The sequence below is a fragment of the Candidatus Mycolicibacterium alkanivorans genome, from assembly GCF_022760805.1.
In the GTDB taxonomy this organism is placed as follows: Bacteria; Actinomycetota; Actinomycetes; order Mycobacteriales; family Mycobacteriaceae; genus Mycobacterium; species Mycobacterium alkanivorans.
This window is the reverse complement of record NZ_JAIVFL010000001.1, coordinates 3428565-3659250: the sequence shown is the minus strand read 5'-3', so window position 1 is coordinate 3659250 and position 230686 is coordinate 3428565. Positions and strand designations below refer to the sequence as shown.

Annotated in this window: 206 protein-coding genes, 2 tRNA genes and 13 pseudogenes (2 of these 221 only partly in view); 144 read left to right on the top strand and 77 right to left on the bottom strand. The window is 67.5% G+C overall.

The window, feature by feature from the left end; all coding sequences use genetic code 11:
• Together hypD and hypE are read left to right on the top strand one after the other, a co-directional pair.
• Positions 1-1006, top strand: partial view of a hydrogenase formation protein HypD gene (hypD, locus tag K9U37_RS17895; protein WP_243072838.1) — the 3' portion only. It extends 98 nt beyond the left edge of the window; 1006 of the gene's 1104 nt are visible here — the last part of the coding sequence; the start codon falls outside the window, past its left edge; the stop codon is at positions 1004-1006.
• Positions 999-2072: a hydrogenase expression/formation protein HypE gene (gene hypE, locus K9U37_RS17890; RefSeq protein ID WP_243072837.1), complete on the top strand. Its 1074-nt coding sequence runs from the start codon at positions 999-1001 to the stop codon at positions 2070-2072. The genes hypD and hypE overlap by 8 nt, the downstream gene beginning before the upstream one ends.
• 129 nt (positions 2073-2201) lie before the next feature.
• Here hypE and trxA read toward each other — a convergent pair whose 3' ends face one another.
• Complete coding sequence (trxA, locus tag K9U37_RS17885; RefSeq protein ID WP_243072836.1) at positions 2202-2576, bottom strand: thioredoxin; 375 nt, start codon at positions 2574-2576, stop codon at positions 2202-2204.
• A gap of 95 nt (positions 2577-2671) precedes the next feature.
• Between trxA and K9U37_RS17880 the strand changes: the two are divergent.
• The 7 genes and pseudogenes from K9U37_RS17880 (at position 2672) to K9U37_RS17850 (ending at position 6229) form a co-directional block, all read left to right on the top strand.
• A pseudogene (locus K9U37_RS17880) lies at positions 2672-3249 on the top strand (rhodanese-like domain-containing protein).
• Positions 3250-3339: 90 nt separating this feature from the next.
• Positions 3340-3609, top strand: a complete 270-nt coding sequence (locus K9U37_RS17875) for a metal-sensitive transcriptional regulator (RefSeq protein WP_243072835.1) — start codon at positions 3340-3342, stop codon at positions 3607-3609.
• 20 nt (positions 3610-3629) lie between these two features.
• Positions 3630-3734 (top strand): annotated as a pseudogene (locus K9U37_RS17870) (DUF302 domain-containing protein); the annotation flags it as partial.
• Between the two features lie 32 nt (positions 3735-3766).
• A pseudogene (locus tag K9U37_RS17865) lies at positions 3767-4246 on the top strand (winged helix-turn-helix domain-containing protein); the annotation flags it as partial.
• Positions 4243-5373: a HAMP domain-containing sensor histidine kinase gene (locus tag K9U37_RS17860; protein ID WP_243072834.1), complete on the top strand. Its 1131-nt coding sequence runs from the start codon at positions 4243-4245 to the stop codon at positions 5371-5373. The pseudogene K9U37_RS17865 and the gene K9U37_RS17860, both read left to right, overlap by 4 nt.
• Positions 5374-5535: 162 nt before the next feature.
• A complete protein-coding gene (locus K9U37_RS17855; RefSeq protein WP_243072833.1) occupies positions 5536-6021 on the top strand; it encodes a homocitrate synthase in 486 nt (161 codons plus the stop codon).
• The gene (locus K9U37_RS17850) at positions 6008-6229 is read left to right on the top strand and encodes a hypothetical protein (protein WP_243072832.1); all 222 of its coding nucleotides are present in this window, start codon (positions 6008-6010) and stop codon (positions 6227-6229) included. Before K9U37_RS17855 ends, K9U37_RS17850 begins: the two co-directional genes overlap by 14 nt.
• 148 nt (positions 6230-6377) lie before the next feature.
• On the opposite strand, the gene K9U37_RS17845 is transcribed toward K9U37_RS17850, so the two are convergent.
• The gene (locus K9U37_RS17845) at positions 6378-7424 is read right to left on the bottom strand and encodes a DNA polymerase IV (RefSeq protein ID WP_243072831.1); all 1047 of its coding nucleotides are present in this window, start codon (positions 7422-7424) and stop codon (positions 6378-6380) included.
• A gap of 8 nt (positions 7425-7432) precedes the next feature.
• A complete protein-coding gene (locus K9U37_RS17840; protein WP_243072830.1) occupies positions 7433-8035 on the bottom strand; it encodes a TetR/AcrR family transcriptional regulator in 603 nt (200 codons plus the stop codon).
• 91 nt (positions 8036-8126) lie between these two features.
• Between K9U37_RS17840 and K9U37_RS17835 the strand changes: the two genes are divergently transcribed.
• From K9U37_RS17835 to nrdE, 6 genes and pseudogenes are all read left to right on the top strand, one after another.
• Positions 8127-8669, top strand: coding sequence for an NAD(P)H-dependent oxidoreductase (locus K9U37_RS17835; protein ID WP_243072829.1), 543 nt, complete (start codon positions 8127-8129; stop codon positions 8667-8669).
• Between the two features lie 439 nt (positions 8670-9108).
• Positions 9109-9351, top strand: coding sequence for a redoxin NrdH (locus K9U37_RS17830; protein ID WP_243072828.1), 243 nt, complete (start codon positions 9109-9111; stop codon positions 9349-9351).
• Between the two features lie 27 nt (positions 9352-9378).
• Positions 9379-9843: a class Ib ribonucleoside-diphosphate reductase assembly flavoprotein NrdI gene (gene nrdI, locus K9U37_RS17825; protein ID WP_243072827.1), complete on the top strand. Its 465-nt coding sequence runs from the start codon at positions 9379-9381 to the stop codon at positions 9841-9843.
• Positions 9810-10367: pseudogene (locus K9U37_RS20610) on the top strand (ribonucleotide reductase N-terminal alpha domain-containing protein); the annotation flags it as partial. The gene nrdI and the pseudogene K9U37_RS20610, both read left to right, overlap by 34 nt.
• Positions 10356-11486 (top strand): annotated as a pseudogene (locus K9U37_RS20605) (LAGLIDADG family homing endonuclease); the annotation flags it as partial. The pseudogenes K9U37_RS20610 and K9U37_RS20605, both read left to right, overlap by 12 nt.
• 24 nt (positions 11487-11510) lie before the next feature.
• Positions 11511-13127 (top strand): annotated as a pseudogene (gene nrdE, locus K9U37_RS20600) (class 1b ribonucleoside-diphosphate reductase subunit alpha); the annotation flags it as partial.
• Positions 13128-13322: 195 nt separating this feature from the next.
• Here the strand turns inward: nrdE and K9U37_RS20090 are convergent.
• Positions 13323-14591 (bottom strand): PE family protein, encoded by a 1269-nt coding sequence (locus K9U37_RS20090; protein ID WP_272888059.1) that lies wholly within the window; start codon positions 14589-14591, stop codon positions 13323-13325.
• Between the two features lie 4 nt (positions 14592-14595).
• On the opposite strand from K9U37_RS20090, the gene K9U37_RS17810 reads away from it, so the two are divergent.
• The 11 genes from K9U37_RS17810 (at position 14596) to eccE (ending at position 28168) form a co-directional block, all read left to right on the top strand.
• A complete protein-coding gene (locus K9U37_RS17810) occupies positions 14596-14745 on the top strand; it encodes a hypothetical protein (RefSeq protein ID WP_243072826.1) in 150 nt (49 codons plus the stop codon).
• Between the two features lie 618 nt (positions 14746-15363).
• A complete protein-coding gene (gene eccA, locus K9U37_RS17805) occupies positions 15364-17199 on the top strand; it encodes a type VII secretion AAA-ATPase EccA (protein WP_243072825.1) in 1836 nt (611 codons plus the stop codon).
• On the top strand, positions 17196-18701 hold the full coding sequence (gene eccB, locus K9U37_RS17800) for a type VII secretion protein EccB (RefSeq protein ID WP_243072824.1): 1506 nt from the start codon (positions 17196-17198) through the stop codon (positions 18699-18701). Before eccA ends, eccB begins: the two co-directional genes overlap by 4 nt.
• Positions 18698-22627 carry a type VII secretion protein EccCa gene (gene eccCa, locus K9U37_RS17795; protein WP_243072823.1) on the top strand — a complete coding sequence of 1310 codons (3930 nt, stop codon included), beginning with the start codon at positions 18698-18700 and terminating at the stop codon, positions 22625-22627. The genes eccB and eccCa overlap by 4 nt, the downstream gene beginning before the upstream one ends.
• Positions 22624-22938: a PE family protein gene (locus K9U37_RS17790; RefSeq protein ID WP_243072822.1), complete on the top strand. Its 315-nt coding sequence runs from the start codon at positions 22624-22626 to the stop codon at positions 22936-22938. The genes eccCa and K9U37_RS17790 overlap by 4 nt, the downstream gene beginning before the upstream one ends.
• A 50-nt stretch (positions 22939-22988) precedes the next feature.
• Positions 22989-23282, top strand: coding sequence for a type VII secretion protein EsxS (locus K9U37_RS17785; RefSeq protein ID WP_243072821.1), 294 nt, complete (start codon positions 22989-22991; stop codon positions 23280-23282).
• Positions 23282-23569 (top strand): WXG100 family type VII secretion target, encoded by a 288-nt coding sequence (locus K9U37_RS17780; protein ID WP_243072820.1) that lies wholly within the window; start codon positions 23282-23284, stop codon positions 23567-23569. Before K9U37_RS17785 ends, K9U37_RS17780 begins: the two co-directional genes overlap by 1 nt.
• Before the next feature lie 3 nt (positions 23570-23572).
• Positions 23573-24415 (top strand): ESX secretion-associated protein EspG, encoded by an 843-nt coding sequence (locus tag K9U37_RS17775; protein WP_372489532.1) that lies wholly within the window; start codon positions 23573-23575, stop codon positions 24413-24415.
• A 14-nt stretch (positions 24416-24429) separates the two neighbouring features.
• On the top strand, positions 24430-25854 hold the full coding sequence (gene eccD / locus K9U37_RS17770) for a type VII secretion integral membrane protein EccD (RefSeq protein ID WP_243072818.1): 1425 nt from the start codon (positions 24430-24432) through the stop codon (positions 25852-25854).
• Complete coding sequence (gene mycP, locus K9U37_RS17765; protein ID WP_243072817.1) at positions 25851-27230, top strand: type VII secretion-associated serine protease mycosin; 1380 nt, start codon at positions 25851-25853, stop codon at positions 27228-27230. Before eccD ends, mycP begins: the two co-directional genes overlap by 4 nt.
• Positions 27230-28168, top strand: coding sequence for a type VII secretion protein EccE (gene eccE / locus K9U37_RS17760; protein WP_243072816.1), 939 nt, complete (start codon positions 27230-27232; stop codon positions 28166-28168). Before mycP ends, eccE begins: the two co-directional genes overlap by 1 nt.
• A gap of 68 nt (positions 28169-28236) precedes the next feature.
• Here eccE and K9U37_RS17755 read toward each other — a convergent pair whose 3' ends face one another.
• The gene (locus tag K9U37_RS17755; protein ID WP_243072815.1) at positions 28237-29046 is read right to left on the bottom strand and encodes a class I SAM-dependent methyltransferase; all 810 of its coding nucleotides are present in this window, start codon (positions 29044-29046) and stop codon (positions 28237-28239) included.
• A 166-nt stretch (positions 29047-29212) separates the two neighbouring features.
• Here K9U37_RS17755 and K9U37_RS17750 point away from each other — a divergent pair, with 166 nt between their 5' ends.
• The 7 genes from K9U37_RS17750 (at position 29213) to K9U37_RS17720 (ending at position 38567) form a co-directional block, all read left to right on the top strand.
• Positions 29213-30637, top strand: a complete 1425-nt coding sequence (locus K9U37_RS17750) for a PPE family protein (protein ID WP_243073444.1) — start codon at positions 29213-29215, stop codon at positions 30635-30637.
• Positions 30638-30701: 64 nt separating this feature from the next.
• Positions 30702-31571 carry a (3R)-3-[(carboxymethyl)amino]fatty acid oxygenase/decarboxylase gene (gene scoE, locus K9U37_RS17745; protein WP_243072814.1) on the top strand — a complete coding sequence of 290 codons (870 nt, stop codon included), beginning with the start codon at positions 30702-30704 and terminating at the stop codon, positions 31569-31571.
• Positions 31568-32122 carry an FcoT family thioesterase gene (locus K9U37_RS17740; protein ID WP_243072813.1) on the top strand — a complete coding sequence of 185 codons (555 nt, stop codon included), beginning with the start codon at positions 31568-31570 and terminating at the stop codon, positions 32120-32122. Before scoE ends, K9U37_RS17740 begins: the two co-directional genes overlap by 4 nt.
• A 28-nt stretch (positions 32123-32150) precedes the next feature.
• Entirely contained in the window at positions 32151-33749 is a 1599-nt protein-coding gene (gene fadD10, locus K9U37_RS17735; RefSeq protein ID WP_243072812.1) for a fatty acid--CoA ligase FadD10, read from the top strand.
• Positions 33742-33987, top strand: a complete 246-nt coding sequence (locus tag K9U37_RS17730; protein ID WP_243072811.1) for an acyl carrier protein — start codon at positions 33742-33744, stop codon at positions 33985-33987. The genes fadD10 and K9U37_RS17730 overlap by 8 nt, the downstream gene beginning before the upstream one ends.
• On the top strand, positions 33974-38221 hold the full coding sequence (locus K9U37_RS17725; RefSeq protein ID WP_243072810.1) for an AMP-binding protein: 4248 nt from the start codon (positions 33974-33976) through the stop codon (positions 38219-38221). Before K9U37_RS17730 ends, K9U37_RS17725 begins: the two co-directional genes overlap by 14 nt.
• A 7-nt stretch (positions 38222-38228) precedes the next feature.
• On the top strand, positions 38229-38567 hold the full coding sequence (locus tag K9U37_RS17720) for a heavy-metal-associated domain-containing protein (RefSeq protein ID WP_243072809.1): 339 nt from the start codon (positions 38229-38231) through the stop codon (positions 38565-38567).
• 75 nt (positions 38568-38642) lie between these two features.
• Here the strand turns inward: K9U37_RS17720 and K9U37_RS17715 are convergent, their stop codons facing one another.
• The gene (locus K9U37_RS17715; protein WP_243072808.1) at positions 38643-39821 is read right to left on the bottom strand and encodes an NAD(P)/FAD-dependent oxidoreductase; all 1179 of its coding nucleotides are present in this window, start codon (positions 39819-39821) and stop codon (positions 38643-38645) included.
• 202 nt (positions 39822-40023) lie between these two features.
• Here K9U37_RS17715 and K9U37_RS17710 point away from each other — a divergent pair.
• Both K9U37_RS17710 and nrdF read left to right on the top strand, forming a co-directional pair.
• Positions 40024-40515, top strand: a pseudogene (locus tag K9U37_RS17710) (TetR/AcrR family transcriptional regulator); the annotation flags it as partial.
• 176 nt (positions 40516-40691) lie between these two features.
• Positions 40692-41666 (top strand): class 1b ribonucleoside-diphosphate reductase subunit beta, encoded by a 975-nt coding sequence (nrdF, locus tag K9U37_RS17705; RefSeq protein WP_243072807.1) that lies wholly within the window; start codon positions 40692-40694, stop codon positions 41664-41666.
• Between the two features lie 82 nt (positions 41667-41748).
• On the opposite strand, the gene K9U37_RS17700 is transcribed toward nrdF, so the two are convergent.
• Both K9U37_RS17700 and K9U37_RS17695 read right to left on the bottom strand, forming a co-directional pair.
• Entirely contained in the window at positions 41749-42024 is a 276-nt protein-coding gene (locus tag K9U37_RS17700) for a YciI family protein (protein WP_243072806.1), read from the bottom strand.
• Positions 42025-42053: 29 nt separating this feature from the next.
• Positions 42054-43118 (bottom strand): ABC transporter substrate-binding protein, encoded by a 1065-nt coding sequence (locus K9U37_RS17695; protein WP_252394751.1) that lies wholly within the window; start codon positions 43116-43118, stop codon positions 42054-42056.
• A gap of 217 nt (positions 43119-43335) precedes the next feature.
• Between K9U37_RS17695 and ctaD the strand changes: the two genes are divergently transcribed.
• From ctaD to K9U37_RS17655, 8 genes are all read left to right on the top strand, one after another.
• Positions 43336-45066, top strand: a complete 1731-nt coding sequence (gene ctaD / locus K9U37_RS17690) for an aa3-type cytochrome oxidase subunit I (protein ID WP_243072805.1) — start codon at positions 43336-43338, stop codon at positions 45064-45066.
• 23 nt (positions 45067-45089) lie between these two features.
• Positions 45090-46322, top strand: coding sequence for a phosphoserine phosphatase SerB (serB, locus tag K9U37_RS17685; RefSeq protein WP_243072804.1), 1233 nt, complete (start codon positions 45090-45092; stop codon positions 46320-46322).
• Between the two features lie 71 nt (positions 46323-46393).
• Entirely contained in the window at positions 46394-47251 is an 858-nt protein-coding gene (locus K9U37_RS17680; protein ID WP_243072803.1) for an ABC transporter ATP-binding protein, read from the top strand.
• Positions 47248-48069: an NUDIX hydrolase gene (locus tag K9U37_RS17675; protein WP_243072802.1), complete on the top strand. Its 822-nt coding sequence runs from the start codon at positions 47248-47250 to the stop codon at positions 48067-48069. Before K9U37_RS17680 ends, K9U37_RS17675 begins: the two co-directional genes overlap by 4 nt.
• Positions 48070-48072: 3 nt before the next feature.
• Complete coding sequence (locus tag K9U37_RS17670; protein WP_243072801.1) at positions 48073-48786, top strand: enoyl-CoA hydratase; 714 nt, start codon at positions 48073-48075, stop codon at positions 48784-48786.
• A gap of 10 nt (positions 48787-48796) precedes the next feature.
• The gene (locus K9U37_RS17665) at positions 48797-49783 is read left to right on the top strand and encodes a class I SAM-dependent methyltransferase (RefSeq protein WP_243072800.1); all 987 of its coding nucleotides are present in this window, start codon (positions 48797-48799) and stop codon (positions 49781-49783) included.
• On the top strand, positions 49741-50958 hold the full coding sequence (locus K9U37_RS17660; protein ID WP_252394750.1) for a THUMP-like domain-containing protein: 1218 nt from the start codon (positions 49741-49743) through the stop codon (positions 50956-50958). Before K9U37_RS17665 ends, K9U37_RS17660 begins: the two co-directional genes overlap by 43 nt.
• 59 nt (positions 50959-51017) lie before the next feature.
• Positions 51018-51695, top strand: coding sequence for an esterase (locus tag K9U37_RS17655; protein ID WP_243072798.1), 678 nt, complete (start codon positions 51018-51020; stop codon positions 51693-51695).
• A gap of 2 nt (positions 51696-51697) precedes the next feature.
• Here K9U37_RS17655 and K9U37_RS17650 read toward each other — a convergent pair whose 3' ends face one another.
• The gene (locus K9U37_RS17650; RefSeq protein ID WP_243072797.1) at positions 51698-52999 is read right to left on the bottom strand and encodes a BamB-related PQQ repeat family beta-propellar protein; all 1302 of its coding nucleotides are present in this window, start codon (positions 52997-52999) and stop codon (positions 51698-51700) included.
• A gap of 62 nt (positions 53000-53061) precedes the next feature.
• Here K9U37_RS17650 and K9U37_RS17645 point away from each other — a divergent pair, with 62 nt between their 5' ends.
• The gene (locus K9U37_RS17645) at positions 53062-53799 is read left to right on the top strand and encodes an acyltransferase (RefSeq protein ID WP_243072796.1); all 738 of its coding nucleotides are present in this window, start codon (positions 53062-53064) and stop codon (positions 53797-53799) included.
• 85 nt (positions 53800-53884) lie between these two features.
• Here the strand turns inward: K9U37_RS17645 and K9U37_RS17640 are convergent, their stop codons facing one another.
• The 3 genes from K9U37_RS17640 to K9U37_RS17630 are packed head-to-tail and all read right to left on the bottom strand — an operon-like array spanning position 53885 to position 57461.
• Positions 53885-55123, bottom strand: a complete 1239-nt coding sequence (locus K9U37_RS17640) for a glycosyltransferase family 4 protein (RefSeq protein WP_243072795.1) — start codon at positions 55121-55123, stop codon at positions 53885-53887.
• Positions 55120-56688 carry a 1,4-alpha-glucan branching protein domain-containing protein gene (locus K9U37_RS17635; protein ID WP_243072794.1) on the bottom strand — a complete coding sequence of 523 codons (1569 nt, stop codon included), beginning with the start codon at positions 56686-56688 and terminating at the stop codon, positions 55120-55122. The genes K9U37_RS17640 and K9U37_RS17635 overlap by 4 nt, the downstream gene beginning before the upstream one ends.
• Positions 56685-57461 carry a class I SAM-dependent methyltransferase gene (locus K9U37_RS17630; RefSeq protein ID WP_243072793.1) on the bottom strand — a complete coding sequence of 259 codons (777 nt, stop codon included), beginning with the start codon at positions 57459-57461 and terminating at the stop codon, positions 56685-56687. Before K9U37_RS17630 ends, K9U37_RS17635 begins: the two co-directional genes overlap by 4 nt.
• 208 nt (positions 57462-57669) lie before the next feature.
• On the opposite strand from K9U37_RS17630, the gene K9U37_RS17625 reads away from it, so the two are divergent.
• The 7 genes from K9U37_RS17625 to K9U37_RS17595 all read left to right on the top strand — a co-directional run bounded on the left by K9U37_RS17625 (position 57670) and on the right by K9U37_RS17595 (position 64726).
• Positions 57670-58464, top strand: a complete 795-nt coding sequence (locus K9U37_RS17625; RefSeq protein ID WP_243072792.1) for an electron transfer flavoprotein subunit beta/FixA family protein — start codon at positions 57670-57672, stop codon at positions 58462-58464.
• Positions 58465-58510: 46 nt separating this feature from the next.
• Entirely contained in the window at positions 58511-59467 is a 957-nt protein-coding gene (locus K9U37_RS17620; RefSeq protein ID WP_243072791.1) for an electron transfer flavoprotein subunit alpha/FixB family protein, read from the top strand.
• A 128-nt stretch (positions 59468-59595) separates the two neighbouring features.
• On the top strand, positions 59596-60420 hold the full coding sequence (locus K9U37_RS17615) for a GNAT family N-acetyltransferase (protein ID WP_243072790.1): 825 nt from the start codon (positions 59596-59598) through the stop codon (positions 60418-60420).
• Entirely contained in the window at positions 60420-61256 is an 837-nt protein-coding gene (locus K9U37_RS17610) for a lysophospholipid acyltransferase family protein (protein ID WP_243072789.1), read from the top strand. Before K9U37_RS17615 ends, K9U37_RS17610 begins: the two co-directional genes overlap by 1 nt.
• 84 nt (positions 61257-61340) lie before the next feature.
• The gene (locus K9U37_RS17605) at positions 61341-62540 is read left to right on the top strand and encodes a cysteine desulfurase family protein (RefSeq protein WP_243072788.1); all 1200 of its coding nucleotides are present in this window, start codon (positions 61341-61343) and stop codon (positions 62538-62540) included.
• Positions 62537-63616, top strand: coding sequence for a tRNA 2-thiouridine(34) synthase MnmA (mnmA, locus tag K9U37_RS17600; RefSeq protein WP_243072787.1), 1080 nt, complete (start codon positions 62537-62539; stop codon positions 63614-63616). The genes K9U37_RS17605 and mnmA overlap by 4 nt, the downstream gene beginning before the upstream one ends.
• Positions 63617-63715: 99 nt before the next feature.
• Positions 63716-64726, top strand: a complete 1011-nt coding sequence (locus K9U37_RS17595) for a uroporphyrinogen decarboxylase/cobalamine-independent methonine synthase family protein (protein WP_243072786.1) — start codon at positions 63716-63718, stop codon at positions 64724-64726.
• Between the two features lie 40 nt (positions 64727-64766).
• Here the strand turns inward: K9U37_RS17595 and K9U37_RS17590 are convergent, their stop codons facing one another.
• Entirely contained in the window at positions 64767-65168 is a 402-nt protein-coding gene (locus K9U37_RS17590) for an MmcQ/YjbR family DNA-binding protein (RefSeq protein ID WP_243072785.1), read from the bottom strand.
• Between the two features lie 51 nt (positions 65169-65219).
• On the opposite strand from K9U37_RS17590, the gene ligA reads away from it, so the two are divergent.
• The gene (ligA, locus tag K9U37_RS17585) at positions 65220-67325 is read left to right on the top strand and encodes an NAD-dependent DNA ligase LigA (RefSeq protein WP_243072784.1); all 2106 of its coding nucleotides are present in this window, start codon (positions 65220-65222) and stop codon (positions 67323-67325) included.
• Position 67326: 1 nt separating this feature from the next.
• Here the strand turns inward: ligA and K9U37_RS17580 are convergent, their stop codons facing one another.
• Positions 67327-67986: an ACT domain-containing protein gene (locus K9U37_RS17580; RefSeq protein ID WP_243072783.1), complete on the bottom strand. Its 660-nt coding sequence runs from the start codon at positions 67984-67986 to the stop codon at positions 67327-67329.
• Between the two features lie 140 nt (positions 67987-68126).
• Between K9U37_RS17580 and gatC the strand changes: the two genes are divergently transcribed.
• From gatC to gatB, 4 genes are all read left to right on the top strand, one after another.
• Complete coding sequence (gatC, locus tag K9U37_RS17575; protein WP_243072782.1) at positions 68127-68429, top strand: Asp-tRNA(Asn)/Glu-tRNA(Gln) amidotransferase subunit GatC; 303 nt, start codon at positions 68127-68129, stop codon at positions 68427-68429.
• Complete coding sequence (gene gatA / locus K9U37_RS17570; RefSeq protein WP_243072781.1) at positions 68429-69943, top strand: Asp-tRNA(Asn)/Glu-tRNA(Gln) amidotransferase subunit GatA; 1515 nt, start codon at positions 68429-68431, stop codon at positions 69941-69943. The genes gatC and gatA overlap by 1 nt, the downstream gene beginning before the upstream one ends.
• A gap of 17 nt (positions 69944-69960) precedes the next feature.
• A complete protein-coding gene (locus tag K9U37_RS17565; protein WP_243072780.1) occupies positions 69961-70992 on the top strand; it encodes an ATP-dependent 6-phosphofructokinase in 1032 nt (343 codons plus the stop codon).
• Between the two features lie 102 nt (positions 70993-71094).
• The gene (gene gatB, locus K9U37_RS17560; protein WP_243072779.1) at positions 71095-72609 is read left to right on the top strand and encodes an Asp-tRNA(Asn)/Glu-tRNA(Gln) amidotransferase subunit GatB; all 1515 of its coding nucleotides are present in this window, start codon (positions 71095-71097) and stop codon (positions 72607-72609) included.
• 61 nt (positions 72610-72670) lie between these two features.
• Here the strand turns inward: gatB and K9U37_RS17555 are convergent, their stop codons facing one another.
• Positions 72671-73258, bottom strand: a complete 588-nt coding sequence (locus K9U37_RS17555; RefSeq protein ID WP_243072778.1) for an HAD family hydrolase — start codon at positions 73256-73258, stop codon at positions 72671-72673.
• A 247-nt stretch (positions 73259-73505) separates the two neighbouring features.
• Between K9U37_RS17555 and K9U37_RS17550 the strand changes: the two genes are divergently transcribed.
• Together K9U37_RS17550 and K9U37_RS17545 are read left to right on the top strand one after the other, a co-directional pair.
• Complete coding sequence (locus K9U37_RS17550) at positions 73506-74156, top strand: response regulator (RefSeq protein WP_243072777.1); 651 nt, start codon at positions 73506-73508, stop codon at positions 74154-74156.
• Positions 74153-75352, top strand: a complete 1200-nt coding sequence (locus K9U37_RS17545) for a GAF domain-containing sensor histidine kinase (RefSeq protein ID WP_243072776.1) — start codon at positions 74153-74155, stop codon at positions 75350-75352. The genes K9U37_RS17550 and K9U37_RS17545 overlap by 4 nt, the downstream gene beginning before the upstream one ends.
• Before the next feature lie 63 nt (positions 75353-75415).
• Here K9U37_RS17545 and K9U37_RS19905 read toward each other — a convergent pair whose 3' ends face one another.
• The gene (locus K9U37_RS19905) at positions 75416-75817 is read right to left on the bottom strand and encodes a helix-turn-helix transcriptional regulator (RefSeq protein ID WP_243072775.1); all 402 of its coding nucleotides are present in this window, start codon (positions 75815-75817) and stop codon (positions 75416-75418) included.
• On the opposite strand from K9U37_RS19905, the gene K9U37_RS17535 reads away from it, so the two are divergent.
• From K9U37_RS17535 to K9U37_RS17515, 5 genes and pseudogenes are all read left to right on the top strand, one after another.
• Positions 75797-77251 (top strand): nickel-dependent hydrogenase large subunit, encoded by a 1455-nt coding sequence (locus K9U37_RS17535; RefSeq protein WP_243072774.1) that lies wholly within the window; start codon positions 75797-75799, stop codon positions 77249-77251. The two genes, K9U37_RS19905 and K9U37_RS17535, sit on opposite strands and share 21 nt — an antisense overlap.
• A pseudogene (locus K9U37_RS17530) lies at positions 77248-78110 on the top strand (hydrogenase maturation protease). The gene K9U37_RS17535 and the pseudogene K9U37_RS17530 overlap by 4 nt, the downstream one beginning before the upstream one ends.
• Before the next feature lie 87 nt (positions 78111-78197).
• Positions 78198-79466, top strand: coding sequence for a tetratricopeptide repeat protein (locus K9U37_RS17525; RefSeq protein WP_243072773.1), 1269 nt, complete (start codon positions 78198-78200; stop codon positions 79464-79466).
• A gap of 90 nt (positions 79467-79556) precedes the next feature.
• Positions 79557-80735, top strand: a complete 1179-nt coding sequence (locus K9U37_RS17520; protein ID WP_243072772.1) for an NHL repeat-containing protein — start codon at positions 79557-79559, stop codon at positions 80733-80735.
• Positions 80736-80748: 13 nt separating this feature from the next.
• Complete coding sequence (locus K9U37_RS17515; protein ID WP_243072771.1) at positions 80749-81582, top strand: hypothetical protein; 834 nt, start codon at positions 80749-80751, stop codon at positions 81580-81582.
• A gap of 38 nt (positions 81583-81620) precedes the next feature.
• Here the strand turns inward: K9U37_RS17515 and K9U37_RS17510 are convergent.
• Positions 81621-82749: pseudogene (locus tag K9U37_RS17510) on the bottom strand (PQQ-dependent sugar dehydrogenase).
• A 146-nt stretch (positions 82750-82895) separates the two neighbouring features.
• Between K9U37_RS17510 and K9U37_RS17505 the strand changes: the two are divergent.
• On the top strand, positions 82896-83738 hold the full coding sequence (locus K9U37_RS17505) for a DoxX family protein (protein WP_243072770.1): 843 nt from the start codon (positions 82896-82898) through the stop codon (positions 83736-83738).
• Between the two features lie 4 nt (positions 83739-83742).
• Here K9U37_RS17505 and K9U37_RS17500 read toward each other — a convergent pair whose 3' ends face one another.
• Entirely contained in the window at positions 83743-84153 is a 411-nt protein-coding gene (locus tag K9U37_RS17500) for a PH domain-containing protein (protein WP_243072769.1), read from the bottom strand.
• A gap of 240 nt (positions 84154-84393) precedes the next feature.
• On the opposite strand from K9U37_RS17500, the gene K9U37_RS17495 reads away from it, so the two are divergent.
• From K9U37_RS17495 to ilvC, 3 genes are read left to right on the top strand one after another with little or no spacing between them, the layout of a single operon-like run.
• A complete protein-coding gene (locus K9U37_RS17495; RefSeq protein WP_243072768.1) occupies positions 84394-86274 on the top strand; it encodes an acetolactate synthase large subunit in 1881 nt (626 codons plus the stop codon).
• Positions 86274-86783, top strand: a complete 510-nt coding sequence (ilvN, locus tag K9U37_RS17490; protein ID WP_243072767.1) for an acetolactate synthase small subunit — start codon at positions 86274-86276, stop codon at positions 86781-86783. The genes K9U37_RS17495 and ilvN overlap by 1 nt, the downstream gene beginning before the upstream one ends.
• 60 nt (positions 86784-86843) lie before the next feature.
• The gene (gene ilvC, locus K9U37_RS17485) at positions 86844-87845 is read left to right on the top strand and encodes a ketol-acid reductoisomerase (protein ID WP_243073441.1); all 1002 of its coding nucleotides are present in this window, start codon (positions 86844-86846) and stop codon (positions 87843-87845) included.
• Positions 87846-87894: 49 nt separating this feature from the next.
• On the opposite strand, the gene K9U37_RS17480 is transcribed toward ilvC, so the two are convergent.
• Positions 87895-89322: a phytoene desaturase family protein gene (locus tag K9U37_RS17480; RefSeq protein WP_243072766.1), complete on the bottom strand. Its 1428-nt coding sequence runs from the start codon at positions 89320-89322 to the stop codon at positions 87895-87897.
• Positions 89323-89434: 112 nt separating this feature from the next.
• Between K9U37_RS17480 and serA the strand changes: the two genes are divergently transcribed.
• Both serA and K9U37_RS17470 read left to right on the top strand, forming a co-directional pair.
• Complete coding sequence (serA, locus tag K9U37_RS17475; protein WP_243072765.1) at positions 89435-91021, top strand: phosphoglycerate dehydrogenase; 1587 nt, start codon at positions 89435-89437, stop codon at positions 91019-91021.
• A gap of 49 nt (positions 91022-91070) precedes the next feature.
• Positions 91071-92081, top strand: a complete 1011-nt coding sequence (locus tag K9U37_RS17470) for a 3-isopropylmalate dehydrogenase (protein ID WP_243072764.1) — start codon at positions 91071-91073, stop codon at positions 92079-92081.
• Here the strand turns inward: K9U37_RS17470 and K9U37_RS17465 are convergent.
• The gene (locus K9U37_RS17465; protein ID WP_243072763.1) at positions 92078-93271 is read right to left on the bottom strand and encodes an MFS transporter; all 1194 of its coding nucleotides are present in this window, start codon (positions 93269-93271) and stop codon (positions 92078-92080) included. The two genes, K9U37_RS17470 and K9U37_RS17465, sit on opposite strands and share 4 nt — an antisense overlap.
• Positions 93272-93378: 107 nt before the next feature.
• Between K9U37_RS17465 and K9U37_RS17460 the strand changes: the two genes are divergently transcribed.
• The 4 genes from K9U37_RS17460 to K9U37_RS17445 all read left to right on the top strand — a co-directional run bounded on the left by K9U37_RS17460 (position 93379) and on the right by K9U37_RS17445 (position 95971).
• On the top strand, positions 93379-94155 hold the full coding sequence (locus tag K9U37_RS17460; RefSeq protein WP_243072762.1) for a fumarylacetoacetate hydrolase family protein: 777 nt from the start codon (positions 93379-93381) through the stop codon (positions 94153-94155).
• On the top strand, positions 94155-95636 hold the full coding sequence (gene gltX, locus K9U37_RS17455) for a glutamate--tRNA ligase (protein ID WP_243073440.1): 1482 nt from the start codon (positions 94155-94157) through the stop codon (positions 95634-95636). Before K9U37_RS17460 ends, gltX begins: the two co-directional genes overlap by 1 nt.
• A gap of 113 nt (positions 95637-95749) precedes the next feature.
• Positions 95750-95821: transfer RNA gene (locus K9U37_RS17450), tRNA-Gln, on the top strand.
• 74 nt (positions 95822-95895) lie between these two features.
• Positions 95896-95971: transfer RNA gene (locus tag K9U37_RS17445), tRNA-Glu, on the top strand.
• A gap of 78 nt (positions 95972-96049) precedes the next feature.
• Here K9U37_RS17445 and K9U37_RS17440 read toward each other — a convergent pair.
• A complete protein-coding gene (locus K9U37_RS17440) occupies positions 96050-96751 on the bottom strand; it encodes an IclR family transcriptional regulator (RefSeq protein WP_243072761.1) in 702 nt (233 codons plus the stop codon).
• 75 nt (positions 96752-96826) lie between these two features.
• On the opposite strand from K9U37_RS17440, the gene leuC reads away from it, so the two are divergent.
• The 3 genes from leuC to K9U37_RS17425 all read left to right on the top strand — a co-directional run bounded on the left by leuC (position 96827) and on the right by K9U37_RS17425 (position 99707).
• Positions 96827-98260, top strand: coding sequence for a 3-isopropylmalate dehydratase large subunit (gene leuC, locus K9U37_RS17435; protein WP_243072760.1), 1434 nt, complete (start codon positions 96827-96829; stop codon positions 98258-98260).
• A gap of 19 nt (positions 98261-98279) precedes the next feature.
• Positions 98280-98882 carry a 3-isopropylmalate dehydratase small subunit gene (leuD, locus tag K9U37_RS17430; RefSeq protein ID WP_243072759.1) on the top strand — a complete coding sequence of 201 codons (603 nt, stop codon included), beginning with the start codon at positions 98280-98282 and terminating at the stop codon, positions 98880-98882.
• 198 nt (positions 98883-99080) lie between these two features.
• Positions 99081-99707, top strand: a complete 627-nt coding sequence (locus tag K9U37_RS17425) for an HU family DNA-binding protein (protein WP_243072758.1) — start codon at positions 99081-99083, stop codon at positions 99705-99707.
• Positions 99708-99773: 66 nt separating this feature from the next.
• On the opposite strand, the gene mutT1 is transcribed toward K9U37_RS17425, so the two are convergent.
• From mutT1 to cofC, 3 genes are all read right to left on the bottom strand, one after another.
• Positions 99774-100658: an 8-oxo-(d)GTP phosphatase MutT1 gene (gene mutT1 / locus K9U37_RS17420; RefSeq protein ID WP_243073439.1), complete on the bottom strand. Its 885-nt coding sequence runs from the start codon at positions 100656-100658 to the stop codon at positions 99774-99776.
• A gap of 153 nt (positions 100659-100811) precedes the next feature.
• Positions 100812-102974 carry an RNA degradosome polyphosphate kinase gene (locus K9U37_RS17415; RefSeq protein ID WP_243072757.1) on the bottom strand — a complete coding sequence of 721 codons (2163 nt, stop codon included), beginning with the start codon at positions 102972-102974 and terminating at the stop codon, positions 100812-100814.
• Between the two features lie 50 nt (positions 102975-103024).
• A complete protein-coding gene (gene cofC, locus K9U37_RS17410; RefSeq protein WP_243072756.1) occupies positions 103025-103678 on the bottom strand; it encodes a 2-phospho-L-lactate guanylyltransferase in 654 nt (217 codons plus the stop codon).
• Between the two features lie 143 nt (positions 103679-103821).
• On the opposite strand from cofC, the gene K9U37_RS17405 reads away from it, so the two are divergent.
• From K9U37_RS17405 to K9U37_RS17395, 3 genes are all read left to right on the top strand, one after another.
• The gene (locus tag K9U37_RS17405; RefSeq protein ID WP_243072755.1) at positions 103822-104832 is read left to right on the top strand and encodes an NAD(P)H-dependent glycerol-3-phosphate dehydrogenase; all 1011 of its coding nucleotides are present in this window, start codon (positions 103822-103824) and stop codon (positions 104830-104832) included.
• A 3-nt stretch (positions 104833-104835) separates the two neighbouring features.
• Positions 104836-105945: a cystathionine gamma-lyase gene (locus K9U37_RS17400; protein ID WP_243072754.1), complete on the top strand. Its 1110-nt coding sequence runs from the start codon at positions 104836-104838 to the stop codon at positions 105943-105945.
• A gap of 67 nt (positions 105946-106012) precedes the next feature.
• Positions 106013-107113 carry a D-alanine--D-alanine ligase family protein gene (locus K9U37_RS17395; protein ID WP_243072753.1) on the top strand — a complete coding sequence of 367 codons (1101 nt, stop codon included), beginning with the start codon at positions 106013-106015 and terminating at the stop codon, positions 107111-107113.
• On the opposite strand, the gene K9U37_RS17390 is transcribed toward K9U37_RS17395, so the two are convergent.
• Both K9U37_RS17390 and K9U37_RS17385 read right to left on the bottom strand, forming a co-directional pair.
• Entirely contained in the window at positions 107110-107676 is a 567-nt protein-coding gene (locus K9U37_RS17390) for a DUF3515 domain-containing protein (RefSeq protein ID WP_243072752.1), read from the bottom strand. The two genes, K9U37_RS17395 and K9U37_RS17390, sit on opposite strands and share 4 nt — an antisense overlap.
• The gene (locus tag K9U37_RS17385) at positions 107666-107902 is read right to left on the bottom strand and encodes an Lrp/AsnC ligand binding domain-containing protein (protein WP_243072751.1); all 237 of its coding nucleotides are present in this window, start codon (positions 107900-107902) and stop codon (positions 107666-107668) included. Before K9U37_RS17385 ends, K9U37_RS17390 begins: the two co-directional genes overlap by 11 nt.
• 175 nt (positions 107903-108077) lie before the next feature.
• Between K9U37_RS17385 and K9U37_RS17380 the strand changes: the two genes are divergently transcribed.
• A complete protein-coding gene (locus tag K9U37_RS17380; RefSeq protein ID WP_308197403.1) occupies positions 108078-109031 on the top strand; it encodes a thiamine-phosphate kinase in 954 nt (317 codons plus the stop codon).
• A gap of 24 nt (positions 109032-109055) precedes the next feature.
• Positions 109056-109745, top strand: a complete 690-nt coding sequence (locus tag K9U37_RS17375; protein ID WP_243072750.1) for a uracil-DNA glycosylase — start codon at positions 109056-109058, stop codon at positions 109743-109745.
• Positions 109746-109809: 64 nt separating this feature from the next.
• Here K9U37_RS17375 and rpmB read toward each other — a convergent pair whose 3' ends face one another.
• Positions 109810-110004: a 50S ribosomal protein L28 gene (rpmB, locus tag K9U37_RS17370; protein WP_243072749.1), complete on the bottom strand. Its 195-nt coding sequence runs from the start codon at positions 110002-110004 to the stop codon at positions 109810-109812.
• 265 nt (positions 110005-110269) lie between these two features.
• Between rpmB and K9U37_RS17365 the strand changes: the two genes are divergently transcribed.
• The 3 genes from K9U37_RS17365 to K9U37_RS17355 are packed head-to-tail and all read left to right on the top strand — an operon-like array spanning position 110270 to position 114872.
• On the top strand, positions 110270-111949 hold the full coding sequence (locus tag K9U37_RS17365) for a fatty acid kinase ATP-binding subunit FakA (RefSeq protein ID WP_243072748.1): 1680 nt from the start codon (positions 110270-110272) through the stop codon (positions 111947-111949).
• 2 nt (positions 111950-111951) lie between these two features.
• Complete coding sequence (recG, locus tag K9U37_RS17360) at positions 111952-114168, top strand: ATP-dependent DNA helicase RecG (protein ID WP_243072747.1); 2217 nt, start codon at positions 111952-111954, stop codon at positions 114166-114168.
• Complete coding sequence (locus K9U37_RS17355) at positions 114165-114872, top strand: HNH endonuclease family protein (RefSeq protein WP_243072746.1); 708 nt, start codon at positions 114165-114167, stop codon at positions 114870-114872. The genes recG and K9U37_RS17355 overlap by 4 nt, the downstream gene beginning before the upstream one ends.
• Here K9U37_RS17355 and K9U37_RS17350 read toward each other — a convergent pair whose 3' ends face one another.
• On the bottom strand, positions 114873-115712 hold the full coding sequence (locus K9U37_RS17350) for an aldo/keto reductase (protein ID WP_243072745.1): 840 nt from the start codon (positions 115710-115712) through the stop codon (positions 114873-114875).
• On the opposite strand from K9U37_RS17350, the pseudogene K9U37_RS20260 reads away from it, so the two are divergent.
• The 18 genes and pseudogenes from K9U37_RS20260 to K9U37_RS17260 form a co-directional block, all read left to right on the top strand.
• A pseudogene (locus K9U37_RS20260) lies at positions 115660-116577 on the top strand (DsbA family protein); the annotation flags it as partial. The gene K9U37_RS17350 and the pseudogene K9U37_RS20260 overlap by 53 nt on opposite strands.
• A 148-nt stretch (positions 116578-116725) precedes the next feature.
• On the top strand, positions 116726-117358 hold the full coding sequence (locus tag K9U37_RS17340; protein WP_243072744.1) for a vitamin K epoxide reductase family protein: 633 nt from the start codon (positions 116726-116728) through the stop codon (positions 117356-117358).
• 35 nt (positions 117359-117393) lie between these two features.
• Positions 117394-120813, top strand: a complete 3420-nt coding sequence (locus tag K9U37_RS17335) for a pyruvate carboxylase (protein WP_243072743.1) — start codon at positions 117394-117396, stop codon at positions 120811-120813.
• Complete coding sequence (gene rsmD, locus K9U37_RS17330; protein ID WP_243073437.1) at positions 120810-121364, top strand: 16S rRNA (guanine(966)-N(2))-methyltransferase RsmD; 555 nt, start codon at positions 120810-120812, stop codon at positions 121362-121364. The genes K9U37_RS17335 and rsmD overlap by 4 nt, the downstream gene beginning before the upstream one ends.
• 23 nt (positions 121365-121387) lie before the next feature.
• The gene (gene coaD, locus K9U37_RS17325) at positions 121388-121873 is read left to right on the top strand and encodes a pantetheine-phosphate adenylyltransferase (protein ID WP_243072742.1); all 486 of its coding nucleotides are present in this window, start codon (positions 121388-121390) and stop codon (positions 121871-121873) included.
• 215 nt (positions 121874-122088) lie between these two features.
• Positions 122089-122826 (top strand): cell division protein SepIVA, encoded by a 738-nt coding sequence (gene sepIVA / locus K9U37_RS17320; RefSeq protein ID WP_243072741.1) that lies wholly within the window; start codon positions 122089-122091, stop codon positions 122824-122826.
• A 59-nt stretch (positions 122827-122885) separates the two neighbouring features.
• Positions 122886-123491, top strand: coding sequence for a YceD family protein (locus K9U37_RS17315; protein ID WP_243072740.1), 606 nt, complete (start codon positions 122886-122888; stop codon positions 123489-123491).
• Positions 123488-124180 (top strand): ribonuclease III, encoded by a 693-nt coding sequence (gene rnc / locus K9U37_RS17310; RefSeq protein ID WP_243072739.1) that lies wholly within the window; start codon positions 123488-123490, stop codon positions 124178-124180. Before K9U37_RS17315 ends, rnc begins: the two co-directional genes overlap by 4 nt.
• Before the next feature lie 24 nt (positions 124181-124204).
• Positions 124205-125056, top strand: coding sequence for a DNA-formamidopyrimidine glycosylase (gene mutM / locus K9U37_RS17305; protein ID WP_243072738.1), 852 nt, complete (start codon positions 124205-124207; stop codon positions 125054-125056).
• A gap of 80 nt (positions 125057-125136) precedes the next feature.
• A complete protein-coding gene (locus K9U37_RS17300; protein ID WP_243072737.1) occupies positions 125137-125550 on the top strand; it encodes an OsmC family protein in 414 nt (137 codons plus the stop codon).
• Positions 125547-125825, top strand: coding sequence for an acylphosphatase (locus K9U37_RS17295; protein ID WP_243072736.1), 279 nt, complete (start codon positions 125547-125549; stop codon positions 125823-125825). Before K9U37_RS17300 ends, K9U37_RS17295 begins: the two co-directional genes overlap by 4 nt.
• A gap of 26 nt (positions 125826-125851) precedes the next feature.
• On the top strand, positions 125852-129448 hold the full coding sequence (gene smc, locus K9U37_RS17290) for a chromosome segregation protein SMC (protein WP_243072735.1): 3597 nt from the start codon (positions 125852-125854) through the stop codon (positions 129446-129448).
• A 174-nt stretch (positions 129449-129622) separates the two neighbouring features.
• Positions 129623-131053, top strand: coding sequence for a signal recognition particle-docking protein FtsY (ftsY, locus tag K9U37_RS17285; protein WP_243072734.1), 1431 nt, complete (start codon positions 129623-129625; stop codon positions 131051-131053).
• Between the two features lie 196 nt (positions 131054-131249).
• Positions 131250-132593, top strand: a complete 1344-nt coding sequence (locus tag K9U37_RS17280) for an ammonium transporter (RefSeq protein ID WP_243073436.1) — start codon at positions 131250-131252, stop codon at positions 132591-132593.
• Between the two features lie 5 nt (positions 132594-132598).
• A complete protein-coding gene (locus tag K9U37_RS17275) occupies positions 132599-132937 on the top strand; it encodes a P-II family nitrogen regulator (RefSeq protein WP_243072733.1) in 339 nt (112 codons plus the stop codon).
• A 72-nt stretch (positions 132938-133009) separates the two neighbouring features.
• Positions 133010-135493, top strand: coding sequence for a [protein-PII] uridylyltransferase (locus K9U37_RS17270; protein ID WP_243072732.1), 2484 nt, complete (start codon positions 133010-133012; stop codon positions 135491-135493).
• 189 nt (positions 135494-135682) lie between these two features.
• Positions 135683-137230 (top strand): signal recognition particle protein, encoded by a 1548-nt coding sequence (gene ffh, locus K9U37_RS17265; protein ID WP_243072731.1) that lies wholly within the window; start codon positions 135683-135685, stop codon positions 137228-137230.
• Positions 137231-137234: 4 nt separating this feature from the next.
• Positions 137235-138305: a metal-dependent hydrolase family protein gene (locus tag K9U37_RS17260; protein WP_243072730.1), complete on the top strand. Its 1071-nt coding sequence runs from the start codon at positions 137235-137237 to the stop codon at positions 138303-138305.
• On the opposite strand, the gene K9U37_RS17255 is transcribed toward K9U37_RS17260, so the two are convergent.
• Together K9U37_RS17255 and K9U37_RS17250 are read right to left on the bottom strand one after the other, a co-directional pair.
• Positions 138302-139648, bottom strand: coding sequence for an HNH endonuclease signature motif containing protein (locus tag K9U37_RS17255; RefSeq protein WP_243072729.1), 1347 nt, complete (start codon positions 139646-139648; stop codon positions 138302-138304). The two genes, K9U37_RS17260 and K9U37_RS17255, sit on opposite strands and share 4 nt — an antisense overlap.
• Before the next feature lie 71 nt (positions 139649-139719).
• On the bottom strand, positions 139720-140598 hold the full coding sequence (locus K9U37_RS17250; protein WP_243072728.1) for a D-alanyl-D-alanine carboxypeptidase family protein: 879 nt from the start codon (positions 140596-140598) through the stop codon (positions 139720-139722).
• 170 nt (positions 140599-140768) lie between these two features.
• Here K9U37_RS17250 and K9U37_RS17245 point away from each other — a divergent pair, with 170 nt between their 5' ends.
• On the top strand, positions 140769-140933 hold the full coding sequence (locus tag K9U37_RS17245) for a hypothetical protein (RefSeq protein ID WP_243072727.1): 165 nt from the start codon (positions 140769-140771) through the stop codon (positions 140931-140933).
• Complete coding sequence (locus K9U37_RS17240; RefSeq protein ID WP_243072726.1) at positions 140930-141127, top strand: DUF1942 domain-containing protein; 198 nt, start codon at positions 140930-140932, stop codon at positions 141125-141127. The genes K9U37_RS17245 and K9U37_RS17240 overlap by 4 nt, the downstream gene beginning before the upstream one ends.
• Before the next feature lie 363 nt (positions 141128-141490).
• On the opposite strand, the pseudogene K9U37_RS17235 reads toward K9U37_RS17240, so the two are convergent.
• Together K9U37_RS17235 and K9U37_RS17230 are read right to left on the bottom strand one after the other, a co-directional pair.
• Positions 141491-142233: pseudogene (locus K9U37_RS17235) on the bottom strand (sulfocyanin).
• 5 nt (positions 142234-142238) lie between these two features.
• Entirely contained in the window at positions 142239-142502 is a 264-nt protein-coding gene (locus K9U37_RS17230) for an SHOCT domain-containing protein (RefSeq protein ID WP_243073435.1), read from the bottom strand.
• Positions 142503-142657: 155 nt separating this feature from the next.
• Between K9U37_RS17230 and K9U37_RS17225 the strand changes: the two genes are divergently transcribed.
• From K9U37_RS17225 to K9U37_RS17205, 5 genes are all read left to right on the top strand, one after another.
• Positions 142658-143005, top strand: coding sequence for an ArsR/SmtB family transcription factor (locus K9U37_RS17225; protein WP_243072725.1), 348 nt, complete (start codon positions 142658-142660; stop codon positions 143003-143005).
• Positions 143006-143033: 28 nt separating this feature from the next.
• The gene (locus tag K9U37_RS17220) at positions 143034-145016 is read left to right on the top strand and encodes a heavy metal translocating P-type ATPase (RefSeq protein ID WP_243072724.1); all 1983 of its coding nucleotides are present in this window, start codon (positions 143034-143036) and stop codon (positions 145014-145016) included.
• A gap of 17 nt (positions 145017-145033) precedes the next feature.
• Entirely contained in the window at positions 145034-145441 is a 408-nt protein-coding gene (locus tag K9U37_RS17215) for a DUF302 domain-containing protein (RefSeq protein WP_243072723.1), read from the top strand.
• A 55-nt stretch (positions 145442-145496) separates the two neighbouring features.
• The gene (locus K9U37_RS17210; protein ID WP_443627151.1) at positions 145497-146744 is read left to right on the top strand and encodes an ISAzo13 family transposase; all 1248 of its coding nucleotides are present in this window, start codon (positions 145497-145499) and stop codon (positions 146742-146744) included.
• Between the two features lie 226 nt (positions 146745-146970).
• Entirely contained in the window at positions 146971-147153 is a 183-nt protein-coding gene (locus K9U37_RS17205; protein WP_243072722.1) for a hypothetical protein, read from the top strand.
• Between the two features lie 191 nt (positions 147154-147344).
• Here K9U37_RS17205 and K9U37_RS17200 read toward each other — a convergent pair whose 3' ends face one another.
• Positions 147345-147716: a hypothetical protein gene (locus tag K9U37_RS17200; protein ID WP_243072721.1), complete on the bottom strand. Its 372-nt coding sequence runs from the start codon at positions 147714-147716 to the stop codon at positions 147345-147347.
• A gap of 302 nt (positions 147717-148018) precedes the next feature.
• On the opposite strand from K9U37_RS17200, the gene K9U37_RS17195 reads away from it, so the two are divergent.
• Positions 148019-148411, top strand: coding sequence for a DUF1942 domain-containing protein (locus K9U37_RS17195; RefSeq protein WP_308197434.1), 393 nt, complete (start codon positions 148019-148021; stop codon positions 148409-148411).
• Here the strand turns inward: K9U37_RS17195 and K9U37_RS17190 are convergent, their stop codons facing one another.
• Complete coding sequence (locus K9U37_RS17190) at positions 148412-149299, bottom strand: D-alanyl-D-alanine carboxypeptidase family protein (protein WP_243072719.1); 888 nt, start codon at positions 149297-149299, stop codon at positions 148412-148414.
• A 174-nt stretch (positions 149300-149473) separates the two neighbouring features.
• Between K9U37_RS17190 and K9U37_RS17185 the strand changes: the two genes are divergently transcribed.
• From K9U37_RS17185 to trmD, 5 genes are all read left to right on the top strand, one after another.
• On the top strand, positions 149474-150376 hold the full coding sequence (locus K9U37_RS17185) for an amidohydrolase family protein (RefSeq protein ID WP_308197402.1): 903 nt from the start codon (positions 149474-149476) through the stop codon (positions 150374-150376).
• Positions 150377-150533: 157 nt separating this feature from the next.
• Positions 150534-151076 carry a 30S ribosomal protein S16 gene (gene rpsP, locus K9U37_RS17180; protein ID WP_243072718.1) on the top strand — a complete coding sequence of 181 codons (543 nt, stop codon included), beginning with the start codon at positions 150534-150536 and terminating at the stop codon, positions 151074-151076.
• A complete protein-coding gene (locus K9U37_RS17175; protein ID WP_243072717.1) occupies positions 151073-151315 on the top strand; it encodes an RNA-binding protein in 243 nt (80 codons plus the stop codon). Before rpsP ends, K9U37_RS17175 begins: the two co-directional genes overlap by 4 nt.
• 2 nt (positions 151316-151317) lie before the next feature.
• A complete protein-coding gene (gene rimM, locus K9U37_RS17170; RefSeq protein ID WP_243072716.1) occupies positions 151318-151851 on the top strand; it encodes a ribosome maturation factor RimM in 534 nt (177 codons plus the stop codon).
• Position 151852: 1 nt separating this feature from the next.
• Positions 151853-152542, top strand: a complete 690-nt coding sequence (gene trmD, locus K9U37_RS17165) for a tRNA (guanosine(37)-N1)-methyltransferase TrmD (RefSeq protein ID WP_243072715.1) — start codon at positions 151853-151855, stop codon at positions 152540-152542.
• Between the two features lie 3 nt (positions 152543-152545).
• Here the strand turns inward: trmD and K9U37_RS17160 are convergent, their stop codons facing one another.
• Positions 152546-153481, bottom strand: coding sequence for a serine hydrolase family protein (locus K9U37_RS17160; RefSeq protein WP_243072714.1), 936 nt, complete (start codon positions 153479-153481; stop codon positions 152546-152548).
• Positions 153482-153802: 321 nt separating this feature from the next.
• Here K9U37_RS17160 and rplS point away from each other — a divergent pair, with 321 nt between their 5' ends.
• From rplS to dprA, 7 genes are all read left to right on the top strand, one after another.
• Positions 153803-154144 (top strand): 50S ribosomal protein L19, encoded by a 342-nt coding sequence (gene rplS / locus K9U37_RS17155; RefSeq protein ID WP_243073433.1) that lies wholly within the window; start codon positions 153803-153805, stop codon positions 154142-154144.
• 64 nt (positions 154145-154208) lie between these two features.
• On the top strand, positions 154209-155042 hold the full coding sequence (lepB, locus tag K9U37_RS17150; RefSeq protein ID WP_243072713.1) for a signal peptidase I: 834 nt from the start codon (positions 154209-154211) through the stop codon (positions 155040-155042).
• A gap of 2 nt (positions 155043-155044) precedes the next feature.
• The gene (locus K9U37_RS17145) at positions 155045-155758 is read left to right on the top strand and encodes a ribonuclease HII (protein ID WP_243072712.1); all 714 of its coding nucleotides are present in this window, start codon (positions 155045-155047) and stop codon (positions 155756-155758) included.
• A 49-nt stretch (positions 155759-155807) separates the two neighbouring features.
• Positions 155808-156113: a DUF2469 domain-containing protein gene (locus K9U37_RS17140; RefSeq protein WP_167103784.1), complete on the top strand. Its 306-nt coding sequence runs from the start codon at positions 155808-155810 to the stop codon at positions 156111-156113.
• Between the two features lie 110 nt (positions 156114-156223).
• Positions 156224-156589: a YraN family protein gene (locus K9U37_RS17135; protein ID WP_243072711.1), complete on the top strand. Its 366-nt coding sequence runs from the start codon at positions 156224-156226 to the stop codon at positions 156587-156589.
• Positions 156589-158106: a YifB family Mg chelatase-like AAA ATPase gene (locus tag K9U37_RS17130; RefSeq protein WP_243072710.1), complete on the top strand. Its 1518-nt coding sequence runs from the start codon at positions 156589-156591 to the stop codon at positions 158104-158106. Before K9U37_RS17135 ends, K9U37_RS17130 begins: the two co-directional genes overlap by 1 nt.
• On the top strand, positions 158096-159265 hold the full coding sequence (gene dprA, locus K9U37_RS17125) for a DNA-processing protein DprA (RefSeq protein ID WP_372489531.1): 1170 nt from the start codon (positions 158096-158098) through the stop codon (positions 159263-159265). The genes K9U37_RS17130 and dprA overlap by 11 nt, the downstream gene beginning before the upstream one ends.
• A gap of 13 nt (positions 159266-159278) precedes the next feature.
• Here the strand turns inward: dprA and K9U37_RS17120 are convergent, their stop codons facing one another.
• Both K9U37_RS17120 and K9U37_RS17115 read right to left on the bottom strand, forming a co-directional pair.
• The gene (locus K9U37_RS17120; RefSeq protein ID WP_243072709.1) at positions 159279-162260 is read right to left on the bottom strand and encodes an MMPL/RND family transporter; all 2982 of its coding nucleotides are present in this window, start codon (positions 162258-162260) and stop codon (positions 159279-159281) included.
• Positions 162257-162688: an MmpS family transport accessory protein gene (locus K9U37_RS17115; RefSeq protein WP_243072708.1), complete on the bottom strand. Its 432-nt coding sequence runs from the start codon at positions 162686-162688 to the stop codon at positions 162257-162259. The genes K9U37_RS17120 and K9U37_RS17115 overlap by 4 nt, the downstream gene beginning before the upstream one ends.
• Before the next feature lie 120 nt (positions 162689-162808).
• On the opposite strand from K9U37_RS17115, the gene K9U37_RS17110 reads away from it, so the two are divergent.
• The 4 genes from K9U37_RS17110 to K9U37_RS17095 all read left to right on the top strand — a co-directional run bounded on the left by K9U37_RS17110 (position 162809) and on the right by K9U37_RS17095 (position 164752).
• A complete protein-coding gene (locus K9U37_RS17110; protein WP_243072707.1) occupies positions 162809-163099 on the top strand; it encodes a metal-sensitive transcriptional regulator in 291 nt (96 codons plus the stop codon).
• A 30-nt stretch (positions 163100-163129) separates the two neighbouring features.
• Positions 163130-163297 carry a DUF8730 family Cys-rich protein gene (locus K9U37_RS17105; protein ID WP_243072706.1) on the top strand — a complete coding sequence of 56 codons (168 nt, stop codon included), beginning with the start codon at positions 163130-163132 and terminating at the stop codon, positions 163295-163297.
• A gap of 12 nt (positions 163298-163309) precedes the next feature.
• Positions 163310-163768, top strand: coding sequence for a DUF5078 domain-containing protein (locus K9U37_RS17100; protein ID WP_243072705.1), 459 nt, complete (start codon positions 163310-163312; stop codon positions 163766-163768).
• A 90-nt stretch (positions 163769-163858) separates the two neighbouring features.
• Positions 163859-164752 carry a tyrosine recombinase XerC gene (locus K9U37_RS17095; protein ID WP_372489578.1) on the top strand — a complete coding sequence of 298 codons (894 nt, stop codon included), beginning with the start codon at positions 163859-163861 and terminating at the stop codon, positions 164750-164752.
• A gap of 54 nt (positions 164753-164806) precedes the next feature.
• Here the strand turns inward: K9U37_RS17095 and K9U37_RS17090 are convergent, their stop codons facing one another.
• Positions 164807-165769 (bottom strand): LLM class F420-dependent oxidoreductase, encoded by a 963-nt coding sequence (locus tag K9U37_RS17090; RefSeq protein ID WP_243072703.1) that lies wholly within the window; start codon positions 165767-165769, stop codon positions 164807-164809.
• A gap of 110 nt (positions 165770-165879) precedes the next feature.
• Positions 165880-166329, bottom strand: a pseudogene (locus K9U37_RS17085) (M23 family metallopeptidase); the annotation flags it as partial.
• A 320-nt stretch (positions 166330-166649) separates the two neighbouring features.
• Between K9U37_RS17085 and rpsB the strand changes: the two are divergent.
• From rpsB to K9U37_RS17070, 3 genes and pseudogenes are all read left to right on the top strand, one after another.
• Positions 166650-167480 carry a 30S ribosomal protein S2 gene (gene rpsB / locus K9U37_RS17080; RefSeq protein WP_243072702.1) on the top strand — a complete coding sequence of 277 codons (831 nt, stop codon included), beginning with the start codon at positions 166650-166652 and terminating at the stop codon, positions 167478-167480.
• A 12-nt stretch (positions 167481-167492) separates the two neighbouring features.
• On the top strand, positions 167493-168308 hold the full coding sequence (gene tsf / locus K9U37_RS17075) for a translation elongation factor Ts (RefSeq protein WP_243072701.1): 816 nt from the start codon (positions 167493-167495) through the stop codon (positions 168306-168308).
• A 119-nt stretch (positions 168309-168427) separates the two neighbouring features.
• Positions 168428-168712: pseudogene (locus K9U37_RS17070) on the top strand (hypothetical protein); the annotation flags it as partial.
• Positions 168713-168736: 24 nt separating this feature from the next.
• Here K9U37_RS17070 and K9U37_RS17065 read toward each other — a convergent pair.
• From K9U37_RS17065 to K9U37_RS17050, 4 genes are all read right to left on the bottom strand, one after another.
• The gene (locus K9U37_RS17065; RefSeq protein ID WP_243072700.1) at positions 168737-170254 is read right to left on the bottom strand and encodes an aldehyde dehydrogenase family protein; all 1518 of its coding nucleotides are present in this window, start codon (positions 170252-170254) and stop codon (positions 168737-168739) included.
• Between the two features lie 61 nt (positions 170255-170315).
• A complete protein-coding gene (locus K9U37_RS17060; RefSeq protein WP_243072699.1) occupies positions 170316-170528 on the bottom strand; it encodes a ferredoxin in 213 nt (70 codons plus the stop codon).
• A 9-nt stretch (positions 170529-170537) separates the two neighbouring features.
• Positions 170538-171812: a cytochrome P450 gene (locus K9U37_RS17055; RefSeq protein ID WP_243072698.1), complete on the bottom strand. Its 1275-nt coding sequence runs from the start codon at positions 171810-171812 to the stop codon at positions 170538-170540.
• Positions 171813-171930: 118 nt separating this feature from the next.
• Complete coding sequence (locus K9U37_RS17050) at positions 171931-173052, bottom strand: NDMA-dependent alcohol dehydrogenase (RefSeq protein ID WP_243072697.1); 1122 nt, start codon at positions 173050-173052, stop codon at positions 171931-171933.
• A gap of 1218 nt (positions 173053-174270) precedes the next feature.
• Here K9U37_RS17050 and K9U37_RS17045 point away from each other — a divergent pair.
• The 3 genes from K9U37_RS17045 to K9U37_RS17035 all read left to right on the top strand — a co-directional run bounded on the left by K9U37_RS17045 (position 174271) and on the right by K9U37_RS17035 (position 178026).
• Entirely contained in the window at positions 174271-176013 is a 1743-nt protein-coding gene (locus K9U37_RS17045; protein WP_243072696.1) for an AMP-binding protein, read from the top strand.
• On the top strand, positions 176010-177185 hold the full coding sequence (locus K9U37_RS17040; protein ID WP_243072695.1) for a CaiB/BaiF CoA transferase family protein: 1176 nt from the start codon (positions 176010-176012) through the stop codon (positions 177183-177185). The genes K9U37_RS17045 and K9U37_RS17040 overlap by 4 nt, the downstream gene beginning before the upstream one ends.
• Before the next feature lie 85 nt (positions 177186-177270).
• A complete protein-coding gene (locus K9U37_RS17035) occupies positions 177271-178026 on the top strand; it encodes an SDR family NAD(P)-dependent oxidoreductase (RefSeq protein WP_243073431.1) in 756 nt (251 codons plus the stop codon).
• A gap of 198 nt (positions 178027-178224) precedes the next feature.
• On the opposite strand, the gene K9U37_RS17030 is transcribed toward K9U37_RS17035, so the two are convergent.
• The 4 genes from K9U37_RS17030 to K9U37_RS17015 form a co-directional block, all read right to left on the bottom strand.
• The gene (locus K9U37_RS17030) at positions 178225-179241 is read right to left on the bottom strand and encodes an acyl-CoA dehydrogenase family protein (RefSeq protein ID WP_243072694.1); all 1017 of its coding nucleotides are present in this window, start codon (positions 179239-179241) and stop codon (positions 178225-178227) included.
• Positions 179238-180401 carry an acyl-CoA dehydrogenase family protein gene (locus K9U37_RS17025; protein ID WP_243072693.1) on the bottom strand — a complete coding sequence of 388 codons (1164 nt, stop codon included), beginning with the start codon at positions 180399-180401 and terminating at the stop codon, positions 179238-179240. Before K9U37_RS17025 ends, K9U37_RS17030 begins: the two co-directional genes overlap by 4 nt.
• Positions 180402-180459: 58 nt before the next feature.
• On the bottom strand, positions 180460-181257 hold the full coding sequence (locus K9U37_RS17020) for an enoyl-CoA hydratase-related protein (protein ID WP_243072692.1): 798 nt from the start codon (positions 181255-181257) through the stop codon (positions 180460-180462).
• A 175-nt stretch (positions 181258-181432) separates the two neighbouring features.
• Positions 181433-182224, bottom strand: a complete 792-nt coding sequence (locus tag K9U37_RS17015) for an enoyl-CoA hydratase/isomerase family protein (protein WP_243072691.1) — start codon at positions 182222-182224, stop codon at positions 181433-181435.
• Positions 182225-182420: 196 nt separating this feature from the next.
• On the opposite strand from K9U37_RS17015, the gene K9U37_RS17010 reads away from it, so the two are divergent.
• Positions 182421-183569, top strand: coding sequence for an acyl-CoA dehydrogenase family protein (locus tag K9U37_RS17010; protein ID WP_243072690.1), 1149 nt, complete (start codon positions 182421-182423; stop codon positions 183567-183569).
• A 92-nt stretch (positions 183570-183661) separates the two neighbouring features.
• Positions 183662-184426, top strand: coding sequence for an SDR family NAD(P)-dependent oxidoreductase (locus K9U37_RS17005; protein WP_243072689.1), 765 nt, complete (start codon positions 183662-183664; stop codon positions 184424-184426).
• Positions 184427-184633: 207 nt separating this feature from the next.
• Here the strand turns inward: K9U37_RS17005 and K9U37_RS17000 are convergent, their stop codons facing one another.
• The 5 genes from K9U37_RS17000 to K9U37_RS16980 all read right to left on the bottom strand — a co-directional run bounded on the left by K9U37_RS17000 (position 184634) and on the right by K9U37_RS16980 (position 191763).
• Positions 184634-186439: an acetyl/propionyl/methylcrotonyl-CoA carboxylase subunit alpha gene (locus K9U37_RS17000; protein ID WP_243073430.1), complete on the bottom strand. Its 1806-nt coding sequence runs from the start codon at positions 186437-186439 to the stop codon at positions 184634-184636.
• Between the two features lie 93 nt (positions 186440-186532).
• On the bottom strand, positions 186533-188068 hold the full coding sequence (locus tag K9U37_RS16995) for an acyl-CoA carboxylase subunit beta (protein ID WP_243072688.1): 1536 nt from the start codon (positions 188066-188068) through the stop codon (positions 186533-186535).
• Complete coding sequence (locus K9U37_RS16990) at positions 188065-188544, bottom strand: MaoC family dehydratase (protein ID WP_243073429.1); 480 nt, start codon at positions 188542-188544, stop codon at positions 188065-188067. Before K9U37_RS16990 ends, K9U37_RS16995 begins: the two co-directional genes overlap by 4 nt.
• A 73-nt stretch (positions 188545-188617) precedes the next feature.
• Complete coding sequence (locus K9U37_RS16985; RefSeq protein ID WP_243072687.1) at positions 188618-190555, bottom strand: AMP-binding protein; 1938 nt, start codon at positions 190553-190555, stop codon at positions 188618-188620.
• Positions 190556-190623: 68 nt separating this feature from the next.
• Entirely contained in the window at positions 190624-191763 is a 1140-nt protein-coding gene (locus tag K9U37_RS16980) for an acyl-CoA dehydrogenase family protein (protein WP_243072686.1), read from the bottom strand.
• A gap of 158 nt (positions 191764-191921) precedes the next feature.
• On the opposite strand from K9U37_RS16980, the gene K9U37_RS16975 reads away from it, so the two are divergent.
• Positions 191922-192518 carry a TetR/AcrR family transcriptional regulator gene (locus tag K9U37_RS16975; protein ID WP_243072685.1) on the top strand — a complete coding sequence of 199 codons (597 nt, stop codon included), beginning with the start codon at positions 191922-191924 and terminating at the stop codon, positions 192516-192518.
• 161 nt (positions 192519-192679) lie between these two features.
• Here K9U37_RS16975 and K9U37_RS16970 read toward each other — a convergent pair whose 3' ends face one another.
• The 4 genes from K9U37_RS16970 to K9U37_RS16955 form a co-directional block, all read right to left on the bottom strand.
• Entirely contained in the window at positions 192680-193192 is a 513-nt protein-coding gene (locus tag K9U37_RS16970; RefSeq protein ID WP_243072684.1) for an AMP-binding enzyme, read from the bottom strand.
• Positions 193193-193255: 63 nt separating this feature from the next.
• Entirely contained in the window at positions 193256-195664 is a 2409-nt protein-coding gene (locus K9U37_RS16965) for a putative transposase (RefSeq protein ID WP_243072683.1), read from the bottom strand.
• A 107-nt stretch (positions 195665-195771) separates the two neighbouring features.
• On the bottom strand, positions 195772-196935 hold the full coding sequence (locus K9U37_RS16960; RefSeq protein ID WP_243072682.1) for an AMP-binding protein: 1164 nt from the start codon (positions 196933-196935) through the stop codon (positions 195772-195774).
• A gap of 53 nt (positions 196936-196988) precedes the next feature.
• Positions 196989-197615, bottom strand: coding sequence for a TetR/AcrR family transcriptional regulator (locus K9U37_RS16955; RefSeq protein WP_243072681.1), 627 nt, complete (start codon positions 197613-197615; stop codon positions 196989-196991).
• Between the two features lie 91 nt (positions 197616-197706).
• On the opposite strand from K9U37_RS16955, the gene K9U37_RS16950 reads away from it, so the two are divergent.
• From K9U37_RS16950 to K9U37_RS16930, 5 genes are read left to right on the top strand one after another with little or no spacing between them, the layout of a single operon-like run.
• Positions 197707-199293 carry an acyl-CoA carboxylase subunit beta gene (locus tag K9U37_RS16950; RefSeq protein ID WP_243072680.1) on the top strand — a complete coding sequence of 529 codons (1587 nt, stop codon included), beginning with the start codon at positions 197707-197709 and terminating at the stop codon, positions 199291-199293.
• Between the two features lie 4 nt (positions 199294-199297).
• On the top strand, positions 199298-201289 hold the full coding sequence (locus K9U37_RS16945; protein WP_243072679.1) for an ATP-binding protein: 1992 nt from the start codon (positions 199298-199300) through the stop codon (positions 201287-201289).
• On the top strand, positions 201286-202050 hold the full coding sequence (locus tag K9U37_RS16940; RefSeq protein WP_243072678.1) for an enoyl-CoA hydratase/isomerase family protein: 765 nt from the start codon (positions 201286-201288) through the stop codon (positions 202048-202050). Before K9U37_RS16945 ends, K9U37_RS16940 begins: the two co-directional genes overlap by 4 nt.
• 2 nt (positions 202051-202052) lie before the next feature.
• A complete protein-coding gene (locus K9U37_RS16935) occupies positions 202053-202847 on the top strand; it encodes a TIGR03084 family metal-binding protein (RefSeq protein ID WP_243072677.1) in 795 nt (264 codons plus the stop codon).
• Positions 202844-204583, top strand: a complete 1740-nt coding sequence (locus K9U37_RS16930; RefSeq protein ID WP_243072676.1) for an acyclic terpene utilization AtuA family protein — start codon at positions 202844-202846, stop codon at positions 204581-204583. The genes K9U37_RS16935 and K9U37_RS16930 overlap by 4 nt, the downstream gene beginning before the upstream one ends.
• A gap of 52 nt (positions 204584-204635) precedes the next feature.
• Here the strand turns inward: K9U37_RS16930 and K9U37_RS16925 are convergent, their stop codons facing one another.
• From K9U37_RS16925 to K9U37_RS16910, 4 genes are all read right to left on the bottom strand, one after another.
• The gene (locus tag K9U37_RS16925; protein WP_243073428.1) at positions 204636-205790 is read right to left on the bottom strand and encodes a thiolase family protein; all 1155 of its coding nucleotides are present in this window, start codon (positions 205788-205790) and stop codon (positions 204636-204638) included.
• Between the two features lie 89 nt (positions 205791-205879).
• Complete coding sequence (locus tag K9U37_RS16920) at positions 205880-206608, bottom strand: enoyl-CoA hydratase-related protein (RefSeq protein WP_243072675.1); 729 nt, start codon at positions 206606-206608, stop codon at positions 205880-205882.
• 20 nt (positions 206609-206628) lie between these two features.
• A complete protein-coding gene (locus tag K9U37_RS20255; protein ID WP_243072674.1) occupies positions 206629-207684 on the bottom strand; it encodes an acyl-CoA dehydrogenase family protein in 1056 nt (351 codons plus the stop codon).
• Positions 207681-208853, bottom strand: a complete 1173-nt coding sequence (locus K9U37_RS16910) for an acyl-CoA dehydrogenase family protein (protein ID WP_243072673.1) — start codon at positions 208851-208853, stop codon at positions 207681-207683. The genes K9U37_RS20255 and K9U37_RS16910 overlap by 4 nt, the downstream gene beginning before the upstream one ends.
• 466 nt (positions 208854-209319) lie before the next feature.
• Here K9U37_RS16910 and K9U37_RS16905 point away from each other — a divergent pair, with 466 nt between their 5' ends.
• Positions 209320-210246 (top strand): LLM class flavin-dependent oxidoreductase, encoded by a 927-nt coding sequence (locus K9U37_RS16905; RefSeq protein WP_243072672.1) that lies wholly within the window; start codon positions 209320-209322, stop codon positions 210244-210246.
• A gap of 37 nt (positions 210247-210283) precedes the next feature.
• On the opposite strand, the gene K9U37_RS16900 is transcribed toward K9U37_RS16905, so the two are convergent.
• Genes K9U37_RS16900 through K9U37_RS16890 form a run of 3 tightly spaced genes read right to left on the bottom strand, consistent with a single transcriptional unit; the run spans position 210284 to position 213547 of the window.
• A complete protein-coding gene (locus tag K9U37_RS16900; protein WP_243072671.1) occupies positions 210284-210535 on the bottom strand; it encodes an acyl-CoA dehydrogenase family protein in 252 nt (83 codons plus the stop codon).
• Positions 210536-210589: 54 nt separating this feature from the next.
• Positions 210590-211852: an acetyl-CoA hydrolase/transferase family protein gene (locus K9U37_RS16895; RefSeq protein WP_243072670.1), complete on the bottom strand. Its 1263-nt coding sequence runs from the start codon at positions 211850-211852 to the stop codon at positions 210590-210592.
• A gap of 6 nt (positions 211853-211858) precedes the next feature.
• Positions 211859-213547 (bottom strand): AMP-binding protein, encoded by a 1689-nt coding sequence (locus tag K9U37_RS16890; RefSeq protein ID WP_243072669.1) that lies wholly within the window; start codon positions 213545-213547, stop codon positions 211859-211861.
• 255 nt (positions 213548-213802) lie between these two features.
• On the opposite strand from K9U37_RS16890, the gene K9U37_RS16885 reads away from it, so the two are divergent.
• Complete coding sequence (locus K9U37_RS16885; RefSeq protein ID WP_243072668.1) at positions 213803-214825, top strand: LLM class flavin-dependent oxidoreductase; 1023 nt, start codon at positions 213803-213805, stop codon at positions 214823-214825.
• Positions 214826-214893: 68 nt separating this feature from the next.
• On the opposite strand, the gene K9U37_RS16880 is transcribed toward K9U37_RS16885, so the two are convergent.
• From K9U37_RS16880 to K9U37_RS16835, 9 genes are all read right to left on the bottom strand, one after another.
• The gene (locus K9U37_RS16880) at positions 214894-216105 is read right to left on the bottom strand and encodes an acetyl-CoA C-acetyltransferase (protein ID WP_243072667.1); all 1212 of its coding nucleotides are present in this window, start codon (positions 216103-216105) and stop codon (positions 214894-214896) included.
• A 75-nt stretch (positions 216106-216180) separates the two neighbouring features.
• Positions 216181-216969: a CoA-transferase subunit beta gene (locus K9U37_RS16875; RefSeq protein WP_243072666.1), complete on the bottom strand. Its 789-nt coding sequence runs from the start codon at positions 216967-216969 to the stop codon at positions 216181-216183.
• Positions 216966-217910: a CoA transferase subunit A gene (locus tag K9U37_RS16870; protein WP_243072665.1), complete on the bottom strand. Its 945-nt coding sequence runs from the start codon at positions 217908-217910 to the stop codon at positions 216966-216968. Before K9U37_RS16870 ends, K9U37_RS16875 begins: the two co-directional genes overlap by 4 nt.
• A gap of 254 nt (positions 217911-218164) precedes the next feature.
• Positions 218165-219079, bottom strand: coding sequence for a LysR family transcriptional regulator (locus tag K9U37_RS16865; RefSeq protein ID WP_243072664.1), 915 nt, complete (start codon positions 219077-219079; stop codon positions 218165-218167).
• Between the two features lie 171 nt (positions 219080-219250).
• The gene (locus tag K9U37_RS16860) at positions 219251-219919 is read right to left on the bottom strand and encodes a transglutaminase-like domain-containing protein (RefSeq protein ID WP_243072663.1); all 669 of its coding nucleotides are present in this window, start codon (positions 219917-219919) and stop codon (positions 219251-219253) included.
• Positions 219920-220173: 254 nt separating this feature from the next.
• Positions 220174-221280 (bottom strand): NDMA-dependent alcohol dehydrogenase, encoded by a 1107-nt coding sequence (locus tag K9U37_RS16850; protein WP_243072662.1) that lies wholly within the window; start codon positions 221278-221280, stop codon positions 220174-220176.
• 48 nt (positions 221281-221328) lie between these two features.
• On the bottom strand, positions 221329-222945 hold the full coding sequence (locus K9U37_RS16845) for a long-chain fatty acid--CoA ligase (protein ID WP_243073427.1): 1617 nt from the start codon (positions 222943-222945) through the stop codon (positions 221329-221331).
• Positions 222946-223002: 57 nt separating this feature from the next.
• Positions 223003-223404, bottom strand: a complete 402-nt coding sequence (locus tag K9U37_RS16840; protein WP_243072661.1) for a sterol carrier protein — start codon at positions 223402-223404, stop codon at positions 223003-223005.
• A 182-nt stretch (positions 223405-223586) separates the two neighbouring features.
• On the bottom strand, positions 223587-224870 hold the full coding sequence (locus K9U37_RS16835) for a sensor histidine kinase (protein WP_243072660.1): 1284 nt from the start codon (positions 224868-224870) through the stop codon (positions 223587-223589).
• Positions 224871-224905: 35 nt separating this feature from the next.
• Here K9U37_RS16835 and K9U37_RS16830 point away from each other — a divergent pair, with 35 nt between their 5' ends.
• Positions 224906-225580, top strand: coding sequence for a response regulator transcription factor (locus K9U37_RS16830; protein WP_243072659.1), 675 nt, complete (start codon positions 224906-224908; stop codon positions 225578-225580).
• 32 nt (positions 225581-225612) lie between these two features.
• Here the strand turns inward: K9U37_RS16830 and K9U37_RS16825 are convergent, their stop codons facing one another.
• From K9U37_RS16825 to K9U37_RS16805, 5 genes are all read right to left on the bottom strand, one after another.
• The gene (locus K9U37_RS16825; RefSeq protein WP_243072658.1) at positions 225613-226020 is read right to left on the bottom strand and encodes an SCP2 sterol-binding domain-containing protein; all 408 of its coding nucleotides are present in this window, start codon (positions 226018-226020) and stop codon (positions 225613-225615) included.
• 40 nt (positions 226021-226060) lie between these two features.
• Positions 226061-226345, bottom strand: a complete 285-nt coding sequence (locus K9U37_RS16820) for an NADH-quinone oxidoreductase subunit I (RefSeq protein WP_243072657.1) — start codon at positions 226343-226345, stop codon at positions 226061-226063.
• Positions 226346-226373: 28 nt separating this feature from the next.
• Entirely contained in the window at positions 226374-226826 is a 453-nt protein-coding gene (locus K9U37_RS16815) for a hypothetical protein (protein ID WP_243072656.1), read from the bottom strand.
• A complete protein-coding gene (locus tag K9U37_RS16810; protein ID WP_243072655.1) occupies positions 226814-227977 on the bottom strand; it encodes a ferritin-like domain-containing protein in 1164 nt (387 codons plus the stop codon). The genes K9U37_RS16815 and K9U37_RS16810 overlap by 13 nt, the downstream gene beginning before the upstream one ends.
• A gap of 342 nt (positions 227978-228319) precedes the next feature.
• A complete protein-coding gene (locus K9U37_RS16805) occupies positions 228320-230131 on the bottom strand; it encodes a sigma-54-dependent Fis family transcriptional regulator (RefSeq protein WP_243072654.1) in 1812 nt (603 codons plus the stop codon).
• A gap of 326 nt (positions 230132-230457) precedes the next feature.
• On the opposite strand from K9U37_RS16805, the gene K9U37_RS16800 reads away from it, so the two are divergent.
• Positions 230458-230686, top strand: partial view of an alpha/beta hydrolase gene (locus K9U37_RS16800; RefSeq protein WP_243072653.1) — the beginning only. It continues 671 nt past the right edge of the window; only the first 229 of its 900 coding nucleotides appear in the window; the start codon lies at positions 230458-230460; the stop codon falls past the right edge of the window.

Here is a 230686-nt window from a genome sequence, read left to right as displayed (position 1 = left end):
CTGTGGCGGACAAACACATTCGATCATCCGCAACGGCATCGACCAGCTGCTCGAGGGCTCCGTGGAGTTCATCCACGGCCCCGGCTGCCCGGTGTGCGTCACACCGCTGGAGATGATCGACCGTGCGCTGGAGATCGCCGCCCGCGAGGACGTCATCTTCTGCTCATTCGGCGACATGCTGCGGGTGCCCGGCAGCCACCAGGACCTGTTCAGCGTGCGCGCCCGCGGCGGCGACGTTCGCATCGTCTACTCGCCGCTGGACGCCACCCGGGTCGCCGCCGAGAACCCCGACAAGGAAGTTGTGTTCTTCGGCGTCGGCTTCGAGACCACCGCACCCGCCAACGCGATGTCGGTGCTGCACGCCCAGCGGATGGGGCTCACCAACTTCTCGGTGCTCATCTCCCACGTCCTAGTTCCGCCGGCGATGACCGCCATCCTCGGTTCGCCCTCCAACCGGGTCGAGGGGTTCCTGGCTGCCGGGCACGTGTGCACCGTCATGGGCACCTCGGAGTACGGGCCGTTGGTGGAGGAGTTCGGTGTGCCGATCGTGGTCACCGGCTTCGAGCCGCTGGACCTGCTCGAAGGCGTGCGCCAGCTGGTCGATCTGCTGGAGTCGGGCACGCCGGAGTTGCGCAACGCCTACCCGCGCGCGGTCAGCGAGGCCGGAAACACCGTGGCCCAGCGGGCGCTGGCCGACGTGTTCACCGTTACCGACCGGCAGTGGCGCGGCATCGGCATCATCCCGAAGTCGGGGTGGGCACTGTCGCCGAAGTACGCCGAGTTCGACGCCGAGCGCAAGTTCGGAGTGGGGCACCTGCAGGTGCAGGAGTCCGACGAGTGCCACGCCGGTGAGGTGTTGCAGGGCCTGCTCAAGCCCAACCAGTGCCCGGCGTTCGGCGCAACCTGCACCCCGCGCACGCCGCTGGGCGCCACCATGGTCTCCAGCGAGGGTGCCTGCGCGGCCTACTACCAGTTCCGGCGATTGGAAACGGCGGCGCATGTCTGATCGTCCCGTCGCGATTGATCCGTCGGACTGGGTGTGCCCGTTGCCGCTGCGCGAGACCAAACGCATCGTGCTGGGCCACGGCGGGGGCGGAATCCTGTCCGAGGAACTCATCGAGAATCTGTTCCTGCCCGCGTTCGGGTCGGCGGGCGGCCCGTCGCGCGACTCCGCACTGCTGCAGGTCAGCGGCGGCCAGATCGCGCTGACCACCGACTCCTACGTGGTCAACCCGTTGTTCTTCCCGGGCGGCAACATCGGCGATCTCGCCGTCAACGGCACCATCAACGACCTCGCCTGCAGCGGTGCGCAGCCGCTTGGGCTGACGGCCGGGTTCATCATCGAGGAGGGCCTGGAACTCGAGGTCCTCGGCGCCATCGCGCAGACGATGGGCAAGGCCGCCGACCACGCCGGCGTCGGCATCGTCACCGGCGACACCAAGGTGGTCGGAAAGGGCGGTGCCGACGGGCTTTTCGTCAACACCGCCGGCGTCGGCGTGGTGCCCGACGGGGTGCGCATCGGACCCGAGCAGGCCCGCCCCGGCGATCACATCATCGTCTCGGGCAATGTCGGCGAGCACGGCGTGGCGATCATGAGCGTGCGCGAGGGCATCGACTTCGGCACCGCGGTGACCACCGACAGCGCGCCGCTGCACCGGCTGGTGGCCGCGATGCTGGCCGCTACCGGCGACCCGAATGTCGTGCATGCCCTGCGCGACCCCACCCGCGGCGGGCTCGTCGCCGCGACGGTCGAGATCGCCCGGACCGCCGGCATCGGCGTCGAACTCGACGAAGGCCGGATCCCGGTGCCCGAGACGGTGTCCTCGGCATGCAGCTTCCTGGGACTGGACCCGTTGCAGGTGGCCAACGAGGGCAAGCTGGTGGCGTTCGTCGACCCCGCGCACAGCGAGGCCGTCCTGGAGGCGATGCGCTCGCGTCCGGAAGCTGCCGGGGCGGTGATCATCGGCCGCGCGGTGGCCGAGCACCCCGGAATGGTGGTCGGGCTGACACCGTTCGGCACCACGCGCGTCATCGAACGAGAACTGGGTGAGCAGCTTCCGCGGATCTGCTGACCTCGGCCGACACCGCTGATCGCACGGCTGACCCCCAGCCTCCCGAGGCTGACGTTACTCCCGATCGGTAATAACTTCGCAACGAATACGTCCGAGTACTCTGTCCGCCCGGCGAACTGTTTGCGGAGCTCAGGCGCTCGCCGCATCCTTGCGGGTGGCAATGGCCGCGCGGACCTCGTCCATGTCGAGCTCCTTGACCTTGGTGATCAGCTCCTCGAACGCGGGCGCCGGCATTGCTCCGGGCTGGCGGTAGACCAAGATGCCGTGCCGGAAAGCCATGATCGTCGGGATCGACCGGATCTGCAGCGCGGCGGCGAGCTCCCGCTCGGCCTCGGTGTCGACCTTGCCGTGCACGACGTCGGGATGGGCCGAAGCGGAGCGGTCGAAGACCGGGGCGAAGGCCCGGCACGGCCCGCACCAGGAGGCCCAGAAGTCGACGACCACGATCGGGTTCCCGACGATGGTCGACTCGAAGTCGTCGAAGGTGACGTTGACGGTGCTCACGGCGGTGTCCTCTCGAAGAAATTGCAGATACCCCATTGGGTATTGCTACCCTGAACGCAATATACCCTGCTGGGTATTCGGAACGGAGGAAACCGATGCCCGCACCTTCACCCGCGCTGATCGATCCCGCCCGGCTGCACAGCCTGCTGAATAGTGACGACGTTCCGCGCGTGGTGGATGTCCGGACTCCCGGCGAGTTCGAGGCCGTCCACATCGCCGGCGCCTACAACGTGCCGCTGGATCTTCTGCGCGAACACCGCGACGAAATCCGGGCCCACCTCGACGAACAGGTGGTCGTGGTCTGCCGATCCGGCCAACGCGCAACCCAGCCGAGGAAACGCTGCGCAACGCCGGTCTGGCCAATGTCCACGTTCTCGACGGCGGAATGATCGCGTGGGAAGCCGGCGGCTTCGCCGTCAACCGCGGCGCTCGCCGCTGGGAGCTCGCGCGGCAGGTCCGGTTCCTCGCCGGGCTCATCGTGGCGGTCAGCATTCTGCTCGGCCTCGTCGTCCCCGGCTTCACGTGGGTGGCCTTCGCCATGGGCGCCGGCCTTGCCGTCGCCGCGGCAACCAACACCTGCCTGATGGGCATGATGCTCGCCCGCCTGCCCTACAACCGGGGTCCGCGGCGCGACGCGCAGCCCGTCGTTGCCCAGTTGGTCGCCTCGCGCTGACGCCTCCCGCGACACGGGCATGAATTCCCGGGTCGTGTGGTTATACCCCCGCGGGTACACTGGTCGAATACACCTGAGGAGGTTTCCCAAATGGTCGGTGATGAAGACGCCATCGCGGCTGTGCTCAACCGCCTGCGCCGGGCCCAGGGCCAGCTCGCCGGCGTGATCTCGATGATCGAGCAGGGCCGCGACTGCAAGGACGTCGTCACCCAACTTGCCGCAGTGTCACGCGCGCTCGACCGGGCGGGTTTCAAGATCGTGGCCACCGGGCTGCGTGAGTGTGTTGCCGGCGAATCGGCCGACGGCGGGAAGCCCATGAGCGAAGCTGAACTCGAGAAGCTGTTCCTCGCGCTCGCATAACACGACCAGGGGGAGTGAACATGAGCATCGCGCTGTCCACCACACTGCACGCACCTTTCGACGACGCTGTCACCCGCACGCGGGAGGCGTTGGCGCAGCAGGGTTTCGGTGTCCTCACCGAGATCGGCAGTTGCGCACATTCTCCGATGCCTACGTGGTGATGCTGACCGCCCGCGACACCGAGGTCGACACCATCGTGGGACTCTCGGTCGGCGCTGATGACTACATGACCAAGCCGTTCAGTCCGCGCGAACTCGTCGCACGGATCCAGGCCATGATGCGCAGACCCCGTGCAGTCGTGCGTGCCGCCGGTGATGTCGCGGCCGAACCCCCGCCGCGGGTCTTCGGCGACCTCCGCATCGACGTGGCCGGCCGCGAGGTGTCGGTGGGCGCCGACCCGATCAACCTGACCCGCACCGAGTTCGACGTTCTGGCGGCCCTCTCGGCGCGCCCCGGCTTGGTCTTCACCCGGCGCCAACTGCTCGAGGCGGTCTGGGGGGACAACTGGGTCGGCAACGAACACCTCATCGATGTCCACGTCGGGCACCTGCGCCGCAAGCTCGGCGACGATTCGGCCGACCCGCGTTTTGTGCTGACCGTGCGCGGTGTCGGCTATCGGATGGGCAGCGGCCGGTGAGTCGCCGGCCAGGATTGGGCACCCGGCTGCTACTGGGCCAGGTGACGGTCCTGCTGGCCGGCGTGGCCACCACGGCAGTGGTCGCGATGCTCGTCGGGCCGCCCCTGTTCCGCGAGCACCTGCGCCGCGCCGGCATCCAGGCCGACTCACACGAGCAGTTCCACGCCGAACAGGCCTACACCTACGCGACGGCAATCTCGGTCGCGGTGGCCGTCGCCGCCGCGGCGCTGACCGCGTTCGTGGTCACGTGGTACCTCAGCCGGCGGCTGCAGCGATCACTGTCCGAGGTCTCCGGGGCGGCGACCCGCATCGCGGAGGGCAACTTCGAGGCGCGGGTGTCACCGCCGGACCTCGGTACCGACTTCGACTCGCTGGCGAGCGCATTCAACGCGATGGCCGCCCGGCTGGGGGCGGTGGAAGCGACCCGCAGACAGCTGCTCGGCGACCTCGCCCACGAGATCCGCACGCCGGTGTCGGTGCTGCAGGCATATCTGGAGGCCGTCGAGGACGGGGTGAAGGAGCTGGACCTCGATTCGATGTCGGTGATGCGGGACCAGGCCGCGCGGCTGGTGCGGCTTTCCGAGGACGTCAGTGCACTGGCCCAGGCCGAGGAGGGCCGGACGATCGCGCGGCAGAGGGTCGACGCCGGCGCCCTGGTCGGCGGAGCGCTCGCGGCGATGACCGATCGCGCGTCGGAGGCCGGGGTCACGCTGCGGCCGGAGATCGATGCGGACGCCGGACCGCTTTGGGTGGACCCGCAGCGTCTGGGTCAGGTCCTCGGCAACCTGCTGGACAACGCCCTGCGCCACACCCCGCGCGGTGGGCGTATCGAGGTCAGGGTCGACAAGGGCCAGGGCGGCAGCATCATCACCGTGACCGACACCGGGGAAGGCATTGCCGCAGAACATCTTCCGCATCTCTTCGAGCGTTTCTACCGGGTGGATGCGGCCAGGGGCCGCGGCCGCGGCGGCAGTGGGATCGGCCTGTCCATCGCCAAGGCGATCGTCGAGGCCCACGGTGGACGCATCAGCGCCCGCAGCGCCGGGGCGGGCGCGGGCACGGTCTTCACCATCGAGTTGCCCGCCGCTCGCGGCGCCGTCGCTCCGGTCGGCGAACCCGCCAGATAACTCTGTTGCACCGCCCGCGGACCGGGGACTAGCATCGCCGACGTGCGCACCAAACGCCTCGTAGTAGCAACCCACAGCGGGGTCTGATTCGGACCGACCCCCCGCTGTGGGTCGGAGCTGCGACGACGTCGGTCACCTTCGTTCGATCGGGAAGACCGCACCATGAACCACCACCGCACCGATCTGCCCGAACCGTCGCCGAGGTTCTGTGCGCCGCTGCCGCGCGCGCTGCGCGACGACGCCCAGACCATGTCGTGGAGCGCATTCGCCGCCAGATACAGCCCGGCGGGAGGCCCGCTTCAGCTCGGCACCTGGACGTGTGACGACGCGCATCGCCCGGCCACCCGCCTTGGCGCGCAGCCCCGCAGCTTCCGCGCCACACTGGCGCTCGGCGACCGCGTCGAAACCGTCACAGCAGCGGCGAGCGGACCCGTAGCGGCGTTGACCGCGATGCTCTACGACCGCGGAATCTGCCTGGAGATGACCGGCTTTCACCAGCTGCGCTCCGGTGAGCACACCGCGACCTTCGTGCAGGGTGGCGACGGCCGCCGCCACGAGTGGGCGATGGGCTGGGCTCAGGACGCCACCGAATCGGCGCTGCGTGCCGTCATCGCCTGCGCCAACCTCCTGCTGAGTGCGCCGGCCTGATCAGCGCAGCGGGCGCAGCACGATCGGCATGCCGTCGATCGGCACCGGCAACATCCACGGTCTGGTCCGGACCCATGCGGCGACGACGGCGTTCACGCTGGCCGGCGAGTCCGCGTTCCTCGGACCGCACCGCGACATGGACGCCGCGGTGCGGATCCTGGAAAAGCCGTGGCTGCGTGCCCTGTGGGGCGGACGGGTCGGCGGCTGAGGCGATGACCGGCAGCTGCGCGGGCAAGAGAGTCTTCATCACCGGCGCGGCCAGCGGGATCCACACCCACCACCCCGCTCGACTGTGGGCCTCCCGCAGCCGATGTGCCGGTTTCGGCCGCATAACGCCCACGGTCGAGCGCCGAATCTCATTCCGGGAGTGCGAGTTCGAGTCGTACACCCAGCAGACGCACCGGCCGGTCGAGGTCGAACAGGTCGAGCAGGCGCAGAGTCGCGGCCTTGATCACCTCGGCCTCGGTGCTCGGCTGTTCGAGCTTGCGGATCTTGGTGCGGGTGTAGAAGGTGTTGGTCCGCACCGTCACCGCGACGCGGGTGACCACGCGCGACTGGGCCACCACTTCGGCCAGCGCCCGGCTCGCCAGATCCACGACGGCAGCGTTCATTTCGGCGCGCTCGGTCAGGTCGCGTGGGAAGGTGATCACGTGGCTGCGCGAGCGCGGGATCCACGGCTCGGCACTGACCGTCGAGTCCCCGCCGCCCTTGGCCAGCAGCAGCAGCCACCAGCCGGTTCGGGGTCCGAAGGTCGCGGTGAGCTGCTCGGCGTCGGTGTGCGCCAGCTGCCACACGGTCGTAATACCAAGAGCGGCAAGCTTTTTAGCGGTCTTCGGTCCGACTCCCCACAGGGCGTCGACGGTGCGTACGCCCATGACATCCATCCAATTGGCGTCGGTGAGGGTGTAGATGCCGTCGGGTTTGCCGAAGCCGGTGGCGACCTTGGCGCGCTGCTTGTTGTCGCTGATGCCCACCGAGCAGGCCAGCCCGGTCTCGGCGGCGATCTGCGCGCGGATGGTTTCGGCCAGCGCCACCGGGTTGGCCACCTTCGCCCCGACGTACGCCTCGTCCCAGCCCCAGACCTCCACCGGATGGCCGAGATCGCGCAGCACACCCATCACCTCGTCGGAGGCTTGGCCGTAGGCGGCCGGGTCTGAGGGCAGGAACGCCGCATCCGGGCATCGGCGGGCCGCGCTGCGCAGCGGCATCCCCGCGTGCACGCCGAACTCCCGCGCCTCGTAGGAGGCGCACGTCACCACCTTGCGGGCTTCGGTCGGGTCACCGCTGCCGCCGACGATGACCGGCAGGCCGACGAGTTCGGGGTGGCGGCGCAGTTCGACCGAGGCGAGGAACTGATCGAGGTCCACGTGTAGGACCCAGTCGCGGGGCTCGGCGTTGGTCAACTACCGCGTCACTTCCCGCACAGCTTGCGGGCTACGCTTTCCCACGCCGCGCCCAGCGTGTCGAGCGTGCGGCCGCCGTCGACCAGTTGGCGGGTGACGTAGTCGGCGTCCAGCAGGGCCAGCAGCGCGTCGGCCTGCGCGGCGAGGTCTCCGGTGCTGCCGGCGGCATCGAGCAGGACCCGGACGTGGGTGTGCATCACCGCGAACGGGGCGTTGTAGCGGGCGTCGGGATCGCGGTTGGCCTCCGAGAGGAGTTCACGATGGGTGTCGACGAACCGCAGCCGCTCGCGGCCGAACGCCAGCAGCCGCTGCAGTGGTGGGGCCTCCGGACCCAGGGGCGGCGGCCCGAATAGGACGGCCTGCTGCATGGCGCGCTCGTCTTCGTCGAGCAACACCATCATCAGGCCGGCGCGGCTGCCGAACCGGCGGAACACAGTGCCCTTGCCCACTCCGGCGGCTGCTGCGATGTCGTCCATCGAAACGGCGTCGGTGCCGCGCTCGGCGATCAGCGTGCGCGCCGCGTCGAGCAGGCGCAGCCGGTTGCGCGCGGCGTCTCCGCGTTCCTGTGGTGGCTCGACCGTCAACTCGCCCACCCCGTTCACCGCTGTCACCCTCTCCACTTTAGCTCAGCCGGAAATAAATCGGACCGTGGTCCGGTTGTCTCGTGCGATGATTCGGAACACGACGGAAGGAACTTCGGACATGGCCGATATCAAGGTCTTGACACTGCTGGGAAGCCTGCGGGCTGCGTCGATCAATCGTCAGCTCGCCGAGCTGGCGGCGGAGTCGGCGCCCGAGGGGATCAGCGTGACGATCTACGAAGGGCTCGGTGACTTGCCCTTCTACAACGAGGACCTCGACACGGAGGACGCCCCAGCGGCTGTGGCAGCGCTGCGGGCGGCCGCGGCCGAAGCCGATGCCGCCCTGGTGGTGACCCCGGAATACAACGGCAGCATCCCGGGTGTGCTGAAGAACGCCATCGACTGGCTGTCCCGGCCGTACGGCAACGGGGCGCTGAAGGACAAGCCACTGGCCGTCATCGGCGCCGCGCTCGGACAGTACGGCGGAGTGTGGGCCCACGACGAGACCCGTAAGTCGTTTGGCATCGCCGGGCCGCGCGTCATCGAGACCATCAAGCTGTCGCTGCCCACCGCGACCTTCGGCGGCAAGCACCCACGGGAGACCGCCGAGGTCGCCGAGGCGGTGCGTGAGGTGGTCGGCAAGCTCGCCGCCGAGGTGAGCTGAGCCTTCGTTCGTGACCGGCAGCCGCCGGCGGCTTTGCCCTCCGCGGGCCGGGTGCCGCTCGGGAAACCGGACTTGTCGGTGCCCGGTGATAGACCTGGTTGCGGCGAGAGCCGATCGGCATGTTGTGACGTGCGACATGCCGTCACGAAAGGCGGTGAGATGCTTACGACCTGGGAATTTCACAATTGTTATTCAGAACATGTTGTATCTCTTCTCGATGTCACCCACTAGGTGTAGTGTCTGACAAGCCGACAGACCTCAAGAGTCGCAGGTTCGCCGGATCGCTGAAATCGGCTCTCCAAGCCGGTCCAGACGACTCCGCAGGCTTGGAAATTTCAAGGTCCGACGGCACGCTGAAAAGTTCGTGAGTGCCTGCGCACCGCCCGTCCTGTGACCGTCTTGAGTCAATCTCATGTTTCACTGAGGAGCCATACCGACGATGACCATCACCGTCTACACCAAGCCCGCGTGCGTGCAGTGCAATGCCACCTACAAGGCGTTGGACAAAGAAGGCGTCACCTACGACATCGTCGACATCACCGAGGTGCCTGAGGCGCGTGACTATGTCATGGCGCTGGGCTACCTGCAGGCGCCTGTCGTGGTGGCCGGCGACGACCACTGGTCGGGGTTCCGCCCCGATCGCATCAAGGCCCTCGCGGGCAGCGCCGCAGTGAGCGCCTAACGATCCGGGCGCCACGGGGAGGACGTGATGAATCCGGACGGCGGCGCGCGGCTGGTGTACTTCTCCAGTGTTTCGGAGAACACCCACCGCTTCACGCAGAAGCTGGGCCTGCCCGCCATCCGGATTCCCCTGCACGACCGCATCCAGGTCGACGAACCCTACGTGTTGCTCCTGCCCACCTACGGCAAGGGCCGGGGTGACACCCCCACCCTCGACGCAAAGGGCTACGTGCCCAAGCAGGTCATCGCGTTCTTGAACAATCCGCGCAATCGGTCCCTGATCCGTGGCGTGATCGGGGCTGGGAACACCCAATTCGGTGCCGAGTACTGCTTTGCCGGGACTCTCGTCTCATACAAGTGCGAGGTGCCGCTGCTATACCGCTTCGAAATGATGGGAACCGTGGAGGACGTGGAAGCCGTCCGTGCGGAACTGGCTGAATTCTGGAAGGACGAAGACACGTGCCACCAACGGTCACCGCAGCTGAGTCTGTAGCCCCGACGCACGCGTTGCCGGGTGAGACCGACTACCACGCGCTCAACGCGATGCTGAATCTGTATGACGCCGACGGCAAGATTCAGTTCGAGATGGACAGGCTGGCCGCGCGCCAGTACTTTCTGGAACACGTCAACCAGAACACCGTCTTCTTCCACAATCAGGACGAGAAGCTCGACTACCTCATCCGCGAGAACTACTACGAGCGCGAGGTTCTCGACCAGTACTCACGCAACTTCGTCAAGTCGCTGCTGGATCGCGCCTACGCCAAGAAGTTCCGCTTCCCGACGTTCCTGGGCGCGTTCAAGTACTACACCTCGTACACGCTGAAGACCTTCGACGGAAAGCGCTACCTGGAGCGCTTCGAGGACCGTGTCGTGATGGTGGCGCTGACGCTGGCCGCCGGTGACACCACGCTGGCCGAGAAGCTGGTCGACGAGATCATCGACGGCCGGTTCCAGCCGGCCACCCCGACGTTCCTCAACTCGGGCAAGAAGCAGCGCGGCGAGCCGGTGAGCTGCTTTCCAGCCGGAACTCCGGTGGATACCACCGATGGTCCGAAGGCGATCGAGACGTTGCAGGCCGGGGACCGGGTGCTTTCGCACGACGGGTCCTACTCCGTAGTGGAGGCTCTCGTTGAGAACTCGAATTCCCAGCCTCTGGTATCGATCTCACACTTCGGGCACAAAGAGCCGATCCGATGCACCCCGGAGCATCCGATCCTCGTGTGGACGACGCGCGAGGTTGAGACGCTCATCGACGGGGATGGCGCCGATCCGTTCAATGGATTCGTATGGTTGGCCGCCAAAGACATTCAGCCGACGGATTTCATCGTGACGGCGGCACCGCTGGAGAGACGCGAACGGCGTGTTTACGACCTGATGCAGCGTGTGGGTCCAGGTGTTCACGAAGAAGTGGATGGACTGAATCGCTACGTCGAGGAATCGTACGACCTGGGTCTCATCCTGGGCTGGTACGTATCTGAGGGCCACATCTCCAAGCGGACAGGGTCTCTCGTGCCCAACGGCATTCACTTCACGATTGGCACTCACGACCTCGAGTACCAGCAGGAGTTGGCGGCCGCGTTCAAGCGGGTGTTCGGGGCCGATCTCTCGGTGCATCAGAGCGTCTCGGACCAGTCGGTGCGCATGACCTGCAACAGCAAGGTTGTGGCATCGCTTTTCCTGTCCATGGTCGGCACGGGTCACCGCTTGAAGCGGTTGCCCCATGACGTTTTGACGGCCGACGACGAGTTTCAGCGTGGCCTGTTGGACGGTTTGTTCCGCGGGGACGGGTGTAGCACCACCGGCGGGATGGTGCTCGACCTGGTGAACCCGGAATTGGTCGATCAGGTGCAGCTGCTGCTGCGGCGGCGGGGGATCGTCTCCCGAGTCCGCCAATACGTCGATCGATCAGGCAATGTGACAGGGCAGGTGTTCGTCCCCGGGCTTCCTGGCACGAATGAAGATTTCATCTTCGACGTCGGCAAGAACCTGCACAGCTACGTTGGCGCGAAAGGGGCGTCGCGCCCCACATACCAAGTCGTGCACGGGCGGCACGTGTACAGAATCCGCGAACTGAAGTGCACGCATGAAGTTCCGGAGAAGGTGTACAACCTGCACGTCGAGGGCACGCATACGTATACGGTTCGTGGCACGGTCGTGCACAATTGCTTCTTGCTGCGCATCGAGGACAACATGGAGTCGATCGGCCGCTCGATCAACTCCGCGCTGCAGTTGTCCAAGCGCGGCGGCGGAGTTGCATTGCTGCTGACCAACATTCGCGAGCACGGTGCCCCGATCAAGAACATCGAGAACCAGAGCTCGGGCGTCATCCCGATCATGAAGCTGTTGGAGGACTCGTTCTCCTACGCCAACCAGCTCGGTGCGCGCCAGGGTGCCGGAGCGGTGTACTTGCACGCCCATCACCCGGACATCTACCGCTTCCTGGACACCAAGCGGGAGAACGCCGACGAGAAGATCCGCATCAAGACGCTGAGCTTGGGTGTGGTGATCCCCGACATCACCTTCGAGCTGGCCAAGAAGAACGAGGACATGTACCTGTTCTCGCCGTACGACGTCGAGCGGGTCTACGGCGTGCCGTTCGCCGACATCTCGGTGACCGAGAAGTACCACGAGATGGTCAACGATGGCCGGATCCGCAAGACGAAGATCAAGGCGCGCGAGTTCTTCCAGACGCTGGCCGAGCTGCAGTTCGAGTCGGGATACCCGTACATCATGTACGAGGACACGGTGAACCGGTCCAACCCGATCGACGGCAAGATCACCCACTCGAATCTGTGCTCGGAGATCCTGCAGGTCTCCACGCCCTCGGAGTTCAACGAGGACCTGTCCTACAAGAAGATCGGCAAGGACATCTCCTGCAACCTCGGTTCGCTGAACATCGCCAAGGCGATGGACTCGCCGGACTTCGGGCAGACCATCGAGGTGGCGATCCGGGCGCTGACCGCGGTCAGCGACCAGACGAAGATCACCTCGGTACCGTCGATCGAGCAGGGCAACAACGACGCGCACGCCATCGGTCTGGGGCAGATGAACCTGCACGGATACCTTGCGCGCGAACGGATCTTCTACGGTTCCGAAGAGGGCATCGACTTCACGAACATCTACTTCTACACGGTGCTCTTCCACGCCCTGAAGGCGTCGAACAAGATCGCCATCGAGCGGGGGTCGACGTTCAAGGGCTTCGAGAAGTCGAAGTACGCCAGCGGTGAGTTCTTCGACAAGTACACCGAGCAGGTGTGGGAACCGCAGACCGAGAAAGTTCGAAAGCTGTTCGAGGACGCGGGAATCCGCATTCCCAACCAGGACGACTGGCTGCGGCTGAAGGAGTCGGTGCAAAAGCACGGCATCTACAACCAGAACCTGCAGGCGGTGCCGCCGACCGGGTCGATCTCCTACATCAATCACTCGACCAGTTCGATCCACCCGATCGCGTCCAAGGTCGAGATCCGCAAGGAAGGCAAGATCGGCCGGGTCTACTACCCGGCGCCCTACATGGATAACGACAACCTGGAGTACTACCAGGACGCCTACGAGATCGGTTACGAGAAGATCATCGACACCTACGCCGCGGCCACCCAGCACGTGGACCAGGGGCTGAGTCTGACGCTGTTCTTCAAGGACACCGCCACCACCCGCGACGTCAACAAGGCCCAGATCTACGCCTGGCGCAAAGGAATCAAGACGCTGTACTACATCCGGCTTCGCCAGATGGCGTTGGAGGGCACTGAGGTGGAGGGCTGCGTGTCCTGCATGTTGTAGGGCTGCGGTCCTTCGCCGGACTGGCCGTGGCGCATGACGGCAGCGGCCGTGCGCTCAACCGATGGAAGCGCCTACAGATCGCTGTCGATAACCTCCTACACCCTGGGCCTTGACATCGACGAGACCAACATCTGAGCGAACAGAGGTGGGGTGGTAGCGGCCAGTGCCGCCGCCACCCCACCATCGCGAAATGGTCTACATGCCGCCCATCTTCATGCCGCCCATGCCGCAGGACGGATTGGCCGGCATTCCGTTGGTTCCTCTCTGCCCCATCATGCCGCCGTTGCCACCGCAGCCGCCGACGCCGCTGCCGGTCCCGTCCCCGCCGTCGCCGCCGTTGCCCATGATGGGTGTGGATCTGCCGCCGTTGCCGCCGTTGGCATTGCCACCAAGGCCTGCGTCACCGCCATCGCCAGCGTCGCCGAGGTAGACGGAGTCCCCGCCGTCCCCACCGTTGCCGGCGTTGCCGGAAGCTGAGGTGCCCCCGTCGCCTCCGGCACCGGCATTGCCGATTACGCCGCCGTTGCCGCCGTTGCCGCCGCCCCCGCCGTTGCCGGTCCCGGTGGCGGCGCCGCCGGTGCCGCCCTTGCCGCCGTCGCTGAAGCCGACACCGTTGCCACCGCTGCCGCCCTTGCCGCCGTCGCCGGTGCCCGTGCCGTCTCCGCCGTCGCCGCCGCTGCCGGCCGGGCCGTAAACCCAGCCTCCGGGACCGCCCATTCCGCCGTTGCCGCCGACAATGTTGCCGGTTGCGCTGGCTCCGAATGTGCCGCCCCGGCCGCCGTTGCCGCCGAGGCCGAAGCCCATGGCCATCGCGCCCGTGCCGCCGCTGCCAGCTGTTCCACCGCCGGAACCGATGACGTTGCCGCCGGTTCCGCCGCCGCCGCCGTTGCCGAACAGGTAGCCGGCCATGCCGCCCCCGCCGCCGCCGCCGGCCATGGCCATCATTCCGCCGTTGACGTCTCCGCCATTGCCGCCCACACCGCCGTCACCGATCCAACCCGCCATGCCGCCGTGACCGCCCGCGCCGGCCATACCCATGATGGCGCTGCCCCCGTCGCCACCATCACCGCCGTTGCCGTACAACGTGACTGGCCACGGGTAGCCCATCAGCATGAGCATCCCGGTACTGCCGCCGCTGCCGCCAGCACCGCCAGCACCCATCATCGACGTCGCCCTACCACCGTCGCCACCATCGCCGCCGCTGCCCCAGAACAAGCCGCCGGCACCGCCCTTGCCGCCAGCGCCGCCGGTGCTTGCGTCCAGACCGGCTCCGCCGGCACCGCCGTTGCCGAACCATCCGGCATCGCCACCGTTGCCGCCGCCCCAGCCGTCGCCACCGTTGCCGACCAGGCCCGCTTTTCCACCGTCACAGCTCGTGGCGCAGCTGGTCCCGTCATAGTCGAACCCATCGCCGATCAGAATGCCGCCGTCGGGGTGATCGGCGGTGCCATTGCTGATAAACATCGCGATGAGGCCGCCGACCGGTCCACCCTGCGCCGCCGCAGCGGGGGTAGCCGCCGGGCCCGCAGCCGCCGCCGGGCTCGCTGCCGCCGCTGGGGCGGCCGCCGCAGCCGGACTGGGCGTGCGCCCCGTGCCGGCGCGGCTGACCGGAGCCTGATCTGCGGTGGGAGCTGTCGGTGCGGGCGCAGTCGCGGCGGGTGCCGGTGCCGACTCAGACTTCGGCTTCTTGGAACCTGACGATGCGGCGGCAGGGTTCGGACTCCTCTTGCCTGCACGCGAACTGGCATTCGATCCCGAGCCTGAATCGTGTCGGCTCGAACGAGCCGAGTGGGAGTCACCCGAGTCCGCGGAAGCCGAGTAGGGGACGCTCACCCCCGCAACTCCGATGCCCAAGGCCACGGCCAACGCTCCGACTCGACCGACGTATGTCCCACTGCTCACAACGGACCCCCATCTTGATCCTGGAAACTGCTCATTCGGCGACCGATTCGCAGGGCGCGCAAAGGTCTCAGGTCATGTAGTCGCGGAGATGCTAAAATCAGTTCCGGGCGTTCGGGTTTCCGTGCCAAACAGCCTGGGCGAGGTTTGGATCACCTAATTGCGCGGCGTGTGAGGCCACGAAACCGCGCACAGAAACGCCCGGGAACTATCCACCTCCGTCGGCCGACTATTGCCCCGTGTGGAACGTGATATTCGGGCCGACCCGGCGATGTGGCAGTCAGGAAGTGCGTCCGGAAGCGACGATGGGCTGGCACCGGTACCTGCATCTCCACTCATGAGCGCGGGTGGCGATGTCCTCGCGGCCTCCGTGACCGGTCGAATCGACGGTGATACCGTCAGCCGCTTCGCAACCTGCTGCAAGGCGCTGGGTCTGGCGGTACACGAGCGCCGCCGACCTGCCGACCTGACTGCGGCACGAGCGGGGTTCGCGGCACTGACGCGGCTTGCCCACGACCAATGCGATGCCTGGACGGGCCTGGCCGCGGCTGGCGACACCTCATCGTCGGTGCTCGAAGCGGTCGCGGCGACCCGTGGTACCGCCGGCGTGCTGGCGCGCCGTCTCGAACTGGCGCCAGGCGCGTTGGGCTTCACCTACGACACAGGGCTGTATTTGCAGTTTCGGGCCACAGCACCCGACGACTTCCAGCTGGCCCACGCGGCGTCGCTCGCGGCGGCGGGGCGGTTCGCCGACGCCGACGCGATCGCGAGGGGCCTCGCCGATCGCAACCCGGACTCCCGCGAAGCGCGCTGGGTTGCGACCGTGATCCACTATCGGGCTCACCGCTGGTCTGATGTCGTCAAGTTACTCACACCCGTGATCAATGAAGCCGACCTCGACGGAATCTTCGCGCACGCCGCGAAGATCACGCTCGGAATCTCACTGGCCAGGCTCGGGATGTTCGCGCCCGCGCTGTCGTACCTCGACGCGCCGGAAGGCCCGTCGGCGGTGGCTGCGGTCGACGGTGCCCTGACCAAGGGGCTGGCTTTGCGCGCCCACGGTGAGGAGGAGGCCGCCCTCGAGGTGCTGCAGGACCTCTATGCCGCCAATCCGGAGAATGCGGAGGTCGAGCAGGCGCTGTCGGATTCCTCCTACCGCGTCCGAACCACCTCGGCGGCCCGCATCGCGGCTCGTACCGATCCGTGGGATGTCGGCACCGAACCGGGTGAAGCGGACTTTGTCGACCCCGGCGCTCACGAGCGCAAGGCGGCGCTGCTCACCGAGGCCGAGCACCAACTCGGCGAGTTCATCGGCCTCGAGGAGGTCAAGGACCAGGTGGCCCGGCTGAAGAGTTCGGTCGCCATGGCGCTGCTGCGCCAACAACGCGGCCTCGCGGTGGCACAACGGTCGCACCACCTGGTCTTCGCCGGACCGCCGGGCACCGGCAAGACCACAATCGCTCGCGTGGTGGCCAAGATCTACTGCGGCCTGGGCCTGCTGAAGAAGGAGAACGTCAAGGAGGTTCACCGCGCAGATCTGATCGGACAGCACATCGGTGAGACCGAGGCGAAGACCAACGCGATCATCGACAGCGCGCTCGACGGTGTGCTGTTCCTCGACGAGGCGTACGCCCTTGTCGCCACGGGTGCCAAGAACGACTTCGGTTTGGTCGCAATCGATACGCTGCTGGCTCGGATGGAGAACGACCGTGACCGGTTGGTCGTCATCATCGCCGGATACCGCGCCGATCTCGACCGCTTCCTGGACTCCAACGAGGGCCTGCGATCCCGGTTCACCCGCAGCATCGACTTTCCGTCCTACCCACCCGCCGAATTGGTCGAGATCGCCAATGCCATGGCGCAACAGCGCGACAGCGTCTTCGAGCCGAGTGCGCTGGACAATCTGCAGCGGCTTTTCGAGCATTTGGCGTCGGCAACGACACCGGATGCCAACGGCGTGGATCGGCGCAGCCTCGACATCGCCGGCAACGGTAGGTTCGTGCGAAACGTGGTCGAACGCTCGGAAGAGGAGCGCGAGTACCGTCTGGACCACTGCGAGCTCGCGGACACCGGCCGACTCACCGACGAGCAGCTGATGACGATCAACGCCGCCGACGTGAGCCGGTCAGTGACGCCCCTGCTGCGCGGTCTCGGGCTGGCGGTGCCCGGATGAGCTTCACACCCCGCACGCCGGTCAACGAGAATCCTGATCGAGCCGCCTACCGCCGGAGCTTCGTGACCCGCCACCAAGTCACCGGTTGGCGCTTCGCGATGCGCAGGATCGCCTCCGGGCTGGCGCTGCGCGACACCCGGATGCTCACCGATCCCCTGCGGGCACAATCCCGTTCGGTGCTGATGGGAATCCTTATCGTCATCACCGGGCTCATCGGGTGTTTCCTTTTTTCGTTGATCAGGCCCAACGGCTCGGTGGGTGAGAACAGCGTGGTCGCCGACCGGGACAGCTCCGCGCTGTACGTGCGGGTCGATGACCAACTGCATCCGGTTCTCAACCTCGCGTCTGCCCGTCTCATCGTCGGGAAAGCCGTCCAACCCAAGGCGGTCGGCGGCTCCGGTCTGGACCAGCTGCCGCGAGGGGTGACGGTTGGCATCCCGGGTGCTCCGGAACGCATGATGCAAAACAATTCTCGCGACGCCGACTGGATAGTCTGCGATAGCACCGGCGCCGCGGACCCCGGTGTGACGGTGCTGGCGGGCCCGCCGGCAACAGGCGGTGAACGTGCGTCCACACTGCCGCCGGACCGGGCCGTGCTGGTCGCCAGCGGTCCGCCGGAGGCGCCACTGACCTGGCTGCTGTGGGGCGGTCGACGGAGCGTCATCGACCTCGCCGACCACGCTGTCACCGACGCGCTGGGCTTCGGCGGGCAGACGCCCGTCGCGAGACCCATAGCGCAGGGGCTGTTCAACGCGATTCCGGAGGGCACGCCGCTACGGGCCCCGGTCATCGCGGGGGCGGGTTCACCGCCGCAGTTCCCACTCTCCGTTCCGGCATCGGTGGGCGCCGTCGTGGCGGCCTACGGTACCGACAGCGCGATGATGTACTACGCGGTGCTGCCGGATGGTCTTCAGCAGGTGTCTCCGGTACTGGCGGCACTGCTGCGGAACACCAATTCTTATGGGCTGCAACAGCCGCCACGCCTGGGAGTTGACGAGATCGCCCGTACGCCGGTATCGCGAATACTCGACACCGCCGCATTCCCGGACCAACGCATCGGATTGGTGGACGCGGCCAGCTCTCCGGTCACTTGCGTGCGATGGACCAAGCCCGCGGATGCCGGCACCAGTTCGCTGGCGCTGCTATCCGGTGCCGCTGTGCCGATCGCCGACGGCGTACGCCCGGTTGATCTTCCCGGACCAGCCGACGGTGCGACGGCTGCCCGTGTCGCTGTGCCGACGGGCAAGGGCTACCTCGTCCAGACGGTGGCACAGGAACAGACCGCCCCGCCGACCGGATCGTCGTTCTGGATTTCTGACACCGGGATGCGCTTCGGTATCGACGCCGCGAATCCCGACGAGTTGGCCACCACCATCGCCGCGCTGGGTCTCACACCGCCTGCCATGCCTGTTCCGTGGTCCATGCTGACTCTCTTCTCTGCAGGGCCCGCCCTGTCGAAGGCAGGCGCACTGACCGCATACGTCGGGACGGAAACCCGGTGAGCAGGCTGATCTTCGAGGCCCAGAAGCGGGTGCCTCGTCCGGAAGCGCGAAAGGGCACCATCACAATCGAGGCGCCGCCGGAACTTCCACGCGTCATTCCGCCGTCCTTGATGCGCCGCGCGCTGCCGTATCTGATCGTGCTGTTGATCGTCGGCATGATCGTCGCGCTGTTCGCAACGGGCATGAGGCTGATCTCGCCCCAGATCCTGTTCTTCCCGTTCGTCCTGTTGCTCGCGGCAACCGCGTTGTACCGGGGCAACGACACCAAGACCCGCACCGAGGAAGTCGATGCCGAGCGGGCCGACTATCTCCGCTACCTGTCGGTGGTGCGCGACAACGTACGGGCCCAGGCTGCAGATCAGCGGGCCGCACTCGAATGGTCGCACCCGGATCCGGGTGCACTGGCGGCGGTTGCGGGTACCAGGCGGCAATGGGAACGCGACCCGCACGACTCCGACTTCCTGATGGCGCGCATCGGAATCCACGACGTACCACTGGATACCGCGCTGCGCGTCAAGGACACCGCCGATGAGGTGGACCTCGAACCGTTGTCGCACAGTGCTCTTCGCGCACTGTTGGAGATCCAGCGCACGGTGCGCGACGCTCCGATGGGAATCGACCTGGCCAAGGTGTCACGACTGAGCGTGGTGGGGAAGCGCGACCAGGTGCTCGCCGCGGTGCGTGCGTGGCTGGCCCAGGCCATCACCTGGCACGACCCCGGTGTCCTCGGGGTCGCGCTGGCCAGCCCTGACCTCGAGTCCGAAGACTGGGCATGGTTGAAGTGGCTGCCCCACGTCGATGTCCCGGGATCGGTAGATGGCGTCGGTCCGGCCCGCTACCTGTGCGCAGACGTCGACGCCCTCGTCTCGCGCATAGGTCCAGTGCTCGCCGAGCGCCCGCCGTTCGACGGCGAAAGACTGGGTCTGCGCCATCTATTGATCGTGGTCGACGATCCGGACTACGACCCGACGACCTCCGTGCTGTCGGCCGGATGGTCCGGGGTGACCGTGGTGCAGATTGCCGAGGCGGAACCCCACCGCGAGCAATACCCGGATCCGGAGCGGCCGGTACTGAGGATCACCGACGGGAGCATCGAGCGCTGGGCGGTGGGCGGCTGGCAGCCATATGTGCATCGGGCCGATCGGTTATCCGCCATGGAGGCAACACATCTGGCGCGACTGCTGTCGCGCTGGGATTCCAATCCGACCCACGTCGGTCTGCGGTCATCGGCGACCACCGGTGCGGCGTTCACGACCTTACTCGGTATCGACGATGCGGCACGGCTCGATGTGGCTGCACTGTGGGCGCCGCGTCGCCGCGACGAGGAACTGCGGGTGCCGATCGGCGTGACGGCGACGGGGGAGCCGCTGTACTTCGATCTCAAGGACGAGGCCGAGGGCGGTATGGGCCCCCACGGCCTGATGATCGGAATGACGGGATCCGGTAAATCCCAGACACTGATGTCGATCTTGTTGTCGCTGTTGACCACTCATTCCGCCGAGCGGTTGATCGTGATCTATGCCGACTTCAAGGGCGAGGCCGGCGCCGACATCTTCCGCAATTTCCCTCAGGTCGTGGCCGTCATCTCCAACATGGCCGAGAAGAAGTCGCTCGCCGAGCGATTCGCCGACACGCTGCGCGGAGAGGTGGCGAGGCGCGAGACGGTGCTGCGGGAGACCGGCCGTCGCATCCAGGGCAGCGCTTTCAACTCAGTCACCGAGTACGAGGCGGCGATAGCAGCCGGACACGACCTACCCGCACTGCCGACGTTGTTCGTCGTCGCCGACGAGTTCACCCTGATGCTCGCCGACCACCCGGAATACGCCGAACTGTTCGACTACGTCGCCCGCAAGGGCCGCTCGTTCCGGATCCACATCCTGTTCGCATCGCAGACCCTCGACGTGGGCAGGATCAAGGACATCGACAAGAACACGTCGTACCGGATCGGACTCAAGGTCGCCAGCCCGTCGGTGTCGCGCCAGATCATCGGAGTCGAGGACGCCTACCACATCGAGGCGGGCAGGGAGCACAAGGGCGTCGGCTTCCTGGTTCCGGCACCAGGCGCCGAGCCGATCAAGTTCCGCAGCACCTACGTCGACGGAATCTACGATCCCCCGCACCGTCCGAGATCGATTGTGGTTCCAGCTGATCCGAGGCCCCAAATCTTCACAGCCGCTGAGGTCGATGTGGACCAGGACACCATGATGGTGTCCGGCGACGACTGCGATACGACGGTCGGGCCGGCGAGGAAGTTGATCGCCACCATCGGCGATCAACTGGCCGCCTACGGCCCACGTGCGCCGCGACTTTGGCTGCCGCCCCTCGACGAGGCGATCCCGCTGGCCGATGTGCTCGCCAGGGCCGGTGTCACCGAAGGTCGGGGACGTTGGCCACTCGGTGAGATCGACCGGCCCTTCGAGATGCGTCGTGATCCGCTGATCTTCGATGCCCACTCAGCGGCGGGCAACGTACTGATCCACGGTGGTGCCAAGTCGGGCAAATCGACAGCGCTGCAGACATTCATACTGTCGGCTGCGGCGTTGCACTCACCACGCGACGTGACGTTCTACTGCCTGGACTACGGGGGCGGCCAGCTGCGGCCGCTGCGGGATCTCGCTCACGTCGGCTGCGTCGCGTCACCGCTGGAGCCCGAGTTGATCAGACGCACGTTGGGCGAATTCGAGCAGCTGCTCGACACCAGGCGCAGAGCAGGTCAGGACGCGGCCCACCCACACGTATTCCTGGTCATCGACAACCTGTACGCATTCAGCCGGGACAACGCCGACCAGTTCAATCCGCGAAACCCCTTGCTGAACAAGGTCGTCGAGCTTGCCAATAGTGGATTGGCATACGGAATTCACGTCGTGGTCACCACGCCCAATTGGCTCGAGGTGCCGTTGGCGATGCGCGACGGGCTGGGACTTCGTCTGGAGCTACGGCTACCCGATGCGCGAGACAGCAACGTGCGTGTTTCCGGGGCGCTGCGCCGGCCCGCCGAGAACGTGCCCTACGACCAGCCGGGCCGCGGTTTGACCATGGCAGCCGAGCATTTCTTGTTCGCCGCCCCGGCCCTCGCCCAAATTTCTTCGCTCAACGCCCGATACGCCGGGCAGTCCGCGCCGCGGGTCCGCCTGCTACCGGCCGATCTCGCCCCGGCCGACGTCGCGCCGCTCTACGTCGGCCCCGAGCGGGCGGTGATCGGACAGCGCGAGGACGACCTGACACCAGTAGTGCTGGACCTCGCCGCCCACCCGCTGCTGATGGTGCTCGGCGACAACAGGTCCGGCAAGACAACACTGCTGCGTCACCTCATCCGGACGGTGCGCGAGAACTCGACCCCGGACCGGGTTGCGTTCACGGTGATCGACCGGCGGTTGCACCTCGTCGAGGAACCGCTGTTCCCGGACAATGAGTACACCGCCAACATCGACCGCGTCACTCCCGCGATGCTCGGCTTGTCGGCGATCATCGAAGCACGCCGCCCGCCGGCCGGACTGTCCCCGGTCGAGCTTGCCTGCTGGACGTACTCGGGCCACACGCACTACCTGATCGTCGACGACGCTGATCAGATTCCCGACGGCCCGGCGATGTCGGGACCGTATGCCGGACAACGGCCGTGGACTCCGCTGCTCGGCGTGCTCTCCCAAGCAGCCGATCTGGGGCTGCGCGTGGTCGTCACCGCACGGGCGACCGGCTCGGCGCACGCACTGATGACGAACCCGCTTCTGCGACGGATGAACGAGCTGCAGGCCACCACGGTCATGCTGTCGGGCAACCCGCAGGATGGCGGCAAGGTTCGCGGCCACAGATTCACCCGGCAGATCCCGGGTCGCGGGGTACTGCTCGACGACACCGACACCGTGACGCACCTTCAGCTCGTCAATCCCTTTGTCGGATCAGAGATCGAAGGAAGGAACCCGCCATGACCCTGCGTGTCGTCCCTGAAGGCCTGGTCGCCGCCAGCGCGGCGGTCGAGGCGCTGACCGCGCGGTTGGCCGCGGCGCACGCGGCCGCCGTGCCTCTGATCACCGCGGTGCCACCGCCGGCCGCCGATCCGGTATCTCTGCTGGCATCCGCGATCTTCAGCACGCACGGCGCCGAGCACGCAGCCGCCGTGGCAGCGGGCGTCGGTGAACTCGGCAGGTCAGGGATCGGCGTCGGCCAGTCTGCCGGCAGCTACGCCGCCGGAGACGCACAAGCCGCCTCATCGTTTCAGAGCGGCGCCTATGCCGACTGAACTCCCAAATCGAAACCAACTGGCTCTCATGATGATTGGAGATACCGAAGATGAGCTTTCTGGACGCTCACATACCGCAACTCATCGCCTCCGAGTCGGCCTTCGCGGCGAAGACGGCGCTGATGCGCAGCACCATCGCACAGGCCGAACAGGAGGCGGTGGCGGCGCAGGCGTTCCACACCGGTGAGTCAGCGGCCGCCTTCCAAGCTGCTCACGCGCGGTTCGTGGAGGCCGCCGCCAGGGTCAATTCCCTGCTCGATCTGGCCCAAGCCAATCTTGGTGAGGCCGGTGCCACATACGTGGCCCAGGACGCCTCGGCCGCCGGCACATACGGAGGCTTCTGATGTCCCAAATCATGTACAGCTACGCCGCGATGCTCGGGCACGCGGCCGACATGGCCGGCTACGCCGGAACGCTGCAGGCCGTCGGTGCGGATATCGCGACCGAACAGGCCGCATTGCGGGCCACCTGGCAAGGCGACACCGGTATGACCTATCAGGCCTGGCAGGCGCAGTGGAACACCGCTATGGAGGATCTGGTGCGCGCCTACCGGTCAATGTCGACCACGCACGAGACGAACACGCTCGCCATGCAGGCCAGGGATCAGGCCGAAGGTGCCAAGTGGGGATAATTGGTGCCTGACGCAGTCGAACTGACCGTCGAGTCAGCCTGGTTCATCGGCGACATCCTCGGTAGCGGGACGTTCCCGTGGGTGCTGGCGATCACCCCGCCATACCGGGACGGCTCCGATCGCGCCGACTTCGTGAGGCGACAAACGGCCGAGTTGACGCGCCTTGGTGTGATCACCGCCGGCCGGATCGCGCCGGTGGTGCGGGAATGGATCCACACTGTGTGCCATCCCGAACGATGGCTGGAGCTGCGGTACGCGGGCAGTGCGACGTCGTCCCGGGATCTGCTGCGCGGCATCGTCGCACGCCGCGGCGAACGGACGGTAGTCGCCCTGCGCAATGCGGGGCTGGTCGCTTTCAGTGAGCTCCACATCGACGAGTCACGTCACCTGGTGCCCGTTGTGACCGCCGGACTGCCGGGGCGCCCACCCGCACGCTTCGACGAGTTCGCGTTGCCCGCAGCGGTTGGCGTCAGGGCCGACAGGCATCTACGCGACGGGGCCGAGTTGTCGGGTGTGATCGACTACCTCGGTATCCCCGACTCGGCTCGGCTGTTTGTCGAGTCCGTGTTCGGCGGTCCGCGCAGCTATGTCGAGGTGGTGGCCGGTGAGCGTCATGACACCCGGCAGCAGACCACAGAGGTGGGGATCGCGGTCGTGGACACCGTCGCCGGCCGCGCCGTGATCAGCCCCGCACGAGCATTCGACGGTGAATGGGTCTCCACGTTCGCCCCCGGCACGCCGTTCGCGATCACCCTCGCGCTCGAGCACCTCACCATGCCGCTGCCCGATGGCCGATGGTTCCCGTCGGCTCATCTGGCCCGCGATTTCACCACCCAAGGATGCTGAAAGAGAACGACGACATGACTGACATCACCGGGACGGCTGTCGGCGCCCCAGTCCTGCCCATCGTGCGGGTCGCGATCCTCGCCGACGGCCGGGTCGCGGACATGGCTCTGCCCGCCGAGCTTCCGGTACGCGAGATTCTGCCAGCCGTGCGCCGACTGCTTCCCCCAGCCGACGCCGAGGAGCGCTCGGCGGCCGACGCAACGCCGCGCCGGTTGACCCTCGCGCCGGTCGGCGGGCCGCCTTTCTCACCGGACGCCAGTCTCGACACCGTTGGCGTGGTCGACGGTGATCTCCTTGTCCTTCAACCAGTTCCATCCGGACCTCCCGCGCCGGGCATTGTCGAGGACATCGCCGACGCGGCCGCCATCTTCTCGCGGTCACGCATGCGGCCATGGGGCATCGCCAATGTTCGAGCTTTCGCGCGCGCCGCCGTCCTCACGCTTGTGCTGTCTGCCACGGGCTGCGCAGCCGCACACCGTGTCGTCACCGGCTCTGCGACAAGCCTGTTCGTCCTGAGCGGGATTGCCGCCCTCGCGGTGATCGGTCCACTGGTATTGCGGGGGCGGGCCAGCGCCGCGGGGGTGGACGTGTCCATCGTCGCGCTGGTGCCGGTGGCGGGTGTGTTCGCGTTCGCGGTGCCGGGTGGATTCGGGCCGGCGCAGGTCATGCTCGCCGCCGCCGGTGTGACGGCCTGGTCGACGATCTGCACGATCCTTGCGGAGCGTGGCGGCGGATTCTTCACCGCCACAACCGTTGTCGGTGCCGCCGTACTGGCGGCCGCGGCAGTCGCAGAGGTCTGGCACCTGCCGGTGTTCACCCTCGGCTGCGGTCTTCTCGTCGCGGCGCTACTGGTCACCGTGCAAGCCGCGCAGCTCTCGGCTCTGTTGGCCCGGTTGCCGCTGCCGGTCATCCCGGCACCGGGTGATCCGTTGCCGTCAGCCCCTGCGATGCGCGTGCTGGCGGATCTGCCCCGCCGGGTGCAGGTCAGTGAAGCGCACCAGACCGGTTTCATCGCGGGCGCGGTGATACTGTCGGCGCTCGGCTCGCTGGCCATCGCGGGGCGGCCGGAATCACCTGGTACGTGGGGGTGGTATACCGTCGTCGCAACTTCTGTCGCGGCGGTGCTACGTGCGCGGGTGTGGGACACCGCCGCGTGCAAGACCTGGCTGCTGGCACAACCAGTGCTGGTTTCGGTCTGCCTTCTGCTGCTTTTCACCGCCACCGAGCGCTACCTGGCCGCCCTGTCCGTCCTGACCGTCTTGACCGTGTTGACCACTGGATTCGTGATCGTCGCCGCAAATCCCCACCTGGCGGCACCGGGGACGTACTCATTGCCGATGCGCAGGATGGTCGGATTCCTCGCCTCCGCCATCGACGCGTCGCTGATCCCGGTCCTGGCCTATCTGATGGGGTTGTTCGCCTGGGTGCTCGATCGATGACGCGAATTGCGCTGCAGTTCGGCGCGGTTGGCGCGGTGGCGTTGTTGATCAGCCCATCGGCGTGGGCCGTCAGTCCGCCGTCCGTCGATCCCGCCGCAGTGCCTCCCGTCGACAGCACGGGACCGGCGGTGCCGATGGCCCAGCGGACTGAATGTGTGACCACCGGCGTCATTCCGGGGACCACGCCCGGCCTGGTGTCAGCGAACCAGCAGCTGCTGAATCTTTCCGAAGCGTGGCGGTTCTCCAGGGGAGAGGGACAGACGGTCGCCGTGATCGACACAGGGGTCACCCCAGGCCCGCGACTTCGCAACGTCGAACCGGGTGGGGACTACGTGAGCAACACCGACGGACTGTCCGACTGCGACGGGCACGGCACTGCAGCGGCCGGGATCATCGGTGGGCAGCCGGGAGACGACGGTTTCTCGGGGGTAGCCCCCGCTGCCCGCCTGCTGTCGATCCGCCACACCTCGTTGGCCTACTCGCCCACAGCGCCGGGCGCCGATCCTGCAGCGTTCAGAGCGGCGATCGATATCGCCTCGCTCGCGCGCGCCGTCGTCCATGCCGCCGACCTGGGTGCACGGGTCATCACCATCTCGGAGATCACCTGCCTGCGCGCCGATTCCACCCTCGATCAGCAGACGCTCGGTGCCGCACTGCGCTATGCGGCCGTCGACAAGGACGCGGTGATCGTGGCTGCGGCGGGAAATACCGGTCCCGCAGTACTTTCCGGCGGCCCCGAGTGCCGATCGAACCCAATCAACCCATCCACCGAGCCAGTCGATCGGCGTAACTGGGGCGGCGTCACCTCGGTCTCGGTACCGTCGTGGTGGCAGCCGTACGTTTTGTCGGTCGGCTCGCTGGCGCCGACCGGGCAGCCATCGGCGTTCACGATGTCCGGCCCATGGCTCGGTATCGCTGCCCCCGGCGAGAACATCGTCTCGGTCGGCAACGGTCCGGATGGCGGTTTGGCGAACGGGATCCCCGGACCGCGAGGGCAGTGGACCGCGCTCAACGGCACCGGCTACGCCACGGCCTACGTTTCCGGCGTGGCGGCGCTGGTGCGCAGTCGATTTCCCGACCTGCTTGCCGCTCAGGTGATCCAAAGACTGCAGGCGACCGCGCACAACGGCCCTCGGGATCCATCGAACCTGGTGGGTGCCGGCACGGTTGACCCGGTTGCTGCGCTGACCTGGGAAGTCACCCCGGTCGAGGCCGGTCGGCCCGCTGACGCCCCGGCCCGGATCGCCGCACCGGCGGCGGTGCCGCGCCCAGACCACGCGGCCGGAAATGTCGCGTTCGTCGGCACCGCGCTGCTGGCGCTGGCGGTGGCCGTCGCCGCACTCATGGCCCGCGGACGAAAGGGGCGCCAGGAGTGATGATTCCGTCGCCGGCTCCGGGAAGGATCACGCTGACGCTCCTGGGTGTGGTGGCGGCCGCGACGGCCTACCCGTGGCACACGGTGCGCGAACGGTGGGTTCTCGGCGTGGCCGTCGCGGTGGTGGTTTCGCTGTTGGCGAGTCGGCGCGGCATGCATCTGACGACGATCCTGCGGCGCCGCCTGGCGCTGGCTTTCCGGCGCCGCCGCGGTGGCGGGGCGCACCAACTGGTGGACCGCACACCCGCCGACGCCCGGACGACCGTGGTGTTGCGGGTTGTCGACGGCATGCAATCCGATCTGCCGTTGGACCTGATCGGCGGTTACCTCGATCGCTATGGTGTGCGCTGCGACGGATTGCGGATCACCAGCCGCGACACCGAGGCGGGGCGCACCACATGGATCGGTTTGACCATGTCTGCAGCAGCCAATCTCACTGCCCTGCAAGCACGTTCGGCAGTACTGCCCTTGCGTACGACCGCCGAGATCACGCTGCGTCGGCTCGCCGATCATCTTCGTGAACTCGGATGGATCGTGACCATTTCCGAGGTCGCCATCCCGGACCTGCTGGGCCCGGTAGCGAAGGAACGCTGGCGCGCGGTCGCCGACGGGGTCCACGGGTACGTGGCGGGTTACCGCATTGCCGTCGAATCGCTTCCCGACACCCTGCCCAGGCTGTGGTCCCAGTCGTTCGGCGAGTTGTGGACCGCGATCGAGCTGAGCCCGCACGGGGTTGCCGCGGCGTGCGCCATCCGGACTGACAGCCTGCCATCCCTCGCGCCGCCGGTGCCCGGTTTGACGCTGCTCCGCGGGACCCAGTCGGAGGCGCTGGCCGCACTGGTCCCAACGTCGACGAAACCGATTGCTGCCGAGGTAGTTCCGATGTCGGACCGAACGACCATCCGGTGGCCTGCGAATGATGTCCCGGTAGGACCATGAACGTTGCAGACCGCTCCGATGAGGCCGGGCAGCGCGCCCGTTCGGGCCTCCCGGTATGGATCTGCCAGTCAGCAAAATTCAACGAGATTCGTTGGCGCCCGGAACCGTTGCAGCGCGGGCAGCTCGTAGACCAGGGCCGCGGCCCTGCTCACGATCCTGCCACGACCGGTTGGCATATCCAGTTCGCGCACCGCACCGATACCGGGGACCGCGCGCAGTTCGTCGTACTGACCGGCGGTGAACCAGAACGGCATCGGAGGCGCCGTGTAGTGCTTGCTCAGCTTGATACCGCGACGCCGCGAATAGGTGCTCAAGAACCGCGGGACGCTGTCGAACACCAACTGGCCGCCGGGAAATCGCTTGGCGCAGGCGCTGATGAGGTCGAAGACCGCGTCGCGTTGAAGATACTGGAACAGGCCCTCGGCGGTGATCAGCACACCGTTGGAGTCGTCGACGCGGTCCATCCAGGAGTAGTCCAGCGCGGACTGGGCGCGGTAGTGCAGTCGGGGCGACTCCGGAAGCAATTGCTGACGCAACTCCACGATGGGCGGTAGGTCGACCGAAAGCCATGTCAGATGGCCATTGTCGATTCGCCAGAAGCTGGTTTGCAGGCCCTCGGCCAAGGCGACCACGGTGGCGTGGGGATGCTCTCGCAAGTAGTCCAGCGCGGCGTGGTCGAAGGCCAGGGCGCGCAGAGCCGTGGCCTGATGCGTACGGCCGAAGTGGTGGTAGTCGTAGTCAATGCTGTCCCGTAGTGCGATCGCCACCGGGTCAACGATGATGCCGTCGGGCCTGGCTGCCTCCGAGGCTCGCTGGTGAAGCGTCAGCAAAGCTGTCTGGGAGATCCCGCTGAGGTGTCGGGCATTGACGACTGGCATGAAGTCACCGTACTAGCGGCGCGACCGGAGCAGATCCGCTGCGGCACTTGGTCAGGTGGGGAACTTTTCGAGCTTCTCGTCCGACAACTTCTCCTGAAGCGGGCGACTTGCCGTGCCTCGCCCGACGACCGGACAAGGAGATGTAGCGGTGACAGCCCCGGTGTGGATGGCCATGCCTCCCGAAGTGCACTCAGCTCTGCTGAGCGCCGGACCAGGACCGGGACCGATGGCCGCTGCCGCCGCGCAATGGCAGGAACTCAGCCTTCAGTACGCTGAGGCGGCCGCCGACCTGGCCCGAATGCTGGCTGAGGTGCAGGCCACCAGCTGGGACGGGCCTAGCGCCAGCCGTTATGTGGCGGCTCACACCCCGTACCTGGCCTGGTTGGAGCGCGCCTCCGCCGACAGTGCGACCGCCGCGGTGCAGCACCACACCGTCGCGGCGGCCTACGGTGGCGCGCTCGCTGCCATGCCCACGTTGGCCGAGTTGGCGGCCAACCACGTCACCCACGGTGTGCTCGTCGGCACCAACTTCTTTGGCATCAACACCATCCCCATCGCCGTCAACGAAGCCGACTACGTCCGGATGTGGGTTCAGGCCGCGGAAACCATGGCCACCTACCAGGCCATCACCGCTGCAGCGACGGCGGCGACACCCATCACCGAGCCGACGCCCTACATCCTCGCCCGGGGCGGTGAGGCGCTGGGCGCCCAGCAGAGTGTGGTGAGCTGGTTCGAACAACTCATCAAGGACATCGTCGATTTCATCGCCGATCCGTACAAGTACTTCGTCCGGTTCTTCGAGAACCTCGGGTTCGGCCCTGCGGCGGTCGCAGTTCTCACCGGGATCGCGATTGTTCTCTACGAGATCGTCTGGATTCCGTACTACCTCTCCTACTCGTTGTTGCTGCTCCCGTTCTTCGCTCCCGCCCTGAGCGCTCTCAGTGCGCTCAGCGCGCTCGCGCCGCTGCTCGACCAGGAGCCTGCCCTCGAGCCCGTTGCAGTACCCGCCGAGACCGGCTCTGCCGAGCAGGCCGGTTCACCGGCGAACGCCGCGGTCGCGTTGGCGCCTTCGGTCGCGCCCGGCGCAGGTGCCCAAGCCGGCAATCCCGCGCCGAACACCGCGGCTTCGGCCGCCCCGAGCGCTGCTGCGCCGTCGATCGCTGTCATGTACGTGGTGCCCAGCTTCGCGCCGCCCGGCGTGAGCGCCGGACCCAAAGCTGACACCCGGTCGACGGACACCATGGCCGAGGCAGCCGCGGCCGTCGCCGCAGCGAGGGCGGCGGCGTTGTCGCGGACCCGGAGCCGACTCGTCAGCAGAAACCCTGCCGGTGCGCGCGGCTATCGATACGAATTCCTCGAGGCCACAGCCACTTCGGACAGTGCCGAATCCGCGTCGGCCGACCTCTCATCCACCTCGGCGAGTGACCAGGGATCGGGGCGGCTCGGCTTTGTCGGCGCCGCTGCGGTCAGCACCGACACGGCGGCGGCGGGGCTGACCGAGCGATCTGCCGAAAACGGACGCAACACCGTTCCGCTGTTGCCGAACACCTGGATAGTCGGCGCCGACGACCCACCGGTGGACGACTCCTGACTGCCCTTGGAATGCAGGGCCGTCGCCATTCGACCACCTCAGAGGATAAGAGAAGAGAAACCAGATGACACTCAATGTCAAGGGCGAGGGACTTGGCGCCCAGATCACGGGTATCGATCCCGGCAACATGGACAGCATTGCGCGCGAGGAGATCCGCGAACTCGTCTACCAGAACAAGCTCGTCGTCCTCAAAGACGTTCACCCGTCGCCGGAGCAGTTCATCGAGCTGGGAAACGTCCTGGGCGACATCGTTCCGTACTACGAGCCCATGTATCACCATGAGCAGTACCGCGAGATCTTCGTCTCCTCGACCGAGGAAGGCCGGGGCGTACCGAAGACCGGCGCCTTCTGGCACATCGACTACATGTTCATGCCCGAGCCGTTCGCCTTCACCATGGTCCTGCCCCTCGCAGTTCCCGGAACGGACCGGGGGACCTACTTCATCGACCTCAACAAGGTGTGGGAGTCACTTCCCCCCGCGCAGCAGGACCCGGCCAGAGGAACATTCGCCACCCACGATCCTCGGCGTCACATCAAGATCCGGCCCACCGATGTCTACCGGCCCATCGGTGAAGTCTGGGCGGAGATCAGCCGGACCACCCCACCGATCAAGTGGCCCACCGTGATCAGGCACCCCCACACCGGAGAGGAGATTCTGTACATCTGCGCGTCGGGCACATCCAAAATGGAGGACAGGGACGGAAACATCCTCGACCCGGCCATCCTCGACGGACTGATGGCGGCGACAGGTCAACTCGATCCCGACTTGGCTTCGCCGTTCATCCACACCCAGCATTACGAAGTCGGCGACATTGTCCTGTGGGACAACCGAGTTCTGATGCACCGGGCCAACCACGGCACCGCGTCCGGCACGTTGACGACCTACCGCCTCACGATGTTGGACGGACTCGAGACGCCCGGATACGCCGTATGAGCACCATCGACCTGACGCCCGCCGAACAGGCCGGTACCGACCACGCCGCCACCGCCCCGATTCCGGAGGACCTGCTCGTCAAGGTGCTCGAGCCATACGCCTACAAGGGGTGTCGCTATCTCATCGACGCAGGGTACAAGGCCACCGAGAACTCGGTTCTGGCCTACGGACACTTCAGCATCCCCGAATCGGCGTATATCCGAAGCACCGGGCACTTCAACGCCGTCGAGCTACTGCTGTGCTTCAACCAACTGGCCTACAGCGCGTTCGCCCCCGCCGTCCTCAACGAGGAGATACCGGTACTGGTGGGCTGGTCGATCGACGACTACTTCAGCTACCAGTTGCCCAGCATGCTGATCAAGACGGCGTCCTCCAGGTTCAGGAGGCCGATCAACGCCCACGACTTCTCCGCACGACTGCTCTGCAAGGACTTCGAGGTCATCGAGCGAAGCCAGCGTTACCTCAAGGTTCCCTGCGCAATCGAGTTCTGGGACGACGACGGTGGCGCCGCAGGCGGAGAGGTCGAACTCGCCGTACTCAATATCCCTTAGCCCGTCGGAAAGAAACTGACCACCCGCCATGTCGAACCCACCGCCCACCGTGCTGCAACGGATCTTCGAACAGGCAAGACAGAGGCCGGACGCCGTAGCCTTGCGTCGCTGCGACGGGACGAGCGCATTGCGATACGGGCAACTCGTACTCGAGGTCGGGCGGCTGGCCGCCGAACTCCGGGAACTCTCGGTGTCGACTGGATCGCCGGTGCTCGTAGTGTCGGACAACGGCCCCGAAACCTATTTGTCGGTGCTTGCCTGCGCGAAACTCGGCGCGATCGCAGTCATGGTGGACGGCAACCTGCCACCTGCGATCGTCGAGCGTTTCGCACAGATCACCGATCCCGCGGCGACTCTCATCGCTCCGGGGAGCAGGATCGGGCCCTCTGACCTTCCCGAGGCCCCGTGGTCGAAACCAACCATGGTTGTGCGGATAGACTCCAGCACAACGGATTACACTCAACCTCTGAGCGCGGACCTGCTGGCCGTCGATGTAGAACAGGGTGCCGACGACCCGCTGGCCGTGATCTTCACGAGCGGCACGACGGGCGAGCCCAAGGCCGTGCTACTACCAAATCGCACCTTCTTCGCGATCGCGGACATTCTCCAGAAGGAGGATCTGGGGTGGGTCGATTGGGTCGTCGGCGAAACGACGTACTCGCCCCTGCCGGCGACTCACGTCGGCGGACTCTGGTGGATTCTCATCTGCCTGATCCAGGGAAGCTCGTGCATCACCGGCGGCGAGGACACACCGTCTCTGCTCGAGATCCTCGTCCGGAACGATGTCGCCACGACATGCCTTGTGCCCACCCTTCTTTCAAGGCTGGTCTCCGAATTGAAGTCCTCGGGTGCCGACGTCCCGCCAGGCCTGCGACTGCTCGGCTACGGTGGGTCGCGGGCAATCGCGGCGGATGTGGACTTTGTCGAAGCTGCGGGCGTGCGAACCGCTCAGGTCTACGGTTTGAGCGAGACGGGCTGCACCGCCTTGTGCCTGCCGACCGAAGCAGGCTCGATCTCCAGAATCGAGGCCGGGGCCGTCGGTCGGCCCTATCCCGGCGTCCAGGTCCATCTGGATGACGACGGCAGTGGGCCGCCCACCGGGTCGAGCCGGCGAGCTTCGGCCTCGTCGGGGACGATGTGGATCAAATCGCCGGCAAACATGCTGTGCTACTGGGGAAATCCGCAGCGCACGGGAGAGGTCCTCGTCGACGGGTGGGTGAATACCGGCGACTTGCTGGAGTTGCATGAGGACGGCTTCTTCTATATCAAGGGCAGGTCCTCAGAGATGATCATCTCGGGTGGGGTGAACGTTGTCCCCGACGAGGTCGACCGCATTGCCGAGGACGTCGGGGGAGTGCGCGAGGCCGCGTGTTATGAGATCCCCAATGCGGAGTTCGGGGCGCTGGTCGGCCTGGCCGTGGTCCCCTCGACGACGATGGACGAGTCGCAGACGCGCAAACTCAAACGCGCCGTCGCTGCTCGCTATCGGCGCGAGTCGGAGGCCGATGCGCGCCCGTCGACGATCGTGATCGTCGATAGTATTCCGAGGACTCAATCCGGCAAGGTCATGCGGGCTTCACTGGCCGCTGCGGTGGCTGGCGGAGTCGGAGCGATTGTTCGTGGCTGAGTCGCAGCGAGACCGGATCCTCGCCGCGCTCTCGGAGGTGCTGTACATCGACGAATCGGACTTGTTCGACGGCGATGCCACCGATCTTCGGGACCTCGGGCTGGACTCGGTTCGCTTCGTCCTGCTGCTGAAACACCTTGGCGTGGATCGAGAATCCGATGTTCCGGGGCGGCTGGCCAACGACCTCTCGATCGCGGGCTGGGTCAGGGAGCTGGAGGGCGTTCGTGATCCCGCTTGACCTCGTCGACGGGCAACGCATTCGGCTGAGCAAGTCCCAACAGAACATCTTCAACGGGGTGCTGCAGGACGGAGATCCCGCCCTGTATCTGATCGGCCGCAGGTATCGGTTCCAGAATATGGAACTCGCGGTGCTGCTGGCAGCGCTGGAGGCGACGATTGACCGGAATCCGATCCAGCTATGCGTGCTCGAGCCTCCGTCGGAAGGTTACCGCTATCCGGATCTGGTCCCACGACTGCGGGCTCGAGGCATCGTGGATGTGCAACCGGATGGCGAGTACCCGATCGGCGGTGGAGGCGAGGAACTCCAACGCGCATGGCAGTCGGGAATCCTCGCCGCCCCGCTGGTGCGGTACACCGTGCGGGTCGACGGGCAAGGGCACGCGGCAGGTTTGGACGCCTACACCCATCACCTCCTGCTCGACGGGGGCGGTACGGGGATTGTGGAGGCCGATCTCGGGCGCCACATCGCTTCTGGCGGGGCAGATGACGTGTCAACGGTCGGTGAGGGCTTGACGAAACTGGCTGAGGCACATCGCTGGGAGGCCTGGCGGGTAGCCGAGTCCGAGCAGCGTCTCGCCGCTGCGGCCAAGCGCGAGATCACCGAGGATGCCGGTCACGGGGGCTACGGACAAACCGCGAGCGATGCGCCCGGCACCGCTGCGAAGGGCGTCCTGCGTGAGCTGGTGAGCATCTGCGGCGCGGCGTACGATGCGATCCTTACCGTAGCCGAGACCACGCAGGTCCCACTCAACGTGCTGATGGCTGCAGCGGCGGTCGCGGTGGATGCGAGCCTGCGACAGAGCACCGAGAGTCTGCTTGTCCATGCGGTCGACAACCGGTTCGGCGACCCGGAGCTCAATGTTGCTACCTGCCTGGTGAATTCGGTTGCCCAGCCGGTGCGCTTTCCCGCGTTCGCCTCGGTGGAAGACGTCGTACGCGAGTTGGACCGGGGCTATGTCAAAGCGGTGCGACGCCGGTGGCTTCGCGAAGAGCGCTACCGGCGCCTGTACCTCGCGATCAACCGGACATCACACGTGGAAGCGTTGACGCTCAACTTCCTCCGCCAGCCGTGCGCACCGGAACTTCGCCCGTTCCTGTCCGAGGTGCCGGTGACGACCGACATCGGCCCGGTCGAGAGCCGCACCGTCGCCGGCGTCCTGGATGAGGAACGACGCACTCTCCACCTGGCCATCTGGGACAGAGCGGATCACCCCGTCGACCCGCCGGTCGCGCCGCGGATCGCCGCGGTCCTGGAATCGATGGCGGCGATGTGGCATCAGCCGATCGCGAAGACCGTCGGCGAGTGGAAGACGATCGGCCCGGACGGGTCCCTCGCTCGAAGCGACACGGTCGACGCGTCGGATGTCGCCCCGGCGCCCGCCTGGTTCGCGGATCCCGCAGCCGACGTCCGGCGTGCCATCGAACAGCGCCGTCACGTCGACCCCTGGGTTGCCTGGTTGTTGCACAACGGCTTTGCGCCCGGTGATGTCGTGGTGCTCGCCGATGACGGAACTGACAAGACGATCGACTTCCTGATCGCTTGTCATCTGGCGGGCTGCGGTTACAGTGTCTGCGACAGTGCGGACGAGATTCCGTTGCGGGTCGCCTCGATCGCCAGTCACGAGGCAGGCTCGGTGCACGCCGTAGACGTGGCCGCCGCCGAGTTTTCCGACTGCCTCGACGCGGATCTCTGGACCCTTGTCGAGGACCGGATTCAGCAGGCTGCACACGATCCCATGCTCACCGCCAGAACGGCGTACATCATGGCGACCTCGGGATCCACCGGGGAGCCGAAGCTGGTTCGCGTCACGCACGGATCGCTGGCGTTGTTCTGCGCCGCGATCAGGCGCGCCTACGGATGGGAACCGGCCGACACCGTCTTGCAGTGTGCTCCGCTGACGTCGGATATCAGCGTCGAGGAGATCTTCGGTGCGGCATTCTGCGGATCGCGGCTTGTTCGATCGTCGGCGATGACGGCAGGTGATTTGCCCGCGCTGGCAACCGATCTCGCCACTCGTGGCGCCACGATCATGGATCTTCCGACCGCCATGTGGCACCTGTTGTGCGAAGACCGTGACGCGACGGCGGCCATCAAGCGCTCCGGTCTTCGGCAGGTGGTCATCGGTGGTGAACTCATTCGACCCAGAGCCGTCGAGACGTGGATCGAGTCCGTCGCCACGCATGGGATTTCGCTGGTTTCGACCTATGGTCCGACCGAGTCCACCGTCGTTGTCACCCACCTGCCCGTGGTCTACGGCGGGTCGGTCCTCGAGAGCGGCGCTCGGCGCAGGGTGGGCCGACCGATTGTGCCCGGCACGGTGATCGTTGCCTTCGGCGAAGTCGTCATTGTGGGGGACCTCGTGTCCACCGGGTACCTCGGGTTCGGCAGCAACAGCTTTGGTGTGGTGATCGCCTCCGACGGATCGCGGCACCGCGCGTTCGCCACCGCCGACCGGGTGAGCCTCGACGACGGATTCCCGGTCTTCTCCGGACGGCGAGACGCGATCGTCAAGATCTCCGGTAAGCGGGTGGACACCGCCGAGGTCGCCAGGCGTGTCGCCGAGGACCCCGCGGTGACCGATGTAGCAGTGGAACTGCACGACGGGGGTCTGGGGGTGTGGTTCGAGACATCGCAGACCCGAGGAGGTGGTGACGATCCCGAGGCGGAGATACGCATCAGAAGCATCCTCGTCGGCATGCATGTTCCGTCGTTCTTCGTCATGGGCTTGCCCGGTATCCCGCGCAAAGCCAACGGCAAGGCCGACAGTGAACAATTGCGTGCTATACGCCGGTTCACCGGTACCGTTCGAGCAGATGCGCAGACGGAGCGGAGAGCGGCAGGCCTTGCCGAGATCTGGAGTCGTCACCTCGGGCGGCCCATCCGGCCGGACTCATCATTGCTCGACGAGGGAATCGGGTCGCTGGACCTGATCAGGATCCTGCCCGAAACCCGCACATATCTCAGGCGTCACCTCACCATCCTGGACCTGATCAGCGCTGACTCCGCGGCCCACCTGGTCGACGACGCTTCGGTCACCGACTCTTGGATGGATGTTGACACCGTCGCCCAGATCGAACGTGACTTCGCCGCCGTACAGACGCCGCATACCCGCGCTATTCCAGGCTTGGAAACCGTTGGGGGAGAGACAGTTCTAGTCTTGGGTGCCTCCGGAATACTCGGAACGGGGTTCGCCGAAGCAGTTCTTGACCTTAGACGGTCGGGGGCCGACTGCCCGGAGGTGATCTTTGCCGCGCGGACGAAACTCCTCGAGGGCGAGCCGTGGGCGGCCCTGGCCGGTCTCGCGGGGGTGCGGACGGAACACATCTCTTCTGACTTCGGCGCAGCTGAACTGCACACACTGATCGGAGACGTCGGCGCCCGAACGGTCGTCAATTGCATCGGCAACACCAACGTCTTGGTTCCTTATCGCGAACTTCGCTCGGCGAACGTTGAACTCGTCTCCACAATGGCGGAGGTGTGCGCCAGGCACGGTGCGCGGTTGGTGCACTCGTCGACCTACGTCGTCAACGGGGAAGCCGGCGAGCCGCGAGTCGTCGATCCCCGCGATGCCCCCTATCCCTACGCGGCATCCAAGTCGTTGGCGGAACTGATCATGGCCGGCTCGTCGGGCGACCTCGACTTCACGGTCGTACGCCTGCCCCGAGTGCTCGGCGAACTGAGCCAACTCCTCGATTCGGCCGACATTCTGGTCTCGGTCGTCGATGCGTGTGTGGCGTTGCAGGCCTATCCGGCTGTGCGACTGACCGAACAGGTGACCACGGGTCGAGCCGCAGCTTCTGGCCTGCTGGGCCTGCTGCCGGGGGGTTCCGGTACCGCCGAGTTGGGACGCGGCATCACCGTGGTACGCGGCGAGGCGGTGGAGTATGCCGAGTTCCTCGGTGCCTTCGCCTGCGACGAAGTCGATGTGGCGGAGTGGAAGCGTCGGCTCGACCGAAGTGCATGGGCGGCGCGAAATCCACGGCGGTGGTCGGTGATCGATGCGTGGATCTCGTTGGGGATGCGGCTCGGCTCGCGCTCCTACGCGGAGTACCTTGCCGAGTATCCGACGATCGGACTCGAGGTCGAGTCCGTCGCTGAGTTGGCCACGAGACCAGGCTCGCTCCGAGCGCTGCTGGACCCCGGTGCTGACAGATCGGCCACTCCCCGACGGGAACTCCACGCGCGTCACCGACGACCTAAATGTCCAGACGGCCGGACCGGCCTTGAGTGAGCAAGGAATGACACTGATGGAATCGGCTTTGCCGGCGGAGGGCGCACCGGGTATTCGCCGGATCGAACTCGACGTGACAGGCATGTCCTGTCGCGCCTGTTCGGGACGCGTCCAGCGGACGCTGAACAAGATCGACGGGGTGCATGCCTCGGTCAACCTCGGCACCAGGGTTGCGACCATCGATGCCAGCCGGGATGTGAGCGTTGCCGAACTGTGCGCCGCCGTCGAGAAGGCTGGTTGCAGTGCCGCGCAACGCCCGGAAGGCAGCACTGCAAGCCTGACGGTGGACTCAGGTGGGCAGCGAAACGTCCTGAGCCGTTTGGTCTCTGCCGTATTCGGGCATTGACCCGCCTGGACTAGACCGGTGGCGCCGGGTCGTACTGGATGAAGCGGCGGACCTCGCGGGCACGGTCGGCGCCGGCTAGGTGTGCGAGGGGCTTTGGGCCTTCTTGTAAAACGACTTCAGCAGGAAGTCGCGGAAGATGTGGTTGTCGACTAGCTTGACGCCCGCCCCGGCGACCCGGGGGTAGCCGGCCAGCTTGTGGAAGAAGCGCCCGCGCTTGTACTCCCGGCCCCAGGCGGCTTCCATCCGCTGCTGGTAGTTGGTGAAATCGTCGGGCCCACCGTTTTCCAGCGCGGCCATGGCGCATTCACCGGCGGCAAGCCCGGACTCGAGCGCCTTGGAGATGCCCGCACCCGACGCCGGCTTGCCGGCACCGAGCGAGTCGCCGGCGAACAAGACACCGGGACGCCACGGCGGCCAGGCGGTGAAGCCCATCGGCAGCCGCCAGGCCCGAACGGTCTTGTTCTTCTTCAGTTCTTCGACCGACGGCAGTTCCCACTCGCGCGGCAGGCTGTTCAGGAAGTCGCCGAAGAAGTGGGTGGCGTTGATGGACTGCCAGTTTTTGTAGCTGTTGACGTAGCCCAGGCCGATGTTGAACCGGCCGCCGCCCATCGGGAAGATCCAGCCGTAGCCGGGCAGCTGATCGCCCTGGAACAACAGCTTGAGGTATATCTCGAAGCGATCGGAGTCGGGGCGGTTGGCGTGCATCTCCGATCGGATCGCGATCGCGGAGTAGCCGTTGTAGTCGGAGTCGATCTTCAGTGCGCGCTTGATGGGGGAGTACGCGCCGTCGGCCGCGATCACCGCGTCGCCGTACAGCTTCTCGCCGCTCTTGAGAACGACGCCGGTCACCCGGCCGCGTTCGTCCAACTCGGGGCCGGCGACCTCGCAGCCCTGGCGGATCACCGCGCCGGCCGACTCGGCGTGCTTGAGCAGCATCGTGTCGAGCTCGCTGCGGCTTGCCGTGTGGCCGTGGTCGGGCATGCCGGGGCGCTTGGGGAACGACAGCTCCCACTCCGAGGGGCTGTAGACCGTCACGCCGGTGATGCGGTGGAACTGGGACACCTCGCGGGCCAGGCCCATCTTCTGCAGGTAGCTCACCGCGCGGGCGGTCAGGCCGTCGCCGCAGGGCTTGTCCCGCGGGAACTCGGCCTTGTCGAGGACCACCACTTTTGCGCCCGTCTGAGCGGCCTGCCACGCGGCCGTGGATCCCGATGGCCCCCCGCCGGCAATCACCAGGTCGAATCGCTCGGTCACTGAGTCTCGTCTCGCTTCGAATAGTCGGTTCATTTCGATGCTAGCCGAGACCGGTTGACCGCTTTGCTCCGGCATTCGTGCTTTCTGGTGACGTCGCGGACAGTCGAGCGAGGTCCCCGCCGCCGACGGGTACAGTGCTTGCCGTGCGCAGAGTGCCTCGACCCCGATCCGGAGCGGGCTCCGGCAAGGTCGACGCGCGCAGCCGCGCGACATGTTGTGGGCGGCCATCTTCCCCGACATCGACTTCGCTGTCGACCCGGTCCGTGAAGTGGTGCGCCGCAGCGTCGCCGAGTACGTGAATCTGGTGGACCAGCATCCCAACGTGCTGCGGTTCATGCTACGGGGCAGGTTCCCCGGGCAGTCGGAGTCGACCGTGCGGGCGCTGAATGAGGGCCGTGAGATCACCATGGCCATGGCCGAGATGTTCAACCACGAACTGCGCGAGATGGAGCTGGATCCGGCCGCGCTGCAGCTGGCGGCATCGGCGACCTTCGGCTCGGCCTCGGCGGCCACCGACTGGTGGCTGGGCCCGGCGTCGGAAAGCCCGCGCCGGATGCCCTCGGAGGATTTCGTCAAGCATCTGACGACGATCATGCTCGGCACCATCAACGGCACCGCCGAGTTGCTGGGGATCGACCTCGACCAGGACCGGCCGATCCGCGAGGCGGTGCCGCGGCGCGCCGCGGCCAGCTGAGGCCCAGGTTTCGGGGCCACCCGACACGCCGACGCGGTTCGCGACCCGCGGGGGACCTGTGTTTTCGAGCTCGGAAAAACACAACTTGTTGTGTTGCAGCGTGTTGTCAGACCCCAGGGGTAGTGTTTCGGTGGTCAGCCGGAAACGGGCATACATCGTGGTGAAGTGGGGTTTCGGTGAGCGATGGGACGAAGCTGATTGACCGGGCGACGGCGATCAACTGGAACCGTGTCATTGACGAGAAGGACGCGGAGGTCTGGGATCGGCTGACCGGCAACTTCTGGTTGCCCGAGAAGGTCCCGGTGTCCAACGACATCCCGTCGTGGAACACGCTGACCGAGGCCGAGAAGCAGCTGACGATGCGGGTGTTCACCGGTCTGACGCTGCTCGACACCATCCAGAGCACGGTCGGTTCGGTGAGCATGATCCCCGACGCGCTCACGCCGCACGAAGAAGCGGTGCTGACCAACATCACCTTCATGGAGTCTGTGCACGCCAAAAGCTACAGCTCCATCTTCTCCACGCTGTGCTCGACCGCCGACATCGACGAGGCCTTCCGCTGGTCCGAGGAGAACGTCAACCTGCAGCGCAAGGCGCATATCGTCCTGGACTACTACCGCGGTGACGATCCGCTCAAGCGCAAGATCGCCTCGGTGATGCTGGAGGCCTTCCTGTTCTACTCCGGCTTCTACCTGCCGATGTACTGGTCGAGCCGGGCCAAGCTCACCAACACCGCCGACCTGATCCGGCTGATCATCCGCGACGAGGCCGTACACGCCTACTACATCGGCTACAAGTTCCAGAAGGGCTACGCGCTGGAAAGCGACGAGCGCAAGCAGGAACTCAAGGACTACGCCTACGAGCTGCTGTACGCCTTGTACGAGAACGAGATCGAGTACACCCAGGATCTCTACGATCAGGTGGGGCTCACCGAGGACGTCAAGAAGTATCTGCGGTACAACGCCAACAAGGCGCTGATGAACCTGGGCTTCGAGGCGTTGTTCCCGCGCGACGAGACCGACGTGAACCCGGCGATCCTCTCGGCGCTGTCCCCGAACGCCGACGAGAACCACGACTTCTTCTCCGGGTCGGGGTCCAGCTACGTCATCGGCAAGGCCGTCAACACCACTGACGAGGACTGGGACTTCTGACCGTCGACTCCGGTGCGCCCATAGCGGCGTGAATCAACCCACGGGGGGTGGGCGCGCACTGCCCCACTCGGCTCGCTCGAATTCACAGCCCGGGAGCGCGGATCCCGCCGTTGAAGGACAGGCGCTGGTAGCTCACGACGCCGGCCAGCGTGTAGGGATCGCGGTCGATGATGTCCTGGGCTTCTTCGGCGCTGATGTCGCCGGTGATCAGCACGCCGCCCGCGCCGGACTCCCGGCGGCCGGCGAGCAGGATGCGACCGGCAGCGACCTCATCGTTGAGCCACGCCAGATGCGCAGGCCGGGTCTGGTCGATGACGTCGAGCGGCTTCTCATAAACGATCGTCAGCACATGGAACACACAGGTGACGCTAGTGCAGGTATGCACTGTCAGTTGATCGGGGCGTTCAGCCACCGCAGGTCGTCGAGAATTCCGCGCGCGGCGATCACGCCCTGCCCGGATTGCCACACCTCGTTGTTGACGATGAACACCCGGTTGTCCCGGTTGGCCGACAACTTGCGCCAGGCCGCGCTTTCGAGCACTTTCGGGGCACGGTCCTTGGCGGCCTGCGAGGCGAACGACAGATAGAGGATGTCGCCGTCGGCGGCCGAGAAGTCGGCTGCGCGGTCCAGATCGGCGTCGGAGATACCGATCTCCACATAGGGCTTGTCGGTAAACCGTTGCGCCGCAGGGCGATCCACCCCGACTGCAGCAAGCACACTGGCCGGGAAGTTCTCCGCCCCCCAGACCCGCATCGCGGTATCGGTGAACTGCACGACGGAGGCCTGGAAGTGCGGCGCATCGGTGGCAATGCCCGTCTGGCGCGCCTTGTCGGCGAATCCTGCGATCAGATCGCCGGTGGCCTCCGCACGGCCGGTCGCCGCGCCGATGGCTCGCAGGTTGTCCTGCCAGTTAGCGCCGGGAGCGTCGGTGAACACCGTCGGCGCGATGGCCGACAACTGCGGGTAATCCTGCGGTGTCAGCGCCGCCGAGCCCAGGATCAGGTCCGGCTTGGCCGCGGCGATGGCGGCGATGTCCGGCGCGCTTCGGGTACCGGCGCCGGGCACATCGTGGATGACCGTGCCGAGGTAGGACGGCTGGCCGGGCGAGCCATCCGGCAGGGCGGCAGCCACGATCCGGGACTGCAGGCCCAGCGCGCACAGCGCGTCGAGCTCGTCGCCGGCGAGCACGACGACGCGTTGCGGGTCGGCCACCACCGCGGTTTGTCCGGCGCCGTGGCGCACCAGGGGCGGGGGAGCCGGATCCAGCCGGGCCGGCCCGGGGGCACACGACTCGTCGGGGCGGCGCTGATTGCCCAGCACACCGGCCCCGGCGATCTTGGTGGTGCTGGTCACGACGCTGCGGCTGGCCGCGGGTCTCGCCGGTTCCGGTGGTCCCGAGCAGCCGCTGGCGAAGGTCACGCCGGCCGCGGTGAAGACCGCGGCCGCGGACATCACCACACCCGGACGGATACCGCGCACCAGCACGCCGCCGACCGTAACACTTGCCGCGAGCCGGCCCGCTGAGCTGCGGTCGAGCACGTTGTGACGGTATTACGACGCAATGTAGGACCCACCCGCCATCCTGGCCGCGGTGGGGATAGGATCGTCTACACGTTCTCGGGGTGCTATCCGGGGTGCTATTTGTTTGGGAGGACCGTTGACTGCCGTTGTGCCTTCGCAGGGGGAACTCGAGGCCACCCGCGCTTTTCCGGCGCGCGTGGGCCCAAAGGGTAATTTGATCTACAAGGTGATCACGACGACCGATCACAAGCTGATCGGCATTATGTACGTGGTTGCCTGCTTCATCTTCTTCGCGGTCGCGGGTCTTATGGCGCTGTTCATCCGTGCCGAACTGGCGGTTCCGGGGCTGCAGTTCCTGTCCAACGAGCAGTACAACCAGCTGTTCACCATGCATGGCACCGCGATGCTGTTGTTCTATGGGACGCCGATCGTGTTCGGGTTCGCCAACCTGGTGCTGCCGCTGCAGATCGGCGCACCCGACGTGGCGTTCCCACGGCTGAACGCCCTGTCGTTTTGGCTGTTCGTCTTCGGCGCGCTGATCGCCCTGGGCGGCTTCATCACCCCCGGCGGCGCGGCCGACTTCGGCTGGACGGTCTACGTGCCGCTGTCCGACGCGGTGCACAGCCCCGGCGCCGGCGCCGACCTGTGGATCCTGGGTGTCGCCGTCGGCGGTCTGGGCACCATCTTGGGCGCGGTCAACATGATCACCACGATCGTGTGCATGCGCTGCCCGGGCATGACCATGTTCCGGATGCCGATCTTCACCTGGAACATCTTCGTCACCTCGATCCTGGTGTTGCTGATCTTCCCGCTGCTCACCGCGGCGGCGTTCGGCCTGGCCGCCGACCGTCGACTCGGGGCGCACATCTACGACCCGGCCAACGGCGGCATCACGTTGTTCCAGCACCTGTTCTGGTATTTCGGCCATCCCGAGGTCTACGTGCTGGCGCTGCCGTTCTTCGGCATCGTCTCGGAGATCTTCCCGGTGTTCAGCCGCAAACCGATCTTCGGCTACACCACGCTGATCTACGCGACGATCAGCATCGCCGCGCTGTCGGTGGCGGTCTGGGCGCACCACATGTACGTCACGGGAGCCGTTCTGCTGCCGTTCTTCTCGTTCATGACCTTCCTCATCGCCGTGCCGACGGGCATCAAGTTCTTCAACTGGCTGGGCACGATGTGGCGGGGGCAGTTGACGTTCGAGACCCCGATGCTGTTCTCTGTCGGGTTTTTGGTGACGTTCCTCGCCGGTGGTTTGTCGGGTGTGCTGCTGGCCAGCCCGCCGCTGGACTTCCACGTCAGCGATACCTATTTCGTGGTGGCGCACTTCCACTACGTGCTGTTCGGTGTGATCGTGTTCGCCACCTACGCCGGTGTCTACTTCTGGTTTCCGAAGATGACCGGACGGCTGCTCGACGAGCGGCTGGGCAAGCTGCACTTCTGGCTGACCATGATCGGCTTCAACGTCACGTTCCTGGTGCAGCACTGGCTGGGTAACGCGGGTATGCCGCGCCGCTACGCCGACTACCTGCCCGGTGACGGGTTCACCACGCTGAACATGATTTCCACGGTCGGCGCGTTCATCCTGGGCGTCTCCACCATTCCGTTCGCGTGGAATGTCTTCAAGAGCTGGCGTTACGGCGAGGTCGTCACCGTCGACGACCCGTGGGGCCACGGCAACTCGCTGGAGTGGGCCACCTCATGCCCGCCACCGCGGCACAACTTCACCGAACTGCCCCAGATCCGCTCGGAGCGTCCCGCGTTCGAGTTGCATTACCCGCACATGGTGGACCGGATGCGGGCCGAGGCCCACGTCGGTCGTTCACACGGGCCCGCCGACGGTGATGTGACTCGACTGGACGAGAACGTCCGCAGCTAGACCGGAAAGTAGCGCGCCCAGGTATGACCAATCACAAGGTGTCGGTGCTGATCACTGTCACCGGTGTCGATCAGCCTGGGGTGACCTCGGCACTGTTCGAGGTGCTCTCGCGCCACCAAGTCGAACTGCTCAACGTCGAGCAGGTGGTGATCCGCGGACGGCTCACGCTGGGCGTCCTGATCTCGGGGCGTCCGGATGTGGCCGACGGCACCCAGTTGCGCGACGATGTGACCAAGGCGATCCATGGCGTCGGGCTGGATGTCACGATCGAGCCCAGCGACGACATCCCGATCATCAGAGAGCCGTCGACCCACACCATGGTGGTCCTCGGTCGTCCGATCACCGCGGCGGCGTTCGGTGTGGTGGCCCGGGAGGCCGCCGCGGTGGGCGTCAACATCGACTTCATCCGCGGTGTCTCGGATTACCCGGTGACGGGCCTGGAACTTCGGGTGTCAGTTCCCCCTGGTGTGGGGGCTGAGCTACGCACCGTGCTGGCCCGGGTGGCCGCCGAGCAGGGTGTCGACATCGCCGTGGAGAACTACAGCCTGGAGCGGCGGGCCAAGCGGCTCATCGTGTTCGACGTCGATTCCACGCTGATCCAGGGTGAGGTCATCGAGATGCTCGCCGCCCGGGTGGGTGCCCAGGAGGCGGTGGCCGAGATCACCGAAGCGGCCATGCGCGGTGAGCTGGATTTCGCCGAGTCGCTGCATCGCCGGGTCGCCACCCTGGCCGGGCTGCCTGCCGAGGTGCTCGACGAGGTCGCTGAGGAACTGGAGCTGACACCCGGCGCACGGACCACCATCCGCACGTTGCGCCGCTTGGGTTTTCACTGTGGTGTGGTCTCCGGTGGTTTCCGTCAGGTGATCGACCCGTTGGCCCACGAGCTGATGCTGGACTTTGTGGCGGCCAACGAGCTGGAGATCGTCGACGGCAAGCTCACCGGCCGGGTGCTCGGCGAGGTCGTCGACCGCGCCGGAAAAGCCAAGGCGCTGAGGGACTTCGCGCTCCAGGCCGGCGTTCCGATGGAGCAGACCGTGGCCGTTGGTGACGGCGCCAACGACATCGACATGCTGGCCGCCGCCGGCCTCGGTGTCGCCTTCAACGCCAAGCCGGCGCTGCGCGAAGTCGCCGACGCCTCGCTGAGCCACCCCTACCTCGACACCGTGTTGTTCATCCTCGGGGTGACCCGCGCCGAGATCGAAGCGGCCGACGCCGTCGACGGCGTGCTGCGGCGGGTGGAGATCCCGCCGGAGTAGCGGGGGTGCCATCGGGCCCACCGCGTCGGCGATTGACGCCACGCCGACCCCGGCACCGCTGCGGCGCCCGAATGCGGCACGATGGTGCAGTGTCCGACTATGCCGCCGCGGTCGACCCCGACCTCCTGATCGACTTCCGGAAAGTATCGCTGCGCCGCGGGGGCCGTGTCCTGGTCGGACCCGTAACCTGGCAGGTCGAACTCGACGAACGCTGGGTGGTGATCGGGCCGAACGGGGCCGGCAAGACGTCGCTGCTCCGGATCGCCGCCGCGATGGAGCACCCCTCCTCGGGAACGGCCTATGTGCTCGGCGAGCGCCTCGGGCGCGTCGACATGGCTGAGCTTCGCCAGCGGGTGGGGTTGAGCAGTTCGGCGCTGTCCCAGCGGGTGCCCGACAACGAGGTGGTGCGCGACCTGGTGGTTTCGGCTGGTTATGCCGTGCTCGGGCGCTGGCGGGAGAACTACGAGGACGTCGACTACGCCCAAGCCGTCGAGATGCTGGAGAGCGTGGGCGCCGAACACCTGGCCGAACGGGTCTACGGCACGCTGTCCGAAGGAGAGCGCAAGCGCGTGCTGATCGCCCGGTCGCTGATGACCGACCCGGAGCTGCTGCTGCTCGACGAACCCGCCGCCGGACTTGACCTCGGCGGCCGCGAGGAACTCGTCGCCCGGCTGGCCGACCTGGCCGCCGACCCGGACTCGCCGGCGCTGGTCCTGGTCACCCACCACGTCGAGGAGATCCCGCCCGGCTTCAGCCACTGCCTGATGCTCTCCGAGGGCCAGGTGGTGGCGGCGGGCCTGCTGCAGGACACGCTGACCGCCGAGAACCTGTCCGCGGCGTTCGGACAGTCGATCGCCCTGGACACCATCGACGGCCGCTACTTCGCCCGGCGGGTCCGCACTCGCGCGGCGCACAGGAGGCGTTCATGACTGACAAGCCCGAGCCGCTGCCGGTGCGTCCGGCGGCGACGGTGATGCTCGTCCGCGACACCCCGTCGGGCATCTCGGTGTTCCTCATGCGCCGGCACAGCGCCATGGAGTTCGCCGCCGGAGTGATGGTGTTCCCCGGCGGTGGTGTCGACGACCGCGACCGCAACGCCGACATCGGCTGGCACGGCCCGGGCCCGCATTGGTGGGCCGAGAGGTTCGGCGTCGAACCGGATCTGGCCGAGGCTCTGGTGTGCGCGGCCGCCCGGGAGACCTTCGAGGAGTCCGGTGTGCTGTTCGCGGGGCCGGCCGACGACCCGGACGGCATCGTCGCCGACGTGTCGATCTACCACCCCGAGCGCGCGGCGCTCGTCGACCGCAGCCTGTCGTTCTCCGACTTCCTGCGCCGGGAGAAGCTGGTGTTGCGCTCCGACCTGCTGCGGCCGTGGGCCAACTGGGTGACCCCCGAGGAGGAGCGCACCCGCCGCTACGACACCTACTTCTTCGTCGGGGCGCTGCCGCGCGGACAGCGCGCCGACGGTCAGAACACCGAATCCGACCACGCCGCCTGGAGCAGCCCGGAGGCGGCGATCGAGGACTTCGCCGAAGGCCGGTCGTTCCTGCTTCCGCCGACCTGGACCCAACTCGACTCGCTGGCCGGCCGCACCGTCGACGAGGTGTTGGCGCTGGAACACAAGATCGTCGCGGTTCAACCTAATCTTGCTGTGCAGGGCGGCAAGTGGGAGATCGAATTCTTCGACAGCGATCGCTACAACGCCGTGCGCAACCGCCGAGCCCCACTCGGCTACGGCGAGGCGTGAGTGGTGCGCGAGTTCGTCAGCGTCCATGTCGGTGAGCAGTACCCGGGCGTGGGGATTGTGCTCATCACCCGGATGCCCACCAACGCGCTGACCCGGCAGGCCCACCGCGAACTGGTCTTCGCCGCCGCGGAGGTGGCCGAGCGCACCGACATCGCCGCCGTCATCCTGTTCGGCGGCCACGAGATCTTCTCGGCCGGCGACGACGTCCCCGAGCTGCGCACGCTCAACCGCGAGGAAGCCGTCACCGCCGACCGGGTCCGCCGTGAGGCGCTCGACGCCGTAGCCGCCATTCCCAAACCCACCGTCGCGGCGGTCACCGGGTACGCGCTGGGCAGTGGGCTGAGCCTGGCCCTGGCCGCCGACTGGCGCATCAGTGGAGACAACGTGAAGGTCGGGGCGACCGAGATCCTCGCCGGGCTGGTGCCCGGTGGCGGCGGTTGCGAGCGGCTGGCCCGGGCGATCGGCGTGTCCCGCGCGAAGGAACTGGCCTTCAGCGGACGCTTCGTCGGCGCCAAGGAGGCACTGAGCCTGGGTTTGGTCGACGAGCTGGTGGCCCCGGACGACGTCTTCGACGCCGCGGCGGCGTGGGCGGGACGCTTCGTCGACACCTCCCCGGCAGCGCTGGCAGGTGCCAAAGCCCTCATCGACGGCCGTCTGGGGCCCGATGAGCAGGCAGAACGCTACGGCGAGGTCTTCACCGCCGGTGACGGGAGTTAGGCTGCCCTGCATGACCGATGTTGATTCCGACGTCGCCGGCTATCCCGCGCCGACCTCGCACGCCACCGCGGAACAGGTCGAGGCCGCGCTCCAGGACAGCAAGCTGGCCCAGATCCTCTATCACGACTGGGAGGCCGAGTCCTACGACGACAAATGGTCGATCTCCTACGACAAGCGCTGCGTGGACTACGCCCGCGACCTGTTCGACGCCACCGTGCCGCCCGAGGAGCTGCGTGAACTGCCCTACGAACGGGCGCTGGAGCTCGGCTGCGGCAGCGGCTTCTTCCTGCTGAACCTCATCCAGGCCGGGGTGGCGCGCCAGGGCTCGGTGACCGACCTGTCGCCGGGCATGGTCGAGGTCGCCACCCGCAACGGCCAGAACCTGGATCTGGACATCGACGGCCGAGTCGCCGACGCCGAGGGCATCCCGTACGACGACGACACCTTCGACCTCGTCGTCGGCCATGCCGTGCTGCATCACATCCCCGACGTGGAGAAGTCGCTGAGCGAAGTGGTCCGGGTGCTCAAGCCGGGCGGGCGGTTCGTGTTCGCCGGTGAGCCGACCACGGTGGGCAACACCTACGCCCGCTCACTGTCGACACTGACCTGGCGGGTGGCCACCAACGTCACCAAGCTGCCCGGGCTGCAGGGCTGGCGGCGCCCGCAGGCCGAGCTCGACGAATCCTCGCGCGCGGCGGCCCTGGAGGCCGTCGTGGACCTGCACACCTTCGATCCGGCTGACCTCGAACGGATGGCCAGCAACGCGGGTGCGGTCGAAGTGTCCACGGCGACAACGGAGTTCACCGCCGCGATGCTGGGCTGGCCGCTGCGCACGGTCGAGGCCATGGTGCCCCCGGGCAAGCTCGGCTGGACCTGGGCCAAGTTCGCCTTCAACAGCTGGATCGGGCTGAGCTGGGTCGACGACAACGTGTGGCGGCGCGTGGTGCCCAAGGGCTGGTATTACAATGTGATGATCACCGGGGTCAAGCCGTCCTGACGTTCGGGCGCGATGACGTCGCCTACCTGACCAGTGACGCCGGGGCCGCCGCGCTCGACGAGGTCGCCCGCTGCCCGTTGACCGATGCGAGCCGGGTCGCCGACGTCGCCGCCATCCGGTCCCGCTACGCCGGGCGCAGCACCGCGCTGATCGAGACCACTCTGCTGCGGCGCAAAGCGGCCCCCAAGCTCGCCGGGCTGGCCGACGTCTCGGGCTGGTTGTTCACCGACGAGGCGCTGCAGCAGGCCACCGCCGCGCCGGTGGCGGCACACCGGGCCGCCCGGCTGGCCGGTGCCTCGGTGCACGATGCCACCTGTTCGATCGGCACGGAACTGGCCGCGTTGCGCTCGACCGCGGCCTTCGTCATGGGCAGCGATCTCGACGAGGTGCGGCTGGCGATGGCCCGGCACAACCTGCCCGACGTGGCGCTGTGCCGCGCGGACGCGCTGCGTCCGGTCAGCCGCGACGCCGTCGTGCTGCTCGACCCGGCCCGTCGCAGCGGTGGGCGGCGCCGGTTCGACCCGCGCGCCTACACCCCGCCGCTGGACGCACTGATCGAGATTTACCGCGGGCGCGCCACGGTCATCAAATGCGCGCCCGGCATCGACTTCGACGCGGTGCGCAGGCTGGGGTTCGACGGCGAGATCGAGGTGACCTCGGCGGGCGGATCGGTGCGCGAAGCCTGCCTGTGGGCGGCACCGCTGGCCGTACCGGGGGTGCGCCGTCGGGCGTGCGTGCTCGACCGTGCCGAGGTGGTGACCGACGCCGATCCTGACGACTGCCCGACAGGGCTGCCGGGGCGCTGGATCATCGACCCGGACGGCGCGATCGTGCGGGCCGGTCTGGTCCGGCACTACGGCGCTCGGCACGGACTGTGGCAGCTCGACCCCGACATCGCCTACCTCACCGGTGACAAGCTGCCGGCCGGCGTGCGCGGGTTTGAGGTCATCGAGCAACTGCCGCTGCGGGAAAAGACACTGCGCCAAGCACTTTCGGCACAGGACTGCGGCGCGCTGGAGATCCTGGTCCGCGGTGTCGACGTCGACCCCGATGCGCTGCGCCATCGGCTTCGTCCCAGCGGTAACATCCCGCTATCGTTGGTGATCACCCGGATCGGATCCGGAGCAGGCGAGCGGACCGTGGCGTTTCTGTGCCGGGCCTCCGTCGGCTCGTAGCGCGGGTACGCTGGCGGCGACGGCGCCGGGGCCGTCCCGAGTGCGAGGAACGTCGAAGAATGCGCACGTTTAGCCTGGCCGCACTGCTGGCCGCGGGTGCCCTGATCGGTGGACCCACCATTGTCGTGGCCAGCGCCCAGAACGACTGCGCGGCGCTGGGCGGGGCCCTCGAGTCCGGCAACGTCTGCCACGTCAGCGTCACGAAACCCGCTTACACGATGGATCTGCGGTTCCCCACCGACTACCCCGACGAGCAGGCCATCGTCGACTACCTGACGCAGAACCGCGACGGCTTCGTCAACGTCGCCCAACCGGACTCGCGGAACCTGCCCTACGAAATGGACGCCACCTCACAGACATTGAGCTCCGCCCAGACCCAGAGCGCGGTGCTGAAGATCTTCCAGGACGTCGGGGGAGCGCACCCGATGACCTGGTACAAGGCGTTCACCTACGATTTGGCCCAGCGCAAGCCGGTCACGTTCGACACCCTGTTCGCCCCCGGCGTCCAGCCACTGGAGGCGATCTTCCCGATCGTGCAACGCGAACTCAGACGTCAGACCGGCTTCACCGGAGCCATCTCAACCGGCGACGGAATGGACCCGTCGCACTACCAGAACTTCGCCATCACCGACGACGCGGTGATCTTCTACTTCGGCCAGGGCGAGCTGCTGCCGTCCGACGCCGGGGCCACCTCGGCAGCGGTGCCGCGAACGGCCATTCCGCCGCTGCAACTCTGAGCTTAGACCGGCTCGAAGCTGTAGACCTGGCCTGCGCTGGTGGTGATCACCACGCGTCGGTCGTGGCCCACCGACACGCCCACCGGATAGCCGTCCGCCGACGGCAGCGGGTAGCTGTTGAGGATACGGCCGTCGGCTAAGCCGAACACCAGCAGCGACAAGCCGGTAGAAGGCGCGGCGACGACGGTGTAGGCCACCTCGGCGCCGGCCTGGCTGGCCGTCGCCAGCGGCGAGACGTCGTCGCGGTGCCACACCGCCTCGCCGTGATCGCCGGCGTCTTTGAGTGCGACCAGGCGGGTGTCGGGTCCGCTGCCGGCCACGATCAACCCCGAAGGCGACACCGACGGTGGCGTCTGCGGCTGAAAGCCTAGCGGCGCAGACCATTTCACCTTCCCGTCGGAGGCGTTCAGCGCCCACAGCCGACGATCGCGGCCGTTGACATACACGGTCTTGCCGTCGGGCGAGAGCACCGGTGCGGCGAGCACACCGGCGGCCACCGCCTCGCTGGTCCACTCCTTGGTGAGCAGCGGCGTCTGCCCGGGGTGGTACTGCAGGCCGACGAGCACCGACGCCTTCGCTCCGGGCTGCCACACCCCGACCACGATCATGTTCGTCCCCGGGGAGAACGCCGGTGCGGCCGAGACCGGGCACCGTGGTAGCGCCTGCGCGCAGTCGTCGAGGCCGCGGGTGGAGTCGGTCGGGTCCAGCCCTTCGACCAGGTCCATCGGGGCGCCCGTCACGACGCCGCGATGGGACTCGAAGACCAGCACCTGCCCGAGGTGGGTGATGACGAGAAGCTCGCCACCGCCGAGAAACCTTGTGGTGGTGGGCATTCCGATGACGTTCTCGCGCCAGCGCACCCACTGCGTGGGAGGGTAGGACAGCATCAGTCCGGGCTGGCCGATGTACAGGTTGTCGAACTGGTCGAACAGCGGGCTGGCGAAGCCGCCGCCGAGCACCATGCGGGTGCACCAGCGCTGGCGCCCGTTGTTGTCGTTCTCCCACACGATCAGCGAGCAGCCGCCGGCGGTCTGGCCGTTGACGGCCAGGTAGCTACCCGCCCCGAGGGCGGCGGCGGCATCCAGCGCACCCTTGACCGAGCGGCTCCACGTCAGTTTGAGCGTCGCAGATCCGGCGGTCGGCGTGTAACTGGAGTTCGCGGCGTCGGCGTACTGGGCGGACCAGCTCTGCGCGGCGGTGGACTGCACCCAGGAGTCGGTGTTTGCGCATCCAGCCGAGGCGCTCACGACCAGCGTCGTCGACGCCAACGCGAGCAACCGCCGCAGCACTCGTGTCCTTCCCATTCCGGAACGTGACAGTACAGGCGAGGGTAACGCGGGCCCGTGCTCGGTTAGGCTTTCAGGCCATGACGACGATGTGGGGTGCGCCGATCCACAAGCGCTGGCGGGGCTCGCGGCTACGCGACCCGCGTCAAGCCAAGTTCCTCACCAAGGCGTCGCTGAAATGGGTCATTGCCAACCGGGCGTACACGCCGTGGTATCTGGTGCGGTACTGGCGGCTGCTCAAGTTCAAGCTGCAGAATCCGCACATCATCACCCGGGGCATGGTGTTCCTCGGAAAGAACGTCGAGATCCATGCAACCCCGGAACTGGCCCAGCTGGAGATCGGCCGCTGGGTGCACATCGGGGACAAGAACACCATCCGCGCCCACGAGGGCTCGCTGCGTTTCGGTGACAAGGTGGTCCTCGGCCGCGACAACGTCATCAACTGCTACCTGGACATCGAGTTGGGTGACTCCGCGCTGATGGCCGACTGGTGCTACGTGTGCGACTTCGACCACAGGATCGACAACATCGAGATGCCGATCAAGGACCAGGGCATCATCACGAGCCCGGTGCGCATCGGCCCGGACACCTGGATCGCCACCAAGGTCACCATCCTGCGCGGGACGACCATCGGGCGTGGCTGCGTCCTGGGCGCGCATGCCGTGGTCAAGGGCGACATCCCGGATTTCTCGATCGCCGTCGGCTCACCGGCCAAGGTGGTCAAGAACCGCAAGCTGGCCTGGGAGACCTCGGCTGCCCAGCGCGCCGAGCTGGCGGCGGCGCTGGCCGACATCGAACGCAAGAAGGCCAGTCGCTAGCTTTCCTCCCCGCGAGCAGGCGCAGAATCGCACGGATTGCGCGCCAAACGTGCGATTGTGCGTCTGCTCGGCAGAACGGGCGGGGTCAGTCGGAGCGGCCGGGCAGTGCGTGCTCGATGATCGGCCGCCGCGGCAGTGGCTCGCGTTCGCGGCGTTTGGCGGCCAGATACACCTGCGCGGTCGCGGAGGCCACGGTGCGCCAGTCGAAGTCCGACGTCAGTCGCCTGCGCGCGGCCTGCGCACGCTGCTGGGCGGCGGCCGGATCATCGAGAACGGCGCGTACCGTGGCGGCCAGTGCGGCGACATCGCGCGGCGGGCAGGACATTCCGGTCTGACCGCTGATCACCGCTTCGCCGAGTCCGCCGACGTTGGAGGTGACCAGGGGAATGCCGGCCGCCGCCGCCTCCAGTGCGACGATGCCGAACGGCTCGTAGTGGCTGGGCAGCACCGCAACGTCGGCGCGGTGCAGCAGGTGCAGCAGTTCGTCATGGTCGACGCGGCCGACAAAGTGAACCGCCTTGAGCACCTTGTGTTTTCGGGCCACCTCAACCAGCCATTTGTGCTGGGTGCCGTCTCCGGCGATGGTCAGCGTGGTACCGGGATGGGTACGACGGATGCGGGGCAGCGCCGCGATGGCCTCGTGGACGCCCTTCTCGTACTCCAGCCGGCCGAAGAACAACAGCTCGGGCGGCCCGGCGTGGTGACGACGGCGGGCGAACGGCCAACGGCTGGAATCTATTCCGTTCGGAACGACGGCGATCTCGGCCAGGCCGGGACCGAACAGGTCGGAGATCTCGTCGGCCATCGACGCCGAACATGTGATCAGCGAATCCGATTCGCGGACGAACCACGACTCGGTGGCGTGCACCTGCTGGCTGATCCGGCCCGACACCCAGCCGGCATGCCGGCCGGCCTCGGTCGCATGGACCGTGGAAACCATTGGTACGTCGAAGAATTCGGCCAGGGTTATCGCAGGATGGGCGACCAGCCAGTCGTGGGCGTGGACCACGTCGGGCTGCCAGCCCTTGGCGTGCAGGCTCAGCCCGGCGCGCAACATGGAGTGGCCCATGGCCAGCGTCCAGGCCATCAGGTCGCGGCCGAAGTCGAACTCGTGCGGATCCTGGGCGGCGGCGATCACTCGCACGTCCTCGTGCACCTCGTCGGTGGTCGGGTGGGTGCTGGGGTCGGTCCCGGTGGGGCGTCGGGCCAGGACCACGACCGCGTGCCCGTCGGCAGCCAGTGCGGTGGCCAATTGGTAGACGTGGCGGCCAAGACCGCCCACCACCACCGGGGGGTACTCCCACGACACCATCAGGATCTTCATCGCGGCAGCCGCCGGGCATCCAGCGCACCGAACAGGCCGTCGGCGCGGTTCCAGCCGTCCGCCAATCGTTGGGCGACCTCGCGGCGTCCGGAGGCCAGCGCATCGGCGATCTCCCGCATCGCGTGCGCGTGCAGACGGGCCCGGTAGCGGGCGTAGTCGGCCGCAGAGTCCTTGCTGACCATGAACGGCCAGTCGCTGGACACCGTCAGTAGCGTCTCACGCAGGATCTGGTCGGCGACGAAGTCTCGGGTGGGCGCAGTGTCGGTCTGCGCCAGCGCCTTGTCGACGGTGCTCAGCGCGGTGTCGACGACCTCGGCATTGAGCGCGACCAGATCGGCCACCTTCTCGCCCGACCACACCGTCCAGTCCTTGCCGGAACCCCAGGAGCTCGGTGGCAAATCGACTGGCGTGCCGACGAATCCACCGGCAAGTGCGTCACCGAGCGTGCCGACGTGGACCCCGGCTGCGGGCAGCGCGCGCAACAACCGCTCCAGCCACATCGGGCCCTCGTACCACCAGTGCCCGAACAGTTCGGTGTCGAAGGCTGCCACCACGTGCGCGGGCCGTCCGATGCGCTCGGACTCGGAGATCATGCGCTGCCGAACCAGAGTGACGAAGTCGGCGACGTGGGCGTCGATCGCGCGCTCGGCGCGCTGCGGGTCGTAGGGCGCCTTGTCGTCGGAGGCGACGTTGCGTCCGGTCACCCGGGCGGGTTTGAGCCCGGTGAGGTGGTCGAAGGTGTGGAAGTCGCGGTAGGCCGCATGTCCGGGATAGCCGGACTTCGGCGACCACACCCGGTAACTGACTTGCAGGTCGCGGCCGAACGCCACCACATCGGTCTGGCCGACCGGCCGGCCCAGCGCGGTGTCACCGTGCAGCGAGGGTCCGTCGACCATGAAGTGACTCACGCCGGCGCCGGCATAGTCGTGCTCCATACCGGGGGCGTAGGCACACTCCGGTGCCCAGATGCCCGACGGAGTGTGCGCGAAGCGCTGGCGGGCGTCGGCCAGACCTTCGTGCAGCGCGAATTCGCGCAGCCGCGGGTTGAGCAGCGGCTGGAACGGGTGGGCCAGCGGCCCGCCGAGCAACTCGACCGTGCCGGCGTCGATGAGCTCGCGCAGTAGCGGGCTCGCGCCGTGACGCCACAGCGTGGTGAAGTCCTCCAGCGCCTGGGCGGCCTCCTCGTACTCGCGAATCCCGAACTGGCGCAACGCCTCCGGGGTTGTCGCGGTGCCCTCGGCGGCGCCTGTCGGGGTGTGCAGGTTGGCCGCCTCCCATGCCCGCAGCTGCCAGTTGGCCAGCCACTGGTGCATACCGTCGAGGCAGTACGGGTCGTCGAGCTGAGCGGTGACCACCGGCGTCACGCCCAGGGTGAGCAAACCGCGCCGGTTCTCGGCGGCCAGCGTCCGCAGCACCCGCATCAGCGGGAGGTAGGCCGCCGACCAGGACTGGAAGAGCCACTCCTCACCGACTGGCCAGCGGCCGTGGTGGGCCAGCCAGGGCAGGTGGGTGTGCAGCACCAGGGTGAGCTGCCCGGGGACCGGTTCCGGCTGCGGCGCGCTCACGGCCGCTCCGCGATCGCCACCAGATCCAGACTTTCGTCGATGTTCCGTTCGCATGCGTCCAACAGATCGAAGTCGTCGGAACCCACCGCGGCGACGTCGGCCAGCAGGTCGTCAGGCCACGGAGCGTCGGTCAGGGCGCGCTCGATCTGGGCGTCGATGATGGATCCGCCGTGGCGGGCGTCCATCCCCTGTAGCCGGATGCCGTGGAAGACCCCGCTCATCGGCTGCATCCGAAAACCGCCGTCAGTCAGCAGTTCGGCCAGCTCAGCGGCGTTGAGCTCGCGGGTGTGGAAAGGGTTGACCGGGGTGTCGCGGCCGGGGGAGAAGGTGATGCGGTTTGGCGTCGACATCAGCAGCAGACCGCCCGGGCGCAGCACCCGTGAGCATTCCGTCACGAACTGTGGCTGATCCCACAAATGCTCTATGACCTGGAAGCCCACCACAACGTCAACCGAAGCAGCCAGCAGCGGCAACGACGTCAGGTCGGCCGCCAGGACCTGCACCTGAGGGTAGCGGGCCCGCACATGAGCCACCGCCGCCGCGTCGTAGTCGACGGCTATCACCCGCCGCGCCGCCGAGGCGATCAGATCGGCGCCGTAGCCTTCCCCGCACCCTGCTTCGAGCACGTCACGACCTGCGCAAACGCTACTGAGCCGAAGATATACGACCTCGTGGCGGCGGAACCAGTAGTTCTCCTCCGCCAGCCCCGGGATGGTCCGCTCGCCGGTCAACGGCAAGCTACCGTCGTCCGCGTCCGGCACGAATGCGCTCATTGCAAGGCAGGTTAACCCGAACTCGGCGGTTCGCGAACCGCTCAGGGGTCCCATGGGCTGCTCGAACACAAACTTCGACCGGCTATGGTGTTCCTGCGAACCACTCAAAGTTACTGGTGAGTAACACGGTGTGAGTTGCGAAAATGACCCAATGTCTTGCGTCCCTCTGTCGGCGCAGGACTCCTGCCAGGAGGACGTAGGAAGACTCATGACGAACATCGTGGTCCTGATCAAACAGGTCCCAGACACCTGGTCCGAGCGCAAGCTGTCCGACGGTGACTACACCCTGGATCGCGACGCCGCCGACGCCGTGCTGGACGAAATCAACGAGCGTGCCGTCGAAGAGGCCTTGCTGATCAAGGAGCGGGAAGGGGATGCAGGCGGCAGCGTCACCGTGCTGACCGCCGGCCCGGAGCGCGCCACCGAGGCGATCCGCAAGGCGCTGTCGATGGGTGCCGACAAGGCGGTTCACCTGCTCGATCCGGGCCTGCACGGCTCGGACATGGTCCAGACCGGCTGGGCGCTGGCCCGCGCGCTGGGCACGATCGAGGACACCGACCTGGTCATCGCCGGTAACGAGGCGACCGACGGCACCGGCGGTGCTGTTCCGGCGATCATCGCCGAATACCTCGGCCTGCCGCAGCTGACCCACGTGCGCAAGCTCTCGGTCGAGGGCGGCAAGGTCACCGCCGAGCGTGAGACCGACGATGGCGTGTTCACCCTCGAGGCCTCGCTGCCCGCCGTGGTCAGCGTGAACGAGAAGATCAACGAGCCGCGCTTCCCGTCCTTCAAGGGCATCATGGCCGCCAAGAAGAAGGAAGTGGTCACGCTCACGCTCGCCGAGATCGGTGTGGAGCCTGACGAGGTCGGCCTGGCCAACGCCGGCTCGACCGTGCTGGCATCGACCCCGAAGCCGCCGAAGACTGCCGGCGAGAAGATCACCGACGAGGGCGAGGGCGGCAAGAAGATCGCCGAGTACCTCGTGGCGCAAAAGATCATCTAAGACCCGTCCCGGACCACTCCAGAGAACAAGAGGCGAAACAACCGCTATGGCTGAAGTACTGGTGCTCGTCGAGCACTCCGAAGGTGCAGTGAAAAAGGTCACCGCCGAGCTCATCACCGCCGCCCGCGCGCTGGGCGAGCCGTCGGCCGTCGTCGTCGGCGCCCCCGGCACCGCCGCTCCGCTGATCGACGACCTGAAGGCCGCCGGTGCGGCCAAGGTCTACGTCGCCGAGTCCGACGACGCGGCGAACTACTTGATCACCCCGTTCGTCGACGTGCTGGCGTCGCTGGTGGAAAGCGCCAGCCCGGCCGGTGTGCTGCTGGCCGCCAACGCCGACGGCAAGGAGATCGCCGGCCGGCTGGCCGCGCGGATCGGGTCGGGCGTGCTTTCCGACGTCGTCGAGGTCAAGGAGGGTGGCAAGGCCATCCACTCGATCTTCGGTGGCGCCTTCACCGTCGAGGCGCAGGCCACCGGTGACGTGCCGGTGATCACCGTGCGTCCGGGTGCCGTCGAGGCTGAGCCGGCCGCCGGTGCGGGTGAGCAGGTCACCGTCGAGGTGCCCGCACCCGCCGAGAACGCCACCAAGATCACCGCCCGCCAGGCCGCCGTGGCCGGCGACCGTCCGGAGCTCACCGAGGCCAGCGTCGTGGTCTCCGGTGGCCGTGGTGTGGGCAGCGCCGAGAAGTTCGCCCTCGTCGAGGAGCTCGCCGACTCGCTGGGCGGTGCCGTGGGCGCCTCCCGCGCCGCCGTCGACTCCGGCTACTACCCGGGCCAGTTCCAGGTGGGCCAGACCGGCAAGACCGTCTCGCCGCAGCTGTACATCGCGCTGGGCATCTCCGGGGCGATCCAGCACCGCGCCGGCATGCAGACGTCGAAGACGATCGTCGCGGTGAACAAGGACGAAGAGGCGCCGATCTTCGAGATCGCCGACTACGGCGTCGTCGGCGACCTGTTCAAGGTCACGCCGCAGCTCACCGAGGCCGTCAAGGCCCGCAAGGGCTAGCGCTACTCACGAGAAAACCCCGGGCACCTCGGTGTCCGGGGTCTTCTGTCTCTATTCGTCACCGAGCGTGCACGAACTCGTCACGTGGGCGTTGACCTCCCGCCGAACGCAGCGGCGACCGTGCAGCCATGAGCACTTCATCTGTACTCATAGCGCCGACCGAGACCACTGAACTGCACGCACCCCGCTACACCCTGTTGCTGTCTACCAACCCCGCGCTCATCGAGGCGGCCCAGCGGCTGCGTCATCAGGTGTTCACCACCGAGCCGGGCTTCGCACTGAATTCCGACGGCGACGGCCGGGACGCCGACCGGTTCGACGAGTTCTGCGATCACCTGCTGGTGCGCGAGGACACCTCCGGTGAACTCGTCGGCTGCTACCGCATGCTACCGCCGCCCGGTGCGATAGCTGCCGGAAGTCTCTACACTGCAACGGAATTCGACGTCACCGCACTGGATGCGCTGCGACCGTCACTGGTGGAGATGGGGCGCGCGGTGGTGCGCGCCGATCACCGCAACGGCGCGGTGGTACTGCTGATGTGGGCAGGCATCCTGGCCTACCTCGACCGGTGCGGCTACGACTACGTCACCGGCTGCGTATCGGTGCCGACCCATGGAGAGGGTGCACCGGGCAGCCAGCTGCGCGGGGTGCGGGACTTCGTCGTGCGCCGCCACGCGGCCGTCCCGGAGCTCACCGTGCACCCGTACCGCCCGGTGGTCATCGACGGCCGCCGCCTCGACGACATCGACCCACCGGCCCGGCCCACCATCCCGCCGCTGATGCGCGGTTACCTGCGGCTCGGAGCCAAGGTGTGCGGTGAGCCGGCCCACGATCCCGACTTCGGCGTCGGGGACTTCCCGGCGCTGCTGAACAAGCACCAGGCCGACACCCGCTACCTTGCCAGGCTGCGCTCGGTCTCGGCGGCCGCCGCGATGGCCGAGGGGCTGGCCTGATGAGCGCCGTCGAGCACGCCTGGCTGCCGAAGGCGACGTGCGACGACAGCTGTGTGCGGGCCGGCGGCGACCGGCCCGACCGGCCTGCGCTGGCCACCCTGCGCGCTGCCCGCCGTATCGCCAGCGCTCTCGTGCTGCTGCCATTGGTGCCGTTTCTAGCGGTCCCGTTGCCCGGCCGCTCACGCGTGCAGCGGCTGTACTGCCGGATGTTCCTGCGCTGCCTCGGTGTGCGAATCACCGTGTCCGGCGGCCCGATCCGTAACTTGCGCGGCGTGCTGGTGGTCAGCGGCCACATCTCCTGGGTGGACATCTTCACCATCGGTGCGGTGCTGCCGGGTGCGTTCGTCGCCCGCGCCGACCTGGTCGACTGGCCCGCCGTCGGCCTGGCGGCCCGCATCATGAAGGTCATCCCGATCGACCGCGCGAGTCTGCGCAGACTGCCGCTCGTGGTCGGTGCCGTGGCCGACCGGCTGCGGGCCGGCCAGATCGTGGTCGCGTTTCCTGAAGGCACCACCTGGTGCGGGCTGGCCTACGGACCGTTCCGTCCGGCGATGTTCCAGGCCGCGGTCGACGCTGCCCGCCCGGTGCAGCCGCTGCGGCTGACCTATCACCACCGCGACGGGCAACCCTCGACCGTGACCGCCTTCGTCGGTGACGACACACTGTGGCAGTCGCTGAGCCGCACCGTGCGGGCCCGCCTGACCGTCGTCGACGTCGAAGTGGCCTCCCTCGAGCTGCCCGGGGACGACCGCCGTGAGCTGGCCGCGCGCTGCGAGATGGCGGTGCGGGGACCGGCCATCCAGCGTTACCGTCACCAGCCGGCGCTGAGCGCCTAGCGACAATCACCCTCCAGCGTCACTGCGGGGTGACGTTTCGGCGATGAGGGCCGGTCGCTGGCCTGCCGGTATCCTGGACAGGCCATGAGCCACGGTCCGGTTTATCTCGACCACGCTGCCACCACCCCGATGCATCCCGCTGCCGTCGAGGCGATGACGGCTGCGCTGAGCATCGTCGGCAACGCCTCCTCGCTGCACACCGCCGGCCGCGGCGCCCGGCGCCGGATGGAGGAGGCACGGGAGAGACTCGCCGCGGACCTGGGCGCACGGCCGTCGGAGATCATCTTCACCGCCGGCGGCACCGAGAGCGACAACCTCGCCGTCAAGGGCATCTACTGGGTCCGGCGTGACGCAGAGCCCGGCCGGCGGCGCATCGTCACCACCGCCGTCGAGCACCACGGCGTGCTCGACGCGGTCATCTGGCTGGCCGAGCACGAGGGCGCCGAGGTGACCTATCTGCCCACCGAGCCGGACGGTTCGGTGACCGCCGCCGCGCTGCGCGAGGCGCTGCACGAGCACGACGACGTGGCCCTGGTCTCGGTCATGTGGGCCAACAACGAGGTCGGCACCATCATGCCGATCAGCGAACTGGCCGCTGTGGCGGCCGAGTTCGACGTGCCCATGCACAGCGATGCCGTACAGGCCGTCGGCCAGATTCCGGTCGGATTCGCCGGCTCCGGGCTGTCGGCGATGAGCGTGACCGCCCACAAGTTCGGCGGCCCGACCGGCGTGGGCGCGCTGCTGCTGCGCCGCGACACCGCCTGCACGCCGCTGCTGCACGGCGGCGGTCAGGAGCGCGAAGTGCGTTCGGGCACCGCCGATGTCGCCGGTGTGGTCGCCATGGCGGCCGCGGCCACCGTGGCCGTGGAGTCCCTCGACGCCACCGCCGCCCGGTTGCGCGGGTTGCGCGAGCGGCTGATCGACGGCGTGCTGGGGTCCGTCGCCGACACCCAGCTGAATGGCGCGCTCGGTGAGCGCCGCCTGCCGGGCAACACCCACTTCACCTTCCGCGGCTGCGAAGGCGACTCCCTACTGATGTTGTTGGACGCCAACGGAATCGAGTGCTCGACCGGTTCCGCCTGCACGGCCGGCGTGGCACGGCCCTCGCACGTGCTGCTGGCGATGGGGGCCGACCCGGTGGTCGCGCGCGGCTCGTTGCGGTTGTCGCTGGGGCACACCAGCACCGAGGCCGACGTCGACGCCGCGTTGCGGGTGCTGCCCGCCGCGGTCGACCGGGCTCGCCGGGCCGCGCTGGCCAGTTCGTCGCTGGGCGGTCTGCGATGAGGGTTTTGGCCGCGATGAGCGGTGGGGTGGACTCGTCGGTAGCCGCCGCGCGCATGGTCGATGCCGGCCACGAGGTGGTTGGCGTGCACCTGGCGCTGTCCAGCGCGCCCGGCGCGCTGCGCACCGGTTCGCGGGGTTGCTGTTCGCGGGAGGATGCCGGTGACGCCCGCCGGGTCGCCGATGTCCTGGGAATCCCGTTCTACGTCTGGGATTTCGCCGACCAGTTCGCCGAGGACGTGATCGACGACTTCGTGTCGTCCTACGCGCGCGGTGAAACCCCCAACCCGTGCGTGCGGTGCAACGAGACGATCAAGTTCTCCGCGCTGGCCGCCAGGGCCCTGGCGCTGGGTTTCGACGCGGTGGCCACCGGTCACTACGCCCGGCTCTCAGAGGGCCGGCTGCGCCGTGCGGTCGACCGCGACAAGGACCAGTCCTACGTGCTCGGTGTACTGACCGCCACGCAATTGCGGCACGCGGCGTTCCCGGTCGGCGACACCCCCAAGCCGCAGATCCGCGAGGAGGCCGCCCGCCGCGGCCTGCTGGTGGCCGACAAGCCCGACAGCCACGACATCTGCTTCATCCCGTCGGGTGACACCCAGGCCTTCCTCGGGGCGCGCATCGGCGTGCGGCGGGGGACGGTCGTCGACGCCGCGGGCACCGTGCTGGCCGAGCATGACGGTGTGCACGGCTTCACCATCGGCCAGCGCAAGGGCCTCGGCATCGCCGGCCCGGGACCAGACGGCTCGCCGCGCTACGTCACCGCCATCGACGCCGACTCGCGGACAGTGCGGGTGGGCGGGGCCGCCGACCTCGATGCGTGGTCGCTGATCGGTGGTCGCGCGGTGTTCACCTCCGATGTGGCGCCGGAGGGACCGATTGAGTGCGAGGTGCAGGTACGCGCCCACGGCGGCATCGCTCCTGCGGTCGCCGTGTACGCCGACGACGAACTGCGGGTGAGCCTGCGCTCGCCGCTGCGGGGTGTGGCGCCCGGCCAGACGCTGGTGCTCTACCGGCCCGACCCGGCCGGTGACGAGGTGATCGGCAGCGCGACGATCCTCAACCGCCGGGAACGGTAGTCCCGACCGCACGCGCCGGGGCGCCGCACGCGCCGTCATGACCATCACGTTAGGGCCCCGGGTGAGGCCTTGCGGCCGGGTGTCCAATACGGTTGCCCGATGAGCGTTTTCGCCGCGGCCACCGGCATCGGATCCTGGCCGGGTTCGACACCGCGGCAGGCCGCCGAGATCGTGGTCGGCGAGCTGCATCGGCTGCCACACCTGGTCGAGTTGCCGGTGCGCGGAGTCGGGGCCGACATGATCGGCCGGGCCGCGGCGCTGCTGGTCGACATCGCGCTGGACACCGTTCCCCGCGGGTATCGCATCGCCGCCCGCCCGGGTGCGGTGGTGCGACGCGCGGTCAGTCTGCTCGACGAGGACATCGATGCGCTGGAGGAGGCCTGGGAGAAGGCCGGTGGCGCGGTAAGCGGTCGCACCGTCAAGGTTCAGGCCCCCGGGCCGATCACACTGGCCGCCGGGCTCGAACTCGCCAACGGCCACCGGGCCCTCACGGACGCGGGCGCCGTGCGGGATCTGACCGCCTCGCTGGCCGAGGGGGTGGCGCTGCACCGAGCGGAGTTGGCCCGACGGCTGGGAACGACGGTGGTGGTGCAGTACGACGAGCCGACGCTGCCCGCCGCACTGGCCGGCCGACTGACCGGCGTGACGGCCCTCAGCCCGATTCATCCGGTCGACGAGGCGGCCGCCATCACGCTGCTCGACACGTGTGTCGCCGCGGCGGGCGCAGAGGTGATGGTCCACAGCTGTGCTGCCGACTTCGCGTGGAATGTGTTGCAGCGCAGCAATGTTCATGCTGTTTCTCTTGACGTCGGCGAGCTTGGTGACAGCACCCTGGACGGGTTGGGGGAGTTCCTGGACTCCGGTCGCGCCGTGGTGTTGGGACTACTGCCGACGAACGCGCCGCAGGTCCGGCCGTCGGCCGAGGAGGTTGCCGCGGCGGCGGTTGCGGTCACCGACCGAATCGGGTTCTCGCGTGCGGTCGTTGGCCGGCAGGTGGGCATCAGTCCGGTCTGCGGGCTGGCCGGCGCAACCGCCCAGTGGGCGCGCATCGCGATCGAATTGAGCCAGCGCGCCGCCGACGCGATTGCCGACGATCCCGCGGCGATCTGATCGACTTACGCCCCGGGCAGCTGTCTTCGTCAGCACCTCGTCATCGGTGACCGTCGAGCAGGTGGACCAGCCGCGCCGGCGCCTGCAGCCGAAAGGATGCGTCGATGAGTTCGCCGACCTCGTCCCAGTCGATCGCCGCGGCGTCGAAGTCGACGCCCAGCCAGCCGGACGGGCCGAGATAGGCCGGGTAGAAGAACCGGGGATCCCGCTGCAAGGCGGGGCGTTCACTGTCGTCGACCTTGACCAGCAGCGCGTGGGCGTACCGGATCATCGGGCCATCGGGATTCTTCCGACTGCCGCCATAGACCGCGAACATCTTCGGCGCGCAGAACGTCGGCCGGCCGTGCGAGATCTTCTCGACCGCCTCGGGGAAGCGCAGCGCGATGCCACGGACCCGCGCCAACAGAGGATCGTTGGCGTCGAACATCACCGGATGCGGCATACCCCCACACTGCCACCCTCAGGCGTCGGTGGCCTCGGTTAGCCTGCGAGGGTGGCCACCGACGATCCGGAAACCGATCCGATCGATCCTGACGTGCGACGGCGCTGGCAGGAACTCGCAGACGAGGTACGCGAACACCAGTTCCGCTACTACATCAAGGACGCGCCGATCGTCTCCGACGCGGACTTCGACAAGCTGTTCGACGAATTGGTCGCACTCGAGGATCGCTACCCCGAACTGCGGGTGCCGGACTCGCCGACCCAGCTGGTCGGCGGCGCCGGATTCGCCACCGAGTTCGTCGAGGCACAGCACCTCGAGCGGATGCTCAGCCTCGACGACGTGTTCAACACCGACGAACTCGAGGCCTGGTCGGCGCGGGTGGAGAACGAGGTCGGCCGCGACCCGCAGTACCTGTGCGAGTTGAAAGTCGACGGAGTCGCCATCGCGCTAGTGTACCGGGACGGCCGGCTGGAGCGGGCGGCCACCCGTGGTGACGGCCGGGTGGGTGAGGACGTCACGCTCAACGCGCGCACCATCAACGATGTACCCGAAACACTGCGCGCCTCAGCCGAATACCCGTTGCCGTCGGTGCTCGAAGTGCGCGGCGAGGTCTTCTTCATGGTCGCCGACTTCGAGAACCTCAACGCCAGCCTCGTCGAAGAGGGCAAGGCGCCGTTCGCCAATCCCCGCAACAGCGCGGCCGGGTCGCTGCGGCAGAAGAACCCTGCGGTGACCGCCCGCCGTCCGCTGCGGATGATCTGCCACGGCCTGGGCTACACCGAGGGGTTCAACCCCGCCACGCTGCACGACGCCTACTTCGCGCTCACGGCTTGGGGTTTGCCCGTCTCTGAACACACCACGCGGGTGGCCGGCCTGGCCGCAGTGCGCGAGCGGATCGACTTCTGGGGCGAGCGGCGCCACCAGGTCGAACACGAAATCGACGGTGTGGTGGTCAAAGTCGACGACTTCGCCCTGCAACGCCGCCTCGGTGCCACTTCGCGCGCACCGCGCTGGGCGGTGGCCTACAAGTACCCGCCCGAAGAGGCGCAGACCAAACTCCTCGACATCCAGGTCAACGTCGGGCGCACCGGGCGCGTCACCCCCTTCGCGATGATGACCCCGGTGCGCATCGCCGGATCGACTGTCGGCATGGCGACCCTGCACAACGCCTCGGAGGTCAAGCGTAAGGGTGTACTGATCGGCGACACCGTGATGATCCGCAAGGCCGGTGACGTCATCCCCGAGGTGCTCGGCCCGGTGGTCGACCTGCGCGACGGCAGCGAACGCGAATTCGTCATGCCCACGCACTGCCCGGAATGCGGGACCGCGCTTGCCCCCGCCAAGGAGGGCGACGTCGACATCCGCTGCCCGAACTCCCGGACCTGCCCGGCGCAGTTGCGCGAGAGGGTGTTTCACCTCGCCGGCCGCGGCGGCCTGGACATCGAGGGGCTGGGTTACGAGGCTGCGACGGCCCTGCTGGACGCCAAGATCATCGGCGACGACGGCGATCTGTTCACCCTCACCGCCGACGACCTGCTGACCTCAGAGTTCTTCCGTACCAAGGCCGGCACTCTGTCGGCCAACGGCACCCGCCTGCTGGCCAATCTGCGGCAGGCCAAGGATCGCCCGCTGTGGCGGATCCTGGTCGCGCTGTCGATCCGGCACGTCGGCCCCACCGCGGCCCGCGCGTTGGCCTCCGCGTTCGGCAGCATCGAGGCGATCATGGCCGCCTCCGAGGAGCAGCTGGCCGACGTCGAAGGTGTCGGGCCGACCATCGCCGCGGCACTGAAAGAGTGGTTCGACGTCGACTGGCATCGCGCGATCGTCGACAAGTGGCGGGCCGCCGGCGTGCGGATGGAAGACGAACGCGACACCACCGTCGCGCCTACGCTGCAAGGGCTTTCGATCGTCGTCACCGGCTCTCTGCCCGGCTTCTCCCGAGACGAGGCCAAGGAGGCCATCATTCGCCGCGGCGGCAAGGCCGCGGGATCGGTGTCGAAGAAGACGTCGTTCGTGGTGGCCGGGGACGCCCCCGGCTCGAAGTACGACAAGGCGGTCGAACTCGGCATCCCGATCCTCGACGAGGACGGCTTCCGCAATCTGCTGGAGAACGGCCCGCCGGACGCGGGCCTCACTGACGGAAGTCCGCCGGAGTAGCTCAGCGCAGGATCGTCGCCACGATGCCCGACAGGTAGCCCAGCCGGGCCACCTCCGACGGGCGGAAGAACGGGCCACCGGGCCGGCCGAGCATCACCGCGGTGTGCGGTTCGCCCAGTGGCGCGGCGGCCAGCGTCGTGTCCATGTCGCGCCACACCCGGGGCACCCAGTCCTCGCTGCCGTCGAGCGCCTTGGCGTGGGCGATCGGCAGCCACGGCGCCGTCTCCGCCTGCGTCTCGGGCGCGCCGGGGCTTCCGGCTATGCGCTGTAGCCCCGACTCGGTTCCCCGTACGACCGTGCACCAGCCCACCCGCAGCACCCGGGGCGCCTCGTCGGCGAGCACCTGCAGCTTGGCGTCGCGGCCACCGGCGGCGGCGATGTGGTCGATGAGCTCGAGTTCGCGGTGGGCTTCCAGCAGGCCGGTGTGCGGGCGGATGGTGTCAACTCGAACCCCTTCGAGCCGCTCGGCGGCGGTGATCACCATGTCGGGCATCGTGCCGGCCGGCAGCTCGACGACGAGGTCGTCGATGGCGTATCCCGATCCGCGCTCGACGACGTCGAGCGACAGGATGTCCGCGCCGACCGAGCCGAGGGCCACGGCGAGCGACCCGAGGCTACCGGGCCGGTCCTCGAGCTGAACCCGCAGCAGATAGGAAGGCACCGGCACACTTTTTCACAGTCGCGGTGTCCGGGCATGTCAGCCTTCTGCGCCCAGACCGCAATTGTTCGCGGTTGCACCCACGATTTGTGCGCAACACCTGCGGTCTCGGCGCGGTCGGGTGCCATCTAGGCTTGTGCACCGTGTCCCAGATTTCCCGTGACGAGGTCGCCCGGCTGGCCAAGCTGGCCCGGCTCGCCCTGACCGACCACGAACTCGACGGCTTCGCCGGCCAACTCGACGCCATCCTGGGGTACGTCAGCAAGATCCAGGCCGTCGACGTCACCGACGTCGCACCGACCGGCAACCCGCTCAAGGCTGTCAACGTCAGCCGGCCTGACGTCGTCGAGCACTGCCTCACCCAGGCCGAGGCGCTGGCCGAGGCGCCCGCCGCGATCGACGGCCGCTTCGCCGTGCCGCAGATCCTGGGGGAGGCGGAGTGGTGATGAGCCACTCGGGCGAAGAACATCGGGCAGCGAGCGACGTGATCCGGCTCGATGCCGCCACGCTGGGCGCCAGGATCGCGGCCAAGGAGTTGTCCTCGGTCGAGGTGACCCGGGCGTGCCTGGACCAGATCGCCGCCACCGACCAGCGCTACCACGCCTTCCTGCACGTCGCCGCCGACGAGGCGCTGGCCACCGCGGCGTCGGTCGACGCGGCCGTCGCCGCCGGCGACCAGCTGCCGTCCCCGCTGGCCGGGGTGCCGCTGGCGCTGAAGGACGTGTTCACCACGACCGACATGCCGACCACCTGCGGTTCGAAGATTCTCGAGGGCTGGATGTCGCCGTACGACGCGACGGTGACCGCGCGGGTGCGCGCGGCCGGCATCCCGATCCTGGGCAAGACCAACATGGACGAGTTCGCGATGGGCAGCTCGACAGAGAATTCCGCCTACGGCCCGACCCGCAACCCGTGGGACACCGACCGGGTGCCCGGCGGCTCCGGCGGGGGCAGCGCCGCCGCGCTGGCCGCCTACCAGGCACCGCTGGCACTGGGCTCCGACACCGGCGGGTCCATCCGCCAGCCCGCCGCGCTGACCGCGACCGTCGGGGTCAAACCGACCTACGGCACGGTGTCGCGCTACGGGCTGATCGCCTGCGCGTCCTCGCTGGACCAGGGCGGACCCTGCGCGCGCACCGTTCTGGACACCGCTCTGCTGCACGCGGTGATCGCCGGGCACGACCCCCGCGACTCGACCTCGGTGGAGGCCGCGATCCCCGACGTCGTCGCCGCCGCGCGGGCCGGCGCCGCCGGTGACCTCAACGGCGTACGGATCGGTGTGGTCAAGCAGCTGCGCACCGGCGAGGGCTACCAGCCGGGTGTGCTGGCATCCTTCAACACTGCCGTCGACCAGCTGGCCGCCCTCGGCGCCGAGATCAGCGAGGTGGACTGCCCGCACCTGGACTACTCGCTGTCCGCGTACTACCTGATCCTGCCGTCGGAGGTGTCCAGCAACCTGGCCCGCTTCGATGCCATGCGCTACGGGCTGCGGGTGGGCGACGACGGTACCCGCAGCGCCGAAGAGGTGATGGCGCTGACCCGCGCGGCCGGATTCGGCCCGGAAGTCAAGCGCCGCATCATGATTGGCACCTATGCGTTGTCCGCGGGCTATTACGACGCCTACTACAACCAGGCGCAGAAGGTCCGGACACTGATTGCCGGCGACCTCGACAACGCCTACCGGGGAGTCGACGTCCTGGTGTCGCCGGCGACTCCGACGACCGCGTTCCGCATCGGCGAGAAGGTCGACGACCCGCTGGCGATGTACCTGTTCGACCTGTGCACGCTGCCGCTGAACCTGGCCGGGCACTGCGGCATGTCGGTGCCGTCGGGCCTGTCGCCGGACGACAACCTGCCGGTTGGACTGCAGATCATGGCCCCGGCTTTGGCCGATGACCGGCTCTACCGGGTCGGTGCGGCCTACGAGAGTGTCCGCGGTCCGCTGCCAACGGCGATCTGACGGGGCAGGATAGGCCCATGCGCATCGGAGTTCTCACTGGCGGCGGTGACTGTCCTGGCCTCAACGCCGTCATCCGGGCGGTCGTGCGGACCTGCGACGCCCGCTACGGGTCGTCGGTGGTCGGCTTCCTCGACGGGTGGCGCGGCCTGCTGGAGGACCGGCGGATTCAGCTGCACAACGACGATCGCAACAACCGGCTGCTGGCCAAGGGCGGCACGATGCTGGGCACCGCCCGGACCAACCCCGACAAGCTGCGCGCCGGTCTGGACGACATCAAGCAGACCCTCGAGGACAACGGCATCGACGTGCTGATCCCGATCGGCGGCGAGGGCACGCTGACCGCGGCGCATTGGCTCTCCGAGGAGGGTGTGCCGGTCGTCGGCGTGCCGAAGACGATCGACAACGACATCGACTGCACCGACGTCACGTTCGGGCACGACACCGCACTGCAGATCGCCACCGACGCCATCGACCGGCTGCACAGCACAGCCGAGTCGCACCAGCGGGTGATGGTGGTCGAGGTCATGGGCCGGCACGCCGGCTGGATCGCGTTGAACGCCGGGCTGTCCTCTGGGGCGCACATGACGTTGATCCCCGAGCAGCCCTTCGACGTCGAAGAGGTGTGCCGGCTGGTCAAGAAGCGCTTCCAGCGCGGCGAGTCGAGCTTCATCATCGTGATCGCCGAGGGGGCCAAGCCCCTGGAGGGCTCGATGCAGCTGCGCGAGGGCGGCACCGACGAGTTCGGCCACGAACGGTTCACCGGGGTCGGCCAGCAGCTGGCCTTCGAGGTGGAGAAGCGGATCAAGAAGGAAGTCCGGGTCACCGTCCTCGGCCACGTCCAGCGCGGCGGCACCCCGACCGCCTACGACCGGGTGTTGGCCACCCGGTTCGGCGTCAACGCCGCCGACGCCGCCCATGCCGGCGAATACGGGATGATGGTCTCGTTGCGTGGGCAGGACATCGGCCGGGTGCCGCTGGCCGACGCGGTGCGACAGCTCAAGCTCGTGCCGCAGAGTCGTTACGACGACGCGGCCGCCTTCTTCGGCTGAGTTTCCTTTGCGCGAGCAGTCACAAAAGTCCCTACCTGACGGCGTGTCGGGGGACGTATGCGTCTGCTCGCGGGATGAACCGGGGCCACTAGGATCGGTGTCATGACGATCGCTGCGAACGCCGAACTGCTGGACTACGACGACGTCGTGGCCCGGTTCGATCCGGTGCTCGGTCTGGAGGTGCACGTCGAGCTGTCGACGGCCACCAAGATGTTCTGCGCCTGCTCCACGACCTTCGGCGCCGAGCCCAACACCCAGGTCTGCCCGGTGTGCCTGGGCCTGCCCGGCGCGCTGCCGGTGCTCAACGAGGCCGCCGTGAAGTCGGCCATCCGCATCGGCCTGGCTTTGAACTGCGAGATCGCCTCGTGGTGCCGCTTCGCGCGGAAGAACTACTTCTACCCCGACCAGCCGAAGAACTACCAGATCTCGCAGTACGACGAGCCGATCGCCTTCAACGGGCATCTCGACGTCCCGCTCGACGACGGCAGCACCTTCCGGATCGGCATCGAGCGCGCCCACATGGAGGAGGACACCGGCAAGCTCACCCACGTCGGCAGCGACACCGGCCGCATCCACGGCGCGACCACCTCGCTGCTGGACGTCAACCGCGCCGGGGTGCCGCTGATCGAGATCGTCACCAAGCCCATCGAGGGCGCCGGGGCTCGCGCGCCGGAGGTGGCCCGCGCCTATGTGACCGCGCTGCGAGACATGTTGCGGGCGTTGGATGTCTCCGATGTCCGGATGGACCAGGGCTCGCTGCGCTGCGACGCCAACGTGTCGCTGCGGCCGATCGGCCAGGCCGAGTTCGGCACCCGCACCGAGACCAAGAACGTCAACTCACTCAAGAGCGTCGAGGTGGCCGTCCGCTACGAAATGCGCCGCCAGGCAGCGCTTCTCGCCGCCGGCGGCAGGATCCACCAGGAGACGCGACACTTTCACGAGGACGGCTACACCTCGCCGGGCCGCGACAAGGAGACCGCCGAGGACTACCGCTACTTCCCGGAGCCCGACCTCGAGCCGGTGGCGCCCAGCGCGGAGCTGGTCGACCGGTTGCGTGGCACCATCCCTGAGCTTCCGTGGTTGTCGCGCAAGCGGATTCAGCAGGAGTGGGGCGTCTCCGACGAGGTGATGCGCGATCTGGTCAACGCGGGTGCGGTCGATCTGGTGGCCGCGACCGTCGAGCACGGGGCCTCCAGTGAGGCCGCTCGGGCCTGGTGGGGCAACTTCCTGGTGCAGAAGGCCAACGAGTCCGGCCTCGAACTCGACGCGGTGGGAATCAGCCCCGCCCAGGTGGCCAAGGTGGTGGCGCTGGTCGACGAGGGCAAGCTGTCGAACAAGCTGGCGCGTCAGGTGGTCGAAGGGGTGCTCGCCGGCGAGGGCGAGCCCGAACAGGTGATGGCCGGCCGCGGGCTGGCGCTGGTGCGCGACGACTCACTGATTCAGGCCGCCGTCGACGAGGCGCTGGCCGCCAACCCCGATGTCGCCGAGAAGATCCGCGGCGGCAAGGTGCAGGCCGCGGGTGCGATCGTGGGTGCGGTGATGAAGGCCACGAAGGGCCAGGCGGACGCGGCGCGGGTGCGTGAGCTAGTCATGGCCGCTTGCGGCCAGGCCGATTAGCCGGAGTATGGCCGCTTGCGGCCAGGCCGATTAGCCGGAGTATGGCCGCTTGCGGCCAGAGTTAGGCCGGTAGAGCGTTCAGCCTGCTTCGTTGGATGCACCACCGCTCGTGCACGCGCCGACATCGCGACGCCGACAGCGGATCGGGCCAGTCGTGGCGATCGAGCACTTCGGCCGCACCGGTGAAATCGTGACCGCGGATCTCGTCGGTGGTGACGACGACGGTCGCCAGGCCCGCCGACCGCGCGGTGTGGAACCCGGTCATCGAGTGTTCGACCGCCAGGACGTTGGCCGCCCCGACCCCCAGCTCGCACAGCACCCGGTGGTATGCCTCGGGGTCCGGCTTGGGCCGTAGGACGTCGTCGCCGGCGATCAACACCTCGACGACCCCGTCACCGATCAGTTCGCGGACCAGCGGCTCGATGCGGTCCCGTGAGCCGGCTGCGGTGACCGCGACGCGGATGTCGGCGCAGGGCAGGCTCCAGATCAGATCGCGGAACATGTGAGCGTCGCGTTCGGTGGCTCCCCGCGGCGCGTCGAAGTCGAAGATGACCGCCTCGAGAACCGGCACGTCGGCGTGCGCGCACCAGGCCCGATCCCACCAGAAGGACCGACTCCGGGGAAGAGTGTCCACTCGCGTTGCGGCCACGCGCGAAGTATGAACCCGCGCGAGCAGGTCCTACATCCCCCGATCAGGGGAGGCTGGGGCGGCTCCCTCACCCGCCCCAACCCCCGGGTATCGGCAGAGGACCGGCACCTGAGACGGATGGTGTTGCAGCCGTGGTCATTACGCGTTCTCGACATGTGTCGAGTCCGATGCCGGCCGGGGCACCCGTCGGGGGAGAATCTGCGGAATAAGCGGTGACGGTGGTCCGGCCCGCCGCTACGGTGAACGCATGACGGTGCGGGTGGTGCTCGTCGACGACCACGAGATGGTCATCGAGGGCCTCAAGGCGATGCTCGCGCCGTTCAGTGAACGCGTCGCGGTGGTCGGTGAAGCGGTGGGCGCCGACAAGGCCATGACGGTGATCGCCGAGTTGCATCCCGACATCGTGCTCTGTGACGTCCGGATGCAGGGTGCCAGCGGGCTTGACCTGTGCCGGGAGATCCGCCGCCGCGACCCCGCGCTGAAGGTGATCTTGCTGTCGGTCTACGACGACGAGCAGTACCTGTTCCAGGCGATGCGGGTGGGTGCCTCCGGATACCTGCTCAAAGGCATCAGCAGCGACGAGCTGGTCCGCCAGCTCGAGGGCGTGCACGCCGGTTCGACGGCCATCGACGCAGGCCTGGCGGCCCGCGCAGCCGAGACGGCGGCGCGCCTGCAGAGCGACCAGTTCTGGCCTGGCGCACGCCACGGCCTGACCCAGCGGGAAAGCGAGATCCTGTCGCTGGTGGTGACCGGGCTGTCCAATCGCGGGATCGCCTCCAAGCTGGTGATCGGCGAGGAGACCGTCAAGACTCATCTGAGTTCGATCTACCGCAAGCTCGGCGTCAGTGATCGCACCAGTGCGGCCGCAACGGCCTTGCGGGAAGGCATCTTTCGATGAGCAGCGGGGTGAGCCCCCACGCGGTCCACGGGTTGGTCGACGCCGACCGGGAGGTGGCGCTGCTGCTCGACATCATCGCGGCCACCTCATCGGGGCCCGGGGTGGAGCCGATGGCGGCGGCGGTGGCGCAGATGATCACCGCGGCCACGACATCGGACGTGTGCTTCGTCCACGTGCTCGACGACACCGATCGCTCGCTGACACTTGCCGGCGCCACCCCGCCGTTCGACGAGCAGGTCGGCCTGGTCCGCCTGCCGCTGGGTTCGGGGGTGTCCGGCTGGGTGGCCAGCCATCGCGAGCCGGTAGTGATCGTCAGCGACAAGGAGGCCGACCCGCGCTACGTCCCCATTGCGGCCTTGCGCGGCAAGGACTTCACGTCGATGGCGTCGGTCCCGATGGAGACCGAGCCCGGCGGGCTGGTGGGAGTGCTCAACGTGCACACCGTCGAGCGTCGCGACTTCACCCCGCGCGACATCGAGCTGTTGCTGGTGATCGGCCGGCTCATCGCCGGCGCGCTGCACCAGGCGCGGTTGCACCGCCAGCTGAGTGCGCGGGAACGCGCCCACGAGGACTTCGCCGAACAGGTGATCGCCGCGCAGGAAAGCGAGCGCCGCCGGCTGGCGGGTGACATTCACGACGGGATCTCCCAGCGCCTGGTCGGATTGACCTACCGCCTCGATGCCGCGGCGCGGGCCGTCGACGACGGCGACCAGCCGGCCGCGGCCGAACAGCTGGAAAAGGCAAGGGATCTGGTGGACCTCACGCTGGCGGAGGCGCGTTCGGCGATCAGCGGGCTGCGCCCGCCCGTCCTCGACGACCTCGGGCTGGCCGGGGGACTGGCGAGTCTGGCCGCCTCGATCCCGGAGGTCGACCTCGAGTTGGACCTCGCCGACGAGCGGCTGCCCGAGCATGTGGAAGTGGCGCTGTATCGCATTGCGCAGGAATGCTTTCAGAACGTCGTCAAACACTCCCGGGCCCTGGTCGCCGCCGTCACCTTCACGGTGACCGACGGCGTCGCCCGGCTGGAGGTCGTCGACAACGGGGTGGGCTTCGACACCGTGCCGGGTGCCCCGTCCGGCGGCTACGGCATGCTGTCGATGGCCGAGCGGGCGGAGCTCGTCGGCGGGACGCTGAAAGTCAGGTCGCGCCCGGGAGCCGGCACCACCGTCACGGTGACGATTCCGCTGGAGAACTGAGGGTGAGGCGGGCAGCAAGCATGCCGCTGGTTGCAGCGGCTGGTGTGACGAGTGTGGGCGCGCTCAGCGGCGCAGAGTCTCCGAAGGCGCTTCGCCCCAACGTTTCCGGTACTCGACGGCGAAGCTGCCGAGGTGGTGGAAGCCCCACCGCTCGGCCACCTGCGTCACCGTGACACCGTCGGCCGGGATGGCGTCGGTGAGTTCCTCGTGCACCCGCTCGAGCCGGCGCTCACGCACATAGGTCATCGGGGTCATGCCGAGTTCCGCTCGGAAGCCCTGCTGGATCGAGCGCACGCTCATGTGCACCGCCTTGGCCACGGCCTCCATGGTGATGCGTTCGGCGAGGTGTTCATCGATGTAGTTCATCGCGTTCTGCACCACGGCTCGGCGTTGGTCTGGCTGGGCCGGTGCGAGGAGGTCCGAGTAGTAGTTGGACGGCTGCAGGTGCAGCAGGCTGCTGACCACGAACTCCTCCACGGCGCCGATACCCTGCCCGCGCTGTACAAGTCGGCCTACGCACTGGACACCGCGTGGCGCACGCACATGCCGCCCAACGCCACCCTGGTCCGCAACATCGCGCAGGCCTGCGAGACGCTGCAGTCGATTCCGCGTTACTTCTACGCCCTGTTCGCCATTGACCTGACGAACAAGAACTACGCCAAGTCCTCGATGTACGACGAGGCCGTCCGCCGCTTCGCGCCGTATGTGGGCACCAGCTACCAGAAGGGCGTGGTGCTCTCCAACAAGCCGGTCGAGGTCTACGCGATCTTCGGCGGGCAGTGGCCCCACTCGAGCTTCATGGTGCCCGGCGGCGTCATGTGCGCTCCGACGCTGTCCGACGTCACCCGCTCGATCGCCATCCTCGAGCATTGGAAGGACAACTGGCTCGAGGCAGAGTGGCTGGGCTGCAGCATCGACCGCTGGCTGGAGAACAAGACCTGGGAAGACGTGCTGGCCTGGGTCGACGAAAACGAGTCGCACCACAACAGCGACTGCGGCTTCTTCATCCGCTACTGCCTGGACATCGGTTTGGACAAGTACGGCCAAGGGGTGGGCAACTACATCTCCACCGGCACCTACTTCGACCCGACGCTCTACGAGAACCCCACGATCGACGGGCGCAATGCGGCCCTGATCGGCCGCGGCGGGGTGTACGCCCAGGGCCAGTGGTACGAGTTCGACCAGGCCAACGTCCGCGAGGACACCAGCCACTCCTTCTATCAGGGCAGCAAGCCCCTGCACCCGTTCGACGGCGAGACCATCCCGATCGACCCCGAGGAGGGCAGGAAGCAGGGCAAGTACAGCTGGGCCAAGTCGCCCCGCTACGCCGTCGGCGACCTGGGCACCATCCCGCTGGAAGCCGGACCGCTGGCCCGCCGGATAGCCGCCGGCGGCCCCGACGCCGCACCGCACCAGGACAACGACCCCCTGTTCGTCGACATCCTCAGCACGATCGGGCCGAGCGTGCTGACCCGTCAGCTGGCCCGCATGCACGAGGGCCCGAAGTACTACAAGTGGGTCAAGTCGTGGCTGGACCAGCTCGACCTCAAGGAGAGCTTCTACACCAAGCCCACCGAGTACGCCGAGGGCAAGGGCTTCGGCTCCACCGAGGCGGCCCGCGGCGCGCTGGCTGACTGGATCGTCATCGAGGACAGCAAGATCAAGAACTACCAGGTGGTCACGCCGACGGCGTGGAACATCGGGCCGCGTGACGGCAACGATGTGCTGGGTCCGATTGAGAAGGCATTGGTCGGTTCGCCGATCGTCGATCCGGAGGATCCGGTCGAACTGGGCCATGTGGCGCGCAGCTTCGACTCCTGCCTGGTGTGCACCGTGCACGCCTACGACGGCAGGAGCGGCACGGAGCTGTCGAAGTTCGTCATCAACGGAATGGTGTGATCCCGGCGGTCGGCTCACCCGAATCCCGCAGCGACCCAGGCGGTTCGGATAGCCAACCCCCTCCTCTGGATATCGAACCGCCTGGGTGTGCGGTTCTGGTGGTCGGTTGCGGCAACCTGCTGCGCGGTGACGACGGTGTGGGTCCCGTTCTGGTTCGTCATCTCTGGGAGCGTGGTGTGCCCACCGGTGCCCGGCTCGTCGACGGCGGCACCGCGGGCATGGATGTCGCGTTCCAGATGCGCGGTGCCGAGCGGGTCGTGATCATCGACGCGTCGGCCACCGGCGCGGCGCCGGGCACCATGTACCGGGTTCCCGGCGAAGAACTCGAAGACCTGCCTCCGTTGCAGGGTCTGCACACCCACTCGTTCCGGTGGGACCACGCGATCGCGTTCGCGCGCTGGGCCCTCGGCGAGGCCTGCCCGACCGACATCACGGTGTTCCTCATCGAGGCCGCGGGTGTGGAGCTGGGTGCCGATCTGTCCGAACCGGTGCAGGCCGCGATGGAGCAGGTCATCGACCTCGTTGAGCGTGACTACCTGGCCGCGTTGCGCCCGCAGACCGGCACCGACCTGACAGTGGAGTTCACCGCCGACGGGTACGTCCGCCTCGAGGCCGCCCTGGCCGCGGGCCGGTTTCCCTCGGACGCGGTGGCGGCGGTGGTCCGCGACGACGACCTGTGGCTGATCCCGCTGCGCGGCCCGCGCAGCGGTGGGCTGCTGCTCAAACAACGCAATCCGGCCGGCGACCGGGCCACCCTGGTTCGCGACGTGCTGGCGGACCGTATCCCCGCGGGCGTTCGCGTGAGGCATTCTGGGACGATGAACACCAAGCGCTGCGGATTCCCCTGGGTCGGCGCTAGCGGTCCCGGGTTGTGATCGCGATGTGCCAGGACCACGCCGCCGAGCGCGACATCCGTGGACCCATCCACGGCTGAAGGAAGGATGTCTTGACCGCCGTATCCGCCGATACCGATCTCGTGGTGCGCCCCCAGCCGCTGGGTGCGTTTCCGCTGCCGCTGGGCTACCTGCTGATACCGGCCTCACCGGAGACCGAGGACGCCCGGGTGGCGCTGCTGGCCGGGCAGGTGCCGCAGTGGCCCGAGGCGTTGCGGGCCCACGAACTGGCGCTGGCCGGCGACCGCGACGGCGCGCTGGCCGCGCTGACCGGAGACGGCGCGGTGAGCCGCTACAACCGGTTCGTCATAGATCCGGATTCCGCCGATGTCGACGAATTGCGTTCAGCGCTAGGGGAATTCGGTGTTCTAGTCGACGTGGTGCGGTTTGCGCTCGGCCGTACCGACGTGCCGCCGCAACTGGGCTCGGCTACCGAGGAACTGGCGGCGATGGTTCTGTCGACCCAGGCCAGTAAGGCGTTCAACGAGGGCGCCGAGGCGCTGGCCACCTCGCTGCTCGACCAGGCGGTCGACGCGGCCGAAGGCGTGTCCAAGCCGCTGTGCGGTGTGCTGCTCGGCGCGGCGGCCTCGATAGCCGCGTACGGCGGAAAACCCGATGCCTATCGACGCTTCGAGACCGCGCTCAAGGCCCTCGAGGGCGCCGACGGTCTGCGGGTGGCCCGCGCGGAGCTGCACCTGAACCTGGCCGGGTTGTTGCACGAGCAGGCCCAGGATCGGCCCGAGTTACTCAATGCAGCCGTACCGCACTACCATTCGGCCCTTCAGCTGGTGCTGCGCGAGGAGGCTCCGCTGTTGTGGGCGTCGGCGCACGCCAATCTGGCCACCGCGTATCTGACGATGCCCATGACGGAAGCCTCGGGTCAACTGCGCCTCGGTGTGGCCGCCCAATCGCTGCGATCGGCGCTGAAGGTCTACACCCGCGAGGACTACCCCGAGGAGTGGGCCAGCGTTCAACTGAACCTGGCCAATTCGCTGGTGTACACCCCGTCGAATCATCAGGGCGACAACCTCGTCGAGGCCGTCGAACTCTACGAGGCGGTGCTCGAGGCCCGCGACCGGGACACCGACCCGCTGGGCCGCGCAAGGGTGCTGGCCAACCAGGGCAATGTCCTGGCGCACCTGGGCGCATTCGATCAGGCGAAGGCCAAGCTCTTCGAGGCCCGGTTCATCTTCGAGGAGTTCGTCGACCACGATTCGATGCGCACCGTGCGCGGCGTGCTCGACGAGATCGCCCGGCACACCACCCTGAACCGAACCGAAGACCCCGAGCGGGATCGAGCCCACGATGTCGACGACGACTGAACGGCCAGTTGCCGAGCCCACTTTCGAGGAGCTGCCCAACGAACCCACCCCGACGTTGATCCCGCTGGAGTCGCTGCGGATCGTCAGCGCATGAGCCGATACACCGTCCGGCACAACATCAGCGGTGTGGGGACGCGCCCGGACGTCGCGCCCGACGTCGACCTCACCGACGGCTGGTCACCGGCGCTCTGGCTGGGGGCGCCGGCACCCGGCGGTTTGGCCCTTCCGCCGGCCAAGCCCTCGATGGCATGGATGTACTCCCCGCGCGGGGTTTTCGTCGGTGAGCACGAGCTCGTGGTGGCCGACTCCGGCAACCACCGGGTGCTGATATGGCACGAGACGCCCTGCTGCGACGAGCAGCCCGCAGATGTGGTGCTGGGCCAGCCCGACGGCGAGACCGAGGGCCGCGCCGCGGGTGGGCGGGGGCCCGAGCGTGGCATGAACCTGCCCACCGGAGCGCTGGTGCACGACGGCAGGCTGATCATCGCCGACGCCTGGCACCACCGAATCCTGGTGTGGAACAGCGTGCCTCAGCGCAACGACGTCGCACCCGATGTGATACTCGGCCAGCCCGACGCGTCGTCGGTGCAGGCGAACCGCGGCGGGGAGTGCTCGGCCTCCACGCTCTACTGGCCGTTCGGGATAGCGGTCATCGGATCCACGTTCTGGGTGACCGACACCGGGAACCGCCGGGTTCTCGGTTGGCGCAACGGGATACCCGAGCCCGGCCAGCCTGCCGATATCGTGCTCGGCCAGCCGGATGCGAGCGCGCGCGAGGAGAACCGCGGCGCAGACGCCGGCCCGGCAAGCTTCCGCTGGCCGCACGACATCACCGGACACGACGACCTGCTGCTCATCGTCGACGCCGGCGACCACCGCGTGCTGGGCTGGTCTCCCCCTCCGCAGGCCGATCGCGACGCCGACATGGTGCTGGGCCAAGCGGATTTCACCACCGCTGACGAATGGCCCTACGGCCCGCACACCAACGACCGGTTGCGGTTCCCGTATGCGGCATGCCTCGATTCTGGGAGGTTGGCCGTCGCCGACACCGCCAACAACCGGGTGCTCCTGTGGGACGGTGTTCCCACCGACGGTCGCGGCGCCGATCACGTGCTGGCTCAGCCCGGCTTCGGCTCCAACGGCGAGAACCGCTGGACCGCCGTGCAGCGCGACACCCTGTGCTGGCCGTACGGGCTGTCCTTGCGGGCCGACACGCTGGCGGTCGCCGATTCGGGCAACAACCGGGTGATGGTCTGGCGGCGGCGATGAGCGTGGGTAGCCCATGAGACCCCGGATCGTTCAGAGCGACGGCCAGATCGGCTTCTACTGGGCTTCGTCTTCCGGGGCCCCGACCTCGTTGCAGGCTTTGGTGGGCGACGACGAGCCTGATCGGTTGGTGGCAACTCATCTGGAAGCTCTCGACGACGCGCTCATCATCGCGGCCAAGAGGTTCGGGGAGGTGCTCGGCGGTGGCCGGCCGCCGGCGGATGCCGCCGAGCGCGACGACCTGGTGGAGTTGCACCGCACCCTGGACCGGTTGTGCTTCGAATATGCTGCCGCTTTGGAGAAGACCGGTCTGAGCGCCGACCTTCGGGCCGGCAAGATCATCGGCACCGCCGTGCTGTTCTCCATTCGCGCGCGCCAACCCCTGGGTCTGCTCGGGCCCGCGCCGTTCGACGGTGAACTCGACGACCCCACGATCGGGGTGATCGGCGGATTCGGAGAGTTCCACCAGATCGACCCGGACAAGCCGTGGAAGGGCGGCCGCTGGGTGGTGCGAACCGAAGCGGGACAACGCTTTCCGTTGACGTTGTCGATGCTGTTGTTCGACAGCTCGGGAGTCAACAAGGACGCCGCCCGCAAGGAACATCGCGACGCACTGCAGGCGGTGGTGTCCTCGGCGCGAGCGGCCGACGCCGACCCGTTGGCGGTGACGTGCGCGGTGGACTGGCTGCTCTACGACTGGCTGATGGCACACCGGGAGGATCCCGACAGCGCGGAGATCGTCTTCCCAAAGGGTCACGAAGGCGATGCGGCACTGGTGGTGTCGGCGACCGCGGCTTCGGTGACCGCGCGGGCCTCGTTCGATCCCGGTCTGGCGGGCCTGATCGCATGACGGCTCTGCCGGTGGATCCTGCTGACGAACGCGAGTGCTCAGGTGTTGTCGGCGTTGCTGCGCGGGAAGCCGCCGCCCTGCGGGAACAGCGGGAAGACCACGTCATCGAGCTTCTCGGCATCGCCGGCCGTGCGGTTGATCGTTGCACCCCAGATGTTTCCGTCCGGTGACACCTGCAGGGGCCAAGCATGGCCGTGAGTGTCCTGACGCACGACCTCCGGCTCGCCGGTGACCGCGCCGGTGCCCTGCGCCAGTCGCACCGCCACAGTTTGCTTCGTGTCGACCAGGTTCACCAGAATCGTGCCGTCCAAGGCCGCGCACCCGGCCACGCCGGGCCGGTTCGGCCACGTCCACACCGTGGTCGCCTTGGCATCCGGGCCGATGCGCTGCAGGCGGTCTCCGGCGGGGGTGCGGTCGGTGATGTAGAGCGACTTGTCGGTCGGGTCGATGCACATGCCGCCGCCAGAGCCCATCCCGGACAGCGCGGTGGTCGGCGGGGCCTGGTTGACCGTCGTTGGTTGCTCGATGCGAATCACCTTGCCCGCCAACGAGTTCGGATCAGCGGCCAGAGCGGGGTTGCCGGCGTCGCCAGTCTGCACCACCAGCGTGGTCGGGCTGGTGAAGATCAAGGAACCGGTGTTGCCGGTGGCGCCCTTGGGGATGCCGGCCAGGATCTCCTTGGGAATGTCGCCGTCGGCCACCCGGATCACCCGATTGTCGGTCGGGGTGCTGATGTAGGCGTACATCAGCCGGTCCTGCGAGTAGGTGGGGGACTGGACGATGTCCAGCAGTCCGCCGTCACCACTGGGGTCGACCGGGATGACGGTCTTGACCTTCGGCTCGGCGCTGACCGACACCTCCTTCACCGCGCCTGTCGTGCGCTCGGCCACCAGTGCGGTCTTGCTGTCCGGACCCATGATCAGACCGCTGACGCTGTCCAGGCAGCCCTGCATCACGCCGGGCGCCGGGCAGGCCTTCGGGAACGGCTTGGGCGGCAGCGGCGGGGAGGCGGGGCGTCGAGGACGGGCCCGGGGCCAGTTCAGGCTCGGTGGTGAACGGCTGCGAAATGGAGTTGTTGAACTTCGCACAGCCCGCGGAAGACCCTGCAACCAGCGCAGCAGCGCACAGCAAAGCCAGCACCCCACGGACCGGCCGGTGCACTCGCATGCCCGCCAGGTTACGGATACAGCCCCGATGTTCGCCACGACGGCGTGTCGTTGCCGCCGCCCGGGTGCCCGACGCAGGGAATTTTGGCCGGTAGAAGTGCCGCTCAAATCCCCGATTTGTGCCGAGTTGCCCCTACGCTGACTTTCGTGACGAGTCAAGGCCCCGATTCACGCTGGCAGCGACCCGACGACTCCTCGGATCTACCGGCGTCGGCCCGGCTGGTCGACCCGGAAGACGATCTCCCGTCGTCCACATATGGCGGGGACTTCGAGACCACCAAGATCCCGCCCTACAACTCCGGATTCGGCAGTTCAGCCCCCGCACCGTCAACCGGCTACGGGCTGCTGCACGACCCCGAGCCGCTGCCGTATGTGCAGCCGCACGCCGAACCGGCCTCGATCACTGCCGCAGGTCCGACGGAGATCGGGCCCGTCGGCGCCGAAGAACGCGCCAAGGCCGCCGGCCGCCGCGGCACCCAGGACCTGGGACTGCTGCTGCTGCGGGTGATCATCGGTGTGCTGTTCATCGCCCACGGCCTGCAGAAGGCGTTCGGCTGGTGGGGTGGTCAGGGCATCGACGGATTCAAAACGGCACTGGCCGACGCCGGCTACCAGCACGCCGGCGTGCTCACCTACGTCGGGGCCGGTGCCCAGATCGTCGTCGGCGTGCTGCTCGTGCTTGGCCTGTTCACCCCGATCGCGGCCGCCGGTGCGGTGGCATATCTGGTCAACAGCCTGCTGACGGTGATCTCCGCTCAGCGCCACGACGGCTACCTGTCGGTGTTCGGCGCCGATGGCATGGAGTACCTGGTGGTGCTCATCGCGGCGGCGGCCTCGATCATCCTGGTCGGCCCTGGCCGCTACGGGTTCGATGCCGGCCGTGGGTGGGCCCGCAGGCCGTTCATCGGATCCTTCATCGCGCTGGTGCTCGGCATCGGAGCCGGCGTGGCTGCGTGGGTGTTCCTGCACGGCAACAACCCGCTGTCCTGACGACTCACTCGTAAGGGTTGGGCACCCGTCCGCCGCTGGCCGCGGTCAGCAGCGGCAGCGTCGCGAACGTCACCGCGGGGAGCAGCAGTTCGGACCCGTCGCGCAGCTTGGCCCGAGCCCAGGCACTCTTGGCGAACTGCAGTCCCTTGATCTCGTCCCATCGCACTGTGCGGGTACCCAGCACGGTGCGGGCGGTGACGGTGTCTCGATCCGCCACCGTGCGCAGCCGCACGATCGCCACCGACAACAGGACCGGGATCGCTAGCAGCGTCACGCCCCACGTCGGGAACGCCGGCACCAGAGCCAGTAGGCCCAGCGCCACGAAACCGGCGGCGAAGTGCGCCATCGGCGACATCCTGATCACCACGGGCGCAGATGTGGCCGAGGACGGGGCGGGGACGAAACCGGAAGGCATGACAGCATCATCCCATCACCGGCCACCGGACCGGGATTTGACGTCTGACCAGTGCAGAGGCTACCGTCGCCCTATGAAGTTCGGTGGACTGCTCGTAGTAATTGGCCAGCGCGTTGGTGCCGCGCTTGCCCCGAGCCGGGCATAGCCACTCGCACCAGCGCGCAACCCTCGTACAGCCGCCGACGCTGACGGGGGTTTTTTCTTGCCCTGAGGAAACGACACGAGGACATCGAGGACAACGTGAGCGCACCGACCACTCGAGCACCCGAGCCATCGGCGGCCGCACCCGCCAACGGCGCCGATGCCGCAGCGCAGACCACCGGTAAGGCCGCCCCGAAAGCGGGCGCACCCGCGCCGAAACGCATCGCCCCCTATCAGCTCACCGGCGCGGAATCGGTGGTGCGGTCGCTGGAGGAACTCGGCGTCGACACCATCTTCGGCATCCCCGGCGGCGCGGTGCTGCCGGTCTACGACCCGCTGTTCGACTCGCAGAAGCTGCGCCACGTCCTGGTTCGCCACGAGCAGGGTGCCGGCCATGCAGCCAGCGGCTACGCCCACGCCACCGGCAAGGTCGGCGTCATGATGGCTACCTCGGGTCCCGGCGCCACCAACCTGGTCACGCCGCTGGCCGACGCCCAGATGGACTCCATCCCGGTGGTCGCCATCACCGGACAGGTCGGTCGCAGTCTCATCGGCACCGACGCCTTCCAGGAAGCCGACATCTCGGGCATCACGATGCCGATCACCAAGCACAACTTCCTGGTGCGCACCGGAGACGACATCCCGCGGGTGATCGCCGAGGCGTTCCACATCGCCGCCACCGGACGCCCCGGCGCGGTGCTGGTCGACATCCCCAAGGATGTGCTGCAGGGCCAGTGCACGTTCGCCTGGCCGCCGCAGATGGACCTGCCCGGCTACAAGCCCAACACCAAACCGCACAGCCGTCAGATCCGTGAAGCGGCCCGGCTCGTCGCCGCCGCCCGCAAGCCGGTGCTCTACGTCGGCGGCGGTGTAATCCGCGGCGAGGCCACCGCCGAACTGCTGGATCTGGCCGAGCTGACCGGCATCCCGGTGGTCACCACGCTGATGGCTCGCGGCGCCTTCCCGGACAGCCACCCGCAGAACCTGGGCATGCCCGGCATGCACGGTACCGTGGCCGCGGTGGCCGCGCTGCAAAGGAGCGACCTGATCATCGCTCTGGGGGCCCGGTTCGACGACCGGGTGACGGGCAAGCTGGACTCCTTCGCCCCGGAGGCCAAGGTGATCCACGTCGACATCGACCCGGCCGAGATCGGCAAGAACCGCAACGCCGACGTCCCGATCGTCGGTGACGTCAAGCTGGCGATCACCGATCTGATCGAGGCATTGCGCAAGACCGGTGCTCCCAAGGGCGATCTGGACAACTGGTGGGAGTACCTGTCGGGGATCCGCGCCACCTACCCGCTGAGCTACGGGCCGCAGAGCGACGGCAGCCTCAGCCCGGAGTACGTCATCGAGCAACTCGGCAAGATCGCCGGACCGGACGCCATCTACGTCGCCGGTGTGGGCCAGCATCAGATGTGGGCCGCGCAGTTCATCTCCTACGAGAACCCGCGGACGTGGCTGAACTCCGGCGGTCTGGGCACCATGGGCTACGCCGTCCCGGCGGCCATGGGCGCCAAGATGGCCCGGCCCGAGGCCGAGGTGTGGGCCATCGACGGCGACGGGTGCTTCCAGATGACCAACCAGGAGCTGGCCACCTGCGCCATCGAGGGAGTGCCGATCAAGGTGGCCTTGATCAACAACGGCAACCTGGGCATGGTGCGGCAGTGGCAGACGCTGTTCTACGGCGAGCGCTACAGCAACACCGACCTGTCCACCCACAGCCATCGCATTCCGGACTTCGTCAAGCTGGCCGAGGCGCTGGGTTGCGTCGGATTGCGTTGCGAGCGTGAGGAAGACGTCGTCGACGTCATCAACCAGGCCCGCGCCATCAACGACCGGCCGGTGGTGATCGACTTCATCGTCGGCGCCGACGCCCAGGTGTGGCCGATGGTTGCCGCGGGCACCGGCAACGACGAGATCATGGCCGCCCGCAACATCCGTCCGCTGTTCGACGACAACGAAGAGGGGCGTGCCTGATGGGAACCAGTGTCACGCATACGCTTTCGGTGCTCGTCGAAGACAAGCCCGGTGTGCTGGCCCGCGTGGCCGCACTGTTCTCCCGGCGCGGTTTCAACATCCAGTCGCTGGCAGTCGGTGCCACCGAGCAGAAGAACATGTCGCGGATGACCATCGTGGTCACCGCCGAGGAGACCCCGCTGGAGCAGATCACCAAGCAGCTCAACAAGCTGATCAATGTGATCAAGATCGTCGAGCAGGACGCGGAGAACTCGGTGGCCCGCGAGCTGGCACTGATCAAGGTCCGCGCCGACGCCGGCACGCGCAGTCAGGTGATCGAAGCGGTCAACCTGTTCCGCGCGAAGGTCATCGACGTGTCGACCGAGTCGCTGACCGTCGAGGCCACCGGAACCCCGGAGAAGCTCGAAGCGCTGCTGCGGGTGCTCGAGCCCTACGGCATCCGTGAGATCGTGCAGTCCGGCGTGGTGTCACTGTCGCGTGGGCCGCGCGGAATGACGACCAGCAAGTAACCGACCCCACAGAAGAAACAGAAGAAACAACAGAAGGAAAGTTCAACCGTGTCAGTTGAGATGTTCTACGACGACGATGCCGACCTGTCGATCATCCAGGGCCGCAAGGTCGGTGTGATCGGTTACGGCAGCCAGGGTCATGCGCATTCGCTCAGCCTGCGTGACTCCGGTGTGCAGGTGAAGGTGGGCCTCCAAGAGGACTCGAAGTCGCGGGCGAAGGTCACCGAGCAGGGCCTCGAGGTCGACACCCCCGCCGAGGTCGCCAAGTGGGCCGACGTCATCATGCTGCTGGCGCCCGACACCGCGCAGGCCGAGATCTTCAAGAACGACATCGAGCCGAACCTCAAGGCCGGCGATGCGCTGTTCTTCGGCCACGGTTTGAACATCCACTTCGGTCTGATCAAGCCGCCGGCCGACGTCACCATCGGCATGGTCGCCCCCAAGGGCCCTGGCCACCTGGTGCGCCGCCAGTTCGTCGACGGCAAGGGTGTGCCCTGCCTGGTCGCCGTCGAGCAGGACCCGACCGGCGAGGGCCTGGCGCTGGCGCTGTCCTATGCCAAGGGCATCGGCGGCACCCGTGCCGGCGTCATCAAGACCACCTTCAAGGACGAGACCGAGACCGACCTGTTCGGTGAGCAGGCTGTGTTGTGCGGTGGCACCGAGGAACTCGTCAAGACCGGCTTCGAGGTGATGGTCGAGGCGGGCTATGCCCCGGAGCTGGCCTACTTCGAGGTGCTGCACGAGCTCAAGCTGATCGTGGACTTGATGTATGAAGGCGGCATCGCCCGGATGAACTACTCGGTGTCCGACACCGCGGAGTTCGGCGGCTACCTGTCGGGCCCGCGCGTCATCGACGCCGACACCAAGGAACGGATGCGCCAGATCCTGGCCGAGATCCAGGACGGCACCTTCGTCAAGCGTCTGGTCGCCAACGTCGAGGGCGGCAACAAGGAGCTCGAAGCGCTGCGCAAGAAGAACGCCGAGCACCCGATCGAGGTCACCGGCAAGAAGCTGCGCGACCTGATGAGCTGGGTGGACCGCCCCATCACCGAAACGGCGTAGCGGGTTTCGGCGCGCTTTTCGTCGCTCAGCGTTGACAAGCGCGCCGAAATCACGGGCGCAGTGACGGTACCTCCAGGCCGAATTCGCGTTTGAGCACCGTGCGGGCGGCGTAATACCCGGCCATCCCGTGCACGCCGCCGCCGGGCGGGGTCGCCGACGAGCACAGGTAGGCTTTGGGGATGGGCGTCGACCACGGGTTGACGCGCGGCGTCGGTCCGAGCAGGGCGCGCACCACCGAGTTTCCACCCACCCCGATGTCGCCGCCGACGTAGTTGGCGTTGTGATCCGACAGGTGTGCGGCCGGGACGCTGCGGGCCGCGACGACGATGTCGGAGAAGCCGGGGGCGAAGCGCTCCATGATCGCGGTGATGGCCTGGGTCTGGTCCAGCGTCGAGCCGGCCGGCACGTGGGCGTAGGTCCAGAACGGCCGGTGCCCTTGGGCGTCAATACGATTCGGGTCGGCGGTGTAGGGCGTGGCCCCCAGCGCCATCGGCCATTGCGCGTGGCGGCCCGAGGCGATCTCCCTCTCTGCGTGTGCCATCTGCGCGCGGGTGCCGCCAAGGTGGAATGTCGCGGCGGTGGCCAAACGGGAATCGGCCCACGGAATCTCGTCGGAGAGCACGAAGTCCACCTTGGCCACACCGGGTCCGAAGGTGTAGCGCTGCAGCAGCTTTGCATAGGTCGCCGGCAGGCGGTCGCCGTAGATGCCGAGCAGTGCAGTGGGTGCGGTGTCGTAGAGAACCACCCCGGCCGGCGGGGTGCGCACCTCGGTGTCGGTGTGCAGGACGCCGCCGTGGGCCCGAAGATCCTCGATCATCGCCTCGGCGATGGCCTGGCTACCGCCGACCGGCACCGGCCAGCCGACCGTGTGTGCCAGCGTCGCCAGCATCAACCCCGCACCGGCCGCTACGAACGACGGCATTCGCGAAATAGTGTGTGCCGCAACACCGGTGAACAATGCCCGGGCATCTTCGCCCGCCAGGGAACCCCAGGCCGGTGTGCCTTGGCGCAACATTCGCAGGCCCAGTTGCACGGCGGCGGGGATGTCGGCGCGCACCGAACGCTTGTCACCCAGAAGGAGACCGACCACGTCGTCGGCGTTGCGCGCCAGCGGGCCGAGCAGGCTTCGCCACGAGGCGCCCTGCTGCAGGCCGGCGCAGGTGCGCTCGAGATCCTGGTAGGCGATCGCGGCCGGCCGGCCGGGCAGCGGGTTGGCGTAGGAGATCTCCGGCACCACCAAGCCGACCCCGCGGGCGGCCAGGTCGAACTCTGCGAAGAACGGTGACGCGAGCGCCAGCGGGTGAATCGCCGAGCAGATGTCGTGCCGCACGCCGCTGAACTCGGGGTCGGCCGCGGTGCGCGCCCCGCCACCGAGAGTGGGCTGGGCCTCCAGAACCTGCACGGCCAGTCCGGCTCGTGCGCAGACGGACGCGGCCGCCAACCCGTTGGGACCGCTGCCGACGATGGTGACGTCCACGCCTCCAGTACACCTCACCGCAGGCGATGGTCGTACGCGTGGCGGCACATACCGGCCTGATGGCAGGGCTCCTCCTGCGGGGCGGCATCGTCGCCACGCTAGGCTGACCGGCGTGAATCTGCCCGTAGTCTTGATCGCCGACAAACTCGCCGAGTCGACCGTCGCAGCCCTGGGCGACGCCGTGGAGGTGCGCTGGGTCGACGGCCCGGACCGCCCGAAACTGCTGGCAGCGGTAGCCGACGCCGACGCCCTGCTGGTGCGCTCGGCGACCACGGTCGATGCCGAGGTGATCGCCGCCGCGCCCAGGCTGAAGATCGTCGCCCGCGCCGGGGTGGGTCTGGACAACGTCGACGTCGATGCCGCCACCGCCGCCGGTGTCCTCGTGGTCAACGCCCCGACGTCCAACATCCACAGCGCCGCCGAGCATGCCCTGGCACTGATGCTGGCCGCCGCCCGGCAGATCCCGGCCGCCGACGCCACCCTGCGCGAGCGCACCTGGAAGCGCTCGTCGTTCAACGGCACCGAGATCTTCGGCAAGACCGTCGGCGTCGTCGGCCTCGGCCGCATCGGGCAGCTCGTCGCGCAGAGGCTGGCCGCCTTCGGGACCCACGTGATCGCCTACGACCCCTACGTCCCGCCGGCCCGCGCCGCCCAGCTCGGGATCGAACTGCTGTCCCTCGACGAGCTGCTGCCCCGGGCCGACTTCATCTCCGTGCACCTGCCGAAGACCCCGGAGACCGCCGGACTGCTGGGCAAGGAGGCGCTGGCCAAGACCAAGCCCGGCGTCATCATCGTCAACGCCGCCCGCGGTGGACTGATCGACGAGGGGGCGCTGGCTGAGGCCGTCAAGAGCGGTCACGTTCGCGCCGCCGGCCTCGACGTGTTCTCCGCCGAACCGTGCACCGACAGTCCGCTGTTCGAGCTCCCGCAGGTGGTCGTCACCCCGCACTTGGGCGCCTCGACCGCCGAGGCGCAGGACCGAGCCGGCACCGATGTCGCCGAAAGCGTCAAGCTGGCCCTGGCGGGGGAGTTCGTCCCCGATGCGGTCAACGTCGGCGCCGGTGCGGTCAGCGAGGAGGTGTCACCCTGGCTGAACCTGGCGCGCAAGCTCGGTGTGCTCGTCGGTGTGCTGGCCACCGAGCCGTCCACCACGCTGTCGGTGCGGGTCAGCGGTGAGCTGGCCTCCGAAGACGTTGAGGTGCTCAAACTTTCGGCGCTGCGCGGCTTTTTCTCCACGGTGACCGATCAGCAGGTGACGTTCGTCAACGCGCCCGGGCTGGCGGCCGATCGTGGTCTGCAGACCGAGCTGAGCACCGCCAGCGAGAGCATCAACCATCGCAGTGTGGTCGACGTGCGGGTGGTCGGGCCGGACGGTTCGGCGACGAACGTCTCCGGCACCCTGTCGGGTCCGCAGCAGACCGAGAAGATCATCCAGATCAACGGTCGCAACTTCGATCTGCGGGCCGAGGGTGTGAACCTGATCCTGCATTACACCGATCAGCCCGGCGCGCTCGGCAAGATCGGCACGCTGCTCGGTGCGGCGAACGTGAACATCCTGGCCGCGCAGATGAGCCAGGACATCTCGGGTCAGGCGGCCACGGTGATGCTGCGCCTGGACCGGGACGTGCCGGCCGATGTTCGTGCGGCGATCGGTGCCGCGGTTGATGCGGTGACGCTGGAAGTGGTGGATCTGTCGTGAATCGCGCCGCCGACGATGCAGAGCGAAGCGATGACGAGGAGCGGCGCAGATGAAACTGGCCGTGATCGCGGGCGACGGTATCGGCCCGGAAGTCGTCGGTGAAGCGCTGCAGGTGCTCGACGCCGTGCTGCCCGGAGTGGCGAAGACCGAGTACGACCTCGGCGCCCGCCGCTATCACGCGACCGGTGAAGTGCTGCCGCCGTCGGTGATCGACGAGCTGCGCGGCTATGACGCGATCCTGCTCGGTGCGATCGGCGACCCATCGGTACCTAGCGGCGTGCTCGAACGCGGTCTGCTGCTCAAGATCCGCTTCGAGCTCGACCACCACGTGAACTTGCGCCCGGGCCGGCTCTACGAGGGAGTCAGGAGCCCGCTGTCGGGCGTTTCGGACATCGACTTCGTCGTGGTGCGCGAGGGCACTGAGGGCCCCTACACCGGGACCGGTGGCGCGATCCGCGTCGGCACCCCCCACGAGGTGGCCACCGAGGTCAGTCTGAACACCGCCTTCGGGGTCAACCGGGTGGTGCGCGACGCGTTCGCCCGCGCGCAGAAACGTCGCAAGCACCTGACCCTGGTGCACAAGACAAACGTGCTGACCTTCGCGGGCAGCCTGTGGTCCCGGGTGGTCAACGAGGTCGGCGCCGAGTACCCCGACGTCGAGGTCGCTTATCAGCACGTCGACGCGGCCACCATCCACATGGTCACCGACCCCGGCCGCTTCGACGTCATCGTCACCGACAACCTGTTCGGCGACATCATCACCGACCTGGCCGCCGCCGTCTGCGGCGGAATCGGCTTGGCCGCCAGCGGCAACATCGACGCCACCCGGACCAACCCATCGATGTTCGAACCCGTGCACGGCAGCGCGCCGGACCTCGCCGGTAAGGGCATCGCCGATCCCACCGCCGCGGTGATGTCGGTGGCGCTCCTGCTGGCCCACGTCGGCGAGGATGCCGCGGCCGCCCGCGTCGACAAGGCTGTCGCGAGCCATCTGGCAACCCGCGGCGACAAGACCTATTCGACCCGGGAGGTCGGAGAGCGGATCCGCGCCGCTCTCTAGGGCTGTCGGGTTTCCGGTGGGTCGGTCGGCACCAGCGGCAGGGCGGCCACCGGGAACAGCGCGCACACCGCGAAGGCCACCGGGTAACCCAGTACGCCGATCAGCGCGCCGAACAGCGGTGGGGTGAGCCCGGCCGCCAGCAGCTGGCTGGTGTTCTGTGCGCCCAGGGCGCGCCCGCTCCAGAACGGCCCGGCGATCTCGGCGATCGCGGTGAACGCCAACCCGTTGTCGCTGACGGTGATCACCGATGCGACGACCATCACCGCGATGCTCAGCGGGGAGTGCAGCGCATCGCTCAGGGCCAGCGCCAGCATGGACACCGCCGCGGCGGCCGCGATCATCCGGATCGGCCGCAGCCGCGAACCCATCCGGTCCGACCAGCGTCCGGCGGCAATCCGGCCCAGCGCGCCGAGCACTTGGGCGACCATCACCAGCACGCCAGCAGACTCCGCCGACCAGCCGCGGTCGGCGATCAGCCACACCAGGGTGAACGTCCACACCACGCACTGCGGCACGACCAGCAACACCGACACCGCGTGGATCCGCCACAGTACGGCCGACCCGCGATAGGGATTGGCCAGATGCTCGGCCGGCGCGTCGGCGCGTGGCGGACGCGGGGGATCGGCCACGGCGACCGCGCACACCAGCGCCGCCACCCCGCACACGATCGCCGGGAACAACAGCGCCAATCCCACCCCGTGCGTCTGGGCCAGCCGAGGAATGATCAACGCGCCGAATGCCACACCCAGCGGCTGGGCGGTCTGGCGGATGCCCATCACCAGCCCGCGCTGCTGCGGCGGGAACCACCCGACCACCAGCCGCCCGCTGGCCGAATTGCTGCTTGCTGCCGCCATTCCGCCGAGGAACAGGAAGACGCCCACGAGGATCAGCGAGTGCGCCGAGGCCGCCGCGAGGGCCGCCGCGGCGGTCAACGCGGAGCCGACCGTCAGCACGAACCGCTCACCGACGCGGTCCACCACATAACCCCAGGCGATCAGGGTCAGCACCATGCCGAAGCTCGGCATCGCCGACACCAGGCCGGCCGTGGCCAGGTCGAGGCCCATCGTGGAGTGCAGGGTGGGGATGAGAAAGGCGGCCCCGTTGATGAACACGTTGGCGGACAACGTCGCGAACAACGCGATCGCGAGCATGGTCCAGCGGCGCACTGTGCTGATCGTGTCGACGGCCACGTGGCCATGATTCCATGCAGTTTCTCACGATGCTGAATCTATATCTCAATATATGAGAGACATGGGCGGTGGCGGGGAACAGCGCCGCGGCCACTAGCATTGTTCCAATGCGCCTGGGTCGAATCGCCAGTCCCGACGGGGTCGCCTTCGTCAGTATCGAAGGGGACTCGGGGAGCGAAATCGTTCGTGAGATGGCCGAGCATCCGTTCGGCTCGCCGACGTTCACCGGTCGCACGTGGCCGCTGGCCGATGTGCGTCTGCTGGCGCCGATCCTGGCCAGCAAGGTGGTCTGCATGGGCAAGAACTACCTGGCGCACATCGAGGAGATGGGTGGGGAAGCGCCGGAGGATCCGGTCATCTTCCTCAAGCCCAATACCGCGATCATCGGACCTGGCGTACCAATCCAGTTGCCCGCCAACGCTTCACCGGTGCATCACGAAGGGGAGTTGGCGGTGGTGATCGGCCGTCCCTGCAAGGACGTCCCAGCTGCGCGCGCCGCCGAGAACATCCTCGGTTACACCATCGCCAACGACGTCTCGGCGCGCGATCAGCAGAAGGCCGACGGCCAGTGGATGCGCGCCAAGGGCCACGACACGTTCTGCCCGGTGGGTCCGTGGATCGTCACCGACCTCGATCCGTCCGATCTGGAGATCCGCACCGAGGTCAACGGAGAGGTGCGCCAACACAGCCGTACCTCGCTGATGATCCACGACATCGGCGCGATCATCGAGTGGATCTCCGCTGTGATGACCCTGCTGCCGGGCGACCTCATCCTCACCGGCACGCCGGAAGGCGTGGGGCCCATCGAGCACGGCGACACCGTCAGCGTCAGCATCGAGGGCATCGGGACTCTGACCAATCCCGTCCTACGAAAGGGCAGATGATGACTCGGGCGGCCAATGATCCAGTGCGCGTGCGGTTCTGCCCGTCGCCGACCGGGATTCCGCACGTCGGGATGGTGCGCACCGCGCTGTTCAACTGGGCCTACGCCCGCCACACCGGCGGGGTGTTTGTGTTCCGCATCGAGGACACCGATGCCCAGCGTGACTCCGAGGAAAGCTATCTGGCTCTTCTGGACGCGCTGCGCTGGCTCGGCCTGGATTGGGACGAGGGACCCGAGGTCGGCGGCCCCTACGAACCGTACCGCCAGTCGCAGCGCAAGGAGATCTATGCCGACGTGGTGGACCGACTGGTCGCGGCCGGTGAGGCATATCCGGCCTACTCCACGCCCGAGGAGGTCGAGGCGCGCCATGTCGCCACGGGCCGAAACCCCAAGCTGGGCTACGACAATTACGACCGCGACCTGACCGACGAGCAGCGCGCCGCCTACGCCGCCGAAGGCCGAAAGCCGGTGCTGCGGCTGCGGATGCCCGACGAGGACATCAGCTGGCACGACCTGGTGCGCGGCAAGACGACGTTCGTCGCCGGCACGGTGCCCGACTTCGCCCTGACGCGCGCGACCGGAGAACCGTTGTACACCTTGGTCAATCCGGTCGACGACGCGCTGATGAAGATCACGCACGTACTGCGAGGCGAGGACCTGCTGCCCTCGACACCGCGTCAGATCGCCCTGTACCAGGCGCTGATGCGGATCGGTGTGGCCGACCGCGTGCCCGAATTCGCCCATCTGCCGCCGGTTTTGGGCGACGGCACCAAGAAGCTGTCCAAGCGCGACCCGGAATCCAACCTGTTCCTGCACCGCGAGCGCGGGTTCATTCCCGAAGGTCTGCTGAACTACCTGGCGCTGCTGGGTTGGGGAATCGCCGAGGACCGCGACATCTTCAGCATCGGCGAGATGGTCGAGGCCTTCGATGTCGTCGACGTGAATTCCAATCCGGCACGCTTCGACCAGAAGAAGGCCGACGCCGTCAACGCCGAGCACGTCCGCCGCCTGGAGCCCGAAGAGTTCGCGCGGCGGCTGGCGGACTATTTCGGTGAGCACGGCCACGACACCGGACTCGACGGCGCCGGCTTCGCGCTGGCCGCCGCGCTGGTGCAGACGCGCATCGTGGTGCTCTCCGACGCGTGGGGACTGCTGAAGTTCTTCAACGACGACGCCTACGAACTCGATCCCAAGGCCGCGGCCAAAGAACTTGGGCCTGACGCGGTGCCGGTGCTCGACGCCGCGATCACCGCACTCGAGGGCGTGAGCGAGTGGACCGCCGCGGGCATTGAAGAAGCGCTCAAGGGCGCGCTGCTCGAAGGCTTGGAGCTCAAGCCGCGTAAGGCCTTCGGGCCCATCCGCGTCGCAGTGACCGGGGCCACCGTCAGCCCACCGCTGTTCGAGTCGCTGGAGTTGCTGGGCCGCGACCGCAGCCTGCGCCGACTGCGTGCGGCTCGCGACCGAGCCGGGGTGCCGGAGTAACCGCGCCCAAATCTTTGATAGTGTGCTCGTCGGCCCGCAACCGATGCCGGACAGGCCGCGATCGCCCGCTACACTGGGTGATGGCCTTCTGAACAGCGGTTATAGGCAGCCAATGGGGTATGGTGTAATTGGCAACACAGCTGATTCTGGTTCAGCCATTCTAGGTTCGAGTCCTGGTACCCCAGCAATTTCGTCGCCGTAGCTCTCTGAGCTATGCTGACAACTCGGTGCGCCGCGAGGCCCGCCGAAGATTGGTTCTGGCCCCGTCGTCTAGCGGCCTAGGACGCCGCCCTCTCACGGCGGTAGCGTGGGTTCGAATCCCATCGGGGCTACCAAGCGAAGTCGCCCGGTCGTCAGACCGGGCGATTGTCGTCAGTGTGGCAGGCATCTCATCCGCTGCTGCAAATCAGGTCTCACAACCGGCGGGTGAGCGCCTCGGCGGCGGCCACCAGATCAGCGGCCCAGCGGGCGCCCGGCCGCCGCCCCATGCGGTCGATCGGTCCGGACACCGACACGGCAGCGATGACCGCGCTGCTGCGATCGCGAACCGGCGCAGAGACGCTGGCCACCCCCGGTTCGCGTTCGGCGGCGCTCTGCGCCCAGCCGCGACGGCGCACCTCGGCCAGGGTTCGTTCGGTGAACTTCGCCGACGGCAGCACCGCCTGCTGGGTAGCCGCGTCGCTGTAGGCCAGCAGGACCTTGGCCCCGGAGCCCGCCGTCATCGGCAGGCGCGCCCCGACGGGAACGGTATCCCTGAGTCCGGCAGGCGGTTCCAGTGCGGCCACGCAGACGCGAAGGGTGCCTTCGCGGCGGTAGAGCTGGACGCTCTCACCGGTGATTTCGCGCAGACGGGGCAACACCGCGGCGCCCGCCGCGAGTAGCGGATCGTTGACCTGGGCGGCCAGTTCGGTCAGCGCCGGGCCAAGCCGCCAGCGCCCGGTGCTGTCACGGGCGAGCAGACGGTGGACCTCCAGTCCGGCGGCGAGCCGGTGCGCGGTGGCCCGCGGCAGTCCGGTGCGCTCACACAGTTCGGCAAGCCCGCAGGGCGACTCGGCGACCGAATGCAGCACACCCACCGCTTTGTCGAGCACGCCGATGCCGCTATCCTGTCTCATATCGAGATACTAACGTCCCGAAATGTGAGATACCTAGTCTCCGCCGGAAGCGACCGAGAGATAAATCGAGAAGTGATGGCTCAATCCGACAAGCCCAGAACGCTGCCCGAGAAGGTGTGGGACGACCACGTGGTCGTCGCCGGCGCCGGCAGTGGCGGCTCGCGCGAACCCGACTTGATCTACGTCGATCTGCACCTCATTCACGAGGTGACCAGTCCGCAGGCCTTCGACGGCCTGCGCCTTGCCGGCCGGCCGGTGCGGCGGCCCGATCTCACGATCGCGACCGAGGACCACAATGTGCCCACGGTCGATGTCGACAAGCCGATCGCCGATCCGATCTCGCGCACCCAGGTCGAGACTCTGCGGAACAACTGCGCCGAGTTCGGCGTCCGGCTGCACCCGATGGGTGACGCGGAGCAAGGCATCGTGCACGTGATGGGTCCGCAACTCGGCTTGACCCAGCCGGGCATGACGATCGTCTGCGGCGACAGCCACACCTCGACCCACGGGGCCTTCGGCGCGCTGGCGATGGGAATCGGCACCTCGGAGGTCGAGCATGTCCTGGCGACACAGACACTTCCGCTGCGCCCGTTCAAGACCATGGCGGTCAATGTGGACGGTCAACTGCCGCCCGGAGTGACGGCCAAGGACATCATCCTGGCGGTGATCGCCAAGATCGGCACTGGCGGCGGACAGGGATACGTCATCGAATATCGCGGCAGCACCATCGAATCACTGTCGGTGGAGGGCCGGATGACGATCTGCAACATGAGCATCGAAGCGGGCGCCCGCGCCGGGTTGGTGGCACCGGACGAGACGACCTACGAATATCTGCGCGGTCGGCCCTACGCGCCGACGGGCGCCGACTGGGATGCGGCGGTGGCCGCCTGGGAACAATTGAAAACCGACCAAGGGGCGGAATTCGACACCGAGGTCTTCATCGACGCAACAACTCTCAGCCCGTTCGTCACCTGGGGCACCAATCCCGGACAGGGTGTCCCGCTGTCCGAAGCGGTGCCTGACCCCGAGTTGATGACCAGTGACTCCGAGCGCCAGTCCGCCGAGAAGGCGCTGGCCTACATGGATCTGCGCCCGGGCACGCCGCTGCGCGACGTCGCGGTCGACGCGGTGTTCGTCGGTTCGTGCACCAACGGCCGCATCGAAGATCTGCGCGTGGTCGCCGACGTGTTGCGTGGTCGTACGGTCTCAGACGGGGTGCGAATGCTCATCGTGCCCGGCTCCATGCGGGTGCGAGCCCAGGCCGAATCCGAAGGGCTGGGCGAGATCTTCACCGCCGCGGGCGCCGAATGGCGGCAGGCCGGCTGCTCGATGTGCTTGGGAATGAACCCCGATCAACTCGCCCCGGGCGAGCGTTGCGCGTCTACATCGAACCGGAATTTCGAAGGCCGACAGGGCAAGGGCGGCCGGACCCACCTGGTGTCCCCGGCCGTTGCGGCCGCCACCGCGGTGCGCGGCGCACTATCCTCACCCGCCGATCTCGACAACTAGTCCCGCTCAGGAGAACACGATGGATGCTTTCCACACTCACACCGGAATAGGCGTTCCGCTGCGCCGCTCCAATGTCGACACCGACCAGATCATTCCGGCGGTCTATTTGAAACGTGTCACTCGAACGGGTTTCGAAGACGGGTTGTTCGCCGCGTGGCGCAATGATGATCCGTCATTCATCCTTAATCTGAGCCCATTCAACCGCGGTTCGGTATTGGTCGCCGGGCCCGATTTCGGCACCGGATCCTCACGCGAGCATGCGGTGTGGGCGCTGATGGACTACGGATTCCGGGTGGTGATCTCGTCCCGGTTCGCCGACATCTTCCGCGGCAATGCTGGCAAGGCCGGTCTACTGGCGGCAGAAGTCACGCAGGATGACGTCGAACTGCTCTGGAAGCTCATCGAGCAGAATCCCGGGCTGGAAATCACTGTGGATCTTCAAGATCGGAATATCACCGCCGGAACAGCCGTGGTGCCGTTCACGATTGACGATTACACCGCGTGGCGACTGCTCGAAGGACTCGACGATATAGGCCTTACGCTGCGGAAGCTCCCCGAGATCGAGGCTTTCGAGGCGGCTCGTCCGAGGTGGAAACCATATATCTCGACTCCCTCCTGCTAAATCGGTTCGCGCACCCGAATTCCCACCCCTAAAGGCGGTTTGGGCTCGGCCGATTCACCGCCCTAGGGCGGCAAGCGGATTGCTGAAATCCTCCTCCGTAACGCCTGAAATTGGGCGTGGCACTTGGAAATCTGCACGTTAAGGGTTTACCGTGTCTGCAGTCGGTCCAGAGCGGACCACTGTTTTCGGAGGGTTTGAATGAACAAAGCAGAGCTGATCGACGCTCTCACCGCAAAGATGAATGTGGATCGTCGGCATGCTACTGAGGCCGTCGAGAACATCGTCGACACGATTGTGCGTGCGGTGCACAAGGGCGACAGCGTGACCATCACTGGCTTCGGTGTCTTCGAGCAGCGGCGTCGTGCCGCCCGCGTCGCGCGTAACCCGCGCACCGGCGAGACCGTCAAAGTGAAGCCGACCTCCGTTCCTGCTTTCCGCCCAGGCGCTCAGTTCAAGGCGGTTGTGGCTGGGGCACAGAAGCTCCCGTCCGAGGGGCCGGCCGTCAAGCGCGGTGCTCTCGGAGGTGCGGTCAAGAAGGCTGCGGTCAAGAAGGCCGTCCGCAAGGCAGTGGTGAAGAAGGCTGCCACCAAGGCTCCGGCCAAGAAGGCCGCACCCGCCACGAAGGCTCCAGCCAAGAAGGCCGCGCCCGCCAAGAAGGCTGCTGTGAAGAAGGCTCCGGCCACCAAGGCTCCGGCCAAGAAGGCTGCCGTGAAGAAGGTTCCGGCCACCAAGGCTCCGGCCAAGAAGGCTGCGCCTGCCAAGAAGGCTGCGGCCAAGAAGGTTCTGGCCAAGAAGGCTGCGCCTGCCAAGAAGGGTCGCCGCTAAAGTTCGCCGTCGAACGCCGCGGGCTCAGTGCCCGCGGCGTATTCGCGCTTCTGGACCCTGAATTCGCTACGACGTGCTCGCCAGCGGGCTGGCGATGTAGTCGGCGGCGACGATGCGGTTGTCCACCAATGACAGCACCCAGGTGCTGCCCTTGCGGTTGCGGCCCGTGTCGGCCTTGCCTTCGTCGCCCTCGCGCCACCAGGCCAGCAGATACGGAATCACCTCGCCCTGCGTACAGATGACCGGTGTGCCGCCGCGAGCGGCGATCTGCTGCACTCGATCCCGGGCGGGATTCGGGTCGAGCGCGTAGGCCTCCTCGGTGAGCGAGGGCTCCGGATGGATCGGCACGCCGAGTTCCTGTGCCAGCGGCTCGACCGTCTGGGTGCACCGGGTGCGGTCTGCGGCGTAGATGTCGGTGGCCCCGAACGCCATCAGCTGTCCGACCAACGACTCCGCCTGGGCGCGACCGTTCTTGTCCAACGGCCGGCCTCGGTCGTCGCCGCGATAGCAGAACTTCACACCAGCAGTGCCGTGCCGGACGATCAACACCGTCTGGGTGTCGCCGGGGTGCTCGGAGAACGCGTCGAGCATCTTTCGGTCACCGGGGTAGCTCAGTCGTGCCGACGCCTCGGTGATGGGCAGCCACTCGAGGATGTCCACTTCGCGATTGGGGGTGAACTCACCACCGCGGGCACGGGCCACCCAGTAGTGCACCAGCTTGCTGCCTTGCGGGATGGGATAAGTGATCTCACCCAACCGACGGCCCAGCTCTGAGCGCTGGCCGGTCTCCTCCCAGATCTCCCGAACCGCGGCCACCGGCTCGTTCTCGCCGGGGTCGACCTTCCCCTTGGGAAGCGACCAATCGTCGTAGCGGGGCCGGTGGATGACGGCGATCAGAGGCTCAACCGACGCGCTGTCCGGCCGCCACAGCACGGCTCCCGCCGCGATGATCCGCCGGGATGACTTGCCCTTCTTCGTGGTTGGGGTCTTGGTCGATTTGGTCTTCGAGCGGTCCCGAGACGCCCTCTTGGCCACCTCAACTCCTGCAGTTCAATTCGGGGCCCTGCCCGGGGCGGGACCTGCCGGCTGCATCTGTCGGAAACTTCAGCGCTGCCGATGAAGTTCCATCAGCCACACCTGGTGATCGCGAACCTGCTGACCGTCCTGCGGTGCTGCGGTCCAGCTACCGTCGGGTCCGAGTTCCCAGCACCGGGTCGACGGGTCCATCGCCGACTCGAAGACCTCGTCGAGATAGGCCGTCAGCCGCGGGTTCTTGACCTGAGCCAGCACCTCGACGCGGCGGTCGAGGTTGCGATGCATCATGTCCGCGCTGCCGATGAAGAACTCGTTGATGGCCCGGAAATGGAAGATCCGTGAGTGTTCGAGGAAGCGGCCGAGGATCGAGCGCACGACGATGTTCTCGGAGAAGCCTTCCACGCCCGGCCGGAGAGCGCAGATGCCACGCACGAAGACCTCGACGCGCAAACCTGCCTGGGAGGCACGGTAGAGGGCGTCGATCACCTGCTCGTCGACAAGCGCATTGGCCTTCAGCCGGATCCGCCCGCCACCGGACTCGTGATGCGCGGCGATCTCCCGTTCGATCCGCTCGATGATGCCCTTGCGCACACCGTGCGGCGCCACCAATAGGTTGCGATAGCTCACCTTACGCGAGTAGCCCGTCAGTGAGTTGAACAGATCGGTCAAGTCCGCTCCGATTTCCGGCGCGGCGGTCAGCAGACCGACGTCTTCGTAGAGTCGGGCGGTCTTCGGGTTGTAGTTGCCGGTCCCGATGTGGCAGTACCGCCGGATGGTCGAACCCTCGCGGCGCACCACCAGACATGTCTTGCAGTGGGTCTTCAACCCGATCAGCCCGTACACCACGTGTACGCCCGCGTCTTCCAGAGCGCGGGCCCACTTGATGTTGGCCTGTTCGTCGAAGCGCGCCTTCAATTCCACCAGCGCGACAACCTGCTTGCCGGCGCGGGCCGCCTCGATGAGCGCGTTGACGATCGGTGAGTCGCCCGAGGTGCGGTACAGCGTCTGCTTGATGGCCAACACATTCGGGTCGGCGGCGGCCTGTTCGATGAACCGCTGCACGCTCGTCGAGAACGAGTCGTACGGATGGTGAACCAGCACGTCGCCGTCGCGCAGCGTCGAGAAGATGCTCTTCGGTGTCTCCCGCTCACCGAATGCGGGGTGCGTGGCCGGCACGAACGGGCGGTCCTTGAGCGCCGGATGGTCGACACCGTAGATCTGCCACAGCGCCGAAAGGTCAAGCAGTCCCGGCACCTGGACGACGTCGCCGGGGTAGACGTCGAGTTCGCGCAGCAGCAATTCGAGCATGTGCTCGGTCATGTCATCGGCGATCTCGAGTCGCACGGGTGGTCCGAACCGGCGCCGAGCCAGTTCGCGTTCGAGTGCCTGCAGCAGGTCCTCGTCGCGGTCCTCGATATCCATGTCGGCGTTGCGGGTGATCCGGAACGCGTGATGTTCCACGATCTCCGTCCCGGGGAACAACACCGGAAGGAAGGCGGCAATGAGTTCCTCCATGGGCAGGAACCGGACCGACTCGTCGTCGTCGCCGCCCTTGAGTTCCACGAACCGGTCGACGTTGTCGGGCACCTTGACCCGGGCGAAGTGCTCGCCGCCGTCCTCGGGCGATTTGACGGCCACCGCCAGGTTCAGGCTCAGACCGCTGACGAACGGGAACGGGTGCGCCGGGTCGACGGCCAGCGGGGTGAGGACGGGAAAAACCTGCTCGTGGAAGTACTTCGAGAGCTCGGCGCGGTCGGCTTCGGACAGCTCAGCCCACGTGACGATGCGGATGCCCTCTTCGGCCAGTGCGGGTCGCACCGATTCGAGGAACACCTCGGCATGGCGGATCGAGATCTGCCGGGTGCGGTCACCGATCCGGCGCAGCTGCTCGCGGGGCGTGAGTCCGTCGGCCGAGCGCACCGACAGACCCATTTCGTCGCGGCGCTTCAGTCCGGCGACGCGCACCATGTAGAACTCGTCGAGATTGGAGGCGAAGATGGCCAGGAACTTGGCGCGTTCGAGCAACGGCAGGGAGGTGTCGGCAGCCAGCGCCAGCACCCGGGCGTTGAAGTCGAGCCAGCTCAGTTCACGATTGAGATAGCGGTCCTCGGGTAGTTCGTCGTCGACCGCGGCAGCGGTGGCCGCGGGCGGCGAGTCTGGCGCAGGCTGACCCGGTTGCCAGTCGTCCGTGGAACTCGCCTCAATTTCCGTATCGGTCACAGGAGCGATCATCCCTCATCTGCGGCACGCGCGGTTATGCGCCGCTGAAAGTCGACCCCCGTTCAGGAGTTGTTCAGCGATCGGGCACCGGCAATCGCCCCGGCTGTGGCGGCACCCACGCCCAGAGCCGTTGCCGCCAGCAGGTCGTCGGGGGTGTCGATGTCACAGCGAAGGCCCGGCCAGGCCCCACTCAGCTCGACAGCGCCGGAGTCTCGGTGCCGGCGGGCCGAGTCGGTGCCGAACCGGGGATCCAGCGGCACGCCGAAGGCGAACAGCGCCGAGGTGCCGCTGGCGTGATGGTCGGCGACGAAACTGCGCCGGTGCGACCGCGCCTGTGACAACGCCGCACTGAGTTCACTCGTCTTCAAGGCAGGCAGATCACCTTGCAGCACGACGGTATTCGCGGTGTGTCGGGCAACAACATTCCACGCGGTCAGAAGCGCAGTGTTCAGGGGATCGGGGTGACCCGGCGGTGTGTCGTCCTCGACCACCACGGCACCGAGTTCGAGAACAGCCGAAGCGGCGGTTTCGTCGGGTGTGACGACGGTGATCGACCGCACACCGTCGACGGAGCGCGCCGTGGTGATGGTGTCGACCAGCATCGCCAGCACCACCTGCTCGCGGGTTCCGGCGGAGAACACCGGCGCCAGGCGGGTCTTGGCTGCGGCGAGACGTTTGAGCGCGATGATCAGTTCGACATCGGGGGCGCCGCTCATGGGCGCCATCCTGCCAGCGCCGTCGCGGCGACTGCAGCGAGACCTTCGGTCGCGCGAACAGACGCAGAATCGCACTCCGGAATCCGAAATCGTGCGACTTTGTCTCTGCTCGCGGTACAAGAGGTGTGCACTACGTTGGGAGCATGACGAGCACGGTCGGCACCGCCGCGGTGATGGGCGCCGGTGCTTGGGGGACCGCACTGGCGAAGGTCCTGGCCGACGCCGGGTCGGAGGTCCGGTTGTGGGCCCGCAGGCCCGACGTGGCCGAGGAGATCAATACCAAGCACACCAACACCAACTACCTGCCCGGAGTCGAACTTCCCGCCGCGATCCGGGCCACCACCGATGCCGCCGAGGTGCTCGACGGGCTGACCACCGTACTGCTCGGCGTTCCCTCGCAGACCCTGCGCACCAACCTCGAGGCGTGGCGGGGCGACCTGGCCCACGGCGCCACGCTGGTCAGCCTGGCCAAGGGCATCGAGCTGGACAGCCTGATGCGGATGAGTCAGGTCATCATCCAGGTCACCGGTGTCGACCCCGGCCAGGTTGCGGTGGTCTCGGGGCCCAACCTCGCCGCCGAGATCGCCGACGAGCAGCCCGCCGCCACCGTCGTGGCGTGCACCGACTCCGGGCGTGCGGTCGCGCTGCAACGCGCCCTGAGCACCGGATACCTACGGCCCTACACCAACGCCGACGTCATCGGCACCGAGGTCGGCGGTGCGTGCAAGAACGTCATCGCCTTGGCCTGCGGCATGGCGGCGGGGGTGGGGCTAGGGGAGAACACTGCCGCGGCCATCATCACCCGCGGGCTCGCCGAGATCATGCGGCTGGGAATCGCGCTGGGCGCCAAGCCCGCGACGCTGGCCGGCCTGGCCGGCGTGGGCGACCTCGTCGCCACCTGTACCTCGCCGCACTCTCGCAACCGCACCTTCGGTGAACGGCTGGGCCGCGGTGAAACCCTGGAAGCCGCGCTGAAGGCGGCCGACGGCCACGTCGCCGAGGGCGTCACGTCGTGCACATCGATTCTGGCGCTGGCATCCAGCTACGACGTCGAGATGCCGCTCACCGACGCCGTTCAGCGGGTCTGCCACAAGGGTCTGTCCGTCGACGAGGCCGTGGTCCTGCTCCTGGGCCGCAGCACCAAACCGGAGTAGCCGATGCTCGACGGTTACGGCGACTCCACCCGCGCTGTCAAAGCGGTGAGTTCCCAGGCTATTCCGGGGCAGCCGGTCGGTCCGGCCCCGGTGCCCGCGGCGGCCTTCCACCTGTCGGCTGACGAAGGCAGCGAACCGGACACCTACGGCCGCAGCTCAAATCCCAGCTGGCGCCAACTCGAATCGGCTCTGGCCCAGCTGGAGGGCGCGACGATCGCGCTGAGCTTCGGCTCGGGCATGGCGGCGATCAGCGCGGCGCTGCGGGCCGTGGTCCGGCCCGGCTCGGCGCTCGTGGTGCCCAGCGACGGTTACTATCAGGTCCGCCGTTTCGCCGCGGAATGCCTAGCCCCACTGGGCATCACCGTGCGCGAGGCCACTGCAGCGCAGATCTACGACGCCGCCGAAGGCGCCGATGCGGTGCTGGCTGAGACGCCGACGAATCCCGGGCTCGACGTAGTGGATCTGCACCGGCTGGCCGGGATCTGTCGACGCAACGGCGCGCGATTGCTCGTCGACAACACAACTGCCACGCCGCTGGGACATCAGCCGCTGTCACTCGGTGCCGACCTCGTGGTGGCCAGCGCCACCAAGGCTCTGTCCGGGCACAGTGACCTGCTGGCCGGCTACGTCGCGGGCAGCCACCCCGAGCTGATGTCGGCGTTGGAACGCGAGCGGCTGCTGGCCGGGGCGATCCTGGGCCCCTTCGAGGCGTGGCTGGTGCTGCGAAGCATCGGCAGCGTGGGCCTGCGTTTCGCGCGGCAGTGCCAGAACGCGATGGCCCTGGCCACCGCGCTGCGCAGCCACCCCGCTGTTCGCTCGGTGCGTTACCCGGGGCTGCCGGAGGATCCGTCCTACCCGGTGGCGACCGCGCAGATGCGCAAGTTCGGCGGTCTGGTGGGTGTCGAACTGGCCGACGCCGATGCCGTCCACCACCTGGCGCAGGGAAGTGAGCTGCTGGTGGCCTCGACGAGCTTCGGCGGGCTGCACACCTCGGTGGACCGCCGCGCACGCTGGGGCGACGCAGTTGCGGCCGGCTTCGCCCGGATTTCGGCGGGTATCGAGGACACCGATGACCTGGTGGCCGACGTGCTGGCCGCACTGGACCGCGGGTGAAGTGCGAATTGCCTGCTCACATCGCCAGATCGTGCGGCAAACGCCCGGGCTGTAGCCTCTCTAAGTTGTGACACGCATCCGCGTCGCCGTCGTCTACGGCGGCCGCAGCTCCGAGCACGCCATCTCCTGTGTGTCGGCCGGCAGCATCCTGCGCAATCTGGATCCCGTGCGGTTCGAGGTCGTCGCCATCGGCATCACCCCGCAGGGGTCCTGGGTGTTGACCGACGGCAGGCCGGAGACACTGGCCATCACCGACCGGCAGCTGCCGGAAGTCAACGGTGCATCGGGGACTGCGTTGGCGCTGACCGCCGACCCCCAGCGGCGCGGAGAGCTGGTGTCGCTGGGCCACCGGGCGGGGGAGATCCTGACATCCGTCGACGTCGTCTTCCCGATCCTGCACGGCCCCTACGGCGAGGACGGGACCATCCAGGGTCTGCTGGAGTTGGCCGGGGTGCCCTATGTGGGCGCCGGCGTGTTCGCCAGTGCCGCGGGCATGGACAAGGAATTCACCAAGAAGCTGCTCGCCGCCGACGGCCTTCCGATCGGCGATCATGTGGTGCTGCGGCCACGCCAAGCTGCCCCGACACTGGATGAGATTGAGCGCCTTGGTTTTCCGATGTTCGTCAAGCCCGCGCGCGGCGGCTCTTCGATCGGTGTCAGCCGGGTGATGAACGCCGACGAGTTGCCCGGCGCGATCGCCGAGGCCCGCCGTCACGACCCGAAGGTGATCATCGAGGCAGCCGTCATCGGCCGCGAGCTCGAATGTGGCGTGCTCGAATTCCCGGACGGCTCAATCGATGCCAGCACCATAGGGGAGATCCGGGTTGCCGGGGTGCGTGGCCGCGAGGACGGCTTCTACGACTTCGCCACCAAGTACCTCGACGACGCGGCCGAGCTCGACGTGCCCGCCAAGGTCGACGACGATGTCGCAGATGAACTGCGGCGCTTGGCAATCCGGGCATTCAACGCGCTGGACTGCCAGGGCTTGGCGCGGGTGGACTTCTTCCTCACCGAGGACGGCCCGGTGGTCAACGAGATCAACACGATGCCCGGTTTCACCACCATCTCGATGTATCCGCGGATGTGGGCCGCCAGTGGGATGGACTACCCGACGCTGGTGGGCACCATGGTTGAGACCGCCCTGGCCCGGGGCACCGGACTGCGTTAGCGCGCCGGTCCGGGCTTGACCGCGGTTGGCGGCATGGTCCGCGCGATCAGATCCGACATCGTCTGGATCGGTGTCGGCCCCGACCCCGTCGGCAGGGTCAGCGCGACGTAGACCGGCCGGTCGACGCTGACCCAGGTGCTGCGGTTGGTGTCGGGGTCGTCCAGCCGGAACCACTGCACCTGGTTGACGATCTGGATGGGGACGCCGAGGACGAACTCGGCCGGCCGGTACAGGCCGCACCGCAGGATGACCGCGTCACCGTCGGTGCCGGCCCGCCACGCCGCCGTGCCCGCCGGTACCGGGTCCAGTGCCATCGCCCGCCGGAAATCTCCCAGCTGTCCCGGCAGGGCGGCCAGGAGACGTTGGCACTCCGGTGAGCCGGCCTGCGGGGCCGGCACCGACGCGATGGCCACCGGTTGGTCCGCCGGACGCCGCGTCGCCGCGAGACCCAGTACGACACCGACGGCCGCCACGGCCACGACCAGCGCGGCGATCAGGACGGCGTGGGGCGGACCATCCGACGTCGGTTCCTCGGTTGCGGCGGGCGCGGGATCAGTCGGCATCGGCGATAGGGCACGTCAATGTGCGGGTGATGCCGGTGACCTGCTGAACGCTGGGGGCGATGTTGGCGGCGAGGTCCTCGGCGTTGTTTCCGCCGATGCGGACCACGACGTCGTAGGGGCCGGTGACGTACTCCGACGACAGCACGCCGGGCAGCGCGGCGACCTGCTTGGCGACGACCTCGGCGCGGCCCACCTCGGTCTGGATCAGCATGTAGGCCTCAGCCACCCGTCGTCTCCTCGTCTCGAACCCGTGAGCGGTGCCGCCCCGCCTACACTGACGTGTCCATACGTCCTGACCGGCGCCGGTGAACAGCCGGGACGGGCGACGCAGCGTTGCGTCGACAGGGACCAAACGTACCGCAGGTTGCGGCGGACCGCGGGTGCGATGCGGAAGGGGTGACGTGGACGACCGGGAGCCCACACTGCGCCAGCTGGGGGAGTTTCCGATGATCGACCGGCTGGTGGCGGGGCGCCGCCAGCCCGAAGGCGTGATCGTCGGCCCAGGTGACGACGCCGCCGTGGTGGCCGCACCCGATGGACGGGTCGTCGTGACCACCGACATGCTCGTCGAGGGACGTCACTTCCGGCTGGATTGGTCCGCACCACGGGATGTCGGGCGCAAGGCCATCGCGCAGAACGCCGCCGACATCGAATCGATGGGAGCACGGACCACCGCGTTTGTCGTCGCCTTCGGCGCCCCGCAGGACACCCCGGTCGGGCAGGTGCAGGAGCTGGCCGACGGAATGTGGTTGGAGGCCGGTCAATTCGGTGCCGGAATCGTCGGGGGTGACCTGGTCGCCAGCCCACAGTGGGTCATCTCGGTGACCGCACTGGGTGACCTCGCCGGCCGTAGCCCGGTGCTGCGCAGCGGTGCGCGAGCCGGCTCGGTGATCGCGGTCGCCGGCGATCTGGGGCGCTCTGCTGCCGGGTATGCGTTGTGGCACAACGAGATCAGCGGCTTCGACGACATCCGTTCTCGGCATCTGGTGCCTCGCCCACCGTACCGGCAGGGCGTCGCGGCCGCGCGGGCAGGCGCGCAGGCGATGACGGACGTGTCCGACGGGCTGCTCGCCGATCTCGGCCACATGGCGACGGCTTCGGGTGTGGTGATCGACCTTTTCGGTGCGGCGTTGCGCGCCGACGTCGACGCGGTGGCGCCCGCGGCCGCGGCCGCAGCCGCCGACCCGTGGTCGATGGTGTTCGCCGGCGGCGAAGATCACGCGTTGGCTGCCTGCTTCCCGGACCGGGTTCCGGACGGCTGGCGGGTGATCGGCACGGTGCGGCAGGGGCCGCCCGCAGTCGTGGTGGACGGCCAGGAGTGGACCGGCCCGGCGGGTTGGCAGTCCTTCGACTGAGGACCCTGAAGTAGGTTGTCGTGCGTGACGACGACCGCCCGACCGCTGACCGAACTCGTCGAAGACGGCTGGGCGCGGGCACTGGCGCCGGTGGCCGACCAGGTGACCCGAATGGGTCAGTTCCTGCGCACCGAGATCGCCGAAGGGCGGCGCTATCTGCCGGCAGGCCCGAACGTGCTGCGCGCCTTCACCTATCCGTTCGAGGCGGTACGGGTCCTCATCGTCGGGCAGGACCCGTACCCGACACCGGGCCACGCGGTCGGACTGAGCTTCTCGGTGGCACCCGACGTGCGACCGCTGCCGCGCAGCCTGGCCAACATCTTCGCCGAGTACTCCGCTGACCTCGGCTACCCAGAGCCGGCCGACGGCGACCTGACGCCGTGGCCGCAGCGGGGCGTGATGCTGCTCAACAGAGTGCTGACCGTGCAGCCGGGAACGCCGGCCTCGCATCGCGGCAAGGGATGGGAGGCCGTCACCGAGTGCGCCATCCGGGCGCTCGCCGCGCGCGACGAGCCCATGGTGGCGATCTTGTGGGGACGCGACGCGTCGACTCTCAAGCCGATGCTGGAGGGCAGCAGATGCGCGGCCATCGAGTCGCCGCATCCGTCGCCGCTGTCGGCGTCACGGGGTTTCTTCGGCTCGCGGCCGTTCAGCCGCGCCAACGAGCTGCTGGTCGGCATGGGCGGCGAACCGATCGACTGGCGGCTGCCCTAGCCACTACCGAGCTCTCGACCTTCCCCGCCCAACCGTCGGCTTGGGCGGGGGTGAGAGGGAGTACTCAGCCGCGGGTGACCTTGCCTGCCTTCAGGCAGGAGGTGCAGACGTTGACGCGCTGCTTGTTGCCGCCGGTGCGGGTCACCGCATGGACGGTCTGAATGTTCGGGTTCCACCGGCGGCTGGTCCGGCGATGGGAATGCGACACCGACTTGCCGAAGCCGGGGCCCTTTCCGCAGATCTCGCACACGGCAGCCATGTAGAACTCCTCAAATAGTCGATGCCTGTTCGGGGGTCAACAACCGAGCGACGGGTGACCCGACAACCTGAACAGAATAGCTGTCCGGCGAACCGAACGCCAAAATGGCCTGCTCGGACCGACTGAGCAGGGCCGATCACAGCTGGCCGAGGCGCGGCGGCACCCCGGCCGCCCGGGCATCTGTGACGTCCTACTGTCGGGTGGACTGGCTAGGCTGGCGCCGACGAGAGCCGTGTGGTGTGCCAGGGATCGCGAGGAGGTGCCGATGCTCGACCGGCGGCTTGACGCATCGGCGCTCCGCGACTGGGCGCGCACCGCCGTCAGTGACCTGATCACCCACACCGACGAGATCGACCGGCTCAACGTGTTCCCGGTGGCCGATTCCGACACCGGAACCAACATGCTGTTCACCATGCGCTCGGCGCTGGCCGAGGCCAAGTCGGCCGCCGGATCCGGCGACGTCACCGCGGTGGCCGCCGCACTGTCAGAAGGGGCGCTACACGGCGCGCGCGGCAACTCCGGGGTCATCCTGTCGCAAATCCTGCGTGGCCTGGCCGACGTGACCGCCTCGGCCGACGTCGACACCCAGGGAGCGCTGGCCGACATCGACGCGGCTCTGCTCGGTGCGGCACTGCGGCACGCCGTCGGCCTGGTGGTGTCCTCGATGGGCGGCGAGCAGATCGACGGGACCATCGTTTCGGTGCTGCACGCCGCCGCCGAGGCGGTCGAGCACTGGGCCGCCGACGGGGCCGGTCTGGCCGAGGCCGTGGCCGCCGGCGCGGACGCGGCGGCGGAGGCACTCGAGCGCACCCCGGAGCAGCTCGCCGTTCTGGCCGAGGCCGGGGTGGTTGACGCGGGCGGTCGCGGCCTGCTGGTCCTCATCGACGCACTCAGCGCCACCGTCTGCGGCCACGCCCCGCCACGGCGCGCCTACGAACCGGCGCCCCGCCCCCTCGACGTCAACCCGCCCGAACCCGCACCGCCGCAGTTCGAGGTGATGTATCTGCTCGACGAATGCGACGCCACCGCGCTCGAGCGGCTGCGCACCCGCTTGGCGGAGCTCGGTGATTCGGTCGCCATCGCGGCCTCCGGCGCAGGCCTGAGATCGCCGGCCGAGCGGCGCCACGAGGCCGCCGACCGCTACTCGGTGCACGTGCACACCGACAACGCCGGCGCGGCCGTGGAGGCGGGGCTGGCCGCCGGTGCGCTGAGCCGCATCCAGATCTCGGTGCTCAACACCGGCCGACTCTCGCCGGGCAGCTGGACCAGGGAGCGTGCCGTGCTCGCCGTCGTCGACGGCGACGGCGCCGAGGAACTGTTCCGTCGGGAGGGCGCCTCGGTGCTGCGGCCGGACGCCGAATCGACCGATCCGTCCAACGGGGTCAGTGCCCGCCAACTGCTGCGCGCCCTGGTCGACACCGGTGCCGCCCAGGTCATGGTCCTACCCGACGGCTACGTGGCCGCTGAAGAACTGGTGGCCGGCTGCACCGCCGGGATCGGATGGGGCATCGACGTCGTCGCCCTGCCCGCGGGCTCGATGGTGCAGGGCCTGGCGGCGCTGGCCGTCCACGACCCGGGCCGCCAAGCCGTCGACGACGGCTACACCATGGCGCGCGCGGCGGCCGGAGCCCGGCACGGATCGGTACGCCTGGCCACCGAGCAGGCGCTGACCTGGGCCGGCACCTGCGAACCCGGCGACGGACTGGGAATCGCCGGCGACGAGGTGCTGGTCGTCGGCAAGGACGTCGCCGCCGCGGCCGCCGGGCTGATCGACCTGCTGCTGGTGGCCGGCGGAGAACTGGTCACGGTGCTGATCGGTGAGGGTGTGGACCCCGACATCGCCGAAACCCTGGCCGAGCACGTCCACTGGCACCACCCCGGCATCGAGCTCGCCGCCTACCCGACCGGCCATCGCGGCGACGCGCTGCTGATCGGGGTGGAGTAACCGTGGTCAGCCTCACCGACCGACTCGACGCCGTCGTGGGTGGGAAAGCCGCCGGCCTGCTCGACGAGGTGTTCGGAATCCGCACCGTCGATGACCTGTTGCGGCACTATCCGCGCAAGTACATCCACGGGATGTCGGCCTGGGGTGAGGACGAAGCGCCGCCGGAAGAGGGTGAGCACGTCACGTTCTTCGACGAAATCGAGAAGGCCGAGGTCCGCTGGACCAACCGTCAGCCCAAGCGGGAGTATCTCGTCATCACGCTCAAGAATCGGCGGCCCAGGGTCACCGCCACCTTCTTCAACGCCAAGTATCTCAAGAAGGACTTGGTGGAGGGCGTCCAGCTGATGCTGTCCGGAGAGGTCGGCTACTTCCGTGGGAACATGCAGCTGACCCACCCCGAATTCCTGGTGCCGCGCTCTCCGACGGGTCGCACGTTCGGCAGCAAGTCACTCAAGGCGATCGCCGGCACGTCGACGTCCGAGGCCGGCGAGCCGGCGATGGCGGCCTTCGCGCGCGACTTCTTCCCGATCTACCCGGCCAGCTCCAAGCTGCAGAGCTGGGACATCTATGCCTGTGTGCGCCAAGTGCTCGCCGTGCTCGATCCCGTCACCGATCCGCTGCCGGAAAGCGTTGTGCGCCAACGAGGTTTAATTTCGGAGGACGAGGCGCTGCGCGCCGTCCACCTGGCCGAGAAGGAGTCCGAGCGGGAGGCCGCACGCGAGCGGCTGACGTTCGACGAGGCCGTCGGGATGCAGTGGGCGCTGGCTGCGCGCCGTCATGGCGAGCTGTCCGAGTCCGCGCCGCAAGCGCCGCCTCGCGGCGACGGGTTGGTGCCCGCGTTGATGAAGCGGCTGCCCTTCGAGTTGACCGCCGGACAGCACGAGGTACTCGAGGTGATCTTCGGCGAGCTGTCCGCGACCAAGCCGATGAACCGGCTGCTGCAGGGCGAGGTGGGCTCCGGCAAGACCATCGTGTCGGTGCTGGCGATGCTGCAGATGGTCTACTCCGGCTACCAATGCGCGCTACTGGCGCCGACGGAAGTCCTTGCCGCCCAACACGCCCGGTCCATCCGTGACGTTCTGGGACCGCTGGCGATGGCCGGCCAACTCGGCGGAGCGGAGGGCGCGACGCGGGTCGCGCTGCTGACCGGGTCGATGTCGGCGGCCCAGAAGCGTCAGGTCCGCGACGAGGTGGCGGCGGGGGAGGCGGGCATCGTCATCGGTACCCATGCGCTGCTCCAGGATGCCGTCGAGTTCGCCAATCTCGGCTTCGTGGTGGTCGACGAGCAGCACAGGTTCGGTGTCGAGCAGCGAGACCGCCTGCGCGCCAAGGCTCCTGACGGTCTCAACCCGCATCTGCTGGTGATGACGGCGACGCCCATTCCGCGCACGGTGGCGCTGACGGTGTACGGCGACCTGGAAACCTCGACGCTGCGTGAACTTCCGCGCGGCCGCCAGCCGATCGCCACCAACACGATCTTCATCAAGGACAAGCCGCAGTGGCTTGACCGGGCGTGGCAGCGGATCGCCGAGGAGGTCGCAGCCGGGCGGCAGGCGTACGTGGTGGCCTCCCGCATCGACGAGGACGACACGACCGGCGGCGAACAAAACGGCCCTCCCGCAACCACTGTCGCCCAGCTTCACGAACACCTCAGACACGGCCCGCTGGCCGGGTTGCGGCTGGGCCTGATGCACGGCCGGCTGCCGGCCGACGAGAAGGACACGGTGATGGCGGCGTTCCGGGCCCGCGAGATCGACGTCCTGGTGTGCACCACCGTCATCGAGGTGGGCGTCGACGTGCCGAACGCGACGGTGATGTTCGTGATGGACGCCGACCGGTTCGGCATCAGTCAGCTGCACCAACTGCGCGGCCGCATCGGCCGCGGTGAGCATCCGAGCCTGTGCCTGCTGGCGACGAAGCTGCCAGACGGCTCGAAGGTGGGGGAGCGGCTCAAGGCGGTTGCCTCCACACTGGACGGTTTCGCCCTGGCCGAGCTGGATCTCCAGGAGCGCCGTGAGGGAGATGTGTTGGGGCTCAACCAGTCTGGACGTCCGATCACGCTGCGGTTCCTGTCGCTCCTCGAACACGAGGACGTCATCGTCGATGCCCGAAAGTTGTGCGAGTCGCTTTACGCCGCTAACCCGGGCGATCGCGGAATGGCCGTGCTGGCCGGGCAGTTCACCGGCACCGACCGCATCGACTATCTGGACAAGGCATGAGGCGCCGCTCGCTGATCTGGCTGTCCGCGATGACCGCGCTGGCGGTGATCGCGGCCGCACAGGTGACGTCCACTTCCGGGAACCCCGACTCGACGGTGGCGCGGGCCGATGTGCCGACGGTCGCACCGGGTTCCGACGTGCTGGCCGGCATTGCGGTCGTACCGCAGCGGGTGCGGGGCTACGACTACCGGCGTGCGGCGTTCGGCGACCCGTGGGACGACGACAACAACGCTCCCGGCGGGCACAACGGATGCGACACCCGCGACGACATCCTGGGCCGCGATCTGGTCGACAAGACGTTCGTGTCGACCAAACGCTGCCCGGACGCGGTGGCCAGCGGCATCCTGCATGACCCGTACACCAGCGAGACGATCGCGTTCACGCGCGGCGCCCAGGTGGGTGCCGCGGTGCAGATCGACCACATCGTGCCGTTGGCGTACGCCTGGGACATGGGGGCGCGCAACTGGAATGACGAAATGCGACTCCGGTTCGCCAACGATCCGGCAAACCTGCTGGCGGTCGCGGGCCAGGCCAACCAGGACAAGGGCGATCAACCGCCGGGCACCTGGATGCCGCCCAACCACGCGTTCTGGTGCCAGTACGCGATGCAGTTCATCGCCGTCCTGCGCGGCTACGGCCTGCCGGTGGACGAGCCGTCGGCGGCCGAACTGCGCGAGGCGGCGGCTACCTGTCCGACCGGCTGATCAGGTCCCGGTGTAGGTGTCCGGGTTCGGCCGGAATCGGGTGCCGTCGTCGAGGCCGCTGATGGTGTCCATCTGCTCGGCGGTCAGCTCGAAGTCGAAGACGTCGATGTTCTCGGCGATGCGCGCCGGGTTCGACGAGCGGGGGATCACCACGTTGCCCAGCTGCAGGCTCCACCGGATCAGCACCTGCGCCGGTGACTTGCCATGTGCAGCAGCCACATCCGTGATCGCCGGGTTCTCCAGCAGCTTGCCGACCCCGAGGGGGCTGAATGCCTCGGTGACGATCGAGTGCTGTTCGTGAATGGCCCGAAGCGCGGCCTGGTTGAGCAGCGGATGCAGCTCGATCTGGTTGACGGCGGGGGTGAAGAAGGACAGGTCGATGATGTTCGACAGGTGCTCCGGGGTGAAGTTGGAGACGCCGATCGACTTGGCGTAGCCGTCCGCCTGGGCCCGCATGATGCCGCCCCACGCGTCGATGTACCTACCGTTCTGCTCGGCCGGCCAGTGGATGAGGTAGAGGTCCACGTAGTCCAGGCCAAGCCGCTCGAGGCTGGCCTTGATGGCGTCCTGGGAGGACTGGAAGCCCTGGTCCTCGGTCGTCAGCTTGGTGGTGATGAACAGCTCCTCGCGCGGCACCCCCGCCGCGGCGACGGCCCGGCCGACCGCCTCTTCGTTGCCGTACGCCGAAGCGGTGTCGATCAGCCGGTAGCCCGCCTGCAGTGCACTGCTGACCGCGGTTTCGGTCTCCTCCGGCGACAGCTCAGCGACGCCGAGGCCAAGCACGGGAATGGTGCGGTCGTCGTTGAGCGTAACGGTGGGGATTGCGGCCGCCGGTGTCATGTCGCCTGCCTGTGAGGTTGAAGTGTGTCCGGGTCGGGACGCTTCCGGGGTCACCGACTTCGGGATGACGATAGTACCCAGCCGCTCATGCCGTCTGATCAGCGGCGGGGGGTCCTGCGCCCGCGCAACTCCCAGCCAGGCGAGGACCGGTACCCCTTCCCGACGGGTCCGTGAGGTCTCGCCGCCGGTACTCTGGAGGCGCAAACACCCCAGTCTTGAATCAGCGAGGATCTGCCGACCAGTGGCCAACAACAAGAAAAGCACGCCCCGCTATGACCTGAAGGCTCAGGACCGCAAGCGCAACCTGGCCATCCAGCTCGGCCTGACGGCCATCGTCGTCATCTTCGCCGTAGCCCTGGTGCTCTACATCGTGACGGGCCACGACAAGAAGACCGGCTCCAGCGAGATGCAGGCCGTGCGGATCACGTCGAACTCCCTGATCAAGAAAGACGGTAGCGACGAGCCCAAGGCGGTCCTGGCGATCTACGAGGACTTCCAGTGCCCGCACTGCCGGGTGTTCGAGAAGACCTTCGGCCCCACGGTCAACAAGCTGGTCGACAGCGGCGCGATCGCCGCCGACTACTACCTGGTCTCGATCCTGAACTCGCGGGTCAACGACATCTACTCGACGCGTGCGGCCAACGCCGCCTACTGCGTGGCCGACGAGTCGAAGGAAGCCTTCGCCCGGTTCCACTCGGCTCTTTTCGCCATGCAGCCCGAGGAAGGCGCCGGCGGCGCGCCCAGCAACGCCAAGCTGATCGAGACCGCCCGGCAGGCCGGTGCGGCCGGCAGCGTCCCGGGCTGCATCAACTCCGGCAAGTACAACAACATGGTCGACGGTCTGGCCGCGGCTGCCAAGATCACCGCCACCCCGACCATCAAGCTCAACGGCCAGGACATCAGCCCGACGACGCCGCAGGACCTGATCGCCAAGGTCACCGCCATCGTCGGCCCAGTGGCCGCCCTGCAGCCCACCCCCGCCCCGGCTCCGCCGGCTCCGGCCCCGCAGCGCCGTGAGCGTCGCGACACCGGCTCCGGTCGAGCCGTCGCAGTCCACCGCGGCGGGCCTCGGCGGTGTCGCGGTGCGACCCCCCACCGCGTGGTGGGTGCTGATCGCCGGTGTCATCGGCTTCGTGGCGTCGGCCACGCTGGCGATCGAGAAGATCGAGATGCTGAAGAACCCGGCCTACGTGCCGACCTGCAGCATCAACCCCGTCCTGTCCTGCGGGTCGGTGATGGTGACCCCCCAGGCGTCGGTGTTCGGTTTTCCCAACCCGCTGATGGGGATCGCCGGCTTCGCCGTGGTGATCGTGACCGGCGTGCTGGCTGTGACGAAAGTTCGCCTGCCGCATTGGTATTGGGTCGGCCTGCTGATCGGCACCGGTCTCGGTGTGGTGTTCGTGCACTGGCTGATCTACCAGACGCTCTACGTCATCGGCGCGCTGTGCCCGTACTGCATGGTGGTCTGGTCGGTGACCATCCCGCTGTTCGTGGTGGTGGCCTCGGCCGCGCTGCGCCCGCTGGCGGGCAATCCGGTGGCCCGTGTGCTCTACACCTTGCGGTGGTCGCTCGTGGTGCTGTGGTTCACCGCGGTGATCCTGATGATCCTCGTGCGGTTCTGGAACTACTGGTCGACGCTCATCTAGCAGCGCCTCTCATTTTCGGGCGGTAGGGTCCGCGTGTGATCTCCAAAGTTCTGGTCGCAAACCGCGGTGAGATCGCGATCCGCGCCTTCCGTGCCGCCTTCGAGATGGGCATCGGCACGGTGGCGATCTATCCGTACGAGGATCGCAATTCGCTGCACCGTCTCAAGGCCGACGAGTCCTATCAGATCGGCGACATCGGGCACCCGGTGCGCGCCTACCTGTCGGTCGACGAGATCGTCGGCGCCGCACTGGCGTGCGGCGCCGACGCGATCTACCCCGGCTACGGGTTCCTCTCGGAGAACCCCGAACTCGCCGCGGCCTGCGCCGCGACGGGCATCACGTTCATCGGGCCGAACTCGGACATCCTCGAGCTGACCGGCAACAAGGCCCGTGCCATCGCCGCGGCCCGCGAGGCCGGCCTGCCGGTGCTGGCGTCCTCGGCTCCGTCGGCGTCGGTGGACGAACTGGTCAGCGCCGCCGAGACCATGGGCTTCCCGTTGTTCGTCAAAGCCGTCGCCGGCGGCGGCGGGCGCGGAATGCGCCGGGTGGCCGACCCCGCGGCACTGCCCGAAGCCATCGAGGCGGCCAGCCGCGAGGCCGAGTCCGCCTTCGGCGACCCGACGGTGTTCCTCGAGCAGGCGGTGGTCAACCCGCGCCACATCGAGGTGCAGATCCTGGCCGACATCCACGGCGGCGTCATCCACCTCTACGAGCGCGACTGCAGCGTGCAGCGCCGCCACCAGAAGGTCATCGAGCTGGCGCCCGCGCCCAACCTGGACCCCGCTCTGCGGGACCAGATCTGCACCGACGCCGTCGCGTTCGCGCGCCACATCGGCTACACCTGTGCGGGCACCGTCGAGTTCCTGCTCGACGAGCGCGGCCGGCATGTCTTCATCGAGATGAACCCGCGGATCCAGGTCGAGCACACCGTCACCGAGGAGATCACCGATGTGGATCTGGTCTCCGCCCAGCTGCGCATCGCCTCGGGCGAGACGCTGGCCGACCTGGGCCTGAGCCAGGAGGCCGTCCGGCCGCACGGGGCGGCCCTGCAATGCCGCATCACCACCGAGGACCCGGCCAACGGGTTCCGGCCCGACACCGGCCGCATCACCGCCTACCGCTCACCGGGTGGGGCAGGGATCCGACTGGACGGCGGGACCCATCTGGGCGCGGAGATCAGCGCCCACTTCGACTCCATGCTGGTCAAGCTGACCTGTCGCGGCCGGGACTTCACCACCGCGGTCAACCGGGCCCGCCGCGCGGTCGCCGAGTTCCGCATCCGCGGCGTGTCAACGAACATCCCGTTCCTGCAGGCGGTCCTCGACGATCCGGACTTCCAGGCCGGGCGGATCACCACCTCGTTCATCGACGAGCGCCCGCAGCTGCTGACGGCGCGCTCCTCGGCCGACCGCGGCACCAGAATCCTGAGCTACCTCGCCGACGTCACCGTCAACCAGCCGCACGGTCCGCGGCCGTCGGAGGCCTACCCACGCGACAAGCTGCCCGACATCGACCTGACGGTGCCGCCGCCGTCGGGCTCCAAACAGCGGCTGATGCAGCTCGGGCCGGAGGGCTTCGCCCGCTGGCTGCGCGAGTCGCCGGCACTGGCAATCACCGACACGACCTTCCGTGACGCTCACCAGTCGCTGCTGGCCACCCGGCTGCGCAGCACCGGCCTGCTGGAGATCGCCCCCTACATCGCCCGGATGACCCCGCAGCTGCTGTCGATGGAGTGCTGGGGCGGCGCGACTTACGATGTGGCGCTTCGGTTCTTGAAGGAAGACCCGTGGGAGCGGCTGGCCGCGCTGCGGGATGCGATGCCGAACATCTGCCTGCAGATGCTGCTGCGCGGACGCAACACCGTCGGCTACACGCCGTATCCCGAGTTGGTCACGTCGGCCTTCGCGGAGGAGGCGACGGCGACGGGCATCGACATCTTCCGGATCTTCGACGCGTTGAACAACGTCGAGTCGATGCGGCCCGCGATCGACGCGGTGCGCGACACCGGAACGGCGATAGCCGAAGTCGCGATGAGCTACACCGGCGACCTGGCCGACCCGGGGGAGAACCTCTACACCCTGGACTACTACCTCAAGCTCGCCGAGCAGATCGTCGATGCGGGCGCGCACGTGCTGGCCATCAAGGACATGGCCGGACTGCTGCGGGTACCGGCCGCCCAGCGCCTGGTCGGCGCGCTGCGCAGCCGCTTCGACCTGCCGGTGCACGTGCACACCCACGACACCCCGGGCGGTCAGTTGGCCACCTACGTCGCGGCGTGGATGTCCGGCGCGGACGCCGTCGACGGTGCGGCGGCCCCGCTGGCCGGCACCACCAGCCAGCCCGCGTTGAGCTCGATCGTGGCCGCCGCGGCCCACACCGACTTCGACTCGGGACTGTCGCTGGCGGCGGTGTGCGAGCTCGAGCCGTACTGGGAAGCGCTGCGAAAGGTGTACGCGCCCTTCGAATCCGGCCTTCCGGCGCCCACCGGTCGGGTGTACAGCCACGAGATCCCCGGGGGTCAGCTGTCGAACCTGCGCCAGCAGGCGATCGCGCTGGGCTTCGGCGACCGCTTCGAGGAGATCGAGGATAACTACGCCGCAGCCGACCGGATCCTGGGCCGGCTGGTCAAGGTCACGCCGTCGAGCAAGGTGGTCGGCGACCTGGCGCTGGCTCTGCTGGGTGCCGGGGTGAGCGCCGACGAGTTCGCCGCCGACCCGGCCCGCTACGACATCCCGGACTCGGTGATCGGCTTCCTGCGCGGTGAACTCGGCGACCCGCCGGGCGGCTGGCCGGAACCGCTGCGCACCAAGGCGCTGGCCGGCCGCCCCCCGGCCCGTCCGCACGAGGAGCTCACCGCCGAGGACGAGGCCGCGCTGCACTCGGCAGGCCCGAAGCGGCAGGCCACCCTCAACCGGTTGCTGTTCCCCGGCCCCACAAGGGAATTGGAGGCTCACCGCGAGCAGTACGGGGACACCTCGCGGCTGACGGCCAACCAGTTCTTCTACGGTTTGCGCCGCGGCGAGGAGCACCGCGTCCAGCTTGAGCAGGGTGTGGAGCTGCTGATCGGGCTCGAGGCGATCTCCGATCCCGACGAGCGCGGCATGCGCACGGTCATGTGCATCATCAACGGCCAGTTGCGCCCGGTGGTGGTGCGGGACCGCAGCATCGCCGACACCATGCCCACCGCCGAGAAGGCCGACCGCACCAACCATGACCACGTCGCCGCACCGTTCGCCGGTGTCGTCACCGTCGGGGTCAGCGTGGGTGACGAGGTCACCGCCGGCCAGACCATCGCCACCATCGAGGCGATGAAGATGGAGGCGGCGATCACCGCACCCAAGGCGGGCACCGTCAACCGCGTCGCCGTCGCGAGCACGGCTCAGGTCGAGGGCGGAGATCTGCTGGTGGTGATCGGTTCGGCGGGCAGGAGCGAAGCGACCGGAGGGTCAGCCTGACCCGGATCGTCGCCGGGACGGCGGGCGGTCGTCGCCTCGAGGTGCCGGCGCGCGGGACGCGACCGACCACCGACCGGGTGCGCGAGGCGCTGTTCAACGTCCTGGCAGCCCGTCGTGACTTCGACGGGCTACGGGTGCTGGACCTCTACGCCGGCTCCGGGGCACTCGGGCTCGAGGCACTTTCCCGGGGCGCCGCGTCGGCGGTGTTCGTAGAAAAAGATTCGCGCGCAACGGCCGTCATCAACCGCAACATCACCGCGCTGGGGCTGGCCCGTGCCAGCGTGCGGTGCGGTGCGGTGGCGGCCGTGCTGGCATCGAGGACAGATCAGCCGGTGGATCTTGTGCTGGCCGACCCGCCCTACGACGTGCCGGCCGCCGAGGTCGACGCCGTGCTGGCCAGCCTGGAGCGCAACGGCTGGGTCGCGCCGGGCAGCGTGGTGGTGGTCGAACGGTCGGTGTCCTCACCGGAGCTGACCTGGCCGGCCGGCTGGACGGCCTGGCCGGCGCGCCGATACGGCGACACCAGGGTCGAGGCCGCCGAGGTCGACTGACCGGCCTGCTAGCGTCTGCGCTCATGAGTGGCGCGGTCTGCCCGGGGTCGTTCGATCCGGTGACGCTGGGGCACGTCGACATCTTCGAGCGTGCCGCCGCGCAATTCGACGAGGTGATCGTCGCCGTGCTGGTCAATCCCAACAAGGCCGGCATGTTCGACGTCGACGAGCGGATCGCGATGATCTCCGAAGCCACCGCGCACCTGCCGAACCTGAGCGCCGAGTCCGGTCAGGGATTGGTGGTTGACTTCGTCCGCGACCGCGGATTCACCGCCATTGTCAAAGGACTTCGCACCGGAACGGATTTCGAGTACGAGCTGCAGATGGCGCAGATGAACAAGCACATCGCCGGGGTCGACACGTTCTTCGTCGCCACCGCGCCGGAGTACTCGTTCGTGTCGTCCTCGCTGGCCAAAGAGGTGGCCACCTTCGGCGGGGACGTCTCGAAGCTGCTGCCGGAGTCGGTGAACCGCCGGCTGCCGGCCAAGCTGGCGCAGCGGCGCGGCTGACGCGGTTTGCCGCCGGGCCCGCCGGGTATCGGGACAAGTCGCGCGCAGCCCAATCGGGTGTGGCCGGCATAATGAACGACGAGTGCTGATGCCGCCGCCCGCTGGCCAGCGAGCACGTCACAGATTGTCTTGCCGACACACCGGTCAGGCATCGCAGTCACGGGCGTAACACCAGGCACACTGGTCACTACCAACTACGCCAGGAGGGTGGCGCCGTGTACCGAGTTTTTGAAGCGCTCGACGAACTGAGTGCGATTGTCGAAGAGGCCCGCGGCGTGCCGATGACAGCCGGTTGCGTGGTTCCGCGTGGCGACGTCCTGGAACTGGTCGACGACATCAAGGACGCGATCCCTGGCGAACTCGACGACGCCCAGGACGTGCTCGATGCCCGCGACAACCTGTTGCGCGAGGCCAAGGAGCACGCCGACGCCATGGTGTCCAGCGCGACGGCCGAGGCCGACTCGCTGCTCAGCCACTCCCGTGCCGAGGCAGACCGGCTGCTTGCCGACGCGAAGTCGCATGCCGACCGCATGGTCGCCGAGGCCCGCCAGCACAGCGAGCGGATGGTCGCGGAGGCCCGCGAGGAGGCGTCGCGTCTGGCCGCGACGTCCAAGCGCGAGTACGAGGCCGCCACCAGCAGGGCCAAGGCCGAGGCCGACCGCCTGGTCGAAAGCGGCAACATGTCCTACGAGAAGGCCGTCCAGGAAGGCATCAAGGAGCAGCAGCGCCTGGTGTCGCAGAACGAGGTCGTGCAGGCCGCCAACGCCGAGGCTACCCGGCTCATCGACACCGCACACGCCGAAGCCGACCGTCTGCGCGGCGAGTGCGATATCTACGTCGACAACAAGCTGGCGCAGTTCGAGGACTACCTCAACGGCACGCTGCGCTCGGTGAGCCGCGGCCGTCACCAGTTGCGCACCGCCGCGGGCACACACGACTACGTGCAGCACTGACCCGCCCGCCCGCGCGTTCCGGTCCGACTCGGGCCGTGCCTCGCCCTAAGATCGGGGTTATGGCGACGTCACACCGTGCGGGAACGCACCAGCATCCGCGCTCGCCACTCGTCTTCGACGTCTCCAGGCTGGGGTGCAGACCGGGGTCGATGACGGAGATCCACGAAACCGTGCCCAGTCCCGAGCGGATCGGGCTGGACTTCATCGCCGTCGAGCGGGGCGCGGATCTGGACCTCGACCTTCGACTGGAGTCGGTGTCCGAGGGTGTTCTGGTCACCGGGACGGTGCGCGCCCCGACCCGCGGCGAGTGCACCCGCTGCCTGGGCCCGGTCACCGGCGAGATCGAGATCGGGCTCACCGAGCTGTTCGCCTATCCCGACAGCGCGACCGAGTCCACCACCGACGAGGACGAGGTGGGCCGCGTCGTCGACCAGACCGTCGACATCGAGCAGGCCGTCGTCGACGCGGTGGGCCTCGCCCTGCCGTTCGCACCGCTGTGCATCGAAGACTGCCCCGGCCTGTGCCCTGACTGCGGTGTCGCGCTCGCGACCGCCGAGCCCGGCCATCACCACGACAAGATCGATCCGCGTTGGGCGAAGCTGGCTGGCATGCTCGACGACTCGGACGGGGGTCAGGACCCCCGGCAGGCCGGCGGCCGATCGTGAGCCCGTCGCGTCAGAACCTGTTGGACGCCTTGGGCGTCGACCTGCCTGAGGAACTGCTGACACTGGCGCTGACCCATCGCAGCTACTCGTACGAGCATGGCGGCCTGCCCACCAACGAGCGCCTGGAGTTCCTCGGCGACGCGGTGCTGGGTCTGACGGTCACTGACGAACTCTTCCACCGCCACCCCGATCGCACCGAAGGCGATCTGGCCAAGCTTCGCGCCAGTGTGGTCAACACCCAGGCGTTGGCCGACGTCGGACGCGGATTGACCGACGAGGGTCTGGGAGCTCACCTGCTGCTGGGCCGCGGCGAGGTGAACACCGGCGGTGCCGACAAGGCCAGCATCCTGGCCGACGGCATGGAGTCTCTGATCGGTGCGGTCTATCTCCACCACGGACTCGGGGTTGCCTGCGACATGATCCTGCGGCTCTTCGGCGACCTGCTCGACACCGCCCCGACGCTGGGGGCCGGCCTGGACTGGAAGACCAGCCTCCAAGAGCTCACCGCCGCACGCAATCTCGGGTCGCCGTCCTACGTCGTCACCTCCACCGGTCCCGACCACGACAAGGAATTCACCGCCGTGGTCGTCGTCATGGACACCGAATACGGCACCGGCGTCGGACGTTCGAAGAAGGAAGCCGAGCAGAAGGCCGCGGCAGCGGCGTGGAATGCGCTGGAATCCGCTTGAGCCGCAGCATGGTTCGTCGCTCACATGCCTGAGCTTCCCGAAGTCGAGGTGGTCCGCCGCGGCCTGCAGGACCACGTGGCCGGCAAGTCCATCACCGCGGTGCGGGTGCACCACCCTCGCGCCGTCCGTCGGCACGTGGCCGGTGCCGCCGACCTGACCGCCCGCCTGCTCGGCGCCCGCATCACCGGCACCGATCGACGCGGAAAATACCTGTGGCTCAACCTTTCCGGCGACGGTGAAGCGCTGGTGGTGCATCTCGGGATGAGCGGGCAGATGTTGCTCGGACCCGTCCCGAACACCGACCATCTGCGCATCGCGACGCTGCTCGACGACGGTACGGCGCTCAGTTTCGTCGACCAGCGCACGTTCGGCGGCTGGCAGCTGGCCGATCTGGTCACCGTCGACGGCAGCCGGATCCCGGCTCCGGTCGCGCACGTCGCGCGCGACCCGCTGGACCCGCGGTTCGACCGCGACGCCGTCGTCGAGGTGTTGCGCCGCAAGCACTCCGAGATCAAGCGGCAGCTGCTCGACCAGACCGTGCTGTCGGGGATCGGCAACATCTACGCCGACGAGGCGTTGTGGCGGGCCAAAGTCAACGGCGCCCGGCTGGCCGAGAAGCTGACCCGCCGCCAGCTCGGCGAGGTGCTCGACGCCGCCACCGAGGTGATGCGCGAGGCGCTGGGGCAGGGCGGCACGTCGTTCGACTCGCTCTATGTCAACGTCAACGGGCAGTCCGGCTACTTCGACCGGTCGCTGAACGTCTACGGGCAGGAGGACCGGGCCTGCCGGCGGTGCGGCGCGGTGATCCGCCGGGAGAAGTTCATGAACCGCTCGTCGTTCTACTGCCCGAAATGCCAGCCCCGGCCCCGGCGTTGATCACCATCGAGATCGACGGTTTGGCGTGATTTACTCGCACTTTCGCGCCCGAATGTCGGTTGGGCGCAGAGGAAGGGAACATGACCGAACTGTGGGTGGAGCGCACCGGCGTGCGCCGCTACACGGGGCGCAGCAGCCGCGGCGCGGAGGTCCTCATCGGCTCGGAGACCGACGAGGGCGTCTTCACCCCCGGTGAGCTGCTCAAGATCGCCCTGGCCGGATGCAGCGGCCTGAGCAGCGACCAGCCGCTGCGCCGGCGCCTCGGCGACGACTACCAGGCGGTGATCCGAGTGTCCGGTGCAGCCGACCGGGAGCAGGAGCGCTACCCGCTGCTGGAGGAGAACCTCGAAATCGACCTGTCCGGCCTGTCGGCGGCCGAGATCGAACGGCTGCGGGTCGTGGTCAACCGCGCCATCGACCAAGTCTGCACCGTCGGGCGCACGCTGAAGTCCGGCGCCGAGGTCCGCTTCGACCTGACTGACACCGCCCCATGAGCGAACAGGTCCGGCTGACCGCCTGGGTGCACGGTTACGTCCAAGGCGTGGGTTTCCGCTGGTGGATGCGGTCACGCGCGCTCGAGCTCGGCCTGACCGGCTACGCCAGCAACCAGCCCGACGGCCGGGTGCTGGTCGTCGCGCAGGGCCCGCGGGCCGATTGTGAGCGCCTGCTGGAGCTGCTGCGCAGTGGATCGACGCCCGGATCGGTGGACAAAGTCGTTGCCGACTTGGCCGAATCCGGCGAGCCGATGAGCGGGTTCCGCGAGCGCTGATCGGACCGCCGGTACGCTCACTCGACGTGTACCTCAAGAGTCTGACGCTGAAGGGCTTCAAATCCTTCGCGTCACCGACGACTCTTCGCTTCGAACCGGGCATCACCTGCGTGGTCGGCCCCAACGGGTCGGGGAAGTCCAACGTCGTCGACGCGCTGGCCTGGGTGATGGGCGAGCAGGGCGCCAAGACGCTGCGCGGCGGCAAGATGGAGGACGTCATCTTCGCCGGCACCTCCTCGCGGGCCCCGCTCGGGCGCGCCGAGGTGACGTTGACCATCGACAACTCCGACAGCGCGCTGCCCATTGACTACTCGGAGGTCTCGATCACCCGGCGGATGTTCCGCGACGGCGCCGGCGAGTACGAGATCAACGGCCGCAGCTGCCGGCTGATGGACGTCCAGGAGCTGCTCAGTGACTCCGGCATCGGCCGGGAGATGCACGTCATCGTCGGCCAGGGCCGGCTCGCCCAGATCCTCGAGTCGCGACCCGAAGACCGCCGGGCCTTCATCGAGGAGGCCGCCGGTGTGCTCAAACACCGCAAACGCAAAGAAAAAGCGGTCCGCAAGCTCGAGTCGATGGGGGCCAACCTGGCCCGGCTCACCGACCTGACCACCGAGCTGCGCCGCCAGCTCAAGCCGCTGGGCCGCCAAGCCGAGATGGCGCGCCATGCCCAGACCATCCAGGCCGATCTGCGCGACGCGCGGCTGCGGCTGGCCGCCGACGACCTGGTGGTGCGCCGCGCCGAGTTCGCCGGCGCCGACAACACCGAGACCACCCTGCGCCGCGAACACGACGAGGCCGCCGCACGGTTGGCGGTGGCCACCGAGGCGCTGGCCGCCCACGAGGCGGCCGTGGCCACCCTCTCCGAGCGCACCGACGCCGCCCAGCAGACCTGGTTCCGCCTCTCGGCGCTCGCCGAGCGGGTCAGCGCCACCGTGCGCATCGCCAGTGAGCGGGCGCACTACCTCGACGCCGAGCCCACCGCGAGCAGCGGTCCCGACCCCGACGCGCTGGAGGCCGAGGCCGAGCAGGTCGCCGCGCGCGAACAGCAGCTACTCGCCGAGCTGGCGCAGGCGCGCGCTCGCCTGGAGGCCGCCCGCGCCGACCTGGGCGAGAAGGAACGCGCCGCGGCCGACGCCGAACGCGCTCACATGGCCGCGGTACGTGCCGAGGCCGATCGCCGGGAAGGCTTGGCGCGCTTGGCCGGTCAGGTCGAGACCATGCGGGCCCGGGTCGAGTCGACCGACGACGGGGTGGCGCGGCTGACCAACGCCATCGACGAGGCCGCCACCCGCGCACAGCAGGCGAAAGCCGAGTTCGAGACCGTACAGAGCCGGGTCGGCGAGCTCGACCAGGGTGAGGTCAGCCTCGACGAGCAGCACGACCGCAGCATCGCCGCGCTGCGTCTTGCCGACGAGCGGGTAGCCGAGCTGCAGGCCGCCGAGCGCGCCGCCGAGCGCCAGGTCGCCTCGCTGCGGGCCCGCATCGACGCACTCGCGGTGGGCCTGGAGCGCAAGGACGGCGCGGCCTGGCTGGCGCAGAACCACGGCGGCGCGGGGCTTTTTGGCACTATCGCCAAGCTGGTCAAGGTGCACTCTGGTTACGAGGTGGCGTTGGCCGCGGTGCTGGGTGCCGCCGCCGACGCGGTAGCCGCCGACGACTTCAGCGCGGCCCAGTCCGCGGTGCGTGCGCTGAAGGAGGGCGACGGCGGCCGGGCCGCGATCGTGCTGGGCGACTGGTCGGCCGGATCTCGGCCGCAGAGCGGGCCGCTGCCCGACGGCGCCCGGTGCGCCGTCGACCTGATCGACGCGCCGTCCCGGTTGCAGGGCGCGATGACCGCGATGCTCGCCGATGTGGCCGTGGTCGAGGACCTCGGTGCGGCCCTGGATCTGGTGGCGGCGCGGCCCACGCTGCGTGCGGTCACCCGCGACGGAGACCTGGTGGGCCCCGGCTGGGTCAGCGGCGGCTCCGACCGCAAGCCGAGCACCCTGGAGATCGCCTCTGAAGTCGACAAGGCCAGAGGCGAACTCGCCGCCGCCGAGAGTCAGGTCGAGGAGCTGACGGCCGCTTTGGGCGGTGCGCTCGGCGAGCAGGCCAACCGCCAGGACGCCGCCGAGGAGGCGCTGGCCGCCCTCAACGAGTCCGACGCCGCGATCTCGGCCATCTACGAACAGTTGGGCCGGCTGGGCCAGGATGCCCGCAGCGCGGAGCAGGACTGGCGCCGCCAGCTCGCCCAGCGCGATGAGCTCGAAACCAGCCGGGCGCAGACCGTCGAGGAGCTGACCGCGCTGGAAGGCCGGCTCAGCGCCGCCCAGGAAACCCAGACCGTCGTCGAGGATGCGCCGGTCGACCGCCAGCAGATGCAGTCCGCCGCAGAGGCTGCCCGCACCGTCGAGGTGGAGGCCCGCCTGGCGGTTCGCACCGCCGAGGAGCGCGCGAATGCCGTTCGGGGGCGGGCGGATTCGCTGCGTCGCGCCGCGGCAGCCGAACGGGAGGCACGGGTGCGCGCCCAACGCGCCCGCGCCGCCCGCGAGCACGCCGCGACGGTGGCGGCCGCGGTCTCGGAGTCCGGGCGCCGCATCGCCGAGCGGCTCAGTGGTGTGGTCGCCGCCGCCTCACGGCGCCGCGACAGCCTGGTCGCCGAGCGTCAGCAGCGGGCCACCGCGATGGCCGCGGCGCGCGAAGAGGTCGCCGCCCTGAACAACCGCATCACCGCGCTGACCGACTCCCTGCACCGCGACGAGGTGGCCAAGGCCCAGGCCGCGCTGCGCATCGAGCAACTCGAGCAGATGGTGCTCGAACAGTTCGGCATGGCCGGCGACGACCTGATCGCCGAATACGGCCCCGACGTCGCATTGCCGCCCTCGGAGCTGGAGATGGCCGAATACGAGCGGGCCAAGGAGTGCGGCGAGCAGGTCACCGCGCCCGCGCCGATGCCGTTCGACCGGCCCACCCAGGAGCGGCGGGCCAAGCGCGCCGAGCGGGAGCTGGCCGAATTGGGCCGGGTCAATCCGCTCGCCCTCGAGGAGTTCGCCGCCCTGGAGGAGCGCTACAACTTCCTGGCCACCCAGCTCGAGGACGTCAAGGCCGCCCGCAAGGACCTGCTGGATGTGATCGCCGACGTCGACAACCGCATCCTGCAGGTATTCTCCGAGGCCTACGCCGATGTCGAGCGTGAGTTCGAGCAGGTGTTCGCCACCTTGTTCCCGGGCGGTGAGGGCCGGCTGCTGCTCACCGACCCCAACGACCTGCTGACCACCGGCGTCGAGGTCGAGGCCCGCCCGCCGGGCAAGAAGGTCAAGCGGCTTTCGCTGCTCTCCGGTGGCGAGAAGTCACTGACCGCGGTGGCGATGCTGGTGGCCATCTTCCGGGCCCGCCCGTCGCCGTTCTACGTGATGGACGAGGTCGAGGCCGCGCTCGACGACGTGAACCTGCGCCGCCTGATCGGGCTGTTCGAGCAGCTGCGGGCTCAGTCGCAGCTGATCGTCATCACCCATCAGAAGCCGACCATGGAGATCGCCGACGCGCTCTACGGCGTCAGCATGCAAGGTGACGGCATCTCCGCGGTGATCTCGCAGCGGATGCGCGGCCAGGAGCTGGTCGGGGCAACCGCGCAGGGATGACGGCGAGGCCGCGCAGCCCGGCCAGGTTCTCCACGCCGCAAGCTCGGCGCCCAAAAACCGGGTGCTCAGGTCGACGGTGCTCAGGGTTGCCATCCCGGCCCGTTCCACGGTCTCGCGTACCCCGTTGGTCAGGGCGCGAGGCAGCCCCGCGCCGTGCCCTGAAAGAATGGCACGGTGTCACAGGATCTCTGGATCGTCATCGCTGTCATCGCCGTCCTGGTCGTCGCCGCACTCGTCATCGGCCTGGTGCGGTACCGGCGGCACCAGATCAGCTTGCGCCGCAGCTCAGAGGGTGCCACACCAATCGACCGGTCGGGCGGCTACACCGCGTCGTCGGGCATAACGTTCACACAATCGTCGGCAACGGCCACGCTGGACACCCCGGGGACAGACACCGGCGTGACCCGGCCGGGGGTGGGTGATGACGCGGCGATTCCGCGCGACTCGATCAAGCGCCCGATCTCCGAGGTGCGGCTGCCCGAGCCCCTGGTTGTCGAGCAGCCCCCGGCCCCCGAAGCTGCTCCCGCTCCCGCGCCGACCGCACCCGAGGTCGCGCCGACCGCACCCGAGGTCGCGCCGACCGCACCCGAGGTCGCGCCGACGGCGCCCGATGTCGGCGCCATCGCGCCCACCGCACCCGATGTCGGCGCCATCGCACCGACCGCACCCGATGTCGGCGCCATCGCACCGACGGAAGGCCGCCTCGAGCGGCTCCGCGGTCGCCTCGCCAAATCCCAGAACACGCTGGGCCGCAGCATGCTCGGCCTGCTCGGCGGCGGCGATCTCGACGAAGCCTCTTGGGAAGAGGTCGAGGACACCCTGCTGATCGCCGACCTGGGCCCGGTGGTAACCACCTCGGTCGTCGAGCACCTGCGCAGCAGGCTGGCCGCCAGCAGCGTGCGCAGCGAGGCCGACGCCCGCGCAGTCCTGCGTGAGGTGCTCATCGGCGAGCTCAACCCCGGCTTGGATCGCTCGATCAAGGCCCTGCCGCACGCCGACAAGCCCTCGGTGCTGCTGGTGGTCGGCGTCAACGGAACCGGCAAGACCACGACGGTGGGCAAGCTGGCCCGGGTGTTGGTCGCCGACGGGCGCCGGGTGGTGCTGGGCGCTGCCGACACCTTCCGCGCGGCAGCCGCCGACCAACTCCAGAGCTGGGCCGCCCGGGTCGGCGCGGATGTGGTGCGCGGCCCCGAGGGCGCCGACCCCGCTTCGGTGGCCTTCGATGCCGTGGACAAAGGTATCGCCACGGGCGCCGACGTGGTCGTCATCGACACCGCCGGCCGGCTGCACACCAAGACCGGCCTGATGGACGAACTCGGCAAGGTCAAACGGGTGGTGAGCAAGCGTGCGGCGGTAGACGAGGTGCTGCTCGTTCTGGACGCCACCATCGGTCAGAACGGCCTGGCTCAAGCCAGGGTGTTCGCCGACGTCGTCGACATCACCGGAGTGGTGCTCACCAAGCTCGACGGCACGGCCAAGGGCGGCATCGTCTTCCGCGTCCAGCAAGACCTGGGCGTGCCGGTCAAGCTCGTCGGCCTGGGCGAAGGACCCGACGATCTGGCACCGTTTGAGCCCGCCGCCTTCGTCGACGCGCTGCTCGGATAGCCGCAACTTCATTACGAACGACGCGAATTGCGGGATGTAACACCCGCGAAATGAAGACAGCGGATCCGTTCACATCCGCGAAACACCCAGGCGTCTCAGCGGAAACAACCACTCAGCATTGTCTTGGCCTAGGTCAACGGTGCCTAAACCGTGGCATGGGTGAAGGAGGAAACTGCGAGTGGACCAATTCCCGGTAATGGGCGCGCCGGACACCGGCGACACGGCGTGGATGCTTGCCAGCTCCGCGCTGGTGTTGCTGATGACGCCAGGCCTGGCCTTCTTCTACGGCGGCATGGTGCGCGCCAGGGGCGTGCTCAACATGATCATGATGAGCATCAGCTCGATGGGCGTGGTCACCGTGCTGTGGGTGCTCTACGGCTACTCGATGGCCTTCGCCGACGACAAGTTCAACCTGTTCGGCGATCCGATGAAGTACTTCGGTCTCAAGGGTCTCATCGGCGGTAACGCCATCGCAGCCGACCCGTCGAAGGGCGTGGAAGCGTCCACTATCGCGCTGGCCGGCACGCTGCCGCAGACGGTGTTCGTGGCTTTCCAGCTGATGTTCGCGATCATCACCGTGGCACTGATCTCGGGTGCGGTGGCCGACCGCCTGAAGTTCGGCGGCTGGCTGCTGTTCGCAGGCCTGTGGGCGACCTTCGTCTACTTCCCGGTCGCCCACTGGGTGTTCGCCTTCGACGGTATCACCGGTGAGCACGGCGGCTGGATTGCCAATAAGCTCAAGGCAATCGACTTCGCAGGTGGTACCGCGGTGCATATCAACGCCGGTACCGCAGGTCTGGTCCTGGCACTGATCCTCGGCAAGCGCCTCGGCTGGCCCACCTCGCCGATGCGTCCGCACAACCTGCCGTTCGTGATGCTGGGTGCGGGCCTGCTGTGGTTCGGTTGGTATGGCTTCAACGCCGGTTCGGCGACCAGTTCCAACGGCGCCGCTGGTACCACCTTCATCACCACGACGGTCGCCACCGCTGCCGCGATGCTGGGCTGGCTACTGACCGAGCGAATCCGGGACGGCCATGCCACCTCTCTGGGTGCGGCCTCGGGCATCGTGGCTGGCCTGGTTGCCATCACCCCGTCCTGTTCGTCGGTCAACGTGGTTGGCGCCCTGGCCATCGGCACCCTCGCCGGTATCGTCTGTGCGCTCGCTGTCGGTCTGAAATTCAAGCTGGGCTTTGATGATTCGCTCGACGTGGTAGGCGTGCACCTCGTCGGTGGTCTGCTCGGAACCCTGATGGTCGGTCTGGTGGCCACCAAGGAATCTCCGGCCGCAGTCTCCGGCCTGTTCTACGGCGGCGGCTTCGACCAGTTGATCAAACAGGCGATCGGTGCCTTCGCGGTTCTGGGGTACTCCGCAATCGGTACCGCTATCTTGGCCTTGATCGTCAAGTACACCATCGGACTGCGGCTTGATCGCGAGGACGAGGCGTCCGGCATCGACGAAGCGGAACACGCGGAGACCGCGTACGACTTCGCCGTGGCCGGCAGCGGCTCGGTTCTCGGACATCACGGCGTGGAGGAATGAGGGAAATGAAGCTGATCACTGCGATCGTCAAGCCGTTCACGCTGGAAGACGTCAAGACCGGCCTGGAGCAGACGGGTATTCTCGGAATGACCGTCAGCGAGGTCCAGGGGTACGGACGCCAGAAGGGTCATACCGAGGTCTACCGCGGTGCTGAATACTCCGTCGACTTCGTGCCCAAGGTCCGCGTGGAGGTCCTGGTCGATGATTCCGCTGTCGACAAGGTGGTGGATGTCATCGTGCACGCCGCACGGACCGGCAAGATCGGTGACGGCAAGGTGTGGGTCAGTCCGGTGGAAACCGTCGTCCGGGTTCGTACCGGCGAGAGGGGATCGGACGCCCTCTGACGCACACGATGTGAGTCTTCTTGCGGCCACACCGGATAAGCGTCAGTCGGCATCGGCCGCGGGAGGACTGAAGTGGCAAAGAACACAAGAGATTCCGCCGCCGAGGCGCCCCATTCGGAGGCGCCGGCGGCGGGCTCGTACAAGCCCGCCAAGGACCTGGCGCAGGCATGCCAGCAACTACTGGAGGGCAGTCAGCGCCAACTCGATTCGGTCGCACTGCGCGACGCACTGCTGGACCTGCACGAGTTCTGGCTGACCACCAAGGCCACCGAGATCGGGATCACCGCCACCAGCGGCTTCGCGCTGGTCGCCAGCGGCGGCCTGGGCCGCCGCGAGTTCGTGCCGTACTCCGACCTCGACCTCATGCTGCTGCATGACAACATGCCAGCCGATGTGGTGACGCAGGTGGCCGAACTGCTGTGGTACCCGTTGTGGGACGCCAACATCCGCCTCGACCACAGCGTGCGGACGGTTCCCGAGGCACTGCAGGTCGCCGGAGAGAACATCTCGGCCGGCCTGGCGATGCTGGAGGTCCGGCACATCGCGGGAGACTCCGAGCTGTCCTCACTGCTGATCGGCGGCGCCCGGCGGCAGTGGCGCACCGGGATCGCCTCCCGGTTCGACGAACTCGTCGAGCACACCCAGGCACGCTGGCGGCGCAGCGGACAGATCGCCCACCGGGCTGAGCCCGACCTCAAGTGCGGTCGGGGCGGCCTGCGCGATGTCCAACTGCTCAACGCGCTGGCCATCGCACAGCTGGCCGACGTCTACCCGAACCACTCCCTGGCCTCGCCCACCGGCACCCTCGGCGGGGCGCACCTGGCCCTGCTCAATGTCCGCACCGAACTGCACCGGGTATCCAAGCGCGGCCGAGACCAGCTGCTGGCCCAGTTCGCCGACGAGATCGGCGCCGCGCTGCACATCGGCGACCGGTTCGACCTGGCCCGTATGCTCTCCGATGCCGCCCGCACGATCAGTTACTACGTCGACGCGGGCCTGCGTACGGCCGCGAACGCCCTTCCCAAGCGCGGTCTTTCGGCGCTGCGCCGCCCGGCGCGCCGGCCACGGGACGAAGGTGTCATCGAATACGCCGGCGAGGTGATCCTGGCCCGCGACGCCCGCCCGGAACGCGATCCTGGTCTGATCCTGCGGGTGGCCGCCGCCTCGGCGACCACCGGCCTGCCGATCTCCGGATCGGCGCTGAGCAGGCTGGCCGACTCGGCACCCGAACTGCGCACCCCATGGCCGCGCGATGCCCTCAAGGATCTGCTGGTGCTCCTGGGCGCCGGTCCGACGACGGTGGCCACCGTCGAGGCGCTGGACCGCACCGGACTGTGGGGCCGGCTGTTCCCGGAATGGGGCGCGGTGCGCGACCTGCCGCCGCGCGACGTGATCCACATCTGGACCGTCGACCGGCATCTCGTCGAAACCGTCTCCCGGGCAAGCGCTTTCACCACCCGGGTGTCGAGGCCCGATCTGCTGGTGCTGGGCGCGCTGCTGCACGACATCGGCAAGGGCCGCGGGGGAGACCACAGCGTCATCGGCGCCGAGTTGGCGGTGCAGGTCGGCACTCGGTTGGGGCTGTGGCCCTCCGACATCGACCTGCTCTCGGCGGTCGTGCGCTACCACCTGCTGTTGCCCGACACCGCGACTCGCCGCGACCTGCAGGACCCGCAGACCGTCGCCGATGTGGTCGCCGCACTCAACGGTGACGCGGTGCTGCTGGAGCTGCTGGACGCACTGGCCGAGGCCGACTCTCTGGCCACCGGTCCGGGGGTGTGGGGCGACTGGAAGGCCTCGCTGATCGGCGATCTGGTCCGGCGTTGCCGCCTGGTAATGGCGGGCGAACCCTTGCCGCACGCTGATCCGGTTGAGCCCCATCATCTTTCGGTTGCCGCCGATCACAAGGTGCACGTGGAGATGGCACCGGGGGAAAGCGCGCACACCTTCAACGTCACCATGATCGCACCGGACAGGCGCGGGCTGTTGTCCAAGGCGGCCGGGGTGCTGGCGCTCAACTCGTTGCGGGTTCACTCCGCAGCGATCAACAGTGCCAGCGGCGCGGCGATCAACACCTTCGTCGTCTCACCCCATTTCGGCTCGCCACCGGCGGCCGAGCTGCTGCGCCAGCAGTTCATTCTGGCCCTCGATGGTGAACTCGACGTCATCGCCTCGCTGGAGAAGCGTGACCGCGAGGCCGCGCAGTACCGCACCGGAAGGGTCGGGCAGTCCAAGCCCGCTGTGCCGGTGAATGCGGCACCGGCGCCACCCCGGATCCTGTGGCGCCAGGGCAGTGCACCGGGCCAGCTGCTGGTGGAGATCCGCACCACCGACCGCACCGGGCTGCTCGCGATGCTCACCAACGTCTTCGAGCGGGCCGAGGTGGACATCGCCTGGGCCAAGATCACCACGTTGGGTTCCTCGGTGGTCGACCTGTTCGCGATCTCACTACCGGCGAATGCCGACCCTGACGAGGCCCGCCGGGCACTGGAGAGCGACATGTTCGCGGTGTTGCCGACCGCCGCGCCGCCCAATCCGGTCGAGGAAGCCAGCTAGCGCCGCCCTGCTCCGGTAAGAGGTGGCAGAGTTCTTGAACCCGGGCCGCCTGCGCGAGGCGGGGCCGGTGGTGTTCACTCGCAACGGCTAGTGCTAGTGGGGTGGCAGGCGGGCTGGTGGCGCCGCTGTGAACCGGGTGGCCTGCGGCGCCCGTCTCGCCGTCGACGCCACGACCAGTAGGCTTACGGCGTGTTTGAATCCCTGTCCGACCGGTTGACCGGTGCGCTCGCCGGGCTGCGTGGCAAGGGCCGTCTCACCGAGGCCGATATCGACGCCACCGCCCGCGAGATCCGCCTGGCCCTGCTCGAGGCCGACGTTTCGCTGCCGGTGGTCCGCGAGTTCGTCAACCGCATCAAGGAGCGGGCCAAGGGCGCCGAGGTCTCGGCCGCGCTCAACCCCGCCCAGCAGGTCGTCAAAATCGTCAACGAGGAGCTCACCGGCATCCTCGGTGGTCAGACCCGTCAGCTGGCGTTCGCCAAGACTCCGCCGACGGTCATCATGCTGGCCGGCCTGCAAGGCGCCGGTAAAACCACCCTGGCCGGCAAGCTGGCCAAATGGCTCAAGGGCCAGGGCCACACCCCGTTGCTGGTGGCCTGCGACCTGCAGCGCCCCGGCGCGGTCAGCCAGCTGAAGATCGTCGGCGAACGAGCCGGGGTCGGGGTGTTCGCTCCGCACCCGGGTACGGCCGAAGGTTTCCACGACTCCCCGCCGGGAGACCCCGTCGCGGTGGCGGCCGCAGGCCTTGCTGAGGCGAAAGCCAGGCACTTCGACGTCGTCATCGTCGACACCGCCGGCCGGCTCGGCATCGACGAAGAGTTGATGGCCCAGGCCGCGGCGATCCGCGATGCGACCCTACCCGACGAGACGCTGTTCGTGCTCGACGCGATGATCGGCCAGGACGCCGTCGCCACCGCAGAGGCGTTCGGCGCGGGGGTCGGGTTCACCGGCGTGGTGCTGACCAAGCTCGACGGCGATGCCCGCGGTGGTGCCGCGCTGTCGGTGCGCGAGGTCACCGGCGTGCCGATCCTCTTCGCGTCGACCGGTGAGAAGCTCGAGGACTTCGACGTCTTCCACCCCGACCGGATGGCCAGCCGCATCCTCGGCATGGGCGACGTGCTGTCCCTCATCGAGCAGGCCGAGCAGGTCTTCGACCAGCAGAAGGCTGAGGAGGCCGCCGCCAAGATCGGCTCCGGCGAGCTGACGCTGGAGGATTTCCTCGAGCAGATGCTGATGATCCGCAAGATGGGGCCCATCGGCAACCTGCTGGGCATGCTGCCCGGCGCGGGCCAGATGAAGGACGCCCTGGCCGCCGTCGACGACAACCAGCTCGACCGGCTGCAGGCGATCATCCGCGGCATGACCCCGCAGGAGCGGGCCGATCCGAAGATCATCAACGCCTCGCGGCGGCTGCGGATCGCCAACGGCTCGGGTGTGACGGTCTCGGAGGTCAATCAGCTCGTCGACCGCTTCTTCGAGGCCCGCAAGATGATGTCGCAGATGGCCGGCGCGATGGGTATGCCGTTCGGGCGGCGGTCGTCGAAGAAGAACGCCAAGAACAAGAAGGGCAAGAAGGGTGGCCGCGGGCCGACCCCGCCGAAGGCGCGTAATCCGCTGCTCGCCGGCGGACTGCCCGGTGGGTTCCCCGATCTGTCCCAGATGCCCGAGGGTCTCAATGAGCTGCCGCCAGGTCTGGCCGACTTCGATCTGTCCAAACTGAAGTTCCCCGGCAAGCAGTGATCCGTTGAGCGGGTTGCACGTTCGGGGCCGCGGGCTACCCGACGGCGAGCCTGTCGAATGGTGGATCGCCGACGGCGTCCTGCGCAGCGATCCCGTGGCCGACGCCGAAACCGTCTTCGACGGCGGCTGGATCATCCCCGGACTCGTCGACGCGCACTGCCACGTCGGGTTGGGGCCGCACGGTGAGATCCTTCTCGAGGAGGCGATCGCCCAGGCCGAGGCCGAACGTGGGGTGGGCGCGCTGTTGTTGCGTGACTGCGGATCACCCACCGACACCCGCAGCCTCGACGACCACCACGACCTGCCGCGAATCATCCGTGCCGGCAAGCATCTTGCCCGGCCCAAGCGCTACGGGCGCGGGTTCGCCATCGAGCTGGAGGACGAGTGGCAGCTACCCGAGGCGCTGGCCGAGCAGGCCCGCCGCGGTGACGGCTGGGTGAAACTCGTGGGGGACTGGATCGACCGGTCGGTGGGGGATCTGGCCCCGCTGTGGTCCGATGACGTGCTGCGCGCCGCGATCGCCGCGGCGCACGACGAGGGCGCCCGCGTCACCGCGCATGTGTTCAGCGAGGACGCGCTACCGGGCCTCATCGCAGCCGGCATCGACTGCATCGAGCACGGCACCGGGCTGACCGACGACACCGTGGCGATGATGGTCGAGCACGGTACCGCTTTGGTGCCGACCCTGATCAACGTCGATAATTTCCCCGGATTCGCCGATGCCGCAAGCAAATTCCCGTCCTACGCGACGCACATGCGTGAGCTCTACGCCCGCTGTCCGCAGCGGATCGCCGCCGCGCGGGAAGCCGGCGTGCCGATCTACGCGGGCACCGACGCGGGCAGCAACATTGCGCACGGCCGCGTGGCCGACGAGGTCGAGGCGCTCAAGGGCATCGGGATGACGCCGACCGACGCGCTGGGTGCGGCGTGCTGGGATGCCCGGCGCTGGCTGGGCCGACCGGTTCTGGCGGACGGTGCGCCGGCAGATCTGCTGTGCTTCACCGCCGACCCGCGCAGCGGCGCAGACGTGCTGTCGCGCCCCGACCGGGCGGTTCTGCGAGGTCGCGTGTTCTAGGCCGCGCCGTCGTCGTCACGGTGGTCGATGAGGCGTTCGGGGTGGTGGTAGGTGTTGACGCCACCGCCGTTGAAGGGCAGTTGGGATGGGGGAATCCATTCGGTGGTCCCGTCCGCGCGCTTGCGCACGCCCCAGCCTTCGTCGAGCAGCTTGTGGTCCGAATGGCAGGCTTGGGTCAGTTTGTCGATGTTGGTCAGCCCGCCCGTGGCCCATTCGTCGACGTGGTGGACTTCGGTGCGGTAGCCGGGGGCGTCGCAGCCGGGTCGCGTGCAGCCACGGTCTTTGGAGTGCAGGACAATTCGCTGATCTCCAGTGGCGATCCGTTTGCTGCGGCCCAGCCACAGAGCTTGGCCGGTTACCCCGTCGAACAGCGCCAGGTAGTGGTAGGCATGGACGGACATCCGGATGACATCGGAGATCGGGATGAGGGTGCCGCCGGCGGTGACGGCCTGTCCGGTCTTGGCTTGGATCTCCTGCAGAGTGGCGGAGACGATCACCGTCACCGGAAGACCGTTGTGCTGGCCGAGTCTCGGATCGCCGAGTTGCCCGCGCACCAGCGCGCTCAAGGCGTCGTGCCGGCGCTGGGGCAGGCTGCGGGCATCGCGCTCGGCGACGTCTGCGGTGGGCTCGCTTGTGACGGTGGGGGTTTGGTCATCGGGGTTACACACTCCAGGGCCGGCGAATTTCGCGAACCACGCATCGAGCATGGCGCGCAGTTCGGGGTTGGCAATGAGCTTGCCCACGCTCATGCCGTCGGGGCGTTGCGCACCGCACCAGGTGAATCCGCGCTTGCGGGCTCGGTCCTCGTCGGAGAAGGTGCCGTCGGGGTTCAGGGCCAGCGCCAGCCGGTGAGCGATCTTCTCCAGTTGGTCGGGCCGCAGGTTAGCGGCATGCTCGGCAAGCGAGGCTTCGGCTTTCTCGATCTCCGGGTCCGGAACGTGATCGGGCAGATCGCGGAAGAACTTCTCAATGACCCGTAGATGGTCGCCGTCGAGGACTCCGTCGTGCCAAGCCTCCGACGTCTTGGGCAGCAGCGGAGCCAGCGGTTCACCGGTCAGGGTCGTCCGTGCCGTGAGTTGCTCGGCGTCGCGGATTCGGCGACGTGATTCGGCTCGGCTGATCCGCAACACGTCGGCCAGCGTGATGCCCACCGGCGGGCAACCGGGGACGTGCTCGAGGCGGGCGATGTGGTCGAGGCTGATCGCGATCTGGCGGCGCCGCGCGGTTTCCAGCCGATCGACCACCTGGTACCGTTCGACTGCCTCGACCGCGTCGAGGTCGGCAGCGGCGAGTTCCTCCACGAGGCTGTCGAGGTCGTCGAGAACGGCAAGAATCGAACGCATGTTCGAATAGTATCGCGGCTCGCTGACAGATTCGGACTGACAAACCGACCTTCCGGCCGTGGGAGACAGAGCTAGCTGACGCTGAAGCCCCAGTCGAGCAGTGCCCGGCCTTGGTCCCACAGTTCGTCGCTGCCGTACATCAGCACCGCGATCAGCCGTCGGCCGTTGCGCTGCGCCATGGCGACGTAGGTCTCCTTGGCGAGGTTGGTGTAGCCGGTCTTGCCGCCAATGAAGCCGGGGTAGTTGGGCAGCAGGTGATCGTGGCTGGCGATCTGCTTCACACCGCCCTTGCCGTCGGGGAACAGCGCGGTGCTCTGGTGGATGATCTGGGCGAACAGCGGGTAGTTCAGCGCGGCCCGGTAGATCACTCCGAGATCGTTCGGCGTGGTCGCCGACTCCCAGCCCGGCCCGTCGAGCCCTGACGGTGAGCCGGCCCGCGTGCTGCGGGCGCCGAGTTGGTAGGCCTTGACGTTCATCTTCTGCGCTGCGACCTGGTGGCCACCCACCATGTCGGCCAGTGCGTTGGCCGCGTCGTTGCCTGAGACCATCAACAGCGCGTCGAGCAGTTGACGCGCGGTGTATACCGAGCCGGGCACGAGACCGACGCAGGAGCATTCGACGTCGGCGTTGGCTGCCGTCGCGCGCATCGCGGCCGCCGGGTTGACCTGATCCATGACCACCATCGCCAGCAGCGGCTTGATGGTGCTGGCCGGCGCGTATGTTCGGTAGGGGTCGCGGCTACCCAGGATGCGGCCACTGTCGAGGTCGGCGACCAGCCACGCCGGCGCCGGTCCGTCCGGCGGTGGTGCGGCGGCGGCCGAGGCAGCCTCCGGTGCACCGGAGGCGCTGGGTGCACCGAACGCTTGGGCGCCGAGGACGACCAACAGGCTCACCGCAGCGGGGAGTGCCGCTCGCCGCAAGCGACGTCCGCGCGGCGAACCGACAGGCATGTGGCCCAAGCGTAGGTACCGATGACCTCAGAACGGGTTCGGTGCGGTCTCGGATTTGTGGCGAACCTCCACGATCAGCGGCAATCGGTAGCGCAGAATAAGTAGGGTCAAACTCGCGATTCCAGCGTCGATGCAGCGAGTGCGGGTCGCTGCGAATGAGGGGAGTCACAATGAACGTCACGAAGCTGGCTGGAGCTGTTGCCGCCTGCGTCATCACGATCGGCATCGGCGCCGCCACCGTGCCCCCGGCGTGGGCGACGGACAACATCCGGATCTTCGGCGAGCAGGAAACGCTGAACGGTCCCAACGGACTCCCGTCATCGGCTATACGGTGAAGAAGCTGGCGCCGAGCAGCGATCCGGTGCTGCACAACGGCACGTTGTACGCGGCCGCCCAACTGGTGGTCGACGGGTTTGGCGGTGGCGCCCTCCCGATGATCGAGCGCTTCGGGGCCCGGGCACAATCCGGCGCCTTCTACCCTGCCATCTGGGGTGCATCGAACATGGGCAAGTTGTACTTCCTTAGTTAGTTAGTAATCCCACGGCCCGGGGCCCATCATGCCCGACCCCCACTGTCCAGGGCCCCACGGTCCCGGGCCCATCATGCCCGGTCCGCCGTATCCGCCGGGACCCATCATGCCCGGTCCGTACTGTCCAGGACCCCATGGTCCGGGTCCCCAGCAATTGGGGTCCCAGCCGTTGGGTCCCCAGCACTGGTCCCATGGGCCCTGGACCGGCAGCGCGGGCCCGCTCGTCGATGAAACCCCGCCTGAGGGTTGCGCGAGGGTGGTGGTCGTCTCGCCGCCGCTGAGCCCGATTGCGACCGATCCGGCTAGCGCGAGGATGGTCGCGGTGGTGATCGTTGCACGTCTGGCGAACATGGTTCGTCTCACTTATTTGGGTGGGCCGGTGACGTCGAGTTCGGCATACATCCCGGCCCAGTAGTGGCCGGCGATGTTGCAGATCAGCTCGTAGCGTCCCGGGGTCAGGGTGATGGTGGTCCAGCCGGTGCCGCCAGGGGCGATGCCGTATTGGGTGACTGGTCGTCACCTTTGTCGGCGCCGCAGGTGCGGGAGGCCTCACCCAGGCTGCCGGACTCGTCGACCTTGCCGTCCGGGCCGGTGACACGCCACCCGGGGTATTGGCCCTGTGCCAGGGGCAGCACGACGAGTTCGTGGCTCAACCCGCCGGTGTTGAGTACCCGCAACGACACCGGGCCCGCCGGAACGGAGGCTGGGGTGACGACGATGCGCATCATCCCCATGCCCGGGTATCGGTAGCCGGTTTGCCCCGGGCCGTTCGCGCCGTTCGGGCCGTTCCAGCCCGGCCCCATCATGCCGCCGCGGCCCATCATGCCCGGCCCCATCATCGCTCCCATGTCGGTGACGGTGACGTCAACCACCGCGCCCGGTAGCGCCGGCGCGGAACAGGACGGCGGCGGGGCGGCCGGGTACCGCCTGGGGCCCATCATGCCCGGGCCCCAGGCGCCGGGGGCGTTCGGGTAGGGGGCGTTGGCGGAGACGGGTGTTTGGCGGCCGAACGGCCCGCCGGTGTACCAGATCGCGGTAGTCGCGACCCCGAGGATCACCGATGCGATCGCGATGGCCAAGACCAGCCAGAGGCGGTGGGAGCGCATCGCGGTCAGCGGTGTTCGCGCAGCAGCGTCATGCGCCGCTGGTATTCGTCTTCGTCGATCTCGCCGCGGGCGAAGCGTTCGGCGAGCAGACCTTCAGCGCGGGCCGGCCCCGGTCCGGGCGGGTGCGCGCTGGTGTGCCGCGGACCGGTCAGGTAGAGGATGGCCAGGACCACGGCGGTGATCACCGCCGCCCAGAACAGCACCATTACCACGGTCATCAGGATCCAGCCGCCTGATCCCATGCCACCCCAGCCCCAGCCGTCATACATCATGGTCGCGCACCTTTCGCCTTGAATTACCAAGCCCGGCAACGTGAGTTGCTCAGGCCAGCCTGCGCGGACAGTGCCACGACCCGGTAGGGCCGATGGTCCTCAACCATCGGTGCGTTTCGGTATTACCGGCCAACGCACAGTATTATCGCTGTATGACGATTGATAGTGCGGGTTGTCTGGCCGGATCACCATCCGGGTCGGGTCTGGATGCGGCGGTGGCGTTGTTCCGTGGCCTCTCGGACGGCACCCGGTTGGCGATCGTGGGCCGGTTGGCTCGCGGGGAGGCCCGGGTGGCCGACCTGGTGACGGAGTTGGGGTTGGCCCAGTCGACGGTGTCGGCGCATGTGGGGTGTCTGCGCGAGTGCGGTCTGGTGGCGGGCCGTCCGCAGGGACGGCAGGTGTTCTACTCGTTGACCCGCCCGGAACTGCTCGATCTGTTGGTGGCGGCCGAAACACTGCTGATGGCCACCGGCAACGCGGTCGCGTTGTGCCCCAATTAAGGCACCGCCGGCGCATCGGGGTCTGCCTGTGAGTGACACCTGCTGCGGCCACGACGATTCCGGTCCCGACCGCGATGAGCGCGAGCGGGGCCCGGAGAAACTGTGGCAGGTCAGCGAGATCCGGGCTGCCGCTCTGGCCGGGGTGCTGCTGCTGGCGGGGCTGATCGTGGGCTGGGCCGGCGGACCCGCGCCGGTGACGCTGGTTGTGGAGGCCGCGGCGCTGATCATCGCCGGCGCCACCTTCGTCCCGTCCACTCTGAAGCGATTGGCGGCGGGCAAGATCGGTGTCGGCACCCTGATGACGATCGCCGCAGTCGGTGCGGTGGCCCTCGGTGAGGTCGGCGAGGCCGCGATGCTGGCGTTTTTGTTCGCGATCAGCGAGGGCCTCGAGGAGTACTCGATCACCCGTACCCGCCGAGGCTTGCGGGCGCTGCTGTCGCTGGTCCCCGCCGTCGCCACGGTGCGCCGCGGTGGGCGCGAATACCCTGTCTCCCCAACGGAACTCGCCGTGGGCGAGGTGATGGTGGTCAAACCCGGGGAGCGGATCGCCACCGATGGCGTGATCACCGCGGGGCGCAGCGCGCTGAACACCTCGGCGATCACTGGGGAGTCGGTGCCGATCGAAGCAGGCCCCGGTGATGCGGTGTTCGCCGGCTCAATCAACGGCGCCGGGGTTCTCGACGTGGAGATCACCGCCACCGCCACCGACAACTCGCTGGCTCGGATCGTTCAGATTGTGGAGGCCGAGCAGGCCCGCCAGGGTTCTAGCCAACGCCTGGCCGACCGGGTCGCCAGCCCGCTGGTGCCCGCGATCATGGTCGCCGCCGTAATCATCGCCGTGATCGGCAGCCTGGTCGGGGATCCGCGGGTGTGGATCGAACGGGCGCTGGTGGTACTGGTCGCGGCCTCACCGTGCGCGCTGGCGATCGCGGTGCCAGTGACCGTGGTCGCCGCGATCGGCGCCGCCAGCAAGATGGGTGTCCTCATCAAAGGTGGTGCCGCGCTGGAGGCCCTGGGCCGCATCCGCACGATCGCCCTGGACAAGACCGGCACCCTGACCCGCAACCAGCCCGCCGTCATGACCGTAGTACCCGCCGACGGGGTTTCGCGCCCCGAAGTGATGGCGGTGGCCGCCGCGCTGGAGGCCCGCAGCGAACACCCCTTGGCCGCAGCCATCCTCGCCGCCGCCGATCAGGTCACCCCGGCGCACAATGTTGAATCGGCCACCGGCGCCGGACTCACCGGCTGGCTGGACGGAAGTCCGGTCCGGCTCGGGCGGCCCGGCTGGATCCAACCCGGCCCGCTGGCCGAGGTCATCGACCGAATGCAGCGCGCCGGGGCAACCGCGGTGCTCGTCGAACGCGACGGTGCCGTGTTGGGTGCGGTGGCGGTGCGCGACGAGCTGCGACCCGAAGCCGCCGAGGTGATCGGTGGGCTGCGCGCCCGCGGCTACCAGGTGGCGATGCTGACCGGGGACAACGAGCGCACCGCCCGGGCGTTGGCCGCCGACGCCGGCATCGACGACGTGCACGCTGACCTGCGGCCCGAGGACAAGGCCCGCATCATCGAGGAACTGCGCTCCCGGCGGCCCACCGCGATGGTCGGTGACGGCGTCAACGACGCCCCCGCCCTGGCCACCGCCGACCTCGGCATCGCGATGGGCGCCATGGGCACTGACGTCGCCATCGAAACCGCCGACGTCGCCATGATGGGCCAAGACCTGCGCCACCTGCCCCAAGTGCTGTCCCACGCCCGCCGATCCCGGCGCATCATGCTGCAAAACATCGGCCTATCGTTGGCGATCATCACCATCCTGCTGCCCCTGGCCCTGCTCGGGGTCCTCGGCCTGGCCGCCGTGGTGCTCGTGCACGAACTCGCCGAGATCGTCGTTATCGCCAACGGTGTCCGCGCCGGGCGCGCCCAACCCCTAGCCGGGATCCCGCGACCAAACGGCCGCCGCGCGAGCACCCGCCGGGCGACTGCAGAGATCGGAAACGCCGCAAACCGCTGAGCAGGAAAGAGACAACGATGACCAAACTGGCACTATCAACCACACTGCACACCTCCTTCGACGACGCGGTCGCGCGAACCCGAACGGCCCTGGCCGACCACGGGTTCGGGGTGCTCACCGAGATCGACGTGAAAGCCACCATGAAGGCCAAACTCGACGTCGACATGGCCGATTATCTGATCCTGGGCGCCTGCAACCCGCCCCTGGCGCATCAAGCCGTGCTCAGCGACCCCGAGATCGGGCTGCTCTTGCCCTGCAACGTCGTCGTGCGCGCCGACACCACCCACGGCAACGACACCGTCATCGTCGATGCCATCAATCCCGCGCTGATGGCCGAGCTCAGCGACGCACCCGGAGTGGCACAGGTCGCCGAACAGGTCACCACCAAACTGCAAGCCGTCATCGACGCACTCGACCACACCTAAGGAATCGCGCAGTAATTGATTAGGTTTTTCCGTTTGGTTTGTCGACACTTGTGGTATGACGCTGCCTGCTGTGGACTCCGATCCGGTCGCCGCCCGTTTGTTGTTGATCCGCCCGCATCTGGATGAGCGGGCGTGGCGGTTGTTGCTCGGCGCGGAGGCCAAGGTGCTGGGTCGGGGCGGGATCAAGCTGGTCGCGGCGGCCGCTGCGGTGCATCCGGATACCGTGGCGGCCGGTGTGCGTGAGTTGGATTCCGGCGAACCGATTCCGGGGCGGGTGCGCCGGCCGGGTGCGGGGCGCCCGCCGATGGCGGTGACCGACCCCGATCTGGTCGCCGCGCTCGACGCACTGGTGGATCCGGTCACCCGTGGTGATCCGGAGTCGCCGTTGCGGTGGACGACCAAATCGACGGCGAAGCTGGCCGCCGAGCTGACCGCCAGGGGACATCGGGTGTCCGCACGGACGGTGGCCAAGCTGCTCAAACAGGCTGGTTACAGCCTGCAGGCGAACTCGAAAACCCTGGAAGGCACCCATCATCGGGATCGGGATGGGCAGTTCGGCTATCTCAACACCCACGTCGAAGGATTCCAGGCCGACGGGGACCCGGTGATCAGCGTGGACACCAAGAAGAAAGAACTCGTCGGCAACTACACAGCTGCCGGCCGCGAATGGGAGCCCGCCGGGTCACCCCGGCAGGTGCAGGTGCACGACTTCGCCGACAAGGCCCTGGGCAAGGTGGCCCCCTACGGGGTCTACGACATCGCCGCCAACACCGGCTGGGTCAACGTCGGCACCGACGCCGACACCGGCGCGTTCGCGGTGGAATCGATCCGCCGCTGGTGGACCACGATGGGCGCCATCAGCTATCCCGGCTCGGACAAGCTGCTGATCACCGCCGACTCCGGCGGCTCCAACGGATCCCGGCTGCGGCTGTGGAAAACCGAACTCGCCGCCTTCGCCACCGAGGCCGGACTCGACATCACGGTCTGCCACCTGCCGCCCGGCACCTCCAAATGGAACAAGATCGAACACCGGCTGTTCTCCGCGATCAGCCGCAACTGGCGCGGACGACCCCTGGAGTCCCACGAGGTAGTCATCGAAACTCTCAGGGCAACAACCACATCCACCGGGCTGACCGTGAACGCGGTGCTTGACACCACCACCTACGAGCGCGGCATCAAGATCACCGACAAGCAGATCGCCGCCCTCGAAGCCACCCAACTGCACCGTCACGAATTCCACGGCGACTGGAACTACACGCTCACAGCCGACCACACCGCGACACGCCCAACAGAACCCACCTAATTACTCCGCGCTCCCTAACTCGCCCCGGGTCACGGGTGCGGCCATGCGAACGATGACAATTGCGTGCTGCTGGCGGTAGGCCACCGGCCACGCTGTTGGAGAACACCCGCAATCAAAAGGCCGACCTGCACTCGTCAGGCCGCTAATCCGATCGTCGTCGACGGCAACCCCGATCCGGAGGCGTGTTTATGCCGCAGATTCGCTTGGATATCGCCGATGTGTCGAGTTGACCGAGCTCCTGCAGTTCGTCAACGACTGGCTCGCCTCCGATACCGGGCGCCTCGACGCATCACTGACCCACTACGTCGGTCATCCCGCCTGCACCGCCGACGAACTCCGCGCCGACCTTGACCGGTTCATCTTCCTGCTCGGAGGCAACGACGGCGAACCACTCTTCGGACGCGAATAGCAAGAAGCACCTCGCCGACGCCCTGGCCAGGCTCCACCACCCTATCGCAGCACCGCGGTTGGGGTTGTGCAGCCCAACTCGCGTGGCGGGAAGGGTGGCACGCGGCCCCGCCAAAGCCGGAACACATCTTCACCTTGGTTCACGCCGAACTGACCACAACCGACCTGCACGAACGAACCAGGCTGAAACGGCTACCGAGGCGGCGTGGTGGGCACGGCCGGAGTTGTCGTCGGCGATAGCTGCTGACCGGGGGCCATCATCCCAGGTCCCGACGATCCGGGGCCCATCATCCCGCCGGGCCCCATCATCCCGCCGGGCCCCATCATCCCGCCGGGGTAGTACATTCCGCGCCCGTCGCGGTAACCGCCGCCGTACTGCCTTCCGACGAAGAACCCGGAGAAGAAGACCACCGCGACGATAAACACGACACCAGCAACGATGCCCACCCATGCCGCGCTCTGGGCGAGCCTGTTGGGACGGTCGGATCCATGTGACAGCTCCCCGCGCCACTGCTCGGTGGCCACCGCTGTCGGTTCGGTCCGGGATTCGGGCGTTTCGGTCATGACTCGATCATGCCGACTCCACCCAGGCGATGAATCGAAACGCCGCGTTCTTCATTGAATCTTCACTGAACCACTAGCTCAGCAATACCGATCGACGACCCCCGGATCGATCTGGAGATCGCGGCGGTCGCCACTAACGCTATGCAGAAGCGTTCACCGTTGCTCACTACGTGTGACCGGTGCGTTGGGGTCAGACCCGCTGATCGGCATCGCGGGCGCTTCTACACCGTGGGGCACAGCCGTACAGATAGGACCGCTAGCAAAGTCTGGATTGGTCTAGTTCTTAAAGGGGCGATCCGCAAATCCGCTTTTCTGCGAACCTCGCGAACGTAACCGATACCGTCCGTTCGTCACGCTGGGCAGAGGGCTCACCGCGAACGTTACGAACGCCAGTCGCCCACGGTGCTAACTACTTCGACGTCGTCGGCGAGGTGCCCAACAGCGTCGTGTGGAACGACGGTGTTCGCGACATCCTCGCCTGGGTGCCGGGTGAAATTCCGACGACGGGCAATCCAGTGCAGCTGGGGCCGGAGGATTCATCGGAGGTCATTGCGCCCGGTGCGCAGTCGGCGCCGGTGGAGTCGAGTCCTGACATCGTGGCCACTCCGAACGATCTAGCGCCCGCGCCGTTCCAACTCAACGAGGCGGAAGTCGCCCAGCCGGGGTTCAATGCGGTGCCGGGCGGACGCCGCTAGCTAGAGCGCCGCGACGTTTTCCGAAGGGCTCTGCGCGAAGCCCCAGTCCAGCAGCATCGCGGCCTGGTCCCAGTAGGTCGGGCCGCCTTCGTGGATGAGGCCGTACATCATCGCGATCACCAGCCGCCGTCCACCGCGGTCGGCGGCGCCGACGAACGTCTTACGGGCGGCGTCGGTAAACCCGGTTTTGCCGCCGATGGCGCCGGGATAGCGCACGAGCAGTTCGTTCTGGTTGACCAGCGGCCGCTCGCCGGCGTCGGTGGGGAACATCGCCACCGGCTGCGCGGTGATCTCGGCGAACACCGGGCTGGCCATGGCGGCGCGGAAGATCGCGGCCAGATCGTGCGGAGTGGTCCAGCCCGACCCGCCCGGTCCGTCCAGTCCTGAGGGAGAGGCGGCGTGGGTGTTGGTGGCGCCGACCGCCGCCGCCTTGGCGTTCATCTTGTCCACCGCGCTCTGGTAGCCGCCGAGCATGTCGGCCAGTGTGTTGGCGGCGTCGTTGCCCGACACCAGCAGCACCGCGTCGAGCAGCTGACGCGCGGTGTAGGTGCGGCCGGGTTTGATGCCTGCGCAGCTGCACTCGACGTGGGCATCGGCCTCGTTGGCCACCACGGTGGCGTCGAGGGTCAGCTCGTCGAGCGCGGTGAGCGCCAGCAGCGTCTTGATGGTGCTCGCCGGCGGATGGGCGGTGTACATGTCACGGCCCGCCAGCACAAGCCCGCTGTCCATGTCGGCGACGATCCATGCCGGAGCCGGACCGTCGGGTATCGGTATCGACCCCACCGGCTGGACGTTCGGATCCGCTGTGGCGGCAGCAGGGCTGCCGACGACGGCGGTGGTGATGGTCAGGGCGAAAGATGCCGCGAAAGCGGCCAGTAGCCTCCCCATGGGGTGTGAGCGTAACCCGGTCGGCTGAGATCTCCACGTGCGGTGTTGAATCAGACGAATGCTGAGCCTGGCGGGTCATGTTCGCGGGCGGTGGTACGACGACGAGTTCATCCGGACCGACGACGGCCGGCGCATGACCTGCCGCGTCGAGACCAAGTGCATCCGGAAGTTCCTGTGAGCGCCGAGGCCGAGACGGCGGCCGTCCGCGGCCTGCTCGACCGGGTCGGCCTCGAGGCGATCGTCGACGTCCACACCCACTTCATGCCCAAGCGGGTGATGGACAAGGTGTGGGCCTATTTCGACGGGATGGGACCACTGGTCGGCCGCCGATGGCCGATCTCCTACCGACTCGACGAGGCCGCGCGCGTCGATCGGTTACGGCAGTTCGGTGTCACCGCGTTCACGTCGCTGGTGTATCCGCACAAGCCGGACATGGCCGAATGGCTCAACTCCTGGGCCACGGAGTTCGCGGCCGAGGTTCCGGAATGCCTGCACACCGCGACGTTCTATCCCGAGCCGTCCGCCCCAGCCTACGTGCGTCGGGTGATCGACGCAGGCGCGCGGGTCTTCAAGGCCCACATCCAGGTCGGCGACTATGCGCCGACCGATCCGCTGCTGGCGCCGGTATGGGCGCTTCTCGAGCAGGCGCAGATACCGACGGTCATCCACGCGGGCTCCGGGCCTCAGCCGGGTCGGCATACCGGTCCCGCCCCGGTGGCCGAGATCCTGCGCCGGCATCCGGGGCTTCGGCTGATCATCGCTCACATGGGCTTTCCGGAATACCGGGAGTTCATCGAGCTGGCGCGCCGCTATCCCGGTGTCTACCTCGACACCACCTTGGTGTTCACCGAGTTCACCGAACAGACCGACCCGTTTCCACCCGATGCGCGGCCGGCGCTGGTCGAGCTGGCGGACCGGGTACTGTTCGGCAGCGACTTTCCCAACATCCCGTATCCCTACCATCACGCGCTTGAGTCGATCGCCGCGCTCGGCCTGGGCGATCAGTGGTGCCGCAAGGTGTTCTACAGCAATGCCCGCAACCTGTTCGGGCAGGTCGGCGCCACCTCCGGCGATTAACACCCGACCTGCGCGATCTGGCACAATAGGCGGCTGTCCGCGTGCGGCTTCTCCACGATGCGCCGTACTGCGGTCACACACGTGACGCAAAACCGGATCGGGCATCCTGCCCGCATCGCTGAATTGCAGCGTGGCAACGCAGCAGGAGTAGTCGTTCATGGCCGTCAAGATCAAGCTCACCCGGCTTGGCAAGATCCGCAATCCCCAGTACCGCATCGCCGTCGCCGACGCGCGCACCCGTCGTGACGGACGGTCGATCGAGGTCATCGGTCGCTACCACCCGAAGGAAGAGCCGAGCCTCATCGAGATCGACTCCGAGCGCGCGCAGTACTGGCTGTCCGTGGGCGCCCAGCCCACCGAGCCGGTCCTGGCTCTGCTGAAGATCACCGGTGATTGGCAGAAGTTCAAGGGTCTGCCCGGCGCCGAGGGCACGCTGAAAGTCAAGGAGCCCAAGCCGAGCAAGCTGGACCTGTTCAACGCCGCCCTGGCCGCCGCCGACGGCGCGCCGTCGGGCGAGGCCACCCAGCCGAAGAAGAAGAAGGCGCCGGCCGAGAAGCCCGCCGCCGAGGCTGAGAAGCCCGCCGCCGAGGCTGAGGCCGCTGCTGAGACCGCCGAGCCCGCCGCCGAGGCTGAGCCCGCCGCTGAGACCGCCGAGCCCGCCGCCGAGGCTGCCGAGGCCACTGAGGCCGCCGCAGAATGAGCTCGGTCGTCGTCGACGCCGTGGAGCACCTGGTCCGCGGGCTCGTCGACAATCCCGACGATGTCCGCGTCGACATGGTGACCAGCCGCCGTGGCCGGACCATTGAGGTCCATGTCCATCCGGAAGACCTCGGCAAGGTGATCGGCCGCGGCGGTCGCACCGCAACGGCGCTGCGGACACTGGTGGCCGGCATCGGCGGTCGCGGCATCCGCGTCGACGTGGTGGACACCGACCAGTAGCCATGGAGCTCGTCGTCGGGCGTGTGGTCAAGGCGCACGGCATCACCGGCGAACTGGTGGTCGACGTTCGCACCGACGACCCCGATGACCGCTTCGCACCCGGGAATCGCTTGCGGCTCAAGCCTGCTCGTGGTGACGGTGGCCGAGATGTGGTGATCGATTCGGCCCGCCCCCATGGCGGCCGGCTGTTGGTTCGCCTGCCCGGCGTGTCGGATCGCAACACCGCCGATGCGCTGCGCGGGCAGCTGTTCGTGGTCGACTCCGCCGAGTTGCCGCCCATCGAGGATCCCGACGAGTTCTACGACCATCAGCTCGAAGGGCTCGCCGTGCGCACGGCGGACGGCAGCGCCGTCGGTTCGGTGGCCGAGGTGCTGCACACCGCCGCGGGGGAGTTGCTGTCGGTGCGCACGCCTGACGGCGCCGAGGTGCTGGTGCCGTTCGTGAGCGCCATCGTGACGTCGGTTTCACTGGCCGACGGGCTGGTCGAGATCGATCCGCCCGAGGGCCTGCTGGACCTGGACGGCGAAACGCGCTGACATGCGGATCGACGTCATCACGATCTTTCCGAGCTACCTCGACCCGGTGCGGGAGTCGTTGTTGGGCAAGGCAATAGAGTCCGGGATCGTCGACTTCGCCGTGCACGATCTGCGGCGGTGGACCCACGACGTGCACCATTCCGTCGACGACTCGCCCTACGGTGGCGGCCCCGGCATGGTGATGAAAGCTCCGGTGTGGGGCGAGGCGCTCGACGAGATATGCACCGAGTCAACACTTCTGGTGGTCCCGACCCCGGCCGGCCGGATGTTCACCCAGGGTGCCGCGCTGCGCTGGTCAGACGAGCAGCACCTGGTGTTCGCGTGCGGACGCTACGAAGGCATCGATCAGCGGGTGGTCGATGACGCTGCGAGCCGGATGCGGGTCGAAGAGGTCTCGATCGGCGACTATGTGCTGGCCGGTGGGGAAGCCGCCGCACTGGTGATGATCGAGGCGGTGGTGCGTCTGCTGCCCAACGTGATGGGCAATCCGCTGTCACACCAGGATGATTCGCACTCGCCGGAAATTGCCGGTCTGCTGGAGGGGCCGAGCTACACCCGGCCGCCGACCTGGCGAGGACTACCGGTGCCAGACGTGCTGCTGTCCGGAGATCACGCCAAGATTAGCGCCTGGCGCCACGAGCAGGCACTGCAGCGCACGAAGGAACGCCGCCCAGATCTGTTGGGCGAGTAGAGATCAGATCCGTCCGCCCGGGAACATCGTCTTGATCGCCTGGGTGACGGTGTCGCGTGCGGTGGTGTCGTCGACCGGCTGCATCGAGCCGATGGCGATAACGAAGCGCCGGGTGGGACCGATCACACCGGTCGACATGTGCAACCAGTTGTCGCCGTTCCAGCCGGGCATCCAGCCCTGTTTGACGGCGACCGGTTCGGCGAAGAGGCCGTCGGGAATGCCGAACCGCTGCGGATAGCCGTCCCGTGCTATCGGCGTCGAGGCGGACAGGTCGGACAGGATCATCGAAGCCATCTGGGGCGGCAGGCCGCCTGCGCCGTCGAGCAACATGTCGTAATAACGGACCAGGTCGGCCGTGGTGCTCATGGTGTTCCACCAGTGCCCGTCGTAGGGTGCCGATGTCCCGGTCAGCCCGTAGCGGGCGCTCACCCGGCTGATGATGTCGGAGCCGCCGCCCTCGCTCCAGAACACCTCCGCGGAGCTGTCGTCCGACGAGCGCAGCATCGCGTCCAAGCCCTGACGCTCCTCGGGAGTCAGCTGACGCTGACCGTTGGCCACCTGCATCAGCAAGTCATCGGCGATGAACAGCTTGCTCACCGACGCGATCGGAAAGGCGCCCCCGTCGCCGTCGGAGATGATGCGGCCGGTCTCGCGGTCGAGCAGCGTGAAGCCGATGTCCGCACCCTTCTGGGCGGCGTCGGAAGCGGCCTGCTGGGCACGCGCGTCGAGGCCGGCGACCACATCCGGCGGCGCTTGAGGCAGCGGCGCCATGGCCGGGGCGTCGGGAATCGCGGCGGGGTCGGCGGCCAGCAGGGTCAGCCGCTGCGGACCTGCATCAGCGGAACCGGAGTTGACCTGAGGGGAGGAGGCGGCCACGGACACACCGATCAGCGCTGCGGCAGTACCGGTGATCAGCACCGACGGACGCCGTCGCCTCACTTTTCTCCTTGCCTGGACTCGGTGAGCTCGGTGGAACGCAGTGGTTCGGGCACGCCGCACTGCCGCCCGCCAGTTAAGGTTAGCCGTACTTGTTGTACATCGCGTGTCAGCGCGCGGGGACATCGCCGTGACCTCGGCGGGTAGCGCGATTTCACTGCTCGCGGCCGATCTGGCACAATTGAGCAGTTGCCCGCGCGGGCCGGACGGATTTCCGCCTGCTGCGACAAACACCACGTTGCCCGAATCCATCGGCTCGGCAGCCCGCCGGCGCACCTGCGCTGGCAGCAGGCCGCGGCCGCGAACCGCAAGGAAGTGTCACCGATGAACACGCTGGACTTCGTCGACCAGGCGTCGCTGCGCGACGACATCCCGACCTTCAGTCCGGGCGACACTGTGAACGTGCACGTCAAGGTCATCGAAGGCAACAAGCAGCGCATCCAGGTCTTCAAGGGTGTCGTGCTGCGTCGCTCCGGCGGCGGGGTCCGCGAGACCTTCACCGTCCGCAAGGAGAGCTACGGCGTCGGCGTCGAGCGCACCTTCCCGGTGCACTCGCCCAACATCGACCACATCGAGGTCGTCACCCGCGGTGACGTCCGTCGCGCCAAGCTCTACTATCTGCGTGAGCTGCGGGGCAAGAAGGCGAAGATCAAGGAGAAGCGCTGAGCTCGGTGCGCGTCGCGTCCAGTGACCGCCCAGGGCAGCCAGCTCGCCTGGCTACGCTGATCACGTGACCGACAACACGAGCTCGGACTACTCGACGCCGGACTACCGCACTGCGACGGAACCTCCGGAAAGCCCCGCCCCCGACGCGGCCCCCGAGAAGGGGGAGAAGAAGCATTCGGCGCTGCGCGAGGGCGCCATCCTCATCGGCATCGCGGTGGTCCTGTACTACGTGATGCTGACGTTCGTGGCGCGGCCCTATCTGATCCCGTCAGAGTCCATGGAGCCCACGCTGCACGGCTGCAGCGGTTGCGTCGGTGACCGGATCATGGTCGACAAGATCGGCTACCGCTTCGGCTCACCGCATCCCGGCGACGTCATCGTCTTCAAGGGCCCGCCGAACTGGAATGTCGGTTACAAGTCGATCCGGTCGAGCAACGTCGCCGTCCGGTGGTTGCAGAATGCGCTGTCATTCGTCGGCTTCGTCCCGCCTGACGAGAACGATCTGGTCAAGCGGGTCATCGCCACGGGAGGCCAGACCGTGCAGTGTCGCGCCGACACCGGCCTGACGGTTGACGGAAAGCCGCTCAAGGAGCCCTACCTCAACGCGCAGACCATGATGGCCGACCCGCTGGTCTACCCGTGCCTGGGCAACGAGTTCGGTCCGGTCAAGGTGCCCGAGGGCCGGCTGTGGGTGATGGGCGACAACCGCACCCATTCGGCGGACTCCCGCGCCCACTGCACCAGCACGCCTGCCGACGCCCAGGAGGGCATCCTGTGCACCGGCGACCCGATGGCCGGCACGGTTCCGGCGAGCAATGTCATCGGCAAGGCGCGGTTCATCGCTTGGCCGCCGTCTCGGTGGGGTGGTGTGTCCTCGGTCGACCCGCAGCAGGGCTGACCATGCCCGCGATGACGTGGCCGCCGCGCACGGTGATCCGCAAGTCGTCGGGACTGCGAACCCTCGAGTCCGCGCTCTACCGCAGCGGTCTGGGCCCGGTGGCAGGGGTCGACGAAGTGGGCCGCGGCGCCTGCGCCGGCCCACTGGTGGTCGCCGCCTGCGTCCTCGGCCCGAACCGTTTCGAGGGCCTGGCCGCTCTCGACGACTCCAAGAAACTCACCGAGAAGGCCCGCGAAGAGTTGTTCCCGCTGATCCGCCGCTACGCGGTGGCCTATCACGTGGTGTTCATCCCCGCCGAGGAGGTCGACCGCCGCGGCGTGCACGTGGCCAACATCGAGGGCATGCGCCGAGCGGTGGCGGGCCTGCCGATGCGGCCCGGTTACGTGCTCTCCGACGGCTTTCGCGTGCCGGGGCTTCCCATGCCGTCGTTGCCGGTGGTCGGCGGGGACGCCGCCGCGGCCTGCATCGCGGCGGCCAGCGTGCTGGCCAAGGTCAGCCGCGACCGCCTGATGGTCGCGATGGATGCCGAGCATCCCGGATACGGGTTCGCCGAACACAAGGGCTACAGCACACCCGCGCACGGCGCGGCGCTGGCGGACCTCGGCCCTTGTCGCCAGCACCGGTTTTCCTTCATCAATGTCCGACGGGTCGCGGGCGCGGGTGGTCCGGAGATGGTGGCTGACTGTGCACCGGCGCAGCGCGCGGGTGAGGGGTGAGTTTAGATGGGTATCACCACGACGGAAGACGAAGAGGACCGCTGAGCCGATGAGTGCCGAAGACCTCGAAAAGTACGAAACCGAGATGGAGCTCTCGCTGTACCGCGAATACAAGGACATCGTGGGGCAGTTCAGCTACGTCGTGGAGACCGAGCGTCGCTTCTATCTGGCCAACAGCGTCGAGATGGTGCCCCGCAACACCGATGGCGAAGTCTATTTCGAGCTGCGGCTCACCGACGCCTGGGTGTGGGACATGTACCGGCCGGCCCGCTTCGTCAAGCAGGTTCGCGTCATCACCTTCAAAGACGTCAACATCGAGGAAGTCGAGAAGCCGGAGCTGCGTCTTCCCGAATGATCGCCGGCCGGGCTGTGGACGAATGAGGCGCTGGGGATAACTCCCCGCTTTCCCGGGCTCAGACCGTCCGCGCGTCGGCTGGTGTCGGGGCGGCAGTCCAGGCTGCAGCCATGACAACATTGACGCGAGCCCAGCTGGGCGCGCTGGGAGAACAGCTCGCGGTCGAGCACCTGAGCTCGCTGGGACTGCGGATCGTGGCCCGCAACTGGCGATGCCGTTATGGCGAACTGGACGTCATCGCCGAAGATGCCGACCGCACCTTGGTATTCGTGGAGGTGAAAACCCGCACCGGTGACGGGTTCGGTGGACTGGCACAGGCGGTCACACCGCAGAAGGTCCGGCGGCTACGTCGGCTCACCGGAGTGTGGCTCGCCGAGCAGGAGCAGCGCTGGCCGGCCATCCGTGTCGACGTGATCGGGGTGCGTGTCGGCCGGCGCCGCGAACCTGAGCTCTTCCACCTGCGAGGGGTGGGCTGATGGCGCTGGGACGGGCATACTCGGTGGCGGTGCGCGGGCTGGACGGCGAGATCGTCGAGATCGAGGCCGACATCACCTCCGGGCTGCCCGGGGTTCATCTGGTCGGGCTGCCCGACGCGGCACTGCAGGAATCCCGCGACCGGGTTCGCGCGGCGATCACCAACTGCGGCAACACCTGGCCGATGTCGCGGCTGACCCTCGCGCTGTCGCCGGCCACGCTGCCCAAGACCGGTTCGCTCTACGACATCGCGATCGCGGCCGCAGTGCTGTCCGCCAGTCACACGACGGCCTGGCACCGCCTGGAGAAGACGGTGTTGTTGGGGGAGTTGGCCCTCGACGGCAGGGTGCGTCCGGTACGAGGTGTGCTGCCGGCCGTCCTGTCGGCCAAGCGGCAGGGCTGGCCCGCTGTGGTGGTCCCGATCGCCAATCTCGCCGAGGCCAGTCTGGTCGATGGCATCGAGGTGCTCGGGGTGCGTACGCTGCGGCACCTGCAGGCCTGGCTGACCGGAGAGGACATTCTGGATGTCCGTGTCGAGACGACCGCTCCGGAGCCGGAGCCCATCGCGGATCTCGCCGACGTGGTGGGTCAGACGCAGGCGCGGTTCGCGGTCGAGGTCGCCGCTGCCGGTGCGCATCATCTGATGTTCACCGGGCCGCCCGGAGTCGGGAAAACGATGCTCGCCCAACGGCTTCCGGGGCTGTTGCCCGACCTCACCGAGAGCGAGGCGCTGGAGGTGACGGCGATCCATTCGGTGGCGGGGCTGCTGTCGGAGACCACCCCGCTGATCACCAGGCCGCCGTTCATCGCCCCGCACCACTCTTCGACCGTGGCCGCACTCGTCGGCGGCGGATCCGGGATGGCGCGGCCGGGGGCGGTCAGCCGCGCGCATCGCGGCGTGTTGTTCCTCGACGAGTGTGCCGAGATCGGCCTCAGTGCGCTCGAGGCTTTGCGAACGCCGTTGGAGGACGGTGAGATCAGATTGGCGCGCCGCGACGGTGTGGCCCGCTACCCGGCGCGCTTCCAGTTGGTGCTTGCCGCCAACTTGTGCCCGTGTGCGCCGGCGGACCCCAAGGACTGCATGTGCTCGTCGCTGCAGCGGCGCCGCTATCTGGGCAAGTTGTCCGGCCCGCTGATGGACCGGGTCGACTTGCGGGTCGAAATGTATCGGGTGCGTGCCGGGGCCTTTGCGCCCGAGGCGGCGGAGAACACCGCCGAGGTGCGCCGGCGCGTCGCCCGCGCCCGGGCGGCCGCCGCCGAGCGCTGGCGGCCACATGGGTTCAGCACCAACGCTGAAGTCACCGGCTCGCTGCTGCGGCGCCGATTCAGGTTGGGGGACAAGGTCATGACTCCACTGCGATCAGCCCTCGATCGAGGAATGCTCAGCATCCGGGGCGTCGACAGGTCCCTGCGGGTCGCGTGGACACTGTCCGACCTCGCAGGCCGGACCTCACCCAGCGTCGAGGACGTCTCGGTCGCGCTGAGCTTCCGTCAGACGGAGGTGACCCGTGACTCGTGAGGACACGTTGAAGGCGTGGGCCTACCTGTCCCGGGTGGCCGAGCCGCCCTGCGCCGAGCTGGCCGAACTGCTCCGCTGCGTCGGCGCGGTGGAGGCTGCCGAGCGTATCCGACGCGGTGAGGTCGGCCCGACGCTGGCCGAGCACACCGCGGCTCGTCGTGAGATCGAGAGCGCCACAGCAGATCTGGAGTTGCTTCACCGGCGCGGCGGCCGGCTGGTCACCCCGGAGGACGACGAATGGCCGGTGCTGGCATTCACGGCGTTCGACGGAGCCGCGCTCCGCGCCCGCCGCCGCGGAGGGCCTCCGCTCGTGTTGTGGGTGATCGGGCCGGCCCGGCTGGACGAGGTGGCCGATCGCGCCGCCGCAGTCGTCGGCACCCGGGCCGCCACCGCCTACGGCCAGCGCATCGCCGCCGACTTCTCGGCCGGCCTGGCCGAACACGAGGTCACCGTGGTCTCCGGCGGCGCCTACGGAATCGACGGAGCGGCGCATCGAGCCGCACTGGCAGCCGACGGGCAGACCGTCGCGGTACTGGCCGGAGGTATTGACGTCCTGTACCCGGCTGGGCATTCGGCCCTGCTGCACCGCATCGGCGGTTCCGGTCTGCTGGTGAGCGAGTATCCGCCCGGTGTGCGGCCGGCCCGGCACCGCTTCCTGGCCCGCAACCGGCTGCTCGCCGCCCTGTCGTCGGCCACCGTCGTCGTGGAGGCAGGCCTTCGCAGCGGTGCGGCCAACACCGCGGCCTGGGCGCGCGCGCTTGGCCGGGTGGTCTGTGCCGTTCCCGGCCCGGTGACCTCAATGGCCTCGGCCGGATGCCACGTGTTGCTGCGCAACGGCGCTGAACTCGTCACGCGTGCCGATGAAATCGTCGAAATCATCGGTCGGGCAGGCGAATTCGCGAAGGAGCCACCCCACCCCAGCAGTCCGCTGGACGGGCTCAGCGACATCGAGCGGCAGGTCTACGAGGCGCTGCCGGCCCGTGGTGCGCGATCTCCGGACGAGATCGCGGTCAGTTCAGGCCTGCCACCCGCCGACGTGCTCGGGCCGCTGGCCATGCTGGAGATCGCCGGGCTGGCCCAGCGTCAGGACGGTCGCTGGCGGCTGGTCCGGCGTGGACGTAGCTCCCGCGACGGCCCCGAGGCCACGCAAAGTCGGTGAGGTTGGCTAACGATTAGGCCGGCGTCAGCGCCTCGGTGTCCTTGTCGTCGCTCTCGGGCTCATCGCTTTCCGGCTTGGCCGGAACCGAGCGCATCCGCTCGCTGTAAGCCGGACGCTGGCGGACTTTCAGCGGCCACCAGAACCACGGACCCAGCAGAGCCGCGATCGACGGCGTCATCAACGATCGCACGATCAGCGTGTCCAGCAACAACCCGATGCCGATGGTCATACCGCCCTGCCCGACATTGAACAGGTCACCGGAGATCATCGAGCCCATCGTGACGGCGAACACCAGGCCGGCGGCGGTCACCACGGTTCCGGTGCTGCCCATCGACCGGATGATGCCGGTGTTGATGCCCGCCCCGATCTCTTCTTTGAACCGGGACACCAGCAGCAGGTTGTAGTCGCTGCCGACGGCCATCAGGATGATCACCGCGAACGCGAGCACGATCCAGTTGAGGTCGATTCCCAGGATCCGTTCGAAGATGAACGCCGAGAGGCCGAACGCGGCGCCCAGTGAGATGACGACCGTCCCGACGATCACCATCGATGCCACGAGTGCTCGGGTGATGATCAGCATCACGATGAAGATTAGCGTGAGCGCGGCGAAGGCGGCGATCATGGTGTCGTACTTGGCGCCCGACTGTATGTCGCGGTAGGTGGCCGCGGTGCCGGTCAGGTAGATGTCCGACCCGGCCAGTGCGGTGCCCTTGACGGCCTCATGTGCGGCCGTGAGTTCGTCGTCGACGACGGAGATGCCCTCCTCGGAGGCGGGATTCACATCGTGGGTGACGATCAGCCGGGCCGCCTTGCCGTCCGGTGAGAGAAACAGCTTGAGACCCTTCTGGAAGTCGGGATTGGCGAACACCTCCGGCGGAAGGTAGAAGTAGTCGTCGCTCTTGGACGCATCGAAGGCCTCACCCATCGCGGTCGCGGTGTCGGTCATCTGCTGCATCTGCGTGATGAGCCCGTCGAAGCTGCTGTGGATGGTCTGCAGGGTGTTCTGCATCGTCGTGGCTGTCGCGATGATCGGCGGGAACTGACCGACCATCTGAGGCACCAGCGCGTCGATGTCACCCATGCCGTTGACCATCTTGTCCATACCGTCGACCATTGCGGTCATATCGGTCTGCAACGCGGCCATGTTGTCACTGAACGTGTTCACACCGTCCATGGCGTCGAACGCCGAACGCACCCCCCAGCACGCCGGGATGTTGAAACAGTTCGGCTCCCAGTAGAAGTAGTTCCGCAGCGGCCGGACCTGGTCGTCGAAATCGGCGATGTGGTCGCGCATCTGGTCGAGGGTGGCCTTCATGGTGTTCATGTCGCCCACACTGCGGTGCGCGGAGTCCAGCATCCCGGTGCCCGCCCCGACTGTGGTGTGCATGGCGTCGGAGAACTTCACCATCAGCGCCTGCATCTGCGTCATCGAGGCGATCATCGCGCCCATGTCCTCGGACATCTTGCTGATGTCACCGACCCGCTCCTTGAGGAACTGCAGGTTCTGGGTGATCGGCACCGAGGACATACTGACCTGGTACGGGATCGAGCTGTGCGCGATGGGTGAGCCCAATGGGCGCGTGATGCTCTGCACCATCGCGATGCCCTTGATCCGGAACAGCGCCTTGGCGATCCGGTCGAGCACGATCATGTCGGTGGGATTGCGCATGTCATGGTCTGACTCGATGGTCATGATGTCCGGATTGAGCCGCGCTGTGCTGAAGTGCTTTTCGGCCGCCGCGTACCCCACGTTGGCCGGCGCATCTGCGGGGATGTAGCGGCGGTCGTCGTAGCTGGTCTTGTAGCCGATCATGGCCAGCAGGCCGAGCAGCACGACGCTGGTCGCCGCGGCGAGAATGGGCTTGGGCCAACGGACCGTCGCCGTTCCGACCTTGCGCCATCCCCTGGTCTTCATCATGCGCTTCGGGTCCAGCAGCCCGAAGCGGCTTCCCACGACGAGGACGGCAGGAGCGACGGTCATCGCGGCCGCGACGACGATGGTCAGGGCCATCGCCGATGGATAGGCCAGCGAGTTGAAGTAGGACAGCCGGGTCAGCCGCAGGGTCAGCATGGCGCCGGCGACGGTCAGCCCCGAGCCGAGTATGACGTGGCCGACCCCGTGAAATGCTGAGTAGTAAGCGGATTCCGGATCCTCGCCGTTCTGGCGGGCCTCGTGATAGCGACCGATCAGGAAGATCGCGTAGTCGGTGCCTGCGGCGATCGACAGGGCTGTCATCAGCGGGACCGAGAAGGTCGAGAAGTCCATCAGCCCGAGGTGGCCGACCACTGCCACCGCGCCGCGGGCGGCGCCCATCTCGATGCCGACGATGGCGAGAATGAGCAGCACGGTGCTCACCGATCGGTAGACCAGGACCAGCATGATGGTGATGACGATCATCGTGACCACGGTCATCTTGATCATGCCGCGGTCGCCGGCTTCGAGTGAGTCTGTGGTCAGCGGCGCCGGTCCGGTGACATAGGCGTGCAGAGCCGCCGGCGGCGGGGTGTCGTGGATGATCTCGCGGACGGCGTCCACCGAGTGGTTGCCCTCGGTGCTGCCCTGGTCGCCGACGAGGTTGAGCTGTACGTAGGCGGCCTTGCCGTCACTGCTCTGCACGCCGGCGGCGGTGATCATGTCGCCCCAGAAGTCGTGGACGTGCTCCACGTGCTTCTTGTCGGCCTGGAATTTGTCCAGCAGGGTGGCGTAGTAGCGGTGCGCGGCCTCGCCGAGGGGTTGATCACCGACGAGCACGACCATGGCGATGCTGTCGGAGGTGGACTCGGCGAACTTGTGTCCCATCCGCTTGGCGGCGATGACCGCCGGGGCGTCCTGCGGAGACATCGACACAGCGTTGGCCATGCCGACCTTCTCGACTTGGGGGACAAGCAGATTCACGGCTGCGGTGAACGCCACCCAGACGAGGATGATCGGAACCGCCAGAGCGCGGATGGTGCGGGGGATGCGCGTGCGGGTGTCCTTACCGTGCGCGCTCATGCCGCTTTGTCCAGACAGAAGGCCTGGGCGCCACGCCCTTCGGCGAAATCCTCGGCGACGAGTCTGTCGTCGACGAGGATGCGGCAGCCCAGCGCGGCGGTGTCACCCTGGGCGACCACATTGGCCAGCACCCCGGGGTCGGTAGTGCTCACCGTCACCGACCACGGCAACTCGGTGAAGCTGGCCTCGATCGTCTTGCCGTTGACGTCGAGGTAGCTGACCCGGCCGGAAGCGTCCGCGGGCCCGACGATCTCGTAGGTCACCCGCTTGGTGTTGATCGGCTTGATGTCGTCGGCCGGCAGCGACGCGGCGATGTAGGGCTTGTCGGAGTCGAAGAACGTCCGCAGCCGGCTCACGGTCCCAACCGCGGCGACCAGGGCGATAGCGATGACGAGCACCACCCAAAACCGTTTCACCAAGCCGAACATCGACTCACATCTCCTCTTCAGTGTCGTTCCTCAGACCGCTACCGGACGCTCAGGGTCATTCTGGTAATACCATAGGGGGTATGGTATACATGAGTTGTGGGAACGCGGAAAGTTGAGACCATGACAAACGCAGACGGCCGTGGGCCGCAGTGTGATGCCGCGGTAGCGGGGACCTTGAACCGGCTGCGCCGGGTGCACGGTCAACTTGGCGGTGTCATCGGGATGATCGAGGACGGTCGCGGCTGCAAGGACGTCGTCACTCAACTCGCCGCAGTGTCAAAAGCGTTGAACAGGGCGGGATTCACCATCATCGCGACCGGTCTGCGCGAGTGCATCGATGGCTCCGGCGACCCCGGGGGAGACCGGCTCACCATCGACGAACTGGAGAAGTTGTTCTTGAGCCTGGCCTGAGGCCGGCTCACTGACCGAGAGGAAATTCACATGTGTCGAGCGGTCCAGTGCCGGGTTTGCGGCAAGACCACCTGGGCGGGATGCGGTTCCCACGTCGACGCCGTGCGGCGCAGCGTGCCCGCGGGCCAGTGGTGCAGCGGACATGCCGCCAGCGAGGCTGCAGCGCCCAGGTTCAACCTGTTCAAGCGCAAGAAGTAACCGGCGCACGCCATGGCGAGACGGCTGCGGGCAGCGCTGTTCGGCGCTGCCACCGCGGCGGCAGCGACGGCGGTCCTGCTGACCGCGACGGGTTACGCCGCGGCTGATGCCACCGACGACTATCCGATCCCCAACCGGATTCTGCACACCTCGTGCACCGCCGAGCAGATCATGGCCGCCGCGCGCGATGTGGAGCCGATCTACTACGAGCGCTACATGATCGACTACAACAACAAGTCGCCTGAACTGCAGCAGGCGGTCCGGGACCGGATTCACTGGTTCTTCGGCATGGACTATGCGGGCCGCAGGCAGTATTCCGAGGACACGGCCACCAATGCGTTCTACGAGCAGCTGTCCTGGCAGTGGCCGAACTGGGCCAAGTTGTTCTTCAACAACAAGGGCGTGGCGGCCCACACCACGGATATGTGCGCGCAGTACCCGTCCGACGACCAGGCCATCTGGAACTGGTAACAGCCCGGACACAGCGCCGCGTCGCTCGGCCCCGCATTCGGCGTCGGATGCGAACGTAGGGGCGTGGACGATCCGGCTGACTACGAGGCGATTCTCGCCGAGTATGCCCAGCACCTCGAATTGGAACGGAATCGCTCCGAGCACACCCGGCGGGCCTACCTCACCGATCTGCGCTCACTGTTCGGCTTTCTCGACGAACGCGCCCCCGGCGCCGGACTGCGCGCGCTGAGCCTGCCAGTGCTCCGCTCGTGGCTGGCCGCCCAGGCCGCAGCCGGAACGGCGCGCACCACGCTGGCCCGTCGCACCTCAGCGGTCAAGACCTTCACCGCCTGGGCCACCCGGCGCGGCCTGCTCGCCGACGATCCGGCCGTGCGACTGCAACTGCCGAAGGCGCGCCGCACCCTGCCCGCCGTCCTGCGCCAGGATCAGGCGCTGGCCGCCATGGCCGCCGCCGACCTCGGCGCCGAACAGGGCGATCCGCTGGCCCTGCGCGACCGCCTCATCGTCGAACTGCTCTACGCCACCGGCATCCGGGTCAGCGAGCTGTGCGGACTCGACATCGATGACGTCGACACCGGACGGCAGTTGCTGCGCGTACTCGGTAAGGGCAACAAACAGCGCACCGTGCCGTTCGGGCGGCCCGCCCTGGCGGCGCTGACCGCCTGGCTGTCCGATGGCCGCCCGGCGCTCGTCACCGCAGACTCCGGACCGGCGCTACTGCTCGGCCCCCGCGGCAAGCGCCTGGACCCTCGGCAGGCCCGCACCGTCGTGCACCAGACGGTCAGGGCCGTCGACGGGGCGCCCGACATCGGTCCGCATGGGCTGCGGCACAGTGCCGCGACTCATCTGCTGGAAGGCGGCGCCGACCTGCGCATCGTCCAGGAGCTGCTGGGCCACTCCACCCTGGCCACCACGCAGCTGTACACGCATGTCACGGTCGCGCGTCTGCGTGCGGTGCACGACCAGGCACATCCCCGGGCCTAGTGGTGATTTCGGCGCAGTTGGTCACGCCGAGCGCGACTCAGTACGCCGAAATCGCTAGCGAAGTAGCGCAATGACTTTCGCGATGTCCGGCATCGCCGACGCTCGCCCTACCCACTCGTCGAACACCGTCCAGTAACTCACGCCGAACCGCTGCTGGCGCTCGACGAGCGCCTCGGCCATCTGCTCGTGTGTGCCGAGTAAGACGAACGGCGAATCGAGCACGAACTCCGGTGAAATCCCGCCGAAGGCCGCGGCCAGTTCGGCGGCCGATGCTTCACGGTCGTCGGTATGCACAACGAACTGGATGAGGGCATTCAGTTCGATGGCGTCGAACCGGTCGCCCGCAGCGTCACGCACCACCGCGATGCGATCCTTCAATCCGGCCGCGTCGAAATGGGTGAGGTTGACTTTGGTCGCGTCGCGGTTGTGGCTGAATCCGGTCAGCCCGGCGATGTCGGCGACTCGGCCAGCCAACTGCAGCACGCGGGTTCCGTTTCCGCCGATGAGTAGCGGCACGGCAACACCCGGTGCGGCGATGAGTTCGCCTGCCTCGGCGCGCACGCAGTAGTGCGCACCGTCGACGTCGACGGGCTCGCCTGCGAGCAGCGGGCGAATCACGTTCACGGATTCGATCAGCCGGTCGACCCGCGTTCGGCCCGAGTCGAACCTGAGCCCCGCCGCGTCGTACTCGGATTTCATGTGACCCGCGCCGAGTCCCAATTCGAACCGGCCACCGGAGATCGCGGCGACGGTCGCGGCTTCGCGTGCGGTCTCGACGGGATGGCGAAGGTCGTTGTTCAACACCAGCGTTCCCGTGTGCAGGCGCGTAGTGACCGCCGCGGCGGCCGTCGCACCCGCAAACGGCGACACGGATGCGACGAGGTGATCGGGGATTGTCAGCACGTCAAAACCGGCTTCTTGCGCCGAGATTGCCAATGCGCCGAACTCCGTGCCGCGGGGCAGCGCGGAGTGCAGACCGAAGCGAAGCGGGCGTGAGCGGTGGGCGTCGGTGGTCATCGATCGACGGTAGGCGTGTCAGGAGTTCCCGCGCCAGCGTGCACGTCCGTACACAAGGCCGCGGCGTGTCGTGTGCAGACGCGCACGCTCGCGGCAATGGGTCACGGGTGCAGTGGTTTGAGCCTGATCGGGGTGCTGGCCAGCAGGCCTAACGGGTCGACGTAGTCCGCGCGCGACGCCGGACCCCACATCGCGCCCCAGTGCAGACACGCGGCGGCTCCACAGCCGGGATGTCCGGCCGCCAACTCGCCGATCACGCTCCCGGCGGTGACAAGCTGCCCCACCCGCACCGACGGCTGCACCGGCTCATAGCTGGTACGCAGACCCCCGTCGTGCGCCAGCGACACCACCGGACGGCCGGCGAGCTTGCCCGCGAACACGACCATCGCCGGCCCGGGCGCATACACCGGCTGACCTGGAACCCCGGCCAGGTCGACCCCTCGGTGGCCGCGTTGCCAGTCGGGTGACGGCGCGTCGAACCCGCGCGTCACCGCCGGCTGGGGCCGAAGCGGCCACTGCAGGCGCCCGGGATCCGCCTGCGCGGGCGCCGCGCAGGCCAGGACCACCGCCAGGATCGCCAACAGCCGCATCGGCCCAGTTCAGCGGCTCAGGTTCCGATGCGAAAGGGGTGAGCGTCGCGGCTGGGGATGGCCGCGGCTGTGTGGACAGAACAGCCCTTCGGGGCGTGTAAACTTCTGAACGCAACTCGCGAAAGCGGGTTGACTTCGCGCGTCTGCGGTCCGAACCCACTGGTTCGTCACCTGTATGCCGGGCGGTCCCGTCGGAGAGGTCTCCTCGACACGGGTCCGGCATCGAAGCAGTCGCCAGGGTCCGGCTCACCCGATGCCGGACGACAACCGACAACAGGTAAGGCACAACCATGGCCGTAGTGACCATGAAGCAGCTGCTCGACAGCGGCGCCCACTTCGGGCACCAGACCCGTCGCTGGAATCCCAAGATGAAGCGGTTCATCTTCACCGACCGCAACGGCATCTACATCATCGACCTGCAGCAGACGCTGACCTTCATCGACCAGGCGTACGAGTTCGTCAAGGAAACCGTCGCCCACGGCGGCAGCGTCATGTTCGTCGGCACCAAGAAGCAGGCGCAGGAGTCCATCGCCGAAGAGGCGACCCGCGTCGGCATGCCGTATGTGAACCAGCGCTGGCTCGGTGGCATGCTCACCAACTTCTCCACCGTTCACAAGCGTCTGCAGCGACTCAAGGAACTCGAGTCGATGGAGCAGACCGGTGGCTTCGAGGGTCGCACCAAGAAGGAAATCCTGATGCTGACCCGCGAGAAGAACAAGCTCGAGCGTAGCCTCGGCGGTATCCGCGACATGACCAAGGTGCCCTCGGCCATCTGGGTCGTCGACACCAACAAGGAGCACCTGGCGGTCAGCGAGGCCGTCAAGCTCGGCATCCCGGTCATCGCGATCCTGGACACCAACTGCGACCCCGATCAGGTCAACTACCCGATCCCCGGCAACGACGACGCGATCCGCTCGGCTGCGCTGCTGACCAAGGTGATCGCCTCCGCGGTCGCCGAGGGCCTGCAGGCCCGCTCGGGCGCCGGCAGTGCCGACAAGCCCCAGGCCGGCGCCGAGCCGCTGGCCGAGTGGGAGCAGGAGCTCCTGGCCGGCGCGACTGCGTCCGCCCCCACCGAGGCCGGACCGGTCGCCACCGAGTCCGCCACTGACGACATCTCGTAAGGAAAGGCACTGATGGCTAACTTCACCGCTGCCGACGTCAAGCGGCTTCGGGAACTCACCGGCGCGGGCATGCTGGATTGCAAGAACGCCCTGGCCGACAGCGACGGCGATTTCGACAAGGCTGTCGAGGCGTTGCGCATCAAGGGTGCCAAGGACGTCGGCAAGCGCGCGGAGCGCGCCACCGCCGAGGGCCTGGTTGCCGCCAAGAACGGTGCGCTGATCGAGCTGAACTCCGAGACGGACTTCGTCGCCAAGAACGCCGAGTTCCAGACCCTGGCCGACCAGGTTGTCGACGCCGCCCTGGAGTCCAAGGCGGCCGACGTGGACACGCTGCTGGCCGCCAAGATCGGCGACAAGACCGTCGAAGAGGCCATCGCCGAGCTGTCGGCCAAGATCGGCGAGAAGCTCGAGCTTCGGCGCGTGGAGTACTTCGACGGCAACGTGGAGGCCTACCTGCACAAGCGTGCTGCCGACCTGCCGCCGGCCGTTGGCGTGCTCGTCGAGTTCACAGGTGAGGACAAGGACGCCGCGCATGCGGCCGCCCTGCAGATCGCGGCGCTGAAGGCCAAGTACCTCAGCCGCGACGACGTCCCCGCCGACTTGGTGGAGACCGAGCGCCGCGTGGCCGAGGAGACCGCCAAGGCCGAGGGCAAGCCCGAGCAGGCGCTGCCCAAGATCGTCGAGGGCCGCCTCACCGGCTTCTTCAAGGACGTCGTGCTGCTCGAGCAGCCGTCGGTGTCCGACAGCAAGAAGACCGTCAAGGCGCTGCTGGACGAGGCCGGCGTGACCATCACCCGGTTCGTCCGCTTCGAGGTCGGCCAGCAGTAAGTAGAAGGCTTGGGCGGCGCACCGACCGCCCATTGGAAAACCCCGCGCCACATCCGGCGATCCCGGAGGCGCGGGGTTTTGCCGTTTCGGGGGAGCAGCTAGGCGGGTCAACCCCCCGCACCGCAATAAATTGCGGTGAGACGCTGATGTTGGAGGGCTGATCCCATCGATCAGTTTTGTCGGCGATGCCTTGGACAACGCGCTGTGCGAAACCACGATCGGGCTCTACAAGACCCGAGTGCGTGCGGCCAGGCTCCCCGTTTCGCACCGGGCCGATCACCGCCAGGCTGATGCACCATGTGGGCCGAATCCCACCCGCAGAGGCCGGGGCCGCGTTCTGGCGGCCAAGGTTCACCAGAAACGACCCGAGCCCATTTTCACCGAACTGGGGGCTCACGCGATGACCTCAACGCCCGGGGAAGGCGCTCCTATTCCTCAGGCAGGACCAGGGACCAGAAGCGCGACTGGCGATCATTTGTCAGGCTCATGTATATATGTTTCGCTTCGGTGAAATCGAAGAACCCGTCTTCGCCGAGTTCGCGGCCGATGCCGCTTTGCCGATACCCGCCGAACGGTGCGTCGGGGCGCAATTGGTGGTGGTCGTTGATCCACACCGTCCCAGCGCGTAACCGCCGGCTGGTTTCGTAGGCGTTGACCATGTTGGTGGACCACACCGTCGCCGCCAAACCGTATATCGTGTCGTTGGCCAGGCGCACCGCGTCGTCGACGGAGTCGTACCCGATGACCGACAGCACGGGTCCGAAAAGCTCCTGACGAGCGACCGCCATGTCGTTGCTGACGTTGTGGATCACTGTCGGCTGGAAGAAGTAGCCGTCGCCGATTTCGGCACGACGACCACCGCACGCCAGCGCGGCACCGGCGACCGTGGCATCGTTGACGACGCGCTCCAGCTCGGCAGCTTTCTCGGCCGAGATTACCGGGCCCAGGTCGGTCTCCGGGTTGCGCGTGTCTCCTAGTCTGATCGTGGCGGCCCGCCGCACCAGTCGGTCGGTGAGTTCCTCTTCGCGCCCGCGCGGCACGAAGACGCGGCTGCCCGCTTCACAGCATTGCCCGGCGTAGAAGTTGATGCCGAAAAGAACGCCGTCCACCACGAGATCGAAGTCAGCGTCCGGCAGAATGACCGACGGCGACTTCCCGCCCAGTTCGAGGGTGACGTTCTTCAATGTCTGCGCAGCCCCGGCGGCAACGCTCCGACCGACCGCGGTACTTCCGGTGAACGTGACGTGGTCCACGAGTGCGCTTTCGACGAGGTGCTGACCTACTTCGACGTCCCCGGTGACGACGTTGAACTGCCCGGGGGGAAGATCGGTGCGCGACAACGCTTCAGCCAGCAGCATCGCCGACAGTGGCGTGCGTGGGTTGGGCTTGAGCACGACACTGTTGCCCATCAGCAGTGCGGGAATGACTTTCCACACGGCCAACAAGAGCGGGAAGTTGAACGGGGTGATGGCCGCGACGACGCCCTCGGGTTCCCGTACTACATGACTGATGCTGAACGGAGGCGAATGGAACCCCAATGGCTGCTCCAGTCGCAGGCTCGGCGCCACATCGAGGAAATACTGGCTGTGGGCCAAGGCGAATCCGACGTGCAGACCTCTGGCCGTCTTGATCGGAGACCCGCATTCGGCGATTTCCGCTTCCAGGAGGGCGTCCTGGTTTTCCACCAAGTAGTCGACGGCCGGCTGCAGCGCTCGGACTCTGCTCCGAACGTCCAGGCCGGCCCAGGGGCCCTCGTCAAAGGCCTTGCGGGCGTAGGCGACCGCCGCCTCGACGTCGGCGATCCCTCCGTCGGCCACATCGCCGACGATGGTGGCGGTGGCCGGGTCGATGACCTCCCTGCGTTTGCCACTGACGGAGGGACGCCACGTCCCGCCGATGTATTGCTCGAAGCGCCATCGCACATCGGATTTCAGCGCTGCCGTCATTGTCATCTTGTATCTCGCTTTGCTGGTTGTAAGACAGGTCTGGTTAGCTGGAGACGAACCATCAATCCCGGTAACGAACCGTGATCGCGTGCTCTGGGCACGCCTGTGCGCCTTCCTCCGCTTCTTTGACCAACTCTGGCGGAACGGGATCGAGGATGACCACCGACTTCCCTTCGTCATCCAGGCCGTAGATCGCCGGTGCCAGTGAGTGGCAGCGGGCATGGCCCATGCACCGGTTGAGGTCGACGGTGACCTCTGCGGATTTGCTGGTCACGCGATCACCTCACGACCAGGACTCGAAAATCACCGGCAAAGACTTCACACCCCAGGTGTCACCGGTGTGCCACACCGGTGGCTTCTCCGGATGCAACCGGTATTCAGGTATGTCGCGCCGGAACATCTCCTCCAGCAGCACTTTGATCTCCTTGCGGGCAACATGGGCGCCCAGGCAGCGATGAATCCCCGAACCGAACCCGACGTGGCGGTTGGGTTTGCGGTCCGCCACGAATTCGTTGGGTGCGTCGAACTCCTCGGGGTCCCGGTTCGCCGAAGGCCACAGCAGCAACAGGCGGTCGCCTTGCTCTAGAGTCTGCCCGGCGAACTCGCATGGCTCGGTGACGGTTCGAGCCAGACCCGGCACGGGGGAGATGTATCGGATCAGCTCTTCGATGGCGACGTCGAGTGCTTGCGAGTCCTCGATGCGCTCCTTGACCGCCTGGCGAATCTGGGGATTCGTTGCGAACAGCTGCAACATCCGGCCGATCGCGCTTGCCGTGGTGTCGAACCCCGCAGGCACCAGCAGCAGGCAGAAGCCCAGGATTTCTTCATCGGTCAGCTTTACGCCCTCGACGTGCGCCTGATCCAAATCGCTGATGAGGTCCTCACCATGCCCGTTCTCCCGGAGGTTCATGAGCAGCTCCGCGAAATAGGTCATCAGCCCCATGCCCGCCGCGCCGGCTTTCTCATGCTTCTGCTCATCCGAGTCGTCCGGATCCGGCTGCAGCATCCGCACGGCAAGCTCGTACATTTTGTCCCGGTCCTGCTTTGGGACTCCTAAGAACAGCTCGAGGATCACACTTAGGGGAAGCTGGACTGCGACCTCTTTGGCGAGGTCGACCTCCCGCCTACCCTCGATGTTGTCGAGCAGTTCGTTGACGAGCGAGCGGATTTCGGCGTCCATTTCCTCGACCCGCTTGGGGCTGAATCGCTGACCCACCAGGGCGCGGTAGTTGGCGTGGCCCGGGGGATCGGCCTCGATCGGAATCATGGGGACCGGGTTGCCGAACGGCGGTATCGTTACCGGAAACGACGAGAACCGCTCCGGTGCGTGCGCCGCGTCGTAGACGTCATGGTAGGTGGAGAGGGCGTAGAACCCGCCGTGTTCGACGGAACGCCCGACCGGGCATGCCCCGCGCATGCGGTCGTAGATCGCCAGTCGGTGGCGTTGGATTTCCCTATCGTGCATGCTCAGGTGCTCGATGAACTTGTCGGCCGCTTCGGCGTCGAGAACGGTGGGTCGCTCGTCATCGATACCGGTGTTGCGTTGTTGCGTCGTCATCGTTGAATTCGCTCCAATCTTCGCGAACAGGTATCGCTGTTGCTATGTGGCAGTGAGTGGTCAGCTGTCGGCGAGACACGCTCGCGTTGCCGGGTGGAATCAGCTCTCCATTTGGCTGTTAGTCGTCCGACAGGACGACCAGCCCCCGGATATTGCGACCCGCGAGCATGTCCGCGTATCCCTCGTTGATCTGATCGAGCGAGTAGGTATTGGTCACCAGTTCATCGAGTTTCAATTTGCCGGATTGATAAAGGTCGATCAGTTGGGGAATGTCGGAGAACGGGTTGGAGCTGCCGTACACGGTCCCGAGGATCTGGCGTTCGAACATCACAACATCGAAAGGAGCTATGGGCAGGTGGTCGGCGCCGGCGGGCGGCACGGCGACCAGGACGGCGCGCCCGCCTTTCCCCAGCGCCTGAAGCGCCTGTGCCAGGATCGCCTCGGTGAGAACGCCGGGAGTCGCGATGGACACGTCGGCACCCCTGTTCCAGGTGGCCTCGAGGACCGCGTCTACCGGATCGACGGCGCTTGGATCGACGACGTGAGTTGCGCCGAACACTTCGTAGGCGAGTTTGCGCTTGGCCTCGTCCGGTTCGACGGCCACGACGACGCGGGCACCGGACGTAGCGGCCCCCTGGATCGCGTTCATGCCGATTCCGCCGGCGCCCCAGATGACCACGGATTCACCGGGCCGCACCTTCGCCTTGTTGACCGCCGCCCCGTAGCCGGTGGGCACGCCGCACCCGATCAGGGCTGCGGTGCGCAGCGGAACGCTCTGATCGATCTTCACTACGGAAACATCGGGCACCACCGTGTGCTCGGCAAACGTTCCCAACAAGCACATCTGGCCAGCGCCTTGGGCTCCGACGTGGAATCGGTAGGTTCCGTCGAGCTGTGGACCGGCCAGGATGTTGGCACCCAGATCGCAGAGGTTCGAGTGTCCGGTCGCACACGAGCGGCAGTGCCCACACGCGGGGATGAAGGACAAGACCACATGGTCACCCGGTTCGACCGACGTGACCTCGGCGCCGATCTCCTCGACGACCCCGGCCCCTTCGTGACCGCCGATCACCGGATATGGCATCGGAAGATCGCCCGTGACCAGGTGGTAGTCGCTGTGGCAGAGGCCGGTCGCGGCCAGGCGCACCCTCACCTCGTGCCGGCCCGGCGGGGCGAGATCCACCTCTTGGACCTTGAACTGCTCGTTTTGCCCATGGAGCACTGCAGCCCGAGTCTTCACGAAACTCCCTTCGTCGACACAACCACTGAATCCCTATCCGCGCGCCTCGACGCCGGCTACCCGAACACGCATGTCGATCGAACGCCCCGTCGTCGTAGTGGTATATGGCACAAGCCGTTGTTGATGTGACTCATGTCATTAGGTATCATCATCATACGTGACACCCACGCTGCTGACAAGAAAACGGATCCCTGGATTCTTGTCGTACCGGCGGTCTTTGGCGAGCAATCCTGCCGGTTACGGCCGAAGAAGGACAGGACGCTAGACGGGCGGAAGGGACCCCGACGAGATACCTCATTATCATGATTACGATTAGCCGCACCGCCCTCGATGTCGCGCGCGTGCTGGAGCGCAACGCTGAGGAGATCGCCGCCACCGACGTCCCCGACCGGGTCGTCACCGCACTTCGCTGCAGCCGCATCACCGATTTCTATCTGCTGTGCCGGCGCCTGCTGTGCCGGCGCGGTCCCGCCCAGATGAAGTTCACACCGGTCGAACTTCGCGGGCTCGGCGAGCTATCCAACGCCGATCTCATCATTGATCCGACAGAATTGGCGTTGAGCGAGAGCGAGCGAGCCGAGCTGGCGGGAAGGCCCCAGCTCGAGCGGATGGTTTCGACGCTGCGGCAGTGGGCGGATCGGCCGCTGCAGGGAAAGCCAAGGCGGATGCACCTGCGATTCCTGCGAAGCCCGGTCGCTTTCCTCGGTGGTCGCTTAGTGGATGGACACGGCCATATTCTGCCGGGCGAGTACGTGACCGGATGGGCAAAGCGCGGTCCCACTGGTGTGATCGGCACCAATCGGGCCGACGCCGCGCAGACCGTCAAGAACCTGCTCGCCGACTTGCCCCCTCGCGCCGCCGAGACGCGACGACGACCGGACGGTCATCGAACTGCTCGAGCATCGCGGAGTCAAGATCGTGGATTGGGCGGGATGGCTACGGCTGGACTCCCACGAAATTCAGGCGGGTCGGCGCCGAGGAAGTCCACGGGTCAAGACCCCGGATCTGGCCGCCATGCTCGATCGCACCCAACCGTTGGCACACGAGGACCCGACGGACGACGGGGCCAACACCCCGAGCCCGGCCGGGCGAACCAGCGGATGACCCCTCACGTCATCGGATGTACCGGCTGGTGTATCCGTGATCCCGCCGACGCCGGCACGCGCAGTCGGCATCCCAACCGGGGTCCGTGACGTTCTCTGTGAAGGAGCCAAAAACATGATTGACCTGCACATTCCTTGGGTGCAGCCCAGCTCGGCCCCGGGCCGCTTCCGTGAGATGGGTGTGTGGGGCGACCAGACGATCGCGGACGTCGTCGACGGCCACGCACAACGGCATCCCGAGAAGACTGCGGTCATCGATTCCCGTGAAAAGCTGACATACGGCGAACTCGGGGACCTGTCGCTGCGTCTTGCGCGGGTTCTGCTCGATCACGGTATTGAGCCCGGCGATCCAGTCGCCGTCCACCTGCCCGGCTGCGTCTTGCTGCCCGCATTGCACCTGGCGTGCAACAGGATCGGCGCGCTGTTCCTGCCGGTAAGCACCGGCTGGCGCGGCGCTGAGCTGCGGTCTCTGCTGGGCACGGTACGGGCTCCGATGCTGATCGTCCTCGACGATAACGGCGGCTTCGACTACGTCGGCCTGGCGGAAACGCTGGGTGACGGGCTACCCGACCTCAAACACGTGTTGACCGCCCGAAGCGGTTCGCTGGAATCGCTGGCAGCCGGTGCGGCGCCTCTGACCGCCGGCGAACTCGACGAGCATCGCCCCAGCTCCGACGCCCCCGCGCACGTGATGTCCTCGTCAGGAACGACCGGTGTCCCCAAGGCATCGGTGTGGAGCTCCAACGACCTGGTCGCCCTGCTGGTCCACCACATGGGCCGTCGGCTCCGCCTCGGCCCCGACGACGTCGCCGCCGCCGTCGCGCCGGCCAGCACGGGCTCGACCGGCTACGTCTTCCCCGTGCTGGCACCGCTGCTCGTGGGTGCCACGACCGCGCTGTTAGAGACCTGGAAGCCGCAGGCCGCACTGGACCTGATCATCCGGGAGCAGTGCACCTACGCGACGGCCGTGCCCACCCAGATGATCATGATGCTGGAGCTCCCGCTCGAGCAGTACGACCTGTCCCATTTCACCCGGTTCAACAACGCGGGCGCCCCGCTGCCACCGTCCACTGCGCGCGACCTCGAAACACGAATGGGGTGCCGTGTGCAAACCATTTACGGCGCCACCGATGGGGGAGTGCCCGCCATCACCTCGATCGATGATCCAGAGGAGCTACGCCACACGACCGTCGGCTCGGTATGTCCCGGTGTCGAGGTCGTGTTGCTCGGCGCGGACGGCAACCCGGTGCCGCCGGGCGACCCCGGCGAAGTGTGCTGGCGTGGGCCCAACAAGTCTTACGGCTATCTCAACGAGCCCGACTACGATCGGCAGGCTTGGGACGATCAGGGTTTCTTCCACTCCGGCGATGTCGGGGAGTTCGATGACCGCGGATACCTTCGCATCGTGGGGCGCATCAAAGACATGATTCTGCGGGGAGGCACCAACATCTTCCCGCGGGAAGTCGAGGAGCTGCTGCTCGAGCGCTCCGACGTGGCCGGGGTCGCGATCGTGGGAATCCCCGATAAGCGGCTGGGTGAGCGGGCCTGCGCCGCAGTGGTGCCCGCTTTCGGCTCTCATCCCCGACTTGACGATCTGTGTTCGTTTCTGCTTGACCGCCAGCTCGCCAAGGCCAAGCTTCCCGAAAAACTGATCGTGCTCGATGAGCTGCCAACCAATGCCGGCGGAAAGGTCGACAAGGCGCTCATTCGAGACATCGCCATCAAGGGCCTGGCAGGAAACGCGCGTGACGAGGATGGGACCACAGGCGGCCGTCGGTCGTCGGCAGCCGGGACGCCGACTGACACCGCGCCGTCAACCGCAGAACGCGCAGATGAGGAAGATGAGGAAACGGTATGAGCGATCCGACCGGTCCGCTGTCGGGGGTACGCGTCCTCGATCTGTCCGCGCTGGCGCCAGGGCCTTTTGCCACCATGCTGCTCGGCGACCTCGGCGCGGAGGTGATCACGGTGGAAGCCCCGGCCGCAGCGCGAAGCGGCAGCGGTCTCGGCGAGCTACCCGGTTACGGCGGTGAGCGCGCGCGCCGGCAGGGCATCAATCCGCTCTATCGCTCCCGACGGTCACTCGTGCTGGACCTCAAGCAACCGCAAGCCCTGGAGATCGCCCTGCAGCTGGCGCAGCGCTGTGACGTCTTCGTCGAGGGATTCCGGCCGGGAACCTGCGAGCGGCTCGGATTGGGCTACGACACGGTCGCCGCGCGGAACCCGGGAATCGTCTACTGCTCGCTGACCGGCTACGGGCAATCCGGGGAGCTGTCGATGCGCGCCGGTCACGATCTGAACTACATCGCCGAGTCGGGCCTGCTGTCGGCGACCACACGCGATGGCCAGCGTCCGGGCATACCCGTCAACGTGGTCGCCGACTTCGCCGCTGGAGGATTGTTGGCGGCGTTCGGCATCCTGGCCGGCCTCCAGGGCCGTCAGGCCAGCGGCAAGGGAACTTACATCGACGCATCGATGTACGAGGGGCTCCTCGGTCTGCTGCAGGTGGTCCAGTCGTGGACGGCGGCGTCGGCGCCGGATCCGTCGTGGGGTCGGGGCTTGCTGTCGGGGGCGGTGCCCTTCTACGACTGTTATCGCACGGCCGACGGACAGTGGCTGTCCGTGGCCGCCCTGGAACCGAAGTTTTTTGCCAACCTCTGCACGGCGCTCGGCCGCCCCGACCTGGTCTCGGCTTATGCCGACCAGTCGCGGTGGGGCGAGCTGCGGGCCGCATTCGAGCAGATCTTCTCCGCCACGTCCCTCGCGGACTGGCTGGCCCGACTGGACCAAGTCGACACCGCAGTGGCTCCGGTGAGGTCACTGCCCGACGCGTTCGAGGCAGCGCAGCGCAGGGGGGTGTTGGACGCGTCGGGCCTGGTTGGCCCGCTCCCACGCATGAGCGCGTGGAAGCCAACCCCCGGATCGGTCGTCACCCGGCCCGGTCAGCACACTCGCGAAATTCTCGACGAGATCGGCCTTTCCCCGGACCAGATCGAAATGCTGCTGGCGGCCGGCGCGGTCATGGAGTGAATTCGGCGACAACCCAATATCGAGGGGATGATCATTGTAAGGTTTGGGACTTACGACATCCGTAACGGAGTAAGGAGAGTTGAGCATGCAGCCACGTGTAGCGGTGGTCACCGGCGCCGGCAGGGGAATCGGACGCGAGATCGCGCTGGCACTCGGCCGCCAAGGCCGCCACGTCGCGGTGGTCGATCTGCGCGATCACGAGGCTAAGGAGACCGCGGCGACGATCACCGCAGCAGGTTGCACCGCCGTGCCTGTCGTTGTCGATGTCACCGACCCCGCGTCGGTGAAGGAGGGCCTGAACGAGGTTCGCCAAAACTTGGGACGCATCTCCATCTTGGTCAACAACGCTGGCTGGGACGAACTCAAGCCGTTCGTCGATACCGACGAGGAGTTCTGGCAGCGCGTGATCGAGATCAACTACAAGGGCGTGCTTCGCACCACGCATGACGTGCTTCCTGCAATGATTGAGGCGGGGTGGGGGCGGATCGTCAACATCGGCTCGGACGCCGGTCGCGTCGGTTCGTCGCTGGAGTCGGTGTACTCGGGAGCCAAGGGCGCTGTCATCGCTTTCACAAAGACAATCGCTCGCGAGGTCGCCCGCGCGGGTGTGACCGCCAACACGGTCTGCCCCGGCCCCACCGACACCCCTCTTCTACAAGAGATCATCGAAGCCCAAGCTGATGCAGACAAGGTGATCGGCGCGATGACTCGGGCGGTGCCGATGAAGCGCTTGGGCCGGCCGGAGGAGGTCGCTGCCGCCGTTGCCTTCCTCGCTTCCGAGGACGCCGGATTCATCACTGGACAGACGCTGTCGGTGAGCGGCGGCCTTACCATGGCATAGCATTGACTGCCGATCGCCTTCGTAGATGCAGTCGACCGGGCATTCTTTGATGCATGTCTTGTCGAGAACGTCGACACATGCCTCGGTAATCACATAGCTCGCGGATTCACCTTTGTCTACTCTTTGTGTACCCCGTTGCGGTGTCACTCCGGACTGACGGATGACCGCAATCGGGCACCTGCCAGAACGGGGCGTCCTTCACGCTGACGAGGAGCCGAAGATGGCGTGGGCGATTCGGGCACGATGTTCGAGCGGGGTCCCGTACGCCTGTTCCAGTGCCTTCCCGCGTTTGAGCCACAGGTGCAGGTCATGCTCCCAGGTGAATCCGATCCCACCGTGGCACTGCAGCGCGCTGTCGTTGGCGGCCTTTTCCGCTTCGGATGCACAACTTTTGGCGACCGCTGCTGCCGTGGCGGCTTCGTCTGACCCGCTGGCGACCAAGTGCGCGGCGACCCACGTCATTGGACGGACGAACTCGAGGGCGAGATAGGCGTTGGAGAGTTGATGCTTGACGGCTTGAAACGATCCGACCGGTCTGCCGAACTGCTCGCGCTGCCGCACGTAGTCGACCGTTGTTTCTACTAAGTGCGCCCCGATGCCCACGAGCGTGGCAGCGGCGGCCACGGCGGCGCGTGCAGCTAAAAGGTCCGCCCGTCCGGTGCTGCCGGGCAACAAGGTATCCGAGGTGGCTTCGGCGCGGATAGTCGCCAGGCGGCGGGCGCGGTCGAAGACTTCGTGGGACTCGATGTCGCAGTTGCTCACGGGTACGACATGCAGACAGTCCTTGATCGCCACCACGATGAGGTCGAACGAGCCGTCGACGACAGCGAACGGTGTACCCGGCGGCTGAATGGTGGCGACTACTTCACCTGCGGCGATGGCGGGCAGCCACCGCTCGATCTGGCGGTCGCTGCCCAAGTCTGCGATCGTCAGCGCCGCCACGGCGGTCTCCAGGAGCGGGTCGGGAAGCGCTACCCGGCCGGCTTCCTCGAGCAGCAAAGCGAGCTCCACATCAGAGCGCCCCAGGCCGCCGAAACGTTCTGGCACTACGACACCGAGGAACCCCACCTCGGCCAGTCGAGCCCACCCGGAGCGGTCGACGGCGCAGTCGGCATCCCAGGCCGAACGAACCCGCGACGCAGGGCACTCGGCGCGCAAGAATTCGCGCGCCGCCGCTGCCAGCTCCTTCTGGTCTGGCGTGAGGTCGATGTTCACCGCGGCTCCCGTGGAAGTCCGAGCAGGCGCTCGCCGATGATGTTGCGTTGTATCTCGTTGGTGCCGGCGAAGATTCGCGACGCCCGAGCGTGCCAGTATCGGCGATGAAACCCGGCTCCATCGGCGCAGTTTTGTGGAGCGGCGAGTTCAGCGAAGGGGCCCAGGATCTGCAGAGCGGTTTCCTGGATTCTGCTGTCGAGTTCCGACCAATACAGCTTGACGAGGCTTGACCTGGAACCGACGCCGTTGCCGGCGGCGAGTTGGCTGGCGATGTGCTGCATGTACCGGCGGAAAAGCTCGGCCTCGGCGAATCGCGAGGCGATCTCGTTTCGGTGGACGGGATCGTCGGCGACACCCATGCGCTTGGCGAGGTCGACCAATTGCCGCACGTCGTTGGACAGGCGGACGTGGTTGCCCAGACCGGTGCCGCGCTCGTAGCCCAGCGTCGCCATGGCCACGCGCCACCCGTCGCCGATCTCTCCGATCACGTTTTTCGCGGGAACGCGCACATCGGTGAAAAACACTTCGGAGAAACCCGGCTCGCCGTGCAACTGGCGGATCGGCCGCAACTCGATGCCAGCACTGTCCATCGGTAGCACGATGTAGGTCAGGCCCCGATGCCGCGTCTGGCTAGGGTCAGTGCGGACCAGGGCGAACATCCAATCGGCGAAGGCGGACAGCGATGTCCAGATTTTCTGGCCATTGAGGACAAAATCGTCCCCGTCAGGCACCGCCCGAGTTCGCACGGCGGACAGGTCGCTGCCCGCACCTGGCTCGGAGAAGCCCTGGCACCACAACTCGTCGCAGCTGAGCATCCCGGGCAGCCAGCGCCGCTTCTGCTCGGTGGTGCCGAATTCGATGATGGTGGGGCCCGCTAGTCCGAGGGCCAGCCGGTTCAACCGCTGCGGAGCTGCGGCTCGGTGGTACTCCTCGTCGAACAACATCTGGCGCATGAAGTCGGCACCGCCGCCGCCGTATTCTTGCGGCCAGTGCAGCGCCGAGTAGCCGGCGGTGTACAGGGCTTTCTCCCACTCCCGATGTGCGGCGACGCCCTCGGCGGTGTAGGGCGGTGGTAAGGGGTGAGTCGGGACGTTGGCTGTGAGCCAGTCGCGCACTTCATCGCGAAAGACCAGCTCTGACTCGGAGTACGCCAATTCCATCGTCAACGTCCCCCCGGAATCCTGCCGGCGTCGCCGTTGTCGGTCGAGCGCGTCATGGTCAACGCCAGGCAGAGAAGTCGGGCTTGCGCTTATTCATGAAGGCATCGGCGCCTTCGGTTTGCTCTCCCGACGCAAAGAAGTCGGGGTTGACCTGGTTGAGAATGCTGAACCGGTCCTGCGCTTCCCGCATGGGCGCGACCGAGTCGTCAAAGGACTTTTTGACCAGCTTCAGCACGGTCGGGCTGAGCGCCAGCAGCTCGTCGCACCAGCGCGTGACCTCGGCATCCAGGTCCTCCGGCGGCACGCACGCGTTGATGAGCCCCCAGTCCAGCGCCTGCTTGGCCGAGTAGCGCCGGCACAACATCCAGATTTCTTTGGCTCGCTTCATCCCCACCACCGTCCACAGGTAGCTCACCAGCCACCCTTCGGCCGGACTGGCGACACGCGGACCGTTCTGTCCGAGCACCGACCGATCAGACGCGATGGTGAAATCGCAGGCGTACGCCATGTGGTGACCGCCGCCGATCGCATAGCCATCCACCCGGGCAATCACCGGCTTGAGGCACTCGCGAAATGCGCGGTAAAGCTGCTTGACCAACTCGTCGAAGGACTCATCGCCGGCGTTGAACGTGCTCTCATCCTCCACGCTGACGTCACCGCCTGCGCAGAATGCCCGTTCACCGGCACCGGTCAGCACGATCACCCCAACCTCGTCGTCCTCGCCGGCACGTCGCACGGCCGTTGTCAACTCCCTCAGGGTGTGCGGCGTGAATGCATTCAACTTCTCCGGACGATTGATCGTTATGCGGGCGACGGCATCCTTGACCTCGTAGAGGACGTCGGAGAACTCCACCATTGAACTGCTCATCGAACAACTGCTCCTTTCCAGCGTTTCCGCGCCTCGCACGGAGCCACGGTCCATCGATATGCCCAAAACTTGGGTACTGTCGCGCGGGGACTGGTCCGTACCGGTGGCCGGGACGTTCGGCGTTGTCGGCAAGGCCCGGAACCGGAGTAAACGCGAGTGTTGCCTAGCCGTACCCGAAGTCGGGTGTCCGCTTGTTGATAAAGGCGTCGAAGCCCACCCTGGCCTCTTCGCCGGCGAAAAGCTCGACAACCCCGGCAGACTCGGCCCGAAAGCCCGCGGAACGGCCCCCGTCCAGTCGTGCGAGAACACATGATTTGATTTGGCGCATGGCCTGGCGCGCTCCGGACGCGAGCTGTTGAGCGAATTCGACGGCTTCGGCGACGACGTGGTCGCCCTCCACGATTCGGTTAACCAGGCCGATCGTATGGGCTTCGGTGGCGCTCAGTTGCCGGCCGGTGTAGAGCAATTCTAGGGCACGACCCTTGCCGATCGTCTCGCATAGCCGCTGCGTTCCTCCGGCACCGGGAAGCAGGCCCAGACGAACTTCGGGAACACCGAGCCGCACGTGTTCGCCCGCGAACCGCAGGTCGCAGGCGAGGGCGAGTTCGAGGCCACCGCCCATGGCATTACCGTTGACCGCTGCGATCACGGGCAACGGCAGGGCTTCCAGATCGTTGAGGGCGCGTTGAATCGCGTTGACGAAATACGCAAACCCGGCGAGATCGATGTCGCGCATCATCTTGATGTCGGCGCCGGCGACAAATTGTTTTCCGTGTCCGGTGATCACGATGGCACCGACCTCGGCCTGTGACGCCGCCTCCGAGGCCGCCGCGCTGATCTCTTGCACCACTTGCAGATCCAGCGCATTAGCCGGCGGGCGGTCCACCGTCAATAGCGCGACACCGTTTTTCACCTCGACGCGGACGAACTTCGTGTCACCTACGGTGATAGCCATCGAACCTCCAGTAGCGCTGACGCTTGCACCCTTGCGGCCCACACCTTATCGTAGTACTGATTATAAGGCAAAGCGCGTCGGTCTCGCTGCCTACTGAACCGGGAAGCGCAGGACTGCGCGCGTGCCAGCTGCTCCGCACGAGGGGCGGGTAGTCGCCGGATTGTCGTCATGACCGAAACAAGCAAGGGAGTTCCGAATGCTCACGTTCCGCGGAAAGCTGACACCGGAGCAGTCGGCGTTCGTCGAAGCCGTCGATGGCTTCTGCCAGCGCGAATGCCCCCCGCACAAGCTCCGCGAGCTGACCAAGGGCGGGACCGTCGCCCACAATGACGAGCTGTATGCCAAGCTCGCCAGCACCGGGTGGCTCGGGCTGACAATCCCCGAGGAGTACGGCGGGGTCGGGGGAACACTGTCCGAGGTCGCGCTTCTGACCGAGCGCCTGGCCTACCATCGCGTCCCGGTCGGAGGCTACCTGACCACGGTGATCACACTGCAGGCGCTGATCAAGTACGGGTCAGAAGAGCAGAAACGTGCCGTGTTGCCCGGCGTCGCAGCCGGCGACATCCTGTCCATCGCCATCACCGAGCCCGACACCGGTTCTGACGCAGCTGCGGTCAAGACCCGTGCGCGCAAGGTGGGCTCGCGGTGGCAGCTCAGCGGTGAAAAGACCTTCACGAGCAACGCCAACCATGCCCGCTGGGTTCTGGTGGTGACCCGCACCAACACCGAAGTGCCGAAGCATCAAGGGCTGAGCCTGTTTCTTCTGCCGATGGATCGGCGCGGCATCAGCTTCGAACGGCTTGACATGCTCGGACATATCGACACCAACATCACGCGCTATGAGGATGTCGATGCGGGCGATGAAGAGATCGTCGGAGGAATCGACCAAGGCTGGCGTGCGCTGGTACGCGGCCTCAACAGTGAGCGGCTCATCATTGCGGCCGAGGCCCTCGGCATCGGGCAGCGCGCGTTCGATGAGACGCTCCGTTACGTGAAGGAGCGGCGCCAGTTCGGCCAACCTATTGGTCGCTTCCAAGCACTCCAACACGGCCTGGCCGAGAGCGCGGCCAAGTTGCTGTCAACCCGGTTGCTGGTGGAGCACACCGCCGCGTTACTTTCGTCCGGCGAACCGGCGCCGGGTGAGGCTTCCATCACGAAGCTGCAGGCGACGGAGACCGCAAAAGAGGTAGCACTGCAAGGTATGCAGTTCATGGGTGGTATGGGATACAGCATGGAAAGCGAGATGCAGTCCTATGTCAGAGACACCCTCGTCATGACTATCTTCGGCGGCACGTCGCAAATTCAGAAGAACATCATCGCCGCCCAACTTGGACTTTCCGACTGATCGGCAACGACTGCGGCGCATAGACTTCCACGCTCTTCCGAGCGGGATGGCACATCCAAGAAGGACACCCAACAGCGATGAAGGGAACAATCATGTCAGTCGAGATCGACCTGACCGGGCGCTCCGCGATCGTCACCGGCGCGGGCAGCGGAATCGGGCGCGAGGTAGCAACTCTTCTCGCGCGCGCAGGAGCGAAAGTCGCGGCGGCGGATGTCAACGAGGCTGCCGCCAAGGAAACGGCTGCGATCGTCGAACAGGCGGGCGGCACTGCGACCGCTGTCGCGGTGGATGTGCGCGACCCCGCACTCGCCCGCGACGCGGTGAGCGCCACGGTAGAGCAGTTCGGTGGTCTGGACATCCTCGTCAACAACGCCGCGGCGTGGAGTGTGGATCTCTTCAAGAACCTCACCTACGAGCAGTACCAACTCGACATCGGCGTCACTCTGATCGGCACGATGGTGATGACGAAGGCGGCCTACGACCACATGCGTGAGCAGAAATCGGGAACAGTGGTGAATCTGATCTCAGACGCCGGCCGGATCGGCGAACCCTTCCTCGTTTCCTACAGCGCCGCAAAAGGAGGGGTCGTCGGCTTTACGAAGGCCTTCGCCAAGGAAGCCGGCCGTTACGGCATCCGATGCAACGCCGTGTCGCCGGGCACCACGAAGACCCCGGGCGCCAGCGCACTGATCGAGAAGTGGGGTGGTGAGGAGAAGTTGGTCACGGCCTATCCGCTGGGTCGGCTCGGCGAACCCATCGACCAGGCCAACGCGATCCTGTTCTTCTGCTCGGACCTCAGCTCATGGATCACCGGTCAGATCCTCAGCGTCAGCGGTGGCTACAGCATGGTTGACTGAGCGCAGCTCGATCCTCGGTGCGTAAGGTCGCGTTCCTGCGGTGGTCCCCTGGCCGGATCTACAGCGAACGGAAGCATATGAGCACGACCCATTGTCAGATCAAGGCAGTCAGCCGAAATGGCCGCGAGGTTGCGCCGACATCCCCGCGACGCCGTCACGCAGTGAGCGCGCGCCATGATCGGAAGTGCGACCAGGCCGGGCTAGAGGTCAACTGTTCGTGCTAGCCGCACTCCCGGGGGAGCGTATGTGACAGATCAGTTGTCCACCGGCCCGGGTGTCGCCATCGACCACACCTAGGTCTTCGATCCGACCATCTTTGTGGGCGCGCACAGGGTTCTCCATTTTCATGGCCTCGACTACGGCAATAAGGTCGCCTGCGGACACCGCCTGCCCCTCGACGACCAGAATCTTGCTCACCGTTCCCTGCATGGGGGCTGTGACATCGTCTCCGCTGTGTTGTTCGGGATCGAGTGCGGACGCGATCTCGGCTGCCTGGGCGCGGATCGTCTCTGCGTGAGCGCCTAGACCGGCAAGACCGGGCAGGCGAACTTGGTGCGCCCGCCCGCCGATCAGGACGGAGACCGTGTCACCGTCGCCCGCCGGGGCCAGGCCGCCGGGCGACACCTCGGTGCTGTCTTCGGCGATTTCGAGCAGCGCAGTACCGTCTGCTTCGATCCAGGTGGTGTGCACTGCGAATTCGGTGTTCTCGACAGTGAACTCCGGCGTGCGAGTCACGGCCCGGTGGAACGGGAGGACTGTCGGCAGGCCCTCGATGCGCATCTCCGCCAGGGCGCGGCGGCTGCGTGCCAAAGCGGTCGCGCGGTCGGGTCCCGAGACAATCAGTTTGGCGAGCAGCGAGTCGAATTGGCCACCGACGACGGTGCCCGCTTCGACGCCGGAGTCGAGTCGAATGCCCGGTCCTTGGGGGGGCGTCCATTCGGTGATGGTTCCCGGGCTAGGGACGAAGCTGTGCGTCGGGTCTTCGCAGTTGATTCGGAACTCGAAGGCGTGACCGATGGTCTCCGGGTCGTGGGAGATGCTCAAGGGCTCGCCGCGGGCGATCCGGAACTGTTCGAGGACCAGGTCGATTCCGGTGGTCTGCTCGGTGACCGGATGTTCGACCTGGAGGCGGGTGTTGACCTCGAGGAACGAGACCGTGCCGTCGGATCCGACCAGGAACTCTACGGTGCCGGCTCCGAGATAGCCGCTCTCGAGGCAGATTGCTCGAGCAGCATCCCGGATGGCGGTTTCCTGCCCTGTGGTCAGGAACGGCGCCGGTGCCTCTTCCACCAGTTTCTGATGGCGACGCTGGAGGGTGCAGTCGCGCGTTCCCACGACGACTACCGTTCCATGGGCGTCGGCGATCACCTGGGCTTCCACGTGGCGTGGTTTGTCGAGGTAGCGCTCCACGAAGCACTCGCCCCGGCCGAACGCCGCCACCGATTCGCGGGTGGCTGCGTCAAACGCTTCGGCGATTCGATCGGCGTCGCGCACGACGCGTAGACCACGTCCACCGCCGCCGTGCGCCGCCTTGATCGCGATCGGCATTCCGTGCTCGTCCGCGAATTTCTGGATCTCCCACGCGTCGTCGACGGGGGCGCTGGTTCCGGGCACCAGGGGAGCGCCCACCTTGTCGGCGATCTCACGTGCGGTGACTTTGTCGCCGAGAAGGCGAATGGTGTCCGGACGAGGACCGATCCACACCAAGCCCGCGTCGATGACCGCTTGAGCGAATTGGGGGTTCTCGGAGAGGAAGCCATATCCGGGGTGAACCGACTGGGCCTCCGACGCCAGAGCGACATCCAGGATCTTTCGCATGTCGAGGTAGGTATCGGCTGCGGTTGTGCCGTGTAGCGCATAGGCCTCGTCCGCCAGCCTGACGTGGGGGGCGTCCGCGTCAGGGTCGGCGTAGACGGCAACGGCACGAAGACCGGCATCGTGGGTGGCGCGGATGATTCGGACGGCAATCTCGCCTCGGTTGGCAATGAGGACACTGTCGAACGGTTTGAACACGAAAACCCCTTCATTCTCGAAGGCCGCGGTGTCCGGGGCGTTGATGTATCGGTTGGCTGGCGCGTCGGCGGTCACGACTGTGCCGTGCCCTTCTCAGACCGGGCTGATCACATGATGGCGTGAAGGTGGACGGCGCTCCCACTGGCCGGCGTGGGCGAGGCGCTCGATCAGTTCGGCTCGTAACCGTTCGGGTTGCACAACCGTGTCGACAACCAGATGGCTACCCATGCGTAGCAGACCGATGTCGGCAGCCTGCTCGGCTGTGCGTGCCGCGATGTAGCTCTCCCGCTCGGCCGGGTCGGCGATCTCGGCGATCTTGTTGGCGTAGACGGCGTTGACGGATGCTTCCGGCGACATCGGTCCGATGGTTGCTGTGGGGAGCGCGATCGTGGCCCTCGGCTCGAACCCGGGTGCGCACATCGCGTAAAACCCCGCTGCGTAGGCTTTGCGGAGGACGACACTAAATTTCGGTACCTCGGCACTCGCCATGGCAGTGACCATCTTCGCGCCGTGTCGGATAATGCCCTGGCGTTCGATCGCGACACCGACCATAAAACCTGGAACATCCTGCAGGAAGATCAGCGGAATGTTGTAGGCGTCGGACATCGAAATGAACCTGGCCGCTTTGTCGGCGGAGTCGACGAATATCGCTCCGCTGCGCACAGCGGGCTGGTTGGCGACGAGCCCGACGGTGCGCCCGTGCAATCTGGCAAAGCCGCAGACGATCTCGGTGGCCCACGCAGACTTGATTTCAAAGAAGCTGCCCGCATCGACGACGCGGCTGATCACGTCGCGAACATCATATGACTGGTTGGGATCCTCGGGAATCAGGTCGGGTTCCCACTCGGTGATCTCGGGTTCACGCGGCGCCGTGAGTTTGGGCGCCGAGCGCCAATCGTCGGGGAGGTACGACAACAACAGGCGTGCCGCAGCGATGACCTGCCAATCGTGGTCGAAAACTTCGTCTCCACATCCGGACACCGTGGCGTGCATCGTTGCCCCACCCATTTCCTCAAGGGTGGTGCGTTCTCCGGTGACCTTTTCCGCTACACGCGGGGAGGCGAGGTACATCGACGCGTTGCCGTTGACCATTCCGACCCAGTCGGTGAAGGCCGGCATGTAGGCGCCTCCGGCGGCGGACGGTCCGTGCAGGCAGCAGATCTGTGGGACGCGGCCCGACAGCCGAATCTGCAGCTGAAAGATTTTGGATGCGCCGCGGCGGCCGGAGTAGAACCCGAGTTGGTCGGTGAGGCGGCCGCCGGCGGAATCGACCAGGTAGATCACCGGCAACAGGTCTCGATCGGCCCGCTCGAGGATCCGTACCTGCTTTTCGCAGGTAAGTTCGCCCCACGAGCCCGCCTTGACGCTGAAGTCGTGGGCGATCACCGCGACCGGGCGATCTTCGATGCGTCCGACGCCGGTGAGTACACCGTCGGCGGGTAGAGCGTTGCCAGTGGCGCCTGCCAGGAGTCCGTCCTCTAGCCAGCTGCCGGGGTCGAGCAGTAGAGCGATTCGCTCGCGCACGGGCAGCTTGGCGGGCCAGCGAGACGAGTCTCCACCTGCAAGTGCGGTGGTGATGGCCGATTCGAGTTCCGAACGGATCGATGTGTCGCTGATCGTTGTACTCATGCGTCGATACGCTCCTGGGGTCGGGCGCTTGGCGCCCGGTGCATCAGACCCGTTCTCCTGACCCGGCAGACCACGGTGTCGTTCTGATTGAATGCCCGATGTTCGAACACCACGAGGCCTGCACCCGGTCGGGTGCGAGATGGACGGGCACTGACAACTTCGGTCTCGACTCGGATGGTGTCGCCGGCGTACACCGGTGCCGGGAACTGTGCCTCGGACAAACCCAGTTGGGCCACAATGGTACCGAGTGTGAGCTCCGGCACTGAAATACCCACCACGAGCGCAACCGTGAACATGCTGTTCATCAGCGGTCGCTTGAACTCGGTTTCCGCGGCGTACTCGGCGTCCAGATGGAGCGGCGCGGGGTTCATCGTCATCGTGCTGAAAAGCACGTTGTCGGTCTCGGTGACGGTCCGACGGTTCACGTGGTGGACAAGGGTGCCGACGGCGAGGTCGTCGAACCAGCGGCCGGAGATCGGCCGTGTCGAGGATGTCATCTGTTCTCCTACAACCTGTCTGAGCTTTCGGGGCACGCGTGATACGCGGGCGTCAGGTGTTCGCGGCCGCGACCGCCTGGGCGACTGCGGCAATCGCGCTGTGGTCCTCTACCGAGGAGGTGTCCCCGCGAGGCTCGCCGTAGGTGGCTACATCGCGCAGCAACCTGCGCATCAACTTGCCGGTGCGAGTCTTGGGTACGGTCGCCGTGACGTAAATGTGGCCGAGGGCGGCGTACTTGCCGAGGTGATCGGTCACCGCGACACGGACTTCGTCGACGACTCGCTCCGGATCACCGTCTTTGATGACGACGAAGGCCGCCGGAACGGTTCCCTTGGCGGAATCTGGGATGCCGACGACAGCGGCTTCGATGACGTGCGGATGAGAGTTGACGATCTCCTCGATCTCCATGGTCGAGATCCGATGCGCGGCGATATTGATGACGTCGTCGGACCGTCCCAGGATCCACACATGCCCGTGGTGGTCGATCACCGCCTCGTCGTTGGTCGCGAAGTAGCCGGGAAAGCGGGAGAAGTAGGTACCCAGGAAGCGTTCGTGGTCCTTCCACACAGTGCGTGCCAGTGTGGGAAAGGGATGGGAGAGCACGAGATTGCCTTTGGAACCAGGGGGAACCGGCGTGCCGTCGTCGTCGACGACGAGGCAGGCATGGCCCGGTGCAGGGATACCCACAGAGCCGGCCTTCATGTCGTCCACTCCGCAGATCGGATATGTCCACGTGGACCCGGTCTCGGTCTGACCGTAGGCGTTGACCACGGGGACCCCACCAGCGAGGACTGTGTTGGCCCAGGTAAACGTGGCACTGTCGAGCAGTTCACCCTGTGTCGTCACGAGGTTCAGTTCAGGCAATGGATGGCGCACGGTCAGTTCGTCTCCGAACTCGCGTAGCATTCGCAACACCGTCGGAGCGGCTAACACCTTTGTCACGCAGTGGTTGTGGCAGATCTCGTAGAAGCGCTCTGGTGTCGGCGTGTCGAGGGCTCCCTCGTAACAGACGATCGTCATCCCATTGGCGAGACCGCCGACGACGGCTTGGATCGGGAAGGTCAGCCATCCCACGTCCGCCGCCACCCAATAGACGTCGTCGGTCTCGGGGCCGACTTGCCAGTGCACGTTGGCCCAGGTTCCGGCGAGGAATCCGCCGACGCTGTGCACGATCCCCTTCGGCTTGGACTCGGTGCCGCTGGTGAAAATCAAGAAGGCGGGGTCGTTAGCCTCCATCTCGGCCATCGGGGCAGGCTCGGGCTGGCGCGCGACCAGTTCGCGGTAGTCGACTTCGCCCTGCTCCAATGCGACTCCGCGTCCGGTCCGGTCGACGACGATCGTGCGGTGCACGCTGGGCACCGAGGTGCGGGCTCGGCGCAGCGTGTCCAGCAGGGGAACAAGTTTGGAGCGCCGGTAGCCTGCGTCCGCAACCACAACCACCTTGGGCTCAGCCTGTTCGAGTCGCGATCGGGTGGCTTCTTCACTAAAGCCTGCGAAGAGCAGAGTGTAGATTGCGCCGATGCGGTTGCATGCATGGATGGTAGTGAAGGCCTCGACCGTATTCGGAAGGTAGACCGCGACCACATCGCCTCGCTCGACGCCCAGCTCGGTCAGTCCGGCGGCAAGCCGGCCCACCTCATCGGCAAGTTGTGCATAGGTGAGCTTTCGGACGTCGCCGGGCTCGCCCTCCCAGATGACGGCGTATTTGTCCCTGGTCGCGGGGTTCTCCGCCCATCTGTCGACGCAGTTGTCGGCGATGTTGATGCGGCCGCCGACGAAGTAGCGGAAATCGCTGAGTTCACCCTCGACCACAGTGTCGTATCGACGGATCCAGCGGAACTGTTCTGCCACCCATGCCCAGTACTGCTCGGGGCTTTCGTCGTGCAGCGCACGGGCGCCGGTCGCCTCGGACTGGTAGGTCGGCGATCGCCACTTGCGCGACAACGGGATCAACGGGGAAGATATCAGGTCGTGGAGGTTGTCCGACATTGCTGCCTCCTTGCCGCGTCGGATGGTGGACATCGAAGCGTCGGGATCCCCGACGCGCGGGGTTCGGATCAGGTACGTGCCAGCGTCTGTTTGGCGATGATGTCGAGCTGAATCTCGTCAGCACCGCCTCCGATGCGCAGTATTCGCATGTCGCGATAGTGGCGGGCCACCTCGGATTCCTCGACGAACCCGGAACCTCCGAGGAGTTGGACCGCGTGGTCGACGATCCGGGACGCGGTGTTGGCGGTGTAGTACTTGGCCATGGCGACTGTGCGTGCAGAGCCGGGGTCACGGTCACGCAACTGCTCCGCGGCGTGGTAGGTCAAAAGACGGGCTGTCTCGAGGTCGGTGTGCATCAGCGCGAGCCGGTGGCGAACCGTCTGACGGTTGATGAGAAGCTCACCGAAGGCGCTCCGATTCGCTACGTAATCGGTCGCGATGCGGATGCTCTCGGTCGCATGCCCGAGGCCCATGGCGGCGAGAACGATGCGCTCTAACTGGAACGCCCCCATGATCTGATAGAAGCCGCGCCCCTCTTGGCCCAGGACGGCGCTATCCGGGACCTCGACATCGTCGAGGATCACCTCACGGGTATCCGACGAATGCCAGCCCATCTTCGGCAATGCGGACCCGACCGAAAGGCCGCGGGTTCCGGCCTCGACCAGAAAATTCGTGATGCCCCGATGCCCCGCTTCGGGATCTGTTTTGGCCGCCACAATCAAGACGTCGGCGAGACCGGCGTTGGTGATAAACATCTTCCGGCCGTTGATGCGATACCCCGAGGCGGTGCGGACCGCCCGTGTCGAAATACCCGCGACGTCCGAACCAGCGCCCGGCTCCGTCACTGCGATCGCGGCTATTTTCTCTCCTGCGGCGACAGGCGCTGCGTATTCGGCGCACTGATCGGGCGTGCCGTGGTGAACGATGTGCGTTCCAGCCATATAAGCGCTCACCAGCGCGCTCACCGCAATCCCGCCGCTGGCGCGACTGAGTTCCTCGGCGAGAAGCGCGACGGCGAGTTCATCGCGGCCGCATCCGCCGTATTCCTCGGGAGTCATGAGACCCAGGAGGCGGGCTTTGCCAAACTCAGCCCACAGCTCCTTTGGGGGATGCCCCTGGATCTCGGCTTCCACGACTGCCGGTCGGACGTACCTGCTGGTGAAACCTTCACACGACTCTTTGAAAGCGCGGTACTCGGGTTGCAACATGTACTCGATCACTCCTAGTTTCCCGACCGGTCGGGAAACTCAAGATAGGCTACTCACCTCTCCCAGTCAAGGGTGGGGCGGGCATCGAGTACGCGGTCGCGCGATCGATACGCTGAGCGATGAGAAGGACGACGGCAGGCGTGGAAGAGAGGCGACCGATGGCGACCCTGGGCAGGCCCAGTCACGCCACTGAGCAGCGTGAGCGGGTGCTGGCCGGGGCAGCGCAGATCTTCAGCCGACAGGGCTACCGCGCGACCAGCATGGCCGAGATCGCTGCGGAGGTGGGACTCTCCAAACCCACGCTGTACCACTACTTCCGCAATAAAGAGGAACTGCTCGTTCGCCTCTACGAGGACGTGATGAACGAGTCCCTGGTGAACGTCCGCCGCATCGAGAATACAGTGTCAGACCCGTTGGACGCTCTTCGTGAATTCATCGTCTATCGCGTCCGTTATACCTGCGAAAACCAGGCCATCCATAAAGTCTTCTTCGAGGAAGAGGAGGAATTGCCGCCCGGGTTGATCGATTCCGTTCTCGAGATGCGTAAGCAATTCGAAGATGTGATGAAGCGCCTGGTTGGTCGGCACCTCGAACGCACGGGTCGATCGTTGATAGTGTCGAAGACGGTCTATGTGAATACGTGTCTCGGCGCCGCCAACTGGGTCTACAAGTGGTACGACCCAGCAGGGCCGCTAAAGCCCGAGGAGCTGGGGCGAGACGTGGCCCGTGTTCTCCTCCTACCTCTGTCGGGCTGACGAATCCGGGCGCACAAATCCGGGCGCACTCCATTCAACAAGAAAATCAGCCACCGAAGTCGCCGAAGAACTCAAGGCGCTGTGTCGCCGAAGAACTCAAGGCGCTGTAGCGCCCTACTTTGGTAGGGGACGACGAGCCGTTCTAGCTGCGACAGCCTCGATTATTCGTCAGAGAGTTGGTGGCGCTCACCGGCCTGATAAAGCGCAGCGAACTGCTCGCGGAGCTGATACTTGAGTGTCTTGCCTCCGACGGTCTCGGGTAGCGTGTCGGCGACCACGACGCGCTTAGGGGTCTCGAAACCGGCGAGCCGCCGACGGCAGAAGGCGACAATATCCGACTCGATAGGCGCGCGCCCAGCTCGGGCCGTGACGATTGCTGTGACAGCTTCACCCCAGTATGGGTGCGGCAGTCCGATGACCGCCGCACGCGCTACGTCGGGGTGGGTGTGCAGCACAGCCTCTACGCGCATGCTCGAGACGTTCTCTCCACCGGACTTGATGATGTCCTTATAGCGATCGACCATGATCCGCAGCCCGTCGCGGTCAGTCGATACGCTGTCGCCGGAGTGAAACCAACCGCCACGGAATGCCTCACGGGTGGCGGCTCGGTTGCGGTAGTAGCCTGCCGTGATGATCGGCGATCGGTAGACCGCCTCGCCGGGCTGGCCGCGCACGGGCCGCCCAGATTCGTCGACGACGTCGGAGGCCAGCAGCGGGCTCAGGACTCCTGACGTAGCTCAAGAATTGGTGTGCGGTCGTCGGTGGGATTTGATGCTGTAGCGCAGGGTCAGGTCGGTGCCGGGGTAGACGGTGTTGGTGTCGTTGAGGGCTTGGCAGAGTTCGTCGATGGCGGCGGTGTGGCGGGGCGCGGGTAGCGGGTCGAGGCGGATGTGCAGGGTGTTGGTGTCGTGGTCGGGGATGATGTCGCCGGAGCCGGCCAGTGCGGTGCGGATCAGGGTGTGGGCTTCGTCGTCGCCGCGGGTGTAGCCGGTGTCGGTGAGGATCGCCCGGGCCAGCGATTGTGCGGTGTTGAACGCGGCGATGCGGATGGCGTGGTGGATCAGCTTGGTTTCGGTGTCGAGGACCTGCTGGCCGGGGTGGATGTAGGCGAGCGGCAACCGGGCGGGGATCGCCTGGTGGGCGGCCTGTGCCGCCTGGAGCGCGGTGTGGGCGGTGTGGGCGTCGGTGTTGATGGTGTTGATCATCGCGTTGGTGAGCACGGTAGTGGTTCCCGGCGGCGGCGTCGACGCGGTCAACAGTTCACGATCCCGGGTGGTTTCGGCCAAATGCAATGCCCGCCTAGCCTTTTCGACCTGCTGGTAGGCGAGCTTCTTGGCCGGGTTGGGCACCATCCGGCCCGGGTCGTCCTGGCCGGCGCGGTAGCTGTCGTGGGAGTCGAGGTCGAAATGCATGCGGGCGTAGCGGTAGTGGTTCTCCTGACGCCAGCGCGATCCCATCCGGTAGCGGATCTGCGCGGCCGGCAGGTCGCGCCGGGTGGTCAGGATGTGCATCTGGCGGGTTCGGGCGCGATCGTGCAGGCTGATCTGGCGCATCGCGAACACCTCACCGGCGCGGGACCCGTCGGTGATGGGCAACTCGACGGGGGTGTCGGCCAGCGCCCAGGTGTGGGTGCGGCCGAGTTCGTCGATATGGGAGTGCTCGGCGAACTGGTGCTCGTCGAGGTCGGCGATCGGGCCTTTGCGCCAGGTCAAGGTGTCGAACCCGGCCGCGTGCAGGTCGGCGAACAACGCCGGTGACCAGCCGCCGCGGTCGAACCCGACCAGCACCCGGCGCTCATCGCCGACCATGGCGCGCAACTCGGGGATCAACCGGCGCAGCTCGGCGGCCAGCGAGGCGCCCGGTTCGGCCATCACCACCAGCAGCGGATCCCCCGCGGCGTCGGCCACCCAGGTTTCCACCGTCGCCGGGGCGGGGAACTTCAACCGCGGCACATGGGTTTTGGCGATCTTGCGGGTGCCCTGATAGGCGCGGACATGCCCGTCGACATACAGCACCGCCGCCTGCTCGGGCCGGTCCTCGACATGACGGGCGGCCATCGCGGCGATCCAGTCGCCGGCCCGACCCGCTTCGGCGAGCAGCCCGATCTTGCGGCGGATCGTCTTGACCTCCGGGGCCCGGTCCAAACCCAACACCCGCCCCAACGCGGGCGGGTCGATCCGGGCGGCGCCCTCGGCGCGAGCCTCGCCCAACAGGGCGCGGAACACCCCCTCGCACAACATCGCATCCAGCGAATAGAACCCGTTGGGCAACCCGCCGTAGACGGTGTGCGCGCACTCGAGCAGCCCCGTCGCGGCCAGCGCGGGCAGCGCGAGTAACACCCCGGCCAGCGGGGCCCGCCCGCACGGCGTGAACACCGGTGGCGCGTACGGGATCAACCCGAACCGCGCCAACGCGCGCTCCCCGCAGCGGTCGACCGGATCAGCCAACACCGGCACCTCGGTGTTGGCAGCAGCAGCGCCAGTGTCGGTGACCGGCACATCGGACATCATTGCCGGGCAATCCTGCTCGGCTTCCACCTCGATCTCGACCTCGGCTTCCACCTCGATCTCGACCTCGGGTTCGACCGCGATCTGCGGTTCCGACAGCAGGTGAGCATCCGAACCCGTTGAGGCGCCAGGCTCTTCGGTGTCGGTGTCGGTGTCGGTGTCGGTGTCGGTGTCGGTGTCGGTGTCGGTGTCGGTGTCGGTGAGCGCGTTGCGGACGCTACCCGCCGACACCCCGGTCGCCGCGGCGATGGCGCGGTAGGACGCCCCACCGTCGCGTAACCGGCGGATCGCGGCGACGGTGTCGGCGGTCAGTTTCGACTTGCGTTTGGGGCCCTTGCGTTCGCCGAGCAGCCCGGCCATACCGCCGTCGGTGAGCCGGGCCTCCCAGCGCCGCACCGTGGCCGGTGTCACCGCGAACGCCTCGGCGACCTGCAGCTGGGTGGCCGCCTTGATCCGTATCAGCGACACCGCCGCGAACCGGCGCCCCGCGGTGTCACCGGCGTCCCACGCGTAGGCCAGATTGCCGTGCACGAACACCCGGCCACCGTCGTCGTCCTCGACGATCGCTGCGGCCGTGCCGACCGGGCGCGCATCCTCGGGCACCAGCGGCAGGGGCGGCTGCACGGTCATCACGGTCATCGTCCACCACCCCCCGTAATCGTGCGAAATAGCTATTTCTATTATTAATCATAGAAGCCAAAGTCGTGCGCCGACACACCGAGAAATCCGCAGATCAGAGCACTAAATTACCGACCGGACACAGGCCCTATGTCAGGAGTCCTGGGGCTGGGCACACCGACGTAGTTGGTTTGCGGTGCGGTTGCGCCGTGCACCTCGGGCCACTTCGCCGGCCAGAACCGATGACATGCGATCGCCTCGGTCTGACCGAAGATACCCATCGCCACCAGTTCTGGGCCGCAGCGCTGCACCAACCGGTCGAGCAGCTCCGGGGCAAGTGCCCCCCACCCGTACACCAGCACGCGCAGGCTGGTTGGGTCGAACTCCAGGTGGGCCTCGAACTCGTCGGCCAGGGCCGCAACGAACTGCGGCGAGCCGGCCCACAGCGCCGTGATCCGCCGGGCGTCGACAGCCCTGGCTACCACGTCGGGTACAGGCTTTCGGCCGATGAGCAGGCTGCCTCCGCTGAAAAACGCCGAGAACATGAAGATCTGGTCGCCGACGTGATAGGTGACCGGCAGGAACGTGGCCAGGCGCAGGTCGGATTCCACGGTGAGACCGCGAGTCAGCGAAAGTGCGAAATTCATCGCCGCCAGGTAGGTGGAGTGGTGGGACACCATTGCGGCTTTGGGCATCGATGTGGTGCCCGACGTGAACAGCAGCTCCCAGATGTCGTCGCCGTGGATCTCCGTGTCGGGCTCGGTGTCAGGTTTGCCGTCGATCAGCTCGGTGAAACTTGGCGTGCCAACCACAGGAGTGTTGCCGATGGTGATTGCGACACCAGGGCACAGGCCGGCCGCGCTGAATGCGGGTTCGGCGCGTGGCCACAGCTCGGCGTCCACCACCGCGAAGGCTGGTTCGGTAAGTTCGATGAGATGTTTAACCACATCGGGAGCCAGGTTGGGGTTGAGTGGGACCGCCACCATTCCCGCCTTCGCGATGCCGATCTTGGCGAGACAGGCTTCGACGGAGTTCTCGCAGAACAGCAGCACACGCGCGCCAGGTTGGAGTCCGGCGCAGGCGAGCGCGTGCGCGAATCGGTTTGCGGTTTGGTCTGCCTGACGATAGGTCAGCTGGGCAAACCGCTGGTCCCCGTAAGCGCCGGGCCACCCGGCTACCGCGATCTGGTCGGGATAGCTCCACGTGAGCCGCTCGAATACGTCACCTACCGAAGTCCGCTCCCATCGCCGCGTTGCTCGCCTGCCTCGCAGGGTGGTCACATCCGGGTCCATCGCAACTCCTCGTGCGCGAGTCATGCTCAGAATGTCACGCCGATCCCAGCCGATCAATGCACTAGTGATTCCTTGTTCACTACATTCTGCACTGGCGCCACGCCCAGACAGCCGTGCGCGGCAGTCCTGAGCAGCTCTGCGAGCCGAAGGGGCGGTAGTCCGCTGCGGAAGAACAGGGTCGATTGGATGGCACCGATGGCAGCGTGCACCGCGACCCGCAACTCGGCGTCGGCGAGGTCAGGACGCAGGTGGCCGAGCACGTGTACCCACTCCTCCACGTAGTGTCGTTGGGCCCGGCGCAGCTTTCGCTGCTGTTCCGGCGGAACGTTGTGCCCCTCGCGGTGATAGACGGCGAGCACCGCGCGGTCCTCGATGGCTATCCGGATATGGTCGTCGACCAGCGCTGACAGGGCTTCGTTATCGCTGCACGCTGTCGAAATGATCGCCGTGGCACCGTCACTGAGTCGCCGCATCACCCTGTCGAGAAGTGCCACCAGGATCGCGTCCTTGCTGGGGAAGTGGCGATAGATCCCCGAGCCAACAATGCCCGCCCGGGCTCCAATGTCGACGAGGGCCACGCCGTGGTATCCGCGCTCGGCGACCAGTTCGGCGGAAGCGGCCAGAATCCTCTCCTTTCGTTCCGGGTCACGCTGTCGCGCATGCGTCGCACCGTCCTCCATCTGGCCTTCCTCGGCGTGCGTGTCGTACAGTCTGCAGTGTGAACAGTGAATCACATCTCGTGTCTCGTGGGGGATCGCTGTGCCGGTGCTGATGCCCAAGTTGGAAACGTCGAGCGAGGTTTACCGTGCCAACCGGGATGCGCACCTGGCGCTGCTTGCGCAACTGGATGAGCAGGTCGCGGTTGCGGTCGCCGGTGGCGGTGAGCGGTATCGGCGGCGGCATCGCGAGCGCGGGCGGCTTCTGGTCCGGGAGCGTATCGAGTTGCTGCTGGACCCGGCGAGCCCGTTCTTGGAGCTGTCGACACTGGCCGCGTGGGGGACGGAGTTCACCGTCGGGGCCAGCGTGGTGACGGGCATCGGGGTGGTGTCGGGGGTGGAGTGCGTGTTGATCGCGCACGACGCGACGGTGCGCGGTGGAGCGATGAACCCCTACTCGCTGCGAAAGACGTTGCGCGCGCTGGAGATTGCGCGGGTGAACCGGCTACCGGTGATCAACCTGGTGGAGTCCGGCGGGGCGGACCTGCCCCAGCAGGCCGACCTGTTCGTGCCGGCGGGCAGGATCTTTCACGAGCTGACGGAGTTGTCGGCGCTGGCGATCCCGACGGTGGCCCTGGTGTTCGGGAATTCGACTGCCGGTGGCGCGTATGTGCCGGGGATGTGTGACTATGCGGTGCTGGTGGATCGGCAGGCCAAGGTTTTTCTGGGTGGTCCGCCGCTGGTGAAAATGGCTACCGGTGAGGTGGCCGACGACGAGGCGCTGGGCGGTGCCGAGATGCACAGCCGGGTGTCGGGGTTGTCGGACTATTTCGCCGCCGACGAGCACGACGCGATCCGGATTGGCCGCCAGATCATGTCAAGGATCAACTGGCGCAAGTTGGGCCCGGCTCCTGTCGGGTGCGCGGAGCCGCCCCTGTATGACCCGGAGGAGATTCTCGGGATCGTCTCTGCCGATGTGAAAGTGCCGTTCGACCCTCGTGAGGTGCTGGCGCGAGTGGTGGACGGCTCGGAGTTCGACGAGTACAAGCCGTTATACGGCACTTCGCTGGTCACCGGGTGGGCGCAGGTGCACGGCTATCCGGTGGGAGTCCTGGCCAACCATCGAGGCGTGTTGTTCTCTGAGGAGGCCAAGAAGGCCAGCGAGTTCATTCTGCTGGCCAACCAGACCGATACTCCGCTGGTGTTTCTGCAGAACACCACTGGCTACATGGTCGGTGCAAGCTACGAGCAGGGCGGCATCATCAAGGACGGCGCCAAGATGATCAACGCGGTGACCAACAGCACGGTGCCGCATTTGACGATCACGATGGCCAGTTCGTTCGGCGCCGGCAACTACGGCATGTCGGGGCGGGCATACGATCCGCGGCTGCTGTTTGCGTGGCCGGGTGCGAAGTTGGCGGTGATGGGCGCGGCGCAGTTGGCCGGGGTGATGTCGATCGTCGCTCGGGAGTCGGCGGCGTCGATGGGGCGGCCGTTCGACGAGGAGGCCGATCACGAGCGGACGGCGGCGATCGAGGCTCAGATTGACACCGAGTCGCACAGTTTCTTTGTCACTGCCCGGCTGTATGACGACGGGATCATCGACCCGCGGGACACCCGCACTGTGTTGGGCATGTCGCTGTCGGCGGTGCATTCCAACACCGTGGCCGGGCGCCGCGGCTTCGGCGTCTTTCGGATGTGAGCAGATGATCCAGAAACTGTTGGTGGCCAATCGCGGCGAGATCGCGGCCCGGGTGATGCGCACCGCGCACGCGATGGGTGTCGGGACTGTCGCGGTGTACTCCGATCCCGACGCCGACGCGCCATTTGTTGGCCTGGCCGATGAGGCTGTCCATCTGCCGGGCACCGCGCCGTCGGATACCTATCTGAGCGTCCCGAGAATCATTGATGCGGCCCGGTCGACCGGGGCCGACGCGGTGCACCCGGGCTACGGGTTTTTGTCAGAGAACGCCGGGTTCGCGGCGGCCTGCGCCGAGGCCGGGCTGGTTTTTGTGGGGCCGCCACCGGCGGTCATCGCCGCGATGGGCTCGAAGGTCGAGGCGAAGACGATCATGGAGAAGGCGGGCGTGCCGGTGCTGCCGGGCGCAACCCTGGACGAGGACGCCGATCTGGCCGCCGCGGGGCAGCGGGTGGGCTACCCGCTGCTGGTGAAGGCGGCGTTCGGCGGTGGCGGGCGCGGCATGCGGGTGGTGGACTCCGCCGACGAGTTGGCCGACGCCGTGGCGGGTGCGCGCCGGGAAGCGGCCTCGGCGTTCGGCGATGCGACGGTGTTCCTGGAGCGCTACGTGGTGGATCCGCGGCACGTGGAAGTGCAGATCCTTGCCGACATGCACGGGGCGGTGGTGCATCTGTTCGAGCGTGACTGCTCGATTCAGCGCCGGCACCAGAAGATCGTGGAGGAATGCCCTTCTCCTGCGGTCGACGCAACGCTGCGCGCCGAACTGGGCGCTGCCGCCGTGGCCGCCGCCAAGGCGATCGGCTATGTCGGTGCGGGCACCGTGGAGTTCGTGTTGTGGCCCGACGGGTTCGCGTTCTTGGAGGTCAACACCCGGCTGCAGGTGGAGCATCCGGTGACTGAGCTGGTCACCGGTCTGGACCTGGTGCAATTGCAACTGCGGATCGCCGATGGCGAGCCGCTGCCTGCCGAGGTGGTCGACGCGCGCATCCACGGACATGCGATCGAGGCGCGGCTGTATGCCGAGGACGTCGGCGCCGGTTTCCTGCCCGCCACCGGCGTGCTGCACCGTTTCGCCGTACCGGATGAGCCGGGCGTGCGGGTGGACACGGGCGTGGCCGACGGCTCGGTGGTCAGTCCCCATTACGACCCGATGTTGGCGAAGGTGATCGCGCACGGGCCCACCCGAGCCGAGGCGGCGCGGCGGCTGGCGCGGGCGTTGGCGCGCGCTCAGCTGCATGGCGTGACGACCAACCGCGATCTGCTGGTCGGCATCCTGCGCGAGGAGCAGTTCCTGGCCGGCGGCACCGACACCGGATACCTCATCCGACACGACGCGTCGGTGCTGGCTGCACCCGCGCAGCGGGCGCTGGCGGTGCACGCGGCGGCCGCGGCGCTGGCCGCGCAGGCGCAGGCCAGGCTGACGGCGCCGGTGCTGCGGACTCTTCCCGCCGGGTGGCGCAACATCGCGGGTGCATCCCAGCGGGTCGGCTACCGCTGCGGGCAGCGCGTGATCGAGATCGCCCACCGCATCCTTCGTGACCGGGTGGTGATCGAGGTGGACGGTGAGCCGCTGTCGGCGGTGCGGGTACTGGAGGCCACGCCGGAGCGGGTCGACCTGGAGGTCGGCGGGGTGCGTCGGTCGATCAGCGTGCACCGCGTGGGTGCAGTGGCGTACGTGGACAGCGCTCTTGGTTCGACGGTGTTGGTCGAGGTGCCGCGCTTCCCCGACCCCTCCTCGGCGCGGCACGCCGGCTCGCTGCTGGCCCCGATGCCCGGCGCGGTGGTTCGGGTGCTGGCCGCGCCCGGCGCCCGGGTCAGCGCTGGGCAGGCGCTGATCGTGTTGGAGGCGATGAAGATGGAGCACACCGTCACCGCACCGGCCGACGGGACCGTCATCGACGTGTGTGTGGCGCCGGGCGATCAAATCGACGCCGGCCAGACGCTTGCCGTTGTGGCCGACACGGCCGAGACCGAGGACTGCGGGGAAGGGCTGAAGTGAGCGAACCGGTGACCTACGAGGTCATTGACGGCGTGGCCTGGTTGACCATCAATCGGCCGGCGGCGCGCAACGCGCTCAGCGCCGTCGTGCGTGAGGGCCTCTGGGAAGGAACCCGTCGGTTCAACGATGACGCAGACGCCCGGGTTCTGGTGCTCACCGGGGCCGGGGACAAGGCGTTCTGCGCAGGCGGGGACCTCAAGGAGATGGCACAAAACGCGCTCACGGTGCCGCCGCCGGATTTCGCTCCCCAGTTCGGCCGCAACATCGAGGTTGCCAAGCCGACCATCGCCGCGGTGAACGGGGTCGCGTTCGCCGGCGGGTTTCTGCTGGCCCAGCAGTGTGACCTGGTGGTGGCCGCCGAGCACGCGACGTTTGCGATCACCGAAGTCAAGGTCGGCCGCGGCGCCCCGTGGGCGGCGCCGCTGTCGTGGCTGGTGCCGGCGAGGATCGCGCTGCAGATCCTGCTCACCGGCGATGCGATCAGCGCGCACCGGGCACAAGAGGTAGGGCTGGTCAACGAGGTAGTGCCGGCCGCCCAGCTGCACGAGCGGACCCAGGAGTTGGCGGGGCGGATCGCCGCCAACGCGCCGCTGTCGGTGCTGGCCGCAAAGCGCACGGCCTATCTGTCGGCGCAGCACCGGCTCGATGAGGCGTACGCGCTGGCCGAGCGGATCTGGGAGCCGGTGTATCTGTCCGAAGACGCCCAGGAGGGGCCGCGCGCGTTCCAGGAGAAGCGCGCGCCGGTGTGGAAGGGACGCTGAGCATGCCGCTATCGATGGACGCGCTGGCCGACGATCTGGCGGCCGAGACCGCCGAACTTCGCGCCACACTGGGGGCGATGACTCCCGCCGATTGGCGGCGCCCCACACCGGCGCGGGGCTGGTGTATCGGCGACCAGGTGTCGCATCTGGCGTATTTCGACGACGCCGCGGTGCAGGCGACGACCGACCCGGACGGCTTTCTGGCTGAGTTGGCGCGGTGGAACGCCGAGGGTGGGGTGAACCCGGACACCATCTGCGCGCGATTCCGAGACCTGCCCGGCGAAGCCCTGCTGGCGTGGTTCGACGAGGCCCGCACCCGGTTGCTGACGAGCTTCCGCCGGATCGACCCCGCCGCGCGGGTGCCGTGGTTCGGCCCGTCGATGAGCGCCGCGTCGTCGCTGACCGCACGGCTCATGGAGACCTGGGCGCACGGCCAAGACATCGTCGACACGCTCGGCCTTGATCGCAAACCCACCGACCGGTTGCGGCACGTCGCACACCTGGGGGTGCGGGCTCGAGCGTTCAGCTACACGGCCAACGGCCGGCAGGCACTCGACCTGCCGGTGCGCGTCGAGCTCACCGCACCAAGCGGCGCGACGTGGAGTTGGGGCCCGCACGACGCCGCAGATCGGGTAAGCGGGCCCGCGCTGGACTTTTGCCTGGTGGTGACCCAACGCCGCCACCCCGAGGACGCCGCGTTGGCGATCACGGGGCGCGCGGCAGGGGAGTGGATGGCCATCGCCCAGGCTTTCGCCGGACCCCCGGGAGCGGGACGGCAGCGGGGACAGTTCCGATGACGGCGACAGCCGATCGTGCCTCGGTGGTGCGGATCGCCAACTGCTCTGGCTTCTACGGTGACCGCATCGCTGCCGCGCGCGACATGGTCGAGGGCGGACCTATCGATGTGCTCACCGGGGATTATCTGGCCGAGCTGACCATGCTCATCCTCGCCAAGGCCCAACAGAAGGACCCCGCCGCCGGATACGCCAAGACATTCCTGACCCAGATCGAGCAGGTGCTTGGCACTTGTTTGGATCGCGGTATCCGCGTCGTGGCCAACGCCGGCGGGCTGAACCCGGCGGGCCTGGCCGATGCGGTGCGCGACGTGGCGGCCAGGCTTGGGCTTGACGCGCGGGTGGCCCACGTGCAGGGCGATGACCTGCGCGCAAAGTTGTCGGCCGTCACCCCGGCGGTGCGCGGCGACCCGGTGTCGGCCAACGCCTACCTCGGCGGGTGGGGGATCGCTGCCGCCCTCGACGCGGGAGCTGACGTGGTGGTGACCGGTCGGGTCACCGACGCGTCGCTGGTTCTCGGGCCGGCGGCGTGGTGGCACGGCTGGGCCAGCGACGACTGGGACGCGCTGGCCGGCGCGGTCGTCGCCGGGCATGTCATCGAGTGCGGGCCGCAGGCGACCGGCGGCAACTACGCGTTCGGCGAGGAACTGCCCGACCTGCGCTATCCGGGGTTTCCGATCGCCGAGGTCGGCCCGGATGGGTCGTCGGTGATCACCAAGCACCCGGGCACCGGCGGGTTGGTGTCGGTCGGCACGGTCACCGCGCAGCTGCTTTACGAGATCGGCCCACCGGCCTACCTCGGCCCCGATGTCACCACACACTTCGACACCATCACACTCACCCAGGCCGACCGGGACCGGGTCGCGATCTCCCGGGTGCGGGGCAGTCCGCCGCCGCCGACGCTGAAGGTGGCGCTGAATGACGCCGGTGGTTTCCGCAACACCATGACGATGGTGATCACCGGCCTTGACATCGAGGCCAAGGCCGCCCGCGCGGAGGCGATGCTGTTCGACGTGCTGGGCGGACGCGACCGCTTCGCCGAAGTCGACGTGCGGCTGCTGCGCTTCGACACCGCCGACGCGCCCACCAACGAGCAGGCCAGCGCGCACCTGCGGGTCACCGTCAAGGACCCCGACCCCGCGAAGGTGGGCCGGCGATTCTCCAATGCGGTCATGGAACTGGCGTTGGCCGGCTATGCGGGATTCCACACCACCACCCCGCCCACCTCGGAGTCGGCCTACGGGATCTACCGGCCCGCGGCCGTGCCCCGCGCGATGGTCGAGCACGTCGCGGTGCTGCCCGACGGCGTGCGCCGTGTGGTGCCCGATCCCCCCACCGTGGCGGCGGCGCGGGTGGGCGACCGGGTTTCCGCAGCGTGTGCGCGCCCGCCGGCCGGGCCGGCCCGCCCCGCCCCGCTCGGCCGGGTCTGCGGGGCCCGCTCCGGCGACAAGGGCGGCGACGCGAACATCGGGCTATGGGCACGCGACGACAACGGGTACGCGTGGCTGCGCGAGTACCTCACCGTGCAGCGGCTGCGCGAACTGCTCGGCCCCGAGGTCACCAACCTGAAGATCGACCGATTCGACCTGCCCAACCTGCGCGCGATCAACGTCGTCGTGCACGGCCTGCTCGGCGACGGGGTGGCCTCCTGCACCCGACCCGACCCGCAGGCCAAGGGGCTGGGGGAGTACCTGCGCAGCCGCGTCGTCGACATCCCCGAGGCGCTGCTCGACGCATAGGCCGACCACAGACCGCCCGACGGCCGGGACGGGTGCCCATCCGCGCGGTTGATCAGTCGACGAGTTCGACGATGGTCGCGTTGGCCATGCCGCCGCCCTCGCACATGGTTTGCAGCCCAAACCGAATGCCCTGATCACGCATGTGATGCACGAGCCTGGTCATCAGGATCGCCCCCGACGCGCCCAGAGGATGTCCGACCGCGATCGCGCCGCCCAGCGGATTCAGCCGCGCCGGATCGGCACCAGTCTCCGCCAGCCAGGCCAGTGGCACCGACGCGAACGCCTCATTCACCTCAAACGCCCCGATATCGCCTATCGACAACCCGCCACGGCGAAGCACCTTCGCCGTCGCCGGGATCGGTCCCGTCAGCATCACGACCGGATCATTTCCCGCCACCGCGCCAGCATGGTAGCGGACGACGGGGGCCAGGCCGAGTTCTTTGGCCCGCTCGGGCGAGCTGACCAGGACGGCGGCGGCCCCGTCCGCGATCTGTGAGGCATTACCGGCATGGATGACCCCGTTTTCAAGGAAAGACGGCGTCAGTTTCGCCAGCTTCTCGACGGTGCTGCCGCGGCGCAACCCTTCGTCGGCGGCCAGACCGGGGGCTTCCGGGACCGCGACGAGCTGGCGGTCGAAGGCGCCGGAATCGATAGCCGTCGCCGTCTTGGCATGGCTCGCGCAGGCAAACTCGTCGAGCGCGCTTCGAGAAAAGCCCCATTTCGCCGCGATCATCTCGGCTCCACGGCCCTGATGGAAGGTCCCTCCCTCGAGGGCCATCTCGTAGCGGCGCAGCAGCCGTGGCCCGTAGGGCAGCCCGACGTCGCGACCGGCGCCTAACGGAACCCTGCTCATGCACTCCACGCCGCCGGCGACGACGAGATCGTACTGGCCCGACATCACCATGGCGGCCGCGAAATCCAGCGCCTGCTGGCTGGAGCCGCAGGCCCGGTTCACCGTGGTGCCGGGTACGCTGTCGGGCCAACCGGAGGCCAGCGCCGCCGAACGGCCCACGTTCGCCGACTGGTCACCGACCTGGTTCACGCAACCCCAGATGACGTCGTCGATCAGGGCAGGGTCCACACCGGTGCGCTCGACCAGCGCCTCCAGCACCCGTGCGGACAGGTCCACTGGGTGCACATCGGCCAGCGCACCGCCCCGCTTGCCGATCGGCGTCCGTACCGCTTCGACGATCACCGCCTCAGGCATACCAACCCTCCCTATTACCTCATAATAATTATTATGATGATATCTGACGAGACGGATCCAACTCCAGGCTTCGTGCTCGCCAATTTCGTCTACCGTCGGCGCATTGACCACATCTGCGGGGCGCGCTCGGTCTGTACAGCCACGTCCCAGCCCAGTGCCGGGGGCCCTGTCTCCAGCCGGAAGGTGCGCGCCATGGCGCGGGCAAGCGAAGGGTCTTTCGCCGCTTCGCGGGCGAGTTCGAACGCCCGGTCCTCGACGGCCTCGTCGGCAACCGACTCCCACGCAAGGCCCAATTGCGCCGCGCGGTCCCCATTGATCTCCGCGCCGCACAGGGCCATCGCGGCGGCCGCCTCGCGGCCGGCGAGGCGGGACAGCAGCACGAAGTGTCCCCCGCCCGGGTGCAGACCGATGCGCTGGAAGCCCGACATCAGCCGCGCGGTGCGAGCCACGATCCGCAGGTCGGTGGCCATGGCTAGGTTTAGGCCCGCTCCAACGGCCGGGCCGCGGACGGCGGCGATGGTCACCGCCCGCACCGACCCGATCCGGGTGAACGCGGCATAGATGGCTGACAGGCTGGCATACGTGTTCTCGTCGGCTGGGTCGGATCCAGCGTTGCCGAGCGTCGTGGTGTGCGCTCCCGCGCAGAATGATCCGCCGGAGCCGCGGATCACCAGCGCGCCGATGGAGTCGTCGGCGTCGATTCGATCGGCGGCGGCGACCAGTTCCCGGGACATCTCCGGTGTCAGCGCGTTGCGCCGCTGCGGCGCGGCCAGGGTTAGGGTGGCCACGCCGCTTTCGACGGTGAGCTCGATCTCCACGGTTCCTCCGTTCAGGCGGGTTACATGCCGGTGATCGTCGGCCAGAGCCCGTCGCCGCCACCCGCGATGACAACGCGGCCCAGCTCTCGGGCCCAGTGTTCGGCGGAACCGCACTCTTCGCGCCAGGCCCACAGCCGGCGGGTCAGGTGATGTAGGCGGTGTTCCTGGGTAAACCCGATCGCCCCGTGTACCTGATGGGCAATCCGCGCCGCTGGTCCGGCCGCGGCGCTGGTACGCGCTTTGGCCGCGGCTATGGCCAAGGTCGCGCTGTCCGGATCGGCAGCCACTGCGGCGACCGCAGCCTGGGCGGCGGCGCCGGCACCGGCAGCCAGACCGGCCAACTCGGCGATCTGATGGGCCACGGCCTGAAACTGCCCGATGGGCCGACCAAATTGGACCCGCTCCCCGGCGTAGCGCACCGTGGCCTCCAGCACGGAATCCAGGGCACCGGAGAGTTGGACCGCGCGGGCGAGCGCACCAAGTCGGCGCAGGTGGCCCGCGGTGCCTGGCGGAACTTCGGCAATCGCTGAGCGGGGTATCCGGACTCCATCGGCTGCCAGGTCGTCGCGCGGCTCACCGGCCAGATTGTCTATGCCCGTCAATCGGCAGTCGGCAGGGTCGACAAGCGCCGCCAGCGCCGGCTGCGGATCGTCGGTGACTACCAGCACGCGTTGGGACACCCGCGCATACGGCACCCGGTTCGCGACGCCGCGGAGGACGGCTCCGGCGCCGTCCGGCGTGAGGGTCAGACCAGCGCCGTCGGCGACCGTCACCGGCCCATCGGGCAGGGCCAGACCCGACGCGGTGCACCCGGCGGCCACCGGGAACAGCGCCTCCGCCAGCGGGACGGGCGCGGCGTGCCCGGCAGCGACACGCAGCACCGTGGCGGCGTCGGCGATCCCACCGCCGGCGCCCCCCAGCCGTTCGTCGACCCCGATCCGGGTCAGCCCGATTTCCTCCAGCCGCTGCCAAATCTCCGGGCTCCACGAGCCTTCAGCCGCGGAAACCAGCTCCGAAGTGCAGTGCCGGTCCAGCAGATCCGCTACGGTGCGTTCGACCAGATCGACGTTGCTCACCGCAACCCCAGCCCTCGCGCCACGATGCCGCGCAGCACCTCGTTCGTGCCTCCGCGCAAGGTGAAACCAGGCGCGTGCAATACCGCCCGGGCTAACTCCCGTTCGAGCGGATGAGGCGAGTTTCGGCTTGGCTCGACCTGCGCCAGCGCCCGCACGACATCGATGATTTCGTTTTCCAACGTGGTGCCCGCGTCCTTCACCAAGGCGGCGACGACATCGGGAGCTTCCCCCCGATCAAGCGATCCGGCGATTTGCAGCGAGAGCCGGCGCAACGCCCACAGCTGCGCCACGAGTGCGCCGACTGCGGTCGCCTGACGCTCATTATCGGGGTCGGCGCCGCGCACCAGTTCGCGCAGCAGCGGCAGCGTCGACAGGAACCGTTCCGGCCCGGAGCGCTCATAGGCCAGCTCGGAGGTGACCTGCCGCCAGCCCGCGCCGACCTCGCCCAGGATCATGTCGTCGCCGACTCGGACGTCGTCGAGGACGACCTGATTGAAGTGATGCTCGCCGTCCAGCAACCGGATCGGTGTGATCGTCACTCCCGGCGCGGTCAAGTCGACGATGAACTGGCTGAGGCCCGCGTGCCGGTCCCCATGCTGCAGCGGCGCCGTCCGGCACAACGCGATCATGTAGTGGCAGCGGTGGGCCTGACTGGTCCAGACTTTGGTCCCGTTGAGCACCCAACCGTCTCCGTCGCGTCGTGCGGCAGTCCGGATGGAGGCGAGATCCGAACCGCTGTCCGGCTCGCTCATCCCGATGGCGAAGAAGCATCGGCCCGCAGCCATCGCGGGAAGGAACCTCTCGCGCTGCGACTCAGTGCCAGAGCGCAGCAATGCCGGCCCGCTCTGCCGGTCGCTGACCCAGTGCGCCACTACCGGCGCTCCGGCCGCGAGCAACTCCTCCACGACGACGAACCGATGCAGTGCTGGACGCTCATGACCGCCGTAGCGGCGCGGCCAGGTCATCCCGAGCCAGCCGCGATCCCCGAGGCGCGCCGAGAAGGCCGGGTCGAAACCGGCCAGCCAGGCGTCAGTCTGCGGCTCGAACGCGCCTCGGCGCCGCTCTTCGTCGAGGAATGCCCGAACCTCGTCGCGCAACCGTTCGGCCTCGACGGGAAGCTCGACGTCCGGCAGCCGTAACAGCGGCGACGCCATCGTTGACGTCGCCATCAGCTGACCGCCTGCGAAGCGAGGGTCGGTCCCGATCCGTCGCCGCACGGGGTGTGCGCGCACCGATCATGCGGAATGACAGTCACGATCCCTTCCTTCCGGGCTAGAGCTGGGCGAGCCGGGGAGGTATTCCGATGTCCGGTGGCCATGGTGTCAAGATTACCCCATAGATCGTAATCATTATGATCTGGCTCCCCTGACCCCTACGACTCGGAGCCGCCGGCCGGTATACCGCCGCGGCACGACAGAATGCCATAATCATTCGAACGAATTAGACAAACACGACCCGGTGAGCGGGCAGTCAGACGTTCACTGCACGGCAGTGCCGTGCCGATCGCAGGAGAACCGACATGGCGACCAACCCGTCGCGGTTGCTTTCCTCGTCCGAGGACAGGCTCCCGGTTGAGGAACCGATTCCCGCTAGCGAGATGCCGCTCAGTTTGGTCGGCATCCCATGAATTCGCCGGTGACGGTGAAGGAAGCCGGATTCGGTGTGATGCTGCCCAATTTCGATCCCTTTCGGCTCGGCACCCCGCCGCTCCTGGCCGCCGCCCGCCTCGCTGAAGACCTGGGGTTTGACTCAGGTTGGGTCGGCGATCATCTGAGCTTCCATCCGCCGATCTTGGAACCGTGCGGGGCGCTCGCCGCCGTCGCTGCCGTCACTCAGCGGCTGGTGTTGGGCACCGGCGTGCTGCTCCTGCCGATGCGCAATCCGGTATGGACAGCCAAGCAGCTCGGGACAGTCGCCGCGCTCGCGCCGGACCGCCTGATCGTGGGAGTTGGTGTGGGAGGGGAGAACCCGGCGGAGTTCGAGGCCGCCGGGTACCCCGTTGCACAGCGTGGCCGCAGGCTCGACGAGGCGATGGTTGTCGTCGACGCGCTGCTGCGCGGCGAGGCCGTGGACCATCCGGGCCCGTTACTTCCGGTGCGTTCGCCGAGGCTGGAGCCGGTGCCATCGTCTCGCCCGCCGCTGGTGGTCGGTGGCCGATCCGTTCACGCGGTGCGGCGCGCGGCCCGGCTCGCCGAAGGCTGGTTTGCGGTGTGGCTGAGTCCCCGTCGTGTGCGTGCGGCGGTCGAAGATCTGCGGGCGCACGCAGAGGAGTTCCGCAGGCCGGTGTGCACAACGGTGATGTTGATGTTCGCGCACATCACCGAAGACGCGGAAACCGGTCGCGCCGAACTTCAACGATTCGTCGCGGGACAGTACGGCATGCCCGTCGAAGCAATCGAGAAATGGTGTGCCATCGGAAGCGAGGCGCGGGTGGCCGACGCGCTCGCGGAGTACCGCGATGCCGGCGCCGAGTCGTTCGTGATGATGCCGACCGCCGCCAACGTGCTGGCACAGTACGATCGCCTCGCCGCGGTTCGGGAGCGGCTTGCGACGTCCGTCTGATGAGTCGATCGCGTCGCCAGACCGAACTCGCAGCTGCCTACGGAACGAACTCACGTCCCAGTAGATGGCCGGGCAACCAGCTTGGCAACCCGCGCCGCGCCGTTCCATCGGCGATCTCGAACGCCAACGCGTCGCGCAGCCACTGTCCTTGCAGACCGTCGGTTCCCCATCCAGCGTGGCCGAAGGTCAGCAGCGCCTGGTTCATGACCTCACCCGCGGTCTCGGGCGCGAACCACTTCGCCATGTTCGCGGCCGGGCAGGGGAAACCGACCCTGGGTGCGCTCGCCACGACCCCGAGAGTGCCGTTTGGATAGCAATCATTGAGATCTAACCCCTTGATCGATCACCCGGCACCCGCGACCGCAGCCGTCAGCCGATTTCGATGATCCGGGTGAGCCAGCTCGCAGATCGCCGCGGTGCGTTCGACCGTGTCGAGTCCCCGCAGGTCGGCGGCACCGTACTCGGTCACCACCCAATGCACGTCCGCGCGCCCGGTGGTGACTGGACCGTCCACGCGGCCCACAATGCGGGAGACCGATCCGCGGTTGGCGGTCGACGGCAGCGCCACCACGCCTACCCCTCCCGCAGACATCGCCGCGGCGCGTAGGAAGTCGACCTGACCGCCGATCGCGCCGCGCCGTCGGCCGCCGATCACCTCCGCATTGACCTGGCCGGAAAGGTCGACTTGCAGGGCCGAGTTGACGGCGACGAAGCGAGCGATCCCGCCCGCGACCGCCGGGTCGTGCACGCGCTCGACCGGCCGCAGCTCGACGGCCGGGTTGTCACGCAGAAACTCATACAGCCGGTCGGTGCCCACGGCGGTGCCGGCAACCACGGCTGGCCCGCCCGGCTCCCGAGCTAGCGCACCCGACTCGGAGAGACCCACGACCCAGTCCCCGACCAGGCCACTGTGCACCCGCAGGTTCCGGTGCCCACGCAGCGCGGTCGCGACCGCCGAGGCCAGGCCGCCGATCCCCAGTTGTACGGTGGCGCCGTCGGGCACCAATTCGGCGACCTGCGCGCCGATTTGCGCGGTCACCGGATCGGGCTCCGGGTCTGGAATCTGGATCAAACAATGGTCTGCGGTCACGGTGGCGGCCAGACGCGAGGGCGGGACCGGCGGCGAGCCGCGCGTGCGGGGTACGGCCGGGTTGACCTCGCCCAGCACGACGCGGGCGACATCGAGCGCAGCGGCGAGGTAGTCGACCGTGACGCCCAGGCTGTGGTTGCCGTCAGCGTCCGCCGGGGTCAGCTGACACAGCACGACGTCGGCACGCAGACGGCCCGACCGGAGCAACTCGGGCAGCGCAGACATATGACAAGTGATCACCTCGAGCGGCATGTCGGCCGCAGCGCCGAGCGCGCCATAGGAGCGCAATCGAAGCCCAGGGGCCGCCAGACGCGGGTTGTAGGTCAGGCCTACGAATCCGACGACCCCACCCAGCCGCTCGGCCTGCTCGGCCAGTGCCGCGGTGAGCGTCAGCGGCTCGCCGGCACCCTGGCCCCACAGAATCGTGTCGCCCGGCCGCACGAAGCGGCTCAGGTCGATGTCGGCCGCGGGCACCGTCGGAACCGGCCAGCGGATGCGCTTACCCTGATCGCCCACGCGGGTTCAGCGCTGCGGCCTCAGTTGCTCGGCCCACGATCGCAGCGTGTAGCGCATGAACTTCCCCGTGCTGGTCAGCGGGAACGACTCGACTATCTCGACCGCCTCCGGCCACTTCGTCCGGCTGACGCCCTTCTTCTCCAGGAACGCGGTAAGTTCGGCGAGGTCGAGGTGGTTGCCCGGTGTGCTCGGGACGATAAACGCCGCGGGCCGCTGACCGAGCCGTGCATCGGGCATGGCCACCACCGCCGCCTGACTCACCCCCGGGTGCTCGTAAAGCACCTCCTCGACCTCCCGTGGATCGATCTTGTACCCACCCCGGTTGATGAGGTCGTCGCGACGTGTCACGAAATATCCGTAGCCGTCGGCGTCGATGCGGACCACATCGGCCGACCGGAACCAGCCGTCGGCGGTGAACATCTTGGCCGTCGTCTCCGGCTGGCCGTAGTAGCCGACGATGAAGCTGGGCCCACGCGCCCACAGCTCACCCTCTCCCGGCAACGGCACCTCGCGCTCGGCCTCGCCCGCCTCGACCACCTCCATCAGCCGGTGCTCCACGCCGCGGATGGCCTTGCCGAAACTTCGGCTGGTGATCGAGATCGGGTCGCCGGGCCGCGTCATGTGGGTCACGCCTGCCTCGGTGTAGCCGTAGAACGCGTTTACATCGGCGCCGAGGTCGGCGTTGAGCCGGTTGAGGATGTCGGCCGGGCACGGGGCGCCGGCATAGCAGATCCCGCGCACCGAGCGCACATCACGCTCGCGCAGCTGCGGAAACCGGGCGAGGTCGATCAGCATCGGGGGGGCCCCGAGCAGGTAGCTGGGGCGGTCCCGTTCGAGCAGTTCGACGCAGCGGCCCGCATCCCAGGCCGCCAGCAGGGTGAACGCCGCCCCCCGGTGCAATGCGGAGAGCACGCCGATTCCCAGGCCCGTCAGATGGGCGATCGGGGTGACGATGATCCACCGCGCGTCGGCGGGAAACCCCTGATCGGCCTCGAAGTTCCGGATCCAGAAGAGGTTGTTGGCGTGGGTGTGCAGCTCGGCCTTGGGCCGTCCGGTGGTACCGGAGGTGAACATGACGAAAAACGGGTCGGCCCCCGTCGGGCGCAGCGCTGCAAGGTCACGTTCGGGGCCTTCGGCGCTGACGAGGTCCTCGAAGCGGATCGTCCCGGCCGTGCCGGCACCGCCGACGGCGATCACGTGCTCCAGTGTGTCGATCCGCTCGCGCATCGCCAGAGCCAGTGGGACGTACTCGCGGCTTCTGAGGCGCTCCGGCACGACAAGCGCCCGCGCCCCCGTGAGACCGAGCACATAGTCGAGCTCATGCTCGTCGTAGGCCATGTGGCAGAACACGGCCAGGAGTCCGGCGCGCGCACAGGCCAACAACGTCAGGCAAAACTCGCTGGTGTTGGGCAGCTGCATGGCCACCCGGTCGCCCGGGCGCAGACCCAACTCCAGCAGCGACCGCGCCAGCCAACGCGTGCGTTGCTCATACTCACCGTAGGTGGTCCGACGCCCATCCTCGTCGAGGATCGCCAGCGCTTCTGGGCGCTCGGCGGCATGCCGCTCGAGGTCGTGCACAAAACTCTGTTCGGTCCAGGCTTCCTCGTCGACATAGCGTCGCAGAACCTCGCGCGTGACCCAGGTGTCCTCGCGCGCGGCGAGCGCATCTAGCCGCGCATTCAGTCGATCGCCCACGTTCTCACTCCTGTTTCTCGTGCTGCTCCGCACAGTGCGGCGCATGTCCTGCGCGGCGGGGGCACCGAAGGCGTTGCGAACTTGCTCTTCGGTCGAGACGACCCGGCGCTGCGGCTACCACCGGCCGATTCGTTATAAGCATACTGAGGTATAGTACAGGCTTTGTGATCCCTGTCACCTCACCCTGTGGGCGTGCGTATCAGACGATTGGCAGGTGCGTGCATGACGGTATCGACGGCTGACGAGGGAGGGGCGATGGGTTCTTCAGACTCTGCTTCCAGCACGGGCAGGCCTTCCCTTGTTTGTTTCGGCGCCGACATCGATCAGCTGCGCGACGCGGCCGTCGCGGCGGAAAAGGCCGGCTTCGAGTCGGTCTGGGCCGCGGAGTTCTACGATCGATCCGCCACGATCGCCTTGGCCGCGATGGCCACCGTCACGTCGACCATCCAACTCGGCAGTGGCATCGCTTACGGGTTCGGGCGCACACCGCTGGTGCTCGCAGCTGAGGCCCGCGATCTCGACGCGCTCTCCCGCGGTCGGCTGCTGCTGGGCCTGGGCACCGGCACCACGCGCATGCAGCAGGACTGGCACGGACTTGATGGCCTGCACCCGGCAGCGCGCATCGAGGAACTTGTCGGCCTATTGCGCAACCTGTGGCGGCTGCACGAGGGCCCGATCGCCCACGACGGGCGCTTCTACCGCCTGCATGTCCAGCCGACCGCCGCGGTGTCGGCGCCGCTGCGCACCGACATCCCGATCTATCTCGCCGGCGTGAACCGGCGCATGGTGCAGGCCGCGGGCGCGGTGGCCGACGGTCTGGTCGGCCACCCCTTGTACACCCGTGATTACGTCGAGCAGGTGGTTCGGCCGATGCTGGCCGAGGGTGCCGCGCGCACCGGCCGGCGGCCGGATGTGCCCATCGCGGGATACCTCATTTGCTCGGTGGACCTCGACGAAGAGCGCGCCCGCGCCCGCGCCGCGGCGCAGATCGCGTTCTACTCGACCGTCAAGACCTACAACCCGATCCTCGAACTCGGTGGGTTCATGGGCGAAGCGGAGGCGATCCGCGCCGCGTGGAAGAAGGGGTCGAAGGAGGCCATGCTGGCCGCGGTCAGCGACCCGATGATCGACGCGATGGCCGTCGCCGGTACACCCGAACAGGTGCGCCAGCAGGTCGAGCAACGCTGGGCCGGTGTGTACGACCGAACCCTGCTCTACCCGCCGACCTTTGGCGGTGAGCCCGACCTTCGCTTGTTGATCGACAGCTTTGCCCAGTGAGCAGCCGCTGCACGCCTGACTCACAGCAGCGCCCGGCCTGCGCGGGCCGGCACAGGGTGAGGTAGCCGTCAGTTGACCCGCTCGAAGACCGCGGCCAGGCCTTGGCCACCGCCGATGCACATCGTTTCGAGGCCGTAGCGTGCCTTCCGGCGATGGAGTTCACGCGACAGCGTGGCGAGCATCCTGACCCCGGTGGCGCCGACCGGGTGGCCGAGCGAGATGCCCGAACCATGCACGTTGGTGCGGCCGAGATCGCCCTCGGTGAACTTCCACTCGCGCATCACGGCGAGCGCCTGGGCGGCGAATGCCTCGTTGAGTTCGATCACCTCCATGTCCGCGAGCGTCAGTCCGGCGCGGGCGAGAGCCGCCTCGGTCGCCGGCACCGGGCCGATGCCCATGATCTTGGGGGGAACCCCGGCGACCGCCCAGCTGACCATCCGGACGAGTGGACGAAGGCCGAGCTCGTCGGCCAGCTCGGCGGTGGTGACGAGGCACATCGCCGCGGCGTCGTTCTGGCCGCTCGAGTTGCCGGCGGTCACGGTGGCCTCGGGGTCCGAGGAGACCAGGATCGGTCGGAGTTTCGCCAGTGTTTCGAGCGTGGTGCCCGGGCGGGGATGCTCGTCGGTGTCGATGACGGTGTCACCGTTGCGGCCGGACACGGTGACCGCGACAATCTCTTCGGCGAGGACGCCGGCCTGCTGGGCGGCGACCGCGCGCTGGTGGGAGCTGACGGCGAGCCGGTCTTGCTCCTCGCGTGGGATGTGGTATTCGCGTCGGAGGTTCTCGGCGGTCTCGAGCATTCCGCCGGGCACCGGGTGGAAACGGCCGCCGGCTGTGGAGCGCGCTCGGACCAATGCATCGTGCATCCGAACACCGGTGCGCGCGCCGCCCCATCGGATGTCGGTCGAGTAGAACGCCGCGCTGCTCATACTCTCCGTGCCGCCGGCGACGACCAGGTTCTGGGCGCCGGTCAGCACCTGCATCACTGCGTTGATCACGGCCTGCAGGCCCGACCCGCACCGCCGGTCCAGGTGCTGTCCCGGGACGGTGACCGGCAGCCCGGCGTCAAGGGCGATCACCCGGCCTATCGCCGGTGCTTCGCTGTTGGCGTTGCAGTGCCCGAGGATCACGTCGCCGATCCGGTCCGGGTCGATGCCGGTGCGGTCCAGCAGGCCGCGCAGGGCGGCGACTCCCAGGTCGACGGCGGTGAGGTCCTTGAACATGCCGCCGTAGCGGCCGATGGGGGTGCGAACGGGCTCGCAGATGACGACGTCACGCATCGCTCCTGCCTTTCGGGGTGTCGGTTGCCTCGCGGCCGGTCACATCAGCCTCCGTGCGAGCGCGTTCAGGAGAGGTCATCGCAGGTACAGCCGCACTGTGTCGATCTCCTCGCGTAGCAGGCGGACATCCTCCTGGGTGGGCCGGGCCGTCTCACAGACGTCGGGTGCGACACCGATGTCCCAACCGGTCGCGGCCTTGACTTCCTGGACCGTGAGCCCCGGATGCACCTCGCTGATGAGCAACTCGCCGAACTTCTCTGGCCGGCGAAGGACCGCCATAGGAGTGATGACGGTCGACACTCCATGACCAGGGGGCACCATCCGGACATCCTCGTCGCGCACGCGCACCGGGCTGGGCGAGGTGCAGAAGTCCAGCCGTTGCGGAAGTGCACCGGGGTCGTGTCGGCGCAGCACGACGATGCATTCTCCGGCATTGGGCATGATCTCGGTGGCGCCACCGGCTCCGGGCAGCCGCACGCTCGGCTTGTCCCAGTCGCCGATGATGCTGGTGTTGAGGCTGCCCCAGCGGTCTACCTGCGCGGCGCCGAGGAAGCCCACGTCGATGTGGCCGCCCTGCAGCACGTAGCCGAAGAGCGCGTGCATGCTGATCACCGCCTCGGCGCCCGACACCAGAACGGAGTCTGCGATGCCCTCGGCCAGTGCCTCGGGGTGGGCGCCGCAGACGCCGGACTCGTACACCAGCTCGAGGCCGGGGTTGATCGTGCGCCGCGCCAGGTCGACGGCGAGGGTCGGCAGCCCTACACCGGCGAAGACCCGGGTTTTCCCGGCCAATTGGCGGGCAGCGACGGCGGCGAGGAACTCGGTGCTCGACGGGGCAACGGCGGAGGGCGGCGGAGTCGTCATGAGTGCTCCAAGACGGGGCTGGCCCGACGACCGTAGTTGACAGGCTGTGATGGCCGGTCGGCAACGCGGAGGCCCGTCCAGCGTTGCTCGCCGAGCCGCTCGAGGTACGCCTCCCGGTCGGGCACTTCGTAGACCCACTGGGAGAGCCACGCGAGGACTGCCGCGCGGTCACGGCTGATCGGCGTCCACTCGCGGTAGAAGGCGTTGTCGCGGTCGTAGTAGCCCTGGCTATACGACGGGTGCGCGCCACCCGGGCAGTGGGCGACCGCGGTGACGGCGTGCCCGGGGATGACAGTGCGGTTCGGATCCGACCTGATCACCTCGGCGTCGACGATCTCCTCGACGGTGACGATGACGGTGCGGGCGGCGTAGGCGGCCTCCTGCTGGGCGCCTAGGATGCCCCACATCTGAACATTGCCGCAGCGGTCGGCACGCTGGGCATGCACGACCGTGACATCCGGCCGGAGCGCGGGCACGACGTAGACATCGGGTCCGCCATACGGATCGCCGACCTTGCGGATCTGAGCGTTGAGCTTCGGCAGGTCACTGCCGGCATAGGACCGCAAGGGAAAGAACGGCAGGCGCGCGGCGCCCGCTTGGTAGCGGCAGACCATTCCGTAGTGGCTGTACTCCTCCACCTCGAGGGGTCTCGGGTCGGACCGCTCGATGCGCCGGCGCACTTCGTGCAGGGATCCGGCGGAACCGCTTGCGAAAAACGAGGCGACCAGCCCACGCGCACAGTCGGCCGCGATCAACTGGTCGGCCAACAGATCGGGCGTCATCCGGCAGAGCGTGAGCTCGCGGCGACCTTGGCGGATGATCTCATGGGCCGCCGCGAATGGAATCAGGTGGCCGAAGCCCTCCATGGCGATCACCATGCCGTCGGCCACATGAGCCGCGACCGCCGACGCGAGGTCGGTGACCTTGCTGGTTTCGGCCATGCGGGCTCCCTGAAGAACTTTGGTGGAGATGAAGCGACTTTCAGTGTCCCCGATGGGAAGGCTAAAACTCCAATACTTCTTGGCTGGTCGATTCATGCGCTCACTGGTATTAATCGTTCGCAACAGATGCGCCGCCCGACGGCAAAACGCCGCAGAATTCCAGCCTCGACCCTCACGTTCGACGACATCGGGGTTGCTGTCTGGCGACAGCCAGCTAAGTGGCGCTGGTCAGGGCCGCCGGAGCCGGCAACGAGTCAGTGCACTCCGTTTGGCAGGTCGGGCGTGGGCAGCGCCTCTTCCGAGGCACCCAAGACCTCGTGCAACGCCGGGTTGGTGTCGCCCTTTCGCCAGGCGAGCCTGGAGTACGTCGGCGTCCGGCCCTCCTTCAGCGGAACCACCGTGATGCCGTCTTGGGTAACGTTGACGACCGCGACGTCGACGGTGAAGGTGATTCCGACACCCGCCGCCACCAGCGCCATCACGGTCCACGAGTCCGGGGCGGTCTGCACGATGTTCGGCGGGTAGCCGGCGTCGTGGGCCGCGCGGGTGAACGCGTCGCGCAGGCTGGATCCGGGGTCGGCCGGCAGCGCGACGAATGCCTCGTCGCGGCACTCCGCCATGCTCACCAGATTTCGCCCGGCGAGCCGATGCCCCTTCGGGACCACGAGCACGTAGTGCTCCACGGTGACGATCCGGTGCGCGATCGCGGGCGGTTCCACCGTCCAGCGCACGATCGCGAGATCGAGACTCCCGTCCATCACCGAACGCAGCCCCTCGGCGGCATACGTCGTGCTCTGCAGGCTCAATTCGATGCCGGGAAGACGCTCGCGAACGAGCCGACCAAGCTGACCGACCAAGAGGTGCGACGACGGGCCGGCGAAGCCCATTCGGACGCGCCCGGTCTCGCCGCGGCCCGCCGATTGCACGGCGCGGCGCGCGGCGCGGCAGCTTTCGAGTGCCTGCCGTGCCGGATCGAGCAGGGCCTCACCGGCGCTGGTGAGCCGCACGCTGCGGGTCGTGCGCTCGAAAAGGTGGGCCCCCAGGTCGCGCTCCAACTGTTTGATCGTGCGGCTCAAGGGGGGCTGGGCGACATGCAGCCGTTCGGCTGCCCGGCCGAAGTGCAGTTCCTCGGCGACCGCGAGGAAGGCCTCGATGTGGTGCAGCTGCATAGCTCGCAACTCTTGCACAATCGTCAACAATGCACTCCCAATTGAGCGCTGGACATGCAAAAGACGGTAGGTAATCCTCTGAGCTGTGACCGCTGACCTGCTGCCGCTCGACGCTTGACCGTGGTCGCTCTCGAGCAGTCGGTGCGCCAGCACCGCTGGCCACCCGGCAGTCTATTTAGCGAAAGTGTCGCGCTCGGTCGGAGGTGGCTGCAGAAGCGGACCGTAACGCTGCTGGAACTCTGTGATGATCTCGGCGAAGGGAAGGTCGTGGTACCAGCCGCGGTCATGAAGGTATTCCATGTGCTGATGGCCTTCGCTGTCAAAGGTGTGTAAAAGCGCGTCGTGTTCGCCATCGAAATCGATCGGCGGGACGCCGAATCGGGCGCACAGTTCGGCGTTGAACGCCGGTGTCGCCTTGACCCAACGGTCGTTGACGAACAGTTCGCTGTAGCCGTGGTAGACGAACACGTCGGTGCCGCCCATCTGGGCGCGCAGCGTGTCGGTTTGCAGGTGGTTGCGCACGTCGGCGAACCCCAGCCGGGCGGGAATACCCGCGGCGCGGGCTGCCGCGGTGAGCAGGACCGCCTTGGGGATGCAGTAGGCGCCGGCCGCGGTCGCGACGTAACTGGCGCGGTAGTGGCCGGGATCGTCGTCAGCGCTATAGGGGTTGTACCAGATGTTGTCACGGACCGCGCGGAAAATGCGTTGGGCTCTTGTCACCGGATCCCGGTTATCGCCGATCGCCGCCTGGGTGAAGCGCTGGACGTTGTCGTGGTGCCAGTCCAAGAACTCCGTGGTTCCCAGGAAAGTCGGATCGGGATCGGTCGATGTGCCGTTCACAGCGGGCCTTTCGTCATCAACATGGTGGTGCTCGTTGTCACCGAGCGCGCAGCGTAGTCCATGGCGTCGGCCAGGCGGCGTACGGCGTCGATTTCATCGGTCACCCACGCCCAACCGGCCACCGGGTCATCGGTGCAGCGCACACACAACCCGGCGCCGACGCGGGTCAGGTAGTCGACCCGCAGCTGTCCACCCGTCCGGGTGTCGATTCGGTGTCTGCACCGTCGTCAAACCCCATCGAGCCAGCAGCCCCGTCAGAACCGGATGAGTCCTCGAACGTTGCGGCCTGATCTCATATCGTCGTATCCCTCGTTGATCTGCTCGAGGCTGTATTCACGGGTGATCAACTCGTCGAGTTTGAGTTGCCCCGCGTTGTAGAGCTCAACCAGCCGTGGGATGTCATGGGCGGCATTGGACGACCCATACAACGCGCCGCGGATCTGCTTTTCGTACAACGTCATTTCCAGCAATGATCCCGACATCGAGCTGTCAGTGGGGTGCCCGATCGCGGTCACCACGACCCGGCCCCGCTTTCCCACCAACGACAGCGCCTCGCCGGTGTAGGACGCTTCGGCGACGTCGGTGGTCAACACGCACACGTCGGCGAGTTTGCCCCGGGTGAGATCGCTGACCAACGCCCGCGCCTCGTCGATCGTGGCGGCGGTGTGCGTCGCGCCGAATCCACCGGCCTGCTCGCGCTTGAATGCCACCGGGTCGACCGCCAGGATCGTCAACGCTCCGGCGATGCGGGCACCCTGAATCGCATTCATTCCGACGCCGCCCGCCCCCACCACGACCACAGTGTCCCCGGCGCGCACCTCGCCGGTGCGTACCGCCGACCCGTACCCGGTCGTGACACCGCACCCGATCAGCGCCGCCTTGTCCAGCGGGGTCCCGGCGTCGACTTTCACCACGGAGGCCTTGGGCACCACGGTGTACTCGGAAAACGTTCCCAACAAACACATCTGGCCGACGTCCTTGCCGCGGGCGTGGAAGCGGTAGGTGCCGTCGATCTGGGGTCCCATCATGACCGCCGCACCCATCTCGCACAGGTTGCCCATGCCGCGTGCACAGTAGGAGCAGTGTCCGCACGCGGGCAGGAACGTCAAAATGACGGAGTCGCCCTCGACGACGTCCTCGACCCCGGATCCGACCGCGGCCACGGTGCCGGCGCCCTCGTGCCCGCCCACCACCGGAAACGGAATCGGCAGGTCGCCGGTGACCAGGTGCTCATCGGAGTGACACAACCCGGTCGCGGTCAGCCGGACCAGCACCTCATCGGGACCGGGGGGATCCAGCTCGACCTCCTCGACCTCCCATTTCTGTCCCAGACCCCACAGAACCGCAGCACGTGTCTTCATCGTTTCACTCCTTACACTGGATACTTCTGGTTTATCGCCGGGAAATGATCAGCCGAGGGTCTCGATGACGAACGCGCCGCCCGCGTGCTGCTGGCGAAGTCTCTTCTTGTCGAACTTGCCGGTCGACGTCAGCGGCATCTCGGTGACGAACGTCCACCGCTCCGGCAGCCACCACTTTGCCACCCGGTCGCGCAGAAAGTCCGCCAGTTCCGCGGCGGTAGCGGTGTGCTCGGTGTGAAGCACGATCACCGCCAACGGTCGTTCCTGCCATTTGGGGTCGGGCGTCGCGATGACCGCCGCGGTGCACACGGCGGGGTGCGCGGCCAGTTCGTTTTCCAGTTCCACCGAGGAAATCCATTCACCGCCGGACTTGATCACATCTTTGGCCCGATCGGTCAACGTGATGAACGCATCCTCGGATATCGTGCCGATGTCACCGGTCGGCAGCCACCCGTCGGCGGAGACCGCGGTGGTCTCCTGGCCGTAGTAGCGTTGTGTGATCCACGGCCCGCGGACGTGGATTTCTCCGACGGATTTGCCGTCCCAGGGTTGTTCGACGCCGGCGTCGTCGACGATGCGGGCTTGCACGCCGGCCACCACCCGGCCCTGCGTTGCCCGCAGTCGCGTTGTCGTCTCCACGGAGTCGCTGTCGCGCGGCAGCGCCACCGAGACCAGCGGTGAGGTTTCGGTCATACCCCACGCCTGCACAATGCGGACGCCCAACTCGTCAAACGCGGTCATCAGCGACCGCGGTACCGCAGATCCGCCGCACGCCACCAGCTTCAGCGAACTCAAGTCATGGCCGGGATTGTTGCGCAGGTAGTGCAGGATATCGGTCCAAATCGTTGGTACCGCACCCGATATCGTCGGACGCGTCGCCTCGATCATCTCCACCAGCGGCGCAGCCTGCAAGAAGCGATCGGGCAACACCAGCTGCGCGCCGGCCATCATCGCCGCATAAGGCAGCCCCCAGGCGTTGGCGTGAAACATCGGCACAATGGCCAGCACCGTGTCGTCGTGGCTGATGCTCAACGCGTTCGCCGTGCAGGCGGCCTGGGAATGCAGCCACGTCGAGCGATGGCTGTAGACCACCCCTTTCGGGTGACCGGTGGTTCCGCTCGTGTAGCACATCGCCGCCGCGGACCGTTCGTCGAGGTCGGGCCAGTCGAAGGTCTCGGGCTGTTCCGCCACCACCTCGTCGTAGCGCACAACGGATTTCCCGCAACCCTCCAGAGGCGACAGATCGCCGTCACCGGTGACCAGCACCGTGTGCACCGAGGTCATCTTCGGCAGCGCCGCGGCCAGCAAGCCCAGCACCGTATGGTCGACGATGACCACCCGGTCATCGGCATGGCTAGTGATCCAGACCAATTGGTCGGGTGGCAGCCGCAGATTCAACGTGTGCAGCACCGCGCCCATCGACGGCACCGCGGCGTAACTGTCCAGGTGCTCCTGATTGCTCCACTGCAGCGTGGCGACCCGCTCGTCGCCGCGGATACCGATCTCACGCAACGCGTTGGCCAGCCGAGCCGCCCGAACCGCCAACTCCCGGTACGTCATTGACGAAATCTTGCCCGCACCGTGCGCGGTGAAGATCTTCCGCTCACCATGCACCGTTGACGCATGCCCGACGATGCTGGCGACGGTCAGCTGCTCGTCCTGCATCGTGCTTTTCACCGCGACACCTCCCCGCCGCCCAACGGACCGGCCGCCTGCCACAGCTCACGCATCGATGAGGTCCTGGCGGTGCTCGCCCTCCAGCATCAGCCGGTACTCCGGGAACAGATTCTTGGCCTGCGGTATCAGCATGATCAGGTTGGCATGGCCGTTGGTCCGCACCGTGCCCTTGCCCATCGCCACCGTCAAGTTCACCTTCCGCAACCAGAACTTGTTTCCCATGTCCGCAGACACAACCAACTCGACGCTGGGCACCGCCATACTTGACGCTCCGGTTTCGACGACCCTATTGGGCATATCCACCGTCACCACCGCACCCGGATCGGTGTGACGAACCCGCAACACCCGAGGCTGCGAGTTTGGCGGCCATCCGTCCTTTTCCGGGCCATGCAGGAAAATCCCACCGAGGTGGGTGTAAACCTCGTCCTCATCGGTGACAACAGCCATCCCAGCCTCCGTTCTGTGCACACCGGGTGACACGCTGATACACGCTGGCGTTGCGCCGTCGCGGCATTGTGGTGTGCGCCCGGTGGGTGCCCTAACTATGGTCTCGATCACAGCAACGCCATACGAGGCGCGCGCGTGCCAATCAGTGGCCTTCGTGGGCCAATCGCCCGGCCGACCGAGAGTTAACTGATCGGGGCACGAACGGTCGCTACCAGCCCGCCGCCGTCGCGCGCGCTGAAATCGACTCGCCCACCGATCGCCTCGAGGATTTGCTGCACGATCCAGAGGCCCAGCCCGGCGGTGCCGCGCCGGTCGCCGACGCTGACGTATTTGGCCGTCAACTCGCCCAGACTTCGAGCGGGTAGGCCAGGACCGCGGTCGGCTATCTCGATGACGATTTCGTTGCCGGTGCGCGCGCACGTCACGTCGACGGAGGCGTCACGGCTATGCCGGGAAGCGTTCTCCAGCAGGTTGGTCAGCACGCGCCGCAGCCCCTGGGCGTTGACCGCTACTACGCCTACGTCGCCGCTGACCGTCAACCGCGGCTGCGGTGAGACCAGGCCCACGGCGTCGGCGGCAGCGGTGATCAGGCCGGCGATGTCGACGCGCCGGACCCGGCCCGCCGAGAAGGTGGGGCGCCGGCTCAACGCGACGTCGGACAAGGCGTCGAGCATGTCACTGAGGTGCTCAACGTGGCGGCTCGCCAGCCGCAGGCTGGCGGCGCGGTCGGATTCCGTCATCGGCCTCGCCGATGTGAGCGCGTCCGCCAGCGCCTCCAAGGAGGCGACAGGGGTGCGGAATTCGTGCACCAACACCTGTAGTCCGTCCTGCTGAGACTGGTAGGACTGCAACAACCGGCTCCTCAGATCGCGTTCCTCTTCGGCGGCGGCGTGTTCGGCTTCGGCCTCCACCAACGCCCGAACGGTGGATCGGTGCTCATGTTCGGCCAGGGACGACAGCCCCGCCGTGATGATCGCGGTGAACAGCAGGTACAGCGCCCACCAACCACTCTGCGGCACCGGTGCGAGCGCGGCACTCGCGGCAGTGGGGGCAAGTAACGCGACAGCGATGTACCCGGCGCCGAGTAGCATCCCCAACGCCAGCGTCTCGGTAAACGACAGCCGGGCAGCAGAGGCGATGACGACCAGCACCAGCACCGACACCGCTGGGCTGTGCACCCCGCCGGTCAACACGATGAACCCCAGCGCGAACATCGAGTCGAAGCCGGTGACCAGCCAGCGGTAACGGGTGCGGCGCACCTCCAGCTGCGGATGGACGAACACGATCGCCGAATAGACCATCGCCGCCGCCAGCATCATCGCGAGGTACACGCGCACCCCTGGCGGCTCGACGCTCAGCAGCACCCCGACCGAGATCACCACTGCGATCCGCACGGCGATGATTGTGCGGGCCAGCCCGCCGCCGTATCCCTCCGCCGTCCAACGGTGCTGATCGACCGGTCTCACCGGGCCGACATTAGGGCCGGAGTAGCGTCGTAGCAATGAGTGGCAAGCCGTACGTCGTTGTGATCGTCGACGACCACGAGCTTTTCTCACAAGGCCTGGCTTTGCTGCTCAACCGTCAATGGGGCGAGTCGTTCACGGTGGGTGGGCAGACCACCTACGTCGAGGAGGCTGCCGACCTGGTGGCCCGCTGTGCTGCCGACGTCGCGATCATCGACCTGTCCATGCCCCCGCTCGGCGGGATAGCCGCCATCCGGCATATTAAGGCGCGCCATCCCAAGACCCGGATCTTGGCGCTGTCAGGGACCGACAACCTCGAGCTGGCCGAGGAGGCGCTGCGCGCCGGCGCCGACGGATTCCTGCCGAAGACGGCGCGGCCCGAAGCGCTGGCCGGTCCGCTGTGGACCGTCGCCGAAGGTTTGCGGGTCATCGACGGCGCGCTGCTTGACGCGCTGCTGGCGAAGTCCCACGAACCGCGGCCAGCGTTGCTGGACAACTTCAGCACGCAGGAGCTTCAGCTGTGGACCTTGCTGGCCAGGGGCGTGGAGACCAGCGATATCGCGCGGCGGATGGTGGTCTCGGAGCGGACCGTCAAACGGATGGTGGCCGCGTTGCTGCACAAGCTCGGTGTCACCAACCGTATCGCCGCCGCGGCGATGGCCGGGCGGCTTCGGTTGCTCGACGACCTCGCCGACGCCGACTGGTCGCAATGAGGATTCGGGTCCGCCGGTGTGCCGGCGTTCGGTCAAACAGCCAGCAAGTCGGTGCGCCCCCCGGCCCGCAGCGACTCCTCGTAGCGGGGGAAAAGCTTCTTGGCGACGGGCACGAGCTTGAGGATCTTCGGCACCGGGCCTTTGGCGCGGACCTGGCCCTTGGCCAGCGAGACAGCAAGGTTGAGTTTTCCCTGCCAGAACCGGTTGGCCATGTCGGAGGTCATCGACATCGCCACGGTGGGCGAAAGGTCACAGCTCCCGGTGATCACTTTTTTGTTGGGCATGTCGACGGTGATCTGGATGTCCGGGTCCGTGCAGTTGAGTCGTAGCACAACGCCGGATGCTGCGAGTTGGTCGGCGATCGATTCGTCTGCCACCGCCTCCTCGAAGATCCCGGCAATGTACTTCGTTGCCTCGTCGCCATCTTTGAAAACGCCCATGGTAAAGTCCCTCAACTCCTGAATCGTTCGACGCGCTCAACTATTTTTTTCGAGCCGCCCAGTCGTGCAGCTTCGCGATCTTCGTGTAGCCATTGTCCGGCACGAACTCCGCCTCGACACGGCCGTCGTGAATACAGTCGACCGGGCACAGCGGCACGCATTTCCCGCAGTCGATGCACTGTTCCAGGTCGATCACGAAGCGGCCCAGGAAATCATCGGCTTTCTTCGATATGGCATCGACGCGACCCGGGCATGAATGCTCGCATGCTCCGCATCCGATGCATGTGTCATCAATATAGAAATGGCCTCGCCGAATGCGGCTCATGTGTCTTCCTTCTCCCCTGACGGGCGACTCACAGCCGAGCACAGTTGTTGATGAAATGCTGCAAACTCTGGTTGTAGCGGAAAAACATGTCCCTACCCAGCGGATCGGATGACCAAACCCGTATCGGTGTCGCCGCCATACTCAGCGCGTTGAGGGAGTGATCGAGGTCTGGTCGGCCGTCTCCGGCGCGGATGTTGTCCACCATTTCCAGCCACGAGTCTCGGTCGGTCTCGATGACAAAATCCATCGACTCCAGTTCGGTTTCGCCGATCTCCTTGATCTCGTCGATGTCAAAGCCGTCGAAACGTAGTTGGACGATCAGCGCGGACCCGTCGGGGCCGCCGTCGAAGATGTTGACGGCAAGCCGGCAGTCAACCTCGCCGAGTTTGCGAAACTCGGCGAGGTCAGCCTTGTTGATCTCTGCCAGTCGGGTAACCCACTCGACGGTGGGAAGATCTGTGTGCGTGCTCACGCTGTCCACGGCATCTCCAACGGAATCGTCACCTTCTCGCGGCGGTCAAACCCAGCGCGATCACAGCGCTGTAGATACTCCTCGACAATCGTCCCCCACAGGAACGACACACCCTCCATGCCATCGTCGATCTTGTCGACTCCACCGCCCATGAGAACGGCTAGCGGCTCCAGCAAGCCGGGGCTGCTCAGCGCGGTGAGGATGATCTGCTCGCCGAGGTCGGCGAAGCGGTGCATATCCGAAAGCGCCTTGTCCCGGTCGGTGGAGCTGTCGAGGAAGTTCTTCAGCTCCAGCGTGCCATAAGAGACGTGGCGGGCCTCGTCTTGCATGCAACGCCGGAAGATTTCCTTGTCGACATGGGTCTTGGCCAGGAATTCGCCGGCCCGGAATATGGTCAGAACAAGGCCTTCGCCCAGGACATTGAGCAGGAATGTGCCTTGGGTGTGGCTTGGCGATTCGAGGATCGCCTTCAGCGCCCACTCCAAAGCCGGGCTGGCGTGCAACAAGCCGCCGCCGGCGGCGAGCGCGCGCTTGCGGAACACCTCCATGTGACGGGCCTCGTCCATCATCTGCGTCACGAGGAAGTTCTTGACTTCGAAGAAATCCGGTGAGGTGCGGTAAATCCAGCGCGACGGGAAGTCGCCGGCGACGAACTCGACCTCGGTGAGGGAGGTGGCCAGCTGGCACGCAGCCTTCTCCAGATCCTCGCTGGCCGGCTCGAGCTCGCTCCACGGGATGTCGCTGGTGGAGTTCCACTGCCGTGCTTTGGCCTCTTCGTAGAGCGTCACCACGTTGTCCGCCCATGCGTCCTTCTTATCGAGGATGTCGTAGGCGTCGATAATCGGCATCTGCTCGGCGTAGGGGTCGCGCACCGAGCCGCGCGGGGCGAAGTTGCGTGTCGCATTGTGCTCGGGGAGCGTGCCGTAGGCCGGCGGACGATTGATGTCGGTGTAGGTCAATCCCCGCGAACTCGGCCGCGCACGTACGCCCCAGTTCGCCTCGTCGGTGTTCATCCAGTGCAGCGAAAACGAGCCTCGTTCAAGCCGGTCGAGGTTTTCCTGCAAAAGCTCAGCCCAGATGGTGTTGTCCTCACGGAACTTCTTCTCGTAAGCGGCCAATGCCTCGTCTTCGAGCGTAGTTTCACTCGGAAGTGCCTGCATCCGGGTCAGTATTTCGGTCATCTGGTGGTCCTTCTCTCTATGAAGTGCCGTAACCCCTCGGTAACGCCACTCTATGACGCCGGTCACAGTTCTCGGGAGGTCCATTCGGGCCAACCCTGGCCCGAATGGGCCATCGCGGCACCGCAACCATTGGTCGGGCTACCAGATACGGCCCCGAAGGTGTTAAGCGTTCTCGGTGATCGGGGGGTCCACCCAAGCTCATCAGGTCGCGCAGGTTGTTGCCGGTCACCTCGACCGGGTGATTGCGAGGGCCAGCGTCGGCGATCAGGCGATAAGCGAGTTCGACAGCCGCCGGGGCCCGTGAAGGCACGCCTTCGATCGTCAGCCACCGCTCGTGGTGGTGAACATGTGGTCGGGGCAGTCGATGTGGAGGGAACGGATCTTGCGGTACAGGGTGGTTCGCCCGATCCCAAGCAGTGCCGCCGCCTTGGAGCGATTGCCGTTGGCTTCCTGGACGGCAGCAAGGATTGCGTCGCGTTCGGCTCTTTCATAGCCGGTCAGCTGACGTTTGTGCGCCGCGTCCCGCAGGCTCAGAGGCAGATTCTCGAGTTGGACAAGCCAGCCCGGCCGTGTGGCCGCAACGTCGACCATCGCCTGGCGAAGCTCTCTGATGTTTCCGGGCCACGGGCAGGCCATGAGCGCCTGTCGTGGGGCGGATGCCAAGGTGGTGCCGGGCCGGATTCCTTCCAGGCCGGACAGGATGGCCTCGGCGATTGCGGGTATCTGCTCCTTCATGTCGCACAGGTTGGGCACGGTGACAACGGTCGCCGCGCCCTTCACCAATTCGGCGACGGGATCGCTCGCCGCTCGGAGGTCGACAGTGAGCAGCAGTCGCCCCTTCTCGCCGCCGGCTGCGGTGGTCAACGCGGTCAGCGCCGTGACCTTGTCGACCGACCCAGGGTCCAGCAGTTCGAGGTGACGCACGATGACGTGGCCGCCGCGCGACAGCACATCGGTCGCATCCGCGAGCCACTCGGTGTCGGGCTTGGCCGCGAATGCCGCGATGTCGACTACCCGGGTGGGGCACTGCGGGGTCGTCGCGGCGATTTTTCGGGACAGGTGGTACTTCCCGGTGCCAGCCCGACCGTCGATTGCGATCGTCCTAGAAACCCGAAGTGCGTACTGCAGCCGCTCATCGACCGCCGGCAGTGGATGCAGGCACTCGCCGCTTTCCGGTTCGCGTCGACGAGGCGCCCGGCTGCTTTTCGAGTCTTGACTGAACTCCAGCCGGTAGGCGTGTCCGGTGGGGTCGCTGAGTCGCTCCGCCACCGCGAGCACGCGTCCGCAGGGCAGGTCGAGTTCGATGATTCGCGGCTCGCTGCCCCAGGTCTGGTTCGTCACGGCCTCCCACAGCAATGGGTGGTGCTCCGGGGTGACGAACTGAAGACCAGCGGTGTTGGAAACGACCGCATCCGGGGTCAGTACAACCGTCGGCACCCGGCCGGTGGCACCGGACTTGGGATTCAGCGCGGCGAAAAGGGCCCGGTTGCGGCCTCCGTCCAGGTCGGCCAGCACCTGTTCGATCTGCCGGGCGGCGTTCACCGCCAGGGTCAGCATCATCGGGTTGGTGGCCTCAACCGAGCAGGTCAGGGCGATCGAGCCGAGGACTCGACCGGCCGGAGCCATGCGGATGGGTGCGCCGGCGCAGGCCAGCGGCTCCAGCAGCTCGTTGAAGTGCTCGCCTCCGCGGACGAACAGCGGGGTCTTCTCCTCGAGGACCGTACCGATGCCGTTGGTTCCCACGGCACACTCGGAGAAGTCGAACCCTTCTGCGGCGCACGAGCCGTCGAGCTTCTTCCGCTGCACGTTGCCGGCCGCCCGCCGGGACAAGATCCGGCCCTTGTGATCGCTGAGAAAGACCGCCACACCGAGCCCGTCCAGGTCGGCCTGCAGGCGATCCAGCACGGGATCGGCCGACCGGCACAGCAGCTCGGAACGTCCATGTGCATCGAGATGGTGAAAGGCGATCCGGTCGGTGGGCACGCCCTGGCTCGCCGACCGGCGCCAGCTGCGCATGATCGATTCCCGGACTGTGCCCGACACGTCGACGTGGTGTTGCACGCCTTGATCCAGCAGCCGTTCCCGCGCCGCCCGCAAGCGGTCCAGCTCGATGCCGCTGAAAGGCCTCGCCATTGTTCCTCCGGGGACTCACGGAACTCACGCAACCGCTGTCGGAGACTCGGTCCGCCGAGAGGAATTCGGCCCCGCCAACCCGTCGGGCGGGCCGTGCCGACGCGTCCGCGACAGCGCCTGGAACAAGCCTACCGCTGCGGACGGTGATTTCGGGCGCCCTTTCGGTCTTGGCCTGGGAGTGGGCGGGCTGTGGAAGCCCGAAGCGTGGGGCCGCCGCGCTGTTTCAAATCGGAACAGTCGTTGCTATTGCGCCGCTCACACACTGATAGTCGGGTTGTCCACATCACAATCCCGGAAAAGCAACTGTGATCCGAAAGGCAACGCTCGTGACCGTCTCTGCAGAAGCCGACTTTCTCGAGGCGCTCTACCGGGCCTGGTCCAGCCGCATGGCCGCCGACCCACAAATGTCCATTGGGATGCTGCGCAGCATGTTCGACGAGTGGCACCAGCCGACTAAGGAGCCCGAGGCCGTGACGTACCGGTCGGACGTCGTCGCCGGCGTCGAGGGTATCTGGGCCCTCCCGCTCGGCGCGGACACGTCGAGGGTGATCTTAT

Excerpts from the sequence above, each read along its gene's own strand:
- hypE (WP_243072837.1), top strand. The coding sequence starts at position 999 with ATGTCTGATCGTCCCGTCGCGATTGATCCGTCGGACTGGGTGTGCCCG.
- K9U37_RS17875 (WP_243072835.1), top strand. The coding sequence starts at position 3,340 with ATGGTCGGTGATGAAGACGCCATCGCGGCTGTGCTCAACCGCCTGCGC.
- K9U37_RS17855 (WP_243072833.1), top strand. The coding sequence starts at position 5,536 with ATGAACCACCACCGCACCGATCTGCCCGAACCGTCGCCGAGGTTCTGT.
- K9U37_RS17835 (WP_243072829.1), top strand. The coding sequence starts at position 8,127 with ATGGCCGATATCAAGGTCTTGACACTGCTGGGAAGCCTGCGGGCTGCG.
- K9U37_RS17830 (WP_243072828.1), top strand. The coding sequence starts at position 9,109 with ATGACCATCACCGTCTACACCAAGCCCGCGTGCGTGCAGTGCAATGCC.
- nrdI (WP_243072827.1), top strand. The coding sequence starts at position 9,379 with ATGAATCCGGACGGCGGCGCGCGGCTGGTGTACTTCTCCAGTGTTTCG.
- K9U37_RS20090 (WP_272888059.1), bottom strand. The coding sequence starts at position 14,591 with ATGTTTATCAGCAATGGCACCGCCGATCACCCCGACGGCGGCATTCTG.
- K9U37_RS17810 (WP_243072826.1), top strand. The coding sequence starts at position 14,596 with ATGAGGCCGCCGACCGGTCCACCCTGCGCCGCCGCAGCGGGGGTAGCC.
- eccA (WP_243072825.1), top strand. The coding sequence starts at position 15,364 with ATGAGCGCGGGTGGCGATGTCCTCGCGGCCTCCGTGACCGGTCGAATC.
- eccB (WP_243072824.1), top strand. The coding sequence starts at position 17,196 with ATGAGCTTCACACCCCGCACGCCGGTCAACGAGAATCCTGATCGAGCC.
- K9U37_RS17790 (WP_243072822.1), top strand. The coding sequence starts at position 22,624 with ATGACCCTGCGTGTCGTCCCTGAAGGCCTGGTCGCCGCCAGCGCGGCG.
- K9U37_RS17785 (WP_243072821.1), top strand. The coding sequence starts at position 22,989 with ATGAGCTTTCTGGACGCTCACATACCGCAACTCATCGCCTCCGAGTCG.
- K9U37_RS17780 (WP_243072820.1), top strand. The coding sequence starts at position 23,282 with ATGTCCCAAATCATGTACAGCTACGCCGCGATGCTCGGGCACGCGGCC.
- eccD (WP_243072818.1), top strand. The coding sequence starts at position 24,430 with ATGACTGACATCACCGGGACGGCTGTCGGCGCCCCAGTCCTGCCCATC.
- mycP (WP_243072817.1), top strand. The coding sequence starts at position 25,851 with ATGACGCGAATTGCGCTGCAGTTCGGCGCGGTTGGCGCGGTGGCGTTG.
- eccE (WP_243072816.1), top strand. The coding sequence starts at position 27,230 with ATGATTCCGTCGCCGGCTCCGGGAAGGATCACGCTGACGCTCCTGGGT.
- K9U37_RS17755 (WP_243072815.1), bottom strand. The coding sequence starts at position 29,046 with ATGCCAGTCGTCAATGCCCGACACCTCAGCGGGATCTCCCAGACAGCT.
- K9U37_RS17750 (WP_243073444.1), top strand. The coding sequence starts at position 29,213 with ATGGCCATGCCTCCCGAAGTGCACTCAGCTCTGCTGAGCGCCGGACCA.
- scoE (WP_243072814.1), top strand. The coding sequence starts at position 30,702 with ATGACACTCAATGTCAAGGGCGAGGGACTTGGCGCCCAGATCACGGGT.
- K9U37_RS17740 (WP_243072813.1), top strand. The coding sequence starts at position 31,568 with ATGAGCACCATCGACCTGACGCCCGCCGAACAGGCCGGTACCGACCAC.
- fadD10 (WP_243072812.1), top strand. The coding sequence starts at position 32,151 with ATGTCGAACCCACCGCCCACCGTGCTGCAACGGATCTTCGAACAGGCA.
- K9U37_RS17720 (WP_243072809.1), top strand. The coding sequence starts at position 38,229 with ATGACACTGATGGAATCGGCTTTGCCGGCGGAGGGCGCACCGGGTATT.
- K9U37_RS17695 (WP_252394751.1), bottom strand. The coding sequence starts at position 43,118 with ATGTCCGCGGCCGCGGTCTTCACCGCGGCCGGCGTGACCTTCGCCAGC.
- serB (WP_243072804.1), top strand. The coding sequence starts at position 45,090 with ATGACCAATCACAAGGTGTCGGTGCTGATCACTGTCACCGGTGTCGAT.
- K9U37_RS17680 (WP_243072803.1), top strand. The coding sequence starts at position 46,394 with ATGCGGCACGATGGTGCAGTGTCCGACTATGCCGCCGCGGTCGACCCC.
- K9U37_RS17675 (WP_243072802.1), top strand. The coding sequence starts at position 47,248 with ATGACTGACAAGCCCGAGCCGCTGCCGGTGCGTCCGGCGGCGACGGTG.
- K9U37_RS17665 (WP_243072800.1), top strand. The coding sequence starts at position 48,797 with ATGACCGATGTTGATTCCGACGTCGCCGGCTATCCCGCGCCGACCTCG.
- K9U37_RS17655 (WP_243072798.1), top strand. The coding sequence starts at position 51,018 with ATGCGCACGTTTAGCCTGGCCGCACTGCTGGCCGCGGGTGCCCTGATC.
- K9U37_RS17650 (WP_243072797.1), bottom strand. The coding sequence starts at position 52,999 with ATGGGAAGGACACGAGTGCTGCGGCGGTTGCTCGCGTTGGCGTCGACG.
- K9U37_RS17645 (WP_243072796.1), top strand. The coding sequence starts at position 53,062 with ATGACGACGATGTGGGGTGCGCCGATCCACAAGCGCTGGCGGGGCTCG.
- K9U37_RS17640 (WP_243072795.1), bottom strand. The coding sequence starts at position 55,123 with ATGAAGATCCTGATGGTGTCGTGGGAGTACCCCCCGGTGGTGGTGGGC.
- K9U37_RS17630 (WP_243072793.1), bottom strand. The coding sequence starts at position 57,461 with ATGAGCGCATTCGTGCCGGACGCGGACGACGGTAGCTTGCCGTTGACC.
- K9U37_RS17625 (WP_243072792.1), top strand. The coding sequence starts at position 57,670 with ATGACGAACATCGTGGTCCTGATCAAACAGGTCCCAGACACCTGGTCC.
- K9U37_RS17620 (WP_243072791.1), top strand. The coding sequence starts at position 58,511 with ATGGCTGAAGTACTGGTGCTCGTCGAGCACTCCGAAGGTGCAGTGAAA.
- K9U37_RS17615 (WP_243072790.1), top strand. The coding sequence starts at position 59,596 with ATGAGCACTTCATCTGTACTCATAGCGCCGACCGAGACCACTGAACTG.
- K9U37_RS17610 (WP_243072789.1), top strand. The coding sequence starts at position 60,420 with ATGAGCGCCGTCGAGCACGCCTGGCTGCCGAAGGCGACGTGCGACGAC.
- K9U37_RS17605 (WP_243072788.1), top strand. The coding sequence starts at position 61,341 with ATGAGCCACGGTCCGGTTTATCTCGACCACGCTGCCACCACCCCGATG.
- mnmA (WP_243072787.1), top strand. The coding sequence starts at position 62,537 with ATGAGGGTTTTGGCCGCGATGAGCGGTGGGGTGGACTCGTCGGTAGCC.
- K9U37_RS17595 (WP_243072786.1), top strand. The coding sequence starts at position 63,716 with ATGAGCGTTTTCGCCGCGGCCACCGGCATCGGATCCTGGCCGGGTTCG.
- K9U37_RS17590 (WP_243072785.1), bottom strand. The coding sequence starts at position 65,168 with ATGCCGCATCCGGTGATGTTCGACGCCAACGATCCTCTGTTGGCGCGG.
- gatA (WP_243072781.1), top strand. The coding sequence starts at position 68,429 with ATGAGCCACTCGGGCGAAGAACATCGGGCAGCGAGCGACGTGATCCGG.
- K9U37_RS17565 (WP_243072780.1), top strand. The coding sequence starts at position 69,961 with ATGCGCATCGGAGTTCTCACTGGCGGCGGTGACTGTCCTGGCCTCAAC.
- gatB (WP_243072779.1), top strand. The coding sequence starts at position 71,095 with ATGACGATCGCTGCGAACGCCGAACTGCTGGACTACGACGACGTCGTG.
- K9U37_RS17550 (WP_243072777.1), top strand. The coding sequence starts at position 73,506 with ATGACGGTGCGGGTGGTGCTCGTCGACGACCACGAGATGGTCATCGAG.
- K9U37_RS17545 (WP_243072776.1), top strand. The coding sequence starts at position 74,153 with ATGAGCAGCGGGGTGAGCCCCCACGCGGTCCACGGGTTGGTCGACGCC.
- K9U37_RS17520 (WP_243072772.1), top strand. The coding sequence starts at position 79,557 with ATGAGCCGATACACCGTCCGGCACAACATCAGCGGTGTGGGGACGCGC.
- K9U37_RS17515 (WP_243072771.1), top strand. The coding sequence starts at position 80,749 with ATGAGACCCCGGATCGTTCAGAGCGACGGCCAGATCGGCTTCTACTGG.
- K9U37_RS17500 (WP_243072769.1), bottom strand. The coding sequence starts at position 84,153 with ATGCCTTCCGGTTTCGTCCCCGCCCCGTCCTCGGCCACATCTGCGCCC.
- ilvN (WP_243072767.1), top strand. The coding sequence starts at position 86,274 with ATGGGAACCAGTGTCACGCATACGCTTTCGGTGCTCGTCGAAGACAAG.
- ilvC (WP_243073441.1), top strand. The coding sequence starts at position 86,844 with ATGTTCTACGACGACGATGCCGACCTGTCGATCATCCAGGGCCGCAAG.
- K9U37_RS17470 (WP_243072764.1), top strand. The coding sequence starts at position 91,071 with ATGAAACTGGCCGTGATCGCGGGCGACGGTATCGGCCCGGAAGTCGTC.
- K9U37_RS17460 (WP_243072762.1), top strand. The coding sequence starts at position 93,379 with ATGCGCCTGGGTCGAATCGCCAGTCCCGACGGGGTCGCCTTCGTCAGT.
- gltX (WP_243073440.1), top strand. The coding sequence starts at position 94,155 with ATGACTCGGGCGGCCAATGATCCAGTGCGCGTGCGGTTCTGCCCGTCG.
- K9U37_RS17440 (WP_243072761.1), bottom strand. The coding sequence starts at position 96,751 with ATGAGACAGGATAGCGGCATCGGCGTGCTCGACAAAGCGGTGGGTGTG.
- leuC (WP_243072760.1), top strand. The coding sequence starts at position 96,827 with ATGGCTCAATCCGACAAGCCCAGAACGCTGCCCGAGAAGGTGTGGGAC.
- leuD (WP_243072759.1), top strand. The coding sequence starts at position 98,280 with ATGGATGCTTTCCACACTCACACCGGAATAGGCGTTCCGCTGCGCCGC.
- K9U37_RS17425 (WP_243072758.1), top strand. The coding sequence starts at position 99,081 with ATGAACAAAGCAGAGCTGATCGACGCTCTCACCGCAAAGATGAATGTG.
- K9U37_RS17415 (WP_243072757.1), bottom strand. The coding sequence starts at position 102,974 with ATGATCGCTCCTGTGACCGATACGGAAATTGAGGCGAGTTCCACGGAC.
- cofC (WP_243072756.1), bottom strand. The coding sequence starts at position 103,678 with ATGAGCGGCGCCCCCGATGTCGAACTGATCATCGCGCTCAAACGTCTC.
- K9U37_RS17405 (WP_243072755.1), top strand. The coding sequence starts at position 103,822 with ATGACGAGCACGGTCGGCACCGCCGCGGTGATGGGCGCCGGTGCTTGG.
- K9U37_RS17400 (WP_243072754.1), top strand. The coding sequence starts at position 104,836 with ATGCTCGACGGTTACGGCGACTCCACCCGCGCTGTCAAAGCGGTGAGT.
- K9U37_RS17390 (WP_243072752.1), bottom strand. The coding sequence starts at position 107,676 with ATGCCGACTGATCCCGCGCCCGCCGCAACCGAGGAACCGACGTCGGAT.
- rpmB (WP_243072749.1), bottom strand. The coding sequence starts at position 110,004 with ATGGCTGCCGTGTGCGAGATCTGCGGAAAGGGCCCCGGCTTCGGCAAG.
- K9U37_RS17365 (WP_243072748.1), top strand. The coding sequence starts at position 110,270 with ATGCTCGACCGGCGGCTTGACGCATCGGCGCTCCGCGACTGGGCGCGC.
- K9U37_RS17355 (WP_243072746.1), top strand. The coding sequence starts at position 114,165 with ATGAGGCGCCGCTCGCTGATCTGGCTGTCCGCGATGACCGCGCTGGCG.
- K9U37_RS17350 (WP_243072745.1), bottom strand. The coding sequence starts at position 115,712 with ATGACACCGGCGGCCGCAATCCCCACCGTTACGCTCAACGACGACCGC.
- coaD (WP_243072742.1), top strand. The coding sequence starts at position 121,388 with ATGAGTGGCGCGGTCTGCCCGGGGTCGTTCGATCCGGTGACGCTGGGG.
- K9U37_RS17315 (WP_243072740.1), top strand. The coding sequence starts at position 122,886 with ATGGCGACGTCACACCGTGCGGGAACGCACCAGCATCCGCGCTCGCCA.
- mutM (WP_243072738.1), top strand. The coding sequence starts at position 124,205 with ATGCCTGAGCTTCCCGAAGTCGAGGTGGTCCGCCGCGGCCTGCAGGAC.
- K9U37_RS17300 (WP_243072737.1), top strand. The coding sequence starts at position 125,137 with ATGACCGAACTGTGGGTGGAGCGCACCGGCGTGCGCCGCTACACGGGG.
- K9U37_RS17295 (WP_243072736.1), top strand. The coding sequence starts at position 125,547 with ATGAGCGAACAGGTCCGGCTGACCGCCTGGGTGCACGGTTACGTCCAA.
- K9U37_RS17280 (WP_243073436.1), top strand. The coding sequence starts at position 131,250 with ATGGGCGCGCCGGACACCGGCGACACGGCGTGGATGCTTGCCAGCTCC.
- K9U37_RS17275 (WP_243072733.1), top strand. The coding sequence starts at position 132,599 with ATGAAGCTGATCACTGCGATCGTCAAGCCGTTCACGCTGGAAGACGTC.
- K9U37_RS17255 (WP_243072729.1), bottom strand. The coding sequence starts at position 139,648 with ATGCGTTCGATTCTTGCCGTTCTCGACGACCTCGACAGCCTCGTGGAG.
- K9U37_RS17250 (WP_243072728.1), bottom strand. The coding sequence starts at position 140,598 with ATGCCTGTCGGTTCGCCGCGCGGACGTCGCTTGCGGCGAGCGGCACTC.
- K9U37_RS17245 (WP_243072727.1), top strand. The coding sequence starts at position 140,769 with ATGAACGTCACGAAGCTGGCTGGAGCTGTTGCCGCCTGCGTCATCACG.
- K9U37_RS17230 (WP_243073435.1), bottom strand. The coding sequence starts at position 142,502 with ATGTATGACGGCTGGGGCTGGGGTGGCATGGGATCAGGCGGCTGGATC.
- K9U37_RS17225 (WP_243072725.1), top strand. The coding sequence starts at position 142,658 with ATGACGATTGATAGTGCGGGTTGTCTGGCCGGATCACCATCCGGGTCG.
- K9U37_RS17215 (WP_243072723.1), top strand. The coding sequence starts at position 145,034 with ATGACCAAACTGGCACTATCAACCACACTGCACACCTCCTTCGACGAC.
- K9U37_RS17210 (WP_443627151.1), top strand. The coding sequence starts at position 145,497 with ATGACGCTGCCTGCTGTGGACTCCGATCCGGTCGCCGCCCGTTTGTTG.
- K9U37_RS17200 (WP_243072721.1), bottom strand. The coding sequence starts at position 147,716 with ATGACCGAAACGCCCGAATCCCGGACCGAACCGACAGCGGTGGCCACC.
- K9U37_RS17190 (WP_243072719.1), bottom strand. The coding sequence starts at position 149,299 with ATGGGGAGGCTACTGGCCGCTTTCGCGGCATCTTTCGCCCTGACCATC.
- rpsP (WP_243072718.1), top strand. The coding sequence starts at position 150,534 with ATGGCCGTCAAGATCAAGCTCACCCGGCTTGGCAAGATCCGCAATCCC.
- K9U37_RS17175 (WP_243072717.1), top strand. The coding sequence starts at position 151,073 with ATGAGCTCGGTCGTCGTCGACGCCGTGGAGCACCTGGTCCGCGGGCTC.
- rimM (WP_243072716.1), top strand. The coding sequence starts at position 151,318 with ATGGAGCTCGTCGTCGGGCGTGTGGTCAAGGCGCACGGCATCACCGGC.
- trmD (WP_243072715.1), top strand. The coding sequence starts at position 151,853 with ATGCGGATCGACGTCATCACGATCTTTCCGAGCTACCTCGACCCGGTG.
- rplS (WP_243073433.1), top strand. The coding sequence starts at position 153,803 with ATGAACACGCTGGACTTCGTCGACCAGGCGTCGCTGCGCGACGACATC.
- K9U37_RS17145 (WP_243072712.1), top strand. The coding sequence starts at position 155,045 with ATGCCCGCGATGACGTGGCCGCCGCGCACGGTGATCCGCAAGTCGTCG.
- K9U37_RS17140 (WP_167103784.1), top strand. The coding sequence starts at position 155,808 with ATGAGTGCCGAAGACCTCGAAAAGTACGAAACCGAGATGGAGCTCTCG.
- K9U37_RS17135 (WP_243072711.1), top strand. The coding sequence starts at position 156,224 with ATGACAACATTGACGCGAGCCCAGCTGGGCGCGCTGGGAGAACAGCTC.
- K9U37_RS17130 (WP_243072710.1), top strand. The coding sequence starts at position 156,589 with ATGGCGCTGGGACGGGCATACTCGGTGGCGGTGCGCGGGCTGGACGGC.
- K9U37_RS17120 (WP_243072709.1), bottom strand. The coding sequence starts at position 162,260 with ATGAGCGCGCACGGTAAGGACACCCGCACGCGCATCCCCCGCACCATC.
- K9U37_RS17115 (WP_243072708.1), bottom strand. The coding sequence starts at position 162,688 with ATGTTCGGCTTGGTGAAACGGTTTTGGGTGGTGCTCGTCATCGCTATC.
- K9U37_RS17110 (WP_243072707.1), top strand. The coding sequence starts at position 162,809 with ATGACAAACGCAGACGGCCGTGGGCCGCAGTGTGATGCCGCGGTAGCG.
- K9U37_RS17105 (WP_243072706.1), top strand. The coding sequence starts at position 163,130 with ATGTGTCGAGCGGTCCAGTGCCGGGTTTGCGGCAAGACCACCTGGGCG.
- K9U37_RS17100 (WP_243072705.1), top strand. The coding sequence starts at position 163,310 with ATGGCGAGACGGCTGCGGGCAGCGCTGTTCGGCGCTGCCACCGCGGCG.
- K9U37_RS17090 (WP_243072703.1), bottom strand. The coding sequence starts at position 165,769 with ATGACCACCGACGCCCACCGCTCACGCCCGCTTCGCTTCGGTCTGCAC.
- rpsB (WP_243072702.1), top strand. The coding sequence starts at position 166,650 with ATGGCCGTAGTGACCATGAAGCAGCTGCTCGACAGCGGCGCCCACTTC.
- tsf (WP_243072701.1), top strand. The coding sequence starts at position 167,493 with ATGGCTAACTTCACCGCTGCCGACGTCAAGCGGCTTCGGGAACTCACC.
- K9U37_RS17065 (WP_243072700.1), bottom strand. The coding sequence starts at position 170,254 with ATGACGGCAGCGCTGAAATCCGATGTGCGATGGCGCTTCGAGCAATAC.
- K9U37_RS17055 (WP_243072698.1), bottom strand. The coding sequence starts at position 171,812 with ATGACGACGCAACAACGCAACACCGGTATCGATGACGAGCGACCCACC.
- K9U37_RS17045 (WP_243072696.1), top strand. The coding sequence starts at position 174,271 with ATGATTGACCTGCACATTCCTTGGGTGCAGCCCAGCTCGGCCCCGGGC.
- K9U37_RS17040 (WP_243072695.1), top strand. The coding sequence starts at position 176,010 with ATGAGCGATCCGACCGGTCCGCTGTCGGGGGTACGCGTCCTCGATCTG.
- K9U37_RS17035 (WP_243073431.1), top strand. The coding sequence starts at position 177,271 with ATGCAGCCACGTGTAGCGGTGGTCACCGGCGCCGGCAGGGGAATCGGA.
- K9U37_RS17025 (WP_243072693.1), bottom strand. The coding sequence starts at position 180,401 with ATGGAATTGGCGTACTCCGAGTCAGAGCTGGTCTTTCGCGATGAAGTG.
- K9U37_RS17020 (WP_243072692.1), bottom strand. The coding sequence starts at position 181,257 with ATGGTGGAGTTCTCCGACGTCCTCTACGAGGTCAAGGATGCCGTCGCC.
- K9U37_RS17015 (WP_243072691.1), bottom strand. The coding sequence starts at position 182,224 with ATGGCTATCACCGTAGGTGACACGAAGTTCGTCCGCGTCGAGGTGAAA.
- K9U37_RS17010 (WP_243072690.1), top strand. The coding sequence starts at position 182,421 with ATGCTCACGTTCCGCGGAAAGCTGACACCGGAGCAGTCGGCGTTCGTC.
- K9U37_RS17005 (WP_243072689.1), top strand. The coding sequence starts at position 183,662 with ATGTCAGTCGAGATCGACCTGACCGGGCGCTCCGCGATCGTCACCGGC.
- K9U37_RS16995 (WP_243072688.1), bottom strand. The coding sequence starts at position 188,068 with ATGAGTACAACGATCAGCGACACATCGATCCGTTCGGAACTCGAATCG.
- K9U37_RS16985 (WP_243072687.1), bottom strand. The coding sequence starts at position 190,555 with ATGTCGGACAACCTCCACGACCTGATATCTTCCCCGTTGATCCCGTTG.
- K9U37_RS16980 (WP_243072686.1), bottom strand. The coding sequence starts at position 191,763 with ATGTTGCAACCCGAGTACCGCGCTTTCAAAGAGTCGTGTGAAGGTTTC.
- K9U37_RS16975 (WP_243072685.1), top strand. The coding sequence starts at position 191,922 with ATGGCGACCCTGGGCAGGCCCAGTCACGCCACTGAGCAGCGTGAGCGG.
- K9U37_RS16965 (WP_243072683.1), bottom strand. The coding sequence starts at position 195,664 with ATGACCGTGATGACCGTGCAGCCGCCCCTGCCGCTGGTGCCCGAGGAT.
- K9U37_RS16960 (WP_243072682.1), bottom strand. The coding sequence starts at position 196,935 with ATGGACCCGGATGTGACCACCCTGCGAGGCAGGCGAGCAACGCGGCGA.
- K9U37_RS16955 (WP_243072681.1), bottom strand. The coding sequence starts at position 197,615 with ATGGAGGACGGTGCGACGCATGCGCGACAGCGTGACCCGGAACGAAAG.
- K9U37_RS16950 (WP_243072680.1), top strand. The coding sequence starts at position 197,707 with ATGCCCAAGTTGGAAACGTCGAGCGAGGTTTACCGTGCCAACCGGGAT.
- K9U37_RS16945 (WP_243072679.1), top strand. The coding sequence starts at position 199,298 with ATGATCCAGAAACTGTTGGTGGCCAATCGCGGCGAGATCGCGGCCCGG.
- K9U37_RS16935 (WP_243072677.1), top strand. The coding sequence starts at position 202,053 with ATGCCGCTATCGATGGACGCGCTGGCCGACGATCTGGCGGCCGAGACC.
- K9U37_RS16930 (WP_243072676.1), top strand. The coding sequence starts at position 202,844 with ATGACGGCGACAGCCGATCGTGCCTCGGTGGTGCGGATCGCCAACTGC.
- K9U37_RS16925 (WP_243073428.1), bottom strand. The coding sequence starts at position 205,790 with ATGCCTGAGGCGGTGATCGTCGAAGCGGTACGGACGCCGATCGGCAAG.
- K9U37_RS16910 (WP_243072673.1), bottom strand. The coding sequence starts at position 208,853 with ATGGCGACGTCAACGATGGCGTCGCCGCTGTTACGGCTGCCGGACGTC.
- K9U37_RS16885 (WP_243072668.1), top strand. The coding sequence starts at position 213,803 with ATGGGTTCTTCAGACTCTGCTTCCAGCACGGGCAGGCCTTCCCTTGTT.
- K9U37_RS16880 (WP_243072667.1), bottom strand. The coding sequence starts at position 216,105 with ATGCGTGACGTCGTCATCTGCGAGCCCGTTCGCACCCCCATCGGCCGC.
- K9U37_RS16875 (WP_243072666.1), bottom strand. The coding sequence starts at position 216,969 with ATGACGACTCCGCCGCCCTCCGCCGTTGCCCCGTCGAGCACCGAGTTC.
- K9U37_RS16870 (WP_243072665.1), bottom strand. The coding sequence starts at position 217,910 with ATGGCCGAAACCAGCAAGGTCACCGACCTCGCGTCGGCGGTCGCGGCT.
- K9U37_RS16865 (WP_243072664.1), bottom strand. The coding sequence starts at position 219,079 with ATGCAGCTGCACCACATCGAGGCCTTCCTCGCGGTCGCCGAGGAACTG.
- K9U37_RS16850 (WP_243072662.1), bottom strand. The coding sequence starts at position 221,280 with ATGAAGACACGTGCTGCGGTTCTGTGGGGTCTGGGACAGAAATGGGAG.
- K9U37_RS16845 (WP_243073427.1), bottom strand. The coding sequence starts at position 222,945 with ATGCAGGACGAGCAGCTGACCGTCGCCAGCATCGTCGGGCATGCGTCA.
- K9U37_RS16840 (WP_243072661.1), bottom strand. The coding sequence starts at position 223,404 with ATGGCTGTTGTCACCGATGAGGACGAGGTTTACACCCACCTCGGTGGG.
- K9U37_RS16830 (WP_243072659.1), top strand. The coding sequence starts at position 224,906 with ATGAGTGGCAAGCCGTACGTCGTTGTGATCGTCGACGACCACGAGCTT.
- K9U37_RS16825 (WP_243072658.1), bottom strand. The coding sequence starts at position 226,020 with ATGGGCGTTTTCAAAGATGGCGACGAGGCAACGAAGTACATTGCCGGG.
- K9U37_RS16820 (WP_243072657.1), bottom strand. The coding sequence starts at position 226,345 with ATGAGCCGCATTCGGCGAGGCCATTTCTATATTGATGACACATGCATC.
- K9U37_RS16810 (WP_243072655.1), bottom strand. The coding sequence starts at position 227,977 with ATGCAGGCACTTCCGAGTGAAACTACGCTCGAAGACGAGGCATTGGCC.
- K9U37_RS16805 (WP_243072654.1), bottom strand. The coding sequence starts at position 230,131 with ATGGCGAGGCCTTTCAGCGGCATCGAGCTGGACCGCTTGCGGGCGGCG.